The organism is Micromonospora sp. WMMC273 (assembly GCF_027460285.1).
Classification (GTDB): Bacteria; Actinomycetota; Actinomycetes; order Mycobacteriales; family Micromonosporaceae; genus Micromonospora; species Micromonospora aurantiaca.
In genome coordinates, this window is the sequence record NZ_JAPZBE010000001.1 from 503,488 (window position 1) to 734,173 (window position 230,686).

Annotated in this window: 208 protein-coding genes, 2 tRNA genes, 1 other RNA gene and 1 pseudogene (2 of these 212 running past the window's edge); 134 read left to right on the plus strand and 78 right to left on the minus strand. The window is 72.8% G+C overall.

Annotated elements, in window-relative coordinates; all coding sequences use genetic code 11:
- Positions 1-2,535: the 5' portion of a phosphoenolpyruvate carboxylase gene (gene ppc, locus O7611_RS02555; RefSeq protein ID WP_194798567.1), read on the minus strand. It extends 252 nt beyond the left edge of the window; 2,535 of the gene's 2,787 nt are visible here — the first part of the coding sequence; its start codon is at positions 2,533-2,535; its stop codon lies beyond the left edge, outside the window.
- Between the two features lie 123 nt (positions 2,536-2,658).
- A complete protein-coding gene (locus O7611_RS02560) occupies positions 2,659-3,687 on the minus strand; it encodes a hypothetical protein (RefSeq protein WP_269696136.1) in 1,029 nt (342 codons plus the stop codon).
- 84 nt (positions 3,688-3,771) lie between these two features.
- On the opposite strand from O7611_RS02560, the gene O7611_RS02565 reads away from it, so the two are divergent.
- Entirely contained in the window at positions 3,772-4,812 is a 1,041-nt protein-coding gene (locus tag O7611_RS02565) for a S66 family peptidase (protein ID WP_194798565.1), read from the plus strand.
- 141 nt (positions 4,813-4,953) lie between these two features.
- On the opposite strand, the gene O7611_RS02570 is transcribed toward O7611_RS02565, so the two are convergent.
- Positions 4,954-5,856: a cyclase family protein gene (locus O7611_RS02570; protein WP_194798564.1), complete on the minus strand. Its 903-nt coding sequence runs from the start codon at positions 5,854-5,856 to the stop codon at positions 4,954-4,956.
- 155 nt (positions 5,857-6,011) lie between these two features.
- Here O7611_RS02570 and mfd point away from each other — a divergent pair, with 155 nt between their 5' ends.
- The 4 genes from mfd (at position 6,012) to O7611_RS02590 (ending at position 13,420) form a co-directional block, all read left to right on the plus strand.
- Positions 6,012-9,668 carry a transcription-repair coupling factor gene (gene mfd, locus O7611_RS02575; protein ID WP_269696137.1) on the plus strand — a complete coding sequence of 1,219 codons (3,657 nt, stop codon included), beginning with the start codon at positions 6,012-6,014 and terminating at the stop codon, positions 9,666-9,668.
- 104 nt (positions 9,669-9,772) lie between these two features.
- Entirely contained in the window at positions 9,773-10,543 is a 771-nt protein-coding gene (locus O7611_RS02580) for a SurA N-terminal domain-containing protein (protein WP_194798562.1), read from the plus strand.
- Positions 10,540-11,529: a nucleoside triphosphate pyrophosphohydrolase gene (locus O7611_RS02585; RefSeq protein ID WP_194798561.1), complete on the plus strand. Its 990-nt coding sequence runs from the start codon at positions 10,540-10,542 to the stop codon at positions 11,527-11,529. Before O7611_RS02580 ends, O7611_RS02585 begins: the two co-directional genes overlap by 4 nt.
- A gap of 271 nt (positions 11,530-11,800) precedes the next feature.
- Positions 11,801-13,420, plus strand: coding sequence for a DUF885 domain-containing protein (locus O7611_RS02590; RefSeq protein ID WP_269696138.1), 1,620 nt, complete (start codon positions 11,801-11,803; stop codon positions 13,418-13,420).
- Between the two features lie 31 nt (positions 13,421-13,451).
- Here the strand turns inward: O7611_RS02590 and O7611_RS02595 are convergent, their stop codons facing one another.
- Both O7611_RS02595 and O7611_RS02600 read right to left on the minus strand, forming a co-directional pair.
- Positions 13,452-14,276 (minus strand): NAD(+) diphosphatase, encoded by an 825-nt coding sequence (locus tag O7611_RS02595; RefSeq protein ID WP_269696139.1) that lies wholly within the window; start codon positions 14,274-14,276, stop codon positions 13,452-13,454.
- Entirely contained in the window at positions 14,273-14,965 is a 693-nt protein-coding gene (locus tag O7611_RS02600) for a hypothetical protein (RefSeq protein WP_194798558.1), read from the minus strand. Before O7611_RS02600 ends, O7611_RS02595 begins: the two co-directional genes overlap by 4 nt.
- 212 nt (positions 14,966-15,177) lie before the next feature.
- On the opposite strand from O7611_RS02600, the gene eno reads away from it, so the two are divergent.
- The 9 genes from eno (at position 15,178) to O7611_RS02645 (ending at position 21,340) form a co-directional block, all read left to right on the plus strand.
- Positions 15,178-16,461, plus strand: a complete 1,284-nt coding sequence (eno, locus tag O7611_RS02605; protein WP_013284093.1) for a phosphopyruvate hydratase — start codon at positions 15,178-15,180, stop codon at positions 16,459-16,461.
- A 28-nt stretch (positions 16,462-16,489) separates the two neighbouring features.
- Positions 16,490-17,125 carry an FtsB family cell division protein gene (locus O7611_RS02610; RefSeq protein WP_269696140.1) on the plus strand — a complete coding sequence of 212 codons (636 nt, stop codon included), beginning with the start codon at positions 16,490-16,492 and terminating at the stop codon, positions 17,123-17,125.
- A 23-nt stretch (positions 17,126-17,148) separates the two neighbouring features.
- Positions 17,149-17,706, plus strand: coding sequence for a DUF501 domain-containing protein (locus O7611_RS02615; RefSeq protein ID WP_135243360.1), 558 nt, complete (start codon positions 17,149-17,151; stop codon positions 17,704-17,706).
- A gap of 1 nt (position 17,707) precedes the next feature.
- Complete coding sequence (locus O7611_RS02620; protein WP_013284096.1) at positions 17,708-18,217, plus strand: amino-acid N-acetyltransferase; 510 nt, start codon at positions 17,708-17,710, stop codon at positions 18,215-18,217.
- Positions 18,218-18,352: 135 nt separating this feature from the next.
- Positions 18,353-19,294, plus strand: coding sequence for a Ppx/GppA phosphatase family protein (locus O7611_RS02625; protein WP_194798953.1), 942 nt, complete (start codon positions 18,353-18,355; stop codon positions 19,292-19,294).
- 35 nt (positions 19,295-19,329) lie between these two features.
- Positions 19,330-19,533 (plus strand): ribbon-helix-helix domain-containing protein, encoded by a 204-nt coding sequence (locus O7611_RS02630; RefSeq protein ID WP_073824963.1) that lies wholly within the window; start codon positions 19,330-19,332, stop codon positions 19,531-19,533.
- Entirely contained in the window at positions 19,530-19,907 is a 378-nt protein-coding gene (locus O7611_RS02635; protein ID WP_116504050.1) for a type II toxin-antitoxin system death-on-curing family toxin, read from the plus strand. Before O7611_RS02630 ends, O7611_RS02635 begins: the two co-directional genes overlap by 4 nt.
- Before the next feature lie 156 nt (positions 19,908-20,063).
- Positions 20,064-20,396 (plus strand): PadR family transcriptional regulator, encoded by a 333-nt coding sequence (locus tag O7611_RS02640; RefSeq protein WP_026268078.1) that lies wholly within the window; start codon positions 20,064-20,066, stop codon positions 20,394-20,396.
- Positions 20,393-21,340: an HAAS signaling domain-containing protein gene (locus tag O7611_RS02645; protein ID WP_194798554.1), complete on the plus strand. Its 948-nt coding sequence runs from the start codon at positions 20,393-20,395 to the stop codon at positions 21,338-21,340. Before O7611_RS02640 ends, O7611_RS02645 begins: the two co-directional genes overlap by 4 nt.
- A gap of 82 nt (positions 21,341-21,422) precedes the next feature.
- Here the strand turns inward: O7611_RS02645 and O7611_RS02650 are convergent, their stop codons facing one another.
- Positions 21,423-21,740, minus strand: a complete 318-nt coding sequence (locus O7611_RS02650) for a helix-turn-helix domain-containing protein (protein ID WP_073824954.1) — start codon at positions 21,738-21,740, stop codon at positions 21,423-21,425.
- A gap of 194 nt (positions 21,741-21,934) precedes the next feature.
- Here O7611_RS02650 and O7611_RS02655 point away from each other — a divergent pair, with 194 nt between their 5' ends.
- The 8 genes from O7611_RS02655 to O7611_RS02690 all read left to right on the plus strand — a co-directional run bounded on the left by O7611_RS02655 (position 21,935) and on the right by O7611_RS02690 (position 29,040).
- Positions 21,935-22,621, plus strand: a complete 687-nt coding sequence (locus O7611_RS02655; RefSeq protein ID WP_269696141.1) for a dienelactone hydrolase family protein — start codon at positions 21,935-21,937, stop codon at positions 22,619-22,621.
- A 19-nt stretch (positions 22,622-22,640) separates the two neighbouring features.
- The gene (locus O7611_RS02660; protein WP_269696142.1) at positions 22,641-23,354 is read left to right on the plus strand and encodes a uracil-DNA glycosylase; all 714 of its coding nucleotides are present in this window, start codon (positions 22,641-22,643) and stop codon (positions 23,352-23,354) included.
- Between the two features lie 19 nt (positions 23,355-23,373).
- Positions 23,374-24,105: a DUF4129 domain-containing protein gene (locus O7611_RS02665; protein WP_194798552.1), complete on the plus strand. Its 732-nt coding sequence runs from the start codon at positions 23,374-23,376 to the stop codon at positions 24,103-24,105.
- A gap of 20 nt (positions 24,106-24,125) precedes the next feature.
- Positions 24,126-24,686 carry a hypothetical protein gene (locus O7611_RS02670; protein WP_194798952.1) on the plus strand — a complete coding sequence of 187 codons (561 nt, stop codon included), beginning with the start codon at positions 24,126-24,128 and terminating at the stop codon, positions 24,684-24,686.
- Complete coding sequence (locus O7611_RS02675; RefSeq protein ID WP_194798551.1) at positions 24,686-25,684, plus strand: AAA family ATPase; 999 nt, start codon at positions 24,686-24,688, stop codon at positions 25,682-25,684. The genes O7611_RS02670 and O7611_RS02675 overlap by 1 nt, the downstream gene beginning before the upstream one ends.
- A complete protein-coding gene (locus O7611_RS02680) occupies positions 25,684-27,045 on the plus strand; it encodes a DUF58 domain-containing protein (protein WP_269696143.1) in 1,362 nt (453 codons plus the stop codon). Before O7611_RS02675 ends, O7611_RS02680 begins: the two co-directional genes overlap by 1 nt.
- Positions 27,042-27,605: a hypothetical protein gene (locus tag O7611_RS02685; protein WP_194798549.1), complete on the plus strand. Its 564-nt coding sequence runs from the start codon at positions 27,042-27,044 to the stop codon at positions 27,603-27,605. Before O7611_RS02680 ends, O7611_RS02685 begins: the two co-directional genes overlap by 4 nt.
- A gap of 103 nt (positions 27,606-27,708) precedes the next feature.
- On the plus strand, positions 27,709-29,040 hold the full coding sequence (locus tag O7611_RS02690) for an NAD(P)/FAD-dependent oxidoreductase (RefSeq protein ID WP_194798548.1): 1,332 nt from the start codon (positions 27,709-27,711) through the stop codon (positions 29,038-29,040).
- Between the two features lie 58 nt (positions 29,041-29,098).
- Here the strand turns inward: O7611_RS02690 and O7611_RS02695 are convergent, their stop codons facing one another.
- Complete coding sequence (locus tag O7611_RS02695; protein WP_194798547.1) at positions 29,099-30,928, minus strand: hypothetical protein; 1,830 nt, start codon at positions 30,926-30,928, stop codon at positions 29,099-29,101.
- A 90-nt stretch (positions 30,929-31,018) separates the two neighbouring features.
- Here O7611_RS02695 and O7611_RS02700 point away from each other — a divergent pair.
- A tRNA-Leu gene (locus O7611_RS02700) sits at positions 31,019-31,099 on the plus strand.
- Positions 31,100-31,152: 53 nt separating this feature from the next.
- On the opposite strand, the gene O7611_RS02705 is transcribed toward O7611_RS02700, so the two are convergent.
- From O7611_RS02705 to O7611_RS02720, 4 genes are all read right to left on the minus strand, one after another.
- A complete protein-coding gene (locus tag O7611_RS02705) occupies positions 31,153-32,010 on the minus strand; it encodes a protein phosphatase 2C domain-containing protein (RefSeq protein WP_269696145.1) in 858 nt (285 codons plus the stop codon).
- 172 nt (positions 32,011-32,182) lie between these two features.
- On the minus strand, positions 32,183-32,860 hold the full coding sequence (locus tag O7611_RS02710; RefSeq protein WP_194798545.1) for a vWA domain-containing protein: 678 nt from the start codon (positions 32,858-32,860) through the stop codon (positions 32,183-32,185).
- Between the two features lie 28 nt (positions 32,861-32,888).
- Positions 32,889-34,283: a hypothetical protein gene (locus O7611_RS02715; RefSeq protein ID WP_269696146.1), complete on the minus strand. Its 1,395-nt coding sequence runs from the start codon at positions 34,281-34,283 to the stop codon at positions 32,889-32,891.
- Between the two features lie 50 nt (positions 34,284-34,333).
- Positions 34,334-34,687, minus strand: a complete 354-nt coding sequence (locus O7611_RS02720) for a hypothetical protein (protein ID WP_194798543.1) — start codon at positions 34,685-34,687, stop codon at positions 34,334-34,336.
- A 195-nt stretch (positions 34,688-34,882) separates the two neighbouring features.
- On the opposite strand from O7611_RS02720, the gene O7611_RS02725 reads away from it, so the two are divergent.
- From O7611_RS02725 to O7611_RS02735, 3 genes are all read left to right on the plus strand, one after another.
- Positions 34,883-35,740, plus strand: a complete 858-nt coding sequence (locus tag O7611_RS02725) for a Bax inhibitor-1/YccA family protein (RefSeq protein WP_194798542.1) — start codon at positions 34,883-34,885, stop codon at positions 35,738-35,740.
- A 125-nt stretch (positions 35,741-35,865) separates the two neighbouring features.
- On the plus strand, positions 35,866-36,624 hold the full coding sequence (locus tag O7611_RS02730) for a Bax inhibitor-1/YccA family protein (RefSeq protein ID WP_194798541.1): 759 nt from the start codon (positions 35,866-35,868) through the stop codon (positions 36,622-36,624).
- 17 nt (positions 36,625-36,641) lie between these two features.
- Positions 36,642-36,962, plus strand: a complete 321-nt coding sequence (locus tag O7611_RS02735; protein WP_194798540.1) for a hypothetical protein — start codon at positions 36,642-36,644, stop codon at positions 36,960-36,962.
- Positions 36,963-37,065: 103 nt separating this feature from the next.
- Here the strand turns inward: O7611_RS02735 and O7611_RS02740 are convergent, their stop codons facing one another.
- The 4 genes from O7611_RS02740 to O7611_RS02755 are packed head-to-tail and all read right to left on the minus strand — an operon-like array spanning position 37,066 to position 41,767.
- A complete protein-coding gene (locus tag O7611_RS02740; protein ID WP_194798539.1) occupies positions 37,066-38,550 on the minus strand; it encodes a CYTH and CHAD domain-containing protein in 1,485 nt (494 codons plus the stop codon).
- Between the two features lie 40 nt (positions 38,551-38,590).
- Positions 38,591-39,853, minus strand: a complete 1,263-nt coding sequence (locus O7611_RS02745) for an acetyl-CoA C-acetyltransferase (RefSeq protein WP_073824922.1) — start codon at positions 39,851-39,853, stop codon at positions 38,591-38,593.
- 58 nt (positions 39,854-39,911) lie between these two features.
- Complete coding sequence (locus O7611_RS02750) at positions 39,912-40,724, minus strand: SGNH/GDSL hydrolase family protein (protein WP_194798538.1); 813 nt, start codon at positions 40,722-40,724, stop codon at positions 39,912-39,914.
- Positions 40,721-41,767, minus strand: a complete 1,047-nt coding sequence (locus tag O7611_RS02755) for an SGNH/GDSL hydrolase family protein (RefSeq protein WP_194798537.1) — start codon at positions 41,765-41,767, stop codon at positions 40,721-40,723. The genes O7611_RS02750 and O7611_RS02755 overlap by 4 nt, the downstream gene beginning before the upstream one ends.
- Before the next feature lie 142 nt (positions 41,768-41,909).
- Between O7611_RS02755 and O7611_RS02760 the strand changes: the two genes are divergently transcribed.
- Both O7611_RS02760 and O7611_RS02765 read left to right on the plus strand, forming a co-directional pair.
- Entirely contained in the window at positions 41,910-42,266 is a 357-nt protein-coding gene (locus O7611_RS02760; protein ID WP_194798536.1) for a YkvA family protein, read from the plus strand.
- A gap of 76 nt (positions 42,267-42,342) precedes the next feature.
- Complete coding sequence (locus O7611_RS02765; protein WP_194798535.1) at positions 42,343-43,713, plus strand: cystathionine beta-synthase; 1,371 nt, start codon at positions 42,343-42,345, stop codon at positions 43,711-43,713.
- Between the two features lie 35 nt (positions 43,714-43,748).
- On the opposite strand, the gene O7611_RS02770 is transcribed toward O7611_RS02765, so the two are convergent.
- The 9 genes from O7611_RS02770 to O7611_RS02810 all read right to left on the minus strand — a co-directional run bounded on the left by O7611_RS02770 (position 43,749) and on the right by O7611_RS02810 (position 52,515).
- A complete protein-coding gene (locus tag O7611_RS02770; protein WP_194798534.1) occupies positions 43,749-44,258 on the minus strand; it encodes a GNAT family N-acetyltransferase in 510 nt (169 codons plus the stop codon).
- The gene (locus tag O7611_RS02775; RefSeq protein ID WP_269696147.1) at positions 44,255-45,184 is read right to left on the minus strand and encodes a ribonuclease Z; all 930 of its coding nucleotides are present in this window, start codon (positions 45,182-45,184) and stop codon (positions 44,255-44,257) included. The genes O7611_RS02770 and O7611_RS02775 overlap by 4 nt, the downstream gene beginning before the upstream one ends.
- 309 nt (positions 45,185-45,493) lie before the next feature.
- Complete coding sequence (locus tag O7611_RS02780) at positions 45,494-46,678, minus strand: osmoprotectant NAGGN system M42 family peptidase (protein WP_269696148.1); 1,185 nt, start codon at positions 46,676-46,678, stop codon at positions 45,494-45,496.
- Positions 46,675-48,513, minus strand: a complete 1,839-nt coding sequence (gene ngg, locus O7611_RS02785; protein WP_269696149.1) for an N-acetylglutaminylglutamine synthetase — start codon at positions 48,511-48,513, stop codon at positions 46,675-46,677. The genes O7611_RS02780 and ngg overlap by 4 nt, the downstream gene beginning before the upstream one ends.
- Before the next feature lie 2 nt (positions 48,514-48,515).
- Positions 48,516-50,306 carry an N-acetylglutaminylglutamine amidotransferase gene (locus tag O7611_RS02790; protein ID WP_262012495.1) on the minus strand — a complete coding sequence of 597 codons (1,791 nt, stop codon included), beginning with the start codon at positions 50,304-50,306 and terminating at the stop codon, positions 48,516-48,518.
- A gap of 354 nt (positions 50,307-50,660) precedes the next feature.
- Entirely contained in the window at positions 50,661-51,323 is a 663-nt protein-coding gene (msrA, locus tag O7611_RS02795) for a peptide-methionine (S)-S-oxide reductase MsrA (protein ID WP_064447692.1), read from the minus strand.
- Positions 51,324-51,399: 76 nt separating this feature from the next.
- The gene (locus tag O7611_RS02800) at positions 51,400-51,813 is read right to left on the minus strand and encodes an HIT family protein (RefSeq protein WP_269696150.1); all 414 of its coding nucleotides are present in this window, start codon (positions 51,811-51,813) and stop codon (positions 51,400-51,402) included.
- A gap of 121 nt (positions 51,814-51,934) precedes the next feature.
- On the minus strand, positions 51,935-52,297 hold the full coding sequence (locus O7611_RS02805) for a hypothetical protein (RefSeq protein WP_269696151.1): 363 nt from the start codon (positions 52,295-52,297) through the stop codon (positions 51,935-51,937).
- On the minus strand, positions 52,267-52,515 hold the full coding sequence (locus O7611_RS02810; protein WP_228531232.1) for a hypothetical protein: 249 nt from the start codon (positions 52,513-52,515) through the stop codon (positions 52,267-52,269). Before O7611_RS02810 ends, O7611_RS02805 begins: the two co-directional genes overlap by 31 nt.
- A 95-nt stretch (positions 52,516-52,610) precedes the next feature.
- Here O7611_RS02810 and O7611_RS02815 point away from each other — a divergent pair, with 95 nt between their 5' ends.
- The 4 genes from O7611_RS02815 to ilvA all read left to right on the plus strand — a co-directional run bounded on the left by O7611_RS02815 (position 52,611) and on the right by ilvA (position 57,353).
- Complete coding sequence (locus tag O7611_RS02815; RefSeq protein ID WP_194798528.1) at positions 52,611-53,753, plus strand: cystathionine gamma-synthase; 1,143 nt, start codon at positions 52,611-52,613, stop codon at positions 53,751-53,753.
- Between the two features lie 16 nt (positions 53,754-53,769).
- Complete coding sequence (locus tag O7611_RS02820) at positions 53,770-55,182, plus strand: amidase (RefSeq protein WP_194798527.1); 1,413 nt, start codon at positions 53,770-53,772, stop codon at positions 55,180-55,182.
- Between the two features lie 147 nt (positions 55,183-55,329).
- Positions 55,330-56,136, plus strand: a complete 807-nt coding sequence (locus O7611_RS02825; protein WP_269696152.1) for a DUF4328 domain-containing protein — start codon at positions 55,330-55,332, stop codon at positions 56,134-56,136.
- On the plus strand, positions 56,133-57,353 hold the full coding sequence (gene ilvA, locus O7611_RS02830; protein WP_194798525.1) for a threonine ammonia-lyase: 1,221 nt from the start codon (positions 56,133-56,135) through the stop codon (positions 57,351-57,353). Before O7611_RS02825 ends, ilvA begins: the two co-directional genes overlap by 4 nt.
- A gap of 133 nt (positions 57,354-57,486) precedes the next feature.
- Here ilvA and greA read toward each other — a convergent pair whose 3' ends face one another.
- Together greA and O7611_RS02840 are read right to left on the minus strand one after the other, a co-directional pair.
- Positions 57,487-57,987: a transcription elongation factor GreA gene (greA, locus tag O7611_RS02835; RefSeq protein ID WP_013284133.1), complete on the minus strand. Its 501-nt coding sequence runs from the start codon at positions 57,985-57,987 to the stop codon at positions 57,487-57,489.
- Between the two features lie 145 nt (positions 57,988-58,132).
- Positions 58,133-58,567 carry a DUF4307 domain-containing protein gene (locus O7611_RS02840; RefSeq protein ID WP_194798524.1) on the minus strand — a complete coding sequence of 145 codons (435 nt, stop codon included), beginning with the start codon at positions 58,565-58,567 and terminating at the stop codon, positions 58,133-58,135.
- A gap of 244 nt (positions 58,568-58,811) precedes the next feature.
- Between O7611_RS02840 and mca the strand changes: the two genes are divergently transcribed.
- From mca to purE, 7 genes are all read left to right on the plus strand, one after another.
- Positions 58,812-59,693, plus strand: coding sequence for a mycothiol conjugate amidase Mca (gene mca, locus O7611_RS02845; RefSeq protein WP_135243394.1), 882 nt, complete (start codon positions 58,812-58,814; stop codon positions 59,691-59,693).
- Positions 59,694-59,741: 48 nt separating this feature from the next.
- The gene (locus O7611_RS02850) at positions 59,742-60,026 is read left to right on the plus strand and encodes a hypothetical protein (protein ID WP_194798523.1); all 285 of its coding nucleotides are present in this window, start codon (positions 59,742-59,744) and stop codon (positions 60,024-60,026) included.
- Between the two features lie 216 nt (positions 60,027-60,242).
- Complete coding sequence (locus O7611_RS02855; protein ID WP_194798951.1) at positions 60,243-62,738, plus strand: putative bifunctional diguanylate cyclase/phosphodiesterase; 2,496 nt, start codon at positions 60,243-60,245, stop codon at positions 62,736-62,738.
- Between the two features lie 111 nt (positions 62,739-62,849).
- The gene (locus O7611_RS02860) at positions 62,850-63,746 is read left to right on the plus strand and encodes a hypothetical protein (protein WP_269696153.1); all 897 of its coding nucleotides are present in this window, start codon (positions 62,850-62,852) and stop codon (positions 63,744-63,746) included.
- An 85-nt stretch (positions 63,747-63,831) separates the two neighbouring features.
- Positions 63,832-65,868, plus strand: a complete 2,037-nt coding sequence (locus O7611_RS02865; RefSeq protein WP_269696154.1) for a thioredoxin domain-containing protein — start codon at positions 63,832-63,834, stop codon at positions 65,866-65,868.
- 64 nt (positions 65,869-65,932) lie between these two features.
- Positions 65,933-67,090 (plus strand): 5-(carboxyamino)imidazole ribonucleotide synthase, encoded by a 1,158-nt coding sequence (locus O7611_RS02870; protein WP_194798520.1) that lies wholly within the window; start codon positions 65,933-65,935, stop codon positions 67,088-67,090.
- The gene (gene purE / locus O7611_RS02875) at positions 67,090-67,581 is read left to right on the plus strand and encodes a 5-(carboxyamino)imidazole ribonucleotide mutase (protein WP_194798519.1); all 492 of its coding nucleotides are present in this window, start codon (positions 67,090-67,092) and stop codon (positions 67,579-67,581) included. The genes O7611_RS02870 and purE overlap by 1 nt, the downstream gene beginning before the upstream one ends.
- Before the next feature lie 292 nt (positions 67,582-67,873).
- Here purE and O7611_RS02880 read toward each other — a convergent pair whose 3' ends face one another.
- Together O7611_RS02880 and O7611_RS02885 are read right to left on the minus strand one after the other, a co-directional pair.
- Positions 67,874-72,787, minus strand: a complete 4,914-nt coding sequence (locus O7611_RS02880) for an SCO7613 C-terminal domain-containing membrane protein (RefSeq protein WP_194798518.1) — start codon at positions 72,785-72,787, stop codon at positions 67,874-67,876.
- Between the two features lie 161 nt (positions 72,788-72,948).
- Entirely contained in the window at positions 72,949-74,376 is a 1,428-nt protein-coding gene (locus tag O7611_RS02885; protein WP_013284143.1) for a UDP-glucose dehydrogenase family protein, read from the minus strand.
- A 247-nt stretch (positions 74,377-74,623) separates the two neighbouring features.
- Between O7611_RS02885 and O7611_RS02890 the strand changes: the two genes are divergently transcribed.
- Positions 74,624-75,787 (plus strand): acyl-CoA dehydrogenase family protein, encoded by a 1,164-nt coding sequence (locus tag O7611_RS02890; protein WP_269696155.1) that lies wholly within the window; start codon positions 74,624-74,626, stop codon positions 75,785-75,787.
- Positions 75,788-75,840: 53 nt separating this feature from the next.
- Here the strand turns inward: O7611_RS02890 and O7611_RS02895 are convergent, their stop codons facing one another.
- Positions 75,841-76,494, minus strand: a complete 654-nt coding sequence (locus tag O7611_RS02895; protein WP_194798516.1) for a hypothetical protein — start codon at positions 76,492-76,494, stop codon at positions 75,841-75,843.
- A gap of 23 nt (positions 76,495-76,517) precedes the next feature.
- Between O7611_RS02895 and O7611_RS02900 the strand changes: the two genes are divergently transcribed.
- Positions 76,518-77,033, plus strand: coding sequence for an acyl-CoA thioesterase (locus tag O7611_RS02900; protein WP_194798515.1), 516 nt, complete (start codon positions 76,518-76,520; stop codon positions 77,031-77,033).
- A 153-nt stretch (positions 77,034-77,186) separates the two neighbouring features.
- On the plus strand, positions 77,187-79,178 hold the full coding sequence (locus O7611_RS02905) for an acetoacetate--CoA ligase (protein ID WP_194798514.1): 1,992 nt from the start codon (positions 77,187-77,189) through the stop codon (positions 79,176-79,178).
- Between the two features lie 90 nt (positions 79,179-79,268).
- Here O7611_RS02905 and O7611_RS02910 read toward each other — a convergent pair whose 3' ends face one another.
- The gene (locus O7611_RS02910) at positions 79,269-79,958 is read right to left on the minus strand and encodes a TIGR03089 family protein (protein ID WP_194798513.1); all 690 of its coding nucleotides are present in this window, start codon (positions 79,956-79,958) and stop codon (positions 79,269-79,271) included.
- Positions 79,959-80,108: 150 nt separating this feature from the next.
- Here O7611_RS02910 and O7611_RS02915 point away from each other — a divergent pair, with 150 nt between their 5' ends.
- Together O7611_RS02915 and O7611_RS02920 are read left to right on the plus strand one after the other, a co-directional pair.
- Positions 80,109-81,254, plus strand: a complete 1,146-nt coding sequence (locus O7611_RS02915; RefSeq protein WP_194798512.1) for a glycosyltransferase family 4 protein — start codon at positions 80,109-80,111, stop codon at positions 81,252-81,254.
- Positions 81,255-81,318: 64 nt separating this feature from the next.
- Positions 81,319-82,410 carry a mannose-1-phosphate guanylyltransferase gene (locus O7611_RS02920; RefSeq protein WP_194798511.1) on the plus strand — a complete coding sequence of 364 codons (1,092 nt, stop codon included), beginning with the start codon at positions 81,319-81,321 and terminating at the stop codon, positions 82,408-82,410.
- A gap of 55 nt (positions 82,411-82,465) precedes the next feature.
- On the opposite strand, the gene O7611_RS02925 is transcribed toward O7611_RS02920, so the two are convergent.
- The gene (locus tag O7611_RS02925; protein WP_194798510.1) at positions 82,466-83,035 is read right to left on the minus strand and encodes an NUDIX hydrolase; all 570 of its coding nucleotides are present in this window, start codon (positions 83,033-83,035) and stop codon (positions 82,466-82,468) included.
- Between the two features lie 39 nt (positions 83,036-83,074).
- On the opposite strand from O7611_RS02925, the gene O7611_RS02930 reads away from it, so the two are divergent.
- Together O7611_RS02930 and O7611_RS02935 are read left to right on the plus strand one after the other, a co-directional pair.
- The gene (locus tag O7611_RS02930; protein ID WP_269696156.1) at positions 83,075-84,118 is read left to right on the plus strand and encodes a hypothetical protein; all 1,044 of its coding nucleotides are present in this window, start codon (positions 83,075-83,077) and stop codon (positions 84,116-84,118) included.
- Between the two features lie 242 nt (positions 84,119-84,360).
- Positions 84,361-85,350 carry an ArsR/SmtB family transcription factor gene (locus O7611_RS02935; protein ID WP_194798508.1) on the plus strand — a complete coding sequence of 330 codons (990 nt, stop codon included), beginning with the start codon at positions 84,361-84,363 and terminating at the stop codon, positions 85,348-85,350.
- 15 nt (positions 85,351-85,365) lie between these two features.
- On the opposite strand, the gene O7611_RS02940 is transcribed toward O7611_RS02935, so the two are convergent.
- Positions 85,366-86,451: a coenzyme F420-0:L-glutamate ligase gene (locus O7611_RS02940; RefSeq protein WP_194798507.1), complete on the minus strand. Its 1,086-nt coding sequence runs from the start codon at positions 86,449-86,451 to the stop codon at positions 85,366-85,368.
- Entirely contained in the window at positions 86,448-87,395 is a 948-nt protein-coding gene (gene cofD / locus O7611_RS02945) for a 2-phospho-L-lactate transferase (protein WP_194798506.1), read from the minus strand. Before cofD ends, O7611_RS02940 begins: the two co-directional genes overlap by 4 nt.
- Positions 87,396-87,494: 99 nt before the next feature.
- Here cofD and O7611_RS02950 point away from each other — a divergent pair, with 99 nt between their 5' ends.
- The 6 genes from O7611_RS02950 (at position 87,495) to O7611_RS02975 (ending at position 94,086) form a co-directional block, all read left to right on the plus strand.
- Entirely contained in the window at positions 87,495-88,430 is a 936-nt protein-coding gene (locus O7611_RS02950; RefSeq protein WP_194798505.1) for a hypothetical protein, read from the plus strand.
- 143 nt (positions 88,431-88,573) lie between these two features.
- The gene (locus tag O7611_RS02955) at positions 88,574-91,099 is read left to right on the plus strand and encodes a bifunctional FO biosynthesis protein CofGH (RefSeq protein WP_194798504.1); all 2,526 of its coding nucleotides are present in this window, start codon (positions 88,574-88,576) and stop codon (positions 91,097-91,099) included.
- 149 nt (positions 91,100-91,248) lie between these two features.
- The gene (locus O7611_RS02960) at positions 91,249-91,542 is read left to right on the plus strand and encodes a hypothetical protein (protein WP_091418605.1); all 294 of its coding nucleotides are present in this window, start codon (positions 91,249-91,251) and stop codon (positions 91,540-91,542) included.
- Between the two features lie 73 nt (positions 91,543-91,615).
- Positions 91,616-93,013, plus strand: coding sequence for a DUF4331 domain-containing protein (locus tag O7611_RS02965; RefSeq protein ID WP_194798503.1), 1,398 nt, complete (start codon positions 91,616-91,618; stop codon positions 93,011-93,013).
- A 13-nt stretch (positions 93,014-93,026) separates the two neighbouring features.
- The gene (locus tag O7611_RS02970) at positions 93,027-93,365 is read left to right on the plus strand and encodes a hypothetical protein (RefSeq protein ID WP_013284160.1); all 339 of its coding nucleotides are present in this window, start codon (positions 93,027-93,029) and stop codon (positions 93,363-93,365) included.
- Positions 93,366-93,825: 460 nt separating this feature from the next.
- Positions 93,826-94,086, plus strand: coding sequence for a WhiB family transcriptional regulator (locus O7611_RS02975; RefSeq protein WP_013284161.1), 261 nt, complete (start codon positions 93,826-93,828; stop codon positions 94,084-94,086).
- Positions 94,087-94,185: 99 nt separating this feature from the next.
- Here O7611_RS02975 and O7611_RS02980 read toward each other — a convergent pair whose 3' ends face one another.
- Positions 94,186-94,635 (minus strand): metallopeptidase family protein, encoded by a 450-nt coding sequence (locus O7611_RS02980; protein WP_018787548.1) that lies wholly within the window; start codon positions 94,633-94,635, stop codon positions 94,186-94,188.
- 153 nt (positions 94,636-94,788) lie between these two features.
- On the opposite strand from O7611_RS02980, the gene O7611_RS02985 reads away from it, so the two are divergent.
- Positions 94,789-95,163 (plus strand): DUF3499 domain-containing protein, encoded by a 375-nt coding sequence (locus O7611_RS02985; protein ID WP_194798502.1) that lies wholly within the window; start codon positions 94,789-94,791, stop codon positions 95,161-95,163.
- A gap of 405 nt (positions 95,164-95,568) precedes the next feature.
- Here the strand turns inward: O7611_RS02985 and O7611_RS02990 are convergent, their stop codons facing one another.
- The 3 genes from O7611_RS02990 to O7611_RS03000 form a co-directional block, all read right to left on the minus strand.
- Entirely contained in the window at positions 95,569-96,948 is a 1,380-nt protein-coding gene (locus tag O7611_RS02990; RefSeq protein WP_269696157.1) for an NAD(P)/FAD-dependent oxidoreductase, read from the minus strand.
- Between the two features lie 5 nt (positions 96,949-96,953).
- Positions 96,954-98,300, minus strand: a complete 1,347-nt coding sequence (locus O7611_RS02995) for an aspartate aminotransferase family protein (RefSeq protein WP_194798500.1) — start codon at positions 98,298-98,300, stop codon at positions 96,954-96,956.
- 148 nt (positions 98,301-98,448) lie between these two features.
- Positions 98,449-98,961: an Lrp/AsnC family transcriptional regulator gene (locus O7611_RS03000; protein ID WP_194798499.1), complete on the minus strand. Its 513-nt coding sequence runs from the start codon at positions 98,959-98,961 to the stop codon at positions 98,449-98,451.
- 205 nt (positions 98,962-99,166) lie between these two features.
- On the opposite strand from O7611_RS03000, the gene O7611_RS03005 reads away from it, so the two are divergent.
- Genes O7611_RS03005 through O7611_RS03045 form a run of 9 tightly spaced genes read left to right on the plus strand, consistent with a single transcriptional unit; the run spans position 99,167 to position 107,634 of the window.
- Positions 99,167-100,351, plus strand: a complete 1,185-nt coding sequence (locus tag O7611_RS03005) for a polyamine ABC transporter substrate-binding protein (protein ID WP_269696158.1) — start codon at positions 99,167-99,169, stop codon at positions 100,349-100,351.
- Positions 100,348-101,505, plus strand: coding sequence for an ABC transporter ATP-binding protein (locus O7611_RS03010; protein ID WP_269696159.1), 1,158 nt, complete (start codon positions 100,348-100,350; stop codon positions 101,503-101,505). Before O7611_RS03005 ends, O7611_RS03010 begins: the two co-directional genes overlap by 4 nt.
- Positions 101,506-101,530: 25 nt before the next feature.
- Entirely contained in the window at positions 101,531-102,439 is a 909-nt protein-coding gene (locus O7611_RS03015; protein WP_194798496.1) for an ABC transporter permease, read from the plus strand.
- On the plus strand, positions 102,439-103,263 hold the full coding sequence (locus O7611_RS03020; protein WP_043326456.1) for an ABC transporter permease: 825 nt from the start codon (positions 102,439-102,441) through the stop codon (positions 103,261-103,263). Before O7611_RS03015 ends, O7611_RS03020 begins: the two co-directional genes overlap by 1 nt.
- Positions 103,260-104,681, plus strand: a complete 1,422-nt coding sequence (locus tag O7611_RS03025) for an NAD(P)/FAD-dependent oxidoreductase (protein ID WP_269696160.1) — start codon at positions 103,260-103,262, stop codon at positions 104,679-104,681. Before O7611_RS03020 ends, O7611_RS03025 begins: the two co-directional genes overlap by 4 nt.
- The gene (locus tag O7611_RS03030; protein ID WP_194798494.1) at positions 104,681-105,883 is read left to right on the plus strand and encodes a saccharopine dehydrogenase family protein; all 1,203 of its coding nucleotides are present in this window, start codon (positions 104,681-104,683) and stop codon (positions 105,881-105,883) included. The genes O7611_RS03025 and O7611_RS03030 overlap by 1 nt, the downstream gene beginning before the upstream one ends.
- Positions 105,880-106,893, plus strand: coding sequence for an agmatinase (gene speB, locus O7611_RS03035; protein WP_269696161.1), 1,014 nt, complete (start codon positions 105,880-105,882; stop codon positions 106,891-106,893). The genes O7611_RS03030 and speB overlap by 4 nt, the downstream gene beginning before the upstream one ends.
- 40 nt (positions 106,894-106,933) lie before the next feature.
- Positions 106,934-107,326, plus strand: coding sequence for a type II toxin-antitoxin system RelE/ParE family toxin (locus tag O7611_RS03040; RefSeq protein WP_186461666.1), 393 nt, complete (start codon positions 106,934-106,936; stop codon positions 107,324-107,326).
- Complete coding sequence (locus O7611_RS03045; RefSeq protein WP_013284175.1) at positions 107,323-107,634, plus strand: helix-turn-helix domain-containing protein; 312 nt, start codon at positions 107,323-107,325, stop codon at positions 107,632-107,634. Before O7611_RS03040 ends, O7611_RS03045 begins: the two co-directional genes overlap by 4 nt.
- A 19-nt stretch (positions 107,635-107,653) precedes the next feature.
- Here the strand turns inward: O7611_RS03045 and O7611_RS03050 are convergent, their stop codons facing one another.
- The 4 genes from O7611_RS03050 to O7611_RS03065 form a co-directional block, all read right to left on the minus strand.
- Entirely contained in the window at positions 107,654-108,103 is a 450-nt protein-coding gene (locus tag O7611_RS03050) for a hypothetical protein (protein ID WP_194798492.1), read from the minus strand.
- A gap of 133 nt (positions 108,104-108,236) precedes the next feature.
- Positions 108,237-108,584, minus strand: a complete 348-nt coding sequence (locus O7611_RS03055) for a DUF779 domain-containing protein (RefSeq protein ID WP_194798491.1) — start codon at positions 108,582-108,584, stop codon at positions 108,237-108,239.
- The gene (adh, locus tag O7611_RS03060) at positions 108,584-110,089 is read right to left on the minus strand and encodes an aldehyde dehydrogenase (protein WP_194798490.1); all 1,506 of its coding nucleotides are present in this window, start codon (positions 110,087-110,089) and stop codon (positions 108,584-108,586) included. Before adh ends, O7611_RS03055 begins: the two co-directional genes overlap by 1 nt.
- Before the next feature lie 40 nt (positions 110,090-110,129).
- On the minus strand, positions 110,130-111,410 hold the full coding sequence (locus tag O7611_RS03065) for a transcriptional regulator (RefSeq protein WP_194798489.1): 1,281 nt from the start codon (positions 111,408-111,410) through the stop codon (positions 110,130-110,132).
- A 237-nt stretch (positions 111,411-111,647) separates the two neighbouring features.
- On the opposite strand from O7611_RS03065, the gene O7611_RS03070 reads away from it, so the two are divergent.
- The 6 genes from O7611_RS03070 (at position 111,648) to O7611_RS03095 (ending at position 118,098) form a co-directional block, all read left to right on the plus strand.
- Positions 111,648-112,313 (plus strand): response regulator transcription factor, encoded by a 666-nt coding sequence (locus O7611_RS03070; RefSeq protein WP_091418650.1) that lies wholly within the window; start codon positions 111,648-111,650, stop codon positions 112,311-112,313.
- Positions 112,310-113,362: a sensor histidine kinase gene (locus O7611_RS03075; protein WP_269696162.1), complete on the plus strand. Its 1,053-nt coding sequence runs from the start codon at positions 112,310-112,312 to the stop codon at positions 113,360-113,362. The genes O7611_RS03070 and O7611_RS03075 overlap by 4 nt, the downstream gene beginning before the upstream one ends.
- A 115-nt stretch (positions 113,363-113,477) precedes the next feature.
- The gene (locus O7611_RS03080; RefSeq protein WP_269696163.1) at positions 113,478-115,601 is read left to right on the plus strand and encodes a pyridoxal-phosphate dependent enzyme; all 2,124 of its coding nucleotides are present in this window, start codon (positions 113,478-113,480) and stop codon (positions 115,599-115,601) included.
- Positions 115,598-116,731 (plus strand): D-alanine--D-alanine ligase family protein, encoded by a 1,134-nt coding sequence (locus O7611_RS03085; RefSeq protein WP_269696164.1) that lies wholly within the window; start codon positions 115,598-115,600, stop codon positions 116,729-116,731. The genes O7611_RS03080 and O7611_RS03085 overlap by 4 nt, the downstream gene beginning before the upstream one ends.
- Positions 116,728-117,363, plus strand: coding sequence for a M15 family metallopeptidase (locus O7611_RS03090; RefSeq protein WP_194798485.1), 636 nt, complete (start codon positions 116,728-116,730; stop codon positions 117,361-117,363). Before O7611_RS03085 ends, O7611_RS03090 begins: the two co-directional genes overlap by 4 nt.
- 75 nt (positions 117,364-117,438) lie before the next feature.
- Entirely contained in the window at positions 117,439-118,098 is a 660-nt protein-coding gene (locus O7611_RS03095; RefSeq protein ID WP_269696165.1) for a hypothetical protein, read from the plus strand.
- A 67-nt stretch (positions 118,099-118,165) separates the two neighbouring features.
- On the opposite strand, the gene gabT is transcribed toward O7611_RS03095, so the two are convergent.
- Together gabT and O7611_RS03105 are read right to left on the minus strand one after the other, a co-directional pair.
- Entirely contained in the window at positions 118,166-119,437 is a 1,272-nt protein-coding gene (gene gabT, locus O7611_RS03100; protein WP_194798483.1) for a 4-aminobutyrate--2-oxoglutarate transaminase, read from the minus strand.
- A 5-nt stretch (positions 119,438-119,442) separates the two neighbouring features.
- Positions 119,443-120,879, minus strand: coding sequence for a gamma-aminobutyraldehyde dehydrogenase (locus O7611_RS03105; protein WP_269696166.1), 1,437 nt, complete (start codon positions 120,877-120,879; stop codon positions 119,443-119,445).
- 142 nt (positions 120,880-121,021) lie between these two features.
- On the opposite strand from O7611_RS03105, the gene O7611_RS03110 reads away from it, so the two are divergent.
- A complete protein-coding gene (locus O7611_RS03110; protein ID WP_194798481.1) occupies positions 121,022-122,461 on the plus strand; it encodes an aldehyde dehydrogenase family protein in 1,440 nt (479 codons plus the stop codon).
- 12 nt (positions 122,462-122,473) lie between these two features.
- Here the strand turns inward: O7611_RS03110 and O7611_RS03115 are convergent, their stop codons facing one another.
- Entirely contained in the window at positions 122,474-123,709 is a 1,236-nt protein-coding gene (locus tag O7611_RS03115; RefSeq protein ID WP_442929319.1) for an SUKH-3 domain-containing protein, read from the minus strand.
- Between the two features lie 156 nt (positions 123,710-123,865).
- Here O7611_RS03115 and O7611_RS03120 point away from each other — a divergent pair, with 156 nt between their 5' ends.
- The 14 genes from O7611_RS03120 (at position 123,866) to efeB (ending at position 140,221) form a co-directional block, all read left to right on the plus strand.
- The gene (locus O7611_RS03120; protein WP_269696168.1) at positions 123,866-124,201 is read left to right on the plus strand and encodes a YbaB/EbfC family nucleoid-associated protein; all 336 of its coding nucleotides are present in this window, start codon (positions 123,866-123,868) and stop codon (positions 124,199-124,201) included.
- Between the two features lie 3 nt (positions 124,202-124,204).
- Complete coding sequence (locus O7611_RS03125) at positions 124,205-124,561, plus strand: hypothetical protein (protein WP_135243437.1); 357 nt, start codon at positions 124,205-124,207, stop codon at positions 124,559-124,561.
- A gap of 24 nt (positions 124,562-124,585) precedes the next feature.
- Entirely contained in the window at positions 124,586-128,818 is a 4,233-nt protein-coding gene (locus O7611_RS03130; RefSeq protein WP_269698041.1) for a toxin glutamine deamidase domain-containing protein, read from the plus strand.
- Positions 128,818-129,261: a hypothetical protein gene (locus O7611_RS03135; protein WP_194798476.1), complete on the plus strand. Its 444-nt coding sequence runs from the start codon at positions 128,818-128,820 to the stop codon at positions 129,259-129,261. The genes O7611_RS03130 and O7611_RS03135 overlap by 1 nt, the downstream gene beginning before the upstream one ends.
- Before the next feature lie 17 nt (positions 129,262-129,278).
- The gene (nfi, locus tag O7611_RS03140) at positions 129,279-129,998 is read left to right on the plus strand and encodes a deoxyribonuclease V (protein ID WP_194798475.1); all 720 of its coding nucleotides are present in this window, start codon (positions 129,279-129,281) and stop codon (positions 129,996-129,998) included.
- 105 nt (positions 129,999-130,103) lie between these two features.
- On the plus strand, positions 130,104-131,051 hold the full coding sequence (locus tag O7611_RS03145) for a hypothetical protein (RefSeq protein WP_194798474.1): 948 nt from the start codon (positions 130,104-130,106) through the stop codon (positions 131,049-131,051).
- A gap of 199 nt (positions 131,052-131,250) precedes the next feature.
- Entirely contained in the window at positions 131,251-131,457 is a 207-nt protein-coding gene (locus O7611_RS03150) for a Trm112 family protein (RefSeq protein ID WP_013284195.1), read from the plus strand.
- On the plus strand, positions 131,454-132,650 hold the full coding sequence (locus O7611_RS03155) for an SIS domain-containing protein (RefSeq protein WP_194798473.1): 1,197 nt from the start codon (positions 131,454-131,456) through the stop codon (positions 132,648-132,650). Before O7611_RS03150 ends, O7611_RS03155 begins: the two co-directional genes overlap by 4 nt.
- 28 nt (positions 132,651-132,678) lie before the next feature.
- Positions 132,679-133,701: a cation diffusion facilitator family transporter gene (locus tag O7611_RS03160; protein WP_194798472.1), complete on the plus strand. Its 1,023-nt coding sequence runs from the start codon at positions 132,679-132,681 to the stop codon at positions 133,699-133,701.
- A gap of 3 nt (positions 133,702-133,704) precedes the next feature.
- Positions 133,705-134,865 (plus strand): mannose-6-phosphate isomerase, class I, encoded by a 1,161-nt coding sequence (manA, locus tag O7611_RS03165; protein WP_194798471.1) that lies wholly within the window; start codon positions 133,705-133,707, stop codon positions 134,863-134,865.
- A gap of 290 nt (positions 134,866-135,155) precedes the next feature.
- Positions 135,156-136,655, plus strand: coding sequence for an adenosylhomocysteinase (gene ahcY / locus O7611_RS03170; protein ID WP_194798470.1), 1,500 nt, complete (start codon positions 135,156-135,158; stop codon positions 136,653-136,655).
- A gap of 175 nt (positions 136,656-136,830) precedes the next feature.
- Positions 136,831-137,742 (plus strand): iron uptake transporter permease EfeU, encoded by a 912-nt coding sequence (gene efeU, locus O7611_RS03175; RefSeq protein WP_269696169.1) that lies wholly within the window; start codon positions 136,831-136,833, stop codon positions 137,740-137,742.
- Positions 137,743-137,771: 29 nt separating this feature from the next.
- The gene (efeO, locus tag O7611_RS03180) at positions 137,772-138,902 is read left to right on the plus strand and encodes an iron uptake system protein EfeO (RefSeq protein WP_194798468.1); all 1,131 of its coding nucleotides are present in this window, start codon (positions 137,772-137,774) and stop codon (positions 138,900-138,902) included.
- Entirely contained in the window at positions 138,899-140,221 is a 1,323-nt protein-coding gene (gene efeB / locus O7611_RS03185) for an iron uptake transporter deferrochelatase/peroxidase subunit (protein ID WP_194798467.1), read from the plus strand. The genes efeO and efeB overlap by 4 nt, the downstream gene beginning before the upstream one ends.
- Before the next feature lie 7 nt (positions 140,222-140,228).
- Here efeB and O7611_RS03190 read toward each other — a convergent pair whose 3' ends face one another.
- Positions 140,229-141,197 (minus strand): RDD family protein, encoded by a 969-nt coding sequence (locus tag O7611_RS03190; protein WP_269696170.1) that lies wholly within the window; start codon positions 141,195-141,197, stop codon positions 140,229-140,231.
- Positions 141,198-141,238: 41 nt separating this feature from the next.
- On the opposite strand from O7611_RS03190, the gene O7611_RS03195 reads away from it, so the two are divergent.
- Positions 141,239-142,192, plus strand: coding sequence for a stage II sporulation protein M (locus tag O7611_RS03195; protein ID WP_194798465.1), 954 nt, complete (start codon positions 141,239-141,241; stop codon positions 142,190-142,192).
- Here O7611_RS03195 and O7611_RS03200 read toward each other — a convergent pair.
- The 5 genes from O7611_RS03200 to O7611_RS03220 are packed head-to-tail and all read right to left on the minus strand — an operon-like array spanning position 142,170 to position 147,193.
- Positions 142,170-143,480 carry a DUF58 domain-containing protein gene (locus O7611_RS03200; protein WP_194798464.1) on the minus strand — a complete coding sequence of 437 codons (1,311 nt, stop codon included), beginning with the start codon at positions 143,478-143,480 and terminating at the stop codon, positions 142,170-142,172. The genes O7611_RS03195 and O7611_RS03200 overlap by 23 nt on opposite strands.
- Positions 143,477-144,454 carry an AAA family ATPase gene (locus O7611_RS03205; RefSeq protein WP_194798463.1) on the minus strand — a complete coding sequence of 326 codons (978 nt, stop codon included), beginning with the start codon at positions 144,452-144,454 and terminating at the stop codon, positions 143,477-143,479. The genes O7611_RS03200 and O7611_RS03205 overlap by 4 nt, the downstream gene beginning before the upstream one ends.
- Positions 144,451-145,755: a DUF4350 domain-containing protein gene (locus tag O7611_RS03210; protein WP_269696171.1), complete on the minus strand. Its 1,305-nt coding sequence runs from the start codon at positions 145,753-145,755 to the stop codon at positions 144,451-144,453. Before O7611_RS03210 ends, O7611_RS03205 begins: the two co-directional genes overlap by 4 nt.
- Positions 145,752-146,351 (minus strand): DUF4129 domain-containing protein, encoded by a 600-nt coding sequence (locus tag O7611_RS03215; RefSeq protein ID WP_269696172.1) that lies wholly within the window; start codon positions 146,349-146,351, stop codon positions 145,752-145,754. Before O7611_RS03215 ends, O7611_RS03210 begins: the two co-directional genes overlap by 4 nt.
- Positions 146,348-147,193 carry a hypothetical protein gene (locus O7611_RS03220; RefSeq protein WP_269696173.1) on the minus strand — a complete coding sequence of 282 codons (846 nt, stop codon included), beginning with the start codon at positions 147,191-147,193 and terminating at the stop codon, positions 146,348-146,350. Before O7611_RS03220 ends, O7611_RS03215 begins: the two co-directional genes overlap by 4 nt.
- Positions 147,194-147,408: 215 nt before the next feature.
- On the opposite strand from O7611_RS03220, the gene mtrA reads away from it, so the two are divergent.
- From mtrA to hpf, 5 genes are all read left to right on the plus strand, one after another.
- Positions 147,409-148,098: an MtrAB system response regulator MtrA gene (mtrA, locus tag O7611_RS03225; protein ID WP_088969953.1), complete on the plus strand. Its 690-nt coding sequence runs from the start codon at positions 147,409-147,411 to the stop codon at positions 148,096-148,098.
- Between the two features lie 13 nt (positions 148,099-148,111).
- The gene (mtrB, locus tag O7611_RS03230; RefSeq protein ID WP_194798459.1) at positions 148,112-149,863 is read left to right on the plus strand and encodes an MtrAB system histidine kinase MtrB; all 1,752 of its coding nucleotides are present in this window, start codon (positions 148,112-148,114) and stop codon (positions 149,861-149,863) included.
- On the plus strand, positions 149,860-151,659 hold the full coding sequence (locus tag O7611_RS03235; RefSeq protein WP_194798458.1) for an LpqB family beta-propeller domain-containing protein: 1,800 nt from the start codon (positions 149,860-149,862) through the stop codon (positions 151,657-151,659). The genes mtrB and O7611_RS03235 overlap by 4 nt, the downstream gene beginning before the upstream one ends.
- Before the next feature lie 7 nt (positions 151,660-151,666).
- Positions 151,667-152,362 carry a ComF family protein gene (locus O7611_RS03240; protein ID WP_269696174.1) on the plus strand — a complete coding sequence of 232 codons (696 nt, stop codon included), beginning with the start codon at positions 151,667-151,669 and terminating at the stop codon, positions 152,360-152,362.
- A gap of 250 nt (positions 152,363-152,612) precedes the next feature.
- Positions 152,613-153,257 (plus strand): ribosome hibernation-promoting factor, HPF/YfiA family, encoded by a 645-nt coding sequence (hpf, locus tag O7611_RS03245; RefSeq protein ID WP_091418726.1) that lies wholly within the window; start codon positions 152,613-152,615, stop codon positions 153,255-153,257.
- Between the two features lie 41 nt (positions 153,258-153,298).
- On the opposite strand, the gene O7611_RS03250 is transcribed toward hpf, so the two are convergent.
- Together O7611_RS03250 and O7611_RS03255 are read right to left on the minus strand one after the other, a co-directional pair.
- Entirely contained in the window at positions 153,299-154,405 is a 1,107-nt protein-coding gene (locus tag O7611_RS03250; RefSeq protein WP_194798455.1) for a GNAT family N-acetyltransferase, read from the minus strand.
- The gene (locus tag O7611_RS03255; RefSeq protein WP_269696175.1) at positions 154,402-155,559 is read right to left on the minus strand and encodes a GNAT family N-acetyltransferase; all 1,158 of its coding nucleotides are present in this window, start codon (positions 155,557-155,559) and stop codon (positions 154,402-154,404) included. The genes O7611_RS03250 and O7611_RS03255 overlap by 4 nt, the downstream gene beginning before the upstream one ends.
- A gap of 169 nt (positions 155,560-155,728) precedes the next feature.
- Between O7611_RS03255 and secA the strand changes: the two genes are divergently transcribed.
- Positions 155,729-158,629 carry a preprotein translocase subunit SecA gene (secA, locus tag O7611_RS03260; protein WP_194798453.1) on the plus strand — a complete coding sequence of 967 codons (2,901 nt, stop codon included), beginning with the start codon at positions 155,729-155,731 and terminating at the stop codon, positions 158,627-158,629.
- Positions 158,630-159,110: 481 nt separating this feature from the next.
- On the opposite strand, the gene O7611_RS03265 is transcribed toward secA, so the two are convergent.
- Together O7611_RS03265 and O7611_RS03270 are read right to left on the minus strand one after the other, a co-directional pair.
- A complete protein-coding gene (locus tag O7611_RS03265; protein ID WP_194798452.1) occupies positions 159,111-159,689 on the minus strand; it encodes an Rv3235 family protein in 579 nt (192 codons plus the stop codon).
- A 95-nt stretch (positions 159,690-159,784) separates the two neighbouring features.
- Positions 159,785-160,012: a helix-turn-helix domain-containing protein gene (locus O7611_RS03270; RefSeq protein WP_013474124.1), complete on the minus strand. Its 228-nt coding sequence runs from the start codon at positions 160,010-160,012 to the stop codon at positions 159,785-159,787.
- 197 nt (positions 160,013-160,209) lie between these two features.
- Here O7611_RS03270 and O7611_RS03275 point away from each other — a divergent pair, with 197 nt between their 5' ends.
- Positions 160,210-160,719 (plus strand): DUF6912 family protein, encoded by a 510-nt coding sequence (locus tag O7611_RS03275; RefSeq protein WP_194798451.1) that lies wholly within the window; start codon positions 160,210-160,212, stop codon positions 160,717-160,719.
- A 10-nt stretch (positions 160,720-160,729) separates the two neighbouring features.
- Here O7611_RS03275 and O7611_RS03280 read toward each other — a convergent pair whose 3' ends face one another.
- Complete coding sequence (locus O7611_RS03280) at positions 160,730-161,875, minus strand: hypothetical protein (protein WP_269698042.1); 1,146 nt, start codon at positions 161,873-161,875, stop codon at positions 160,730-160,732.
- 925 nt (positions 161,876-162,800) lie between these two features.
- Here O7611_RS03280 and pruA point away from each other — a divergent pair.
- From pruA to O7611_RS03325, 9 genes are all read left to right on the plus strand, one after another.
- Entirely contained in the window at positions 162,801-164,429 is a 1,629-nt protein-coding gene (pruA, locus tag O7611_RS03285) for an L-glutamate gamma-semialdehyde dehydrogenase (protein WP_194798450.1), read from the plus strand.
- A 135-nt stretch (positions 164,430-164,564) separates the two neighbouring features.
- A complete protein-coding gene (locus O7611_RS03290; RefSeq protein WP_013284223.1) occupies positions 164,565-165,080 on the plus strand; it encodes a PadR family transcriptional regulator in 516 nt (171 codons plus the stop codon).
- 45 nt (positions 165,081-165,125) lie between these two features.
- Entirely contained in the window at positions 165,126-166,247 is a 1,122-nt protein-coding gene (prfB, locus tag O7611_RS03295) for a peptide chain release factor 2 (RefSeq protein WP_194798449.1), read from the plus strand.
- Between the two features lie 118 nt (positions 166,248-166,365).
- The gene (ftsE, locus tag O7611_RS03300) at positions 166,366-167,046 is read left to right on the plus strand and encodes a cell division ATP-binding protein FtsE (protein ID WP_013284225.1); all 681 of its coding nucleotides are present in this window, start codon (positions 166,366-166,368) and stop codon (positions 167,044-167,046) included.
- Positions 167,047-167,111: 65 nt separating this feature from the next.
- On the plus strand, positions 167,112-167,987 hold the full coding sequence (gene ftsX / locus O7611_RS03305) for a permease-like cell division protein FtsX (RefSeq protein WP_194798448.1): 876 nt from the start codon (positions 167,112-167,114) through the stop codon (positions 167,985-167,987).
- Positions 167,988-168,120: 133 nt separating this feature from the next.
- Complete coding sequence (smpB, locus tag O7611_RS03310; RefSeq protein WP_116511188.1) at positions 168,121-168,600, plus strand: SsrA-binding protein SmpB; 480 nt, start codon at positions 168,121-168,123, stop codon at positions 168,598-168,600.
- Between the two features lie 103 nt (positions 168,601-168,703).
- Positions 168,704-169,079: a transfer-messenger RNA gene (gene ssrA, locus O7611_RS03315) on the plus strand.
- Between the two features lie 179 nt (positions 169,080-169,258).
- Positions 169,259-169,687 (plus strand): hypothetical protein, encoded by a 429-nt coding sequence (locus O7611_RS03320; RefSeq protein ID WP_194798447.1) that lies wholly within the window; start codon positions 169,259-169,261, stop codon positions 169,685-169,687.
- A 41-nt stretch (positions 169,688-169,728) separates the two neighbouring features.
- Positions 169,729-170,673 (plus strand): hypothetical protein, encoded by a 945-nt coding sequence (locus O7611_RS03325; protein ID WP_194798446.1) that lies wholly within the window; start codon positions 169,729-169,731, stop codon positions 170,671-170,673.
- A gap of 3 nt (positions 170,674-170,676) precedes the next feature.
- On the opposite strand, the gene mdlC is transcribed toward O7611_RS03325, so the two are convergent.
- Together mdlC and O7611_RS03335 are read right to left on the minus strand one after the other, a co-directional pair.
- Positions 170,677-172,269, minus strand: a complete 1,593-nt coding sequence (gene mdlC, locus O7611_RS03330; protein ID WP_269696176.1) for a benzoylformate decarboxylase — start codon at positions 172,267-172,269, stop codon at positions 170,677-170,679.
- A 109-nt stretch (positions 172,270-172,378) separates the two neighbouring features.
- Positions 172,379-173,179, minus strand: coding sequence for an S-methyl-5'-thioadenosine phosphorylase (locus O7611_RS03335; RefSeq protein WP_194798444.1), 801 nt, complete (start codon positions 173,177-173,179; stop codon positions 172,379-172,381).
- 148 nt (positions 173,180-173,327) lie between these two features.
- On the opposite strand from O7611_RS03335, the gene O7611_RS03340 reads away from it, so the two are divergent.
- The 4 genes from O7611_RS03340 (at position 173,328) to O7611_RS03355 (ending at position 175,805) form a co-directional block, all read left to right on the plus strand.
- Positions 173,328-173,918, plus strand: coding sequence for a YqgE/AlgH family protein (locus tag O7611_RS03340; RefSeq protein WP_018787607.1), 591 nt, complete (start codon positions 173,328-173,330; stop codon positions 173,916-173,918).
- 90 nt (positions 173,919-174,008) lie between these two features.
- Positions 174,009-174,081: transfer RNA gene (locus O7611_RS03345), tRNA-Ala, on the plus strand.
- A gap of 417 nt (positions 174,082-174,498) precedes the next feature.
- Positions 174,499-174,954: a DUF3592 domain-containing protein gene (locus O7611_RS03350; RefSeq protein ID WP_269696177.1), complete on the plus strand. Its 456-nt coding sequence runs from the start codon at positions 174,499-174,501 to the stop codon at positions 174,952-174,954.
- Positions 174,955-175,325: 371 nt separating this feature from the next.
- Positions 175,326-175,805, plus strand: a complete 480-nt coding sequence (locus O7611_RS03355; RefSeq protein WP_269696178.1) for a GNAT family N-acetyltransferase — start codon at positions 175,326-175,328, stop codon at positions 175,803-175,805.
- 4 nt (positions 175,806-175,809) lie between these two features.
- On the opposite strand, the gene O7611_RS03360 is transcribed toward O7611_RS03355, so the two are convergent.
- Positions 175,810-176,286, minus strand: a complete 477-nt coding sequence (locus tag O7611_RS03360; protein ID WP_269696179.1) for an anthrone oxygenase family protein — start codon at positions 176,284-176,286, stop codon at positions 175,810-175,812.
- Between the two features lie 70 nt (positions 176,287-176,356).
- Between O7611_RS03360 and O7611_RS03365 the strand changes: the two genes are divergently transcribed.
- Together O7611_RS03365 and O7611_RS03370 are read left to right on the plus strand one after the other, a co-directional pair.
- Positions 176,357-177,301: an AraC family transcriptional regulator gene (locus O7611_RS03365; protein ID WP_194798441.1), complete on the plus strand. Its 945-nt coding sequence runs from the start codon at positions 176,357-176,359 to the stop codon at positions 177,299-177,301.
- On the plus strand, positions 177,298-177,639 hold the full coding sequence (locus O7611_RS03370; RefSeq protein WP_194798440.1) for a VOC family protein: 342 nt from the start codon (positions 177,298-177,300) through the stop codon (positions 177,637-177,639). Before O7611_RS03365 ends, O7611_RS03370 begins: the two co-directional genes overlap by 4 nt.
- A gap of 44 nt (positions 177,640-177,683) precedes the next feature.
- On the opposite strand, the gene O7611_RS03375 is transcribed toward O7611_RS03370, so the two are convergent.
- Positions 177,684-180,053: a DUF4153 domain-containing protein gene (locus O7611_RS03375; protein ID WP_269696180.1), complete on the minus strand. Its 2,370-nt coding sequence runs from the start codon at positions 180,051-180,053 to the stop codon at positions 177,684-177,686.
- Between the two features lie 154 nt (positions 180,054-180,207).
- Here O7611_RS03375 and O7611_RS03380 point away from each other — a divergent pair, with 154 nt between their 5' ends.
- On the plus strand, positions 180,208-181,104 hold the full coding sequence (locus tag O7611_RS03380) for a lytic polysaccharide monooxygenase auxiliary activity family 9 protein (RefSeq protein WP_269696181.1): 897 nt from the start codon (positions 180,208-180,210) through the stop codon (positions 181,102-181,104).
- Position 181,105: 1 nt separating this feature from the next.
- On the opposite strand, the gene mgrA is transcribed toward O7611_RS03380, so the two are convergent.
- The gene (mgrA, locus tag O7611_RS03385; RefSeq protein WP_269696182.1) at positions 181,106-182,095 is read right to left on the minus strand and encodes an L-glyceraldehyde 3-phosphate reductase; all 990 of its coding nucleotides are present in this window, start codon (positions 182,093-182,095) and stop codon (positions 181,106-181,108) included.
- 57 nt (positions 182,096-182,152) lie between these two features.
- Between mgrA and O7611_RS03390 the strand changes: the two genes are divergently transcribed.
- The 5 genes from O7611_RS03390 (at position 182,153) to O7611_RS03410 (ending at position 188,709) form a co-directional block, all read left to right on the plus strand.
- Positions 182,153-183,121 carry an aldo/keto reductase gene (locus tag O7611_RS03390; protein ID WP_047894557.1) on the plus strand — a complete coding sequence of 323 codons (969 nt, stop codon included), beginning with the start codon at positions 182,153-182,155 and terminating at the stop codon, positions 183,119-183,121.
- Between the two features lie 70 nt (positions 183,122-183,191).
- Positions 183,192-184,688, plus strand: a complete 1,497-nt coding sequence (locus tag O7611_RS03395) for a magnesium chelatase (RefSeq protein WP_269696183.1) — start codon at positions 183,192-183,194, stop codon at positions 184,686-184,688.
- Positions 184,689-184,690: 2 nt separating this feature from the next.
- The gene (locus O7611_RS03400) at positions 184,691-186,646 is read left to right on the plus strand and encodes a vWA domain-containing protein (RefSeq protein ID WP_194798435.1); all 1,956 of its coding nucleotides are present in this window, start codon (positions 184,691-184,693) and stop codon (positions 186,644-186,646) included.
- An 885-nt stretch (positions 186,647-187,531) separates the two neighbouring features.
- A complete protein-coding gene (locus O7611_RS03405) occupies positions 187,532-188,107 on the plus strand; it encodes a hypothetical protein (protein WP_269696184.1) in 576 nt (191 codons plus the stop codon).
- A gap of 116 nt (positions 188,108-188,223) precedes the next feature.
- The gene (locus O7611_RS03410; RefSeq protein WP_228531604.1) at positions 188,224-188,709 is read left to right on the plus strand and encodes a hypothetical protein; all 486 of its coding nucleotides are present in this window, start codon (positions 188,224-188,226) and stop codon (positions 188,707-188,709) included.
- 132 nt (positions 188,710-188,841) lie between these two features.
- Here O7611_RS03410 and O7611_RS03415 read toward each other — a convergent pair whose 3' ends face one another.
- Positions 188,842-189,846 carry a GlxA family transcriptional regulator gene (locus O7611_RS03415; protein ID WP_269696185.1) on the minus strand — a complete coding sequence of 335 codons (1,005 nt, stop codon included), beginning with the start codon at positions 189,844-189,846 and terminating at the stop codon, positions 188,842-188,844.
- A gap of 70 nt (positions 189,847-189,916) precedes the next feature.
- Here O7611_RS03415 and O7611_RS03420 point away from each other — a divergent pair, with 70 nt between their 5' ends.
- Positions 189,917-191,215: an MFS transporter gene (locus O7611_RS03420; protein WP_269696186.1), complete on the plus strand. Its 1,299-nt coding sequence runs from the start codon at positions 189,917-189,919 to the stop codon at positions 191,213-191,215.
- Positions 191,216-191,266: 51 nt separating this feature from the next.
- Here the strand turns inward: O7611_RS03420 and O7611_RS03425 are convergent, their stop codons facing one another.
- Genes O7611_RS03425 through O7611_RS03435 form a run of 3 tightly spaced genes read right to left on the minus strand, consistent with a single transcriptional unit; the run spans position 191,267 to position 192,846 of the window.
- Positions 191,267-191,992 carry an RICIN domain-containing protein gene (locus O7611_RS03425; RefSeq protein ID WP_194799462.1) on the minus strand — a complete coding sequence of 242 codons (726 nt, stop codon included), beginning with the start codon at positions 191,990-191,992 and terminating at the stop codon, positions 191,267-191,269.
- Between the two features lie 58 nt (positions 191,993-192,050).
- Positions 192,051-192,335 carry a DUF427 domain-containing protein gene (locus O7611_RS03430; RefSeq protein WP_194799463.1) on the minus strand — a complete coding sequence of 95 codons (285 nt, stop codon included), beginning with the start codon at positions 192,333-192,335 and terminating at the stop codon, positions 192,051-192,053.
- Positions 192,336-192,345: 10 nt separating this feature from the next.
- Entirely contained in the window at positions 192,346-192,846 is a 501-nt protein-coding gene (locus tag O7611_RS03435; RefSeq protein WP_269696187.1) for an aminoacyl-tRNA deacylase, read from the minus strand.
- A gap of 93 nt (positions 192,847-192,939) precedes the next feature.
- On the opposite strand from O7611_RS03435, the gene O7611_RS03440 reads away from it, so the two are divergent.
- The 7 genes from O7611_RS03440 to O7611_RS03470 all read left to right on the plus strand — a co-directional run bounded on the left by O7611_RS03440 (position 192,940) and on the right by O7611_RS03470 (position 200,273).
- Positions 192,940-194,325 carry an FAD-binding oxidoreductase gene (locus tag O7611_RS03440; protein ID WP_194799465.1) on the plus strand — a complete coding sequence of 462 codons (1,386 nt, stop codon included), beginning with the start codon at positions 192,940-192,942 and terminating at the stop codon, positions 194,323-194,325.
- A complete protein-coding gene (locus tag O7611_RS03445) occupies positions 194,322-195,665 on the plus strand; it encodes a class I SAM-dependent methyltransferase (RefSeq protein WP_194799466.1) in 1,344 nt (447 codons plus the stop codon). The genes O7611_RS03440 and O7611_RS03445 overlap by 4 nt, the downstream gene beginning before the upstream one ends.
- Positions 195,666-195,756: 91 nt before the next feature.
- Positions 195,757-196,317, plus strand: coding sequence for a winged helix-turn-helix domain-containing protein (locus tag O7611_RS03450; protein ID WP_269696188.1), 561 nt, complete (start codon positions 195,757-195,759; stop codon positions 196,315-196,317).
- Positions 196,310-197,155, plus strand: a complete 846-nt coding sequence (locus tag O7611_RS03455) for an SRPBCC family protein (RefSeq protein WP_269696189.1) — start codon at positions 196,310-196,312, stop codon at positions 197,153-197,155. The genes O7611_RS03450 and O7611_RS03455 overlap by 8 nt, the downstream gene beginning before the upstream one ends.
- 60 nt (positions 197,156-197,215) lie before the next feature.
- The gene (locus O7611_RS03460) at positions 197,216-197,449 is read left to right on the plus strand and encodes a zinc-ribbon domain-containing protein (protein ID WP_194799469.1); all 234 of its coding nucleotides are present in this window, start codon (positions 197,216-197,218) and stop codon (positions 197,447-197,449) included.
- A gap of 251 nt (positions 197,450-197,700) precedes the next feature.
- On the plus strand, positions 197,701-198,771 hold the full coding sequence (locus O7611_RS03465) for a hypothetical protein (RefSeq protein ID WP_194799470.1): 1,071 nt from the start codon (positions 197,701-197,703) through the stop codon (positions 198,769-198,771).
- On the plus strand, positions 198,768-200,273 hold the full coding sequence (locus O7611_RS03470; protein WP_269696190.1) for a hypothetical protein: 1,506 nt from the start codon (positions 198,768-198,770) through the stop codon (positions 200,271-200,273). The genes O7611_RS03465 and O7611_RS03470 overlap by 4 nt, the downstream gene beginning before the upstream one ends.
- A 10-nt stretch (positions 200,274-200,283) precedes the next feature.
- Here the strand turns inward: O7611_RS03470 and O7611_RS03475 are convergent, their stop codons facing one another.
- The gene (locus O7611_RS03475) at positions 200,284-201,237 is read right to left on the minus strand and encodes a S41 family peptidase (RefSeq protein ID WP_269696191.1); all 954 of its coding nucleotides are present in this window, start codon (positions 201,235-201,237) and stop codon (positions 200,284-200,286) included.
- 78 nt (positions 201,238-201,315) lie between these two features.
- Here O7611_RS03475 and O7611_RS03480 point away from each other — a divergent pair, with 78 nt between their 5' ends.
- The 5 genes from O7611_RS03480 (at position 201,316) to O7611_RS03500 (ending at position 206,156) form a co-directional block, all read left to right on the plus strand.
- A complete protein-coding gene (locus O7611_RS03480) occupies positions 201,316-201,813 on the plus strand; it encodes an ArsR/SmtB family transcription factor (protein ID WP_194799473.1) in 498 nt (165 codons plus the stop codon).
- A gap of 122 nt (positions 201,814-201,935) precedes the next feature.
- Positions 201,936-204,215, plus strand: a complete 2,280-nt coding sequence (locus O7611_RS03485) for a putative bifunctional diguanylate cyclase/phosphodiesterase (RefSeq protein WP_269696192.1) — start codon at positions 201,936-201,938, stop codon at positions 204,213-204,215.
- A gap of 130 nt (positions 204,216-204,345) precedes the next feature.
- Positions 204,346-204,978: a hypothetical protein gene (locus tag O7611_RS03490; RefSeq protein ID WP_194799474.1), complete on the plus strand. Its 633-nt coding sequence runs from the start codon at positions 204,346-204,348 to the stop codon at positions 204,976-204,978.
- A 107-nt stretch (positions 204,979-205,085) separates the two neighbouring features.
- The gene (locus O7611_RS03495) at positions 205,086-205,844 is read left to right on the plus strand and encodes a MerR family transcriptional regulator (RefSeq protein WP_194799475.1); all 759 of its coding nucleotides are present in this window, start codon (positions 205,086-205,088) and stop codon (positions 205,842-205,844) included.
- A 27-nt stretch (positions 205,845-205,871) separates the two neighbouring features.
- Positions 205,872-206,156 carry a putative quinol monooxygenase gene (locus O7611_RS03500; RefSeq protein ID WP_194799476.1) on the plus strand — a complete coding sequence of 95 codons (285 nt, stop codon included), beginning with the start codon at positions 205,872-205,874 and terminating at the stop codon, positions 206,154-206,156.
- A gap of 6 nt (positions 206,157-206,162) precedes the next feature.
- On the opposite strand, the gene O7611_RS03505 is transcribed toward O7611_RS03500, so the two are convergent.
- Both O7611_RS03505 and O7611_RS03510 read right to left on the minus strand, forming a co-directional pair.
- Positions 206,163-207,671, minus strand: coding sequence for a GntT/GntP/DsdX family permease (locus O7611_RS03505; RefSeq protein ID WP_194799819.1), 1,509 nt, complete (start codon positions 207,669-207,671; stop codon positions 206,163-206,165).
- A 21-nt stretch (positions 207,672-207,692) separates the two neighbouring features.
- A complete protein-coding gene (locus O7611_RS03510) occupies positions 207,693-209,234 on the minus strand; it encodes a gluconokinase (protein WP_194799477.1) in 1,542 nt (513 codons plus the stop codon).
- A 265-nt stretch (positions 209,235-209,499) separates the two neighbouring features.
- On the opposite strand from O7611_RS03510, the gene O7611_RS03515 reads away from it, so the two are divergent.
- On the plus strand, positions 209,500-210,654 hold the full coding sequence (locus O7611_RS03515) for a hypothetical protein (RefSeq protein ID WP_269696193.1): 1,155 nt from the start codon (positions 209,500-209,502) through the stop codon (positions 210,652-210,654).
- Positions 210,655-210,660: 6 nt separating this feature from the next.
- Here O7611_RS03515 and O7611_RS03520 read toward each other — a convergent pair whose 3' ends face one another.
- Entirely contained in the window at positions 210,661-211,230 is a 570-nt protein-coding gene (locus O7611_RS03520; RefSeq protein WP_269696194.1) for a hypothetical protein, read from the minus strand.
- A gap of 108 nt (positions 211,231-211,338) precedes the next feature.
- Between O7611_RS03520 and O7611_RS03525 the strand changes: the two genes are divergently transcribed.
- Positions 211,339-212,550: an aminoglycoside phosphotransferase family protein gene (locus tag O7611_RS03525; RefSeq protein WP_194799480.1), complete on the plus strand. Its 1,212-nt coding sequence runs from the start codon at positions 211,339-211,341 to the stop codon at positions 212,548-212,550.
- Here O7611_RS03525 and O7611_RS03530 read toward each other — a convergent pair.
- Positions 212,547-213,407 (minus strand): AraC family transcriptional regulator, encoded by an 861-nt coding sequence (locus O7611_RS03530; RefSeq protein WP_194799481.1) that lies wholly within the window; start codon positions 213,405-213,407, stop codon positions 212,547-212,549. The two genes, O7611_RS03525 and O7611_RS03530, sit on opposite strands and share 4 nt — an antisense overlap.
- Positions 213,408-213,509: 102 nt before the next feature.
- On the opposite strand from O7611_RS03530, the gene yidD reads away from it, so the two are divergent.
- Entirely contained in the window at positions 213,510-213,899 is a 390-nt protein-coding gene (yidD, locus tag O7611_RS03535; protein ID WP_269696195.1) for a membrane protein insertion efficiency factor YidD, read from the plus strand.
- A 41-nt stretch (positions 213,900-213,940) separates the two neighbouring features.
- Here yidD and O7611_RS03540 read toward each other — a convergent pair whose 3' ends face one another.
- Positions 213,941-214,675: a YqjF family protein gene (locus O7611_RS03540; RefSeq protein ID WP_194799482.1), complete on the minus strand. Its 735-nt coding sequence runs from the start codon at positions 214,673-214,675 to the stop codon at positions 213,941-213,943.
- Between the two features lie 31 nt (positions 214,676-214,706).
- Positions 214,707-215,072, minus strand: coding sequence for a VOC family protein (locus O7611_RS03545; protein ID WP_269696196.1), 366 nt, complete (start codon positions 215,070-215,072; stop codon positions 214,707-214,709).
- A gap of 383 nt (positions 215,073-215,455) precedes the next feature.
- Here O7611_RS03545 and O7611_RS03550 point away from each other — a divergent pair, with 383 nt between their 5' ends.
- Both O7611_RS03550 and O7611_RS03555 read left to right on the plus strand, forming a co-directional pair.
- A complete protein-coding gene (locus O7611_RS03550; protein WP_269696197.1) occupies positions 215,456-217,309 on the plus strand; it encodes a hypothetical protein in 1,854 nt (617 codons plus the stop codon).
- Positions 217,310-217,321: 12 nt separating this feature from the next.
- Positions 217,322-217,573, plus strand: a complete 252-nt coding sequence (locus O7611_RS03555) for a hypothetical protein (RefSeq protein WP_194799485.1) — start codon at positions 217,322-217,324, stop codon at positions 217,571-217,573.
- Here the strand turns inward: O7611_RS03555 and O7611_RS03560 are convergent.
- The gene (locus O7611_RS03560) at positions 217,551-218,483 is read right to left on the minus strand and encodes a hypothetical protein (protein ID WP_194799486.1); all 933 of its coding nucleotides are present in this window, start codon (positions 218,481-218,483) and stop codon (positions 217,551-217,553) included. The genes O7611_RS03555 and O7611_RS03560 overlap by 23 nt on opposite strands.
- Positions 218,484-218,595: 112 nt before the next feature.
- Here O7611_RS03560 and O7611_RS03565 point away from each other — a divergent pair, with 112 nt between their 5' ends.
- The gene (locus O7611_RS03565; RefSeq protein ID WP_194799487.1) at positions 218,596-220,755 is read left to right on the plus strand and encodes an MMPL family transporter; all 2,160 of its coding nucleotides are present in this window, start codon (positions 218,596-218,598) and stop codon (positions 220,753-220,755) included.
- A gap of 22 nt (positions 220,756-220,777) precedes the next feature.
- Here the strand turns inward: O7611_RS03565 and O7611_RS03570 are convergent, their stop codons facing one another.
- Positions 220,778-221,440: a response regulator gene (locus tag O7611_RS03570; protein ID WP_194799488.1), complete on the minus strand. Its 663-nt coding sequence runs from the start codon at positions 221,438-221,440 to the stop codon at positions 220,778-220,780.
- Positions 221,437-222,606: a sensor histidine kinase gene (locus tag O7611_RS03575; RefSeq protein ID WP_269696198.1), complete on the minus strand. Its 1,170-nt coding sequence runs from the start codon at positions 222,604-222,606 to the stop codon at positions 221,437-221,439. Before O7611_RS03575 ends, O7611_RS03570 begins: the two co-directional genes overlap by 4 nt.
- A 224-nt stretch (positions 222,607-222,830) precedes the next feature.
- On the opposite strand from O7611_RS03575, the gene O7611_RS03580 reads away from it, so the two are divergent.
- Together O7611_RS03580 and O7611_RS03585 are read left to right on the plus strand one after the other, a co-directional pair.
- Positions 222,831-223,331, plus strand: coding sequence for a DUF1772 domain-containing protein (locus O7611_RS03580; protein ID WP_269696199.1), 501 nt, complete (start codon positions 222,831-222,833; stop codon positions 223,329-223,331).
- Complete coding sequence (locus tag O7611_RS03585; protein ID WP_269696200.1) at positions 223,328-223,795, plus strand: hypothetical protein; 468 nt, start codon at positions 223,328-223,330, stop codon at positions 223,793-223,795. Before O7611_RS03580 ends, O7611_RS03585 begins: the two co-directional genes overlap by 4 nt.
- 44 nt (positions 223,796-223,839) lie before the next feature.
- On the opposite strand, the pseudogene O7611_RS03590 reads toward O7611_RS03585, so the two are convergent.
- The 4 genes and pseudogenes from O7611_RS03590 to O7611_RS03605 form a co-directional block, all read right to left on the minus strand.
- Positions 223,840-224,690 (minus strand): annotated as a pseudogene (locus tag O7611_RS03590) (IS5 family transposase).
- A 46-nt stretch (positions 224,691-224,736) separates the two neighbouring features.
- The gene (locus O7611_RS03595) at positions 224,737-227,811 is read right to left on the minus strand and encodes a DUF3427 domain-containing protein (RefSeq protein WP_269696201.1); all 3,075 of its coding nucleotides are present in this window, start codon (positions 227,809-227,811) and stop codon (positions 224,737-224,739) included.
- Between the two features lie 145 nt (positions 227,812-227,956).
- Positions 227,957-228,856: a phosphotransferase family protein gene (locus O7611_RS03600; RefSeq protein ID WP_194799492.1), complete on the minus strand. Its 900-nt coding sequence runs from the start codon at positions 228,854-228,856 to the stop codon at positions 227,957-227,959.
- Positions 228,853-230,271: a helix-turn-helix domain-containing protein gene (locus O7611_RS03605; protein WP_194799493.1), complete on the minus strand. Its 1,419-nt coding sequence runs from the start codon at positions 230,269-230,271 to the stop codon at positions 228,853-228,855. The genes O7611_RS03600 and O7611_RS03605 overlap by 4 nt, the downstream gene beginning before the upstream one ends.
- Positions 230,272-230,582: 311 nt before the next feature.
- On the opposite strand from O7611_RS03605, the gene O7611_RS03610 reads away from it, so the two are divergent.
- Positions 230,583-230,686, plus strand: partial view of a hypothetical protein gene (locus O7611_RS03610; protein ID WP_194799494.1) — the beginning only. The gene runs 127 nt beyond the window's last position; 104 of the gene's 231 nt are visible here — the first part of the coding sequence; the start codon lies at positions 230,583-230,585; the stop codon falls past the right edge of the window.

The following is a 230,686-nucleotide window of genomic DNA, read 5'->3' on the forward strand; positions in this document are numbered from 1 at the left end:
GACCGCCAGCACCTCCTGCTTGGTCAGCTCGTACTCCTGCTCGATCTTGTCGAAGATCGGGTGCAGCTTCTTCGGCACCAGCGTCTCGACGTACCGCCGGGCGATGGTCAGGTCGGTCTTGGTCAGCATCATCTCGACGTTCGACAGGAACGTGCGGAAGAAGTGCCAGTTCCGGTTCATCTCGGCGAGTACGTCGGCCAGCCCGGCCGCCCGCGCGGCGGCCAGTCCGGAGCCCACACCGAACCAGCCCGGCACGATCTGCCGGGTCTGCGTCCAGCCGAACACCCACGGGATGGCTCGCAGGCCGGACAGGCCGGCGCCGGTGTTCGGGCGCTTCGCCGGCCGGGAACCGATGTTCAGCGCACCGAGCAGCTCGGTCGGGGTGGACGCCCAGAAGTACGCGGGCAGGTCCGGGTCCTCGACCAGCGACCGGTACGACCGGAACGCCGAGGAGGACACCACGTCCATCGCCGCGTCCCAGCGCTCCAGCATCTCGGCCGGCTGCCGGGGAGCGGTGTGCAGCAGCGTCGCCTGGAGCACCGCCGCGACCGTCAGTTCCAGGTTCTCCCGGGCCAGCGCCGGCAGCGTGTACTTGTCGGAGATGACCTCACCCTGCTCGGTCACCTTGATCGCGCCGTCCAGCGTGCCGTACGGCTGGGCCAGGATCGCGTCGTGCGTGGGGCCGCCGCCCCGGCCGACGGTGCCGCCCCGGCCGTGGAACAACCGCAGATGTACGCCGTGCCGCGCGGCCACGTCCCGCAGCGCGCGCTGCGCCCGGTGGATGGACCACTGGCTGGTGGTGATGCCGGCCTCCTTGTTGGAGTCGGAGTAGCCGAGCATCACCTCCTGCACGTCGCCCCGGGCCGCCACGAGCGCCCGGTACGCGGGCAACGACAGCAGCTCGTCCAGCAGCTCACCACCGGCGTTCAGCTCGGCCGGGGTCTCCAGCAGCGGCACGATGCCGATGCGGGCCCGCCCGGAGTGCACGTCCACCAGGCCGGCCTCGCGGGCCAGCACCACGGCGGCCAGCACGTCGTCCACGCCGAGCGTCATCGAGATGATGTACGACTCGATCACCTCGGGGCCGAACCGGTCCTGCGCCTCGCGGATCGCCGCGAACACGTCGAACGTCTTGCGGGCCGACTCGGTGAGCGGGCTGTCCTGGGTGGAGAGCGGCCGGCGGCCGGTCAGCTCGTCGGCGAGCAGCTTGGTGCGTTCCAGCCGGGACAGCGCCGGGTAGTCGGACACCTCGCCCACCGCCTCGTAGAGCTGGGCCAGCACCTCGTGGTGCTTCTCCGCGTGCTCCCGGATGTCCATGGTGGCCAGGTGCAGGCCGAACGCGGACACCGTACGGATGGCCGAGGCGAGCCGCCCGACGGCGGTGAGCTGGCCGGAGTTACGGGCCAGCGACGCGCGCAGCAGTTCCAGGTCGGCGATCAGCTCGGCCGAGCCCCGGTAGTCGCGCCCCGGCACGTGCGGGGTGTCGGCGCGCAGCCGCTCCCGGGTGTTGGCGAGCTTCGCCTTCACGCACCGCGCCTTGAGCCGGTACGGCTCCTCCGCGTTGACCCGGCGGAACCGCGGCGCCACCTCTGGCAGCGCGTCCAGGTCCTTGGCCAGGCTGGCGGACAGGTCGAGCGACACCGCGCGCAGCCGCCGGGACACGCTGACCTCGGTGATCAGCTCGTCCATCGCCTTCTCGGTGGCGGCGATGCCGTGCTCGTGCTGGATGCGCAGCACCTCGCGGGTGACTACCGGCGTGACGAACGGGTTGCCGTCGCGGTCGCCGCCGATCCAGGTGCCGAAGCTCAGCGGGCGGGACGTCGGTGACGTCTCCACGCCGAGCGTGCGCAGCGTGTCGGCGAGGTCGTCGAGGACCTGCGGCGCGGCCTCGGCGTACAGGTCGCGCAGGTAGTAGATCGCGTTGCGCGCCTCGTCTGTCGGGTCCGGCCGGTCCAGCCGCAGCTCGTCGGTCTGCCACATGAGATCGAGCAGTTCGGCCAGGCGGCGGTTCGCCGGGCCCTCGTCGCTGGCGCCGTACAGGATCGCGTTCGCGGTCTCGGTGTCCAGCTCGTCGGCCACCGCGCGCAGCTTGGACAGGATGGACCGGCGGGCCGCCTCGGTGGGGTGGGCGGTGAAGACCGGGCGTACGGCCAGCCGGCGGGCCGCGGCGGCGATCTCCTCGGCCGGTACGCCGCGCTCGGCGATCATCTTGGCCGCCTGGTCCAGCCAGCCGCCGTGGGTGGCGCGGCGGCGGCGCAGGTCCCGGGCGCGGTGCACCTGCTCGGTGATGTTCGCCAGGTGGAAGTAGGTGGAGAAGGCACGGGCCAGCTTCGTGCCGGTGGTGACGTCGAGCCCGGCGAGGCGCTGGGCGGCGGCCGGCGCGTCGGAGCGGACCTGGGCGCGGATCTCCTCGACCAGGTCGAGCAGCGGCCGGCCCTCCTGACGGGCGAGCGTCTGCCCGAGCAGCGTGCCGAGGCGGCGGATGTCGGCCCGGAGAGCGGCGTCGGGGCCGTCGTGGTCGTGCTGGTCGGTCACGGTTGCGCTCCTTACGCGAGGACGAAGGACAGCGCTGTCCGACTCCTCTGGATGGTATCCGCGCGGCCCCGGGGGACAGGAGGGGGACGGCGTGATGATCTGCACTCTGGGACGGCCCGCCGGTCAACCCCGCTCGACCGCGTGCCGTCCCGCCTTCGGTCCGCGGCGCGCCCGGAACATGGTCGCGGTGAGCAGGCCGGCCAGGCCGGCGACCACCCAGACCAGCAGCCCGGTCAGTGCCCAGCCGCCGCCGCGCCAGTCGAAGTAGATCGCCGACTTGAACAGGTCGGTGGCCAGGCCGGGCACGTTCCAGCGGTGCATCCCGCGCAGGAACGGCGGCAGGAACTCGGGCGCGTAGATACCGCCCGAGCCGGGGTTGCCGAGCACCACGAGCAGCAGGATCACGATGCCGGTGCCGAGCAGCCCGAGCCAGCCCTGCACGGCGGCGGCGACCATCCCGGCCGCGAACGCGGCGAGCGCGCCGACCACCGCCACCGTCGCCACCTGATCGGGGAACACGCCGAGCACCGGCCCGACCAGGATCGCCCCGATGACGCCGAGCAGGATGGCGTGCACCGCCAGCGTGGCGATCCGCAGCCCGGCCCGGCGCAGGTCGCGCGGGCTGGTGCCGAGCGAGATGCCGAGCGCCGTGGACGCCAGGTAGCCGCCGAGCACCACGCCGACGGCCAGGTAGAACGGGACCAGGCCGCGCGGGTCGTCGGCGGAGACCGGCACGTCGTCGGTGACCTCCAGTGGCACCCCGGCCTGCCGGGCCGCCTCGGTGAACACCTCGGTGACGAGTTCGGTGGCGGCGGGCGCTCCCGCGCTGGCGGTGGCGAGCGTCAGGCCGCCGTCCGGGGCGGAGCTGAGCACCGCGTACACCGATCTGTCGGTGAGTCCGTCCTGGGCGGCGCCGCGGCTGTCGTACCCGACGGGTTTGATCGTGTCGGTGCGGGCGCGGACGGCGGACGTCACGGCCTGGGCCTGCTGGTCGCTCGTGACCACGGCGACCGGCACGTCACGCGGGTCCGGCTTGTGCAGCGCGCCGACGTAGGCGGCGATGAACGCGCTCGCCAGCGCGAGGGTGCCGAGGATCAGCGCCGCCGTGCGGGGCAGCCAGTCGCGGGTACGCAGCTCCGGCTCGTCGTCCACGGCCTCAGCCTATTGCGGGCATATGCCCGGCTCGTGGGGTTTCGCCTGGTGAAAACCGGTGGCCCGGGCCGGTAGCGTCGGACCATGCAGGCACCCATCTATCCCGCCAAACCGCAGCCCGGCGACCGGGTCGCGGTCGTCTCACCCTCCGCCGGCCTGCCGGGTCTCTTCCCCCACGTGTACGAGCTGGGCCTGCGCCGGCTCCGCGACGAGCTGGGGCTGGAACCGGTGGAGTATCCGACCACCCGCGTCATGGGCGCCGACCCGCGCGACCGGGCGCGTGACCTGACCGCCGCGTTCGCCGACCCGACGATCACCGCCGTGCTGGCCACGGTCGGCGGGGACGACCTGATCACCGTCACGCCGTACCTGGACGACGAGGTGCTGCGGGCCAACCCGAAGCCGTACTTCGGCTACTCGGACAACACCAACGTGCTCAACCACCTGTACCGGCTGGGTGTCGTCGGCTACCACGGCGGCTCGGTGCTGGTGCACCTCGGGCGCTCCGGCAAGCCGCACCCGCTCACGCTCGACTCGCTGCGCGCCGCGCTGTTCACCACCGGCTGGTACGACCTGACCGCCGCCCCCGAGTGGGGCGACGAGCCGTGCGACTGGCGTGACCCGGCCGCGCTGGCCGAGGAGCCGCCGATGTACCCGTCCGACGGTTGGCGCTGGCACGGCCCGGCCCGGGTGGTGCAGGGCCGGACGTGGGGCGGCTGCCTGGAGATCGTGCACTGGCTGATGGCGACCGACCGCGTTCCGTCGGCGGCCGACCTGGCCGGGTCGGTGCTGGTGCTGGAGACGTCGAACGAGCTGCCGCCCGCGCAGGAGGTCTTCCGGATCGTGCGGAACATGGGCGAGCGAGGGCTGCTCGCCGCCGTCCCGGCGATCGTGGTGGGCCGCCCCAAGGCGTGGGACTTCGACCGTCCGCACTCCGTCGCGGAGCGGCTGGCCTGGGGTGAGGAGCAGCGGGCGGCGATCCTGTCGGCACTCGCCCCCTACGCCGACGACCCGGTGGTGGTCTTCGACGTCGACCTGGGCCACACCGACCCGCAGCTGATCATCCCGTACGGCGGCGAGATCCGCGTTGACGCGGTGGAGCGCCGCATCGCCGTCCGCTACTGACCCGCCTTCACCCGCCGCCTCACCCCTCGGTTGGCGGCGTGGGCGACGCAGGCAAGATCCACTCCGTTTCGCCGAGGTGGCGGCATTGGCGGGCGTTGGACCCCGCCATTTCGGGGAAGTGGAGTGGATCTTGCGCGAGGATCAGACGATCGCGAAGGCGCGGACCGGGAACGTGCCCATGCCTGCTACCCGCGGCGGGGCGGCGGTGAACCGGAAGCCGGTCGGGGGCAGCGCGTCCAGGCCGGTCAGGTGCTCCACGATCGGGATGCCGGCGGCCAGTAGACCGGTGTGCGCCGGGCGCTGACCCGCTGCCGCCGGAGTCATGTCGTCGATGTTGATCGAGTCGATGCCGACCAGCGCCGCGCCCGCCTCGGCCAGCCACTGCGCGCCGTCACCGGTCAGGTAGGGCGCCTCCGCAGCGGCGTACGCGTCGGTGCCGAAGTGTGCGTCCCAGCCGGTGTGCAGCAGCACCGCGCACCCGGCCACGTCGTACGGGGCGAGCATCAGCCGGTCCACCGCCCGCGTACCGGCCGGCACGCGTACCACCAGGCCGGGCAGGTCGGCGAGACGGTCCAGCGGCATCCCGGTCAGGTCCGGGCCGTCGGCGAAGCGGTGCGACGGCGTGTCCACGTACGTGCCGGTGTTGGCGATCATGTTGATCCGCGCGACGTGGAACTCGACACCCGGCGCGTACCGCTTCCGGGAGTCCTCCCGGGTCAGCCAGTCGGTGATCGACGGTCCGGGCCAGCCGGGCAGCGTGACCATGCCGTCGGTGACCACGTGACTCAGTTCGACGAGCTTCCGCCCACCGGAGGCTGGCACATCGAGGCCCCGCCCGCCCTTGTGCGGCTCCTCGACGACGGTCCGGTCGGTGATCCGTACCTCGCCGACCATGAGCAGCCCGAGGTGCCGGACCAGCAGCGCGGCCACCTCGTCGTCGGTGACGTCCGGGTGCGGCACGTCCAGCCGGAACCCGTCGGTGCGCAGACCACCGCCGTTGGAGAAAAGCACCTCGGCGTCGAAGACCGTCCGATACTCGACCATCCACCCACCGCACCACGCCCGGTGGCAGCCGGTCAAGATCGAAGATCGGGCGGGCCCGGATCGTCGGTGGAGGGGGATAGGCTCGAACGGTGCACCCCCCGTCCGGCTGGACGCGGGGTCGTCGTCGTGTGTCGATCCGCTGGAAGTGATCACTGATGCTCACCGGACTCTTCTCCGCCGCCCTGGCCGACCCGGGGCTGGCCCGGGCGCGTGACCTGGCGCGCTCCGGTGCCGCGCAGGTCGACGGGCTCGACCTCACCGCCCCGGCCGCGCTGCGCCCGTTCGCGGTCGCCGCGGTCGCCGCCGACGAGCCGGCCGGTGGCGCGGGGCGCCCCGTGCTCGCGGTCACCGCCACCACCCGCGAGGCCGACGACCTGGCCTCCGCACTGGGCAGTCTGCTGCCGCCGGAGCAGGTGGCGGTCTTCCCGTCCTGGGAGACGCTGCCGCACGAGCGCCTGTCGCCCCGCTCCGACACGGTCGGGCGGCGCCTCGCCGTGCTCCGCCGCCTGGCCCACCCGGACGCCGCCGACGCGCACGGCCGCACCGGCCCGCTGCGGGTCGTCGTGGCGCCGGTCCGGTCGCTGCTCCAGCCGCAGCTCAAGGGGCTCGGCGACCTGGAGCCGGTGCAGCTCGCCGCCGGGGACGAGGCCGACCTGGAGGAGGTCGCCCGCCGGCTCACCGACATGGCGTACGCCCGGGTCGACCTGGTCACCAAGCGCGGCGAGTTCGCCGTACGCGGCGGCATCCTGGACGTCTTCCCGCCCACCGACGAGCACCCGTCCCGGGTCGAGTTCTGGGGCGACGAGGTGGAGGAGATCCGCACCTTCGCGGTCGCCGACCAGCGCACCATCGAGGGCGTCGCGCAGCTCTGGGCGCCGCCGTGCCGGGAGCTGCTGCTGACCCCGGCGGTGCGGGAGCGGGCCGCCGCGCTGGCCGCCGAGCACCCGGAGCTGGCCGAGATCCTGGACAAGCTGGCCGAGGGCATCCCGGTCGAGGGCATGGAGTCCCTCGCCCCCGCGCTGATCGGCGCCGACGCGCTGGAACTGCTCGTCGACTGCATGCCGGCCGGCACCCACGTACTCCTCTGCGACCCCGAGCGCATCCGTACCCGCGCGCACGACCTGGTCCGTACCTCGGAGGAGTTCCTCCAGGCCAGCTGGGCCGCGGCCGCCGTCGGCGGCCAGGCCCCGGTCGACCTCGGCGCCGCCGCCTTCAAGACCCTGGCCGAGGTACGCACGGCAGCCCGCGCCCTGCGCCAGCCCTGGTGGACGCTCGCGCCGTTCGGCCTGGTCGAGGCGGACGCGGCACCGGCCCGGCAGCCCTGGGAGGACGAGCCCGCCGAGGTCGACGTCACCCCCGACGACGCCATCGCGGTGAGCCTGGCCGCCCAGCCGGCCCCGCTCTACCACGGCGAGACCGCCCGGGTGGTCGACGACCTCAAGCGGTGGGCCGGCGAGGGCTGGTCGATCGCGCTCGTCTTCGAGGGGCACGGCCCCGCCCAGCGGGCCGTCGAGGTGCTCCGCGACGCCGGTCTCGGCGCCCGGCTCACCGAGGAGGTGCCCGCCGCGCCGGCACCGGGCGAGCTGCTCGTGTCGTGTGGCTGCCTGACCGCCGGGTTCGTCGACGAAGCGTCGAAGTTCGTGCTGCTCACCGGCAACGACGTCACCGGCGGCCGGGGCACCTCCACCCGCGACATGCGCAAGATGCCCAGCCGGCGGCGCAACACCATCGACCCGCTGGAGCTGAAGGCCGGCGACTACGTCGTGCACGAGCAGCACGGCATCGGCCGGTACGTCGAGCTGGTGCAGCGCACCGTCAACGGTGCCAGCCGCGAATACCTGGTCATCGAGTACGCGCCCAGCAAGCGCGGCCAGCCCGGCGACCGCCTGTTCGTCCCCACCGACCAGCTCGACCAGCTCTCCCGCTACGTCGGCGGTGAGCAGCCCACGCTGCACAAGATGGGCGGCTCGGACTGGCAGAAGTCCAAGGCCCGGGCGCGCAAGGCGGTCCGTGAGATCGCCGCACAGCTCATCCAGCTGTACGCCGCCCGTAAGGCGTCGAAGGGGCACAACTTCGGCCCCGACACCCCGTGGCAGCGGGAGCTGGAGGACGCGTTCCCCTGGCAGGAGACGCCCGACCAGCTGGCCGCCATCGAGGAGGTCAAGCGGGACATGGAACAGACCGTCCCGATGGACCGGCTGATCTGCGGCGACGTCGGCTACGGCAAGACCGAGATCGCGGTACGGGCGGCGTTCAAGGCGGTGCAGGACGGCAAGCAGGTGGCGGTGCTGGTGCCGACCACGCTGCTGGTGCAGCAGCACTACAACACGTTCGCCGAGCGGATGAGCCAGTTCCCGGTGTCGATCCGGCAGCTGTCCCGGTTCCAGACGCCGAAGGAGACCGAGCAGACACTGGAGATGGTCGCCGCCGGCACCGTCGACATCGTCATCGGCACCCACCGGCTGCTCCAGGCGTCCACCCGGTTCAAGTCTCTGGGGCTGGTCATCATCGACGAGGAGCAGCGGTTCGGCGTCGAGCACAAGGAGCACCTGAAGACGCTGCGCGCCTCGGTCGACGTGCTCGCCATGTCGGCCACCCCGATCCCGCGCACGCTGGAGATGGCGATCACCGGCATCCGGGAGATGTCCACCATCGCCACCCCGCCGGAGGAGCGGCACCCGGTGCTCACGTTCGTCGGGGCGTACGACGACCGGCAGGTGGCCGCCTCCATCCACCGTGAGCTGCTGCGCGACGGGCAGGTCTTCTACCTGCACAACCGGGTCGAGTCGATCGAGAAGACCGCCCGCAGGCTGCGGGAGCTGGTGCCGGAGGCCCGGGTCGCGGTGGCGCACGGCCAGATGGGCGAGGAAGCGCTGGAGAAGGTGATGGTCGGCTTCTGGGAGAAGGAGTTCGACGTCCTCGTCTGCACCACCATCGTCGAGTCCGGCATCGACATCCCGAACGCCAACACGCTCATCGTCGAGCGGGCCGACCTGCTCGGCCTGGCCCAGCTGCACCAGATCCGCGGCCGGGTCGGCCGAGGCCGGGAGCGGGCGTACGCGTACTTCCTCTACCCGCCGGAGAAGCCGCTCACCGAGAACGCGCACGAGCGGCTGGCCACCATCGCCCAGCACACCGAACTCGGCGCGGGCATGTACGTGGCGATGAAGGACCTGGAGATCCGCGGCGCCGGCAACCTGCTCGGCGGCGAGCAGTCCGGCCACATCGAGGGCGTCGGCTTCGACCTGTACGTCCGGATGGTCGGCGAGGCCGTGTCCGCCTTCAAGGGCGAGAGCACTGAGGAGGAGAGCGAGGTCAAGGTCGACCTGCCGATCGACGCGCACCTGCCGCACGACTACGTGGCGGTGGAGCGACTGCGTCTGGAGATGTACCGCAAGCTCGCCGAGGCCCGTGACTCCGAACGCCTGCGCGAGGTGGTCGCCGAGATGACCGACCGGTACGGCGAGCCGCCCGCGCCGGTGCAGAACCTGGTCGCGGTGGCGCGGTTCCGGCTGCTGGCCCGCCGCTACGGGCTGACCGACGTGTCGATGCAGGGCAAGCACATCCGGTTCGGCCCGCTGCCGCTGCCCGACTCGAAGCAGATGCGGCTCAAGCGCTACCACCCGGACTCGGTCTACAAGCAGGCGCTCGACCAGGTCAGTGTGCCCCGGCCGAGCACCCGGCGGATCGGCGGCGAGCCGTTGCGCGACCAGGCCCTGCTGGAGTGGTGCGGTCAGCTCCTGGCCGACGTCCTCGGCAAGCCCGAGGAGCTGGCCGGTGTTGCCAGCCCCGCAGTGGCGAGCGGACGATGACACAGCAAGCCCGAGGAGTTCGCCGGTGTCGCCCGGTCCGGGGCGGGTGCGCGATGAGGTGGGCGGAGTCACAGGCCGGTACTCGGCGTGAGAGAGTGACCCTCATGCGTGCTCGCCGTTCCCTCGTCGCTGTCAGCGTCGCGGCCCTCGCCGCGCTCTCCCTCGCCGCCTGTGGCCGCTCCGCCCCGGACGTCGCCGCGTACGTCGGCGACACCCGGTACTCCGTCGACCGGGTCGACGCGATCTACGAGGACGCGCAGCGGCAGTACGCGGACGCCGTCCGTAGCCAGGCCCCGCAGACGCCGTCGCCGGCGGAGCTGCGGTCCTCGGTGACCCGGCAGGACGTGCTGAACCTGCTGGTCGCGATCGACCTGGGCAAGCGTGTGGCGGCCGAGAAGGGCCTCCAGGTCACCGACCAGATCTCTCCGGAGCAGATCCAGCAGGCGCTCCGCATGCCGGCGACCACCGAGTACACGAAGCTGTGGGGCGAGTGGGTCGACCTCTCCGGCACGCTCCAGCAGAGCCTGCCTCCGGCCGACCTCAGCGACGAGTCCCTGATGGCCGTCTACCACGCCATCGAGAAGACCGGGGCGATCCAGCCGGGCCTGAGCGTCGACCAGGTCCGGCAGGCGTTCGGCGAGGCCGGCTTCGTCCGCACCGCCACCGCGCTCAGCAGCGCGCTGCAGGAGCAGGCCGACAAGTCGGACGTCCGGGTCAACCCCCGCTTCGGCGTGACCGGCGTGCCGTCGCTCGTCAACACCGGCCAGTCGTTCGTCTTCTACTCCCTGCCGTACGTCGACAAGGACGGCCCGGTCACCGACATCTCCACGTCGGAGGCGCCGGCCTCCGGATCGCCGGCTCCCGGAGCCGCATGACCGCCCGCATCGTCCTGCTCGTCACCTCACCCCGGCTGCCCGCCGGCCTGCTGACCTCGGCCGCCTGGGACTCCGTACGCTCCGCGCCGGTCCTCGCCGGTGCGGAGAGCGAGTTGACCCGCGCGGTCCGGACGGCCGGCGCCGAGGTGAGCGTGGTGACCGAGGGTGCGACCCAGGCACTGCTCGACGCCGCCGCCGCGCACGGCGGGGCGGTGTGGCTGGCCGGCCCGGCCGGCGACGAGGCGCTGGCCCGTGAGCTGGGGCTGCGGCTTGCCCGCGAGCCCGGGCTGGCCGAGCTGGAGCTGATGTACGGCTCGTGGGATCCGCCCGGCGCCCGGCTGCTCGACGCGGTCGAGGTGATGGATCGGCTGGCCTCCCCTGGCGGCGACCCGTGGAAGCGGGCGCAGACCCACCGCAGCCTGGCCGGTTTCCTGCTGGAGGAGTGCTACGAGGCGTACGACGCGATCAGCGCCGACGACACCGACGCGCTCCGCGAGGAACTGGGCGACGTGCTGCTCCAGGTGCTGCTGCACGCCCGGCTGGCGGAGAACCTGCCGGAGGGCGAGAGCTGGACCGTCGACGACGTCGCGGGCACCCTGGTCGACAAGATGGTGCGACGCAACCCGCATGTGTTCTCCGGTGAGCCGGCCGGTTCGATCGAGGAGATCGAGGCGAACTGGGAGCGGATCAAGCGGGCCGAGAAGACCCGCGAATCGGTACTCGACGGCATCGCGCTGAGCCAGCCCGCGCTGTCGCTGGCCGCGAAGATCCTGGACCGGGCCGGTCGGGTCGGTCTCGCCGTACCGCCCCCGCTGGCCGAGTCGCAGGTGGACCCGGAGGCCCGGCTCGGCGCGAGCCTGCTGGCCACGGTCGCCGCCGCCCGTCAGGCCGGTATCGACCCCGAGGCCGCCCTGCGGCGGGCCACCTTGGCGTACGCCGAAGCAGTCAGAGCCGCCGAACGCCCCACCCCGAACCACCCCACCTGACCCAACCCACCCCCGCCCCCGCCCCCGCCCCGCGATCTTGCACTTTCGGCCCGATCGGTGCCGCAAATGCCCCCATCTGCCCGGGCGCAAAGTGCAAGATCGCCGAGTCGGACTGCCGGGCCGGCACCCCGGCAGGCGCCGGCCTTCCAGGGGACGCCCGGGTGATCAAGGGGTTTGGGTCAGGGGCGGGCTCGGGCGGGGACATCAACTCCTTGATCAACGGGGGGCGGCGAGGCGGGGGAGTGGGCGGGAGGGTCGGTAGGGTCGGGGGATGGAAGCGTTCGTGCCGCTGGCGGAGCGGATCGTGGAGGCGTTGCTGGAGAGCCGGCCCGGGCTGGCCACCTCCGTCGGGGACCACCGCTACGACGACCGGCTGCCCGATCTCTCCGCCGACGCCCTCGCCGCGGACCAGGCGATGCTGAAGGACGCGGCCGACGCACTCGCCGAGATCGACCCGGACGCGCTCGACCCGGCGGAGGGCGTCGACCACGCGCTGCTCACCAGCCTCGTCGACCGAGGTCTGTTCGAGGCCACCGAGATCCGCACCCACGAGTGGGATCCGCTGCACCACAATCCGGGGCCGCTGCTGCACGCCCTGCTGGCTCGTCCCTTCGCCCCGGCCGAGGAGCGCCTGACCAGTCTCGCCGGGCGTCTGTCGGCCGTACCCGATGCGCTGTCGACGGCGCGCGCGACGTTGCGGGACATGCCGCGGGTCCACGCGGAGACGGCGGTCGGGCAGTTCACCGGTACGGCGGCGCTGATCCGCGACGAGGTGCCCGGCCTGCTGGCCGAGGCGCCGGCGATGCGCGACCGGGTCGGCCCGGCGGCCACCGAGGCGATCGCCGCGCTGGAGGAGTTCGTGGCCTGGCTGCGACACGGCCTGGCCGCCGACGCCGGCCCGGGGCGTGACCCGCGGCTGGGCCGGCGGCGGTGGGAGGCGCGGCTGTGGCACACGCTCGACACCGAGCTGAGCGCCGCCGAGGTGCAGCGCCGCGCCTGGGCCAACCTCGAGCGGGTCACCGAGGAGATCCGCGCGGCGTCGGTCGAGCTGGTCGGTGGTCCGGCCGACGACGAGACGGTACGCCGGGCGCTGGACCTGCTGGCCGCCGAGCACCCGGACGACGCCACGATCGTCGACCTCGCCTCGGTGACGCTGGACGAGGCGAGTGACTTCGTCCGCCACCACGACCTGGTCAGCATGGTCGGCGACCCGTGCGTGATCCAGGAGATGCCGGAGTTCGCGCGCGGCGTGGCGGTGGCCTACTGCGACTCGCCGGGCCCGCTGGAGACGGCCGACGTGCCCACGTTCTACTGCATCTCGCCCACCCCGGCGGACTGGCCGGCGCAGCGGGTCGAGTCGTTCTACCGTGAGTACAACGACCACATGATCCGCAACCTGACCGTGCACGAGGCGATGCCCGGCCACTTCCTTCAGCTCGCGCACGCCCGCCGGTACGACGGCCCGACCCGGGTACGCGCGCTCACCGAGTCGGGTGTGTTCGTGGAGGGCTGGGCGGTCTACGCGGAGGAGCTGATGGCCGGGCTCGGCTTCGGCGGTCTGCCGGTGCGGTTGCAGCAACTCAAGATGCAGCTCCGGATGACCATCAACGCGCTGCTGGACCAGCTCGTGCACTGCGACGACCTGCCCGAGTCCGAGGCGATGGCGCTGATGACCGGGCGCGGCTTCCAGGAGGAGGGCGAGGCGGCCGGCAAGTGGCGGCGGGCGCTGCTCACCTCGACGCAGCTCTCCACGTACTTCGTCGGTTACAGCGAGATGGCCGACATCGCCGCCGCCCGGCCGGACGGCGTGACGGTGCGCGACTGGCACGACGCCATGCTGGCGCACGACTGCCCGCCGCCGCGTCACCTGCGCACGCTGCTGGGGGTGTGAGGCTCACCGCCGGGCGGCGGCCCGCCTGCGGTCACCGCCCGGCGGCGACCGCGTCGATCAGCCAGCGGGACAGGGAGTACGCGGGCGGCAGCTCGGCGGGCAGCGCGTCGGCCGGGAACCAGCGCGCCTCGGTCAGCTCGGTGCCGTCGACGACGGGTTCGGCGGCCGGGTCGGTCACCTCGGCGGTGAACCCGGCGAGCAGCGTGCCCGGCCCGGACAGCGCCCAGGGTTGGCTGTCCACGTAGACCGGTCGCCGCAGCGTCAGGCCGACCTCCTCGGCGACCTCGCGGTGTACCGCCGCCTCCAGCGACTCGCCCGCCTCGACGAACCCGGCGACGAGCGCCCACAGCTGCGTCGGCCCCTGCGCGTGCCGGACCAGCAGCAGTTCGCCGGGGCCGCCGGCCGGTCCGGGGCGGGTGATCGCGGTCAGCACCGCGACGGACAGGGGCAGGAACGAGGTGAGCCCGCAGTCCGGGCAGCGCCGCGCGGTCTCGCCCGGCACGTCGGTCAGCTCGGCCCGGCACGCCCCGCACCACCTGTGGGTACGCCGCCAGGTGACCACGGCGAGCGCCCGCCCGGCCAGGTCGGCGTGGGGTGCGGGCAGTTCGGCGGCGAGGCCCCGCCAGCTGCGCCAGCGGCCGGGTAGCGACTCCGGGTCGGTCACCTCGGCCGCCCACGCGGGGATGCCGTCGAGCGTGCCGACCGAGGTCCAGGCGAGGTCGCCGGGCAGCGCGCCGATCCGCAGCGGCTGCTCGTCCGGGCCGGTCAGCAGCTTCCGCCCGGACACCGGCAGCGCCAGGTCGTCCGGGCGCGGCGGACGCCCGTGATCGGCAGCGGGCAGGAACCCCGGGGTCACGACGTGGACGGGCGGCGGTCCACCACGCCGGCGCCGGCCGGAACCGCGAACGCGGCCGCCTCGACGCTCTCGGTGTAGCGGCTCAGCGTCACCTCGGCGGGCTTGCCGTCGAGCGTGCCGGAGAAGCTGCCCAGCACGCCCTCGGTCGTCACGCAGGCGTTGAAGCGTTCCCCGTCGTGGGTGACGTCGACGCAGGTTGCGTGGCGGCCGGCGAGCGTGGTGTCGCTCTGCTCGATGACCGCGTCCGGTGCGAGCGCCGCGTCGGTGAGCAGCCGGATCACCGCGGGCGGCGTGACCAGGCCCTGCTTGCGCGCCTCGTCGTAGACGATCACCGACGGCTTCCCGGCGGTGAGCACCGGCGGCGAGACGGTGCAGGAGGTACGGGCGGCGGTGCTGGCGCACCGGGTCACCGACTCCTGGGTCACGGTGATCTTGCCGCCGGGCCAGGTGTACGTGGAGCGCAGCGGCTTCTTGGTCTGCGCGATCGAGGCGGTCCGGCCGCCGTCGATCTGGTAGTCGGCGGCCCAGGTCTGCTCCAGCGCCCGGTCCATCCGCGCGGCGAGGTCGTTGACCAGGTCGGCGCGACCGAGTGCGACGTTCGCGTCGTCCAGGGCCTGACAGCCGGTGACCGAGAGCGACGCGATGACCGAGGCGGCGAGCACGCGGAGAGTCGTCGAGGCGGCAGGCATGATGCCCAGCCTTGTCGATTGACGCAACGTCTCGCAAACCGGTTGCCGGTTGACGACCGGTAATCCGGGAATGTCCGTCTCAGCAAGCGCCTCGGGGGCCGCCCCGAGCGGGGTGCGGGAGGGCGGGGACCGATACGCTGCGTTCAACACCTGCCTCAGCCGCACCGTCGCGGCCCATACGGACCGGAACCACACAAACGAGGAGCGACTCAGTGGCAACCATCGAGGGAATCGTCGCCCGGGAGATCCTGGACTCGCGGGGCAACCCGACGGTCGAGGTCGAGGTCGGGCTCGACGACGGCACGATCGCCCGCGCCGCGGTGCCGTCCGGCGCCTCCACCGGCGCCTTCGAGGCGGTCGAGCTGCGCGACGGTGACAAGGATCGCTACCTGGGCAAGGGTGTCGAGAAGGCGGTCGCCAACATCGAGGACCGCATCGTCGACCAGCTCATCGGCTACGAGGCCAGCGAGCAGCGGCTGATCGACCAGAAGATGATCGACATCGACGGCTCGGACAACAAGGGTGAGCTGGGCGCGAACGCCATCCTCGGCGTCTCCCTGGCCGTGGCGAAGGCCGCCGCCGGCAGCGCCGAGCTGAGCCTGTTCCGCTACCTGGGCGGCCCGAACGCGCACCTGCTCCCGGTGCCGATGATGAACATCCTCAACGGTGGCGCGCACGCCGACTCGAACGTCGACATCCAGGAGTTCATGATCGCGCCGATCGGCGCGCCGACGTTCCGGGACGCGCTGCGCTCGGGCGCCGAGGTCTACCACGCGCTGAAGTCGGTGCTGAAGAAGAAGGATCTGTCGACCGGCCTGGGTGACGAGGGCGGCTTCGCCCCGAACCTGCCCACCAACGCCGCCGCGCTGGACCTGATCGCCGAGGCCGTGGAGAAGGCCGGCTACCGGCTGGGCACCGACATCGTCTTCGCGCTCGACGTGGCCGCCACCGAGTTCTTCGACAACGGCACCTACACGTTCGAGGGCAGCGCCAAGAGCGCCGAGGAGATGAGCAACTACTACACCAAGCTCGCCGGCGACTACCCGATCGTGTCGATCGAGGACCCGCTGGCCGAGGACGACTGGAGCGGCTGGGCCACCCTCACCGCCGCGCTCGGCGACCGCATCCAGATCGTCGGCGACGACCTGTTCGTGACCAACCCGCAGCGCATCGCCCGGGGCATCGCGGAGCAGGCCGCCAACGCGGTGCTCGTCAAGGTCAACCAGATCGGCTCGCTCACCGAGACGCTCGACGCCGTCGACCTGGCCCACCGGGCCGGCTTCAAGTGCATGATGAGCCACCGTTCCGGCGAGACCGAGGACACCACCATCGCCGACCTGGCCGTCGCCACCGGCTGCGGGCAGATCAAGACCGGCGCGCCGGCCCGCTCGGACCGGGTGGCCAAGTACAACCAGCTCCTGCGGATCGAGGAGGAGCTGGCCGACGCGGCGCGGTACGCCGGTGCCGGCGCGTTCCCGCGCTACCGTTCGGCCTGAGCGAGCGCTCCGGGGGAGGGGTGTGACGATGCAGCAGCGCCGCACACCGGGTGGCCAGCGGCCCGCCCGTCGGCCGGGGCAGCCCGGCCGGACGGGCGGTGCCCGGGTCCGGTCCACGGCACGCGACAACGGCGTCCGCGCGGAGGCGCGCACCGCCGGCCGGTCACCCGGCGCGTCTCGTGCCACCGACGGCGTACGCTCCGCGAGCCGCCCCGCCGCGGCTCGGCGTACCGCCGCCGGTGGTCCGGTCAAGCGGCTCACCGCACCCCAACCCCGGCGCTTCACCGGGCGCGCCACGGTGCTGTTCGCGGTGCTGATCGCGCTCGCCCTGGCGTACACCTATCCGGTCCGGGTCTACCTGGACCAGCAGGCCGACATCGAGCGGATGGAAGCCGCGCAGGCCGCCCAGCGGGCCGAGATCGAGCGGCTCACCGCCGAGGCGGCCAAGTGGCAGGACCCGGAGTACGTCAAGACGCAGGCCCGGGAGCGGTTCTTCATGGGCAAGCCGGGCGAGACGCTGCTCGTGGTGCTCTCCGACCCGGAGGGCGCCGCGAAGGACGCCGGCAAGGGCGCGAAGCCGGGGGCGCCGAAGCCGCCCGAGCCCTGGTACGACACCCTGTGGTCGAGCGTGCGGGCGGCCAACGCCGACCGCGGGGACAAGTGAGCTTTGATTCGAGAGGCACAACCTTGAGCGTCGTACCACCGCAGGAGCCGGCGGCGGACTCCGTACCCCCGCCGGAACGCCAGCCGGCCACCGAGGCCGACCTGGCCGCGGTGGCCGCGCAGCTCGGACGCCCGCCGCGCGGCACCCGCGCGGTGGCCCACAGGTGTCCGTGTGGTCTGCCCGACGTGGTGGAGACGACGCCCCGGCTGGCCGACGGCACGCCGTTCCCGACGCTGTTCTACCTGACCTGCCCGCGCGCCACCGCGGCGTGCAGCCGGCTGGAGTCGGCCGGGCTGATGAAGGAGATGGCCGAGCGGCTGGCGGAGGATCCGGAGCTGGCGGCGCGGTACCGGGCGGCGCACGAGGACTACCTGACCCGCCGGGAGGCGATCGGTGAGGTGCCGGAGATCGCCGGCATCTCGGCCGGCGGCATGCCGGGGCGGGTGAAGTGCCTGCACGTGCATCTCGGGCACGCGCTCGCCGCCGGGCCGGGGGTAAACCCGTTCGGCGACGAGACGCTGGCGCTGGTGGAGAAGTGGTGGGCGGCCGGCCCCTGCGTGGACGTGCCGCCGGCGGAGTGAGATGAGCGCCGACGAGATCACTGTGCGCCGGGCCCGCACCACCGACGTGCGCGGCATCCGGCGGCTGGTGGACACCTACACCGACGACCGGCGGCTGCTCAGCAAGGCGACTGTGACGCTGTACGAGGACGTACAGGAGTTCCGGGTCGCGGTGACCTCGGACGGCACTGTGGTCGGCTGCGGCGCGCTGCACGTCATGTGGGAGGACCTGGCCGAGATCCGGACGGTGGCGGTCGACCCGTCCTGCCGGGGTCACAAGATCGGGCATCGGATCGTCGGCGGGCTGATCGACGCGGCACGGGAGCTGGGCATCGCCCGGATCTTCGTGCTCACGTTCGAGACCGGCTTCTTCGGCTCGTTCGGTTTCCGCGAGATCGACGGCGCACCCGTCCCGCAGCCGGTGTACGAGCAGCTCCTGCGCTCGTACGACGAGGGTGTCGCGGAGTTCCTGGACCTGGAACGGGTCAAGCCCAACACCCTGGGCAACACCCGAATGCTGCTGCGCCTCTGACCGCGCTGGCCCTGCCTGCCCTGCCTCGTCGATCATGAAGTTGGCGGCGTCCGGCGTCCGGTTTGTCGCCGCCAACCTCATGATCGCGCGGGGGTGGGGGCGGGCTGCCGTAGGGTGGGCGCCGTGAGTGCGCGTGTGGCCGCCATCGACTGCGGGACCAACTCGATCCGACTGCTGATCGCCGACCTGCCCGAGGCGTCGGCCGGGGAGGCGGCGCCGCTGCGCGACGTCACCCGGCGGATGGAGATCGTGCGGCTGGGGCAGGGCGTCGACCAGACCGGCAAGCTCGCCCCGGAGGCCATCGAGCGGACCCGGGTGGCGCTCGCCGACTACGCGGCCGAGATCGAGAAGTCCGGCGCCGACCGGGTACGCATGTGCGCCACCTCGGCCTCCCGCGACGCCTCCAACGCCGCCGACTTCCGCGCGATGGTCGAGCGCACGCTCGGCGTACCGCCCGAGGTGGTGACCGGTGACGAGGAAGCGCGCCTGTCGTTCACCGGCGCGGTGCGCGGCCTGCCCGCCGACGCCGAGCCGCCGTACCTGGTGGTCGACATCGGCGGCGGCTCGACCGAGTTCGTCGTCGGCACCCGCGCCGACGGTGTGCGCGGCGCGATCTCGGTGGACATCGGCTGCGTCCGGATGACCGAACGCCACCTGCACGGCGACCCGCCGACCGCGGCGCAGATCACCGCCGCCGAAGCGGACATCGCCGCCGCCGTCGACCGCGCGCTCGCCGCCGTGCCCGGCCGCGAGGCCGCCACGCTGGTCGGGCTCGCCGGTTCGGTCACCACCGTGGTCGCCCTGGCGCAGGGGCTCCAGGAGTACGACCCCAGCCGCATCCACCACGCCCGCATCTCGTACGAGCAGGTGGCCGAGGTGACCGCCGACCTGCTCGGCAAGAGCAGCGAGCAGCGGCTGGCGTACCCGGTGATGCACCCGGGGCGGGCCGACGTGATCGGCGCGGGCGCGCTGGTGCTGCGAGTGATCATGGAACGGGCCGGGATGCCGTCGGTGGTCGCCTCCGAGCACGACATCCTCGACGGCATCGCCTGGAGCCTGGGGGCGATCTCGAGATAGGTGGTTCCCCTGCGTGCGGCCGGTATGATTTCCATATGGTCACCACTGTCAATCTTCCCGACGGACTGCACGAACGGCTCAAGCAGCTTGCCGAGCAGGAGCACCGGTCGATGAACGCCACCATCGTTGTCGCAGTCGAGGAGTACGTCTCGGCGCGCAGTCATCGTGCCCGCGTGCGGGATCTCGCGCGGGAGGTTGCCGAGCGTGACGCCGAGCTGCTGCGGCGGTTGGCGGAGTGATCCACTATCTCGAGGTCGACGACCTCGTGGAGATCGCCTCGATCGTGTTGGGTGGGACGCCGCAGGTCCGTGATTTCGGTCTGCTCTCTTCGGCGGTGGTCCGCCCGGCCACCGTGGCGTTCGGCCAGGAGGCTTATCCCGATCTCTGGACCAAGGCCGCCGCGCTGCTGCACTCGGTCTGCATGAACCACGCGCTGATTGATGGGAACAAGCGTCTCGCCTGGGCGGCGGGGCGGGTGTTTCTGGCCCTCAACGAGGTGCCGATCCAGGATGTCGACGTTGATCAGGCCGAGGCTCTCGTGATGTCGGTGGCGAGCGGCACCCTGACCGAGGTCTCGGACATCGCCCGCGAACTCCGCAAGCTCTACGTCTGAGCCGTCGACGGAAGGTTGCCCTTCCGGCGGTGATCAAGGAGTTTGTGTCCGATCCGGGCGCCTCTGAGGACGCCAACTCCTTGATCACCGGCCCCGGTGGGCGACATGGCGCTGTGTCGTTGACGGTAGTGCGGATTGCGCACTAGTGTGCGGAGCGTGGATACCACGCAGCTCCTCAAGGGCGTGCTCGACCTGGCGGTGCTCGCCGTGCTCAAGGACGAGGACGGGTACGGCTACGACATCCTGCGGCGCCTGCGCGAGGCCGGTCTCGCCGAGGTCGGCGACGCCTCGGTCTACGGCACGCTGCGCCGGCTGTTCGCGGCCGGTCTGCTCACCACGTACGTGGTGCCGAGCGAGTCCGGGCCGCACCGCAAGTACTACTCGCTCAACGCCGCCGGGCGTGACCAGCTCACCCGCTCCGGCAAGACCTGGCGCTCGTTCGCCACCACCATGGACGCACTGCTCGACGATCGGGGGATGGCGGCATGACCGTCACTGGGCAGGAGATCACGGACTACGTCGACCGGGTTCGCGCGGCGCTCGTCGACCTGCCGCCCGGGGTCCGTGACGAGCTGACCGAGGACCTGCCGGAACACCTCGCCGAGGTGGCCGCCGAGGGCGAGGGCGCGCTCGTGGACCGGTTGGGCACGCCCGAGGCGTACGCGGCCGAGCTGCGCGCCGCCGCCGGCGCCGGGGAGGGGCGGCGACCGGCGCGCTTCCACCGGCTGGCCGAGGCGCGGGAGCAGGCGGCCACGCAGCTCCGCCTGCTGGACCGCCAACTCGGCCCGGTGCTCGGGCACGAGACGGTGAGCGACTTCCTGCGTCCGCTGCGCCCGGCCTGGTGGCTGGTGCGCGGCTGGCTGGCCGCGCTGATCGTGGCCTGGATGGTGGACGGCCGGTCCGGCCTGGTGCCCCGGCTGGACGGCAACAGCTCGATGGGGATGCTGCTGCTCATCGGCGCGATCGTCGCGTCCATGTGGTGGGGTCGTCGCTCGGCCGGGATCACCGGGTGGCGGCGACAACTGCACCAGATCGCCACCGCCGCGCTGCTGTTGTTCTCCATCGCCGTGCTGGCCCAGGTGGACGAGCGCGCCGACACCGACGTCTACGGCAGTTACGAGCAGACGTCGGTGGACCACCGGTACGAGCGGATCGAGGACGTCTTCGTCTACGACCAGCAGGGGCGGCTGATCCGCGACGCGCGGCTCTTCGACCAGAACGGCGTGCCGATCACGCTCGGCTGGCCGAGCTGCATGGCCGACACGGGCGCGGTGCCGGAGATGCGTAACACCTACCCGTACTGTCCGGAGCGGGCCCCGTTCGGCCCGCCGGTCTCACCGTCGATCGCCCCGCCCGCATTCGCGCCCACGGACAGCGCCACCCCGACCGCGCCCACCACCAGCGCTTCCCCGGAACCCACGTCAACCCCCTGAGCGCGCTCGACCGCGCGAGATCTTGGAAGGAAACGGCCCTCATAGGGGCCGCAATCTTCCAAGATCTCGCGCGGAGCCGCTGTTAGGCGATGGCGGCGATGTCGCCGTCGTCGAAGTAGATCGCCTGATGGAGTCGGCCACCCAGGGCGGCGGCGAACCGGGCCACCACGTCCTGACCGGAGATCTTTCCCTGCTCGATCTGGGAGATCCGTCCCTTGGTGACGCCCATGCGGTCAGCCACCTGCTGTTGGGTCAACCCCCGCGCTCGGCGCACTTCCGCGAGTCGGTGACCGATGACCTCGGCGAGGAGTTGCTGCTTGCCCGCGTCGACCGCCTCTTCGCCTCCGGCCCGGGCGACGTGGTCGACGCGGATGTCCTGCCATCGGGAGTAGTCGCTCATGCCTTCCCCTCCTCTCGCGTCCGGCACCATGCGACCAGTTTAGCGATCGCTATACCTGTGGGGCGGTTCAACAGGAGGTGAATGCCACTGTTGTTCCGTCTTCCCCGGGCCGCCGACCGCGTGGCACGCTACCGGCACATAACAGCCAACTGTGCGACCAGCCAACGTTGACTGACCGCAAGGAGGACGGGCCCATGGGCGAGATGGTGAGCTTCACCGGCAACGGGGGGACGAGCGAGGGGTATCTCGCGATACCCTCCGGCGGTGCGGCCAGCCCGGCGGTCATCGTCATCCAGGACTGGTGGGGTCTCGTACCCCACGTCCGGGCCGTGGTCGACCGCTTCGCCGAGGCCGGCTTCGTCGCCCTCGCGCCCGACTTCCGGCACGGCGGACCGGCCGTGAAGCCGACCGAGCCGCGGCTGATGCTGAACAGCTCCCAGATGGACGAGGCGGCGAGTGACATCGCCGCCGCCGCCGAATACCTGGCGAGCCGGCCGGAGGTCGCCGGCAAGGTGGGCTGCGCCGGGTTCTGCGCGGGCGCCAGCCTGGCCCTGTGGTCCGGCACGTTCTCCGAGCGCATCGTGGCCACCGCCGGGTTCTACCCGCGTCTGCCCTGGGAGGGCATGGCCACCGACTGGGCCGACTACGCCGGGAAGGCGGCGCTCATCCACTGCTCCGAGGCGGACGGTCTGTCCGCCGCCGACGGGGTGCAGAGCGTACGCCGGTCCATCGAGTCCGCCGGTGGCACCTGCCAGACGTTCGACTACCCGGGCACCGCGCACGCGTTCTTCAACGAGGACCGGCCCGAGCACTACGACCAGCGGGCGGCAGCCACCGCCTGGGCCCGCACGCTGGAACTGTTCCGGGCGAAGCTTGGCTGAGTCGCGTACCCCGCAGGACGTGGTCGCCCGTGCCGCGCGGGCGGCCGACCTGGCCGACCTCGACGGCGCGGTCAGCGACTGCTTCGCCTGCCCGCGTCTGGTGGCGTGGCGGGAGGAGGTCGCCCGGGTCAAGCGGGCCGCGTTCCGCGACCAGGACTACTGGGGACGGCCGGTGCCGGGCCTCGGTCCGCAGGACGCGCGCATCGCGATCCTCGGTCTGGCGCCGGCGGCGCACGGCGGCAACCGCACCGGCCGGATCTTCACCGGGGACCGGTCCGGCGACGTGTTGTTCGCCGCGCTGCACCGGGCCGGGCTGGCCAACCAGCCGACGAGTGTGGCCGCCGACGACGGCCTGACGTTGCGCGACACCCGCATCTTCGCGGCCGTGCGGTGCGCGCCGCCGGACAACAAGCCCACCCCGGCCGAGCGGGACACCTGCGCGCCGTGGCTGCACCGCGAAGTCGAACTGATCCGGCCCACGCTGCGCGTCGTGGTCGCGCTGGGTGCGTTCGCGTGGGCCGCGTGGTGGCCGGTGCTACGCCAGGTGTACGGGCAGCGACCGCCCACTCCGCGACCGGTGTTCGGTCATGGGGCACACTGGTCCGGCGAGTCGGTGCCGGCGTTGCTGGGCTGCTATCACGTCAGCCAGCAGAACACGTTCACCGGCCGGCTCACACCGGCGATGCTGGACGACGTGTTCACCCGGGCGAAGGACCTGGCCGGGGTGGACTGAGAACACCTGAGGCGGTGGGATGGATTTCGGCGTACTGCGCAGGTGGTGGCCGGTCGCCGCGGTGACGGTGCTGCTCGCGCTCGCCGCGTTCGCCGCCGGTCACTCCGCCATCGGGGCCAGCCGGATCCCGCCGGCCGCCGACACCATCCCGTACGTGCCGGACTACCCGTCGCCCGAGGCCGTGCCGTCGATCCCTGTCGAACCCCGCGACGTGGGTGAGTCCACGTCGGGCGGTGTGCCCGACTGGCTGGCCACCACCGCTGTGGCGTTGCTGTTCGCGGCGGTGCTGGGCGCCGTCGGGTACGTCCTGTGGAACGTGCTCCGGGGCGCGCTGCGGCGCACGACTCGCGCGGTTCCGGTGCGGCGCTCGCGGCGTACCGCGGAGGGGACCGCCCGTGAGGTGGTGGCCGCGCTCGACGCGGGACTCGTCGAACTGGACGACCGCTCCACCGACCCGCGGACCGCTGTGATCGCCTGCTGGGTGCGCCTGGAGGAGGCGGCCGAGGACGCGGGTGTGCCCCGGCACACCGGTGACACCCCGACCGACCTGGTCGGCCGGCTGCTGCGCGGCGACCCGGCGGCCGGGATCCCGGCGATCGCCAGTGCCGACGTGCTCGACGGTTTCGCGCACGTCTACCGGGAGGCCCGCTACGCCACGCACCCGGTCGACGAGCGCACCCGGGACCAGGCCCGCGCCGCGCTGCGCCGGTTGCGCGGCGAGTTGACCAGCCTGGCGGGGGAGGCGTCGTGAGCACCAGCATCGACGACCTGATGTCGTTCGGCGAGGAGCCCGCCGGGGAGGACGTCCGCCCTTCGGGGAGTGGCCGGGCGCGCCTGCTGCTGCGGACGGCCGCGGTCACCGCGGCCGTCGTCGTGGTGATCGTGGTCGGGCTGCGCGCGGTCGGCCTGAAGGTGCCGATCTGGATCATCGTGGCCGGGGTGCTCGCCGTGCTCGCCGTACGCCGGGTCACCGCCGCGCTCTCGCCCCCGCCGCCGCCCCGCGCAGGCGCCCGGGCGCCCGCCGGTGAGGAGCCCGGCACCTGGAACTGGTCCGCCCGGGACGCGCTGCGTACCGCGATCAACGGCTGGGAGCGCCCGCTGGACTGGTCCTCAGACAACCGGGAGCGGTTCACCGAACGCATCCTGCCCCGCCTCGGCGAGCTGGCCGACGAACGGCTGCGTCAACGGCACGGCGTCACCCGTGAGTCCGACCCGGCCCGCGCCCGAACCCTGTTGGGCGAGCCACTGTGGACGTTCCTCGCCACCCCCGTCCGCCGCCCTCCGTCGCCGCGCGACCTCGCGGCGATCGTCGCCGAACTGGAGAAGATCTGATGAACGACGTGGACCGGAGCATGGCCCCCGCCGAGGTGGGCCGGCTCGCCCGGGCCGTGCTGGAGGCGGTCGGCACCGTCGTGGTCGGCAAGCGGGACGCGCTGGAGCTGGTGCTGGCCGGCATCCTCGCCGGTGGTCACGTGCTGCTGGAGGATCTGCCCGGCCTGGGCAAGACGCTCACCGCGCGCTGTTTCGCGCAGGCGCTCGGGCTGGACTTCCGGCGCCTCCAGTTCACCCCGGACCTGCTGCCCGCCGACGTGACCGGCTCGTTCCTCTACGACCAGAGCAGCGGCGACTTCGCCTTCCGGGCCGGGCCGGTGTTCACCAACCTGCTGCTCGCCGACGAGATCAACCGGACGCCGCCGAAGACGCAGTCGGCGCTGCTGGAGGCGATGCAGGAGAAGCAGGTCTCGGTGGAGGGCGTGACCTACCGCCTCGACGAGCCGTTCCACGTGCTCGCCACCGCAAACCCCATCGAGTACGAGGGCACGTACCCGCTGCCGGAGGCGCAGCTCGACCGGTTCCTGCTGCGGGTCTCGTTCGGCTACCCCAGCCACGACGAGGAGTGGGACGTGCTGCGCCGCCGGATCGCCCGTCGCCGCGAGGAGGCGGAGATCAAGCCGGTGGTGGACGCCGCCACGCTGCGCGCCATGCAGGCCGCGCTGGAGGACGTGGTGGTCGAGGACTCGGTCGGCCGCTACATCGTGGCGCTCACCGCGGCCACCCGGGAGCACCCGTCGGTGCTCGTCGGCGCGTCCCCGCGCGGCTCGCTGGCGCTGCTGCTGCTGTCCCGGGTCCGGGCGGTGCTCGCCAACCGGGACTACGTGGTGCCGGAGGACGTCAAGGCCGTGGCGGCGCCCGCGCTGGCGCACCGGATCACGCTGAGGCCGGAGATGTGGCTGCGGCGCGTCGACCCCTCGTTCGTCGTCGGCGAGGTGCTGGAGTCGACGCCCGCCCCGGCCAGCGGCGCGCTGCCCAGCTACGCCGCCGGACGCTGATGGACCGGTCCGACGCGGCGAGCGGCTGGGCGCCCACCTGGGCGCTGGGCCGGGCCGTGCTGCTCACCGGCGTGCTGCTCGTCGCCGCCGTCCTGCTCGGCCGCATCGACCTGGTGGTGCTCGCCACGCCGTTCGCGCTCGGGACCGCGTACGCGCTGCGCCGCCGCCCCGCCGGGCTGCCCGAGCTGGAACTGGGCGTGGGAGACACCCACTTGGTCGAGGGCGCGCCGCTGGCCGCCACCGTCGCCGTCGCCAACCCCGACCTGATCGGGTACGACCTGGCGGTGGTCCGGACCCGGATGTCGCGCTGGCTTCGGGTGGAGCAGGTCGGCTTCGGCGGCGCCGGGCTGGACGTGAGCCGCTCCGGCGGGGCGGACCGCCCGTTCGTCACCTCCGTACCTCCGGGGAGCGCCGTCGACCTGGAACTGACCGGCACCGCCCTGCGGTGGGGACGGCACCCGATCGGCCCGGCCGGGGTGCGGGTCGCCGCCGCCGACGGGCTGCTGGTCTCCCGCGCGGTGATCACCGACCCGATCCGGGCGCGGGTCTATCCGCGTACCGAACCGTTCGACGCGGTCGAGGCGATGCCCAGGGCCGCCGGGCTGGTCGGCGCGCACCGGTCGCGGCGGCCGGGCGAGGGCGGCGAACTGGCCGGGGTACGCGTGTTCGCACCCGGCGACCGGCTGCGCCGCATCGACTGGCGGGTGTCGCTGCGGGCCCGCCAACTGCACGTCGCCGCCACGCTCTCGGACCGGGACGCCGAGGTGGTGGTGCTGCTGGACGTACTGGCCGAGGCCGGGCGCTCCGGTGGCGTGAACGGCACCGCGTCGGTGCTGGACACCACCGTGCGGGCCGCCGCCGCGATCGCCGAGCACTACCTGCACCGCGGTGACCGGGTGTCGATGCTGGAGTACGGCCCGGCCGCCCGCCGGCTGCGTCCGGCGACCGGCCGGCGGCAGTACCTCACTGTGCTGGAGTGGCTGCTCGACGTGCAGGCCGAGTCGTCCCCGCACGAGCCGTACGACCAGGTCTTCGGCCCGCAGGTGCTCTCCTCGGACGCGCTGGTGGTGGTGCTCACCCCGCTGCTCGACGAGCGGTCCGCGCAGATGCTGGCCCGGCTGGCCCGGGGCGGCCGGTTCGTGGTGGCGGTGGACACGCTGCCGGCCGAGCTGCCGATGCCGAAGGAACGCGGCTGGGCCGAGGTGGCGTACCGGCTGTGGCGGCTGGACCGGGACACGATGATCGGCCAGCTCCGCGAGCACGGGGTGCCGGTGGTGCGCTGGGCGGGCGCGGGCAGCCTCGACGAGGTGCTGCGCGACGTGGCCCGGCTGGCGACCGCCCCGAAGGCAGGTTTCAAATGACGGACGCTCTTGTGGAGCGGGTGCGAGCGCTGCGGTACGCCGTCGCCCGGGTCAGTCCGCTGCCGTTGCTCGTACGCGGCGGCATCTTCCTCACCGTGCTGGCCGGCTTCCTGCTCGCGTACCCGGTGCAGGCCCTCACCCCGCGTTCGCTGCTGGCCATGACGGTGGCCGCGGTGCTCCCGGCGGCCGGGCCGCGCCGGATCTGGCCGACGTTCACCGCGCTGGTGACAGTCGGCGGCTGGCTGCTGGCCACGCTCGGCTTCGACCGGCCACCGGCGCTGTGGCGGCTGCTCGCCGTGGCGACGCTGCTCTACCTGGCGCACTCGCTCTGCGCGCTGGCCGCGCTGCTGCCCTACGACGGGCTGATCGATCCGGACGTGGTGCTGCGGTGGCTGGGCCGGGTGGGCGGCGTGGTGCTCGCCAGCGCCGTGCTCGGCGTGGTGCTGGCGAGGCTCGGGGGAGTGGGCGGCACCGACGGCTCCCAGGCCGCGACAGTGGCGGGACTGCTGGTGGCGGTGGGGCTGAGCGGCTTGCTGGGCTGGTTGCTCCGACGCAGGTGACGCAGCGTTCCGGCGACGTTGCGCAGGTCACACCGGTTGTGCTCCGTCACAGAAGGGGGTCTCGCGCGGGATTACCCGAAGCACCCGGGGAAAGATAGATGACGTGAACCCGAAGCGGATCCTTGTCGTGGGTGCCGGTCACGTGGGCCTGTACGCCGCTCTGCGCCTGTCCAAGAAGCTGAGCAGGCGTGAGGCGGAGGTCATCGTCGTCGACCCGCAGCCGCACATGACGTACCAGCCGTTCCTCCCGGAGGCATCGGCGGGCAACATCTCCCCTCGGCACGCCGTGGTGCCGCTGCGGCGGGAGTTGCGCAAGTGCACCGTGGTGGCGGGCACCGTCACCCGGATCGACCACGACCGCATGACCGCCGTGGTGCAGCCGATCAGCGGCCCGGCCCGGGAGATCCAGTACGACCACGTGGTCGTCGCCCCCGGCTCGGTCTCCCGCACCCTGCCGATCCCCGGCCTGCACGAGCACGGCATCGGGTTCAAGACCATCGGTGAGGCCATCTTCCTGCGCAACCACGTGCTGGACCGGCTCGACGTGGCGGCCTCCACCACCGACCCGGCGGTCCGCAGCCGTGCGCTGACGTTCACCTTCGTGGGCGGCGGCTACGCCGGCATCGAGGCGCTCGCCGAGATGGAGGACATGGCCCGGGACGCGCTGCGCTACTACCCGGAGCTGAAGCCGGAGGAGATGCGCTGGGTGCTCGTCGAGGCGACCCAGCGGGTGCTGCCCGAGGTCGACCGGGACATGGGCGCCTACACGGTGCAGCAGCTGATGAAGCGGGACATGGACATCCGCCTCGACACCCGGCTGGAGTCCTGCGTCGACGGTGTGGTGAAGCTCTCCGACGGGGACAGCTTCCCGTCCGACACCATCGTCTGGACCGCCGGTGTGAAGCCGTCGCCGATGCTGGACGCGACGGACTTCCCGCGTGACGAGCGCCGCCGGGTCACCTGCCGGCCGACGCTGCAGATCGTGGACGGCGACCGGGTGGTCGAGGGCGCGTGGAGCGCCGGCGACTGCGCCGCCGTACCGGACCTGACCAAGGAGCCGGGTAACTTCTGCTCCCCGAGCGCCCAGCACGCGGTGCGGCAGGCGGCGCGGATGGCCGACAACATCGCGAACGTGATCCGCGGGCGCGAGCCGGTCGACTACAAGCACAAGCACGCCGGCAGCGTGGCGAGCCTCGGCCTGCACAAGGGCGTGGCGCAGGTCTACGGCATCAAGATGACGGGCTGGCCCGCCTGGTTCATGCACCGGACGTACCACATGTCGCGGATCCCCTCGTTCAACCGCAAGGTGCGCGTGGTGGTCGACTGGACGCTGGCGTTCTTCCTCAAGCGTGAGGTGGTCGCGCTGGGCCAGCTGCACGACCCGCGCGAGGAGTTCGCCGAGGCGTCCGCCCCGCCGGTCGCCGCGCGCGTCTGACGCCTGCCGGACGAAAGGCCCTTCCCGTACGCGGGAGGGGCCTTCGCCGTGTCCGGGATCAGAACCGCCAGGTCCAGGCGTCGGCGAGCCGCGTACCCGGCCGCCCGAACAGCTGCTCCACGGTGCGGCGCAGCATCTCCGCGTGCGGCGTGTCGTCGGTCACCGCCACGCACGAGGCGTGCCAGAACTCGACGTCCCGCGCGGCCTGGCGGCGTTGCCGGTCACCGATCGCGGGTGCCACGCCCCGGCGGGCCACGTCGGCGAGCAGCGTCGAGGTGGGACGCTGCCAGGTGCCCATTGTCGCCTCGCCGTGCGGGCCGTACGGGCCGATGAAGAAGCCCTCCGGCATGGCGAACGCGACGCCGGTGGCGGTGGCCCAGCGCATCGGCCAGGGAGCCTGCGGAGTGGCGGTGGGCACCGGCACCAGCACCCCGCCGGGGCGTACGCACTTCCGCCAGTGGCCGCCGGTGACGAACTCGGGCAGCGGCGGCCGGTCCATCGTGGGCAGCGGCGTGGGAAGGACACTGAGCAGCGCCGCGCCGACCGCGAACGGGACGACCCGGCGGGCCCGCCCGGGTTCGCCGAGCGCCCGGTGCACGGCGAGGGTGAGCACGGTGCCGACGAGCGGCAGCACCGCCAGCGCGAAACGCATCGGCAGCGCGCCGTCCACCACCGGCAGCCCGGCCAGCAGCGCGTACGGGCCGGGGATCCCGGTCCGCTCACCGCCCGCCACCACCTCCGGGCCGAGCGCGAGTGCGGCCATCACCAGCGCCCCGGCCACGAGCGCCACCACCGGGGCCCGCCGCCCCAGCCAGGCCGCGCAGGCGGCGGCGACCAGCAGCAGCGGCCAGCCCAGGAACGTGGTGAACTCGGCCGGGCCGGTGGTGAGCCGTACCGCCTCCGGGCTGCCGAACACCGTCAGCGCGGACAAGCGGGTCCAGCCGATCAGATCGGCGGAGAAGTAGGCGGGCGGGAACATGCCGTCCGCGACACCCTGCGGGCCGGCGAACTGCACCCACAGCGGGTACGCCAGCACCGGCAGCGCCAGCCCGGCGGCGACGAGCAGGCCACCGGCGAACCCGGAGCCGGCCCGGCGCAGCAGGTCCCGGTCGGCCAGCCCGTACGCGACTGCGGTCACCGCCAGGGTGAGCGCGGCGAGGAACAGCACCTCCTCGCCGACGAAGACCTGCACGGTGACGACCGCGGCGAGCCCGGCCGCGGAGGAGGCCGTCCGGCGTCGGTCCGGGCCCTCCGGGCGACCGGCCGGGTCGGCGGCACGCAGCAGCCGGACCACGAGCCAGACCAGCACCGGGACCAGCCACTGCGCGGTCATGTGCAGGTGGCCGTTGCTCTGCGAGACCATGCCCGGCCCGAAGCCGCAGAGCGCCGCGCCGAGTACGGCAGCGAGCCGGCGGGCCCGCAGGACGCGGACGAACAGCAGGTACCAGGCGAGCGCCGTACCGGCCATGTTCACGGCGACGAGCAGCGCGAACGTGACAGGCGCCCCGAACGCCAGCGTGGCCGGGGCGAGCAGCACGCCGAGCGCCACCACCGAGGTGTTCGCCATCAGGTTGACCCCGTCCGGCGCGTTCAACCGGCCGGTGACCAGGCCCAGCTCGCCGCGCAGGGCACGCGCGTCCAGCGCCAGGAACCACTCGTACAGCGTCTGGTCCGCCGGGTTGAGCGCGAGTGCGCGCGTGCCCGGCGCCGGCCAGAGGCCGTGGGTGAGCCAGGCGGCGAGCGCGACGAACGCCAGCCCCACGAGCAGGTCCGCGCGGTGCCGCCGGACGGCGGCCGTCACCCGCCGCGCGACCCCCGCCGGACCGGCCGTCCGGCGGTGATCGGGCCGGAGGGCCGGGCGGGCGGCGCTGGTCACGGCCTCGACCATAACGGCCGCACCCGCCGGGGTACGCCGCGTCGCGGCCGAGCCGCTACGGTGAGATCTGCACCGCCGCGTGGCGACGCGCCGGTGTCACCCGCCCGGGTGGTGGAACGGCAGACACGGCCGCCTTAAAAGCGGCTGCCGCAAGGCGTGCGGGTTCGACCCCCGCCCCGGGCACACGACAGCTCCCCTCATGATCACGAGCGGCTCGCCGCGGGCCCGCAACGGGTTCACCGGAGGCGGGCCGGATCCTCACCCTGGTCTTCCTCGGCCGGGCCGTTCGCCGCCGCGTCGGCGGGAACATCGTCGCGCCAGACCAGCACCGCCGTTCTGTCGTCGTGCGAGCCCTGCCGCCGATAGCGCAGAGTGTCGCCGACGCCGAACGGCAGATGTGGTACCTGCCACTGCCCGCCCAGCCACTCCCGGAGTGTGCCGGAGTGGCGCAGGTCGTTCGCCAGCCCGTCGGTCCCGAGGACCACCACGGCGGCCGAGGGCAGCTCGGCCACCTCGATGTCCTCCTCTGCCTGATACGGCATCGTCGCCGTCACCAGGTTGAGTGGGCCGGTCTCGGCCGGGAATGCCTCGGTGAAGACGCCGGTCCGGAGAGTGAAGGCGGACACATCCCCGATCCGGGCGACGACGCAGCCACGCTCCGAGAACACCGCTACCGCGCCGACGCAACCCGCCGCCCTGGGATCTATGCCGTACGCCTCCCGGACCTTCTGTTCCATTCGTTCGCTCGCCCGGACGAGTAGCCGAGCAGGATCCGCCTCGGTCGGCTCGTCGGCCTCGGCTCTGCCCGCCGAGATCAGCACCGACTCGACGAAAAGGTTTGCACCCAGTTGCGAGTACGGTTTGGAGCCCAGACCGTCGGCGACGGCTACGTACAACCGGCCGGATTCGCCGAGCATGAAGTTGTACGCGTCCTGCCGCGGTTGCCCGGACTGCAGGTGGCCCACGCCGATCATCGACGCGCCGGCCACCCGGTAGCCGCCGGCCACGATGCCGTCCAGGGCGATCGCGGGTGGGCGGAGGGTGAGGCCGGCCTTGAGCCGCCCGTGCTGGACGTCTGCGACCCGCCCGATCACCGGGGCGGCCGACGGGAGGTCGGCCGGCTTCGGCTCGTCCTCCGGGAGGGGCGCCGGCTGCACCGGAACCGGCTGTTCCGGTGCCGAGGATGGCTCGGACGGGGTGAGGTCCGGCTCAGCCGGTGCCTCGCCTCCGCTCCACAGGTGGGCGAACGGGAAAGGCATGCCGGCCTCAGATCGTCAGGGCCGGGAGGGGCGTGAAGTGGTCGCTCGGCGCCTCCAGGTACAGCCCTTCCTGCTTGGTGGGGTCGGCGAGGCTCGTCGAGGTGGTCCGGATGCTCCCGATCAGCGCGTTCATGATCTCGCGGACCTGGCTGACCGGGTCGGCGTCCTTGGCCATGAAGGCGAACCGGGTGGCGATCTTCTGGAGCTCCTCCCGGTGCGCGTCGGCGAGACCGAAGGCGACCACCTCGGGCGCGAACTTCCATCCCGGGTCCCGCAGGCTCTTGAGCGCTTCGGTCCAGTCTTCGGCGGCCTGGTGCGCCCCGTCGCTCATGAAGAACACGACCGGCCGGTAGACCGGCGTGCCCTTGGGCAGGGAGCGCATACCGGCCTCGATCGCCTGCCGGGCGCCACGGAAACCGGCTGCGAAGTTGGTGCCGCCCTCGACCAGCAGTTCGGGCAGCGGAGCTTCGGCGATGTCGCAGAGGGGGAGGGCTACCCGGCTCTCATCCGAGAACGTCACCACGGCGATGCGGGCGATCTCGCCGACCGTTGGGTTGGACCGCATCTCGTGCTGAATCTCCGGCAGGGCCTTGTTCACCGCCTCGATCGGGCCACCCGACATCGAGGCGCTGACGTCGACCAGCAGGAAGACCGGGAAGATGGTGAAGAGCTCGTTCGATGACATGTTGGTTCTCCCTTTCCGGGGTGTGATGTCAGGCGGCCAGGCCTACCAGCCACGACAGGAGAGCGAAGCCGCTCAGACCGAGGCCGAGGCAGCTGCTGACGATGGCGGCGGTGCGGCCGGGGTAACCGGAGTAGGTCCTGATGGACTGGGCCAGGACGAGACCACAGACGATTCCGCCGACCGGCCACAGGCAGAACGACAGCAAGGCCAGCGGCAGGTACCAGGCGACTCCGCCGCCCATCGCCCAACGTGCCAGTGCCCCTGGATCCTTTCCGGGTGTCGGCGCGTAGGGCGGTGGGGACACGTATTGAGGCGGCGGGTACTGCGGAAGAGGCGGCTGCGGTATGGGCGGCCTCTGATACACCTGCGCTGGTCGATGTGGCGGCGGAGGTGGGGGCCGATGCCAGTAGGGCTGCTGTTGCGGTTGTGGTGGCCGGTACTGCTGATACGGCGGCGGCTGATGCCGTGTCCCGGACGACGGTTGCGGAGGGCTGGGCGGCGGTAGCGGGGTAAAGGTTCCCGGCGTCACGCCCTGCCGGGGTCTCGGCGCGTTCAGCTCCTTGTCCAGCCGGGCCAACGCGGTCTCGTCGTACTTCCCGCCGGCCACGTAGACCTCGATCAGGACCCTGACCCACTCGGCCGGCTCCGGCCGCTTGCTCGCGTCCAGCGGATCGGTCAGTCCTCGCCGCATCAGCGCAGCAACTCGCGGATCGAGGTCCGACGGGATCTGGCCCGGTGCCGACCAGGTGCCGTCCTTCTGCTTGCCGAGCGCGCCCCCCTTGATCAGCAACAGCCCGCGGTAGAACGCCAGCGCCAGGCAGTACCAGTCGCTGTAGTGGTCGTGCGCCGGCACGACCTTGTCCACCACCCGCGGGTCGGTCCAGTAGACGGCCTGCACCCCCACCTTCGGCGGCGGATCCTGCGGCACCATGCCGTCGCAGTCGATCAGATACGCCTCCGGCGTCGGGGTGACCGTCCAGGCGACGTTCTTGGCGTTGATGTCGCCGTGCACCAGCCCTTTGCTGTGCACGAACGCGAGGATCTCGGCCATCCGGAGCAGTACGATCAACCGTTTGGTGGCGGGCGGTGGTTTCGACCGGATCATGACCAGGAAGTCGAGCGTGTTGACGGTGCCGAGCGTCGGGTGGAAGTAGCGCTGTGGGATGGCCGGCAGCACGCATCCGATGATCTGGCGATCGGACTGGCGGACGATGTCGACCGGCCAGTTGACAGACGACTCCGGCCGAGCACCGATCTCCAGCCCCTGCTGGATCAGCACGTCCCGGCCGATCTCGACGAGCTGCTCCAGGTGCACGGCCGTCGGGGCCTTGTCCGGGGAGTGGTACTCCTTGTAGACCCAACGCGGGTCGGTGAGACGGTAGATGGCTCCGACACCGCCCTTGCTGATCGGGCCGCCGACCACCGTGTACGTCCCGTGATCACCGTGGGCGATCCGCCGGGCGGCGGGGGTGGTCATGAACTGCCCAGCCCGGAGAGGCTGTCGATGGTGCCGTCGACCCGCCCCGAGTTGCCGCAGCGCGGGCAGTTGAAGACTTCCCAGCTGCGGTCATGGCAGCTGAGCTCACGGCACCGCCCGCAGCGGACGAAATTGTCCGCTGCGCAGTACACGCAGCCCGGATAAGCCGCGCCGAGGCTGAACGACCCGTTGATCGAGCCGTTCCCGTGCTGCGGTGGCACCACGCTGCCGGGCCGTTGCTTCGAACCGGCTGTCGCCACGTACGACTCGCCGTCCCACCGGAACCGGATCACCGCAGGCAGGCGCGTCGAGCTGCACACCATGCTGACGAAGAGAGCATCGTCCGTCATCGGCCTGAGTCCTTCCCTGTACACATCCACCGTTCTCTGACGGACAGGGCTTCCCCGGCCGACGAAAGCCCGTCGGCGCCTGGTACGGAACTCTCAGCTTTCCCACAGCTAGCCGTGGCGCGCGCGATTGCGCCCACGTCTACCCTGGAGTAGCACGTCTTTCGTGCGATCGACCCCCTGAGGGAGGCCTGAGAAGTGAAGACGTCGAACCCGGTGCTCGCCCGGCTCGGCCAGGCGGCAGAGCGTGAGCGGGCGGCCGGGTACGCCCAGCCCGGGCCGTACGGTCAGCCCGGATACCCCCAGCAGTACCCGCAGCAGCAGTACCCCCAGCAGCCCTACGCCCAGCCCTACCCGGGCGGCTACGGCCAGCCGGTGGCCCCGCCCACCGTGACCCCGATGACCCTCGACGACGTGGTCGTCAAGACGGTCCTCATGCTCGCCATCCTCGGCGCCTCGGCCGCGGCGGCCTGGGTCCTCGTGCCGGACTCGCTTGTCGGCGTCGCGTGGATCGGCGCCGCGGTGGTCGGCCTGGTGCTCGGCCTGATCATCTCGTTCTCGCGGATGGCCAACCCGGCGCTCGTCGTGGCGTACTCGGTCATCGAGGGCGTCTTCGTCGGCATGGTCAGCAAGGCGTTCGAGTCGCTCTACGACGGCATCGTGCTCCAGGCGGTCGTGGCCACGTTCGGCGTCTTCTTCCTGATGGCGATGATCTACAAGGCGCGGATCATCCGGGCCACGCCGAAGTTCGCCCGGATCATGGTGGCGATCATGGCCGGCCTGTTCGGCGTGATGCTGGTCAACCTGGTGCTGGCGCTGTTCGGCGTCAACACCGGCCTGCGTGACGGCAGCCCGCTCGCGATCGGCTTCAGCCTGGTCTGCATCGTGGTGGCGTCGCTGAGCTTCGTGCTCAACTTCGCCGACATCGAGGAGGGGGTCCGGATGGGCCTCCCGCAGCGCTACTCCTGGACCGCCGCCTTCGGCATCGTGGTCGGCCTGGTCTGGCTCTACATCGAGATCCTGCGGCTGCTCAGCTACTTCCAGGGCGACGACTGACATCACGCCCTCCCCGACGACGCCCGCCTGCCGCATCCGCGGCGGCGGGCGTCGCCGTTTCCCCGTCCCCGCCGGGCCGCCCGGGGCAGAGTGGGATCCGGGTACGTGGGCGGGAGGTGGTCACGGTGCGCAGTGCCAACCCGGTGCTGGACCGGCTGGACGACGTCGGCCGCGTCGAGCGGCAGGTGCTCAGGGCCGGGACCGCCGACACGATGACGGTGGCCGACGTGGTCAGCCGGACCGTGGGTCTGCTGCTGGTCACCGGCGTCACGGCGGCGGTGTCCTGGGTGGTGGTGCCGCAGGCCGCGTGGATCTCCGCCGCGCTCGCCGGGAGCGCGCTGGCCAGCCTGGCCCTGGTGCTCGTCATCTCGCTGAAGCAGATCACCAGTCCACCGGTGATCGTCGGGTACGCGGTGCTCCAGGGACTGCTGCTCGGGGTGGCCAGCCGCGCCTTCGAACTGGTCTATCCGGGCATCGTGGCGCAGGCGGTGGTCGGCACGTTCGGCGTCTTCCTCGGCATGGCGGTGCTCTACCGGGCCCGGCTGGTACGCGCCACCCCGCGCCTGGCCCGGCTCGTCATCGGCATGCTCGTCGGGATCGTGGCGATCGGCCTGGTCAACCTGTTCGCGTACCTGTTCACCGGGCGGCAGGGGGTGGTCGTCTACAGCCTCAGTGACCGGGTGGGCTGGTTGCCGTACCTGTTCTCGGTGGTGGCGATCATCGCGGGCGCGCTCAGCTTCATCCTCGACTTCGACCTGGTCGAACGGTCGGCCGCGAACCGGCTGCCCAGCCGTTACGCCTGGTACTGCGCCTTCGGTCTGCTGGTCGGGCTGATCTTCCTGTACTGGCAGATCCTCCGCCTGCTCAGCTACGTACGCCGCTGACCGTAGACTCGGCGGCGATGAGCGCAGCGGAACTGGACCGGGCGGTGACCCTGCTGGTCCGACAGGTCGGGCACTGGCAGCAGCCGCGCTGGTCGGCCAAGGCGGACGGCGGCAACGTGTCCCGGGCCGACCTGGTGCACAAGCTGGTCCAGGAGATCGCCAACCTGGCCGCCGACGCGGCCGGTGAGCCGCGCCGCGACGTGCCCCGCCTCCCCAGCGACCTGGCCCTGCCCGACCAGCTCCGCGTGGTCACCGCCGACCTGACCCTCGCCGCGCCCCCCGACCAGATCCTGGCCACCGCCACGGAAGCGGTGACCCGAACCCGCGCCGCCCTCTGACCCCCCGCCCTGACCCCGTTGATCATGAAGTTGGCGGCGACAAAACGGACGCTGATCCCCGTCAACTTCATGATCGACCGAGTGGGGGCCGGGAGAGGGCGGGTCAGGGGTTCAGCCAGCGGCGTACCTTGCGGTGTCTTGAGCGGTCGCGCGCCCGCAGGACGGCCGGGCGGTCGTGGCCGGCGGCCTCGGCCTGCCTCGCGTGCAGCAGGCCGTACGTGAACGCGTTCTCGCCGTCGGCGTACGCCTGGAGCGCCTGCCGCCGCAGCACCTCCCGGGTGACCACCGAGTCCTGCTGGGTGCCGAGCAGGTCCTGGAGCGCCTTGAACCGCTTCACCAGGCGAGCGGCCCGCTTGCCGGCGGCCGGCGCGCGCACCTCCACCGCGTAGCGGGCGGCCTTGAGCTTCTTGCGCGCCTCGTGCAACGCGACGTCCCCGTCCGGCCCGGTGGTGGCGAGCGCCCGGTCCAGCCGGGTGTCGGCACGGCGTACCGCCTTGCGGACCCTGCGGTCCACCCACCGCCGGCCGACGTCGGCGGGCGGGCCGTCGGCCAGCCGATCCAGGCGGGCCAGCAGAGCGGGGTAGCGGTCGGCGTCCAGCGCGGACCGCAGCGCGATGGTCGCCTCGGCCCGGTCGGCGGCGAACCATTGGCCGATCCGCGCCGCCACCGGGCCGAGCACCAGCTCGTCCGGCAGCTCGTGCATCGCCTCGGTGAGCCGGTCGGCCATCACCTGGGTGTCGCGGACCCGGCCCAGCTCGCCGCCGAGGCGGCGCAGCTCGGCCCGGACCGCCTCACTCTCCCGGCGGTCCCACAACCCCCGGAAGGTACGCAGGGTCGCCCGCAACCGGCGGGTCGCCACGCGCATGTCGTGGACCGCGTCCTCGTTCCCCTGGTACGCGGCCGCGTGGTTGCCGACGATCGCGTCGCGCTGTGCCCTGACGTACGCGAGGACAGGTCCCGCCGGGCCGACCGGCTCCCGGTCGTCGAAGCGCTCGATCCGGCCGGCGACGGCCCGGTGCGACTTGCTGACCGCCACCTCGCGGGCGCCTGCCGCGCGCAGCCGCTCCCCGAGTGCGTCGAGCAGCGCCTCGTCGCCCTCGACCAGCTCGATCTCGATCTCGTGCCAGGTCCGCGCGGTGCCGTCCACCAGGTCCTCGGACCGGACGTCGTCCTCGGCCACCTCGGCCAGCACCCGGCCGTCCGCGTCGAGCAGCCGGTGCTCCCGGCGGCGATTGACGACCCGGGCCGCCGGAGTGACAGGGCGACCGCGCGACGCGCCCCGGATCAGCGCGACCAGCTCGGGCGGCGGGCCGTCGTCGGACGCCCCGGCCGGGAACTGGTGCTCGACCCGGGCGCCACCGACAGCGCCCACCTTGAGGTGCCAGCCCGCGTCGTGCCCACCGGTACGCCGGCGCAGTGCGTGCCCGCTGCGCAGCAGGAGCAGGTCGCCGGTGTCCCAGTAGACGGCGTCCAGATCCGAGACGGTGGCGTCGGACATGGTCACGACGCCACCGCACCCGGTCAGGTCGGGCAGCCGGAAACCCTCGTCGCCGGAGTACTTGCGCTCACGTTCCACGACGGTCGCCATGCGGCCTCCCGTACCCGGCTCGCGCACCGGCGAACCGGTCTCAGCTCAGTCGTTCGAGCACCATCGCCATGCCCTGGCCGCCGCCGACGCACATGGTCTCCAGACCGATGGTCTTGTCGTGCCACTCCAGCGCGTTCAGCAGCGTGCCGGTGATCCGGGCACCGGTCATGCCGAACGGGTGGCCGACGGCGATCGCGCCACCGGCGACGTTCAGCTTCTCCTCCGGGATACCGAGCTGCCGGTACGAGGGGATCACCTGGGCGGCGAACGCCTCGTTGATCTCGACCAGGTCGACGTCGTCGATGGTCATGCCGGCGCGCTTGAGTGCCTGCTTCGACGCCTCGACCGGGCCCAGGCCCATGATCTCGGGGGAGAGCCCGGTGACGCCGGTGGAGACGATCCGGGCCAGCGGGGTGAGCCCCAGCTCGGACGCGCGCTCGGCGCTCATGATCACCACGGCGGCGGCGCCGTCGTTGAGCGGGCAGCAGTTGCCCGCGGTGATCCGGCCGTCCGGGCGGAACACCGGCTTCAGGCCGGCCACCGCCTCCAGGGTCACCCCGGCTCGCGGGCCGTCGTCGGTGCTGACGACGGTGCCGTCCGGCGTGGTGACCGGGGTGATCTCGCGGGCCCAGAAGCCGTCGGCGATCGCCTTCTCGGCGAGGTTCTGGCTGCGGACGCCGAACGCGTCCATGTCCTCGCGGGTCACGTCGTACACCTGGGCCAGGTTCTCCGCGGTCTGCCCCATGGCGAGGTAGATGTCGGGGAGCTGCCCGGCCTCGCGCGGGTCGGTCCACACCTCGGCGCCGCCCTGGGCGCGGGCCGCGGAACGCTCCCGGGCCTCGGCGAAGCGGGGGTTCTCCCAGCCGCCGCCGACGAGGGCCTGCGCCTCCGGCGGCAGCGTGTCCGAGTTGCCCCGGGCGTACCGGGACACCATCTCCACACCGGCGGAGATGAACACGTCACCCTCACCGGCCCGGATCGCGTGCATCGCCATCCGGGTGGTCTGGAGCGAGGACGCGCAGTAGCGGGTCAGCGTGGCGCCGGGCAGGCCGTCGAGGCCCATCAGGGTGGCGACCACCCGGGCCATGTTGAAGCCCTGCTCGCCGCCGGGCAGACCGCACCCGAGGTAGAGGTCGTCGATGGTGGTGGGATCGAGCGCCGGGACCTTGTCGAGGGCGGCCTGGACGATGGTGGCGGCGAGGTCGTCCGGGCGGACCTCGCGGAGGGAACCCTTGAACGCGCGGCCGATGGGGGACCGGGCGGTGGCGACGATGACGGCGTCGCGGGGCGACTCAATCGGCATGAGCCAACGTTAACGCGCGAGTAACATGCCCGGGAAGTCGCACGGCGGGCGGGAAATGTCACCCCGTGGGCGGTCGCCGGTGATGCCGGAACGCGACGGCAGCGGCCGCCTCGACCGCCGGGAGCAGGGCGTGCGCCCACACCCGGTAGCCGTCGGCCGACGGGTGGAAGCCGTCGTGGCAGAGCGTCCCCGCGTCCGCGCGGAACACCGGGCCGGTCTCGGTGCCCAGGTCGACGACGGTGCCGCCGGCGTCCAGCACGGCCGCCGTCTGCGCCCGCGCCATCCGCCGCCCGGACCAGCCGAGCACCTGACGCAGCGGTGCGGCGACCGCGCGTACCGCCCCGAGGTCGGGGCACGTGCCCACCACCACCTCGACGTGTGCCTCCCGCAGACGGCGTACCGCCGAGCCGAGATAGGCCGCCGCGTCGCCGGGCCGGGACATCGCGGTGGCGTCGTTCGCCCCGATCAGCACCACCGCCACGTCCGGCCGCTCACCGAGCAGCGCCCGGGCCACCTGGGTCGCCAGGTCGGTGGCGCGCGAGCCGGAGACCCCGACGCTGGACAGCTGCACCCGGCGCCCGGTCGGACCCTCGGCGAGCAGGTTGGCGAGCTGACCGCCGATGGTGTCCTCGAACCGGTCGACGCCCACACCGAGCGCCGACGAGTCACCCAGCAGCACCAGCCGCAGCGGCGGCGCGTCCGCGCGGCCGACAGTCGCGCGCAGGACCAGACCCAGCTCGGGCTGGGCGTACTCGCGGGTGCGGGCAGCGATGGCCTGGCCGGCCAGGACCGCCGCGCCGCCCACAGTGCCGGCCAGCAGCGACAGGGCCGCGGCCCGGCCCCACCGGGCCACCTCACCGCGCTCGCTCATGACGTTCCCTCCAGCGTTGCCGAGTCGGCGGCGCTGCCGGTCGGTGGCACCGCGCCGACGCCGAAGAAGGCCCGCCGGCGAAGCTGCGCCCACCGCCCGCCCGGCCCGCGGTCGCGACCCCGGAGCTGGGCGCCGCTGACCTCCGTGCCTGCGTGCCGGGCCGCTTGGTGGGCGGCCTCCGGGAGCGACCGTACGCCTTCCACGCCCGGCAGGACAGGCCTGCGTTCCGGGACCGCGCCCAACGCGGACAACACGGTGGGCAGCAACGCCGCTGCGGCTATCGCGTACCCCTCGGCGGAGGGGTGGAACCGGTCCCAGGCGAACATCCGCCCGGGGTCGGCGGCGAAGCGCGGCCCGAGCATGTCGCCGAGCGAGACGGCACGGCCGCCGGCCTCGACCACGCCCACCGTCTGCGCGGCGGCGAGCTGGCGGCTCCAGCGCCGGGCCAGCCAGCGCAGCGGCGGCTGAATAGGCCGGATGGTGCCCAGGTCGGGGCAGGTGCCGACGACCACCTCACAGCCGGCCGCCCGGAGCGTACGGACCGCGTCGACCAGATATCGCACCGCTACCGAGAACGGTGAGCGGTTGGTGACGTCGTTGCCGCCGACCAGGATCACTGCGACGTCCGGCTCGACCTCCAGGGCGGACTCGACCTGCGGCTTCAGCCCTGACGACAACGCGCCGACCACGGCGAACCGGTGCAGCCGGACCGGCCGGTGCAGGCGGCGGGACAGCCCGGTGGCCAGCAGTGATCCCGGTGTCTCCCGGCGCCTGTGCACGCCGTACCCGGCCGCTGAGGAGTCGCCCAGGATGACCACGGTGATCGGCGGGCCGGGCAGTCTCGCGCCGTACACACCGTCGCAGCGCGGCGGCGGGGCCTGCGCCATCGGGATGGTGCGGCGGGCCTGCCGGGCCTGGCCGAGCAGCACCCCACCGGTGGCGGCGGTGGCCGCCACCGTGGCGCCCGTGCCGATCGCCGCGAGGCGGGCGATCTGCCGGGCGCGCTGCCGGCGGACCGGCGCGACGGAACCAGCGTCCCCCATGAACCGACAGTATCGCGCCGGTACGACCACTGCTGTCCTTGATCGGATGGCTGGGCGGTGCCCGGATTGGGTACCGATGAGGGGCAGCGGACATGGACTTGCCATCGGGCCGCACCATGGTCGAGCGGAGAGGGGCGACATCATGGGGAAGACGTTGAAGCGCAGCGCCGCGTTCGCGGCGCTGGCCCGGGCGCTGGCGGCCGGTACGCGGGGCGGGCCGTCGCTCGGGGCACGGCTGGCGGCGCTGCCGCGGATGATCCGCGCGACCACCCGGGGCGAGTACGACGGTGGCCTGCGCCTGGCGCTGATGGCCGGGGCGACGGCGTACATCGTCTCCCCGATCGACCTGCTGCCGGAGATCCCGCTGGCGATCTTCGGGCTGGCCGACGACGCGGTCATGGTCACCTGGCTGGCCGGCAGCGTGCTCGCCGAGACCGAGCGGTTCCTGGAGTGGGAGGCACGTCGCAGCTCCGTCATCCCCGGGCATGCGGTGCCCTGACGGCACGTACGCTGGTCGGCGAACTGACCGCTGACCGACCGCCCCACGACGGCGGCGCGACGAAGGGCACAACGAGGTGCAGTACTACGACAACGTCGTCGAGCTGATCGGCAACACCCCGCTGGTACGCCTGCGCAACGTCACCGAGGGCATCCAGGCCACCGTGCTGGCGAAGGTGGAGTACGTGAACCCGGGCGGCTCGGTCAAGGACCGGATCGCGCTGCGCATGGTGGAGGACGCCGAGAAGGCGGGCATCCTGGGGCCGGGCGGCACGATCGTGGAGCCGACCAGCGGCAACACCGGCGTCGGGCTGGCCCTGGTGGCCCAGCTCCGGGGCTACCGCTGCGTCTTCGTCTGCCCGGACAAGGTCAGCCAGGACAAGCAGGACGTGCTGCGCGCGTACGGCGCCGAGGTGGTGGTCTGCCCGACCGCCGTCGCGCCGGAGGACCCGCGCTCCTACTACAACGTCTCCGACCGGCTGGCCCGGGAGATCCCCGGCGCGTGGAAGCCCAACCAGTACAGCAACCCGGCCAACCCGCGTTCGCACTACGAGACCACCGGCCCGGAGCTGTGGCAGCAGACCGAAGGCAGGATCACCCACTTCGTCGCGGGCGTCGGCACCGGCGGCACCATCTCCGGCATCGGCCGCTACCTCAAGGAGGCGTCCGAGGGCCGGGTCAAGGTGATCGGCGCGGACCCGGAGGGCTCGGTCTACTCCGGCGGCACCGGGCGGCCGTACCTGGTCGAGGGCGTCGGTGAGGACTTCTGGCCCGAGACGTACGACCGGGGGATCGCCGACGAGATCGTCGAGGTGTCGGACAAGGAGTCCTTCGAGATGACCCGCCGGCTGGCCCGCGAGGAGGGGCTGCTGGTCGGCGGCTCCTGCGGTATGGCCGTGGTGGGCGCGCTGGAGGTGGCCCGCAAGGCCGGCCCGGACGACGTGATCGTGGTGCTGCTGCCGGACGGCGGCCGGGGCTACCTGTCGAAGATCTTCAACGACAAGTGGATGGCCCGGTACGGTTTCCTGGACGACTCGGGCACCGAGCCGACCGTCGCCGACGCGCTCGCCGGCAAGCCCGGCGGCCTGCCCGAGCTGGTGCACGTGCACCCGACCGAGACGGTCCGCGACGCGATCGACTACATGCGCGAGTACGGCGTCTCCCAGCTCCCGGTGCTCAAGGCCGAGCCGCCGGTGGTGACCGGTGAGGTGGCCGGTTCGATCGCCGAGAAGGACCTGCTCGACGCGTTGTTCACCGGCCAGGCCCACCTGCACGACACGATCGAGCGGCACATGGGCGAGCCGCTGCCGATGATCGGCGGCGGCCAGCCGGTGAGCGAGGCGGTCGGGCTGCTGGAGAAGGCGGACGCGGCGCTGGTGCTGGTCGACGGCAAGCCCAAGGGCGTGCTGACCCGCCAGGACCTGCTGGCCCACCTCGGCGCCCGCTGAGCGGGGCGGGGCCCCGGGATCCGGGGCCCGCCCGTTCACAGCTCGCGGCCGTACCGCAGTTGCGGCACCAGCGCCGAGCCGATGTGCTCGTCCCGCTGCAGACCGGTCAGGACCCAGCCGCCGCGCTCGTAGAACCGGCGCGCGGCGGCGTTGTCCCGCAGCACCCACAGCACCGCGCGGGTCCATCCCCGGGCCCGCATCGCGTCGAGCGCGTCCACCATCAGCGCCCGGCCGGTGCCCCGGCCCCGCTCGGACGGCTCCAGGTGGATCGCGTTGAGCAGCCCGGTCGCCGGGTCGCCCTCGTCGTCCGGCCCGAGGTAGCTGAAGCCCACCAGCCGCCCGCCCCGCTCGGCCACCGTCATCCGGTGGTCGGCGCCCTCCCAGGTCAGCCGTTCCACCCAGTAGCGGCCCATCGCCTCGGGCGTCGGGTCGGCCAGCGCCTCGGGCGGCAGGAACGACGAGTACGCCGCCACCCGTGAACGCTGGTGCAGGGCGCCGACCGCCATCAGGTCGGCTTCGGTCGCGGAACGTAGGGAGATCGTCACCCGGGCGACGGTACCCGCCGGGGCGGCACCTGTACCGTCTGAAGATCCTCGGCGATCACCAGGTCGCCGGTGAAGTGCTCGCGGGCCTCGTCGTGGAAGCGGCGCGGGTCGGCGTACCGCTGGGAGAAGTGGGTGAGCACGAGCGTCCGTACCCCCGACTCGGCCGCCACCCGCGCGGCCTGGCCGGCGGTGAGGTGCCCGACCTCGGCGGCGAGGGCCGCCTCCGACTCCAGGAACGTCGACTCGATCACCAGCAGGTCGGCGTGCTCGGCCAGTGCGTACACGCCGTCGCAGAGCCCGGTGTCCATCACGAACGCGAACCGCTGCCCCGGCCGGGTCACGCTCACCTCGTCGCGGGTCACGCGGCGTCCGTCGCGGTCCAGGTGGCCGTCGCGCAGCAACCGCCCCACGTCCGGACCGGCGATGCCGTACGCGCTCAGCCGCTCCGGAAGCATCCGGCAGCCGTCCGGCTCGACCAGGCGGTACCCGTACGTCTCGATCGGGTGCCGCAGCCGGCGGGCCTCCAGCGTGCCGACGCCCAGCGTGATCCGCTGCCCGTCGGTGTCGATCGGCTCGACTGCCAGTTCGGCGGTCTCGTAGAAGCTGGAGGCGTGCCGCAGCCGGGCGAAGTACTCGGCGCCGCCGGCCGGGAAGTGCACCGCCACCGGACGCGGTACGCGGTCCAGCGAGAGGCGCTGGATCGTGCCGGGCAGCCCGAGGCAGTGATCGCCGTGGAAGTGGGTGACGCAGATCCGGGTCAGGTCGGTGGCGGTGATCCCGGTGTGCAGCATCTGGCGCTGGCTGCCCTCGCCCGGGTCGAAGAGGATCACCTCGTCGTCCCAGCGCAGCAGGTAGCCGTTGTGGTTGCGTTGCCGGGTCGGGGCCTGGCTGGCCGTACCGAGCACCACCAGCTCACGCATGGACACGGCATCCTCCGGAAGGCAAAAAGCGACCCCCGGGGCTTCCGCGCTCGCGCGCGGGCCGGCTGGACTGGGCCGGCACCCCGGGGGTCGGGTGGCTGTCGTGGTTTCGCCGCACCGCTGCCACACGGTCTCGACGATCCTGCAGGTGCCCGCCTCGCGGCGGGCGAGTTTTCACTGTCGAGGACAGCGGCTAGCGGACAGCCACCTCACGAGTCCGATTGCTATACAAGTCTGGACCACCTCCTTTCCCGTGTACCGCCACGCTATCCACTTCGCGGCGGCCGCGGCAACGGATTTCGATCACAGGCCCGGTCAGTCCAGGCCGATCGGGCCCTCGCGCGGGCCCTCCTCGTTCGCCGGCTGCACTGCGAGCGACGGGAAGTCGGCCAGGTCGCCCTCCGGCTCGGCGTCCCACTCCGGGAAGACCAGGGGGCTCTGGAGATAGAGGCAGAGCAACTGGGTGAGCTGGTGCAGGCCGTCGAGGTGGGTGCGTTCGTGCCCGTGGGTGGCGTCCACGCCGAACCCGAGCAGCGCGACCCGGGCGTGCGCCCCGGCCTCGACCGCGGCGGCCACGTCCGAGCGGTAGTAGTCGAACACGTCCCGGACCAGGTCGACGCCGTGCTCCTTGGCGATCGAGGCGAGGTTGCGGGTCAGGTGGTAGTCGAACGGGCCGACCCCGTCGCCCATCGCCAGCGTGGCGGCGGTCTCCCGCGACTGCTGGCCCGGCGCGACCACCGCCGCGTCCACCGAGACGATCTCCGCGACGTCCGGGTCCAGCCCGTGGCTGGCGCCGTGGCCGATCTCCTCGGTGACGGTGACCAGCAGGTGCGCGGTGACCGCCGGGGTGATCCCGGCGTCGACCATCGCCTTGAACGCGGTCAGCACCGCCGCCACGCCCGCCTTGTCGTCCAGGTGCCGGGACTTGACGTACCCGTTCGGAGTGATCGTGGGGTTGGGCAGGAACGCGACGAAGTCCCCGGCGTCGATGCCGAGCGCCCGCAGCCCGGCCTCGTCGTGCACCGGCTCGTCCACCCGCACCTCGACCAGCTCCCAGCCGACGCCCTGGAGGTCGACCGCCTCGTTGTAGCGGTGGCCGCTCGCCTTCAGCGGCAGCACCTGGCCGGTGACGACCCGCTCCAGGTCGTCGGTGAAGATCCGCACGTGGGCGCCCTCGGCGAAGCGGGCGCTGTGCGTACCGATCGGGTTGACCTCCAGCCGCCCGTTCTCCTTGAGCCGCTTCACCATGCCGCCGATGGTGTCGGTGTGCACCACCACGGCCCGGTCGGCGCCGGTCGAGCGGGGGCCGGGCAGGCAGGCGCTCAGCGCCCCGCGACGGGTCAGCGTGGAGCTGATCCCGATCGCGGAGAGCCGCTCGCCGACGTACTGCTGGATGTGGTCGGTGCGCCCCGACGGGCTGGGGATCTCCAGCAGCTCCACCAGCACCTGGCGGAGGTAGTCGAGGTCGAGCTTGAGCGGTTGCGGCTTGCGTGCGGTCATGCCCCAGAGCTTGCCGCACCGGCCGGCGACCAGAGTCGCTGCGGTGCCCGGGTACCCGGGAAGAGCAGGTCGACGAAGCGCTCGGCGGTGGGCTGCGGCTCGTGGTTGGCCAGTCCGGGCCGCTCGTTCGCCTCGATGAACACGTGTTCCGGCCGGTCCGGCGCGGGGACCAGCAGGTCCAGCCCGGTGACCGGGATGTCCAGCGCCCGGCTCGCGGTGACGCACGCCTCGGCGATCGCCGGGTGCAGCTCGGCGGTCACGTCGTGGATCGTGCCGCCGGTGTGCAGGTTGGCCGTCCGCCGGACCGCCAGCACCTCGCCCTCCGGCAGCACGTCGTGCATCCGGTACCCGGCCTCCGCCACCACCTCGCGGGTCATGTCGTCGACGGGGATGCGGGACTCGCCGCCGGTGGCGGCGGCCCGGCGACGGCTCTGCCGCTCGATCAGCTCGGTGATGTCGTGCACGCCGTCGCCGGTGATCTGCGCCGGCCGGCGGACCGCGGCGGCGACCACCTCGTGGTCGATCACCACGACCCGCAGGTCCTCGCCCGCGCGCAGTTCCTCGATCAGCACGTCCGGGCAGAACCGGCGGGCCAGCTCGACGGCCGCGGTCAGGGCCTCCGGCGTACGCACGCCGACGGTGATGCCGTTGCCCTGCTCGCCGCGCGCCGGCTTGACCACCACCGGGCCCACGTCGTTCAGGAACGCCACGTCGTCGGGCTCGCCGGTGGCCGTACGCCCGCGCGGCACCGACAGCCCCGCCTCGGTGAGGATGCGCCGGGTCACCCGCTTGTCGTCGCAGCGGCTCATCGCCACCGCCGAGGTCAGCTCCGACAGCGACTCGCGGGTGTGGATGGTCCGGCCGCCGGTGGTCAGCTTCAGCTCACCCCAGTGCGGGTCGGTCACCTCGACCCGGATGCCGCGGCGCATCGCCTCGTCCGCGACGATCTTCGCGTACGGGTTCAGCTCGTCGTACCCCTCGGGCATGGCGGGCAGGAACAGGCGCTCGTTGATCGGGTTCTTCCGCTTCACGCAGAGCGTGCCGGTGCGGTGGAAGCCGAGGCGCTCGTACAGCCGGATCGCACCCGAGTTCTCGGCCAGCACGGACAGGTCCACGAACGCCCGGCCGCGCTCGTCGAGCCGGTCCGCGAGCGCGGTCAGCAGCGCCTGCCCGGTGCCGGGCGGGGCGGTGTTGAAGTCGACTGTGAGGCACCACAGGCTGGCGCCGTCCTCCGGGTCGCCGAAGACCGCGACGTGGTCCACGCCGGTGATGGTGCCGACCACCTCACCGGTGGTGTCCTCGGCCACCAGGTGCAGGAACCGGTCCGTGCCGGCGTTGTCCACCAGCACCTCCACCGGGGCGGTGACCATGCCGTTGCGCGCGTAGATCCGGTTCACCGCCTCGGCGTCGGCGGCGTCACGCAGCGGCCGGACGGTCAGCCCGGGCACCTCGCCGCCCTCGGTGGCGGCGGGCCGCTTGTCGCCCAGCGGCAGCCGGTACGTCAGCGACGGGTCGATGAACAGCTCGTCCGGCAGCCGGGACACCAGCACGTGCGGGTCGCGCAGGTAGATGCAGATGTCCCGGGCGCCGACCGCCTCGGAGCGCAGCACGTCGGCCACGTGCACCTGGTCGTCGAACGTCTGCCCGAACACCAGCCGGCCCCAGCCGCAGTCCAGCACCACGCCCGAGGCGTCGGTGGACGCGGTCTCCGGCTGCCGCGGCTCCGGCGTACCCGGTGCGACCGGGTCACCGCCGGGGCCGATGCGTTCCCGGCGGCGCCCCAGCACCCGTTCCCGGTCGGTACGCGCCGTTCCGGTGGCGAGGGTGTCGGTCACGGTCAGTCGATTCCGTGGCTCTGGAGCCACATTTCCAGGAGTCCCAGTTGCCACAGCTTGTTTCCGTTCAACGGGGTCAGTTCGGCGTTCGGGTCGGCGAGCAGCGCATCGACGTAGTCGGCGCGGAACAGGTCACGACGGCGCGCCTCCGGGGCGGTGAGCGCGTCGCGTACCCGGTCGAGGAGCTTGCCCTCCAGGTGGGTGAGACCGGGCACCGGGAAGTAGCCCTTGGGCCGGTCGATGACCTCGTGCGGCAGGACCCGGCGGCCGATCTCCTTGAGCACGCCCTTGCCACCCTGGGCAAGCTTCAGCTCCGGCGGGCAGCTCGCGGCCAGCTCGACGAACTCGTGGTCGAGGAACGGCACCCGGGCCTCCAGCCCGTGCGCCATGGTCATGTTGTCGACCCGCTTCACCGGGTCGTCGGTCAGCATGACCTGGGTGTCGATCCGCAGGCCGGCGTCGACGGCGGTCTGCGCGCCCGCGCGGCCCAGGTGCGCGGCCACGAACTCCCGCGCCGGGTCGCCGTCGGCCAGCCACGCCGGGTTGAGCACCCGGGCCAGTCCGGCCGCGTCGCGGTCGAAGAACGCCTTCGCGTACGTCTCGAGCGCCTGCTCCCGGTCCACCCCGGCGAGCGGCGGGTACCAGTGGTAGCCACCCAGGATCTCGTCCGCGCCCTGGCCCGACTGCACCACCTTGACGTGCTTCGCGACCTCCTGGCTGAGCAGCCAGAACGCGACGCAGTCGTGGCTGACCATCGGTTCGCTCATCGCCGCGACGGCGGCCTCCAGCGGCGGCAGCAGGTCACCGGTGGGCACCCGGATCTGGTGGTGGTCGGTGCCGAACGTCTTCGCGACCAGATCGGAGTAGACGAACTCGTCGCCCTCCCGGCCGCCGACCGCGTCGAAGCCGATGGAGAACGTGGCCAGACCGGACCGGGCCTGCCCCTCGCCGGCGAGCAGCGCGACCACCAGGCTGGAGTCGAGGCCGCCGGAGAGCAGCACGCCCACCGGGACGTCGGCCACCATGCGGCGGCGCACGGCGGTGGTCAGCGAGTCGAGCAGCGCGTCCTGCCAGTCCCGCTCGGACCAGCCGGCCCGCTCGGCGGCGCGGCCGAAGGACGGATCCCAGTAGACCCGCTCGTGGGTGGAGCCGTCCGCCTCGTACACCCGGACCGTGGCCGGCGGCAGCTTGGTGACGCCGGCCAGGATGGTGCGCGGCGGCGGCACGATGCTGTGGAAGCTCAGGTAGTGGGCGAGCGCAACCCGGTCGATGGTGGTGTCGATGCCGCCGCCGGCGAGCAGCGCCGGCAGCGTCGAGGCGAACCGGACCACACCGGGGCTCTCGGCCAGGTAGAGCGGCTTGATGCCGAGGCGGTCCCGGGCCAGCACCAGGCGGCCGGTGTCGCGCTCGCTGATCGCCACCGCGAACATGCCGATCAGGTGGTCGACGAAGTCGAGCCCCCACTCGGCGTACGCCTTGACCACGACCTCGCTGTCACCGGACGAGAAGAACCGGTGGCCCTTGGCCTGCAGCTCGGCGCGTAGTTCCCGGTAGTTGTAGATGCAGCCGTTGAAGACACCGGTGAGCCCGGCGGCGGCGTCCACGATGGGTTGGCCGCTCGCCGCGGACAGGTCGATGATCTTCAGGCGCCGGTGTCCCAGCGCGGTCGGGCCCTGCGACCAGATGCCGCTGTCGTCGGGCCCTCGGTCACTCATCGTGGCCGCCATCCGCTCCACGGCCGAGACGTCGGCGCGTGAACCGTCACGGCGGAACTCTCCCGCAAGTCCGCACATACGAGCCAATGCTGCCAGAGCTTGTTGCAGTTCGCCTGTTGAGACGATGACGAACGTGTGACAGCTTGCTACGATGCGCCGTCACGCAGGGTGGTTGCCTGTCACGCCTTCGGTTCCTGCCCCTCCACGCCCGGATGCCGGAAACCCGGCCCGTCCCCGGTGTGAGGAATACCGCACGGACCGGCGCGCCCCGGCATCGGCGGCTTTCCCCGATCTTGCACTTTGGTGCCCCGTAATCCTCGTAATCCGGGCAACTCGTGGGCCGAAACTGCAAGATCGCGTGAGCGTAGACGCTGCCGGCACGGTGATCGGCCTCGCCGTTCACCGTGCCGGACTCGTGGTGCGGGTCGCGGGCTAGCCCGCGGTGCGGGCCACGCCGACCGGGCAGCTCAGCCCGTTCGGTCCGTGGTTGCAGTAGCCGTTCGGGTTCTTCGTCGGAGCCAGGTACTGCTGGTGGTAGTCCTCGGCGAAGTAGTAGTCGCCGAGCGGGGCGATCTCGGTGGTGATCTCACCCTTGCCGGCCCGGGCCACGATCGGCGCGAACGCGTCCCGCGACGCCTTCGCGGCGGCGGCCTGCTCGTCGGTGGTGGTGTAGATCGCCGAGCGGTACTGGGTGCCCACGTCGTTGCCCTGGCGCATGCCCTGGGTCGGGTCATGGTTCTCCCAGAAGACCTTCAGCAGGTCCTCGTAGGCGATCTTCGACGGGTCGTAGACCACCTGGACCACCTCGGCGTGCCCGGTCATGCCCGAGCAGACCTCCTCGTACGTCGGGTTGGTGGTGTAGCCACCCGCGTAGCCGGCGGACGTGGTGATCACGCCGGGGAGGGTCCAGAACAGCCGCTCGGCGCCCCAGAAGCAGCCCATCCCGAAGACGGCGACCTGCGCGCCCTCGGGGAACGGGCCCTTCAGCGTCGACGGCAGCACCTCGTGCCGGTCGGCGATCGGCATCGCGATCGGGCGACCCGGCAGGGCTTGGTCAGGAGAGATCATTTCAGCCTTCATGCGGCGGAGGAACACGGTGGGACTCCTCTCTTGGCTTTCCCAGCGTGTGCAACAGCGTCGCCCCCCGGTTCCTTACCCGCCCACGCTCCCGTCAGGCCAGCGCCGCCGAGATCCGCCCGGCGAACGTCTCGGCCTCGGCGTCGTCGGCGTACCGGGTACGCGGCCAGAAGAAGCCGCGCAGCCCGTCGCCCTTCGTCCTGGGAACCACGTGGGTGTGCAGGTGCGGTACGGACTGGGACACCCGGTTGTTCATCGCCACGAACGTCCCACCGGCGTCCATGCCGGTCTCCACGGCCACGGCGATCCGCTGCACCAGCCGGAAGTAGCCGGGCAGCGCGTCGGCCGGCAGGTCGGCCAGGGTGACCAGGTGGGTACGGGGCACCACGAGCACGTGCCCCTTGAACACCGGGCGGGTGTCCAGGAAAGCGACCCCGTCCGGCTCGTCGGTCACCCGGAAGGCCGGCACCTCGCCCGCCACGATCCCGCAGAACACGCACCCGCTCATCCGACCACCCTAGGCCCGGCCCGGCCACCCCACCTCCGGGCGAGCGTTGATCATGAGGTTGGCTGCGACAAATCGGACCGTCGGCACCGCTAACCTCATGATCGGCGCGAAACCGGGCGGGTCAGGAGCGGTCCAGGTAGGCGTCCCAGTCGTCTTCGGGGATGCCAGTCGGGCCGGTCTCGCCGTTGGCGAGGCGCGCCCGGATGTCCGCCTCCCATCGCAGCGCCCATCCGCGCAACTCGTCGACCTGTTGCTCGGTGAGCCCGTACGAACGGAAGGTCCGGCCGTCCCGCTCCGTCACACCACCCAGCCGGTCGGCCAGTTCGTCCAACGAGAAGCCGGCGGTGTGACGGGCGCCGAGGTGCTCCAACTCCGACCAGGTGAGCCGCTCGGAGGCCGCGCGGACGTCGATGTAGTCCCGGTGGGCGGCTCGGTCGTGCAGCGCGCGGACCTTCAGCCCCACCGCGTCCTCGAAGGCCAGCACCGGGCCCCGAGGCGATCCGTCACGGCGTCGAGCGGCAGCGCGGCGGCCGTGGCGAAGTCGATGTCCTGGGAGGGCCGGTCGACCAGGTCGTGGGCGCACATGGCATAGCCGCCGGCGAGCATCAACCCTAGGTCGTCACCGGCAGCGAGACCCAGCGAGGCCGGGATCCGGTCGGCGACGCCGTGCAGGCGAGAGGGGAGCGCCTCGGTCGAACTCACCGGACCAGTATGGCCGACCGCCCCGACACCTTCGCGCTTGTGACTCGCACCGGGTTGCCGGGAGCGGGACCGGGCGGGGGACTAACGTCTGCGGCATGAGCCACGGCTTCGAGACACTCGCCATCCACGCCGGTCAGGACCCGGAGGCCCGCACCGGTGCGGTGATCCCGCCGATCTACCAGACCAGCACGTACGCCCAGGACGCCGTCGGCGCGCCCCGCGAGGGCTACGAGTACAGCCGCTCCGGTAACCCGACGCGCGACGCGCTCCAGGAGTGCCTGGCCGCGCTGGAGGGCGGCCCGGTGGCGCTCGCCTTCGCCAGCGGCCTGGCCGCCGAGGACACGCTGCTGCGGACCGTCTGCAAGCCGGGCGACCACGTGGTGATCCCGGACGACGCGTACGGCGGCACGTACCGGCTGTTCGCCAAGGTGGCCGAGCGCTGGGGCCTGGCGTACACCCCGGCGAAGGTCTCCGACCCGGACGCCGTGCGGGCCGCGATCCGTCCCGGCGCGACAAAGATCGTGTGGGTGGAGACGCCGACCAACCCGCTGCTCGGCATCGCCGACATCGCCGCGCTCGCCGCGGTGGCGCACGACGCCGGCGCGCTGCTGGTGGTCGACAACACGTTCGCCTCGCCGTACCTCCAGCAGCCGATCGCGTTCGGCGCGGACGTGGTGGTGCACTCCACCACCAAGTACGTCGGCGGACACTCCGACGTGGTCGGCGGCGCGCTCGTCGCGGCGGACCGCGCGCTCGGCGAGGAGCTGCGCTACCACCAGAACGCGATGGGCGCGGTCAACGGGCCGTTCGACGCCTGGCTCACGCTGCGCGGCATCAAGACCCTCGGGGTACGGATGGACCGGCACTGCGACAACGCCGAGCGGATCGCGGCCTACCTGGACGGACACGCCAAGGTCGCCCAGGTCGTCTACCCGGGCCTGCCCTCGCACCCCGGCCACGAGGTGGCCGCCAAGCAGATGCGCCGGTTCGGCGGCATGATCTCGTTCCGCGCGGCGGGCGGCGAGGAGCACGCCGTCCAGATCTGCAACCGGGCCCGGTTGTTCGTGCTCGCCGAGTCGCTCGGCGGCGTCGAGTCCCTGATCGAGCACCCGGGCCGGATGACACACGCAAGCGCTGCGGGCTCGCCGCTTGAAGTTCCCGGCGATCTCGTGCGACTGTCTGTCGGCATCGAGACGGTCGACGACCTGCTCGCCGATCTGGAGCAGGCCCTGGGCTGACCGCTGGTTGGGGAGGGTGGCAGTGCCGGACATCTTGCCGACGACCTGGGTCGGGACGACCGCGAAACAGATCGCCCGGGCGGTACGCCGTGGCGACGTCTCCGCCACCCAGGTCGTCGCCGACCACCTGGACCACGTCGCCCGGGTGGATCCCGAGCTGGGCGCGTTCCGCGCGGTGCGCGGCGGTGAGGCGATCACCGAGGCGGAGAAGGTCGACGAGCAGGAGGAACTGGCGAACCTGCCGCTCGCCGGGGTGCCGGTGGCGGTCAAGGAGAACACGCCGGTGGCCGGCCTGCCCACCTGGAACGGGTCGGCCGCGATGCGTACGCCGGTGGCGGAGGCCGACCACGAGGTGGTCCGGCGGCTGCGCGGCGCGGGCGCTGTCATCCTCGGTGTGACCCGGATGCCGGAGCTGGGCCTGTGGGCGCTCACCGACGACGACACCGCTGTCACCCGCAACCCGTGGGATCCGGCGCGTACCCCCGGTGGTTCGTCCGGCGGCGCGGCCGCCGCGGTGGCCGCCGGGCTGGTGCCGATGGCCCACGGCAACGACGGTCTCGGGTCGATCCGCATCCCGGCGGCCTGCTGCGGCCTGGTCGGGCTCAAGCCCGGCCGGGGCGTGGTGCCCTGCCAGCTCGGCGCGGACGACTGGTTCGGCCTCACCGAGCACGGCATGCTGACCAGCACCGTCGCCGACGCGGTGGTGGGTTTCTCGGTGCTGGCCGGCCGCCGGCCGGACAAGCTGGTCCCGCCGGAGCGGCTGCGGGTGGGCGTCTCGCTGCGCTCGCCGGTGCGTGGCGTCTCGCCGGACGCGCCGAACCGGGACGCGGTCGCCGCCGCCGGCCGGCTGCTGGCCGCCGCCGGTCACGACACCGTGCCCGCCGATCCGGTCTACCCGACCCGGCTCGGCCTCCAGGGCATCGCCACCTGGTTCGCGGCGGCCGCCGCCGACGTGCGCGCCGCCGGGGTGGCGCCGCGTCAGCTCCAGCGCCGCAGTCGCCGGCACGTCACGCTCGGCGAGTGGGCGCAGCGCCGGGGGTACGTGCGGGAGGCCGACCGGGCCGCCTGGCGCGAACGGTCGGTGCACTTCTTCGCGGACAACTCGATCGACCTGCTGCTCACCCCGGCGCTGGCCGGGCCCCCGCCGGAGGCCGCCGGGTGGTCGGGCCGCTCCTGGCTGGCGAACATGTCGACCAACATCAGGTACGCCCCGTACGCGGCGCCGTGGAACATCGCCGGGCTCCCGTCGATAGTGGTGCCGGTCGGCCGCCGCCCGGACGGCCTGCCGGTGGGCGTGCAGTTCGTCGGCCCGCCCGGCTCCGAACTGCTGTTGCTCGGCGTGGCCGGCCAGTTCGAGATGCAGGCGCCGTGGGCCCGGCACGCACCCGGCTATCCCCGGGTCGGAACGGGGTCGCCGGCCACCGCGTGATCGTCTAGCGTGTGCGCACCCTGTCGCGCACACCACCTCGGACGGTCCCCGATGAACTGCCAGACCTGCGGGGACCCCACGTCCCCGGCCTATGAGGAGTGCCGGCGCTGCGGCACCCGAGTCGGTCAGCCCGCCGTGAGTCCCGGCGTGCCCACGTACGGCGTGCGCGGCCTGGCCGTGGCCGGCGCGTTCGCGGTCGGTGCCGCCACCCTGTGCTACCTGCTCACCGCCCTGTTCCCGCTCGTGGGTGTGCAGATGGCCCGCTCGGCCGCCGAGCAGCTCGACCGGGACGTGCTGCTCGGCGCGGTGCTGGCGGAGGTGCTGTTCTCGCTGCCGTACCTGCTCGCCCTGCTGACCGCCGGGACGCTCGTGGTGATCTGGACCTGGCGGGCGCGCAAGAACCTGGACGCGTTCCCGGGCGCGGTGCCGAACCTGAGCCCGGCGTGGGCCATCGCCGGGTGGCTGGTGCCGCTGGCCAACTTCGTCGTCCCCGCCCGGGTGCTCGCCGACCTGCTCCGCAACAGCGTGTGGCAGCGCCGCCAGTCGTGGCTGGTCGGGGTGTGGTGGGTGAGCTGGCTGGTGTTCCTGATCGGTGACCGGTTCGTCGCGCGGGCCGAGCAGCAGCGCTACGACCGGCTGACCGAGCTGCCCCGCAACGACGCGGAGTTCGCCACGTACGTGCGCTTCTACGAGGACGCGCTCGCACCCCGGCTGGTGCCGGCGGTGGCCTGCCTGGTCGCCGGGATCGCGTTCGTCGTGCTGATCCGCCGGATCTCCGCCGCCCAGCAGGACCGGCTCTCCCGGGCCGTGCCCGCGTGGCCCGGCCCGCCGGGCTGGCCCGGTCAGCCCGCCTGGCCCGGCCGACCGGGCCGGCCCGCGCCCGCCGCGCCGATGCCGGTTGCGCCGACGTCGCCGCAGGTTCCGCCTGCCCCGGGTGGCACGATCGGGGCATGACGGAACTGGTCGGCCTCGCCGACGTACAGGCCGCGCGGGAGCTGCTCGCCGGTGTCACTCGTACCACCCCGCTGGAGCCGTCCCGGCCGCTCAGCGCCGCGCTCGGCGGGCCGGTCTGGCTCAAGTGCGAGAACCTCCAGCGCGCCGGGTCGTACAAGGTGCGCGGCGCGTACGTGCGGATCTCCCGGCTCTCGGCCGAGGAGCGGGCCCGCGGTGTGGTCGCGGCGAGCGCCGGCAACCACGCCCAGGGGGTGGCGCTCGCCGCCGGGCTGGTCGGCGCGCACGCCACCGTCTTCATGCCGGTGAACGCGCCGCTGCCGAAGGTCGCCGCGACGAAGGGGTACGGCGCGCAGATCGAGCTGGTCGGCAACACGGTGGACGAGTCGCTCGTCGCGGCGCAGACGTTCGCCGAGCGGACCGGGGCGGTGTTCATCCACCCGTTCGACCACGCCGACGTCATCGCCGGGCAGGGCACCGTGGCGCTGGAGATCCTCGAACAGTGCCCGGAGGTGCGCACCATCGTGACCGGGGTGGGCGGCGGCGGGCTCGTCTCGGGCATGGCGGTGGCGGCCAAGGCGCTGCGTCCCGACGTACGCGTGATCGGGGTCCAGGCGGCGAGCGCCGCCGCCTTCCCGCCCTCGCTGCGGGCCGGCGAGCCGCTGCGGCTGCCCTCGTTCGCGACGATCGCCGACGGCATCGCCGTGGGCCGTCCGGGCGAGCTGACCTTCACCCATGTCCGCAAGCTGGTCGACGACGTGGTCACGGTCTCGGAGGAGGACATCTCCCGGGCGCTGCTGATGCTGCTGGAACGCGGCAAGCAGGTGGTCGAGCCGGCCGGCGCGGTCGGCGTGGCGGCGCTGCTGGCCGGCGCGGTGGAGGTGACCGCGCCGGTCGTCGCGGTGCTCTCCGGCGGCAACATCGACCCGCTGCTCATGCTCCGGGTGATCGAGCACGGCCTGGCGGCGGCGGGGCGGTTCCTGCGGATCACCGTGCGCTGCACGGACCGGCCCGGCCAGCTCGCCTCCCTGCTCGGCGAGATCGCCGAGCACCGGGCCAACGTGGTGGACGTGGTGCACCAGCGCGCCAACCCGCACCTGCGCCTCGGCGAGGTGGAGGTGGCCCTGTCCGTGGAGACCCGCGGGGTGGAGCACTCGGACACGCTGATCAGCGCGCTGCGGGCCAGCGGCTACCAGGTGGTCTTCACCGGCGAGGGCTGAACCCCGGCGGAACGCGAACGCCCCGGCCGGATGATCCGGTCGGGGCGTTCGGGTGTGCGGCTCGGGTCCGAGGAGGGCCTGTCAGCCTCGGTCGGGTTCGGGACCCGAGCCATCCGGCGCGGGTCCGGAGGGGTCAGCCGCTGTACGGCTCGAAGGAGACGATGGTCACCTTGATATCGGCGCCGCTGGGCGCCGTGTAGGTGCAGGTCTGCCCCGCCTTGCCGCCGAGGATGGCCTTGCCGAGCGCGGACTCGGGGCTGTAGACCGTCAGGTCGGTGGTGGAGGCGATCTCCCGGGAGCCGAGCAGGAAGGTCTCGCTGTCGTCGGCGTCGTCGTCGAAGTAGATCTTCACGACCATGCCCGGCGACACCGCGTCGGTGTCCGGTGCCTCGCCGACCTTGGCGGTGCGCAGCAGCTCCTTGAGGTAGAGAATGCGGCCCTCGGCCTTGCCCTGCTCCTCGCGGGCGGCGTGGTAGCCGCCGTTCTCCCGCAGGTCGCCCTCCTCGCGCCGGGCGTTGATCTCGGCGGCGATGACCGGCCGGTTGGCGATCAGCTCGTCGAGCTCGGCCTGCAGACGGTCGTAGGCGTCCTGGGACAGCCAGGTGGCGGGCGCCTCGTTTCCATTTGTGGACACAGGCGGTCTCCTCGATTGGTGCGGACTGGCTGACAGGTGAACTTGCAAGGCTACCAGTGCGGGTCGCGTCGAGGTGTGATCAATCACCCCGGGTGCCGGCGGCGGGACCGGGGTGCGGTGGCCGGCGACTCGCCGGCGGCCCGGCTCAGCCGGCGGGCCGGCAGCGCAGGACCTCGCCGATGAACGGCCGGGCGCTCGTGGGCACCTCCTGCCGGGTCCGGATGTGGCGCTGGCCGGGCTCCGCGGTCACGGTGGCCTCGGCGCTGCCCACCTGGGCCCCGTCGTGGGAGCGGGCCCGCAGCAGACAGGTGGCGGAGCCGCCCGGCGGCACGGTGACCCGGAAGTCGACGATCACCCGGGAGTCGGTGATGTCGGAGTAGCTGATCATCTCGCCCTGGTACTCCGGGTCGCCGTACTGGTAGTAGAGCTTCGCCGCGCCCAGCCCGAGGACGGCGAGCATGACCGTCACCGTCAGGGCGAGCAGGACCGGCCGGCGGCGCCCCGGCTCCCGGCGGCGGCCGTAGCGGCCCGGCGGGAAGACCGGTGCCTTCGCGGCGACTGTGGCGTGCGTCTCGCTCACCGGCGGGTATCTCCTGGCGTTGTTGTCGGCGGCATCGGCAAGAATGGCTAGGTCCATCTTCCCAGCCCGGCGCTGAGTCAAGGATGGCAGGTCGGCCTGGACCGGCGGGCGTGGCCCTGGCCACTCCGGTGGCGGCCCCCCGACCGGCCGTCACGGGGGCTTTCGCGGGCGCGGGGGGAGATTCCGGCAGGTCAGCCGGTCGGCCCGGAGGCCGGTCGGCGGGCACAGACGAGGAGCGCCGAAGGTGGCAGAACAACTGCGTCTCATGGCGGTGCACGCCCATCCCGACGACGAGTCGAGCAAGGGCGCCGCCACCATGGCGAAATACGTCGCCGAGGGGGTGGACGTCCTGGTCGTCACCGCCACCGGTGGCGAGCGGGGCAGTGTGCTCAACCCCAAGATGGACCGCCCCGACGTCTGGGCGAACATCGGTGACATCCGGCGGGCCGAGATGGACGCCGCCCGGGCCATCCTCGGCGTCGAGCAGGCGTGGCTCGGCTTCGTCGACTCCGGGCTGCCCGAGGGCGACCCGCTGCCGCCGCTGCCGGAGGGCTGCTTCGCCCTCCAGGACGTGGACGTCGCCGCCGCGCCGCTGGTGCGCCTGATGCGGCAGTTCCGGCCGCATGTCGTCACCACCTACGACGAGGAGGGCGGCTACCCGCACCCCGACCACATCATGACCCACAAGGTCACCGTGGCGGCGTTCGACGCGGCCGGTGACCCGGACCGCCACCCCGAGCTGGGCGAGCCGTGGCAGCCGCTGAAGCTCTACTACGACGTGGGCTTCTCCCGCGCCAAGATCATGAGCCTGCACGAGGCGGTGCTCGCCGCCGGGCTCGAGTCGCCGTACGGCGAGTGGATGAAGCGCTGGGACGAGCGCCCCGACAAGGGCGCCCGGATCACCACCCGGGTCGAGTGCGCCGACTACTTCCCGGTCCGCGACGACGCGCTGCGCGCGCACGCCACCCAGATCGACCCGGACGGCTTCTGGTTCCAGGTGCCGATGGAACTGCAGAAGCGCGCCTGGCCGACGGAGGACTTCCAACTCGCCCGCTCGCTGGTCGACAGCCCGCTGCCCGAGTCCGACCTGTTCGCCGGCGTACGAGAGGCGTGCCGTGCCCACTGACCCGGCCGGGGTCTACCCTGGTGCTCAGTCGCACATCGGAGGAACACCATGCTGACCACCGTCGAGGTGCTCGCGCAGAACAACTTCGGTGACACCCGTACGGGTGGTCTGGCCGGTCCGATGGGCCTCTTCCTCATCGTCGCGCTGGCCACCGTCACCGTCCTGCTGATCCGCAACATGAACGCCCGGCTGCGCCGGCTGCCCGACCGCTTCCCGCAGCAGGGCACCCCGGGCCGGGCCGATTCCGCAGTCGCCGATCCGACAGACGGGCTCGTCGAGCAGGATTCACCGACGAACGCCCCCAACGGCTCTCAGCAGGGTCGCAACAGCTGAACACCGCGTGAATCACGTCGAAGCCGGTCGTCGCCCCCTGTTGCGGCCACCGGCTTTGGCTTAGCCTTCCGCCGGGGGGACCGTCAGGCCCCGGACCCTGCGCGGAAGGGGGACGCCGATGTCGATGGCAGCACCGGCCCCCGACCATGCCCCGGCCCGACGCGTCGACGGGGCGGCCCCGTGACCACCGAGCCGGCCGACCGTTCCCCCGACCGGATCGGCCTGCGCGGGACACCGGTGGGCGTCGTCCTGCTCACCGTCGCGGTCGCGCTGACCGGTCTGCTCGCCGCCGTGCTGGGCCTCACCGTCCCGTCGCACCTGCCGGCCGACGACTCGCTCCCGGGTGCGGCCCGGTTCGGCATCGCCGCTGCCGCGTTCGCGGTGGCCCAGCTCGCCCGGCTGCGCTTCCGCAGCGCTTCGGGCATGGTGAGCATCACCTGGGGCGAGGCCGCACTCGTGGTCTGCCTCTGGCTGGTGCCTGCCGGCTGGCTCCCGGCCGCCGCCCTGCTGGGCGTGGGCACCTCCTGGACCGTGATGTCGCTGGTCTCCGACCGTCGTCCCGCGCTGGAACTGGTGGGGATCGCCGGTTCGCTCACCGCCGCCACCGCGCTCGCCGCCGCCGTGGCCACCGCGCTCGGCCCGCCGCTGCTCGCCGCGCCCACGCCGGAGCTGGCGCTCACGCTCAGCGCCGCCGCGGTGACGTACCTGCTCACCACAGCCTTCCTGGGTGCTGTCACGCTCGCCCTGCGGCACGGCATCGCGATCGGGCCGCCGCTGCTCGCCGCGTTGCGCGGCAAGCTGCTCATGTTCGTCGGCAACGTGGCGGTCGGCCTGGTGGTCGTCGCGCTGCTCGAACTCGACGCGCGCTGGCTGCTGCTCCTGCCGCCGCCGCTGTGGCTGCTCCAGCAGACGTACCGCCACCGGCTCCGCGCCGACCAGGAGCGGCGTACGTGGCGGGCGTTCGCCGAGGCCACCGCCGCACTCAACCAGCTCGACGAGCGCGGCGTGGCGACCGCGGCGGTGACCGGCGCGCTCACCCTGTTCGGCGCGGAACTGGTCGAGGTCGACGTGGCCCGGGGCGAGGGCCGCTGGCGCCGCTACCGGGCCGACCGCGGCGGGCAGGTACGCGACCGGGAGGTGGAACCGTCGGCCGGCGCCGAGGCGGGGGAGCACGAGCTGGTGCGCCGCCTCGTGGTTGGCTCCGCCGACGTCGGCCGCCTGCGGGTGCGCTTCGCCCGGTCCGCCCCGCCGAGCGCCCGGGAACGCGACGGCGTGGCGGCCTTCGGGGACGCGCTGGCCGCCGCCCTGCACGACGCCGCCACGCACCGGGAGCTGCGGCTGGTCACCGCCCGCTCGTCGTACGACGCGGTGCACGACCAGCTCACCGGGCTGCTCAACCGGGCGGCGCTGCTCGCCAAGGGGGACCAGGCGCTGCGGCAGCGCGCCCACGACCACCCGGTGGCACTGCTGCTGCTCGACGTGAACCAGTTCAAGGAGGTCAACGACACGCTCGGGCACTCGGCGGGCGACCAGCTGCTGCGGCTCACCTCCAACCGGCTCGCCGCGCTGACCCGGCCGGGTGACCTGCTCGGGCGCCTCGGCGGCGACGAGTTCGCGCTGCTGCTGACCTCGGTGCCGCTGGTCGAGGAGCGGACCGCCCCGCTGGCGTACGCGCTGCGCCAGGCCCGGGAGGTCGCCGAGCGCCTCGCCGCGCCGACCGAGGTGGCGGGGGTGCGGATGTCCGTCGAGGTGGCGGTGGGCGTCGTGGTGGCCGACGCGGGCGCGGCCGACCTGACCGAGTTGCTGCGGCGCGCCGACATCGCCATGTACCAGGCGAAGGAGGGCGGCGGCAGCGTCGCCGCGTACGACAGCTCCCGCGACGCGGCGAGCACCGACCACCTGGCGCTGCTCGCGGAGATGCGGGAGGCGCTGGCCGCCGACGACCAGCTGGTGCTCGCGTTGCAGCCGGCCGTGGACCTGGCGACCGGCGCGCCGACCGGGGTGGAGGCGCTGATCCGGTGGCGGCATCCGCGCCGGGGCTGGCTCGGCCCGGCCGACTTCATCCGCCCGGTGGAGAACAGCGAGCAGCTCGGCAGCTTCACCCGGTACGTGCTGGACAAGGCGCTGGCGGTCGCCGCCGGGTGGGCGCGGGACGGGCTGGACATCCCGATCTCGGTGAACCTGTCCGCGCGCAGCCTGCTCGACCCGCGGCTGCCCGCCGAGATCGACGAGGCGCTGCGCCGTCACCAGGTGCCGCCGCACCGGCTGGTCCTGGAGATCACCGAGACGGTGGTGATGAGTGAGCTGGAGGTCATCGACGAGGTGCTGGCCACGCTGCGGGGCATGGGCGTGCAGCTCGCCGTGGACGACTTCGGCACCGGGTTCTCGTCGCTGACGTTCCTCACCCGGATCGCGGTGGACGAGTTGAAGGTGGACCGCTCGTTCGTGCTCCGGATGGCCGACTCGCCGGAGGCGGCGGCGATCGTCCGGACCACAGTGGGGCTGGCCCACGAGCTGGGGCTGCGGGTGGTGGCCGAGGGCGTGGAGACGGCCGAGCAGCGCACCGCGCTGGCCGAGCTGGGCTGTACCGCCGCCCAGGGCTACCACTTCTTCAAGCCGATGCCGGCCGACAAGATCTCCGCGGTGCTCGGATCACTGCGCGACGCCGCCCGCGGCAACGTCTTCCCGCTGCGCGCGGACGGCGCCTCCTGACCCGTCCGTCCGCCGTGGACGGGGCAGCGGAGAACGCCCGGCCGGTCCTACGCTGCTGGCACGGCGGGTGCGGCAGGCGTACCCGCTGACGTCCACACGGGGAGGACGACGATGAGACGTTCCTGGCGACGGATTCTGCTCGCCTCGACCTTGGCGCTGACCACCGGCGCTGCCGGCCTGGTCATGTCCGCGCCGGCTCGGGCCCGGCCGGCGGAGTCCTGGTCGTTCGCCGTGACCGGCGAGCCGGGTGATCCGATCACCGCCGGCAACTCCTACTCCTACAGCTCCGCGGCACCGACGCCCGGCGACGAGATGAACGCGTGGGGCCACGACCAGCAGCACTTCGGGATGGAGTTCTGGAGCGACGCCGACAACACCTGGCGTCTGGGCATCTCCGCCCCGGCCGGTCAGACGCTGAAGGCGGGTGACACCTACCAGAACGTCAGCCAGCCGGTCTACGGGAGCGACGCGGCCAGCCTGCAGCTCTACAACGGCGGATGGGGGCGCTCCTGCGCGCAGAGCATCGGGTCGTTCACGGTCCTGCACGCCGACTGGGGCCCGTTCGACTACGTCGAGCGCTTCGACGCCACCTTCGAGATCCGGTGCGAGGGCGCGACCGGCGGCCTGCGGGGCGAGATCCACATCGGCAACCCGCCGCCGCTGCCGGCACTCGACGTCACACTGACCGTCGACCCGGTGGCGACGGTGGACAACAAGGGCATCGCCACCGTCCGCGGTTCGATCACCTGCACCCGGGCGGACTCCTTCTCCATCGCGGGCGAGCTGGTCCAGGAGCAGAAGAAGGCGGGCATGGTGCGCGGCTACTTCTCACCCCACATCCCGTGCGTTCCGGGCCAGGTGGTGCCCTGGTCGGCCACCACCTACCCGGCCGACGTCAAGTTCCAGCGCGGCACCGCCCAGGCGGTCAGCGAGATCCTGGTCCGCGACTTCGAGTACTGGAACGAGTTCACCGTGCGGGACACCTCGACGCTCACCCTGACCCGGTGAGAGGGCGGCCGGGCCGGGACCACGACCCCGGCCCGGCCGCCGCACTCGCGCCGCACCGGCTCCGTGCGCTCGCTAAGGTCGGGTGGTGAACCGACTCGCCGAGGCCACGTCGCCCTACCTGCTCCAGCACGCCGACAACCCGGTCGACTGGTGGCCCTGGTGCGACGAGGCGTTCGCCGAGGCGAAACGGCGCGACGTGCCGGTTCTGATCTCGGTCGGCTACGCGGCCTGCCACTGGTGCCACGTGATGGCCCACGAGTCGTTCGAGAACGAGGCAGTGGCCCGGCTGATGAACGACGACTTCGTCTGCGTCAAGGTCGACCGCGAGGAGCGTCCCGACGTCGACGCGGTCTACATGACCGCCACCCAGGCGATGACCGGGCAGGGCGGCTGGCCGATGACCGTCTTCGCCACGCCGGACGGCACCCCGTTCTTCTGCGGCACGTACTTCCCCCGCGCCAACTTCATCCGGCTGCTCGGCTCGGTCGCCACCGCCTGGCGCGACCAGCGCGAGGCCGTGCTGCGGCAGGGCGCCGCCGTGGTCGAGGCGATCGGCGGCGCGCAGGCAGTCGGTGGCGTGACGGCCCCGCTCACCGCCGATCTGCTCGACGCCGCCGCGAGCCGGCTCGCCGGGGAGTACGACGAGACGAACGGCGGTTTCGGCGGCGCACCGAAGTTCCCGCCGCACATGAACCTGCTCTTCCTGCTCCGGCACCACCAGCGCACCGGCTCGGCGCGCAGCCTGGAGATCGCCCGGCACACCTGCGAGGCGATGGCCCGCGGCGGCCTCAACGACCAGCTCGCCGGTGGGTTCGCCCGCTACTCGGTGGACGGCCACTGGACCGTGCCGCACTTCGAGAAGATGCTCTACGACAACGCGCTGCTGCTGCGGGTCTACACCCAGATGTGGCGGCTCACCGGCGACCGGCTGGCCCGCCGGGTGGCCCGCGACACCGCCCGGTTCCTCGCCGACGAGCTGCACCGCGCCGGTGAGGGCTTCGCCTCCGCGCTCGACGCGGACACCGAGGGCGTCGAGGGGCTCACCTACGTCTGGACGCCCGGCCAGCTCGTCGAGGTGCTGGGGGCCGACGACGGCCGGTTCGCCGCGGACCTGTTCGGGGTGACCGCCGACGGCACGTTCGAGCACGGCACCAGCGTGCTGCGGCTGGCCCGGGACGTCGACGACGCCGACCCGGCGGTGCGGGCCCGCTGGCAGGACGTGGTGGGCCGGCTGCTGGCCGCCCGCGACACCCGCCCCCAGCCGGCCCGCGACGACAAGGTGGTGGCCGCGTGGAACGGGCTCGCGATCACCGCCATCGCGGAGTTCCAGCAGGTCGCCGCGCTGCTCGTGTCGCCCGACGACGAGGACGCGAACCTGATGGACGGCGTGCTGATCGTCTCCGACGGCGCGATGCGGGACGCCGCCGAGCACCTGGCCACCGTGCACCTGGTGGACGGCCGGCTGCGCCGGGTCTCCCGGGACAAGGTCGTGGGTCAGCCGGCCGGGGTGCTGGAGGACTACGGCTGCGTCGCCGAGGCGTTCTGCGCGATGCACCAGCTCACCGGCGAGGGGCGGTGGCTGACGCTGGCCGGTGAGCTGCTCGACGTGGCGCTGGCCCGGTTCGCCGGCCCGGACGGCGCGTTCTACGACACCGCCGACGACGCCGAGCGCCTGGTCACCCGGCCCGCCGACCCGACCGACAACGCGACCCCGTCGGGCCGGTCGGCGATCGTCGCGGCGCTCGTTGCGTACGCGGCGCTGACAGGCGAGACCCGCTACCGGGAGGCGGCCGAGAAGACGCTGTCGACGGTCGCGCCGATCGTCGACCGGCACGCCCGGTTCACCGGGTACGCGGCAACCGTCGGCGAGGCGCTGTTGTCCGGGCCGTACGAGATCGCGGTGGCGACCGGCGACCCGGAGGGCGACCCGCTGGTGGCCGCGGCGCGGCGTCACGCCCCGCCCGGCGCGGTGGTGGTGGCCGGCGCCCCGGACCAGCCCGGCGTGCCGCTGCTGGCCGGGCGGCCGTTCGTCGACGGGAAGCCCGCCGCCTACGTCTGCCGGGGCTTCGTCTGCCAGCGGCCGGTGACCGGCGTCGAGGAGCTGATCGCGCAGCTCGGCTGAGCGGAGTGGGCCGGACCGCCCTCACGGTCCGGCCCGGCACCGGCCCTTATAGGCTGGCGGCGCTATGGACTCCCGTACCGGTCTCCCCGTCGTGGGCATGGTGGGTGGCGGCCAGCTGGCCCGGATGACCCACCAGGCCGCCATCGCTCTCGGCCAGTCGCTGCGCGTGCTGGCGCTCGCCCCGGACGACGGTGCCGCGCTGGTCGCCGCCGACGTCCAGTACGGCGACCACACCGACCTGGCCGCGCTGCGGACGTTCGCCAAGGGCTGCGACGTGGTCACCTTCGACCACGAGCACGTCCCCAACGAGCACATCCGCGCCCTGACCGACGAGGGCGTGAAGCTGTTCCCGCCGGCCGAGGCGCTGGTGCACGCGCAGGACAAGCGGGTGATGCGGGAACGGCTCGGTGAGCTGGGCGCGCCGAACCCGGCCTGGCGTCCGGTCGAGTCCCCGGCCGACCTGATCGCCTTCGGCGAGGAGACCGGCTGGCCGGTGGTGCTCAAGGCCGCCCGTGGCGGCTACGACGGGCGCGGCGTCTGGATGGTCGACGACGCCGGTCAGGCCGGTGAGCTGGCCGCCACGCTGCTCGCCGGTGGCACCCCGCTGCTGGTCGAGGAGCGGGTGGCGCTGCGCCGGGAACTGGCCGTGCAGGTCGCGCGTTCGCCGTTCGGGCAGGTCGCCGCGTACCCGGTGGTGGAGACGGTGCAGCGCGACGGCATCTGCGTCGAGGTGCTGGCGCCCGCGCCCGACCTGCCGGAGGAGCAGGCCGTGGCCGCGCAACAGCTCGCCATCGACCTGGCGACGGCGCTCGGCGTGGTCGGCCTGCTCGCGGTGGAACTGTTCGACACGCCGTCCGGGCTGGTCGTCAACGAGCTGGCGATGCGGCCGCACAACTCCGGGCACTGGACCATCGAGGGGGCCCGAACCTCGCAGTTCGAGCAGCACCTGCGGGCGGTGCTCGACTACCCGATGGGGGACACGTCGCTGACCGCGCCGGTCGTGGTGATGGCGAACGTGCTCGGCGGCGAGCCGGGCGGCATCTCCATCGACGAGCGGCTGCACCACCTGTTCGCCGCCGAGCCCGGGGCCAAGGTCCACCTGTACGGCAAGCAGGTCCGCCCGGGCCGCAAGATCGGGCACGTCACGGTGCTCGGCAACGACCTTGAAGACGTACGGGCCCGGGCCGCGCGCGCCGCCCGCTGGCTCCAGGAGGGGCACTGATGAGCACCGTCGGGCTGATCATGGGCAGCGACTCGGACTGGCCGGTCATGAAGGCCGCCGCCGAGGCGCTCGACGAGTTCGGCGTGCCGTACGAGGTGGGTGTGGTCTCGGCGCACCGCACCCCGGTCAAGATGATCGAGTACGGCCGGGCCGCCGCCGACCGTGGCGTGCAGGTGATCATCGCGGGCGCGGGCGGGGCGGCTCACCTGCCCGGCATGGTCGCCTCGGTCACCCCGCTGCCGGTGATCGGCGTCCCGGTGCCGTTGAAGTACCTCGACGGCATGGACTCGCTGCTGTCGATCGTGCAGATGCCGGCCGGCGTGCCGGTCGCCACCGTGTCGATCGGCAACGCTCGCAACGCCGGCCTGCTCGCGGTACGCATCCTGGGCGCCTCGGATCCGGTGCTGCGCGACAGGATGGCCGCCTACCAGGCGAGCCTGGAGGACCTGGTCGCGGAGAAGGACGCCGCACTGCGCGCCTCCCTGATCTGACCGTCTCGTCACTCTCTGTTCCACAGGCGCCCGGTCGCTCAGCGTGACCGGCCGGGTCGACGGGTGTCTGTGCCCTCCGCCGACTTTGCTCTGCAGCCATCGGCGCAGCATGGCCCTGACCTGCGCTCCGGCCTCGCGCCGCCAAACGGCTCGGCTGCAGCCGTCGTCACGGCTGGTGACTGTCGCCTCCGTGGGTGCAGAGCAAAGGCGGCAGAGGGCCGGCATCCCCGCCGCAGCTCGTCGACACGGAGCGTGACCTGTTCCGCGACGGGTCAGGCCGGCCGGGACCGGCTCACCGCATCCCGCGCAGGGCGGTCTGCAGGCGCTCCTGGGCGCGGCGACGCCGCTCGTTGCTCGCGCCCAGCGCCAGCAGGACGATGCCGACCGGGATCAGCACCAGCCACGGGCCCAGGCTGAACAACGCGTGCACGGCCGCGATCGCGGTCACCGTCGCCCCGACGATCACCGGCGCCTGCTGCCGGCTGGTCGAGCCGAAGATCAGCACCGCGACGGCGCCGAGCAGCAGCAGCACCTGGCGCAGCATGCTGGATTCGGTCGCGATCACGATCGCCAGCGTGGGCAGGAACGCGGTGACCAGCGCCGGCCCGTACGCCACCCAGCTCGACAGGTCGGGCCGGTGCCGCAGTTGCAGGACGCCGACCAGCAGGGCGAGCGCGGCGAACGGCAGCGTGTACGCCTCCGGTAGCGCCACGTCGGCCACCCGCATCAGGATCCACCAGGCGCTGATCTCGCAGGCCACCACCGCCCAGAACAGCAGATTGCGTTCCATCGGACGGCGTCCCGGACGGCTCGCCGCCACCCCGAGGACCGCACCCCAGGCGGCCAGCAGCGCGGCGATGTGCCGGGGCGAGTCGTACGCCAGCGCCAGCGCGATGAGCGCCGCCCCGTAGCCGCTCCACTCGACGGTGGCCGCCTCCCGGTACGCCTCGGGACGGCGCAGCCGGGGCAGCGTGGCGGCGAACACCTGCAACGCCGCGCCGACAGCGAGCACCCCGAACGCGGACCAGACAGCAGCCAGCCCGGACTTGAGGCCGATCGTGAGTACGAACAGCTGCGCCATCACCGAGCCGAACAACCAGCCCAGGATGCGCGCCCGCTGGGTGGTGCCGAACAATGCGGCGACGGCGCCCACGCCGACCGCCCCGCCGAGCGTGAACACGGTCAGGTCGCTCGTGGCGAGGCTGCCGGCCAGCCCGGCGCCACCGGCGGCCAGCCCGAGCGCGAAGACCAGCACCCGGGCCACCCGGATCGACCGGCCCGGCTCGGCGATCGCCGGCGGCGGGGTGAGCGCCAGCCCGAGCATCGAGATGGTGAACACCGCCAGCGCGGCCAGCGCGGTCACCGGCCAGCCCTTGCCGAGCGCCACCGGCGTGATCAGCAGCGTGATCGCCGCCCCGGGCAGGATCACCGGCACCGCCCGGGACCGCCGGCCGCCGCTGAAGCCGGTGGCGGCGAGCGCCGCGGTCACCGTCAGAAGCAGCGCGGTGAGCACGTGCGTGGGGTCGACCGCATCCGGCGGCGGGGTCAGCAGCTCCGGCGGCGGCCCCTGCCACACCCGGCGCAGCACCGCGAACGGCGAGAACAAGGCCACCACGAGCGAGGGCGCGAGGGTGGCCAGGGCCAGCGCGGTGGGCAGCGCCGCGGCGGCGAGCGCACCGGCGGCCGGGCTGACCCGCCAGCGCAGCTCGGGATCGTCCGGGGCGCGCCGTAGCGCCCCGTTGAGCAGCACGGTCCAGCGGCGTACCGGCCGGCCCGAACCGGCGGGCGGGACGGTGGCCGCCCGGATCAGCTCGGCGAGCACACCGAGCAACGCGGCGGCGGCGGCGAACACGCCCGCCGGCAGGCCGACCGCGAGCGCCGCGGCGGCGGTCACGGTGGCCGCGCCGACGACCGCGACGCTGGCGTACGGGAGATATTGCGGCACCTGCCGTCGTACCGCCGCGATCGCGGCCAGACCGATGCTGGCGGCGGCGAGCGCGGCGGTGAGCACCACCTGTGGTGGGCGGCCGTACTCGACTGCCAGCGCGGCCACCGCGCCCGGCAGCGCGAGCAGTGCGGCTCCGGCACCCGCGCCGCCCACCTGCACCAGGTGCGGCGGCATGCCCTCGGTGCGAACGTCGTCGACGAGCGACGGCGCGACCGTCCGGGCCACGGCGGCCACCGTGGCGCCGATCAGCGCGATGCTGCCCAGCGCCAGCGCGGTGGTCCACGGCCGCACCAGCCCGGCCCCGGCGGCGTGCAGCGCCACCACCCCGGCCACAGTGGCCCGGGACAGTGCGGCCCGGGGATCGGCCGACGCGGCGGCCGCCATGCCGTAGACGGTGGCCACCATGCAGCCGACCAGCACCGGGGACCACCAGGGCAGGTCGAACGCGGCCGGGGCGCCCACAGTGGCGAGCACGGCGGCCAGCCCGGAGACGTCGTACTTCCACGGCGGCGGCAGCAGGATCGCCGCGGTCACCCCCAGCAGCGCCAGCGCCACCGGGGCCTGCCAGGTCGATCCGCCGGTCGGTGCGGCCGGCCAGCCGGTCAGGTCACCGGCCCAGATCGGGCCGGGCGTGGCCAGCACGCCGAGCCCGCCGCGCAACGCGCTCCAGGCGGCGATCAGGCCGATCAGCGTGCCACCGGCGGCGATGCCGAGGATCGGGCCGCGCCGCCACTCCTCGGGTAGTGCCCGGGCGGCCACCGCCACCAGCAGTACCAGCGCGGAGGCCACCACGAGCTGACCGCCGGGGGCGAGCACCGCGGCGATCCGGGCCAGCGTGGCGACGAGCGCCACTGTGGTGGCGGCGAGCGCCAGGTCGGACCCGTCGAGGGACATGTCCGCGCGGCGCCCGGCGTCGATGCGCGGGGCGAGCGCCAGCAGCGCGGCGGCGACCAGGAGCAGGCTGCCCACCCAGGCGTCGGCCGAGGTCGCACCAGGCGCACCGAACGCGGCGGCGGCGACCGCCACCGCACCGAGCACCGTACCGAGCGCGTGCGGCATGCTCAGGTGCCGCTGCGCCACCTGCACCAGGGCGGCATAGCCGAGCGTGACGCAGACGGCGAGGAAGCTCGCCGCGAGGATCGGCACGGTGATCTCGCGCAGGTTCGCCGGTGTGGCGACCGGCGGCGTCGGCACCGTGGCCGCCACGAACGCGGCGACGGCACCGGGCAGGGCGAACGCCGCGCCACCGGCGGCCCAGGAGCAGACCGTCTCCGTCGCGGCGGCGGCGAGCCGGACCCGCGGGGCGAGGGACACCAGCGCCCCGGCCAGGAACAGCACCGTCAGCGCGGCGGCGGTGAGCGCCGGGCGGGCGAGCGAAGCGCCCGCGCCGATCAGGCCCAGCCCGGCCGCCGTCACCGCGTGCGCCACAGCGGACCGTTCGGTACGCGCGGTCAGCCCGAGCACGCCGACCGCTACTGCTGTGAGCAGCATCGGCCAGCAGGCCGCCGCCCAGCCCAGACCGAGCGACGCGGGTACGGCGAGGGCGGTGAGAGCCGCGCCGACCACAGCGAACTCGCGCCGGATCTCGGCCGGCAGCGCGATCACGGCGGCGATCGTGAGCAGCAACGCGCTGGCCGCGAGCTGCCAGCCGGTCGGGCCGACCGCCCGGGCCAGCTCGGCGTGCCATCCGCTCAGATCCGCCGACCAGGCCGGCAGGGCGGCCCGGACCGGGGCCAGCCCGGCGCGCAGCGCGCCACCGGCGACCACCAGGCCGCTGACCGTGAGCGCCACCGCGGAGGCGATCTGCGGCCCACGCCGGGCCGTCTCCGGTACGGCCCGGACGGCGAGCCCGGTCAGCGCGATGACGGCGGAGATGAGCAGCAGGGACCGGCCGGGCAGGGCCACCGAGGCGACCCGGCCGAGCGCGCCGATGACCGCCAGCGTGAGGATGCCGGCGCCCACGTCCGGCAGCGGCGGCCGACGCAGGACGAGCGTCCCGGCCAGCGCGACCAGGGCGGCGAGGAGCAACGTCGCGCCCGCGGCGGCGGCCGGCGGCACCGTGGCGGCGCGCAGGAGGCCGGTGACCGCGTACGCCAGCGCGAACGCGACCGCCACGCCGTGCAGCAGCCAGGTCAGCTCGGGCAGCCAGGGCACCGGCCGGGCGGTGGCGGTGGCGGCCGGACCCGGCGGCGTCTCACCGCCCAGCACCTCGGCGGACTCCTCCGGCGCCGACTCGGGCCGGACGTCGTCGGCGCGCTGCCGGGGCGGGACCGGCGGTGCCGGCTCGGTGACCGGCAGGTCCTGCCGGACCGGCCGCTCGCGTACCACCGCTGAGCGGGCCAGCGCCAGGTCGAGCACCGCCACCACGGTGAGCACCAGCGCCCAGCCGACCGGCCCGGTGATCCGCTCGTACGCGAGCAGCGGCAGCACCGGCTGGGCGGCCAGCACCGTGGCGAAGCGTGGCGCGCGCAGACCCGTCCCGTACGCGTACCCGAGAGCGACGAGCGTGGTGACCAGGAAGATCGTCCCGGCGAACGCGGCACCTGATCCGTCGCCGCCGATCCGGTCGACGGCCCACAGCGCGTACCCGGCCAGCGGCACCAGCAGCAACCCGACCGCGGCGATGGTCTCGGCGGTGGAGGTGAGCCCGCGCCGGGCCAGCACCGGCGGGGCGAGCAACATCAGCGCCGTCGCCACCAGCAGCACGCCGAGGCGGGCCAGCGCGTCCATCGAGCTGGTGGCGACCGCGGCGAAGACCACCGCGGCGACGCCGAGCAGGAGCGCGCCCAGCCCGAGCGGGATGTTCTGCACCTCGCGCGAGGACGCCTCGGGCGGGTGCTCCGGGTCGTCCGCGTCGAGCCAGCGCGGGCGGCCGCGCGGCGGCGACGGGGGCAGGTCCTCCGGCGGGCCGGGCGGCGGGGTGCCCTGGCGGGGCACCCGGGGCGGCGCGCCGGTGGCCGCGGTGGGCGGGCGGCGGCCGGGCCGGCGGCGCAGGACCCGGCGCGGCCGGGTGGCCTGCCGGATCCGTTCCTCACCGGCGTGCGCCAGGATGTCCCGCTGGAAGAGTGCGGCCTGCATCTTGGCGGCGATCTGCCGCTGTTCCCGGGCGATCTCGGCGTCGCGGGCCTTCATCTCGGCGATCGAGCGCTCGATGTCGGCCAGGTGCTCGGCCCACTGCGGCTGGTGCGCGCCGCAGTGCGGGCAGACGACGGCGGGCTTGATGTCCTGCCCGCACGAGGCGCACCTGAAGCTCTCCACGACAGTCTCCCGTCCGCCCGTGCCCCCGCACTGTGGACCTCCCAGAGGCAGCATGCCTTGAGTGGGCCGGGATTTCGACAGTTGCCGCCGCGTTCCGGACAACAAAAACGGACCGGCCGCCGGGAGACGATCCCCGGCGGCCGGTCCGCGCGCTCAGCGGATCAGGGGCGGCCCATGCCGCGGTACTCCCAGCCGGCCTGAGTCCACAGTGTGGAGTCGAGGCAGTTGCGCCCGTCGACCACCTTGCGGCCGTTCGCCAGCTCGCCCAGGGCCACCGGGTCGGCGTTGCGGAACTCGGCCCACTCGGTGAGCACGCAGACCAGGTCGGCGCCGCGGACGGCGTCGTTCATCGTCTCCTCGTACGTCAGCTCGGGCACCGCCCGGCGCGCGTTCTCGACCCCCTGCGGATCGAACACGTGCACGTCGGCGCCGGCCTTGCCGAGCAGCGAGGCGACCGCGAGCGCCGGCGCGTCGCGTACGTCGTCGGTGTTGGGTTTGAACGTGGCGCCGAGCACCGCGACCCGCGTGCCGGACAGGTCCGGGCCGGCCGGCCCGGAGCGGCGGCCGAGCAGCTCGGCGGCGAGCTGCACGACGCGGCTGCGGCGGCGCTGGTTGATCAGGTCGACCTCGTGCAGGAAGCGCAGCGCCTCACCGGCGCCCAGTTCCTGCGCGCGGGCCTGGAAGGCGCGGATGTCCTTGGGCAGGCAGGCGCCGCCGAAGCCGAGCCCGGCCTGGAGGAACCGGTTGCCGATGCGCGGGTCGTAGCCGATCGAGCGGGCGAGCTGGGTGACGTCGCCGCCGGCCGCCTCGCAGACCTCGGCCATCGCGTTGATGAAGGAGATCTTGGTGGCGAGGAACGCGTTCGCGGCGACCTTGACCAGCTCGGCGGTCGCGAAGTCGGTGACCACCAGCGGCACCTCGCGGTCCTCGGTGGCGGCCAGGTCGAAGACGCCCTTGTGGGCGGCGAACAGCATGCCGTTTGCCCACTCGCTCTTGACCCCGACCACGATCCGGTTCGGACGCAGCACGTCGTCGACGGCGAAGCCCTCCTGGAGGAACTCGGGGCTCCACGCCACCTCGACGCCGAGGTCGGCCGGGGTGTGCTTGCCGACGAGCTGCTCCACCCATTCGGCGGTGCCCACCGGCACGGTGGACTTGCCGACGATCAGCGCCTTGCGGGTCAGGTGCTGGGCGAGGCTGGTCACCGACGCCTCGACGTACGACAGGTCGGCGCCCATCCCGTCGGCCCGTTGCGGGGTGCCGACGCAGATGAAGTGGACGTCGCCGAAGTCGGCGGTCTCCTGGATGTCGGTGCTGAACCGCAGCCGGCCGGCGGCGAGGTTGCGCCGCAGCAGCTCGTCGAGGCCCGGCTCGTGGATCGGCACCTCGCCGGCGTTCAGTTTGGCGATCTTGTCGGCGTCCACGTCGAAGCCGAGCACCTCGTAGCCCAGCTCCGCATAGCAGATGGCGTAGGTCGCACCGAGGTAGCCGGTGCCGAGGAACGTCACCCGCGGGCGGGCGGCGCCGGACGGCGGGGTCACCGCGGCGATGGCGGGCATCGGCTGGGTGTTCGGGTACGGAATCGTCACGCCTGTCTTCTCCGCTCGCACTGGCGGCGCTTCCACGCGTCGCATTCTGCTGGGGCGCCGAGGCCGGGCACCGAGGGAACTGGATGTCTGCTGTGAGGGTAATGGGGTCGGGCGGGCGAGGCTCGGGCGCGAGCCTACCCGCCGGTAAGGTTCGGCCGGGGCCGGTGGCTATCCTTCAGTTTGCGGCAGTCGTCGGCCCCCGGGCGGCACAGACTGCGCATGATAGCGGTGAAAGGGGAGGGCCGACATGGCCGCAGAGCAGTCGTTCGACGTCTACCGGTTGCCGGAGGAGCACGAGGCGATCCGGGAGGCGGTCCGTGAGGTCTGTGCGGCCAAGGTGGCTCCGCACGCCGCCGAGGCGGATGAGACAGGTGAGTTCCCCAAGGCGTCGTACGAGGCCCTGCGCGCCGCCGACTTCCACGCCCCGCACATCCCGGTCGAGTACGGCGGCGCCGGTGCGGATGCGCTGGCCACGGCCATCGTGATCGAGGAGGTGGCCCGGGCCTGCGCGTCGTCCTCGCTGATTCCGGCGGTGAACAAGCTGGGCACCATGCCGCTGCTGCTGGCCGGCTCCGAGGAGCTGAAGCGCAAGTACCTCACCCCGGTCGCGGCCGGGGAGGGCATGTTCTCCTACTGCCTCTCCGAGCCCGAGGCGGGCAGCGACGCCGCCTCGATGACGACGAAGGCGGTGCGTGACGGAGACCACTGGGTGCTCAACGGCGTGAAGCGGTGGATCACCAACGCGGGCGTGTCCGAGTACTACACCGTGTTCGCCGTGACCGATCCCACAGCCCGGTCGAAGGGCATCTCCGCGTTCGTGGTGGAGAAGTCCGACCCGGGCGTCAGCTTCGGTGCCCCGGAGAAGAAGCTCGGCATCAAGGGCTCGCCCACCCGCGAGGTCTACTTCGACAACGTCCGGATCCCGGCCGACCGCATGATCGGCGCCGAGGGCACCGGCTTCGCCACCGCGATGAAGACGCTGGACCACACCCGGGTCACCATCGCCGCGCAGGCGGTCGGCATCGCCCAGGGCGCGCTGGACTACGCCAAGGGCTACGTCCAGGAGCGCAAGCAGTTCGGCAAGCCGGTGGCCGACTTCCAGGGCATCCAGTTCATGCTCGCCGACATGGGCATGAAGCTGGAGGCGGCGCGGCAGCTCACGTACGCCGCCGCCGGCAAGTCCGAGCGCGGCGACGCGGACCTGACCTACTTCGGCGCGGCCGCCAAGTGCTTCGCGTCCGACGCCGCCATGCAGATCACCACCGACGCGGTCCAGCTGCTCGGCGGCTACGGCTACACCCGCGACTACCCGGTCGAGCGGATGATGCGGGACGCCAAGATCACCCAGATCTACGAGGGCACCAACCAGGTGCAGCGCATCGTCATGGCGCGTCAGCTGCTCAAGGGCTGACGAGCGACGTTCGGGCGGGCGGACCGGTCACGTACCGGCCCGCCCGCACTCGTTCAACGGCTCTCGGTGCCCTCCGGCCGGCCCGCTCCGCGCGGGGGCGCGGACCACGGCGACTCGCCGCCGGTGCGGCGGGGCAGCGGTTCGGTGGGGGACTCGGGGTACGCCAGCGTCAGCGGCGGCGTGTCCGGGTCCTTTGCCGGCGCCGGCGGCCAGTCGGTGAGCGTCGGCTTGTGCTCCACCGGTGCGACGGCCGGGGTCAGCTCCGCCTCGGCCGTCGCGGGTGTGGCGGGACGCCGCCAGCGGCTCGTGCTGAACACGGCCATCAGCAGCAGCGCGCCGATGAGGAACAGCGTGCCGTTGTCGAGCGGGTCGCGCAGCGGCAGCGGGTCACCGAGCAGCCTCAGGTCGTCCGGCACCCGGTCCCGCACACTGAACGGCGCGACGAACAGCCCGAGGTACGGAACCGCGAGCAGCAGGCCCGCCGCCAGCGGGCCGAACGGCGAGAAGCGCAACGTGCCGAGCAGGCCGAGCAGGATGCCGGCGACGCCCAGATAGACGGCCGGCTCGATCAGGTTCGGCGTGCTGTACGTCCCGATCTCCACCCAGCGGTCGACGGTCCGCTCAGATCCGTCCTGACCGAGCGTGACGAGCACCCAGGTGACGGGCGCCACCGCCAACCCGGCGAGGAAGCTCCAGAGATGTCGCATCCGCGCACCGTACCGTTTTCGGCATGACAGATCATCCCGCGGTCCCGCCGGGTAAGCCGACCTCGTACTCCCGCGTCACGCTCAGTCGCATCATGACCGCGGTCGATGTCAATCTGTACGGGACCGTGCACGGTGGGGTACTGATGAAATTCGTGGACGACGTTGCCGGTGCGGCGGCGGCGAGGCACAGCGGCGGCACCGCGGTGACCGCCTCCATCGACGAGATCGTCTTCTCCGAGCCGGTCCGGGTGGGCGATCTCGTGCACGCCCACGCGCAGATCAACTGGACCGGCCAGACCTCGATGGAGGTCGGGGTGAAGGTGGTCGCCGAGCGCTGGGACTCGGCCGAGGACGAGCCGCTGCCGGTCGCCACCGCGTACCTGGTGTTCGTGGGCGTCGACGTGGGCGGGGCGCCCCGCCCGGTCCGCCCGGTGCTGCCCGAGACGCCGGAGGACGAGCGCCGTTTCCGGGAGGCCGAGATCCGGCGCGCGCACCGGCTGGCCCGGCGCCGCGCGATCCAGGCCCACCGCGCCGGCTGACCGGTGCCCGCCCACACCGGTCCGGGGTGTGGGGTGTGGGCGGCGCACGCCCCGTACGGCCCACCCGGCGCGGACAATGGCGGCACGAGGTAGGGCAAGATGGCGCCACGGCTCCGGCACACCGTCGTGGCGGGCCCAGGGGAGGGTGGATCAGTGGCTGACGTGCTGTGGACGCCGCCGGCGGACGTGCGGGAGCGGTCCCGGATCGGTGACTACCTGCGCTGGCTGGCCGAGCACCGCGGGCTGGAGTTCGCCGACTACGACGCGCTGTGGCAGTGGTCGGTGACCGACCTGGACGCGTTCTGGCGCTCGATCTGGGACTGGTTCGACGTGGTCGCGCACACCCCGCCGACCGCCACCCTCACCGACCGGGCCATGCCGGGCACCCGCTGGTTCCCCGGCGCGACGCTCAACTACGCCGAGAACGTGCTGCGCATGCCGGGGCTGGGCGACGACGACCCGGCGGTGATCGCGCACGGTCAGACCCGCGCGCCGGAGACGCTCACCGCCGCCGAGCTGCGCGAGCGGGTCCGCCGGGTGGCGGCCGGGCTGCGCCGCCTCGGCGTGGGACCGGGCGACCGGGTGGCCGCGTACGCGCCGAACATCCCCGAGACGTACGTCCTGCTGCTCGCCACCGCCAGCCTCGGCGCGATCTTCTCCTCCTGCGCGCCCGAGTTCGGCACCCGCAGCGTCACCGACCGCTGGCAGCAGATCGAACCGACGGTCCTGGTCGCCGTGGACGGCTACCGGTACGGCGACAAGCCTGTCGACAGGCGCGCCGAGGTGGCCGCGATCCGGGCCGCGCTGCCGTCGCTGCGGCACACGGTCGCCGTCGCGTACCTCGATCCGGACGGCCCGGCCCCCGACGGCGCGCTGCCGTGGGCGGAGCTGGCGGCGCCGACGGACGAGCCGTTGACGTTCACGCCGGTGGCGTTCGACCACCCGCTCTACGTGCTCTACTCCTCCGGCACCACCGGCCTGCCCAAGCCGATCGTGCACGGCCACGGTGGCATCCTGCTGGAACACCTCAAGATGCTGGCGCTGCACCACGACCTGGGCCCGTCCGACCGGTTCCTGTGGTTCACCACGACCGGCTGGATGATGTGGAACTTCCTGGTCTCCGGTCCGGCGGTGGGCGCCGCGATCGTGCTGTTCGACGGCAACCCGGGCCACCCCGACCTGGGCGCGCTGTGGCGGCTGGCCGCCGACACCGGCACCACGTACTTCGGCACGTCCGCGCCGTTCCTGCTGGCCTGCCGCAAGGCCGGGCTGGTGCCGCGCGAGGTCGCCGACCTGTCCGCGGTGCGCGGCCTCGGCTCGACCGGCGCGCCGCTGCCGGCCGAGGGCTTCACCTGGGTGTACGAGAACGTGAGCGACCGCCTCCAGCTCCAGTCGCTGTCCGGCGGCACTGACGTGTGCACCGGGTTCGTCGGCGGCGTGCCGCTGCTGCCGGTGTACGCGGGGGAGATCGCCTGCCGGGCGCTCGGCGCGAAGGTGGAGGCCCGCTCCGCCGACGGCAGCGCGGTGATCGGGCAGCTCGGCGAACTGGTGATCACCGAGCCGATGCCGAGCATGCCGGTCGGGTTCTGGAACGACCCGGACGGCGCCCGCTACCGGGAGGCGTACTTCGAGGTCTATCCCGGCGTGTGGCGGCACGGTGACTGGATCACGGTGAACGAGCGCGGCGGGTGCGTGATCACCGGCCGGTCCGACGCCACGCTCAACCGGGGCGGCGTACGCCTGGGCACCGCCGAGTTCTACTCGGTGGTCGAAGGGCTGGACGAGGTGGTCGACTCGGTGGTCGTGCACCTGGAGGACGACGAGGGCGGCGCCGGTGAGCTGCTGCTGTTCGTGGTGCTCGCCGAGGGCATGGAACTCGACGACGACATGCGGAAGAAGATCTGCCGGGAGCTGCGTACCGCGCTGTCGCCGCGGCACGTGCCGGACGAGATCCATCAGGTCCGGGCCGTGCCCCGCACGCTGAGCGCGAAGAAGCTGGAGGTGCCGGTGAAGAAGATCCTGACCGGTACCCCGGTGGACAGCGCGGCGGCCAAGGGCGCACTGGCGAATCCCGAGTCCCTGACGGCGTTCGCCGCCCTGGCCCAGCGCCGGGCCACCACCGACAGCCCCGCCGCACCGCGCTGATCTTGCACTTTCCGCCCCGGCGAAAGGGGTGAATGCCCCGCGCCGAGGGCCGAAACCGCAAGATCAACGGGGAAGGGGAGGGCGCCGGGCTCAGGGCAGGGTGTGGGTGGTCTTCTCGGTTTCGGCACGGGAAGGCAGGCGGGTCGGGTCGGGGTGGGCGCATGCGACCACGCTCGCGCCCGCGATCAGCGGGGTGAGCAGCCACTCGACCGGGTCGGGGTGGGTGCTCACGTCGACCAGGAGGCGGTCGCCCTGGGCCAGGCCCAGCTCGGTGGCGCGGGCCGTCGCGCGGGCCAGCAGTGCCGCGTCCCCGTCACCGGCGGCCGGGTGCGGCGTGAAGTGGTCGCCGTGTCCGCGTACGGCGGAGACGAAGTCGGTGCAGCCCGCCGGCACCTGCCGCATTGGCAGCGCGAACGGGTCGAGCGCCAGCGCGTACCGCTCGCCGGCCGGCCACCCGGCCGCCTCGTCGACCCGGTCGACTGCGACGAACAGCGCCTCCACCGGAACCGGCGTGCCCGCCACCGTCAGCTTCGCCGACCAGCAGCCGAGCAGCACTGCGGCGGTCTGCCAGTGCGGCGGCAGCAGCACCCCGGCCGTGTCGCCGGGCGCGGCGCCCACCTCGTCGGTGAGCAGGTTCGCTGTCTTCGCCACCCAGTTCGCGAGCGTCGCCCCGGAGAGTTCGGTGCGCTCGCCGGTGGCGTCGTCGTACCAGGTCAGCAGCGGTCGGGTGGGGTCGGTCGCGATCGCGTCGGCGAACACCCGGGCAATGTTGTCGGCCATCGGCGCGAACGATACGCGCCCCGCGTGCGTACTCGATGACAACGACAAGTCGGCGTACCGTCGGGTCGCGGTCAGCGCCTTCCGCCGGGCCCGGCGTAGGCTTGCCGAGAGTGTTCTTCCCCACAACTGCGCCACCTGAGGAGTCGCCCCGTGACCGCCGGTCGCCCGCCCCGCGTTCTCATCGACGCCACGAGTGTCCCCGCCGACCGTGGCGGCGTCGGTAGATACGTCGACGGACTGCTCGGCGCGCTGGGCCGGGTCTGCGGCACCAGCGTCGACCTGGCCGTGGTCAGCCTCCGCACCGACCTGGAGCGCTACACCCGGATGCTGCCCGGCGCGGAGGTGATCCCCGCCCCGGCGGCGGTCGCGCACCGGCCGGCGCGGCTGGCCTGGGAGCAGACCGGCCTGCCGCTGCTGGCCCAGCAGGTCGGCGCCGAGGTGCTGCACTCGCCGTTCTACACCTGCCCGCTGCGCGCCGGCTGCCCGGTGACTGTCACCGTGCACGACGCGACCTTCTTCACCGAGCCGGAGCACTACGACAAGTCGCGCCGGACGTTCTTCCGCAGCGCGATCAAGACGTCGCTGCGCCGGGCCGGCCGGGTGATCGTGCCGAGCAAGGCGACCCGCGACGAGCTGATCCGGCTGTTGGACGCCGACCCGACCCGGATCGACGTCGCCTACCACGGCGTCGACCAGGACGCGTTCCACGCGCCCGGTGACGAGGAGAAGGCACGTGTCCGGGCCCGCCTGGGCCTCGGCGACAGCAGCTACATCGCGTTCCTCGGGGCCAAGGAGCCGCGCAAGAACGTACCCAACCTGATCCGCGGCTGGGCCCGGGCGGTGGCCGACCGGCCGAACCCGCCCGCGCTGGTGGTGGCCGGTGGCCAGGGCCACGACGACGACATCGACCGCGCGGTGGCCGAGGTCCCGTCGCATCTGCGGCTGCTGCGCCCGGGTTACCTGCGCTACGCCGACCTGCCCGGCTTCCTCGGCGGCGCGCTGGTGGCGGCCTACCCCTCGTACGGCGAGGGTTTCGGCCTGCCGATCCTGGAGGCGATGGCGTGCGCCGCCCCGGTGCTCACCACGCCGCGCCTGTCCCTGCCCGAGGTGGGCGGCGACGCGGTGGCCTACACCAGCGAGGACCCGGACCAGATCGCCACCGACCTGGCCGCCCTGCTGGACGACGAGCAGCGGCGGCTGTCCCTGGCCAAGGCCGGTTTCGACAGGGCCAAGGAGTTCACCTGGGAGTCCAGCGCCGAGGTCCACATCGCGGCGTGGCGACGGGCCCGGTCCTGAGCGCCGGCTGCCGGTCCCGGGCGACCGACCGTGACGGCTCGCCCGCTTCGGGCATGATGTGCTGATGTTCTACGCCGTCATCCCGGCGGGTGGCAGCGGCACGAGGTTGTGGCCGTTGTCCCGTGCCGGCCATCCCAAATTCCTCCACCCGCTGACCGGCACCGCCGCCTCGCTGTTGCAGGCCACTGTCGACCGGTTGTCGCCGCTGACCACTCCGGAGCGCACGCTCGTGGTCACCGGTGCCGCGCACGCCGCGGCGGTGGCTCGGCAACTGGCTGGCCTGCCGGAAGAGAACATCCTGGTCGAGCCGTCGCCGCGCGACTCCTGCGCCGCGATCGCGCTCGCCGCGGCGGTGATCGCCACCCGGACCCCGGACGCGGTGATGGGCTCGTTCGCCGCCGACCACCTGATCGGCGACCCGGCCCGGCTGGCCGAGGTGGTACGGCAGGCCATCCGGGGCGCGGAGCAGGGGCTGCTGATGACTGTGGGCATCACCCCGACGCGTCCGGAGACCGGCTACGGCTACCTGGAGACCGGTGAGCCGGTGGGTGACGGCACGCTGCGCCCGGTACGCGAGTTCAAGGAGAAGCCGGCCGCCGAGGTGGCCGAGGTGTACGTCCGTTCCGGGCGGCACCTCTGGAACGCCAGCATGTTCGTCTGGCGGGTGGACGTCTTCCTGTCCGAGCTGGCCCGCCAGCAGCCGGAGCTGCACGCCGGGATCACCGCCATCGCGGCGGCCTGGGGCACCCCGGAGCAGGACGACGTGCTCGGCCGGATCTGGCCGACGCTGCCGAAGATCTCGGTCGACTACGCGGTGATGGAGGGCGCGGCGACTGCGGGCCGGGTGGGTACGGTGCCCGGCGACTTCGGCTGGAACGACGTGGGCGACTTCCACACGCTCGGCGAGGTGCTGCCCGCCGACGGCGCCGGCAACGTGGTGCTGGGCGGGGACGCCAAGCCGGGCGTGCTGCTGCACGACACCACGGGCACCGTGGTGGTGCCGCACTCGGGCCGGCTGGTGGCGACCGTCGGGGTGCACGACCTGATCGTCGTGGACACCCCGGACGCGCTGCTGGTGTGCCCGCGCGACCGTGCGCAGGACGTGAAGAAGATCGTGGACGAGCTGAAGGAACGCGGCGAGGAGGGCCTGGTCTGATCCGCCGGGCCGCCGGAGGGGGCACGCGTCCGGCGGCGCGGCGCGGTACCGCCGCTCAGCCGCCGGCGTGGCGGGCCAGCACCGCGAGCGCCGGCGGCACGAGCTGGGCGGTGGCGTGGGCGAGCGGCTCGGGCAGCCGGTCCGGCGAGAACCAGCCGAGAGCCTCGGACTCCGCGCTGACCCGCTCGACCGCGCCCGCGGGGGCCAGGGCGACGTACCGGACGTCGTAGTGGAACGACCCGCCCTGGCAGGTGACCTCGTGGATGTCCACGTCGATCGGCTCCGGCTCGACGGTCAGGCCGGTGATGCCGGACTCCTCGGTGGCCTCGCGCAGCGCTGCGGCCACGAGCGTCCGGTCGCCGGGCTCGCAGTGCCCGCCGAGCTGCATCCACCTGCGGATCTTGCCGTGCAGGCAGAGCAGCACCCGGCCGTCCGGGTCGAGCACCAGCGCGCTCGCCGTGACGTGCCCGGCGCGGTGCGTCCGGCTCATCGCGACCGGCCCGTCGGCCAGCAGCGCCAGCGTCCGGTCCCGGGCGGCGCCGGCGGCGTGGCTGGTCGCCGTCCAGTGGCTCAGCGTCGCGACGGCGTCGGCGTGCAGTTCGGTGTACGAGGTGAGGTCGGGCATCCGGACACTCTACGAGCGCCGCCTCCGTACCCTGGCGCGGTGACCCTGCGACTCGTCGAGTTCCTGGTGGCCGGCAACGAGGCCAGCGACCTCCTGCCGGTGCGGTCGGCCGCGCTGCTGCGGGCGCACGGCGCGCGCCGCGGCTTCTGGACCGTGCTGGACGAGGGGCCGGTCGAGCAGTGCCTGGCGCTGCTGCTGGAACGCGACGACGGCCACTGGGAGGCGCACCACGTGGCCGCCGACGCGGGCCCGGAGAACAGCCGCACCGAGGACGGCGAGGCGCTGGCCCATCACGACGGCTGGGCGTACGTCTTCGGCTCGCACTTCGGGTCCAAGCGCGGCCCGCTGCGGCCCCGGCGCGCGTTCGTGGCCCGGTTCCGGGAGGACGACGCGGTCGCCGGGTCGCTGCCGGTGCACGTGGTGCGCAACCGCTTCCGGCTGCACCGGGCGGTGAACGACGCGCTCGCCGCCGCCCCGCTGACGCTGCTGCCGGCAGGTGACCGGGTCCGGGAGCGGTTCATCGTGGAGACGCTGGCCCGGGGCACCGCCCGCGCCAAGAGCTGGGTGACCCGGCTCGCCGCCGACGACCTGCCGATCAACGTGGAGGCGGCGGCGTTCACCCCGGACGGTACGGCGCTGCTCGGGCTGCGTTTCCCGGTGACCGCCGAGGGGGAGCCGGTCTACGTCGAGCTGGCCGGCGTACCGGAGATGTTCGACGACCCGGAGCGGCCGGGTGACCTGCGTGCGCTCGGGGCGTACGCGCTGACCGGGGTGACGCCGCCCGGTGCGCTCACCGGTTTCCGCGCGATCACCCCGACCGGCGACGGCGGCTACGCGGCGGTGACCGGGTCGATCGACGCGCTGGGCAAGGGTTCGGTGCTGCTGGACGACCACCCGCACGGCGGCGAGGTGACCTCCCGGCACGTGCGGTTCCGGCACGACGCGGGCGGGGACGCCCTGGTGACCGGGGAGGTGGTCGCGGAGCTGGCGCCGTTCCACCACGTGGAGGGGCTGGCCGAGCTGGCGGGACGCTGCTATTACGTCACCGACGAGGACCATCGGGTGGCGCTCTGGATCGGATGAGCGAGGGCCGGGCGGCACCCCTGCGACTGATGTCGCAGACCCTCGTGGTGCCACCCGGCCACGCCCGTCAGCCGGCGTCCGGGTCATCGTTGCGCCCCGGCGTCGGCAGGCAACAGAGAGTTTGCCGAACCCGCCCGCCCACCGTCGAGGTTTTTCACCTGACGCTTAAAGATGGAGATTAGTACCGGCGGGTACAGTGCGAAGTGTGGCGGGCACCCCCGCCGTCCGCACGGGAGCAATCCATGTTGAAGATCATTTTCTCGGGCGAGGACGTCCTGCGGACCCGGGTCGCACCGGCCGCGGACCCGCTCTGGGAGCTGGTCCTCAGCCTGCACCTGCTCCAGGGGCGCAGCCGGGACCCGATGATGACCACGTGGCGGCGCACCGTGGCGCACGGACTGCGGACCGATACCGACGCCGAGCAGTACCGTCTCCTGCTCGCGCTCAACCCGCCGCGCGGCTACTTCCCCGACTTCCTCACCCCGTCCGCCAGCCGGGAGGGCATCGAGGCCGGACTGGACGCGGTCCGGGGCACCCCTGTGGACATGCTGCGCCGCGACCTGACGCGGCTGGCCGGGGAGACAGCGCTCCCGTCGTCGGCCAGCGCGCTCGCCCGCGGCGAACCGGAGACGCTGCACCACCTCACCGACGCCATGGCCCGCTACCAGTCGCTGGCGGTCACGCCCTACTGGGCCCGGGTGCAGGCGGCGGTCGAGGCGGACCGGGCCCGGCGTGCGCGCGCCATGCTCGACGGCGGCGCCGAAGGGCTGCTGGCCAGCCTGCGGCCGAACATGCGCTGGGTCTCGGGCGTGCTGGAGGTCCTCGACTATCCGGACACCCGGGAACTGCACCTGGACGGCCGGGGGCTGCTGCTCGTGCCGTCGTTCTTCTGCTCGCGTACGCCGGTGGCGCTGGTCGACCCGACGCTGCCGCCGGTGCTGGTCTACCCGGTGGACCGGCTCGCCGGCCTGACGCCCGCGTCCGGCGCCGCCGCGTCACCGCAGGGCGAGGCGCTCGCCGCCCTGCTCGGCCGTACCCGATCCCGGGTGCTCCAGGCCGCCGACGAGGGCTGCACCACCGGCGAGATGGCCCGCCGGCTGCGCATCTCCGCCGCCGCGGCCAGCCAGCACACCACAGTGCTGCGCAACGCGGGCCTGCTGGTCAGCCAGCGTGACCGCAACACCGTCCTGCACACGCTCACCCCGCTGGGCCGGGCCGTCCTCGACGCCTGAGCGCGCCCGCCGGAGTCAGAGCGCCAGCGTGGCGCTCGCGGCGCTGCCGGACGGGGGCGGGAGCAACGTCGAGTCGATCCCCTCCGCGGCCAGCGCGGCGCGCAGGCGTTGCAGGTCCGCGCCGAACCGGACCAGGTCCGCCCGGTCCACCGGGGTGGGCGCCGCGCCGAGCAGCAGGCCGGTGGCCGAGGCGGGCCAGCCGGGCACTGTCGCGGCCAGTCCGTCGCGTACCTCGTCGTCGGTGACGTGGGTGAAGACGGTGCCCGGGGCGACCACGCCGGCCATCGCCTCGATCGCCCGCCGCACCGCGTCCGCGTCGGCGGGCTCGGGGCCGACCCGGTCCGCGAGCGTCGCCGCCGCCCGCAGACCGGCGGCGCGCGCCTCGGCCGTGCCGAGCGAGAACAGGTCCATCGAGGCGTCGCGCACCAGCGTGCGGGCGCCCTCGTCGTCGTCCCGGGTCGCGGCGAGGTAACCCCGCACCACGGCGACCGGCACCTGGTCGCACTTGCCCTTGATCAGCTCACCGGCCGCTGCCAGCTCGTCGACCACCGCCATCTGGGTGACGAACAGCTCGTTGCCGTACGGGTCGACCTCGCCCCGGTGGTCGCGGATCGCCGGCATGCCGGCCACCCCGAGCGCCACGTCGGTGAGCCCGTTGCGCCACGGCCGGCCCATCGTGTCGCTGACGATGACCGCCACGTCGAGGCCGTACCTGTCCCGTAGCGCGTCGCGCAGCGCCCGGGCGGACGCGTCCGGGTCGACGGGCAGCAGCACCAGCCGGGTCTTGTCCACGTTCGAGGCGTCGATGCCGGCGGAGGCCATCACGAACCCGTGGTGGGTCTGCACGATCCGGGTCGCGCCGCGCGTCGCCACCACCCGGGCGGTCTCCCCGGCCAGGATGCGGTCCCGCTCGGCGAGCCGTTCCGGGCCGTCGGCCGGCACGTCGACCAGCCGCCCCTCCGCCTTCGACACGATCTTGCTGGTGACCACGAGCACGTCGTGGTCGCGCAGCCAGGGCGCCGCACCGGTGATCAGCGCCGCCAAGTCGTCGCCCTCGGTCACGTCGCCGATGCCCTGCACCGGCAGGATCTCCAGCCTCACATCAACTCCAGCGCGGCGCGCACCATCGCGGCGGTCGCCGCCTCGTCGGTCATCCGCAGCGGCGCCGCGCGGACGGTCACGTCCGGCACCACGGTGCCCTCGTCCTCCGGCGCGACCAGCCAGCCGTCGAGCAGGCCGCCCGCCGATCGGGCGCCGTAGAGGCCGCCCACGCCGGCCGCGCTGCATTCCACGCCGAGCACCTCGAGACAGCGGTCGGCCATCCCGCGTACCGGCGCGCCGCCGATGATCGGCGACACCCCGATCACCGGCGCCGGTCCGCCGGTCACCGCGTCGCGCAGACCGGGCACCGCCAGCACCGGGGCGATGCTCACCACCGGGTTGCTCGGCGCGATCAGCACCACGTCCGCGGCGGCGATCGCCTCGACCACGCCCGGCGCGGGCTTCGCCGCGTCGGCGCCGACGAAGACGAACCGGTCGGTGGGTACGGCGGCGCGATGACGAACCCACCACTCCTGGAAGTGGATCGCCCGCCGGCCCTGCTCGTCGGTGACGACGGCGTGGGTCTCCAGGCGGTCGTCGGTGGCGGGCAGCAGCCGTACGCCCGGTTGCCAGCGGGCCGCCAGCGCCTCGGTCACCTGGGACAGCGGGTAGCCGGCGTTGATCATCTGGGTGCGCACCAGGTGGGTGGCGACGTCCTTGTCGCCGAGGCCGAACCAGCTCGGCTCCGCGCCGTACGCGGCCAGCTCGTTCTTCACCGTCCAGGTCTCGCCCGACCGCCCCCAGCCGCGCTCCGGGTCGGCGCCGCCGCCGAGCGTGTAGAGCACGCTGTCCAGGTCGGGGCAGACCTTCAGCCCGTGCAGCAGCAGATCGTCGCCGACGTTCACCACGGCGGTCACCTCGGCGCCCACCTCGCGGGCGTACGCCCGCGCGCCGAGCAGGAAACGGGCGCCCCCGATGCCGCCGGTCAGTACCACGATGCGCATGGCGTCCATCCTTCCGCACGCGCCGCCATCGATCGTCCGGTGGCCGGAGAGACTACGCTCACTTCGGCAACTGTCCGCTTTCGTCCCCTGGGGGAGTCCGTGACCAGCCCCGCCGAGCCCGCGTCCGGCGACGCCGCGCAGGCCAGCCAGTTGATCAAGCCGTTGCGCGAGCTCGCAGCGCTCGTCCTTCTCGGCGCCAACGCCGTGCTTCTCTTCGTCGGCCTGGTGCGCCTGCTGCCGATCGACGACTACAGCACGGCCAGTGGCCGGGCCGGGAGCACGTATTTCACCTTCGTCGGCCTGGAGTCGACGGTCCTGCCGCTGCTCGCCGTCCTGATCGCCACCGCGATCCTCCCGGTCGTACCGAAGGCCAAGCTGATCACGCAGGTGGCGCTCGTCGAGTACGCCGTGTCCGTGGTGTTCGGCGCGCTGACGTTCCTGATCTGGCTGGTCGGCCGGCTCGCCGACGGTGAGGTGCTGGACGCCTTCCTCGGTCTGCTCACCCGCGTGGCGTGGCTGGCGATCTTCGGGGTCGCCGCGTTCGTGGTGTTCAAGATCTGGCGCACGCTCTACTACGTGCCGAAGCCCAAGCCGCAGCCGGGCGTGTACGGCCAGGCCCAGCCCGGCTGGCCGCAGCAGCCGGGTCAGCCCGGCGGCTACCCCGGTCCGGGCGGCTACCCGCAGCAGCCCGGCCCGGGCTTCCCGCAGGCCGGCTCGCCGCCGCCCGGCTGGCCGCAGCAGCCCGGTCCGTACGGCCAGCCGCAGTCGGCGCCGCCGTTCAACACCGCCCCGCCGCACGCGCCGCAGTCCGGCCCGCCGTCCGCCGACCCGCAGGCCGGCGTCCCGTACGCCGGTCCGCAGCAGGCGCCGCAGTACGGCTCGCCGCAGTCCGCGCCGCCGTTCGGCCAGCCGCCGTCGGCCGACCCGACGCAGGCGATCCCGCGCCAGTCCGCCGAGCCGGGCGCGCCGTCGGCCGCCGCCGACGACGAGCGCACCCAGCGGTTCGACCGCGAGGACCCGAACCAGCCCCGCTGAGGTCCGGGCGGCGGGCGACGGAGCATCGTCGCCCGCCGCCACCGGAGCCCGTCGCTGTGCGGGGGACCACCCGGTTCGTCCCGCTGCCCGGATCGCGACCGGGGGCGGGCATCCGGCCGTCCGGCAGCGCCTAGGCTGGGCGGATGGTTGATCGCAGCGACCCCCAACCGACCGAGGCGAGCATCCGGCGGGCACTGGGGCGGGCCGCCACCGGCCGGGCGCTCGACGCCGGCGAGGCGAGCGCCTTGCTCGCCGCTCGCGGGCCGATGCTCGACGACCTGCTCCGGACCGCCGGCGACATCCGCGACGCCGGGCTGCGCGACGCCGGGCGGCCGGGCGTTGTCACGTACTCGAAGAAGGTCTTCATCCCGCTGACCCGGCTCTGCCGGGACCGCTGCCACTACTGCACGTTCGCCACCGTGCCGCACCGGCTGCCCGCCGCCTACCTGGAACGCGACGAGGTGCTGGCGATCGCCCGTGAGGGCGCCGCGCAGGGCTGCAAGGAGGCGCTGTTCACGCTCGGCGACCGGCCGGAGGAGCGGTGGCCGGCGGCCCGCCGGTGGCTGGACGAGCGGGGGTACGACTCGACGCTCGACTACCTGCGCGCCTGCGCGGTGGCGGTGCTGGAGGAGACCGGCCTGCTGCCGCACCTGAATCCGGGCGTGCTCACCTGGTCGGAGTTGCAGCGGCTCAAGCCGGTGGCGCCGAGCATGGGCATGATGCTGGAGACCACAGCCACCCGGCTCTGGTCGGAGCCGGGCGGCCCGCACTACGGCTCGCCGGACAAGGAACCCGCGGTACGCCTGCGGGTGCTCGACGACGCCGGCCGGGTCGGGGTGCCTTTCACCACCGGCATCCTGATCGGCATCGGCGAGGACCGGGCCGAGCGGGTCGACGCGATCTTCGCGATCCGCCGGGCGATGCGGGAGTACGGCCACCTCCAGGAGGTGATCGTGCAGAACTTCCGCGCCAAGCCGGACACCGCGATGCGCGGCATGCCGGACGCGGAGCTGCACGACCTGGCCGCCACAGTGGCGGTGGCCCGGGTGCTGCTCGGCCCGAAGGCCCGCATCCAGGCCCCGCCGAACCTCATCGCGGGCGAGTACGACCTGCTGCTGCGCGCCGGCATCGACGACTGGGGCGGCGTCTCCCCGGTCACGCCCGACCACGTCAACCCGGAGCGGCCCTGGCCGCACCTGGACGAGCTGGCGGCGCGTACCGCGAGTGCCGGGTTCACGCTGCGCGAGCGGCTGACCGTCTACCCGGAGTACGTCCGGGCGGGCGAGCCGTGGCTGGACCCGCGCCTGCTGCCGCACGTGAGCGCGCTCGCCGACCCGGCCACCGGGCTCGCGGTCGAGGCGGCCCGCCCGGAGGGACGGCCCTGGCAGGAGCCGGAGGAGGTGTACGGCGGCCGCACCGACCTGCACGTCACGATCGACGTCACCGGCCGTACCGACGACCGGCGGGGCGACTTCGACAGCGTGTACGGCGACTGGGCCGAGGTGGCCGGCAAGGTGGCGCCGGAGGCGCGCGCCGGCGTACCCCTGGGTGCCGGCGCGGACGCCGACCTGCGCGCGGGCCTGCGGCTGGCGGCCGACGACCCGGCGGCGCTGCTGACGCCGGCGCACGAGGCGAAGGCGCTGGCGCTGTTCGGCGCGGACGGCCCGGCGCTGGACGAGCTGTGCCGGCTGGCCGACGACGCGCGCCGGGACGCGGTCGGCGACGACGTGACCTACGTGGTCAACCGCAACATCAATTTCACGAACGTCTGCTACGTGGGCTGCCGGTTCTGTGCGTTCGCCCAGCGGGAGAGCGACGCCGACGCGTTCCGGCTCTCGCTGGAGCAGGTCGCCGACCGGGCCGAGGAGGCGTGGACCGCGGGCGCGACCGAGGTGTGCCTCCAGGGCGGCATCGACCCGAAGATGCCGGTGACCGGGTACGCCGACATCGTCCGCGCGATCAAGGCGCGGGTGCCGGACATGCACGTGCACGCGTTCTCCCCGATGGAGATCGTCACCGCCGCCGCGAAGGCCGGCGTGCCGGTGCGGGAGTGGTTGCTCCAGCTCCGCGAGGCCGGGCTGGACACCATCCCGGGCACCGCCGCCGAGATCCTCGACGACGACGTGCGCTGGGTGCTCACCAAGGGCAAGCTGCCGGCCGCCGCCTGGGTCGAGGTGGTGAGCACGGCCCACGAGCTGGGCATCCGGTCCAGCTCCACGATGATGTACGGCCACGTGGACCACCCGGGCCAGTGGCTGGCCCACTTCCGGGTGCTGGCCGGTGTGCAGGACCGGACCGGCGGGTTCACCGAGTTCGTGGCGCTGCCGTTCGTGCACACGAACGCGCCGATCTACCTGGCCGGCATCGCCCGCCCGGGCCCGACCTGGCGGGAGAACCGGGCGGTGCACGCGATGGCCCGGCTGCTGCTGCACGGCCGGATCGACAACATCCAGTGCTCGTGGGTGAAGCTCGGCGACGAAGGCACCGTGGAGATGCTGCGCGGCGGCTGCAACGACCTGGGCGGCACGCTGATGGAGGAGACGATCTCCCGGATGGCCGGCTCGGGCAACGGGTCGGCCCGTACCGAGGAGCAGTTGCGCGCCATCGCGACCGCCGCGGGGCGGCCGTTCCGCAAGCGGACGACCGCGTACGGTCACGCCCGCGCCTGAGGTCGAACCTTTGCCCGCCGCGGCCCGTACCTGTGGATGCCGGCGGCGGTTTCGGCGAGGACCGCCGCCGGTGACCCCGAACCGGGGCCCGGCGGTGTCCGGGCGCCCGGCCGCTGCGGCGCTGCGGCGCCGGTCCGGAAAGGTTGCCGATGAGCACTGACGAGACCACCGAGGCGCCGAAACGGCGGACCTGGCCGCGGTTGACCCGCAGGCAGACGCTCACCGCCGCGGCGAGCGCGACACTGGGCGCCGCCGCCCTCACCGTGCCGGGCCTGTCCGCCGCGCAGAACGCTCCCACGGCGAGCCGGCGCGACGAGCCGATCGTGGTCCACCTCCGCGACGCCGCGGCCGGCGTCATGGACGTCTTCGTCGGCACCAACCGGGTCGAGGTGCGCGACCGCGGCCTGGCCGACCGCCTGGTGCGCGCCGCCGGCCGGCGCTGATCCCACTCTTCACCGGCGCGGGCTCCCGGCGCCGGTTCCGACTTCCGTTCCCCCCGACGAAGGTGCGTCCGCCATGTCCTCTCACCGCGAGGCCCCGGAGATCGCCAAGGATCCGGTCGCCGACAGTTCCGACCTGTACGCGTTCGTCACGCCGAGCCAGCCGGACACGGTCACGTTGATCGCCAACTACGTGCCGGTGCAGCTTCCGTCCGGCGGCCCGAACTTCTTCGAGTTCGGTGACGACGTCCGGTACGAGATTCACATCGACAACGACGGGGACGGTTATCCGGACGTCACCTATCGTTTCGAATTCACTACCGAGATCACGAACCAGAACAGTTTTCTCTACAACACCGGGCCGATCGAGTCGCTGGAGAGCAAGAACTGGAACCGGCGCCAGTTCTACCGGCTGACCCGGATCGCTGACGGTCGCGCCCGTGTGCTGGCGCACAAACTGCCCTGCCCGCCGTGCAACGTCGGGCCGCTGTCCACGCCGAACTACCAGAACCTGGTCCGGCAGGCGACGTTCAAGCTGTCCACCGGCGAGAAGGTGTTCGCCGGGCAACGCGCCGACGGGTTCTTCGTCGACCTGGGCGCGGTGTTCGACCTGGGCACGCTGCGGCCGTTCCAGCAGTTGCACGTGGCCGGCAAGAAGCTGTTCCGGACCGAGGGCGAGCCGGTGAACGCGCTGGACCGGCTCAACGTGCACAGCCTCGCCGTGCAGGTGCCGCTGCGCCAGGTACGCCGCAAGGCGTCCCGCTACGGCTACGCCGACCGTGCCTCGACGATCGGGGTCTGGACCAGCGCGTCCCGCCAACAGGTGCGGGTGCTGGGGGACCGGGTCGCCGCCGACACCGCCGCCGGACCCTTCACGCAGGTGTCGCGACTCGGTAACCCGTTGTTCAACGAGGTCATCGTGCCGATGTCCAGGAAGGACGTCTGGAACACGCTGCCGCCGTCGGAGGACAAGCGGTTCGCCGGGTTCGTGGAGCGGCCCGAGCTGGCCGGGCTGCTGCCGGCGCTCTACCCGGGGGTTTTCCCCAATCTGGACGCGCTCAACAAGTCCAAGAAGCCGCGCGCCGACCTGGTGGCGATCCTGCTCACCGGCGTACCGGCCGGACTGATCGACGGCTTCGCCAACACCACCGGTGACGTGCAGGCGGACGTGCTGCGGCTGAACACGGCGATCCGGCCCAGCCGTACCCCGGACCGGTTCGGCGTGCTCGGCGGCGACCTGGCCGGCTTCCCCAACGGCCGCCGTCCCGCCGACGACGTGGTGACGATCGCGCTGCGCGCCATCGCCGGGCTGACCGTGCCGCTGGTCGACAAGACGTTCCGGCCGGACGCCGCCGCGGCGGCGGTGACACCGGGCCTGAGCGCGGCCGACGTGACAGCGCCGTTCCTGGCCGACTTCCCGTTCCTCGGCACGCCGTACGACGGGTTCGGCAACCCGCAGGCGAAGAAGTCCTGACGGGAGCCGGCGAATGTCACACCATCACGATCTCGGCCCGTCGGAGGTCGGCAGCGTCGTGCTCGACCTCGGCGGCGACCGGGGCGCGCTGATCATCCACACCGGGCGGGACCTGCACGGCCGGGAGATCGAGATCAGCCGCGTCGACCTCGACGGCCCGCGTACCCACTCCGCCGTACGCGAGCGGCACGTCCGGGACGGGGTGTTCCACAGTGCGGTCTACCCGGATCTGGAGGCGGGTGTGTATACCGTCTGGTGGGACGAGAGTACGTCCGCCGGCGCGATCTCGGTCACCGGTGGGTCGATCGCCGAATTCGTTTGGCCCACCAGCTCACCAGCCCGTCTGGACTGATCCGTCAGTCGCGCCGGAACCCGCGCTCCGTCCACATGATGGACGGGGCGCGGTCGGCGTTGGACGGCTCGACGGGCGGTACCGCGGGAAGCGGGTTACCCTTTGCCCCACCAATTCTGATCTTGGTACGAGCGGCCGGCGGGGGCGTCCGGCCGGCCTGTCGGCGATGCGCCACGGCAGAAAACTTCCGGCAACTCGCCGGGGAGGGCGTTACTCGTCCGGGGTCTGAATCGATAGGGCAGGTTGCGAGGCTACGGGCGACCGGGGCGGTCGTCACGGACGTGTCGGGAGGGCGACTCCATTATCAAGTTTGGCTTGACGGCGCACGCATTACACGCGTGTAATTTGAATGGGGTTGTTCGCACGGAACGCAACAAATGGTGACCGTACGGACAGGCACGCCTTTCGCGTGGGGGGTTGCAGCGGCGAATGACGCCGGTGCGCGACAAGGAGGCAATCGATGGACGGCCAGCTCGAGGTGGCCGACCTGCTCGGGAACGCGCCGGAGTGGCAGGAGCGAGCGCTCTGCTCGCAGACCGACCCGGAGGCGTTCTTTCCCGAGAAGGGCGGCTCGACCCGCGAGGCGAAGCGCATCTGCTCGCGGTGCGAAGTGAAGACGGAATGCCTGGAGTACGCGCTCGGCCACGACGAGCGGTTCGGAATCTGGGGTGGCCTCTCCGAGCGGGAGCGGCGCAAGCTCAAGCGGCGGGTCGCCGCCTGATCCACGTACGGGTCCACGGGCGGTGGGGGCCGCCCGGACCCGGGTCGTCGTCCGGCCGGCGCGTCCGGCCGGGTGGCGGCGCCTGCCCGGCCGGCCCGGTCAGGCCAGCTCGTCCGGGTCGACCCCGAGCAGATTCGCCACCTGCTCGATGATCACGTCGTGCACCAGGTCGGCGAGGTCCTCGCGGTCCATCGCGCGGAACTCCAGCGGCCGCCGGTAGAGCACGATCCGCGGCGGCACCTCCTGGCGGCCGGGCCGCCCCGGCAGCAGCCGGGCGAGCGGCACCTCGCCGTCCTCCAGCACGTCCGAGTCGTAGACGTTCAGATCCGGCGGGACGTCCTCGACCGCGAACTCCACCCCGGCCAGCTCCTTGGCGAACCGGCGTTCGAGCGTCTCCACCGTGTCGAGCACCAGATCGTCGAAGACCTCGGCCTTCGTCCGCGCCAGCGGCACCGTGGCCGGCACCAGCCGCCCGCGCAGCCCGCGACCGTGCCGGTCACGGTGGGTGCGCCGGCCGGAGCCGGGGCGGCGGTTCTGGGGGCTCGTCATGACGGACAGGGTAGCCCGGGTCGGCGGTCCACCCGCCGTCGCGCGGCCGACCGGCGCGCCGGTGTGCCGATCGACGGAATTGTGATCACCATGACGGGCGTGTCGTAACGCGAAGCGGTGCGCCGGACCCGGTAATGGGGATACCCTGCCGCCGTGAGGTCACCACGGCGCTGCTCCCGTAACGGCTGCCCCCGGCAAGCGGTCGCCACACTGACCTATGTCTACAACGAGTCGACGGCGGTGGTGGGCCCGCTCGCCGCGTTCGCCGAACCGCACACGTACGACCTGTGTGAGCCGCACGCCCGTAGCCTGACCGCCCCGCGGGGCTGGGACGTGGTGCGGCACGAGGGCGAGTTCGAGCCGCCGCCGCCCACCACCGACGACCTGGTGGCGCTGGCCGAGGCGGTACGCGAGGCCGCCCGCCCCGCCCCGCCGCGTCCCCCGGAGGACGAACCCACCAGCAAGCCCCAGACCCCCCACCAGCAGGGCCGTCGGGGCCACCTCCGGGTCATCCCACCCCACCACTGAACGAGACCCCGCCCCGGACCCTCCATCGGTCGATCATGAAGGTCCCGCTGGTCGGCCAAGTGCACGGACCAACGGGCGCCCGCCGGCCGGTCTCGGCCAGCTCGTCCGGGGTGGCGGGCGGGAGGCCCTGGATCGGGCTGACCGGCCCGGCGACGTCCGCGCCACCCTCGGCCGGTGCGACCGCCGTGGCCCGGCCAGACCGAGGTCAACACCAGTACGGGGAAGTGGCGCCATCCAGGCCACCCGGACCCCACCACCACCCCGTGCTGGTGTCGATCATGAACGCCGATCGCACTTGGCCCCGCGAAGATCAACACCAGTACGGCGAGGTGGCCGCATCCAACCCACCCGGACCCCACCGCCACCCCGGACTGGTGTCGATCATGAAACCCGGGCGCACCGGGGTCAGTGGCCCAGGAAGCGGTTGAAGGCCTCGGCTCGGCGGGACGGGCGATGGGTTCTGTGCTCGGTGTGGTCGGCTGAGGACATGATCTTCAGGCCGGCGTTCATGGCGAGCCAGCGCAGCGGTTCCGGCTCCCAGCGCGGGGAGCGGTGGCCCACCCAGGGCAGCGCCGTCAGGTCGCTGTCCACGCCCCGGATCAGGTCGGCGAGCGTACGCCCGGCGAGGTTGCTGGTGCCGACGCCGTCACCGACGTAGCCGCCGGCCCAGGCCAGCCCGGTACGGCGGTCCAGCCCCACCGACGCGGCCCAGTCCCGGGCCACCCCGAGCGGCCCGCCCCAGGCGTGCGTCACCGGCACGTCCGGCCCGAGCACCGGGAACAGTTCCCCGAGCGTCCGGCGCAGCGCCGCGAACACCCGCGGCTCCCGGTCGAAGCCCGGCCGCACCCGGGAGGCGTAGTGGTAGGGCGCGCCCCGCCCGCCGAACGCGAGCCGGCCGTCGGCGGTGCGCTGGCCGTACACGATGACGTGCCGGTAGTCGGAGAACGTCTCCCGCTCCGCCAGCCCGATCCGCGCCCACGTCTCGTCGGGCAGCGGCGGGGTGGCCACCATCAGCGAGTAGACGGGCGCCACTGTGCGCCGCTGGCCGGGCAGCCCGGGCGTGTAGCCCTCGGTCGCGCGGACCACCACCGGCGTCCGGACCACGCCCGCCGGTGTCACCGCCGCGCCCGGCCGCAGCGCGGTCACCGGGGTGCGCTCGTGGATGCGTACGCCCCGGCGCTCCACCGCCCGCGCCAGGCCCCGGACCAGCTTCGCCGGGTGCACGGCGGCGCAGTGCGGGGTGTACGTGCCGCCGCGTACCCCCTCGGCGTCGCACCGCGCGGCGGCCTCGGCGGCGTCCAGCAGCGTCAGGTCGTCGTCGGTGAGCCCGTGCGCGTGGGCCTGGTCGACCTCGGCGCGGGCCCGCTCAAGCTGGGCCTCACTGCGGGCGAGCGTCACCGTGCCGCCGGCCTGCCAGTCGCAGTCGATGCCCTCGGCGGCGGCGACCCGCCCCACCTCGCCGACCGTGTCGTGCATGGCCCGTTGCAGGGCGAGCGCGCGGTCCCGGCCGTGGCGTCGGGCCAGCGCCGGCAGCGAGGTGGGGAACAGCGCCGAGCACCAGCCGCCGTTGCGCCCCGACGCGCCGTACCCGGCGATCTCCCGCTCCAGCACGACGACGCGCAACGTGGGGTCGGCCTCGGCCAGGTAGTACGCCGTCCACAGCCCGGTGTACCCGGCGCCCACGATCGCCACGTCGGCGTCCGTGTCGCCGGGCAACCCGGGTCGCGGCGTCAGCGGCTCGTCCAGGCTGGACAGCCAGTACGACAGCTGCTGGTATCCCGTCATCGGCGTCAGAGCCGCGACCACGCCTCGGTCAGCACCGCGCGCAGGATCTGCTCGATCTCGTCGAAGTGCTGCTGGTCGGCGATCAGCGGCGGGGCGAGCTGCACCACCGGGTCGCCACGGTCGTCGGCCCGGCAGTAGAGCCCGGCGTCGAACAGCGCTGTGGACAGGAAGCCGCGCAGCAGCCGCTCGGACTCGGCCTCGTCGAACGTCTCCCGGGTCGTCTTGTCCTTGACGAGCTCGATGCCGTAGAAGTAGCCGTCGCCCCGGACGTCGCCGACGATCGGCAGGTCGTGCAGCTTCTCCAGGGTGGACCGGAACGCGCCCTCGTTCGCCCGGACGTGCCCGATCAGGTCCTCCCGGGCGAACACCTCCAGGTTGGCCAGCGCGACCGCGCAGGAGACCGGGTGGCCGCCGAACGTCACGCCGTGCGCGAACATGCCGGTCTCGGTGAGGAACGGCTCCATCAGCCGCTCGCTGGCGATCATCGCGCCGAGCGGGGCGTAGCCGGAGGTGATGCCCTTGGCGGTGGTGATGATGTCCGGCTGGTAGCCGTAGCGGACGGCGCCGAAGTACTCGCCGAGCCGGCCCCAGGAGCAGATCACCTCGTCGCTGACGAGCAGCACGTCGTACGCGTCGCAGATCTCGCGTACCCGCTCGAAGTAGCCGGGCGGCGGCGGGAAGCAGCCGCCGGAGTTCTGCACCGGCTCCAGGAAGACGGCGGCGACCGTCTCCGGCCCCTCCCGCTCGATCGCCCGGCCGATCTCCTCGGCGGCCCAGCGGCCGAACGCCTCGGCGTCGTCGCCGTGCTCGGGGGCCCGGTAGAAGTTGGTGTTCGGCACCTTGATGCCACCCGGAACCAGCGGCTCGAAGTCGGTCTTGATGCCGGGCAGGCCGGTGATCGACAGCGCGCCCATCGAGGTGCCGTGGTAGGCGATGTAGCGGCTGACCACCTTGTGCTTGGTGGGCTTGCCGGTGCGCTTGAAGTAGGCCCGGGCCAGCTTCCACGCCGCCTCGACGGCCTCGGAGCCGCCGGTGGTGAAGAAGACCCGGTTCAGGTCGCCAGGGGTGAGCGTGGCGATCTTCTCGGCCAGCTCGACGGCCTTCGGGTGGGCGTACGACCAGAGCGGGAAGTAGGCCAGCTCGCCGGCCTGCTTGGCGGCGGCCTCGGCCAGCTCGGCGCGGCCGTGACCGGCGTTCACCACGAACAGCCCGGCCAGCCCGTCCAGGTAGCGGCGGCCCTGCGCGTCCCAGACGTACGCGCCCTCGCCCCGGACGATTGTCGGAACCTCGCCGGCGGGGTAGCTCGCCATGCGGGTGAAGTGCATCCAGAGATGGTCGGTGGCGTTGGCCATGTCAGCCCCATCGGGTCTCGGGCCGGTCAGGGGTGACACCGGCCGCTCTGCCCACGGTTATCCCACAGGCGATGCCGATAAGGCAAGCGAACAAGCTTAAGCGCGACGGATTCAGCGCTATATCACTGAGCTGTCAACGGAATCCGCATCAGGCGGTGCCCCAGCTGTAGGTCTGCTTGCGCAGCTTCAGGTAGACGAACGCCTCGGTGGAGAGCACCCCGGGCACGCCGCGCAGCTTCTGCAGGATCTCCAGCAGGTGCGCGTCGTTGCGGCAGACCACCTCCGCCAGCAGGTCGAACGAGCCGGCGGTGATCACCACGTAATCGATCTCCTCGAACTCGGCCAGCCGGTCGGCGACGGATTCCAGGTCGCCGTCGGTACGCAGCCCGATCATGGCCTGGCGGGGGAAGCCGAGCTGGAGCGGATCGGTGACCGCGACGATCTGCATGACACCCGCGTCGAGCAGCCGCTGCACCCGCTGGCGTACCGCCGCCTCGGAGAGGCCGACCGCCTTGCCGATGCTCGCGTACGGGCGGCGCCCGTCCTCCTGGAGCTGCTCGATGATCTGCTTGGCCACGTCATCGAGCAGAGCGTGGTTTGCGCCGTCACGCACAGTGATGCGACGGCCGCCGTTTCCGTTCTCCTGGTGTCGGTTGACCATCGACGCTCCTCGTGTCCGGTTCTCGGTGTTGAGCGTAGTGCCCCGCGCAGTCTGGCGTATTTCGTGGCGACTGGCTATTCCGGCAACGGAATCCCTTGTGAGAGACGTTTTCTCATGTCAGGATCAGTCGTCCATCGCCACTGACCCTCCCGCCGGCGCGCCGCCCCCGTCCCGCCGCCGACGATGCCCCCCAAGGAGTCGTCACATGCGTAGTCCCCTCCGGCCCCTCACCCGGCGTGGTCTGCTCACCGGGACCCTCGGCTCGGCCGCGCTGCTCGCCACTGCGGGCACCCTGGCCGGCTGCGGGACCAAGGGCGCCCAGCAGACCGAAGCCGGATGCAAGAGCGAGGATCTGTCCGCCACCGAGAAGAAGGTCGCCTTCTCGAACTGGCCGCAGTACATGGACACCGACGAGAAGGACGAGTCCAAGCGCCCCACGCTCGACGCGTTCGTCGCCGCCACCGGTATCCAGGTGACGTACACCGAGGACGTCAACGACAACAACGAGTTCTTCGGCAAGGTACGCAACCAGCTCGCCGGATGTCAGAGCACCGGCCGGGACATCATGGTGCTCACCGACTGGATGGCCGCCCGGGTGATCCGCCTCGGCTGGGTCCAGAAGCTGGACAAGTCGAAGATGCCGAACGTCGAGGCGAACCTGCTGCAGTCGCTGCGCGGGCGCTCCTTCGACGCCGAGACCCAGCTCGCCGTCCCGTGGCAGTCCGGCCTGGCCGGGCTCGCGTACAACGCCAACGTCACCAAGGAGATCCGCACCGTCGACGAGCTGCTCACCCGCCCCGATCTCAAGGGCAAGGTGACTGTGCTGTCGGAGATGCGCGACACCATCGGCCTGCTGCTCCAGTCGCTCGGCCACGACCCGGCCAAGTTCACCGCGGCCCAGTTCGACGACGCGCTGAACAAGCTGAAGAAGGCCGTGGACAGCAAACAGATCCGGCGGTTCACCGGCAACGACTACGCGCCCGACCTGGCCAAGGGCGACATCGCCGCGTGCATCGGCTGGTCCGGCGACGTGGTCCAGCTCGGCTTCGACGACGAGAAGATCAAGTTCGTGGTGCCGGAGTCCGGCGTGATGCTCTGGTCGGACAACATGCTGGTGCCGAACAAGGCCACCCACAAGGCCAACGCCGAGGCGTTGATGAACCACTACTACGACCCGGCGGTGGCGGCGAAGCTGGCCGCGTACGTCAACTACATCTGCCCGGTGCAGGGCGCGCAGGCCGAGATGGAGAAGATCGACCCGGACCTGGCGAGCAACCCGCTGATCTTCCCGGACGACTCGATGCTCTCCAAAGCCAAGGTCTTCATGGCGCTCGACGAGGCGCAGGAGAAGGAGTACGAGACCAAGTTCCAGCAGGTGATCGGCGCGTGAAGGGGCAGCAGACCCCGGCCGGCGACCTGCGCCTGGTCGACCTGACCAAGCGGTTCGGCGTCTTCACCGCCGTTGACGACCTCACCCTCACCATCCCGCAGGGCTCGTTCTTCGCCCTGCTCGGCGCGTCCGGCTGCGGCAAGACCACCACACTGCGGATGATCGCCGGGCTGGAGCAGCCGACCAGCGGGCAGGTGCTGCTCGGCGAGCAGGACATCGCCGGGCTGCGGCCGTACAAGCGGCCGGTCAACACGGTGTTCCAGAGCTACGCGCTCTTCCCGCACCTGGACATCCACGAGAACGTGGCGTTCGGGCTGCGCCGCCGCGGCATCCGCAAGGTGAGCGACCAGGTGGAGCAGATGCTCGCGCTGGTGCAGCTCGAAGGGTACGGCCGACGCCGCCCGGCCCAGCTCTCCGGCGGCCAGCAGCAGCGCGTCGCGCTGGCCCGGGCGCTCATCAACCACCCGCAGGTGCTGCTGCTCGACGAGCCGCTCGGCGCGCTCGACCTCAAGCTGCGCCGGCAGATGCAGATCGAGCTGAAACGGATCCAGACCGAGGTCGGCATCACGTTCGTGCACGTCACCCACGACCAGGAGGAGGCCATGACGATGGCCGACACGGTCGCGGTGATGAACGCCGGCCGGATCGAGCAGCTCGGCGCGCCCGCCGACATCTACGAGTACCCGGCCACCGCGTTCGTGGCGAACTTCCTCGGCCAGTCCAACCTGCTCGCCGCCGAAGCCGGCGGGCGCGCCGCCGACGACGTGCTGGTCACGGCGCACGGCTCGCGCTTCTCGGTGCCCGCCGGCCGGTCCCGGCTCACCGACGGTCCGGCCTTCCTCGGCGTACGTCCGGAGAAGCTGCACCTGGTCGAGAGCCCGGACCGGGTGCCGGCCGGGCACCAGCACGTCGACGGTGTGGTCACCGACGCCTCCTACGTCGGGGTGAGCACCCAGTACCTGGTGCGCACCGCGTGGGGCAGCGAGCTGACCGCGTTCGCCGCGAACAGCGGGCTGGGCGGTCAGTTGGCGGTCGGCACGACGGTGACCGCGCACTGGGATCCGCGGCACGCGTTCCTGCTGCCCCGGGCCGCCGGTGCGGACGACCAGACCACGCCGCTGCTCGACGAGCCGCCGGTGGGTGCGTCGGCATGAGCGAGCGAATTGGCGGAGTGGCGGCATGAGCGCGCTGGCCCACGTACCGACCTCCGCCGGGAAACCGGCGCCGCCGCCGGTGCGGCGCGGGCGCAACCGGCTCCTGCCGTACCTGTTGCTGCTGCCCGGCGCGGTCTGGCTGTTCGTCTTCTTCGCACTCCCGCTGGTGCAGCTCGCCTCGGCCAGCCTCTACGACCCGGCCGGCTCGCTCTCCACCGGGTACGCCATGACCTGGGCGTTCAGCAACTACCCGGACGCGTTGCAGGCGTACTGGCCGCAGTTCTCCCGGTCGTTCCTCTACTCGGCCATCGCGCTGGTGCTCGCGCTGCTGATGGGCTACCCGCTGGCGTACGCGATCGCGCAGAAGGCCGGCCGGTGGAAGAACCTGCTGCTGGTCGCCGTGGTCGCGCCGATGTTCACCAGCTTCCTGGTGCGCACGCTGGCCTGGAAGACCATCCTGTCGGACAACGGCGCGCTGGTCGGGCTGCTGCGCGACGTGCACCTGCTCGGACCGGACGGCCGGCTGCTGGCCACGCCGATCGCCGTGGTGCTCGGTCTGACGTACAACTTCCTGCCGTTCCTGGTGCTGCCGCTGTACGCGAGCCTGGAGCGGCTCGATCCCCGGCTGCTGGAAGCGGCGAGCGACCTGTACGCGAGCCCGCTGCGCGCGTTCGCCAAGGTGACGCTGCCGCTGTCGATGCCCGGCCTGATCGCCGGCACGCTGCTGTTCTTCATCCCGGCCACCGGTGACTACATCAACGCCGAGCTGCTCGGTACGCCGAACGAGTACATGATCGGCAACGTCATCGACTCGGCGTTCCTGGTCCGGCTGGATTATCCGCAGGGCGCGGCGCTGTCGTTCCTGCTGATGGCCGCGATCCTGGCGATCGTCTTCGTCTACCTGCGTAAGGCCGGCACGGAGGAGGTGCTCTGATGCGGCGCTGGCTCGCCGACCGGTGGGTGATGGGCGTGGCACTGCTGGTCCTCGGCTACCTGACGCTGCCGATCATGGTGGTCGCCGGTCTGTCCTTCAACCGGCCCTCAAGCCGGCTCTCCTACGACTTCAACGAGTTCACGCTCGACAACTGGAAGCAGCCCTGCGCCACCTCGGACATGTGCGACGCCGTGGTGCGCAGCATGCAGATCGGCCTCATCGCCACAGTCGTCTCCACGCTCCTCGGCACGCTGATGGCGTTCGCGCTGGTCCGGCACAGCTTCCGCGGCCGCTCCGGGCTCAACGGGCTGATCTTCCTGCCGATGGCCACCCCGGAACTGGTGATGGGCACCTCGCTGCTCGCCCTCTTCGTCGCCGCCGGGGTGCCGCAGGGCTTCTGGACCATCGTCATCGCGCACGTCATGTTCTGCGTGTCGTTCGTCGTGGTCACCGTGAAAGCCCGGCTCTCCGGCATGGACCGGCGGCTGGAGGAAGCCGCGATGGACCTGTACGCCAGCGAGTGGCAGACGTTCCGCCGGATCACGCTGCCACTCGTGCTGCCCGGCATCGTGGCCGCCGCGCTGCTGGCGTTCTCGCTCAGCTTCGACGACTTCATCATCACGAACTTCAACGCCGGCACCACTGTCACGTTCCCCATGTACGTCTGGGGCGCCTCCCAGCGCGGCATCCCGCCGCAGGTCAACGTGATCGGCACGGCCATGTTCGTGATCGCGTTGCTGCTCGTCGGGGCCACCTCGCTGCGCGGGCGGCGGGCACGCCGGGCCGCTCTCGCGGTGGTCGCCACACCGGCGGGCAAGCCATGACACTCCCGCATACCGGCCGGGCGCTGGCCGACGCCGCGCCCGTGTCGTACTGGCTGGACCGCCCGGAGCGGCCCGACCCGCTGCCGCCGCTGTCCGGGACGCACACCGCCGACCTGCTCGTGGTCGGCGGCGGGTACGCCGGACTGTGGACCGCGCTGCTCGCGAAGGAGGCCGACCCGGACCGCGACGTCCTGCTCGTCGACGCGGGCACGTGCGGCTGGGCGGCGTCCGGGCGCAACGGCGGGTTCTGCGCCGCGTCGCTGACCCACGGGCTCGCCAACGGCGTCGAGCGGTTCCCCGGCGAGATCGGCGAGCTGGAACGGCTGGGCCGGGAGAACCTGGACGCCATCGGCGCCACCGTGGCGAAGTACGACATCGACTGCGACTTCGAACGCACCGGGGAACTGGCGGTGGCGGTCGAGCCGTACCAGCTCGACGGGCTCGCCGCCGACGCCGAGCTGGCCCGCCGGTACGGCCACGACGTGCGGCTGCTCGACCGCGACGAGGTACGCGCCGAGGTGGCGTCGCCGACGTACCTGGGCGGGATGTGGGATCGCGACCGGGTGGCCCTGCTCGACCCGGCGAAGCTCGCCTGGGGACTGCGCCGCGCCGCGCTCGACCTGGGCGTACGCATGCACGAGCACACCCGCGTCACCGGCCTGGCCGGCGACGGCGCCGGGATACGGGCCACCACTGCGGGCGGCGCGGAAGCGGCGCCCGGCACGGTACGGGCGCGGCAGGTCGTGCTGGCCACGAACGCGTTCCCGCCGCTGCTGCGTCGGCTGCGCTCCTGGATCGTGCCGGTCTACGACTACGCGCTGATGACCGAGCCGCTGACCGAAGCGCAGCGCGACGCGATCGGCTGGCGGAACCGGCAAGGGCTCGCCGACACCGGCAACCAGTTCCACTACTACCGGCTCACCGCCGACAACCGGATCCTGTTCGGCGGCTACGACGCGATCTACCACTACGGCAACCGGGTGGCGCCCGCGCTGGAGCAGCGCGAGGCCACCTTCACCACGCTCGCCTCGCACTTCTTCACGACGTTCCCGCAGCTCGCCGATGTGCGCTTCAGCCACCGCTGGGGTGGCGTCATCGACACGTGCACCCGGTTCTGCGCGTTCTTCGGCACCGCGTACGAAGGACGCCTGGCGTACGCGGCCGGGTTCACCGGGCTCGGCGTCGGCGCGACCCGGTTCGGCGCCCGCGTCACGCTCGACCTGCTCTCCGGCACCGACACCCCGCTGACCCGGCTCGACCTGGTGCGCCGCAAGCCGCTGCCGTTCCCGCCGGAACCGGCCCGGTCCGTGGGCATCAACCTCACCCGCTGGTCGCTCGCCCGCGCCGACGCGCGCGACGGCCGGCGCAACCTCTGGCTCCGTACTCTCGACCGTCTTGGACTGGGGTTCGACTCCTGATGCGTATCCTCCTCGTCGGCGCCGGTGGCGTCGGCTCCGCCGCCGTATCCATTGCCGCCCGCCGTACCTTCTTCGAGCTCATGGTGGTCGCCGACCACGATCCGGCGCGTGCGGCGCGGGCCGTCGCCGGGCTCGGCGACCGGTTCGTGGCCGCCACAGTCGACGCGTCCTCCGCCGACGCGGTGGCCGCGCTGTGCCGGGAACACCGGATCACGCACGTGCTGAACGCGGTCGACCCGCGCTTCGTCATGCCGATCTTCGACGGCGCGTTCGCCGCCGGGGCCGACTACCTGGACATGGCGATGTCGCTGTCCCGGCCGCACCCCGAGCGCCCCTACGCCGAGACCGGGGTCAAGCTCGGCGACGAGCAGTTCGCCGTCGCGGAGCGGTGGGCCGCCGCCGGGCGGCTCGCGCTGTGCGGCATCGGCGTCGAACCGGGCCTGTCGGACGTCTTCGCCCGCTACGCCGCCGACGAACTCTTCGCCGAGATCGACGAGATCGGGGTACGCGACGGCGCGAACCTCACAGTCGCCGGCTACGAGTTCGCGCCCTCGTTCTCCATCTGGACCACCATCGAGGAGTGCCTCAACCCGCCGGTGATCTGGGAGGCCGGGCGCGGCTGGTTCACCACCGAACCGTTCAGCGAGCCGGAGGTGTTCGACTTCCCGGCCGGGATCGGCCCGGTCGAGTGCGTCAACGTCGAGCACGAGGAGGTGCTGCTCATCCCGCGCTGGGTGCCGGCGAAGCGGGTCACCTTCAAGTACGGCCTCGGCGCCGAGTTCATCGAGGTGCTCCGCACGCTGCACAAGCTCGGACTGGACTCGACCCAGCCGGTGCGCGTACGCGGCGTCGAGGTGTCGCCGCGCGACCTGGTGGCCGCCGCGCTGCCCGACCCGGCCACGCTCGGCGACCGGATGAGCGGCAAGACGTGCGCCGGTACGTACGTCACCGGCACCGGCCCCGACGGGCGGCCGCGCCGCGTCTACCTCTACCACGTGGTCGACAACGAGTGGTCGATGGCCGAGTACGGCCACCAGGCGGTGGTCTGGCAGACCGCCGTCAACCCGGTCGTCGCGCTGGAACTGCTCGCCACCGGCGCCTGGTCCGGCACGGGCGTGCTCGGGCCGGAGGCGTTCCCGCCGACCCCCTTCCTCGACCTGCTCACCGGCTACGGTTCGCCGTGGGGGATGGAGGAACGATGACCCGGTACGGCCCGATGTACGGTCCCGACATCACGTTCCTCGGTGTGCCGCCGTGCACCGTCGAGGAGCCGGTCACGTACGCCGACGCGGACGTGGTGATCATCGGCGCGCCGTTCGACGGCGGCACCTCGCACCGGCCGGGCACCCGGTTCGGGCCGTCCGCCATCCGGCAGGCCTGCTACCTGCCGCACGACGGTTCCCGTCCGTCGCTGGCGCTGCGCGTGGACGGGCTGAAGGACCTGTGCGTCTACGACGCCGGGGACGTGGAGATGTTCGGCGGCGACATCGAGCGCTCGCTCGCCGCGCTGGAGACCGCCGTGCACGCGGTCGCCTCGGCCGGGGCGATCCCGGTGGTGCTCGGCGGCGACCACTCCATCGCGCTGCCGGACGCCACAGGCGTGGCCCGGCACCACGGGCTCGGCCGGGTGTCGCTCGTGCACTTCGACGCGCACGCCGACACCGGCGACGTCGAGTTCGGTTCGCTGCACGGCCACGGCCAGCCGATGCGCCGGCTCATCGAGTCCGGCGCGGTACGCGGCGACCGCTTCCTCCAGATCGGGCTGCGCGGCTACTGGCCCGGCGCGGACACGCTGGCGTGGATGGCGGAGCAGCGGATGCGCTCGTACGAGATGACCGAGATCGTGGCGCGCGGGCTGGACGCCTGCCTGACCGAGGCGTTCGGCATCGCGACCGACGAGTGCGAGGGCGTGTTCCTCTCGGTCGACGTGGACGTGGTCGACCCGGGCATGGCACCGGGCACCGGCACACCCGAGCCGGGCGGGTTCACCTCCCGGCAACTACTCGACGCGGTGCGCCGGGTCTGTTACGAGCTGCCTGTGGTCGGGCTGGACGTGGTCGAGGTCGCCCCGCCGTACGACCACGCCGACATCACCGCGTACCTGGGCAACCGGGTGGTGCTGGAGGCGCTCTCAGCGATAGCCCGCCGCCGCCACGACGCCGAGACCGGAACCCCGTGGAACCCCACCCAGCCGCTCCTGGATGGTCGCTGACTGGTAGTCGGCGATGTTTAGCTCGGGCTATGGTTGGAGCATGGGTGCGGACGGGAAGCGCTGGTCGGTCCGGGTCACCGGAGAGGTCCGGCACTGGCTGCGCGACCTGCGGGACCACGACCCGGCGTCGTATGAGAGCGTCCGGGTGGCGGTGGACAAGCTGGCCGAGGTGGGGCCGGGGCTAGGTCGCCCGCTCGTGGACACGCTGCGTGGAAGCAGTCTCCGTAATCTGAAGGAGTTGCGGCCCCGCTCCGGTCGGGACGTGGCTATCCGGGTGCTGTTCGTCTTCGATCCCTGGTCGCAGGCGGTCCTTCTGGTCGCCGGCAACAAGGCGGGCAACTGGACCCGCTGGTACCGGCAGCACATTCCGGCGGCGGAGGTTGCCTACAAGGCTTGGCTCGACAGCGAGCGCGAGCGAAGGGGGGAGTCGTGACGGAGTTCTATCACTGGGACGAGGTCCGCGCCGAACTCGGCGGTGACGACGAGGCGTACGAGGCGGAGCGCGCCCGGACCGACGCGTGGGTGAGCGCGTTCCACCTGGCCGAGGAGCGCAAGCGGCTGGGGCTCACCCAGCGGCAGGTAGCCGAGATCATGGGGGTCACGCCGGGCCGGGTCAGCCAGATCGAGAACGGCGACCTCGACGTCAACGAGGTGGCCACGCTGAGCCGGTACGCCAACGCCCTCGGCGCCCGGCTGCGGATCATCTTCGACTACGGCGACGACCTCCGGCAGATCGCCTGACCGGAGGCCGCCGACGCGGTCAGGGGTGGGCGCAGCGGGGGCGCAGGCGTACGGGCTCGGTGGTTTCGGTAATCGAGTTGGGCTCGATCACCAGGCGGGCGATCGTCGTTGCCCGGCCGGGACGGAATCTGCCCTGGTCGGCGGGGATGGTTGCGGTCCAGGTGCCGGCGGTGCGCTCGTCGGTGCACGCGCCGATCACGCCGAATCCGAAGCCGGTGACCGAGCCGCGCCGGACCCGCTGGTCGAGGTGCACCTCGATGTACGCGAGGCCGCGCTCCGCGCCGCAGTCGAACCGGCCACCGACGGTGGCGGTGTGCGCCCGCGCGTCGGCCGTGCCGAACCAGTTGACGGAGATGCTGGGGGAGGCCGCCGGGGCGGCGACGGCGGCGCCGGGTGCGAGCCCGAGCGTGGCGGCGGTGGCCAGGGCGGTGAGGCCGGCGGCGAGCACTGGCTGTCGGACCGGGTGCATGGGCGGTCTCCTGTCGGGCGGTGGCGGACGCGACCCGGTAGCGACTCGAGCGGTGGTGGGACGCGTTCTCCGAAGTGGACGGCGTCAGCATCCCACCGCCGCGATGCCCGCGAGCTGCAAGATCTCGGACAGATCAGCGGTTCAGGTGGGACCGGATGAGGAAGCGGACGCCCTCCGGCGCCTCCAGGGAGAAGCCGCTGCCCCGGCCGGGCACCACGTCGACAGTGAGCCGGGTGTGCCGCCACAGCTCCCACTGGGCCTTCGACATCCAGAACTCCACCGGCTCGGGCACGCCGTCGACAGCCAGCGAGGCGAGCAGCACGTCCGAGCCGCCGGTGCGGAACTCACCGGCCGGGTAGCACATCGGGGCGCTGCCGTCGCAGCAGCCGCCGGACTGGTGGAACATCAGCGGGCCGTGCTGCCCCCGCAGCGACCGGATCAGGTCGGCCGCCGCGGAGGTCACTGTCACGGTGTCACCCATCAGAAGAAGCCCAGCTTCTTCGGCGAGTAGCTGACCAGGAGGTTCTTGGTCTGCTGGTAGTGCTCCAGCATCATCTTGTGGTTCTCCCGGCCGATGCCGGACTGCTTGTAGCCGCCGAACGCCGCGTGCGCCGGGTAGGCGTGGTAGCAGTTCGTCCACACCCGGCCGGCCTGGATCGCCCGCCCGGCCCGGTACGCGGTGTTCAGGTCCCGGGTCCACACGCCCGCGCCGAGCCCGTACAGCGTGTCGTTGGCGATCTTCACGGCGTCGTCCAGGTCGGCGAAGGAGGTCACCGACACGACCGGGCCGAAGATCTCCTCCTGGAAGATCCGCATCGAGTTGTCGCCCTCGAAGATGGTCGGCTGGACGTAGTAGCCGCCGGAGAGTTCGCCGCCGAGGTCCGACCGCTCACCGCCGGTGAGGACGCGAGCGCCCTCCTGCCGGCCGATGTCCAGGTAGGACAAGATCTTCTCGAGCTGGTCGTTGGAGGCCTGCGCGCCGACCATCGTGTCGGTGTCCAGCGGGTGCCCCTGCTTGACCGCCTTCGTCCGCTCGACGGCGGCGGCGAGGAAGTCCGAGTAGTGGCCCTGCTGGATGAGCGCCCGGGACGGGCAGGTGCACACCTCGCCCTGATTGAGCGCGAACATGGTGAAGCCTTCCAGGGCCTTGTCCAGGAAGTCGTCGGAGGCGGCGCTGACGTCGTCGAAGAAGATGTTCGGGCTCTTGCCGCCCAGCTCCAGCGTGACCGGCTTGATGTTCTCGCTGGCGTACTGCATGATCAGCCGCCCGGTGGTGGTCTCGCCGGTGAACGCCACCTTCGCCACCCGCGGCGAGGAGGCCAGCGGCTTGCCCGCCTCGACGCCGAAGCCGTTCACCACGTTGATCACGCCGGGCGGCAGCAGGTCGCCGATCAGCGAGAGCAGGTAGTGGATCGACGCGGGCGTCTGCTCGGCCGGCTTGAGCACCACCGCGTTGCCGGCGGCGAGCGCCGGGGCGAGCTTCCACACCGCCATGAGGATCGGGAAGTTCCACGGGATTATCTGCCCGACCACACCGAGCGGCTCGTGGAAGTGGTAGGCGACCGTGTCGTCGTCGAGTTCGCCGAGCGAGCCCTCCTGCGCCCGGATCGCCCCGGCGAAGTAGCGGAAGTGGTCGATCGCGAGCGGGATGTCGGCGGCGAGCGTCTCGCGTACCGGCTTGCCGTTCTCCCACGTCTCGGCGATCGCCAGGGACTCCAGGTTGTCCTGCATCCGGTCGGCGATCCGGTTGAGGATCAGCGAGCGTTCGGCGACCGAGGTGCGGCCCCACGCGTCGGCCGCGCCGTGCGCCGCGTCGAGCGCCTTCTCCACGTCCTCGGCGGTGCCCCGGGCCACCTCGCAGAAGGTCTGCCCGGTCACCGGGGTCGGGTTCTCGAAGTACTTCCCACCGTGCGGCTTCACGTACTCGCCGCCGATGTAGTGGTCGTAACGGGACTGCCAGTGGGTGGGGGCGTCGTAGCGCGTCATGGGTACCTCCGCCGTCCGTCTGGGGTGGATGGCGGGCAGGCTAGTTTCCGGGACGTTGCAGGAACGTTGCGCGCGGCAGCGCGTACTCCTCGGCGAGCTGACGGGCCCGCGCGAGCGCGAGCGGCCGGCGGGGCGCGCCCGGCGGCAACGCCCGGGCCAGGGCCTGCCACGCGGCCAGGTCGTCGGCCCCGGCCGCCGTCGCGGTCCAGGCCGCGAGCAGCCCCGGGTCGGCGCCGGCCAGCACGGCGGCGCGCAACTGGCCGTCGACCAGGCGGCGCAGCCGCGCCACTCCCGGCGCGTCCGACAGGGGCAGCAGGGGCCCGGGGTACGCGCGCAGCGCCGCCGCCGGATCGCCACGTTCCAGCAGTTCGGTGACGGTACGGAAATCGGCGCGCACGGCCGGCCGCAGCCGGTACGGGCGGGAGTCGAGCAGTTCGTCGCCGAGCACGCGGCGCAGCCGGGACAGTTCGGCGCGCAGTGTGACGGGGTGCCGCCTGTCGTCGCCGTAGAGGTCGAGGCCGAGCTGTTCCCCGGTGCGGCCCTCGGGATGGTCGACGAGTAGTACCAGCAGTTCGCTGTGCCGCCGGCCGAGCCGGATGCGCCGGCCGCCGACGCGCAGCTCCGCCTCGTCCCGGCCGAGCGCCGACACGTACGCCACGTCCGGCGCGGCGGGCGCGGCGCCGGCCAGGAACGCCTCGGCGGCCCGGGCGGTGGCCCGCACCAGGGCGAGGCTCTGCGGGTTGGCCAGGTGGTCCCCGCCGGTGATGTCGACGGCGCCGAGCAGCGCGCCGCTGGCGGGGTCGTGGATCGGCGCGGCGGCGCAGGTCCAGCGCTGCACCGGCCGGACGAAGTGCTCGGTGGCGAAGATCTGCACGCCGTGGTCGACGGCGAGGGCGGTGCCGGGAGCGTTCGTGCCGGCGTGCGCCTCGTCCCAGCGGGCGCCCGGTACGAAGTTCATCCGCTCGGCGTGCCGCAGCACCCCGGGGTGGCCCTCCACCCAGAGCAGCCGCCCGGCGGCGTCGCAGACCGCCATCAGGTGCGCGCCGTCCTGCGCGATGCCGCCGAGCAGGTCGCGGAAGAGCGGCATCACCCGGGCGAGCGGGTGCGCGGCGCGGTAGCTCTTCAGCGCGTCGTCGGCGAGGTCGACCGGCGCGGTGGTCTCCGGGTCGAGCAGCGCGGACCGCTCCCAGGAGCGGGCGACCACCTCTCGGACACCGCCTGTGGTCCCCGCGGTGAGGAACGCCTCGTGGGCGGCACCGATCTGCGCGATCCGCTCCACCGGATCCGCGCCGAACTCCAGGGCGAGCCACGGGTCAGCCACCAGCGCCTCCTTCCACCCATCGTGACCCACCTCACCCCGGAGCGCCAATGCGTGATCCGGGTCACTTGAGCGGTGCTCGCGTCGGCTGCGGACCGGACGAACGGCCCAGACGGCCCTGTGGCGGTTGTCGCAGCGTGGCCCGCGTGGAGGATGGCTGCTGCGGACGCTTACGGAACCCTTAACTCCGGCCTGCGAAGGTGTGCCGGACGACGAGGGAAGACACGGGGGAGCGCAACGGTGCGGGTGCTGGTGGCGGACGACGAGCGGCTCTTGGCGGACACGGTCGCCGAGGGGTTGCGACGGTTCTCCATGGCTGTCGACGTCTGCTACGACGGGGACGGCGCGCTGGAACGGATCGGGGTGAACCGGTACGACGTGGCGGTGCTGGACCGGGACATGCCCGGCGCCACCGGCGACGAGGTGTGCCGGAGCCTGGCCGGGTCCGACGCCGGCACCCGTGTGCTGCTGCTCACCGCCGCCGCCGGCATCCGCGACCGGGTCGCCGGCCTCGGGCTGGGCGCCGACGACTACCTGACCAAGCCGTTCGCGTTCGCCGAGCTGGTGGCGCGGGTGCAGGCGCTGGGCCGCCGGTCCACCCCGGCGCTGCCGCCGGTGCTGGAACGGCACGGCGTGGTGCTCGACGTGGCCCGGCACACCGCGACCCGGGACGGCAGCCCGCTCGGGCTGAGCCCGAAGGAGTTCGCCGTCCTGCACGTGCTGATGCGGGCCGGCGGCCGGGTGGTCAGCGCCGAGGAGCTGCTGGAACAGGCGTGGGACGAGTTCGCCGACCCGTTCACCAACGCGGTCCGGGTGACGGTGATGACCCTGCGCAAGAAGCTCGGCCAGCCGTCGGTCATCCACACCGTGCCGAAGGCCGGCTACCGGATCGGCGAGCCGGAATGAGCCCCCGTCGCCGCATCCTGCTGGTTGGGCTGCTCGCCCTGCTGGCCGGGTTCTTCGTGCCCAACATGGTCAAGTCGCTGCTCGAACTGGTGTGGGGGCAGGCCCAGTGGTTCTGCGGCCTGGCCACCATCGGCGCGGTGTGCGAACCGGGCCGCCCGTTCGTCCCGCTGTTGCCGCTGCTGGTCCAACTGCTGGTGCTGGTGGCCGCCGGATTCGCGGTGTGGGGCGCGGCCCGCTGGTGCCTGCGCCCGGTGCGCGACCTGGCCGCCCCGATGGCGAACCTGGGCCCGCAGAACCTCGGTTACCGCATCCGGCATCGCGGCCGGGACGAGCTGGCCGGGCTCGCCCGCGCGATCGACGCGATGCTGGACCGGGTCACCGCCGGATACGAGGGGCAGCGGCGGTTCGCCGCGAACGCCTCGCACGAACTCCGTACGCCGCTCGCGGTGCAACGCACCCTGATCGAGGTCGGCATGGCCCAGTCGCTGACCGGCGAGCAACTGGAACTGCTGACCGCCCAACTGCTCGCCACGAACGAACGCAACGAGCGGCTGATCGAAGGGCTGCTCGCGCTCAGCGAGAGCGACCAGGGCCTACGGTCCTCCACCCCGCAACGCCTCGAACAGATCGTCAGCGGCGTGCTGGCCGCGTACGCCGACCGGGCCGCCGAGGCGGGCGTGACGGTGGAGTCCCGGCTGTCGCCCCGGATCGTGACCGGTGAGCGGGTGCTGCTGGAACGCCTTGTCACGAACCTGGTGGAGAACGGCATCAAGTACAACCGCGAGGGCGGCCGGCTCGTCGTCACTGTCGGCGGCGATCCCGCGCTGACGGTCACCAACAGCGGCCAGAACGTCCCCACCGAGGCGGTCGACGGGCTGTTCGAGCCGTTCCGGCGCCTCGCCCGGGACCGGACCAACCAGGGCGGCGGCGCCGGGCTCGGCCTGGCCATCGCCCGCTCCATCACCCAGGCGCACGGCGGCATCATCGCCGCCCGATCGGGTGAGGACGGCGGCCTGCGGGTCGACGTCCACCTGCCTCCCGTGGGCTGACCACCACACACACGACTCCGGGAGCCGCCGTCGCGGCGTCCCGCGATGACACCTGCCCGAGGACGGGACCGGCGGCGCCGCCTCCCATCCGCAGACGGCCGGAGAGGAGACCGCAGTGCCGACAGGTACCGAGGGGAACGCGCCGCCCGGCGGTCGGGTGGCCTGGGCCGACGTGGCGAAGGGCGCCTGCATCGTGCTCGTGGTGCTGTGGCACGTCGTCGTCAAGGACTACCTGCGTGTCGACTGGCGGGTCGGCCTGCCGGTGCCGGGTGCGTGGGGGCTGCTCGGCGAGCAGTTGCTGCCGCTACGGATGCCGTTGTTCTTCGCGATCTCCGGCATCTTCGCGGCGAACGCGGTGGCCCGCCCGTGGCGGGTGGCCGGGCGGCCCCGGATCGCCCGGAACCTCTACCTGTACGCGATCTGGCTGCTGATCCACACCGCGCTGCTGGCGCTGGCGCCCGGATTCCCGACCGACCGGGCCACCGACAGCGGTGAACTGCTGGCCCAGCTCACCGTGACGCCCTCGAACCTGTGGTACCTGTACGCGCTGGCGCTCTACTTCGTGATCGCGAAGGCACTGCGCCGGGTCCATCCGGCGGTGCTGCTGACCGCTGCGGGCGCGCTGTCCGCGATGGCCGCCACCGGGCTGCTGGACAGCCCCGGCAACCGGGGGCAGGTCTACCAGAACCTGGTGTTCTTCCTGGCCGGGGTGCACCTGCGGCCGTACCTCACGCGGTGGGCGGACGGCGCGAGCACCCGGCGGCTCGCCGGTACCGGCGCGGCGTACGCGGTCGCGCTGGCCGTCATGGCGTTCGCCGGTGCGCAGAGGTGGCCCGGCGTGTACCTGCTCGTCTCCGTGCTCGCGGTGGCGTTCGGGCTGACCGCCGCCGCCCGGCTGGCCCGGTACCGCCTGGCCGGTCCGGCACTGGCCCGGCTGGGCCGCCGCACCCTCCCCGTCTACGTGATCCACATGCCGGTGCTGGCGCTGCTGGACCGGCTCCTCGCCACACCCGTGGCCGGCCTGCCCGGGCCGGCCCGGGCGCTGCTCGTGACCGTCTACCCGGTCCTGCTCACCGCGCTCGTACTGGCACTGAGCCTCGCCGCGCACCGCGGCCTCACCGCGCTCGGCGCGCGCCGGCTGTTCGACCTGCCGCGCCGCCGCGTCCACTCGAATCCCGAAGGAGAGACCATGCCCCGAACCGACGCGCCGGTGCTGCCGGACCGCACACGTGTCGAGGAGGCCGCCCGCGCGCTGTCCGGCCGGGTGGTGCGTACCCCGGTGCTGCACAGCCCGGCGATCGACCGCCTGGCCGGCACCCGCGTCCTGCTCAAGGCGGAGAACCTCCAGGACGGCGGCTCGTACAAGATGCGCGGCGCGATGCTGGCGGTGGGCCGGCTCGCCGCCGCCGGGCACACCGGTGTGGTCGCGCAGAGCACCGGCAACCACGCGGTAGCGGTCGCGCTCGCCGCCCGCCGGCACGGTGTCGCCGCCACTGTCGTGCTGCCGGTGGACGCCGCGCCGGTCAAGGTGGACCGGGCACGGGCGGCCGGGGCACGGGTGGTGCGGGCCGGCACCACTGTGGAGGAGCGTCTGGCCGTCGCCCGGCGGATCGCCGAGGTGGAGGGCCATCCGCTCGTCGACGCGTACGACCACCCGGACGTGGTGGCCGGGCAGGGCAGCGCGAGCCTGGAACTGATCGAGGAGGCGGCGCGGCGCGGCACTCCGCTGGACGCGCTCGTGGTGCCGGTGGGCGGGGGTGGCGGCATCGCCGGGGCCTGCCTGGCCGCGGCCGGAACGCCGATCCAGGTGTACGGCGTGGAGCCGGTCGGGTGCGACTCGCTCGCGCGCAGCCTGGCCGCCGGACGGCCCACACCCGTCGCCCCGGCGCCGAGCCTGGCCGACGGACTCCGTCCCGGCTGCGTCGGTGACCTGCCGTTCGCGGTGGCCCGGACCGCGGTGCGGGGGGTGGTCCTTGTCGACGACGACGCGATCGTCGAGGCGTTCCGGCTGCTCCTGCTGGACCTCAAGGTGCTCGTCGAGCCGTCCGGCGCGGCCGCGCTGGCCGGCGCGTTGCGGCTGGGCGAGATGGCGCGTCCCAGCGGCGGCGGGACCGAAGCCCGGCCGTCGGACGGCGGGCGGCGACTGACGGTCGGCGTGGTGCTGACCGGCGGAAACGTGGAAGCGGAAGTGGTGGCCCGGCTGGCGGGCGACCCGATGACTGTGGGAGTTGCGGCATGAGGTCGACAGTGCGGATCGGTGTCCTGTACGGAGGCCCGTCGGCGGAACACGAGGTCTCCTGCGCCTCGGCGCTCGGCGTGGCCCGCGCCCTGGCGCAGCAGGGGCACCGGGTGGTGGCGCTCGGTATCACCCGTACCGGCGGGATCCGGCTGCTGCCCGAGCCGGTGCTCGCGCAGCACCTCGGCACCGTGGCGGCCGGCCGGGCGATCGACGACCGGCTGCCGGTCACCGGCGAGGCGGTGGAGCTGCGGCGCGGGGCAGCCGCCGGCACCGTCGCGGTCGGCGCGGCCGACGCCCCGGCCACTGTGCACGCCGAGCTGGACGTGGTGTTCCCGGTGCTGCACGGCCCGTACGGCGAGGACGGCGTCGTGCAGGGGCTGCTGGAGTCGCTGGGCGTGCCGTACGTCGGGTGCGGCATCCTCGCCTCCGCAGTCGGCATGGACAAGGTGGCGATGAAGCGGGCGCTGCGGGCCGAGGACGTGCCGACCACGCCGTACGTCTGGTTCGACGAGCCGACCTGGCAGGCCGCGGCGGACCCGGAGAAGCTGGTGGTCGGGCTGCGCGGGCCGCTGTTCGTCAAGCCGGCCCGGATGGGCTCCTCGATCGGCATCTCCCGGGTCGCCGACGGCGACGACCTGGTCGCGGCCGTGGAGGAGGCGTTCCGGCACGACCACGTGGTGCTCGTCGAGCAGGGCGTGACCGGCCGGGAACTGGAGTGCGGCGTGCTCGGCGGCTGGCAGCCGGAGGCGTCGGCGGTCGGCGAGGTCCGAGTCGCGGGTGGCTGGTTCGACTACCGGCAGAAGTACTTCGGCGACGCCGACCCGATGATCGTCCCGGCGCTGCTACCCGGCGAGGTCACCGAGCGGATCCGCGAGCTGTCGGTGCGGGCGTTCACCGCGATCGGCGGCTGGGGCCTGGCCCGTGTCGACTTCCTCTACGACGAGGCCACCGGCGACCTGCTCGTCAACGAGCTGAACACGCTGCCCGGCTTCACCGCGCACTCGATGTACCCGAAGGTGTGGGCCGAGTCCGGTGTCGCGTACCCCGAGGTGGTGGACCGGCTCGTCGCGCTCGCCTTCACCCGGCACGCGGCCCGGCCGTCGCGCGAACAGCCCGGGGGTACGCCGTGATCCTGCTCTCCGACCCCCGGGTCGCCGCAGTGTCCAGCCGGGACGACGGCGAGCCCCTGGTGGACCTGCGCGACGTGCCCGGGCTGCGGGTGGACGGGCGGGCCGCCGACCCCGCCGGGGCGTACGCCCGGGTGCGGCGCGGGGTCGCGGACCGGTTGCTGGCCGCGCAGCGCGCGCTGCCGGCCGGGCTGTGCCTGCTCGTGGTCGAGGGGTACCGGCCGTACCGGGCGCAGCTGGACATCTTCACCGGCTACCGGGACGAACTGCGCCGGCGTCACCCGGACTGGCCGGCGGACCGGCTGCACCGGGAGACCACCAAGTTCGTCTCGCCGGTCGCTGTGGCCCCGCACAGCACCGGCGGAGCAGTCGACCTCACCCTGTGTGACGCCGACGGGGTGGAGCTGGACATGGGCACCGCGCTCGACGCCACCCCGGAGGAGAGCGCCGACGCCTGCTTCACCGCCGCACGGCACATCCCGGTCAGCGCGTGGCGCAACCGGAACCTGCTGGTGGCGGCGCTGAGTGGCGCGGGACTGGTGAACTACCCGACGGAGTGGTGGCACTGGTCCTACGGCGACAGGTACTGGGCATTGATGACCGGAGCGCCACATACCCGTTACGGTCCGTTGTAGTCAACGTATTCGGGTGAACGGTCCGGCCCTCCCGTCCGTACCACGCGTCGAACGACAGCGACGACGGGAGAGAACGTGAGGGTGCAGCGCAAGCACGTGCTGGCGGCGACTGTGGCGGTGACCGCCACGGTGGCGGTCTCGGTGGGCACCGGACTCGGTTTCGCGGACACCGCGCCGGCCGCGCGATCGGTCTGCGCCGGGTCGGTGACCTTCTCGGCCGAGGGCGGGCCGCCGGCCGCGACCAGCGACAGGTTCCCGGTGGGCACCCGGCTGCGGGTGACGAACTTGGACAACCGCAAGGTGGCCACGGTGACGGTGACCGGGCCGTCCGGGAGCTGCGTGCTGCTGAACGCCGCTGCTATGGACCTGGTACGCGAGCCGGGCAAGAACGTCATCCGCCGCAACGTGGTGGAACGCCTCGACGGCGGCGGCGCCCCGGCACCGGGTGCGCAACCGGGTGAGACCCGCCCGGGCGCGGCGCAGCCGATCGGCGGCAGCGTCTGCTCCGGCGCGCTCACGTTCTTCGCCGAGGGCGGGGCACCCGCCGCCACCAGCGGCCAGTTCCCGCTCGGCACCCGGCTGCGGGTGACGAACCTGGACAACAACAAGGCGGTGACAGTGACCGTCACCGGGCCGTCGGGCAGTTGCGTGCTGCTGAACACGGCGGCCATGGACGCCATCCGGGAACCCGGCAAGAACCTGGTCCGGCGCAACACCGTCGAGCTGATCCGCTGAGTTCCCGGATGGAACACCATGAGCCGGTCCTGGGGGAGATCGGGCTCATGGTGTTCCACGTCCGGGGTCAGCCGAAGGCGGCCGCCAGAATGTCCAGTCCCCGGCTCAGCTCGTCGTCGGAGATGACCAGCGGAGGCAGGAACCGCAGCACGTTGCTGTAGGTGCCGCAGGTCAGCGTGAGCAGCCCGGCCGCGTGGCAGGCGGCCGAGATCGCCGCCGTGGCGGCCGGATCAGGGGTCAGCGTGCCCGGCTGGACGATCTCCACGGCGAGCATCGCGCCGCGGCCGCGTACCTCTGCCACGCGCGGGTCACCGGCGGCGATCGCGCGCAGCCGCTCACCCATCACGGCGCCGATCCGGCGCGCGGCGGCGGCCAGGTCCAGCTCCCGCATCGTCTCGATCGACGCGAGCGCGGCGGCGCAGGCGATCGGGTTGCCGCCGTACGTGCCGCCGAGACCGCCGACGTGCACCGTGTCCATCAGCTCCGCCCGGCCGGTCACCGCCGCCAGCGGCAGGCCGCCCGCGATGCCCTTGGCCAGCGTGACCAGGTCCGGCTCGACGCCCTCGTGCTCGCAGGCGAACCAGTCGCCGGTGCGGCAGAAACCGGTCTGGATCTCGTCGGCGACGAACACCACCCCGGCCGCCGTCGCCCACTCGCGCAACGCCGGCAGGAAACCCTCAGCGGGTACGACGAAGCCGCCCTCGCCCTGGATCGGCTCGATCAGCAGCGCGGCCACGTTCTCCGCGCCCACCTGCTTCTCGATCATCTCGATCGACCGGGCCGCAGCGGTGGCGCCGTCGAGCCCGCCGTCGCGCAGCGGGTACGACATCGGCACCCGGTAGACCTCACCGGCGAACGGCCCGAACCGGTGCTTGTACGGCATGTTCTTCGCGGTCAGCGCCATGGTCAGGTTGGTCCGGCCGTGGTACGCGTGGTCGAACACCACCACCGCGGGTCGCCCGGTGGCGTGCCGGGCGATCTTCACCGCGTTCTCCACCGCCTCGGCGCCGGAGTTGAACAACGCCGAGCGCTTCTCGAAGCCGCCCGGGGTGAGCGCGTTGAGCTGCTCGCAGACCGCCACGTACGACTCGTACGGCGCGACCATGAAGCAGGTGTGGGTGAACCGCTCGACCTGCGCGCGCACCGCCTCGACCACCCGCGGGGCGGAGTTGCCCACGTTGGTGACGGCGATGCCGGCGGCGAAGTCGATCCACTCCCGCCCGTCCACGTCGGTGATCGTGCCGCCGCCCGCCCGGTCCACGTACGCGGGAATGGTGCTGCCCACGCCCCGCGCCACCGCCTCGACCCGGCGCTTGTGCAGCTCATCGCTGGTTGCCATCGCGATCAGCCCTCGATGTTGTGCATGACGTGCTTGACCCGGGTGTAGTCCTCCAGGCTGTAGACCGACAGGTCCTTGCCGTGGCCGGAGTGCTTGAAGCCGCCGTGCGGCATTTCCGAGACGAACGGGATGTGCGTGTTCACCCAGACGCAGCCGAAGTCCAGCCGCCGCGTCATCCGCATGGCCCGGCCGTGGTCGCGCGTCCACACCGAGGCGGACAGGCCGTAGTCCACGCCGTTCGCCCAGCGCACCGCCTCGTCCTCGTTGGAGAAGCGCTGCACGGTGATGACCGGCCCGAATACCTCGTCCTGGATGATCTCGTCGGTCTGGCGTACGCCGGAGACCACTGTCGGGGCGTAGAAGAAGCCGCGCTCACCGACCCGTGACCCGCCGGTGGTGACGTTCGCGTGGTCCGGCAGCCGGTCCACGAAGCCGCTCACCCGGGCGAGCTGGTTGGCGTTGTTCAGCGGACCGTAGAGCACGTCGGCGTCGTCGGGCGCCCCGGTGCGGGTGTTGCGGGCCTGCTCGGTCAGCGCGGCCACGAAGTCCTCGTGGATGCCCGGCCCGGTGAGCACGCGGGTCGCCGCCGTGCAGTCCTGACCGGCGTTGAAGTAGCCGCCCATCGCGATCGCCTCGGCCGCCGCCGCCACGTCCGCGTCGTCGAAGATCACCACCGGGGCCTTGCCGCCCAGCTCCAGGTGCGTCCGCTTCAGGTCCGGCGCCGCCGCGGCGGCGACCTCCATGCCCGCGCGGGTCGAGCCGGTGATCGACACGAGCTGCGGGGTCGGGTGGGACACCAGGGTACGGCCGGTGTCGCGGTCGCCGCAGACCACGTTGAACACGCCCGGGGGCAGGTGCTCGGCGGCGATCTCGGCCAGCAGCAGCGTCGACACCGGCGTGGTGTCCGACGGCTTCAGCACCACCGCGTTACCGGCCGCCAGCGCCGGGGCGATCTTCCAGACCGCCATCATCAGCGGGTAGTTCCAGGGCGTCACCTGGGCGCAGACGCCGATCGGCTCGCGCCGCACGTACGAGGTGTGCCCGGCCATGTACTCACCGGCCGAGCGCCCCTCCAGCAGGCGGGCCGCCCCGGCGAAGAAGCGCAGCTCGTCCACCGCGGGCGGCAGCTCCTCGTCGGCGGTGAGCTGCCGGGGCTTGCCGGTGTTGCGGACCTCCGCGTCGACCAGCTCCGCGGCCCGCGACTCCACCGCGTCGGCGAACTTCAGCAGCGCCCGCTGCCGCTCGGCCGGCGTGGCGTCCCGCCAGGTCTCGAACGCGGCGGAGGCGGCCTTCATCGCCGCGTCCACGTCCGCCGCGCCGGAGACCGGGGCCTGGGCGAAGACCTCGCCGGTGCACGGGTCGATCAGGTCGGCGTAGCCGCCGTCCACCGGGTCGACGTACTCGCCGTTGACGAAGTTGCGCAGCTGCTGCTGGTCGCTCATCAGAAGTCTCCGAGAAGGTGGCCGGGAGGAGGGTCAGCGGAGGTTATCGCAATCTGACTGCCATCTTGGCTACTAAATCCGAGGCAGACAAGGGTTTGAGCAACTGTTTCCGCGTGGGCACCTGTGGTCTAGGCTGCCGGTCGTGGAGCCGAGAGCCTTCTACGTCGCCGGTCGCCCCGTCCACGGCGAGGACGAGCTGACAGTCACCCACCCGTACGACGGACAGCCGGTGGGGCGTACCACGCTCGCCACGGCCGACCAGGTCGAAGCCGCAGTCGCGGGCGCCGCCCGAGTGGCCGCGGAGGCCGCGGCCCTGCCCGCGCACGCCCGCGCGGCCGCCCTGGACCACGTCTCCCGCCGGCTCGCCGAGCGGTCCGACGAGGTCGCCGCGCTGATCACCGCCGAGAACGGCAAGCCGGTCAAATGGGCGAAGGCCGAGGTCGGGCGTGCGGTCTCCACGTTCCGCTGGGCCGCCGAGGAGGCCCGCCGCTTCTCCGGGGAGCTGCAACGACTCGACACCGACCCGGCCGCCACCGGGCGGATCGCCCTGGTCCGGCGCGTGCCGCGCGGCCCGGTGCTCGGCATCACCCCGTTCAACTTCCCGCTCAACCTGGTCGCCCACAAGGTCGCCCCGGCGCTCGCCGTCGGCACCCCGATCGTGGTCAAGCCCGCCCCGGCGACACCGCTCACCGCGCTGCTGCTCGGCGAGATCCTGGCCGAGACCGACCTGCCCGAGGGCATGTTCTCGGTGCTGCCGCTGCCGAACGAGCGCGCCGCCGAACTGGTCACCGACCCGCGGCTGCCGGTGGTGTCGTTCACCGGTTCCGGCCCGGTCGGCGCGGCCATCCGGCGGGCCGCGCCGGACAAGCACGTCACGCTGGAACTCGGTGGCAACGCCGCGGCGGTCATCTGCGAAGACTGGGCGGCGGACGAGGACCTGACCTTCGCCGCGCACCGCATCGCCACGTTCTCCAACTACCAGGCCGGGCAGTCGTGCATCGCGGTGCAGCGGGTCTACGTGCACGAATGGCTCTACGACGGCTTCCTGCCCCGGCTCGTCGCGGCGGTGCAGGCGCTGCGCACCGGCGACCCGCGATCCGAGCTGACCGACGTCGGCCCGCTCGTGTCGGTCGAGGCGGCGCAGCGCGTCGAGACCTGGGTGGACGAGGCGGTCGCCGCCGGTGCGGTCATCGAGACCGGTGGTCGGCGCGAGGGCGCCACCTACCCGCCCACAGTGCTCAGCGGCGTGCCGGCCGACGCGAAGGTGTGCGCCGAAGAGGTGTTCGGACCGGTGCTGGTGGTCGCCCCGGTCGCGAACGACCGGGCCGCGTTCGCCGCCGTCAACGACTCCGCGTACGGGCTCCAGGCCGGCGTCTTCACCCACCGGCTCGACGTGGCGTTCGACGCGGCCCGCACGCTCGAGGTCGGCGGCGTGATCGTCGGGGACGTGCCGTCGTACCGGGCCGACCAGATGCCGTACGGCGGGATGAAGGGCTCCGGCGTCGGGCGGGAGGGGCTGCGCAGCGCGATGGACGACTACACCGAGCCGCGCGTCACGGTGCTGACCGGCGTGGCCCTCTGATCGCCCGCCCGCTCACCAGGTGCCGTCGTCGCGGACCCGGGCGGGGGCGCGGCCGAGCAGCAGGGTGGTGAGAGCGGCGTCGATGTCGGCGCCGAGGAACCACTCGCCGGCCTGGTCGAGGGCGAAGACGCGGCCGTGCTCGTCGACCGCGAGGATGCTCTCCTGACGTTCGCTGCCGAGCGGGAAGAGGCGGGCGTCGATGAGCGCGCCGAAGTCGGCGAGAGAGTCGGCGGTGTGCGCGGCGCGCAGTGGGTTGGTGGTGAACCGGCTGATCCAGACCTTTGCCCCCGGGCCACGGCGTCGGCTCAAGACGGCCGGGAACGCGGTGAGTGCCGCCTCGGCGGCAGGAAAGGGCTCGTGCCGGTGATGCTGGCCCGCGATCTCCTTCGTCTCGGTCATCGCGCCCATCGCAAGTGCCTCGTTGAACATGCTGATCTGCCAGCCGCCGTCGATGAGGGCGTGGGCGACCTCGTCGGGGAACCGCCCGGGCTCGATGACCTCGCGCGGCTCCGGCCGCCACTCCTCCACGAAGGCGAGGTCGGGCCACGGCAGCACCGCGAACCGCACCAGGAACCTGACGCACGAGTCGCAGGGAAGATCCGCCTGTCCGCCCAACGGGTCGCCCGCCTCGCGGATGCGGAAGCTCTCGATCCGGCTGGTGCCGAGCAGGTCGCGGGCATCCTCGATGGACAAAGGGGGTAGGCCCTCGGTGGCGCGGCGGTGGTCGTGCTCGTACAGCGCGTCGGAGACGACGATCATCTCGGCGTGCCGCTCCCCACCGCGCACCAGATGCCCTGCGGGTAGGTCGTCCAGGTAGGACTGGACGAGCGGATGGTGGCGTACCTCGACGTCGCCCTTCGCGCCCTGCGCGACGTGTTGCCTGCCGTCGAGCGTGAGGTGCGCCGCCGCGCCGGGCGTGGGCAGGCGGGTCAGCTCACGCAGCAGTTGGGCGGCCGGATCGACGGTACGCGGCGGGCGCGGTTCGGCCGGACGTCGCTGCCGGTACATCCGCTCGACCGCCGTGGCCGGCACCCGCGGCCACGTGGACACCTCGCCGGTCTCCTTGTCGATCACGGTGGTCGGCAGGTCGCCGGGGAGCGCCCGCGCCTCGGTGGACACGACGGAGCTCACCACGTAGCCCAGGTCGAACTCCTCGACCTCCGGCGTGCAGGGAAAACCGAGGCGGTCGGAGTCCCGCCGGGCCCACACCGAGGCGATCTGCTCGGCCTGCTGTCGCTCGATCACCACCTGAAATTACCGGACCCCACGGATTTCGTGGCACCCGGTATGGTCGGCCCTACCCACGGTGACGGAAGGGGAGCGACGGTGGCCGAGAGTGCGGACCGGGATGCGAACCGTGCACTACGAGCGCGATTCGACGAGGTGTACGGCCAATACCAGCGCTTGCGGTCCGGTCTGGACGAACTCCAGACCAAGCTGGCCGGCCTGCGGGTCACCGAACGTTCTGACGACGGTCAGGTGACCGCGATCGTCGGCGCGCGAGGCGAGCTGATCAGCGTCGAGGTGAGCCCGGCGGCGTTCCACGACCGGGACGCCCGGGCGCTGAGCCGGAAGATCACCGAAACCGTGCTGCGCGCCTCCACCGCGGCGACCACCGCCACCCGTGAACTTGTGGCCGGCTACCTGCCGCCGGGCTCGCCGTCGGTCGAGTTCCTGCGTACCCATGACTTCGGCGCGCTGCTCGGCCGGGCCGACTCCGTGCTGGCCCGCGGCGAGTGAGAGGTGGCCGGGGGAGAGATCTGGCTGGACCCGGACCGGGCCCGCCGCGGCGGCGCCGACCTGGCGCTGTCGGGGCGGGCGGTGAGCGCGGCCCGGCGGGAGACCGGCGAGCCGATCGCCGCCGCGAGCGCCCAGCGGCCCTGGGGCCGCGACGACATCGGCGCCGCGTTCGACAAGCACTACCAGGGCTACGCCGAGACGCTGCTGCGCGCGTGGGAGCTTCTCGGCCGGTCACTGGAGGTGCTCGGGTCGGACGTCGTCCGCTCGGTCACGGCCACCGTGGAGACGGACCTGAGCAACGCCCGTGACCTCGGGACGATCCCGCAGCAAGGGCACAACCCCCATCGGCCCCGGCGCTGACCACCGGAGGACCCGCGCGTGAGCATGCTGCCCAGCCCGATCCCGCACCCGCTCGACTTCTCTCCGTGGGACCTGCCCGGCTGGATCTACGAGGCGCTCGACTGGGTGGTCGGCGTCGAATGGCCGGAGGGCGACGAGCGCGCCGTCTGGGACCTGGCCGACCAGTGGTACGGCGTGGCAGGCGTCCTGACCCGTCCGCGCGACGACGCGATCACCGCCGCCGGCGAGGTCAGGAGCGGGTACGGGGGAGTCGGCCTGGTCGCCGGCGCGTTCGACACGGCGTGGCACAAGCTCGCCGAAGGTGAGGACGCGCCGCTGCACGTCCTGGTCGCGGCGACCGACGAACTGGCGCGTCTGGTCGACTCCTGCGGCTGCGACATCGAGGGCGCGAAGCTGGAAGCCTGGATCGAGCTGGGCATCCTGGTCATCGAGTTGCTGTCCCTGGCCGTCGCCACAGTGCTCACCCTCGGCGCCGCCTCACCGGCGGCGGCCGCCGCGATCACCGCCACGCGGGTCGTGGTGCAGCAGATCTTCAAGCGGCTGGTGGCTCAGCTCGCCCGCAAGGCGGTCAAGCAGGGCCTCAAGGAGGCGGGCGAACGGGCCGCGAAGGAGGCAGCCAGGTCCGGTGCCCGCAAGCTGGCCCGGCGGGCCGCGATCGGCGGCGTGCTGGAGGCCGGTCAGGAAGCGGCCACCAGCCTCGGCACGCAGGCGTACCAGAACTCCACCGGCCGGCGGGACGGCCTCGACCTGACCGATGTGAGCACGTCGGCTCTCGGCGGATTCGCCGGCGGTGCGGTCGCGCCGCTGGCCGGGCTGGGCCGGCACGCCAACGGGCCGTTCGCGGAGATCGCCGAGCGGTTCGGGCGGGAGATGGGCGGGGAGACGCTCGCCGAGACCGCTGCGGGCCTGGCGACCGGCCAGGGGCCGTCGCTCGAGGATCTGGCGCGCGCCGCTGCCTCCGGCGCCAGCGGGTCCGCCACGAACCAGGCGGACTCGGCACTGCAACGACGCCTCGACGGGCAGCTGAGCGGGTTGACGGTGTCCCCGGTCGGCCTGGACGTGCCGGTCACCGCCGACCCCGTCGGGCTGATCCCGGCCCAGCGGGCCGCCGAGCCGATCGTCCACAGCGGCGGCGACACGATGGCGGGGGCCGTTCCCGCGACACCCTCACACGTCACGCCCCAAGCCGCCGGTCCGCACCCGCTCGCCGTGGACCTGCCCCGCCCGGCGCCGGATCCCACGACGACGCCGCCGCTCGACGATGTCGTCCCGCACGACGTGGCACGTCCGACCGCCACCACGAGCCCCACGTTGTCCTCGGTGATCACGGACGCGCCCGTCGCCACGCCCCCGTCGACCGCCCCTGGAGTTCACAACGGTGTCGGTCCGGTGACGTCGCCGATCGACCACCCCACGCCGTCCTCGACCAACCCGATCCAGGCGGCAGCCTCACCGACGACACTCCCTACACCACCTGCCGACCACGCGCGGGTCGCGGCGCCACCAACGGCGGACCGCGCCGCTCCCTTCAGCAACGGAGTTCAGGCAGGACCGCCTCCGGTCTCGCCGGTCCATCCGCAGGCGGGGCCGCATCCGGGAGCGCCGGCCGTCGGGCCCGAGCCCCGACCGGGGCCGAACACCCGTTTTCCGCTGCTGGAATCCTTGGCTCCGCATCGCCCTCCTACCGACTCCCCGGGGCCCCACCCGGGCCCGCCCCATGTCCAGGCGTGGCCCCGTGAGACCGCCGAGCAGCGCGCCGCGCGGCTGAAGGCCGATCGGGAAGGTCTGGACCGGCGGCGCTACCAGGGCTATCTGCAGTCCCAGCGTGCCTTGCACGAGGAGAACAGACGAGAGGCGCAGATCAAGGAGCTGCGTGATCTCGCCGAACAGCATTACGAGGCGGCGCGTTGGCTCCTCATGCAGGCCCACGAACTGCGCCAAGCCGGGCGGCACGAGCTCGCCGACAGGCACGTGTGGGAGGGCCGGCGGCGAGAACGCCTGCATTACCGAGCCGTCGATGAGGTGGAGGCCGTCCGTGCCGGCCAGCGTCTGCCGCAGGAGGTGATGATCGAGGACGACCTCGACTTCTACCGCATCAACGACGACGTGGCGGACCTGGCCGTCGGCGCGGTGGAGACGGCCGACCACTCCGCGCTCACCGGTCACGGGCACCCCGAGCCGATCGACAGGTCCCGGCCCTACGGCCGCCGGGGAGGGCTCCGGCCTCCGCTGGCGCTGCACCAGACCGACCTCGAACGGCAGATGCCCCGCAACCCCGACGGCAGCGTGACCCGTACCGCCGATCCCCGGCGCGGCAGATGGTTCCGCCTCGCGAACGACGGCGGACCGGCGGCCGACGCGACCCGGGGGATCAACTGCCTCGACTGCACGCTGTCGCTGTTCGAGACCTGGGTTCACGGACGGCCGCGCGTCGCGGCGCCGCGTACGTTCGACGGCTACCTGAACGGCGACGTGAACCGGCCGGTGGGCGGGGAGGCGGACGGGCCGCTGCGCGTCGAGCAGACGACCGGCGGCCGGTTCCAGAACCTCTGTCCGCCGGACCGGCCCGGTGTCACCGGCCGGGAGCGCCAGCTGTTGGTGGACGGCGGTTACCGGGACCTGTACGCGCAGCTCGCGTCGGGCGGCCACGGCAGTTACGCGTTCCTCATCACCAGCTTCGAGGGCGGCGGATCGCACGCGTGGGTGGCGTTGAACCAGAACGACACGATCCTCTTCCTCGACCCGCAGACGGGCGAGGTGGCGGACCGGCCGATCTACCACCACAGCGGCCGTCCGGCCCGCGGCAACGTGGTCGGCGTCGACGCTCTGGTGCTCGGCCCCGGCGGCCGGCCGATGCCGCTCGCCGACCGCCCACCCGGCACCTACAACGTCCTGCCCGAGCCGCTGCCCCGCCCGGCGCCGCCACGGCCGCCGGCCCCGCCGCCGATCGCCGACGGTCCCGTCCCGGACTTCAACCACGTCCACCTGCTCGGCGAGTCCACGACCATCCACCGCCGCGCCGACGGACCGATGCCGGGCGGTGCGCCGCCCGTCGAGCCGGAACCCGACCGGGTACGCGAGGACCACCGGCAGGCACACGCCAACCGGATCGCGGCCGGGCTCTACGTGCGCGACGCGCTGGCGGAGAGCGGGAACCTCGACGCCGCCTTCGCCGCCGGCGTGACGCCCGTCGAGTTGGCGCAACACGTCGACGTGCCGACGTTGCGGCGGCTCGTACCGGGGCTGAACGAGAGCGGTGCGGCCGACCTCACCCGGTTGTTCGCCGACCCGCGCGTGCAGCGGATGCTCGACCAGAGCTGGGAGGCGCCGCCGCGACGCGAGGAGTTGCTGGCCGAGAGGTTGGTGCGGCAGCTCGCGGAGCGGCCCGACCTGGTCCGGATGATCCTGACGACACCGGAACTCGCCAACTCGCTCACCGCCCGGCCGCTGACCCTGCACCACCTGGCCGGCCACCAGCAGGCCATCGACGTGTTGCAAGACGTGGTAGGCGAGATCCGGGAACGGGGCGCTGACGTCGTTGCATCGACGGAGCCGCCGGCCCTGATGCCGACTCCATTGACAGACGCTCACTTAACGGTGAGCGAATCCTTTACAACTGAGAGCGCGGAGGCCGCGCAGCCGGGTTTCGATCTAGCGCGACTTGGTGACACCGCGTATCGAAAGCAGTTCTTGGACCAGTTGTATGAGGCAGCGGCTGTCGCGCAGTCGGAGCTCAACTCCCTGGGGCGGGATCTGGCAGAGTCATGCGGTGGTGGTGCCGAATACCACCCGCGTCGTGAGCCCAAGGACCGTGCGCGGGCTGAGGACAAAATCAAGGGCTACGGCGGCGATGCGTCACAGCTGAAGGATCTCGCGGGCGGCTACGTCTCGTTTGGCAACCTCGACGAACTCTACGGCGGACTCGCACGTCTGAGGAACGACGGGCGATTGGATCTGGTGAAGTTCGAAGACCGCTTCCAGAGCCCACAGAAAAGTGGATACCGAGACGTACAGATGTTCCTCCGTGCCTCCAACGGGCACATCGCTGAGTTCCGGCTGCAACTGGCGCCACTCGACAGAGTGGCGAACTGGGAACATTCCCTCTTCGAAGTGCGGCGCGACCTCGAAGCGGTCGCTCGTGAGGAGGGACGTAGCGTGACGGTGACGGAGTCCGCCATTCGTCGGGCGGTGCTTCGGCGACAGCGTGAGCTGTTCTGGGAGGCTCTTCAGACGGCGCTGCACAAGGAGAGTGCGTGATGGCTACAGTCGACGGCGTCGAACTTCCCGCTTATTTCGAGCACTACGACACGCCTGTGAAGCTGGTCGCCACACAGGATGGCGGCCACGCCGCTTGGAAGCTGGACCGCTCGACGGGGGGTTGGCGGCCGGCGGACGAGCTCGTCGACGACGTGATCGGTGGCGTGGGCGGCGAGATCTACGTGCGCTCGGCTGATGCCTTCGTGCAGCACGTCGAGCAGTTGCGCGGACGCTACCTGAGCGGAGGGGGGCCGGTCTTCGCGCTCTACGAGACGGTCCGGGCGCTCGAGGCTCCCGCCGTCGCGGAGCGGCGACCGTTCACCGCGGAGGAAGCCGCGCTGATCAAGGGGATCCGGCGGCGGACCTTTGTGATGTTCGAGGAGCAGCTCCAGCAGGCCGGTGACCCCGCCGCCGACCCCACCATCGCCTCCGCCGCCTCCTGAAAGCGGCCCGGAACGCCATGCCCTCCACCGACGGCACACCCGTGCCCTACGTGCCGCCCGCCGACGTGGCGGAGGCGCGACGCGTACAGGAGGAGTTGCGGTCCCGGGTGGACCTGGTCGGGCCCGGTCCTGCCGCGCCCACGACGGTGGCCGGCTTGGACGTGGCGTACGCGCAGGACGGTGATCTGCTCGCGGCGGCCGTCACGGTCCTCGACGCGGCCACCCTCGATGTGGTGGACGAGGCGGTGTGTGTGGGGCGGCCCGCCTTCCCGTACGTGCCGGGGCTGTTCGCGTTCCGCGAGATGCCGGCGTTGCTCGCCGCGCTGGACCGGCTCACGGTCCGTCCCGAGCTGCTGGTCTGTGACGGGCACGGGCTGGCGCACCCGCGCCGGTTCGGGCTGGCCTGCCATCTGGGCCTGGTGACCGGGCTGCCGACGATCGGGGTGGGCAAGACGCCGCTCGTCGGCTCGTGGACGGGGCCCGGTCCCGCGCGTGGTGACAGTGCCGACCTGTGCGACGGCGGCGAGGTGGTCGGGCGGGTACTGCGGACTCAGGACGGTGTCCGGCCGGTCTTCGTGAGCGTCGGGCACCGGATGGGGTTGGACGACGCGGTGGAGCGGGTACTGGCTCTGACGCCCCGGTACCGGCTGCCGGAGACCACCCGTACGGCCGACCGGCTGTGCCGGCGGGCGCTCGCCGATGCAGGCGCGTCGGGCGGTGACCTGGGCGGGCGGTGATCGCGTGGCGCTGCACACATGTGGCGTGCTCGATGCGCGGGCGCCCGGAGGGGCCGGTAGTAACCTGACCGGCGGATCCGGTCCGGACGCAACGGTGAGGTGGAGATGTCGGCAGGGCGGCACGCGGCGCGGTGGGCCATTGTCGGCGCGCTGCTGGGTGGCCTGATCGCCGTCCCGGCGTCACCGGCGTCGGCCCGGGACGACCGGGTGGGACTGCGCGCGGCGAAGAGCTTCACCGCCGGTGGGCCGCCCGGGACGGTGGCGGTCGAGGTGCGCAAGCGGACGGACGGCTGCGTGCAGTTGCGTACCGCGGTCGGGCTCCGGCTGGAGGGCCTGCGGGCCGACCAGGTCCGGGTGCAGGTGGCGTCCGGCGGCCGATGGGTGCCGGTGCAGGTCTCCGGGGACGGCGGCGCCGTCGCCACCGCCGCGGTGGCGCCTGTCGACCGGCCGTTGTGCAAGGGCAAGGGCGTCACCGTGCGTTACCGGGTGTCCTTCCTTGCCGGGGCCGTCGGCGGCCGGCTGGAGCTGGCCGCCGAGGCGAGCGCCGCGAACGGCGACGTGCTCGGCCGGGCCGGCGGGTCGGCCCGGCTGGTGGGCGCGGCGACGCCGAGCCCCACCCCGTCCCGTAAGCCCTCGCCGACGCCCAGCGCGAGCGAGACCACGGCGGCCGAGGCGACCGACACGTCGCCGGTCGCCGCCGCCGTCGCCCCGGCCACCGCCGCGGCCGACGACTCGTCGTTCGGAGGTTCCATGATCATGTGGTTCGGTATCGGGCTGGTGCTGGTCGGCGCCGCCCTCATCGTCCTGCTGCTGCGCCGCAACCGCGCCGACCGCAGCGGTGGTGGCGCGGACACCGGCCTCCCGCCGGTCCCGCTGCCGCGCAGCACCACCACCTACCGCTCCGGCACGCCCGGGCCGGCCCCCACGGTGTACGGGGGCACGACGCCGCCCCGCCCGGCCGGCAACGTGTACGGCGCGCCCGCGTCCGCCCCGGCGCCACCGGCCCCGCCCGCCGGGGACGCGACGAGCGTCTTGCCCCGCTTGCCGGACTGAGCCGGAACCCGACCCGCTCCCGGGGTTACGGTGACGGTGGGTGGTCATGCCGTGACCCGGCAGCCGCCACCTGCCCGACCGGAGGACGGAACACCGGGGCCGAACGGGGCCCGGTGCCGGGGCCGCTCGGCCGATAAGATCGCGTGCGCCGATCGGCACCGCCGACCGGTGAGACCGCATACGTGGAAGGAGCCGCGCCGTGGCCCTGGACCCGCAGTTGCTCGACATCCTCGCCTGCCCGGACACGCACCACGCCCCGCTCGACTACGACGCGCAGGCGCAGACGCTCACCTGCACCGAGTGCGGTCGCATCTTCGAGGTCCGGGACGACGTCCCGGTGCTCCTGCTGGACGAGGCGCGTGGTGGACCCGCCGCCGACGACGCGCGGGGCGGGTCGTCGCGGTGATGGAGGGTACGGCCGGGGTCAGCGGCCACCGGCACGCGGACGAGACCCTGCTGGACGACGCGGCGCAGCTCTCCGAGCGGGATCCGGGCGGGATGCTCCGGTTCACCGCGTCCGCCGGCGCGCAGGTGCGCGAGTCGGCGGCGCTGGCCGCCGAGGCGAATTTGACGGTGCTCGCCGACGACGGACGACCCCGCGCGGTGGTCATCGCGGGCATCGGCACCGCCGGGCGTACCGGTGACGTGCTGGCCACCGTCGCCGGGCCGCGCTGCCCGGTGCCGGTCATCCCGCACCGCAGCGCCGGCGTGCCGGGCTGGGTGGGCGCGGCGGACGTGGTCATCGCGGTGAGCGCGTCCGGTCGCAGCCCGGAGGCGCTGGGCGCGGCCGAGGCGGCGCACCGGCGCGGCGCCCGGCTGGTCGCCGTCGGCGCGCCCGACTCGCAGCTCCAGTCCGTGGCGGAGCGGGCCCGAGCGCCGTTCATCCCGGTGCCCCGGCGCGCGCCGGCCCGGGCGAGCCTCTGGGCGCTCACCGTGCCGGTTCTGCTGGCCGCCCGTACCCTCGGGCTCGTGAAGGTCAACGAGGCGGATCTGGCCGAGACAGCGGCCCGGTTGGACGCCGACGCCGATCGATGCCGGCCGACCGCCGAGTCCTTCGTCAACCCGGCGAAGTCGCTGGCGCTGGGCCTGTCCGGTTCGATCCCGATCGTGTGGGGTTCGTCCCCGCTGGCCACCGTGGCCGCCCGGCGGTTCGGTGACACGTTGTCCGCGAACGCCCGCTACCCGGTGGTCGCCGGTGCGCTGGGCGAGGCGGGCCGGGGCCGCGTCGGCCTGCTCGACGGGGTGTTCGGCGGCCTGGCCGAGGGCGAGCGGGACATCTTCGCCGACCCGGGCGACGACGAGCCCGACGGCACGCGGCTGCGGCTGGTGCTGCTGCGCGACGGCGGGCTCAACGCCGACGACGACACCGACGAGCCGCTGGCGGTCGAGGAGCGCCGCGCGGACGCGGTGCAGACGCTCGCCGAGCGGCGCGGGGTGCGCTGCGACGTGGTGACCGCCGAGGGCGGCTCCGCGCTGGAGCGGCTCGCGTCGCTGGTGGCGGTGCCCGACTTCGCCTCGATCTACCTCGCCTTGGCACATGGGCTGGACCCGATGGCGGTACCGGCCATCACGGAGATGAAGGAGCTGGCTAACCAGTGACCACACGGGGCATCGGGCGAGGCGGGGAATGAGCGCAAACGGGGGCACCAAGGCGATCGTCGCCGCCCTGGCGGCGAACCTCGGCATCGCCGTCACCAAGTTCATCGCGTTCGCCCTCACCGGCTCGTCGTCGATGCTGGCCGAGTCGATCCACTCGGTGGCCGACTCGGGTAACCAGGGCCTGCTGCTGATCGGCGGCCGGCGGGCCAAGCGGCAGGCCACGCCGCAGCACCCGTTCGGGTACGGCCGGGAGCGCTACATCTACGCCTTCATCGTGGCGATCGTGCTGTTCAGCATCGGTGGCCTGTTCGCGCTCTACGAGGCGTACCACAAGGCGTCCGACCCGCACCCGATCGAGAACTGGCAGTGGGTGCCGGTGGCGGTGCTCGTGGCGGCGATCGTGATGGAGAGCTTCTCCTTCCGTACCGCCATCAAGGAGTCGAACCTGGTCCGGGGCAACCAGACCTGGGTCCGGTTCATCCGTCGCGCCAAGGCGCCGGAGCTGCCTGTGGTCCTGCTGGAGGACTTCGGCGCCCTGGTCGGTCTGGTGTTCGCGCTGTTCGGTGTCGGCATGACGCTGATCACCGGCAACGGCATGTGGGACGCCGCGGGCACCGCGATGATCGGCGTGCTGCTGGTGATCATCGCTATCACGCTGGCGATCGAGACCAAGAGCCTGCTGCTCGGCGAGGGCGCCGAGCAGAGCGAGCTGGACAAGATCGAGCAGGCCGTGACGAACGGTCCCGAGGTCGAGCGGATCATCCACATGAAGACGCTCTACCTCGGCCCGGAGGAGCTGATGGTGGCCGCGAAGATCGCGGTGCCGGCCTGGGAGACCGCCCACGACCTGGCCCGCGACATCAACGCCGTCGAGGCGCGGATCCGGCGTGAGGTGCCGACCGCGCGGGTGATCTACCTGGAGCCGGACATCTACTCGCCCGCCGCCGAGCAGGCCGGCACCGGGCAGGCGGCGGACACCGCCGTCCCGGAGGCCGTGACCACCGGTGGGACGCACGCGGCCGACGAGGTCGCCGGGCGGCCCGGGAGCTGACCGATGGAGTTGTTGCAGGGCCGGATCCGTGACTACGCCTGGGGCTCGCGCACCGCGATCGCCGAGTTGCAGGGGCGGCCGGTGCCGAGCAACGGGCCGGAGGCGGAGCTGTGGCTGGGCGCCCACCCGGGCGCCCCGGCCACTGTGCAGCGCGACGGCCGGCCGGTCAGCCTCACCGATCTGCTGGTGGCCGAGCCGGGCCACTGGCTGGGTGAGCGGCTGGTCGGCCGGTTCGGCACCCGGCTGCCGTTCCTGCTGAAGGTGCTCGCCGCCGACTCGCCGCTGAGTCTCCAGGCGCATCCGGACGCCGAGCAGGCCCGAGCCGGGCACGCCGCCGACGTGGGGCGGGTCAACTACGTGGACCCGTACCACAAGCCGGAGCTGCTGGTGGCGCTCTCCGAGTTCGATGCGCTGTGCGGCTTCCGCGACCCCGGGGAGTCGGCGGAGGCGATCGCCGCGTTCGGCGTACCCGCGCTGGAACCTGTGGTGGCGGCGTTGCGGGACGGGCCGGCGGGGCTGCGGGAGGCGGTCCGCCTGCTGTTGAGCTGGCCGCAGGCGGAGCGCGCCGGGCTGGTGGCGGCCGTGCTGGCGGCGGCGCAGGCCGGGCCGGCCTCGGCGGACGCCGAACTGGTCCGCACGCTGGCGGCCGGCTATCCGGCCGACCCGGGCGTGGTGGTGGCGTTGCTGCTGCACCATGTCCGGCTGGCGCCCGGCGAGGGCATCTGGATGCCGGCCGGGAACCTGCACGCCTACCTGCGCGGCACCGGCGTGGAGATCATGGCGGCCAGCGACAACGTGCTGCGCGGCGGGTTCACCGCGAAGCGGGTCGACGTGGACGAGTTGCTGCGGGTGCTCCGGTTCGAGGTGCTGACCCGGCCGGTACTGCGGCCGGAGCAGGTGGAGCCGGGCGTGCTGACCTGGCCGGTGCCGGTGGAGGACTTCGCGCTGCACCGGGTCGAAGTGGCCGCCGGGGCGGCTGGTGTGCGGCTGACGCTGCCCGGGCCGCGGGTGGTGCTCTGCCGGGCCGGGAAGCTGACCGTCGACGACGGCGTGGGGTCGGTGACGCTGGACGCGGGTCAGGCCGCTGTGGGTACGGCGGCCGGTGGCCCGCTGGCGCTGAGCGGGGCGGGCGAGGCGTTCGTCGCCACTTGCGGCATGCACTGACCCCGGACAAGTCCGACTTTCCCGAAATGGCTTGACGGCCACCTTGCGTGGTGTGACTCTATGGGTACGCAGCGTTGTCGCGACGAAGGTCCGGTGACGTGCGGGGGAACCAAACCGGGGGGATGCGCGGGGCGGCCGGACCGTGAGTGGGAGAGTCCGCTCACGACCGACCGCCCCGTGCGCTGTCCGCCGACCGGCCGATTGCGCGGTCGGCCAACCGGGCACGGGTCGAGTGGCCCGCGAGCGTAAGGTGGAAGGCTGCGCACCACCATCGTTCGACAGGAGCTTCCATGACCAGCACCCTCCCGGCGGCCTCCAGCGGCGCGTCGTCGCAGGCCCGGCCGAGCACCCTCGCCGAGGGCGACTACAAGGTGGCGGATCTGTCGCTCGCCGCGTTCGGGCGCAAGGAGATCCGGCTCGCCGAGCACGAGATGCCCGGCCTGATGGCGATCCGGCGCGAGTTCGCCGAGGCCCAGCCGCTGGCCGGCGCCCGCATCACCGGTTCGCTGCACATGACCGTCCAGACCGCCGTCCTGATCGAGACCCTGGTCGCGCTCGGCGCGCAGGTCCGCTGGGCGTCCTGCAACATCTTCTCCACCCAGGACCACGCCGCCGCGGCGATCGTGGTCGGCCCCGAGGGCACCCCGGAGGCCCCTGCGGGCGTGCCGGTCTACGCCTGGAAGGGCGAGACGCTGCCGGAATACTGGTGGTGCACCGAGCAGGTGCTGGCGTGGCCGGACGGGCAGGGCCCGAACATGATCCTCGACGACGGCGGCGACGCCACCCTGCTCGTCCACAAGGGCGCCGAGTTCGAGAAGGCCGGCGTCGTGCCGCCGGTCGAGTCCGCCGACTCCGAGGAGTACGCGGTCATCCTCGAACTGCTGCACCGCTCGCTGGCCGAGGACGGCCGGCGCTGGACCCGGATCGCCGCCGGCATCAAGGGCGTCACCGAGGAGACCACCACCGGCGTGCACCGGCTCTACGAGATGCACCGCGCCGGCACGCTGCTCTTCCCGGCCATCAACGTCAACGACTCGGTGACCAAGAGCAAGTTCGACAACAAGTACGGCTGCCGCCACTCGCTCATCGACGGCATCAACCGCGCCACCGACGTGCTGATCGGCGGCAAGATGGCCGTCGTCATGGGCTACGGCGACGTGGGCAAGGGCTGCGCCGAGTCGCTGCGCGGTCAGGGCGCCCGGGTCGTGGTGACCGAGGTCGACCCGATCTGCGCGCTGCAGGCGGCGATGGACGGCTACCAGGTCGCCACGCTCGACGACGTGGTGGAGCAGGCCGATATCTTCATCACCGCGACCGGCTGCTTCGACGTCATCACCAACGAGCACATGGCCCGGATGAAGCACCAGGCCATCGTGGGCAACATCGGCCACTTCGACAACGAGATCGACATGGCCGGCCTGGCCAAGCGCAGCGACGTGACCCGGGAGAACATCAAGCCGCAGGTCGACGTGTGGCGCTTCGACGACGGCCACGCCATCATCGTGCTGTCCGAGGGCCGCCTGCTGAACCTGGGCAACGCCACCGGCCACCCGAGCTTCGTGATGTCGAACTCGTTCGCCAACCAGACGATCGCCCAGATCGAGCTGTTCACCAAGACCGACGAATACCCGATCGGCGTCTACGTGCTGCCCAAGCACCTGGACGAGAAGGTCGCCCGGCTGCACCTGGACGCGCTCGGCGCGAAGCTGACCACGCTCACCAAGGAGCAGGCCGCCTACCTGGGCGTCTCCCCGGAGGGCCCGTTCAAGCCGGACCACTACCGCTACTGAGTTCCACGCTCCCTGAGGGACCGGGGTCTGCCGCGCGGCCGACCCCGGTCCCTTTTCGCGTACGGGGGAAGGCCGTCAGGTGACGAACCGGGTGACGTTACCCGGATCAGCTTGACGTTTGCTGTGAACAGGAGCAAGGTATGCCTGCCCTAACTCAGCGACGACGGAGTGCCTGATGTTCGCCACGTACCTGATCGGCCTGCGCGAGGGCCTGGAAGCGACGCTCGTGGTCAGCATCCTCGTCGCCTTCCTGGTCAAGTCGCAGCGCCGGGACCGGCTGCCGCAGGTGTGGGCCGGCGTCGGCCTGGCCGTGGCGCTCTCCGTCGGCTTCGGCTCGCTGATCCAGTACACCTCCACCTCGCTGCTGCGCACCTCCGAGTCGCGCGAGCTGTTCGAGGCGGTCACGTCGGTCGCCGCCGTGGTGTTCGTGACCTGGATGATCTTCTGGATGCGCCGGGCCGCCCGCACCATCGCCGGTGAACTGCGCGGCAAGCTCACCGACGCGCTCGCCGTCGGCTCCCTGGCCGTGGCCGGCATGGCGTTCCTCGCCGTGATCCGCGAGGGCCTGGAGACGGCGCTCATCTTCTACGCCGCCGCCGAGAGCGCGGCCGGCGGCACCGGGCCCGGCTCGCTGCTCGCCCTGGCCGGCGGCATCGCCACCGCCGTCGTGATCGGCTTCCTGCTCTACCGCAGTGCGGTACGGATCAACCTCAGCCGGTTCTTCACCTGGACCGGCGCGCTGCTCATCCTGGTCGCCGCCGGCATCCTCAAGTACGGCGTGCACGACTTCCAGGAGGCGGGCGTGCTGCCCGGCCTGAACGACCTGGCCTTCGACATCTCGAACACGCTCGACCCGGGCTCCTGGTACGGCGCGCTGCTCGCCGGCATGTTCAACGTCACCGCCGCGCCGACGGTGCTGGAACTGGTCGCCTGGGTCGCGTACGCGGTGCCGGTGCTCGTGCTCTTCCTGCGCAAGCCGGCCAAGCCCGCTCAGCCCGCTCAGCCCGCTCAGCCGTCCCGGTCCGCCGAGCCGGTCCCGGCCGACGCACCGGCCGACGTCGCCGCCGTTCCGTCCCCCCGCGCCTGAACCACCCGCTCCCGAGGAGACCCCGCACGATGCGTACCACTCGACTCGTCGCGCCCGCCGCCGCCGGGCTGCTCGCCGTCGCCGGACTGACCGGCTGCGGGGGCGGTGACGACGCCGACGCCACGAACGGCGGGCCGATCGCCGTCAAGGCCACCGACACCGTCTGCGAGGTCGGCGACACCGAGATCGACGCCGGTCAGGTCACGTTCAAGGTGACGAACAACGGCTCCAAGGTCAACGAGTTCTACGTCTACGCGGCAGGTGACCGGGTGATGGGCGAGGTGGAGAACATCGCCCCCGGGCTCAGCCGCGAGCTGCGGGTCGAGCTGACCGCCGGCACGTACGAGACGGCCTGCAAGCCGGGGATGAGCGGCCGGGGCATCCGGGGCGCGCTGAAGGTCTCCGGCACCGCCGCGACCGTCGCCCCCGACGCCGCGCTGACCCAGGCCACCGAGAGCTACCAGCGGTACGTGCGCAGCCAGACCGCCGCGCTGCTGACCAAGACCGAGGAGTTCGTGGCCGCGGTCAAGGCGAACGACGTGGCGAAGGCCAAGGCGCTGTACCCGGTGGCCCGCACCTACTGGGAGCGGATCGAGCCGGTCGCGGAGAGCTTCGGCGACCTCGACCCGAAGATCGACGGCCGCGAGGAGGTGGTCGAGGAGGGCATGGAGTTCACCGGCTTCCACCGGATCGAAAAGGACCTCTGGACCACCGGGGACGTGAGCAAGGACGGCGCGATCGCCGACCGGCTGCTGGTCGACGTGAAGGCGATCGTCGCCAAGGCGGACGCCGAGAAGCTCACCCCGCTCCAGCTCGCCAACGGCGCCAAGGCGCTGCTCGACGAGGTCGCCAGCGGCAAGATCACCGGCGAGGAGGAGCGCTACTCGCACACCGACCTCTGGGACTTCAACGCCAACCTGGAGGGCTCCAAGGCGGCCATCGCCGCGCTGCGACCGGCCCTGGAGCAGCGCGCGCCCGACCTGGTCAAGCAGCTCGACAGCGAGTTCGCGAACGTGGAGACCACACTCGGCAGGCACCGGGCCGGCGACGGCTGGAAGCTGCACACCCAGCTCGGCAAGGACGAGCTGAAGGAGTTGTCGGACGCGGTCAACGCGCTGGCCGAGCCGGTCAGCAAGGTCGCGGCGGCAGTCGCGCGATGACCGGTCCGGCCGGCGGTGACGCGACGAGCGAGCCGAACCGCGAGCGGACCGGCCGCGGCCTGTCCCGGCGCCGGGCGATGACCCTGGCCGGCGTCGGCGTGGCAGGCGTCGCCGGGGTGGCGGGTGGCGCGGGCGCGCTGCTCGCCGGCGGGAACGAGGCATCAGCCACCGGATCCGCCGCCGGGTCGGTGCCGTTCCTCGGCGAGCACCAGGCCGGCATCACCACCCCGGCCCAGGACCGGGTGCACTTCGTCGCGTTCGACGTGGTCACCAAGGACCGGGACCGCCTCGTCGCCATGCTCCAGGAGTGGACCGCCGCCGCGGCCCGGATGACCGCCGGCAAGGACGCCGGGGTGATCGGCGCGGTCGGCGGCATGCCCGAGGCCCCGCCGGACGACACCGGCGAGGCGCTCGGACTGCCCCCGTCGCAGCTCACCCTCACCGTGGGCTTCGGGCCGACGCTGTTCCGCGACGCGCAGGGCCGGGACCGTTTCGGCATCGCCGCGCGCCGCCCGGCCGCGCTCGCCGACCTGCCGCACTTCGCCGGGGACGCGCTCAAGCCGGAGCTGTCCGGCGGCGACCTCTGCGTCCAGGCCTGCGCCAACGACCCGCAGGTGGCGGTGCACGCCATCCGCAACCTGGCCCGAATCGGCATGGGCGTGGTGAGCGTCCGCTGGTCGCAGCTCGGCTTCGGGCGTACCTCGTCGACGTCCCGGGACCAGGCCACCCCGCGCAACCTGTTCGGCTTCAAGGACGGCACCGCCAACCTCAAGGCCGAGGACGCCGGCCTGCTCCGCGACCAGCTCTGGGTGCAGCCCGGCGACGGTCCGGACTGGATGACCGGCGGCTCCTACCTGGTCACCCGGAAGATCCGGATGCTGATCGAGACGTGGGACCGCAGCCCGCTCGCCGAGCAGGAGATGATCGTCGGCCGGACCAAGGGCAGCGGCGCGCCGCTGGGCCGCCGGGACGAGTTCGACGAGCCGGACTTCGCCGCGAAGGGCGACGACGGGGCGCCGCTCATCGCCGACACCGCGCACGTACGACTTGCTCACCCGGACGCGAACGGCGGGGCCCGGCTGCTGCGCCGCGGCTACAACTTCGTGGACGGCTCGGACGGGCTGGGCCGGCTCGACGCCGGTCTGTTCTTCATCGCCTACCAGCGGGATCCGCGCCGGCAGTTCGTGCCGATCCAGACCCGGTTGGCGCGCAACGACGCGATGAACGAATACCTGCGGCACGTCTCCAGCGGCCTGTTCGCCTGCCCGCCCGGCGTAAGCGACGCCGCCGACTGGTGGGGGCGGGCGCTGTTCGCCTGAGCCCGGCTCAGCGGCGTACCGGATCGGGGCCGGCGTCCGGCACGGCGGACCGCAACCGGCCGTCAACCGGCGCGGCCGGACGCAGGGCGGCCGGCGCGACGGCGTGCGGTACGGCGGCCGACGCCGGGACCAGCTCCGGCCAGAGCGTGGCGGCGACCGCCCGGGCCCGGCCCAGCCGCAGCGCCGCCCGGCGCCCCCGCTCGGCCAGGACGGCGGACAGGTAGACCCAGTCCGGCGCGGCCCACGGCGGAGGCGGCGAGGTGACCGCGGCGACCTCCGCCCACAGCGCCCGGCCCAGCCGGAAACGGTCCGGCTCGGCCAGCTGGGGGAGCCGGTCCAGGTACTGCCGGACGGCCAGCGCCAGCCCGTCGTCGAACCGGGTCAGGTCGAGGGTGGCCGCCCAGGCCAGCAGCGGCGGCGGGGCCGGTGGCAGCGGCCGCCACAGCGTGGCGCCCCGGCTGTGCACCACGAGCGTGCCGGCGACCAGGTCACCCAGCCGGCGACCGCGCGGGTCGGTGAGCATCACCGTGACGCTCGCGACCCAGCTCAGCAGCGGCAGCACCAGCCCGGGCCACTCCACCGCCACGCCCACGAGCGCTCGGGTCAGCGACTGGCCCACACCCACCGGGCCGCCGTCGGCGCGTACCACCCGCAGCCCCACTGCCAGCTTGCCCACGGTCCGGCCACCGGCGAAGCGTTCCATCGTCACCGGATAACCGAGCAGGACCAGCACCATCAGCACGACCTGGAGCGCGCCGGCCAGCGCCAGGTCGAGGGAGTCACCGAGCAGCGCGAGCGCCGCCATCGCCAGCACCGCGCCGAGCACCAGGAACAGCGCGACCTGGATCACGGCGTCGATCAGCAGGGCGAGCACGCGGGAGCCCAGCCGGGCCACCCGGACGTCCAGCTCCACCGCCTCGCCGCTGACCAGACCGGCGTCGCCCCAACGGGGCGGTGGGGGAGGTTGCGCGCGCACCCCGACAGTGAACACCATGGACGCCGAACGGGGGAGGGTGAGTGGATCTCGACGCGTACGTGGCCGAGCACGGCGCCGAATGGCGGCGGCTGGAACACCTGACCGGGCGGCGTCGGCTCGACGCGGCAGAGGTCGACGAGCTGGTGGCGCTCTACCAGCGCAGCGCCACGCACCTCTCCGCGCTGCGTGCCCGGGCGCCCGAACCGGCGCTGGTGAACCGGCTGTCCCACCTGGTCCTCGCGGCCCGCGCCCGGGTCACCGGCCGGCCCCGGCCGTCGTGGGCGGCGGTGGGCCGGTTCCTGGCCGCCGACCTGCCCGCCGCGCTCTACCGGGCGTGGCCGTGGTGGTGCGGCGTGGCCACCGCGTTCAGCGTGCTGAGCGTCTTCCTCATCTGGTTCGTCGCCGGCAACCCCGACACCGCCGCCGCGTTCGTCGGCGACGAGGAGGCCCGGCAGCTCGTCGACTCCGGTTTCGCCGGCTACTACTCCGAGTTCTCCGCGCCCACGTTCGCGTTCCGCCTGTGGACGCACAACGCCTGGTTGGCCGCCCAGTGCCTGGCCGCCGGTGTGCTCGTGGTGCCGGTGTTCTGGCTGCTGTGGCAGAACGCGCTGAACATCGGCGTGGTCGGCGGCGTGATGATCGCCTACGGGCGGGCCGACGTCTTCTTCGGCATGATCACCCCGCACGGGCTGCTGGAGCTGACCGGCATCTTCGTCGCCGCCGGGGTCGGCCTGCGGACCGCGTGGGCCTGGATCGCCCCGCCCGCGCACCTCGGACGCGGCCGGGCTCTCGCCGAGGCGGGACGGCTCGCCGCCGTGGTCGCGGCCGGCCTGGTCGGCGTCTTCGCCGTCTCCGCGGTGATCGAGGCGTTCGTGACCCCGGCGCCGGTGCCGATCCCGCTGCGGGTGGCAGCGGGCGCCGCGGTGTGGCTGGCCTTCCTGGCGTACGCGCTGGTGCTCGGCCGGCGCGCGGTCAGAGCCGGCCGAGGGACTTGAGCCGCAGATAGGTGTCGGCGACGGCCGGGGCGAGCCGGTGCCCCGGCACGTCCACCACCGTCACGCCGTAGCGCGACAGGGCGGCGCGTACCCGGTCCCGCTCGGCCAGCGCCCGCCACGCCGACGCGGCCGCGTACGGGTCGTCCGGGCCGGTCGGGGTGGCGGTGGCGAGCCCGGTCAGCACCGGGTCGCCGGCCGCGGCGAGCACCACCCGGTGCCGGGTGGCCAGCCGGGGCAGCACCGGCAGCAGCCCGTCGCCGATCGCGCCCGCCTCCAGCGCGGTGAACAGCACCACCAGGCTGCGCTGCCGCTCCCGGCGCAGCACCTCGGCGGCGATCAGCTCGAAGTCGGTCTCGACCAGCGCGGGCTGCAACGGCGCCACCGCGTCGACCAGCCGGGCGAGCAGTGCCGCGCGGCCGCTGCCGGTCACCCGGGCCCGGATCTCGGTGTCCGCCGCCAGCAGGTCCACCCGGTCACCGGCGCGGGCGGCCAGCGCGGTGAGCAGCAGCGCCGCGTCGATGGCGGTGTCCAGCCGGGGCTCGTCACCGAGGCGTACCGCCGACGTGCGGCCGGTGTCCAGGACGCAGACCAGGCGCCGGTCCCGTTCCGGGCGCCAGGTGCGCACCAGCACGTCGGCGCGGCGGGCGCTGCCCCGCCAGTCGATCGAGCGGACGTCGTCGCCCACCGCGTACTCGCGCAACGTGTCGAACTCGGTGCCGTGGCCGCGCCCCCGGGTCACCTGCACGCCGTCGATGACCCGCAGCCGGGACAGCTTCTCCGGCAGGTGCCGGCGGGAGTCGAAGCGGGGCAGCACCCGCAGCGTCCACTGCGGCGTCGCGGGCTGCTCGGCGTGCTGCCTCGCGCCCAGGCGCATCGGCCCGAGCGACCGTACGGTCAGCGCCACCGCCGGGCGGTCGCCGCGCCGGGTCGGGGTGAGCCGGACCGGCAGCGTGGCGGCGCCACCGGGCGGCACGGTGAGCAGGCGGTCCGGCGGCACGTCCGGGCGCGCCCCGGCCGACGGCACCCACGCGTCGCGTACCTGGGCGTAGAGCGTGCGTGCGGTCGGGTTGGCCAGGTGCAGCGTGACGGTCGCGGTGCCACCGAGGCGGACCGTCCGCTCCCCGGAGCGGGTCACCGTGAGCGCGTCCGGCGGCACCGCCATCGCCCGGTCGAGCAGCACCAGCAGCAGCACCGCCGCGGTCAGTACGGCGACGCCGAGGAACGGCGCCGGCCAGGCCGGCAGGGTCAGCGCGCCCACGCCGAGCAGCAGACCCGCCCGCCAGGTCATCGCGGGGTCGGCACGGTGGCCAGCACCGAGTCCAGCACGGCGTCCGCTGTGACGCCCTCCAGCTCCACCTCCGGGCGCGGGCGCAGCCGGTGCCGCAGCGTCGGGCGGGCGACCGCCTTGACGTCGTCCGGGGTGACGTGGTCGCGGCCGGCCAGCCAGGACCACGCCTTGGCCGCGTTCAGCAGCGCGGTGGCACCACGCGGGGACGCGCCCAGTTCCAGCGCCGGGGCGGCCCGGGTGCCCCGGCACAGGTCCACGATGTAGCCGAGCACCGGCTCGGCCACGTGCACCCCCCGCACCTCCGCGCGGGCGGCGGCCAGGTCCGCGGAACCCGCGACCGGGCGTACGCCGGCGGCACGAAGGTCACGCGGGTCGAAGCCGGCGTGGTGCGCGCGCAGCACGCCCAGCTCCTCCTCGCGCTCCGGCAGCGGCACCGTCAGCTTGAGCAGGAAGCGGTCGAGCTGCGCCTCGGGCAGCGGGTAGGTCCCCTCGTACTCGACCGGGTTCTGGGTGGCCACGACGATGAACGGGTCGGGCAGCGGACGGCGCTCGCCCTCGACGGACACCTGCCGCTCCTCCATCACCTCCAGCAGCGCCGACTGCGTCTTCGGCGGGGTCCGGTTGATCTCGTCGGCGAGCAGCAGGTTGGTGAAGACCGGCCCCTCCCGGAACGTGAACGCGGCGGTGCGCTGGTCGAAGATCAGCGAGCCGGTGACGTCGCCGGGCATCAGGTCGGGGGTGAACTGCACCCGCTTGGCGTCCAGGTCGAGCGCGGCGGCAAGCGTCCGGACCAGCAGCGTCTTGGCCACCCCCGGTACGCCCTCCAGCAGCACGTGCCCCCGGCAGAGCAACGCGATCACCAGGCCGGTGACCACGGCGTCCTGCCCGACGACGGCCTTCGCCACCTCGGCACGCAGCCGGTGCAGGGCGGCGCGGGCGCCGGACGGTGCGGTGGTCGTGACGGGTCCGGTCACCGGGTGTCTCCTTCGCTCGGATGCGGGGCCAGGGTACGGGTCAGGGCGTCCAGGTCGCGGGCCAGCTCCAGCAGCTCGCGGTCCTTCTCCGGGGCGGGGCCGTAGAGCAGGTCGGCCATCCGTTCCGGGTCGGCGCCGACGCGCTCGGCGACCCGGGCGGCCACCTCGTCGTCGGGCGTGTCCGGGGGCAGGTTGAGCCGGGTCACGAGCCGGTCCAGCGCGGCGGCGCGCAGCGTCGCGGCGACGGTGTCCCGGGCGCCCGCCCGGCGGTAGAGCCGCGCCCGGCCGCGTACCGTCTCGGCGGACCGGACGGTGACCGGCAGCGGCTCCGACACCGGCGGCCCGAGCCGGCGGGCCCGCCACAGCACCACGAGCAGGCCGGCCAGGGCGAGCTGCACCAGGAGGGCCCAGAACCAGAGCGGGAAGGCACCCCAGAGCGGGTTCTCCCGCGGCGGGTCGGCGCGGTCGGGCGGATCGGGCCGCTCCGACCGGCCGCTGCCGGCCGGTGCGGGCCGGTCGGTGACCGGATCCGGGGACCAGCTCGGGCCGGTCGGGGCCGGCACCGGCTCGGGCAGGTCGAGCCAGACCAGCGGGCGTCCGCCGCCGAGCAGGCCGGTGGCGAGGGCCTCGTTGCCCCACTCGCCGATCCGGTCGTTGCGGAACGGGTCGCTCGCGCCGGCCAGCACCACCTCGACCCGGCCGGGGACGCGCAGCAGCGCGCCGCCGTAGCAGTGGTCGACCTCGGCCGGCCCGTCATAGCGCTGCAGGTCGATCGCGGCGGTGCCGGCCCGTACCGCCTCGGGCAGCCGGCACGGCGTGCCGTCGGCGTCCGGCGGCACCGCCCGGGCGGCCCAGCGCCCGCCGGCCGGCACGACCGGAGTGTCCAGTTCGGCGAGCACCCGCCGGGACGGCTCGACCAGCACCAGCCGGCTACCCGGCGGCAGGGTGGTCAGCTCGTCGAGCCGGTCGGGGTGCACCAGAGCGGGCGCGGGCACGAACAGCGTGCTCGGCTCGGCCCCGGCGGTACGCAGCGCCGCCGTCAGGTCCGTCTCCCGGCGCACCGGCACGCCCTGGGCGCGCAGCGCCTCCGCGAGCCTGCTGGCGCCGTCGTCGTCGGTGGCGACCGGGGACAGGAAGCCCGGCTCGTCGGCGTCGGGCCGGTCGATCGCGTGCAGCACGAGCGTGGTCACGATCAGCAGCACGGCGAGGCCGAGCGGGACGAGCAACCGGTACGGCCGCCGGCGCGGTGCCGACGTGACCGCCGCCGTCGTCACGGTCTCCGGTCCGGCTGTGGCGGTCACCGCGGCTCCTCCCCGGTCAGCTCGCGACTCAGGTCGGTGGCGAGTTCACGCATCCGCCGGTCGTGCGCGGCGGTGGCGGGACGCTGGGCGTACCAGAGGTCGGAGAAGATCGCTCCGGCCGCGTGCAGCGTCGGCCCGACCTGCGGCCGGGTGCGGGCCGCCGCCTCGGTCAGCTCCACGACGGTGAGCCCGGGGCGGGGTTCCACCACCTGCCGGACGACCAGGAGCCGGACCATCTCGCGCAGCCGTTCCCGGACCGCCTCGGCGTACCGGCCCTCGGCCGCCAGCCGGTCGGCCGACCCGGGACCGGCCGCCGCCGGTTCCGGCAGCCGGGGCGCGGGCAGGCGGACGGCCGGCGGATCGGTGCGCGGCCGGCGGACACGCCGCCGCCGGAACCGGGGCAGCCGCAGCCGGGGCAGGCGGGGGCGCCGCAGCCGGGGCAGCGTGAACCGGGGCAGCCGGCGTGGCACCCAGGCCGGGAAGAAGTGCCAGGCCAGCGCCACCAGCAGCGCGACCGCCAGCAGGATCAGCGCGGCCAGTGGCAGCGGCACCACGTCACCGAGGGCCGCCACCGTCTCGGTCCACCACCGGCTCACCGGTGTGCCGCCAGCAGGACGGGCTCGGGCACGCCGGCCGGCGCGCGGGAGAGCCGGATGTCCAGCCCTTCGGTGCGGACCCGGGTCTCCAGGTGCAGCACCGCGTCCAGGCAGGCGAGCGCCGGGTACGCGAGCGCGTTGACAGCGGTGAAGGCGGCGACCGTCAACGGCAGCGCCCAGACCGACACGTCGAACAGGCCCAGCATGCCGAGACCCTGGTATACGCCCAGCCCGATGCCGAGCCGGATCAGCCACCAGCCGAGGTAGCCCAGCAGCCGGATCGCGGCGCCCCGGGCGCTGACCCGGCCGGCCAGGCGTACCGCCCGCCAGGGCGCCAGGTGCGCCGGCACCCCGTCCAGCACCAGCACCGGCACCACCAGGCCGAGCAGCGCGTACGCCGGGAACCAGCCCGGCCCGGTCAGAGCGGCGGCCGTGACGGTCAGCCCGACCAGGACGGCGGCCGGCAGCGCCACGCCGAGCCGGGCACCGCGCAGCAGCTCGGACGGCCCCGGACGGCGCCCCAGCAGCGCCCCGCCGGCGCCGCGCGCCGCCGGGGCGCCGAGCAGCGCGACGATCGCCGCCTCGGTGCCCGCGCCGGCCGCCAGCAGCAGCCAGTACTCCGGGAGGGCGTCGCCGAACTCCACCGGCCACCAGTACGGCGGTTCGGTCTCGGCGAGCATGCGCAGCGGGTGGAGCACCGCCTGTTCGGCGAGGGCGAGCAGCAGGGCGAGCGGCACGAGCACCCGGGCCTGGTCGCGCAGCAGCAGCACGGCCGCGTCGAGCAGCTCGCCGACGGTCAGCGGACGGCGCGGCAGCACCGCGGTCGGGCCGGCGTCGGGCACGCGTACTCCTGGGCGGGGGCGAGCGGAGGTGGCGGGCGGGGCGACGCCCGGGGGATCATGGTTGCACGGCGGGTCCGCATCCGGTGGACCCGTCCGCTCCGGCGCGCCACGCTGGGCGGCCACGCCGGCTTGCTGTGGTGCGCGGGGCCGCCCGGCGCTACGGTGCCGTGGAGACGCCGAACATCCAGACGAACGGGGATGGAACGATAAACCCCATGAGAGCCCGGGTACTCGTGGTCGACGACGACCCCGCCCTCGCCGAGATGCTCGGCATCGTGCTGCGCAGCGAGGGCTTCGTGCCGTCCTTCGTCGCGGACGGCGAACGGGCGTTGGCCGCCTTCCGCGACAGCCGACCCGACATCGTCCTGCTCGACCTGATGCTGCCGGGCATGAGCGGCATCGACGTGGCCCGCGCCATCCGGGGCGAGTCCGGCGTGCCGATCGTGATGCTGACCGCCAAGAGCGACACCGTCGACGTGGTGCTCGGGCTGGAGTCCGGCGCCGACGACTACGTGGTGAAGCCGTTCAAGCCCAAGGAGCTGGTGGCCCGGATGCGGGCCCGGCTGCGCCGGGGCGAGGACGTGGCGCCGGAGATGCTGACCATCGGCCCGCCCGGCAACCAGATCACCATCGACGTGCCGGCCCACACGGTCAGCCGTGACGGCGAGGAGGTGAAGCTGACGCCGCTGGAGTTCGATCTGCTGGTCGCGCTCGCCCGCAAGCCGCGTCAGGTGTTCACCCGCGAGGTGCTGCTGGAGCAGGTCTGGGGTTACCGCCACGCGGCGGACACCCGCCTGGTCAACGTGCACGTGCAGCGGCTGCGCGCCAAGATCGAGCCGGATCCGGAGCGACCCGAAATCATCCTGACCGTGCGGGGCGTGGGCTACAAGGCGGGTACCGGATAGCCTGGTCAGCACTGTGCTGACCTCGCTGCCCGAGTCGCCGACCCCCGCGCCCCGCCGGCTCTCCGCCGTGCGGGCGCTCTGGCTCGCCCTGACCGGCCGCGTCGCCCGGCTGGTGGCAGCCGTGCACCAGGCGTGGCGGCGGTCGCTCCAGGTCCGTGTGGTCACCATCACGCTTGTGGCGTCGAGTCTGCTTGTGGGCGGTTTCGCCTATCTGATCGCCGACAAGATCACCAGCATCCTGCTGGAGAACGCCGAGACCGACGTGCGGCTGCGGTTGAGCAACGGCAGCGAGTACGCGGCCAAGCAGTTCAACCTCTACAGCCAGCCGCAGGAGGCGCAGCTCCAGAACACCATCGACGGCACCGTCAACTACCTGGCCGGTGGCGACCCCACCCAGACCAGCGGCGTGGTGGTGGCGATCACCGCCGACAACTTCGCCGAGTTCATCGAGCCGCGGACCACGCCCGACGTGCCGGTGGACACGGTGATCGGCGACGAGTTGCGGGCCACTGTCGCCTCGGGCAAGGTCGCGCACCAGATCCGTACCGGCTCGCTCGGCGGCGAGCGGACTAAATACCTGGTCTACGGCTCCCCGGTGCCGACCAAGTTCGGGCAGGTCGAGCTCTACTACCTCGTACCGCTGGCCCGGCAGGACGCGACGGCGGCCGACGCCCGCGCCACGGTGGTCGCCACCGGCGTGGCGCTGGTGCTGCTGCTCGGCCTGCTGGCCGCCCTTGTCACCCGCCTGGTGGTGACGCCGGTACGGGTGGCAGCGCGCACCGCGCAGCGGCTCTCCGCCGGCCTGCTGGACCAGCGCATGGTGGTCTCCGGCGAGGACGACCTCGCGCTGCTGGCGGCCTCGTTCAACCAGATGGCGACGAACCTGCAACGGCAGATCCTCCGGCTGGAGGAGATGTCCCGGCTGCAACGCCGGTTCACCTCCGACGTCTCGCACGAACTGCGGACGCCGCTGACCACGGTCCGGATGGCCGCCGACCTGATCTTCGCCGAGCGCGACGAGTTCGACCCGGCGGTGGCCCGCAGCGCCGAGCTGCTCCAGGCCGAGCTGGACCGGTTCGAGGAACTGCTCACCGACCTGCTGGAGATCAGCCGGTTCGACGCCGGTTTCGCGGTGCTGGACAGCGAGCCGACCGACCTGGTGCCGGTGGTGCACCGGGTCACCGAGCGGCTGGCCGGGCTGGCCGAGCGGGTCGGGGTGACCATCGAGCTGGACCTGCCGGACACTCCGGTGATCGCCGAGGTCGACCCGCGCCGCGTCGAGCGGGTGCTGCGCAACCTGGTCGGCAACGCGGTCGAGCACGGCGAGGCCAAGCCGGTACGGATCACCCTGGGTCAGGACCGGAGCGCGGTGGCGATCACCGTGCGGGACCACGGAGTCGGCCTCAAGCCGGGGGAGGAGAAGCTGGTGTTCAACCGCTTCTGGCGGGCCGATCCGTCGCGCGCCCGGCAGACCGGCGGCACCGGGCTGGGCCTGTCGATCAGCCTGGAGGACGCCCGCCTGCACGGCGGCTGGCTGGAGGCGTGGGGCGCGCCCGGGCAGGGCGCGCAGTTCCGGCTCACCTTGCCGGCCCGGGCCGGGGACCGGCTCACCACCAGCCCGCTGCGGCTGGTGCCGGCCGACGCCACGGTGCCGTTCGGCGGCCCCCGCGACGGCGAGCTGTCCGCCATCGGGCCAGGCGGCGGCGTCGCCGCGCTCACCGCCGGACCGGCCGCCGGTGGCGACCACGCGGAGGCGCGGCCGTGAGGCGCCGCGTCCTGACCCTGCTGCTGACCGGCGCGCTGCTGCCGGCCGCGCTCGCCGGATGCGGCATCCCGGACGAGACCGACGTGCAGGTGGACGGCTCGGCGCCGGCCGCCGAGTCCGGGGTGCTCAACGGCAGCCCGGCCCGGCCGCCCGAACCGGCGGACAGCAGCGAGCCGGTGCCGTTCGTGGAGAACTACCTGCGGGCCGCCGCGGCCGGGGAACGCGACCAGGCGTACGCCCGGGCCCGCAAGTTCCTCGCCGCGGAGGCCCGCGACCTGCTTTCCGGCAAGCCGCAGACCAGCGAGATCGAGCTGACGGTGGTGCGGCTGCGGGAGAAGCCGGAGAGCACGCCGCCGAACAACCAGGGCACCAGCACCGTGACGCTCAAGGTGCAGCAGGTGGGCGTGCTGCGCGCCGACGGCACGCTCGGCCCGCCGGTGGCCAGCGAGACGCAGTACGTCTTCGAGCTGCGCCGGGCCGAGCCGGCCGGCACCGGCCTGCTGATCACCGAGCTGCCGAACATGCTGCTGGTCAGCGACTCTGCGGTGCGCGAGTACTACCGCCCCCGCACCGTCTACTTCTGGAACCCCGACCTGACCCGGCTGGTGCCGGACCAGCGCTACCTGCCCTCGTCGGCGCCGACCGAGCGCCGGATCACCGAGGTGATGAAGTGGCTGGCCGACCGCCCGTCGGACTGGCTGTCCCCCGCCGTGACCGGGCTGCCCGACGGCACCCAGCTGATCAACAACGCGACCGGCACGGACGGCCACTGGGAGATCAACCTCAACATGCCGGGCGCCAACGAGCAGCGGCTGACCCGGCTCGGCACCCAGCTGGCGTGGTCGCTGTCGGACCTGGACGGCCAGGTCGACCTGAAGATCCAGAACCAGAAGCGGCTCACCGTCGACCTGCGGCGGGAGCGGGTCTCGACCGCCGCCTATCCCCGGGGCGGCGACCCGATGCGGTACGCCGTCTACGACGGCGCCGTCCGTCCCCTGGCGTTCGGCACCGAGTCGCGGGCCGCCGCGCCGCTGCCGCCCGCAGAGAACCGCAACGTGGTGTCCGCGTCACTCGCCCGCGCCGACGACCAGGTGCTCGCCGCACTCGTGGTGACCGGGGCGGACAACCGCAGGCGGCTCAAGGTGGGCACCGGCCCGGAACCGGTCGCGACACTCAGCCCCAGCGACCGGACGTTCCGGGCGATGAGCCGTCCCACCTGGCTGCGCTCGCTGAACAAGACCCGCCCGGCGGGTCTGGTGGCGGCCGACGGGCGGCTCTACCGGTTCGACGGCACGGGCCGGATGAGCGAGATCCCGCTGTCCGTCCCCGGGCCGGTGACGGCGGTCGCCGGTTCCCTCGACGGGCACCGGATCGCGCTGGTCTCCGGCGGCGCGGTCTTCGTCGCCGCGGTGAGCGCCGACGGTGGCGGGGCCAGCCTCGGACAGCTCCGCCGGGTCACCACGCTGCTCACCGGCGTGACGGTGGTGGACTGGGTGGCGGAGAACGAGCTGGCGCTGGCCGGCAACGAGGCGGACCGGCGCTCGGCGATCCACCAGGTCAGCGTGGACGGCGCCTGGGAGACCCCGCTGACGGTGGAGATCGGCGCCCCGGTGACCCAGCTCGCCGGATATCCGGGCGGCGGCGACCGCGGCCTGGCCGCGTTCTCGTTCATGTTCGAGACGGACGGCGCGGCCTGGCGGAACAACCCGTTCGACTACGTCAAGCGGGAGCAGGTGCTCGACGTTCCGGCCGGCAGCCGGGCGACCAACCCGACCGCGCCGTTCTTCCTCTACTGAGCCGCGCGTGCGTGACCTGGGCGGGCTCTGGTCGGACCTGACCGACCTGGTGCTGCCCGCCGGCTGCGGCGCGGGCTCGGTACGGCTGCGGCACGGCTTCTGCGGCGGCTGCGTACGGGAGCTGGAGTCGCTGCGTCCCGCCCCGACGAGGCCCGATCCGGCCCCGCCCGGCCTGCCGCCCTGCGTCGCGCTCGGCCCGTACGGCGGCGCGCTGCGCGAAGGGCTGCTGGCGTACAAGGAACGCGGCCGGCACGGGCTGGCCCGGCCGCTTGGCGCGCTGCTGGCCGAGGTGGTCGCGGCGGCCGCGGGGCCGCCCGGCCCGGTGACGCTGGTGGCGGTGCCCGACACCGCCCGCGCGGCCCGGGCCCGCTACGGCGACCACCTGGACCGGCTGGTCCGCCCGGCCGCGGCCCGCCTGCGCGCGGCCGGCTGGCCGGTACGCGTGCTGCGCCCGCTGCGGGCACTGCCCCGGACCGACTCGGTGGCACTGGACAGCGCCGGACGGGCCGCCGCCGCCGAGGCGGCGTTCCGGTTGCGCCGCCCGCCGGCCGGACAGCGGCCGGGGGAGACCGTCGTGCTGCTCGACGACATCGTCACCACCGGCGCCACGCTCGCGGCGGTGAGCCGGATGTTGCACCGCGCGGGAATGACGCCAAAGGCCGCGGCCGTGCTCGCCGCAACGCAAAAGCGGCACCGTCGGTGACGCTTCGTGTATCCGTTTCACCCCTTGGTGTATGAGCTGTTAAATTTCGCGACCGCCTTCGGCAACCAGGGGTGACGGGTGGCCGTACAGGAGTTAGCGTTTCGGTGTCGGGGGTAGTGAGGGTCAAACCTTCCCCCGGCACTGGAAGGAGGCGTAGCCGAACAACACCGGTCGACGCCGAGCGGGGCCCTCCCGGCGCGTCGACCGGATCTGATCCGGACCGAACGACCGTCCGAACAAGGGAGGTCACGTGGACATCGTGGTCAAGGGCCGTAACGTCGAAGTGCCGGACCATTACCGGGTGCACGTAGCCGAGAAGCTCGCGAAGATCGAACGCTACGACCAGAAGCTCATTCGCGTGGACGTCGAGTTGTTCCACGAGCGCAATCCACGCCAGGCGGACACCTGCCAGCGGGTGGAGATCACGTGCGTGACGCGCGGCCCGGTGATCCGGGCCGAGGCCTGCACGAACGACTTCTACAGCGCGCTCGACGCCGCCATCGCCAAGCTGGACACGCGATTCCGCCGCGCGGCGGACCGTCGCCGGGTACACCGCGGGCGGCACGCGCCGATCTCCGTGGCCGCCGCGACCGCCGGCCTGCCAGTGGCCGACCTCGACGGTCCCGGCCTGGCGGCGCTCGACGGCCACGGCACCGCCACCGCGGTCGCCGAGCGCCCCGACGAGAGCGGCTACACCGAACCCGACGACCAGCCGTGGCACATCGCCCGGGCGAAGGTCCACCCCGCCGAACCGATGACCGTCGACGACGCGCTGTTCCAGATGGAACTGGTCGGCCACGACTTCTACCTGTTCCAGGACAAGGAGTCCGGCCGCCCGAGCGTGGTCTACCGGCGGCACGCGTACGACTACGGGATCATCCAGCTCGACACGTGACCCCTTGACCGGTCAGGACGGGCCCCGCGCGGGGCCCGTCCTCAGTTCTCGTCGGTGGCGAGCCGGCCGTAGACCACCGAGTCGACACGGACGCCGTCCGGGCCGGGCAGCCGGCCCCGCAACAGCCCCTCCCGCCGGAAGCCGGCCCGTTCCAGCACCCGCTGCGAGGCGATGTTGTCCGGCCGGGTGCCGGCCCACAGCCGGGCCACCCCGACGCCGAACGCCCACCCGGCGACCAGCCGTACCGTCCGGGCCGCCAGCCCGCGCCCGCGCGCCTCGGGCAGCAGGCTGTAGCCGAGCATGGCCTGCCCGGTGGCCGGCTCGTCGTAGAACAGCGCGCACCCACCGACGACGGCGCCGGTGGCCGCGTCGAGGATCGCCAGGTCGGCGGCCTCGCCCGCGAGCCAGCGGCTCGCCGCCAGCCGGCAGCGGCGCGCGAGCGCCGCCCGCTCCGGCGCCACCGGCGGCACCCGGTTCGCCACCACCTCCGGCAGCGAGTGCAGCCGGTACAGCGCGTCAGTGTCCGCCGGCTCCACCGGGCGCAGCGTCACCACGCCGTCGGTGAGCCGGCCGTCCGGCAGGTCCGGCAGGAGGCGGGCGACCGGCCCGGGCGGGTCGTCGGCCAGCCGCACCCAGGCGATCAGATCCTGACGTACGCCGTCGCCGTCCGCGCCGGCCGCCCGGCGTACGCCCTCGTGCCGGTAACCACAGGCCAGGGCGATGCGCTGGCTCGCCACGTTCTCCGTCCGGGTGAGCAGCTCCAGCCGGGCCGCGCCGGCGGCGAACGCCCGCCCGGTCAGCAGCCGGGTGGCGGCGGTGGCCACGCCCCGGCCGCGCGCCGCCGCTCCCACCCAGTAACCGATCTCGTACGTCGACCGCTCCGCGCTGAGCCGGGTCAGCCCGATGCTGCCGAGCAGCCGGTCGGTGGCCGGGTCGGCGATCGTGTACGCGGCCCCGCCGGCCGCCCACGCCGCGGGCGCGCCCTCGTCGATCCACCAGCGGGCGGCGTCTTCGTCGTAGGGGTCGGGCAGCAGGGGCATGAACCGGCGGATCTCCGGGTCGGTGCACCCGGCCACCATGTCCGGTACGTCCGCGAGGTGGCACGGCCGCAGCCGTACGCCGTGCCCCTCGATCGTCTCCGGGGTCACGCCAGGTCGCCCGGCAGCAGGCCGCCGATCCAGACGTCCTGCCGCTCGCCGCGGTGCTGGACGCCGCCGCGCAGCGTGCCCTCGACGGTGAAGCCGGCCTTCTCGGCGGCCCGCCGCGAGGCGGTGTTGCCCACGTTCGCCCGCCACTCGATCCGGGCCAGGCCGAGCGTGGTGAAGCCCCAGGTGCACACCGCGGCGAGCGCGGCCGGCAGGTAGCCCCGGCCGCGCGCGTGCGGCGCTGTCATGTAGCCCACGTCGGCCACCAGCGGGTCGTTCGGCAGCAGGCGCAGGTCGATCGAGGCGACGTACTCGTCGTCCGGGTCGGCCACGGCGAACGTCACCGCTGTGCCCCGCGCCCAGGCCGGGCGCACCAGGTCGCGCAGGAAGCCCTCGGCGTGCTCCGGCCGGTACGGGTGCGGCACCGTGGTCCAGCGGATCGTCTGCTCGTCCTGACAGGTGCGGGTCACCGCGGCCAGGTCGCGTTCCTCCAGCGCGCGCAGCCGCAGCTCGGTGTCGCCGGCGGTGGCGAACAGGACCGGCTGCGGCCGGCCGAAGACCGCCGCGCGGCGGGCCTGGAGCGTGTCCGGGCCGTAGGGGACCGGGTCGCCGGCGGCGGCGACCTCGCCGGGGAGCAGCGAGCCGATCCAGCCCTCGGTCCGGCCGCCGGGGCTGGGGTCGGCCAGTCGCAGCTCACCCTCGATCCGGAAGCCGGCGCGCAACGCGACCAGCCGGGAGGCGTGGTTGCCGATCTCGGCCTGCCAGGTGAGCCGGCGCAGCTTGAGCGCGTCGAACGCCCAGCGGGCGAGCGCGCGGGTGGCGCGGACCGCGACGCCCCGGCCCCGGGCCCACGGCGCGGTCCAGTAGCCCACCTCGGCCGAGTCCCGCGCGCGGTCGACGGAGACCAGGCCGAACGAGGCGAGCAGCTCACCGGTGCCGGCGTCGCAGACCGCGAAGAGCGCAGCGGTGCCCTCGGCCCAGGCGGTGGCGCTGATCGTGGTGACGTACTCCGTCGCGTGCTCCGGCAGGTACGGGCGAGGTACGGTGGTCCAGCGCTGGATGTCCGGATCCTGGCAGGCACGGTGCACCGCGTCGGCGTCCTCCGCGCGCCACGGGCGCAGCAGCAGGCCGTCCTCGATGATCTCCACAGGCTCCATTCGAGCCATCGTGCCGGATCGTTCGCGCACGGCGTAACCCGATTAGCGGCCGGTGGCGCACGGTCGCGGCGTTATGTCGGGTTCCGGAGCCCGGACCGCCGCCACCAGTGACCATCGTCGCCTCGGAGCGCCTACGATGGTTCGAGACCGTCTAGGGGAGCGTTGATCCGTGTCGATTCTGGAAAAGTTCCTTCGCGCCGGCGAGGGCCGCATGGTGCGTCGGCTGAAGGCCATCGCTGCCGCCGTAAACTCGATCGAGGACGACTACGTCAACCTCAGCGACGACGAGCTGAGCGGCATGACCGAGCAGTTCAAGGAGCGGCTCGAGGATGGCGAGACCCTCGACGACCTGCTGCCCGAGGCGTTCGCGGTGTGCCGCGAGGCCGCCTCGCGGGTCCTCGGCCAGCGCCCCTACGACGTCCAGGTGATGGGTGGCGCGGCGCTGCACTTCGGCAACATCGCCGAGATGAAGACCGGTGAGGGAAAGACGCTCACCTCGGTCATGCCGGTCTACCTGAACGCGCTCGCCGGCAAGGGCGTGCACGTGATCACGGTGAACGACTACCTGGCCGAGCGCGACGCCGCCTGGATGGGCCGCGTCCACGAGTTCCTCGGCCTGCGCGTCGGCGTGGTGCTGCCGAACCGGCCCGCCAGCGAGCACCGCGCGGCCTACGAGTGCGACGTCACCTACGGCACCAACAACGAGTTCGGCTTCGACTACCTGCGCGACAACATGGCCTGGTCGAAGGACGAACTGGTCCAGCGCGGCCACTTCTTCGCCGTGGTCGACGAGGTCGACTCGATCCTGATCGACGAGGCGCGTACCCCGCTGATCATCTCCGGTCCGGCCGAGCACTCCGCCCGGTGGTACCAGGAGTTCGCCACGGTGGTGGCCCGGCTCCAGCCCGGCACCGACGGCGAGGGCGACTACGAGGTCGACTACGCCAAGCGCACCATCGCCATCACCGAGCGCGGCGTGGCCAAGGTGGAGGACCGCCTGGGCATCGACAACCTCTACGAGTCGGTGAACACCCCGCTGGTCGGCTACCTGAACAACGCGATCAAGGCCAAGGAGCTCTACAAGCGCGACAAGGACTACATCGTCAACGACGGTGAGGTCCTGATCGTCGACGAGTTCACCGGCCGCATCCTGCACGGCCGCCGCTACAACGAGGGCATGCACCAGGCGATCGAGGCCAAGGAGGGGGTGGAGATCAAGCAGGAGAACCAGACCCTGGCCACCATCACCCTCCAGAACTACTTCCGCCTCTACGAGAAGCTCTCCGGCATGACCGGTACCGCCCAGACCGAGGCGGGCGAGTTCAACAAGGTCTACAAGGTCGGTGTCGTGACCATCCCGACGCACCGGCCGATGGTCCGGCTCGACCGGCCCGACGTCATCTACAAGACCGAGAAGGCCAAGTTCAACGCCGTCGTCGAGGACATCGCCGAGCGGCACGAGCAGGGCCAGCCGGTGCTGGTCGGCACCGTCTCGGTGGAGAACTCCGAGATCCTGTCGCACATGCTGCGCCGCCGCGGCATCCCGCACTCGGTGCTGAACGCGAAGTTCCACGCCAAGGAAGCGGAGATCGTCGCGCAGGCCGGGCGCAAGGGCGCGGTCACCGTCGCGACGAACATGGCCGGCCGCGGTACGGACATCCTGCTCGGCGGCAACCCCGAGTTCCTCGCCGCGAACGAGCTGCGCCAGCGCGGGCTCGACCCGGTCGAGCAGCCGGAGGAGTACGCCAAGGCGATGGAGGAGATCCTCCCGACCTGGAAGCAGGCGTGCGACGTCGAGGCGGAGGAGGTGGCCGCCGCCGGTGGGCTCTACGTGCTGGGCACCGAGCGGCACGAGTCCCGCCGGATCGACAACCAGCTCCGCGGTCGCGCCGGCCGGCAGGGTGACCCGGGCGAGTCCCGCTTCTACCTGTCGCTCCAGGACGAGCTGATGAAGCGCTTCCGGGCCGGCGCGGTCGAGGCGGTGATGGACCGCTTCAACATCCCGGAGGACGTGCCCATCGAATCGAAGATGGTCACCCGCCAGATCAGGAGCGCCCAGGCCCAGATCGAGGGCCAGAACGCCGAGATCCGCAAGAACGTCCTCAAGTACGACGAGGTGCTGAACAAGCAGCGCCAGGTGATCTACGCCGAGCGCCTCCGGGTGCTCAACGGCGAGGACCTGTCCGACCAGGTTCGCAACATGATCGACGACGTGGTGACCGCGTACGTGGTCGGCGCGACGAGCGACGGCTACGCCGAGGACTGGGACCTCGACCAGCTCTGGTCGAGCCTGAAGCAGCTCTACCCGGTGGGGATCACCATCGAGGAGCTGGAGGAGGAGGTCGGTTCCCGCTCCGGCATCGACCAGGACTTCCTGCTCGCCCGCCTCAAGGAGGACGCGCACGCCGCGTACGACAGGCGCGAGGAGAACCTCGGCGAGGAGGCGGTCCGCCAGCTCGAGCGCATGGTCCTGCTTCAGGTGATCGACCGTAAGTGGCGCGAGCACCTCTACGAGATGGACTACCTCCAGGAGGGCATCAGCCTGCGGGCGTACGCCCAGCGCGACCCGGTCATCGAGTACCAGCGCGAGGGCTTCGACATGTTCGCCTCCATGATGGACGGCATCAAGGAGGAGACTGTCGGCTTCCTCTACAACCTGGACGTCCAGGTCGAGGAGGCGGAGCCGGAGGCCGAGGAGGTGCAGCTGCTGGACAAGCCGGTGGAGATCCGGGCCAAGGGTCTCAACCGCGCGCCGCAGCAGCAGGGCCTGCAATACTCGGCGCCCGCCGTGGACGGCGAGGCCGGCCGGGGCGCTCCGGTGATCGAGCGGCCCGAGCAGCAGGCGCCGGCGCTCGGCATCGGCCAGCAGTCCTCGGAGCGCCCGGCCGCCACCACGCCGCGCCGTGCACCGGCCGGGGCGAGTGGCCAGGCTGTGGCCGCCAGCACCGCCCGGCGGGCGGCTCCCGGCCAGGTCGACGGCGGCGAGGGCCCGTCCCGTAACGCGCCCTGCCCGTGTGGCTCCGGCCGCAAGTACAAGCGCTGCCACGGCTCGCCCAACGGCGGCAACTGACCTCGAACACGCGCCCCGACGGGCCCCGGCCACCAAGGCCGGGGCCCGTCCCCGTCCCCGTCCCCGCCCGCCCTACCCGCCCCGCGCCCGCCCTACCCGCCCCGCGATCTTGCAGTTTCGGCCCTCGTTGTGCCCGATTCATGCCGGTATCGGGGGGCGGAAAGTGCAAGATCGGCGTCGGTGGAGGCGCGGGCGTGGGCCGGAGAGCCTCGTTCGCCGGGTTGCTGCGGCGAGCCTCCCGTTAGGCGAGATTGGCGTTCCGGCTGGTGGGAGCGGTGGAGATCTTGGTAGGAAAGGGCCCCTATGAGGGCCGTTTGGTACCAAGATCTCCGCTGGGAGCTGGGAGCTGGGAGCTGGGAGCTGGGAGCTGGGAGCTGGGAGCTGGGAGCTGGGAGCTGGGAGCTGGTTGGCTGCGCCCGCTCGCAGATCGGCGCGGATGGCCGCGGCGCGGCGAACCGGGTCGGGGAGGCGATGGCCCCGCTCAGAGGACGTCGAGGACGAGGCACAACCAGGTGCCTCGGCGGCGTTCCAGGCGTATCGCGACGGCCCAGCTCGCGCCGCCGGCGCCGGCGAACACGGCGGTGGCCTCGACCGCACCCGCGCGGGGCTCGCAGACCCGCAGGCGCCGCAGGAGCAGGGCCGGCCGGGCGGTACGGCGGCGGGCCGGTGTCACCCGGCGGGCCGCACGGGTCAGCTCGGCGGCCACCGGGCCGGCCGACTCGGGCACGCAGAGCGGCCGGAGCTGGCCGGGCGGCCGGAAGCCGTTGACGATCTCCAGGAAGGTGCGCACGAACAGGTGCGCGGCCCGCGCTCCCTCGGGTGTGGCGGAGGTGAGGGCTGACGCCTGCGCACCGGACCAGCGGGGCCAGGCGGGTGCCGGGTCGGGGGCGCGGCCGGCGGGGCGTGCGGCGGAACGGCGGCGCGGGTCGGCCAGGTCGAGCGTGAGCTGACCGACGGGACTCCAGAGCGGTTCCTCGTCGGTGCACGGCGGGTCGAGCGGCGGGGCGGGCCGGAGACGGACCGGCGGGCGGGGTGCGCTGGGACGGCGGGTGTCGACCATCTCGAATCCTTGCGTTTGCCTTCGTTTGCCTCCGACAGGCTCTTATCTTCCCGGACGCGGACGACCGCCGTCAATGGCAGGCGGTCCCCGGGCGGTCACTCCTCGTCGCGCTCGCCGAGCGGGTTGCCGCGTACCCATTCGGCCGTCTCGGCGTACTTGCGCTCGATGTATTCCTCCAGCCGGGCGCGCTCGACCCGCCACTGACCCCGGCCACCGATCTTGATCGCGGGCAGTTCGCCGCTGCGGACCATGTGGTAGACCTGCGAGTCCGACACGTTCAGCTCGGCGGCGACGTCGGACAGCAGCAGGAACCTCGACTCCACGGTGTGACTCCCGGGGTTGGTTGCGTTTGCTTCAGTTTGCCATCACCAGGTGACATCGCCGCGCTCCCGTTCGGGAGACACACCGGCGGGAGACTTCACCCGCGCCGGTGCCGGGTGTATGACGGTCTCGGCGTACGGCATGATCGGCGCCCGGAGTCGGCGTCCGCCGACGATCGGCCTGAGTGTGGGAGTGACCGGTGACCGACGAGCTTGTCCGGGTGTACCTGCCGGCGACCGTTCCCATGCTCGCCCGGCTGCGGGAGGAGGGGCTGAGCGCCGAGGCGGCGCACGCCGTGACCCCGGAGCTGCGTGAGTGGTACGCCGAGGGCGACGAGGAGGAGCTGGAGTACGTGGCCTTCACCCGGGCCGCTCAGGACGCGCTGCTCCTGCTCCGGCACGACCCCGCCGCGCCCCGGCGACGGGTGGTGGTCTCGGCCGACCTGCCGGCCCGTGCGGTCGACCGGGTCGGCGGTGAGCTGGGGTCGAGCGTGGTCCGGCCGGCCGGGCCGGTGCCGGTGAAGTCGGTCGCCGCGCTGCACGTGGACGGCGCGGACGCGGTCGAGGACGTGGCAGCCGCCGTCGACGTGGTGGTGGAGGCCCAAGCCGGCGACCCGGACGCCCAGTTCACCGTCGACGGCGCCGAGGACCACGAACTGGAGTGGTACGACGTGACCGAGCTGGACCTGCTCCTGCGCGAGGCGGGCTGACCGGGCCGGTTCAGGCCGCGGGCTCGTCCTCGTCGTCGTCCACCGGGCGCGGCCCGAGCGTGCGCCCGAAGACGATGAGCGTGGTCAGCGCGCCGACGAAGAGCACCCAGATCCCGTTGTCGACCCGCGAGGTGCCCAGCGCGGTCTGCGCCACCTCGTCGGCCTCGCTGAGCGCGGCGGCCAGGTCGAGCAGCCCACGGCCGCCGACCCGGATGATCACCTCGGTGAGCAGCAGGAGCAGGCCCGCGCCCGCCCCGGCCACCAGGTAGGCCGGCCAGCGCAGCGGCGACGCCGCGCCGTCGCGGCGTTCCGCCCGGCGCCGGGACCAGGTCAGATAGAGGTACGCGGCCAGGCCGGCCAGCAGCCCGGCGAGCAGCGATTCGGTACGCGAGACCCACTTCGCGGCGTCGAGCACCGACTGCTGGGTCTCCCCGGCGCCGAACAGGTCGGAGAGCGGATCGCGGACGCGGCTGAACAGCACCACGAAGATCTGCGCGGTGAGCGTGGCGAGCGTGATCGCCCCCACCACCCGGGCCTGGCGCGCGCCGGCCGTCGCCCCGCCGATGATCGCTGCCGCCGCCGCGGTGCCGGCGATGGTGTTCGTGGTGGCGTTGTCCGCGTACGTCAGGTTGATCGCCACCGCGGTGACGAGCCCGACCAGGAGGCCGGTGCCGACGGCGGTCAGGAAGCGCAGCGTGGCGCGGCCCAGCCGGTTCGTCGCGAGCAGGGCCATTGTGGCGCCGGTGACCAGCGCGGCGGTGATGACGCCTGGCAGCGCGTACGCGGAGAGGCTGATCGCGGTGACGCCGGCCGCCGTGGAGTGGATCGCCTCGCGGGTGGACCAGAGCATGGCGGCCAGCCACCCGACCGAGAGCAGGGCGAGCACGACCGCGCCCGGCGCGAACTCCGGCCGTCCGCCGGTGACAGTGCCCTCGTCCCCATGCGCGGGTCCGACTGCGTCCTCGCCCGTCGGAGCCTCGCTCGCCGGTGTCTCTCCCGCCGGTGCCTCGGCCAACGGTGTCTCTCCGGAGGACGCCTTGACGGGGGACGCCTTGACGGAGGACGTCTCGACGGTGGCCCCGTCGCCCGTGGTCGGCCCGACGGCCTCGGGCTGATCCGTCTCCGCGGCCGTGGAGCTGCCGGGCTGGTTGCTCATCGTCTTCCCTTCGACGGTCGCCGGATGTCCCCGCGCCGGGCCGGGCAGGTCACCGGTCATCCAGCGTACGCGGCGCATCACCACTCCTCGGGCGGGCCGTGTGCCGTCTGCGCCTTGATCGACTGCAGTACGCCGATGTGGTGGCATCCGAAGGGCTCGGATACCGCCGTTTCCCCGAGGTGGAGTGGATCAGTGTCCGATAACCGCGAGGCGCGGTGCCCGGGAACCTGAGGCGGGGCCGGGTGGAAGGTCAGGCGGCGCGGCCTGCGGATGGTTGCCTTCCTGCTCCATCGGCGGCACGGTGTCGTGTGGCGGGCACTGCTCGCGCGGTCGTATTGCGGGTGCCGCTCGCACGGCTGTTCCTGCCGATCTTCGGGGCGGTTCATTGTGCGGCCGCTGTTCGGGTGGGCTGGCGCTGACCGATCCTCGGGCTGGTCCTGTGCCGCCGCTGTTCGAACGGGCAGGTGTCGGCCGATCCTTGGACGGTCCTGTGCAGGCGCGCTTACCCTCGTCCGCCAACCGCGCACAGATGGCCGCCTCGGCAGCCTGCTGGGCGGTGATCGCGTTCCCGACGTGTCGCCCGAGCGTTGATCGGCTGCAGTACGCCGATGTGGTGGTATCCCGTGGGCTCGGATACCGCCGCTTCCCCGAGATGGAGTGGATCAACGGTTGAGTAGCGCCGATGAATCGTCGATCAAATGGGTTGTGATCCGATGTTTCGTCGGATGTGGGTGGGCGGCGGCCGAAGGTCCGGAGACGGCCGGGCCGTCCGGTGTACCGGGGAGGCGCGGCCTGCGGGGGCGTCTCGTGACAGAATCGGGCCAGGTCCCGCCGCCGCTGACCCCGCGGTGTCCGGCGTCCGGCCGCCGGCCGGCGCCAGCGGGTCCGGTTTCGCCGTCGCCGTCGAGATCGCCAGGAGCCTGTGATGGACGCCGTGTTCTCCGTACCCGAGCCGCTCAACGAGCCGGTACACAACTACGAGCCCGGCAGCGCCGACCGGGAACGGCTCCAGCGGCGGCTGGCCGAACTGGCCGCCGAGCGGATCGAGCTGCCGATGACGATCGCCGGCGAGCGCCGGATGGCCGGCGGCGCGTCGATCGACGTGGTGCAGCCGCACAAGCACGCGCACGTCCTCGGCGTCACCGGGCACGCCACCCACGACGACGCCCGCGCCGCGGTGAAGGCTGCCAAGGACGCCGCTCCGATGTGGCGTGCGCTGCCGTTCGAGGAGCGGGCCGCCATCTTCCTGCGCGCCGCCGACCTGCTCGCCGGCCCCTGGCGGGACACGCTCAACGCGGCCACCATGCTCGGCCAGTCCAAGACCGCCGTCCAGGCCGAGATCGACTCGGCGTGCGAGCTGATCGACTTCCTCCGGTTCAACGTGCACTTCGCCCGGCGGCTCCTGGCCGAGCAGCCGCTGTCCTCGCCCGGGGTCTGGAACCGCCTCGACCACCGGCCGCTGGAGGGGTTCGTCTACGCGATCACCCCGTTCAACTTCACCGCGATCGCCGGCAACCTGCCGTCCGCGCCGGCCATGCTCGGCAACACGGTGGTCTGGAAGCCGTCCCCGACGCAGCAGTTCGCGGCGCACTTCACCATGCGCCTGTTTGAGGCCGCCGGCCTGCCGCCCGGTGTGATCAACATGGTCACCGGGCGCGGCGAGGAGGTCTCCGAGGTGGCGCTGGCCGACCCGGACCTCGCCGGCATCCACTTCACCGGCTCGACAAAGGTGTTCCAGCACCTGTGGAAGACCGTCGGCGACAACATCGCCCGCTACCGGGGCTACCCCCGGCTGGTCGGCGAGACCGGCGGCAAGGACTTCGTGGTCGCGCACTCCAGCGCCGACGTGGACGCGCTGCACACCGCGCTGATCCGGGGCGCCTACGAGTACCAGGGCCAGAAGTGCTCGGCCGCCTCCCGGGCGTACGTCCCGCGGTCGATCTGGGAGGGTGGGCTGCGCGACCGGCTCGCCGCCACCGCCGACTCGCTGACCTACGGCGACGTGACCGATTTCAGCAACTTCGGCGGCGCGGTGATCGACGACAAGGCGTTCGGCCGGCACACCGCCGCGCTGGAACTGATCAAGAGCGACGACTCCTGCCGCATCCTGGCCGGCGGCACCGCCGACGACTCGGTCGGCTACTTCGTCCGGCCGACGCTGTTCGAGTGCTCCGACGCCGCACACGAGACGTTCACCACCGAGTACTTCGGGCCGATCCTCGGCGTGCACGTCTTCGACGACGCCCGCTTCGACGAGGTGGTCACCCAGGCCGAGTCGATCGCGCCGTACGCGCTGACCGGGTCGATCTTCGCGACCGACCGCCGGGTGGTCGACCAGGTGGCGGAGAAGATGCGGTACGCCGCCGGCAACTTCTACATCAACGACAAGCCGACCGGCGCGGTGGTCGGGCAGCAGCCGTTCGGCGGCGCCCGGGCCAGCGGCACCAACGACAAGGCGGGCTCCTGGCACAACCTGGTCCGCTGGATGTCGCCGCGGACGATCAAGGAGACCTTCGTCCCGCCGACCGATCACGCCTACCCGCACATGGGCTGAGACCCTCGCCGGAGGGCCCGTCCCGGCCGGGGCGGGCCCTCTTCCTCATCCGACAGTGCACATCGGACCCGTCATCGGGTGCCGAAATGAGCAAATCCTGGACGCCAGAGCCGACAAAGTGGCAGCTTAGAGGGCATGGCGGAATCCGGAGTCAACCCGACGGCAGCAGCTCTGCTCGGTCTGCTGCACGACGGCCCGATGACTGGCGGCCAGTTGATGGCCGCCGCTGAGCGCCGGCTGGCGCCGTACTGGTCGATGACCCGCAGTCAGGTCTACCGGGAGCTGCCGGTCCTGGCCGAGAAGGGTCTGGTGCGTCTCGGCAAGCCCGGGCCGCGGATGAGCCAGCCGTACGCGCTGACGGCGGCCGGGAAACGGACATTCTCCCGCTGGCTGGCGGAGAATCCCGGCAAGGACACCATCCGTAACCCGATAGCGCTACGGATCGCGTTCGGTGACCTGCACTCGTCGAGCCAGCTCAAGAACCTGTACGCGACGGCGAACGAGTACCACACCGAGGCGCTGGCGGCGGTACGGGAGCAGGTCAAGAACGCCAAGAAGGAAGGCGACAGCTACGACGCCAGCGCGCTGGAGTTCGCCGTCGCCTACCACAAGGCGGCGCTGTCCTGGCTGAAGACCGCGCCGGTCGGCTGACCACCTGCGGCGGCCGGGCCAGGATAGGCAGTAGTCTTGTCTGTCGTGACCGCTGCCGATTACGCCGAACAGCTCAAGGAACTCGACGCCACGCTGCGCAACATCGAGGCTGTGCTCGACCTCGACAAGCTGCGCGAGCAGAAGGCCCGGCTGGAGCAGGAGGCATCCGCCCCCGACCTCTGGGACGACCAGGCCAAGGCGCAGCAGGTGACGTCGCAGCTGTCGTACGTCAACGGCGAGATCACCAAGCTCGGTGACCTGCGCTCCCGGCTCGACGACGCCGGGGTGCTGCTGGAGCTGGCCCAGGCGGAGGACGACCCGGGCGCGCTGACCGAGGTCGAGTCGGAGATCACCGGGCTCACAAAGGCCATCCAGGAGATGGAGGTCCGCACGCTGCTCTCCGGCGAGTACGACTCGCGGGAGGCGCTCGTCGCGATCCGGGCCGGCGCCGGTGGCGTGGACGCCGCCGACTTCGCCGAGATGCTGCTGCGGATGTACCTGCGCTGGGCCGAGCGGCACGGCTACCCGACCGAGGTCTACGAGACCTCGTACGCCGAGGAGGCGGGCCTGAAGTCGGCCACCTTCACGGTGAAGGTGCCCTACGCCTACGGCACGCTCAGCGTCGAGTCCGGCACGCACCGGCTGGTGCGGATCAGCCCGTTCGACAACCAGGGCCGCCGGCAGACCAGCTTCGCCGGGGTCGAGGTGCTGCCGGTCACCGAGCAGACCGACCACATCGACATCCCGGAGAACGAGGTCCGGGTGGACGTCTACCGGTCGTCCGGCCCGGGCGGGCAGAGCGTCAACACCACCGACTCGGCGGTGCGGCTGACCCACATCCCCACCGGCATCGTGGTGACCTGCCAGAACGAGAAGTCCCAGCTGCAGAACAAGGCCTCCGCGATGCGGGTGCTCCAGGCCCGGCTGCTGGAGCGCAAGCGGCAGGAGGAGGAGGAGAAGCTGGCCGGCCTGAAGACCGGCAGCACCAGCTCCTGGGGCGACCAGATGCGCTCGTACGTCCTGCACCCGTATCAGATGGTGAAGGATCTGCGTACCGAACAGGAGACGGGCAATCCGTCCTCGGTCTTCGACGGTGACCTGGACAGCTTCATCGAGGCGGGAATCCGCTGGCGGAAGCAGCAGCAGCTCAGCGCTGACAGTGCGTGATCACGGTTGGACGCAGCGCGTCATCGATCTCGGGCTGACCGGGTAAATCGATGACGCGCACCGCTTCTGCGGGGCGTGGGGCTTGGCTCTGCGGTTACACCGCGTAGACTACCGACCCGTGATTCAGCTTGAGCAAGTGACGAAGACGTACCCGAAGGCGTCCCGGCCTTCGCTCGACAACGTGTCCGTCTCGATCGAGAAGGGCGAGTTCGTCTTCTTCATCGGTCCATCCGGCTCCGGCAAGTCCACCATCATCAAGTTGCTGCTGCACGAGGTCACGCCCAACAAGGGCCGGGTCGTCGTCAACGGCAAGGACGTCACGTCGATGCGTTCCTGGAAGCGACCTCACTTCCGGCGTTCCATCGGCTGCGTCTTCCAGGACTTCCGGTTGCTGCCGAACCGCACCGCGTACGAGAACGTGGCGTTCGCGCTGGAGGTGATCGGTAAGACGAAGGCGGTCGCCCGCCGGGTCGTGCCGGAGGTGCTGGAGCTGGTCGGTCTCGGCGGCAAGGAGCACCGCTACCCGCATGAGCTCTCCGGTGGTGAGCAGCAGCGTGTCGCGGTGGCCCGGGCGTTCGTCAACCGGCCGCTGATCCTGCTGGCCGACGAGCCGACCGGAAACCTGGACCCGGACACCTCGATCGAGATCATGCGCCTGCTGGACCGGATCAACCGCACCGGTACGACCGTCGTGATGGTCACGCACGACTCCAACATCGTGAACCAGATGCGGCGCCGGGTCATCGAGATCGAGAGCGGCCGCATCGTGCGCGACCAGGCCCGCGGCGTCTACGGCTGAGCCGGACGACGTTCCGTAGACCCTGACGACGAAACCTCACGCCGGAGAGCCGGAGGAATATCCCGATGCGGATGAAGTACGTCCTGTCCGAAGTACTGGTCGGGCTGTGGCGCAACGTCACGATGACCATCGCCATGATCATCACAATGGCGGTGTCGCTGTTCATGCTGGGCGGCAGCGGCCTTCTCTACCAGAAGGTCGGCGACATGAAGGACCTCTACTACGAGAACGTCGAGGTCTCGATCTTCCTGAAGACCGATGCCACCAAGGAACAGGTCGACGCGCTGGGTCAGCAGCTCGATCAGGACCCGCTGGTCAAGGACTCGACGTACGTCAACAAGGAGCAGGCGTACGAGCGCTTCCAGCAGATGTACGCCGACGCCCCGGACCTGGTCAGCGCCGTCAAGCCGGACCAGCTTCCCGAGTCGTACCGGGTGAAGCTGAACGACCCGGAGCAGTACAAGGCGATCTACGACAAGTACAAGACCGCCGAGGGCATCGACACGATCGTCGACCAGAGCAAGCTGCTCGACAAGGTCTTCGGCGTGCTCAGCGGGTTCCAGAACGGCGCCCTCGCGATCGCCATCGTGATGGCCGTCGCCGCCCTGCTGCTCGTCGCGAACACCATCCAGGTCGCCGCGTACAGCAAGCGCCGTGAGGTGGCGGTCATGAAGCTCGTCGGCGCGTCGAACTGGTTCATCCAGGCGCCGTTCGTGCTGGAGGCGGTGGTGGCCGGTCTGTTCGGCTCCATCCTGGGCCTGCTCGCGTTGGTCGCGGTGAAGCTGCTGTCGGCCGGCAGTTCGATGGCGGCCCTGGAGGGCCTCATCACCCCGATCTCCTGGTCCGAGATCTTCCTGACCTTCCCGCTGATGGCCGCCGTCGGTGGCGTGGTCAGCGCGGTCACCGCCTGGGTCACGCTCCGCTTCTACCTGCGGGTCTAGTCACCTCGTACGGCTCACCGAGGGCCCTTCCGTGCCGGAATAAACGGCGCGGGAGGGCCCTTGTGGTTCCGGTAGCATGATCTCCGCTCGCCGGCCGGTGGCCGGTGAGTCGATCAGGAAGGGGGTGGCGCCGATGCCACGGGAAAAGGGTCGCAAGGTGGTCGCCTCCAACAAGAAGGCACGCCACGACTACGCCATCCTCGACACGTACGAGGCGGGCATGGCGCTGACCGGCACCGAGGTCAAGTCGCTGCGGGCCGGGCGGGCGTCGCTCGTGGACGCGTTCGCCCAGGAGCGTGACGGCGAGATCTACCTGCACGCCATGCACATCCCGGAGTACGCCCAGGGCACCTGGACGAACCACGAGCCCCGGCGTACCCGCAAGCTGCTGCTCAACCGGCTGGAGATCGACCGGCTGCTGGGCAAGCTCAAGGAGAGCGGCCTGACGCTGGTGCCGTTGCAGGTCTACTTCTCCGACGGCTGGGCCAAGGTGGAGATCGGCCTGGCCCGGGGTAAGAAGTCGTACGACAAGCGCCAGGACCTCGCCAAGCGGGACGCCGCCAAGGAGATCGCCCGGGCGGTCGGCCGGCGCGGCAAGGGCATGGCTGAGTGATTCGTCCGGTTCGTCCGGTTGCCTGCGTCGGGCGGGCCTCGGGATGAAACCGGTTGCGCCAGGCGTTAGGCTTGGTGTGCTGCCGACAGGGGCAGCGCTTCGAGGGGGTGACTGGTTTCGACTTCGTACGCAGCGACAGGGGAAGCGAGCCGAGGAAGCCGACGTCGTCTCGAGAATCGGTCGTCGGAAACCAATAAGCGCCAAGAACAATCGCGCTGACTTCGCTCTCGCCGCCTGAGGCGAGTAGCAAGTCTGTCGGCCTGGGAGCGCCTTCGACCCAGTTAGCCGGCATCAGCTAGAAGGCTGGCCAATCGGACCCGGTCGCGGGGTCCGTGCGGCGAGATCAATCAGCGACTGGGCCCGTCACACCAACTTGCTCGCGTGAGCGGTGGGGCCGAGTAGAGGCACAGCGAGCTGCGCTCGGAGAAGCCCTGACAAACCGGCGAAGGACCCGGGTTCGATTCCCGGCACCTCCACCACACAGACTGTGCGCCCCGTCCACCCGGACCGGGGCGCACAGTCGTCTCCGAGGCCGGTGACACCTCGCGGGGCTGCTGATGCCGATGGGGCAGATGAGGCGGCACCGACCGCTGGACAGCGCCCGGAACCGGGTCCACCATCGCCATACGGGTTCGCACCCAGCAGCGGGAGGTGTCCCATGGTCACCAGTCCGATCCAGCAACCGACCGCCGTGCTCCCGAGCGCCTCCGGTGACCTGCGCGCCCTCGGGCGGGCGCTGGCCACCGCCGGGCCGCGCTGGCGGGAGCGACTCCTCACCGATCTGGACCCCGTCCGGCGGGGGTTCACCGAACACGTCCGCGTCACCGAGGGAGCCGGCGGCCACTACGCCGACCTGGTGCGCGCCGCGCCACGCCTGGACCGGGGCGTACGCCTGCTGGTCGGTGAGCACGCCGCGATCAGCGCTGCGCTCGCCGCGCTCCAGCACGCCGTACGCCTGCCAGGGGTGTCCGCCGCGGAGGTACGGGCCCGCACCCACGGTCTGCTGCGCGCGCTCGACCGGCACCGGCGGCACGGCGCCGACCTGCTCTGGGAGGCGTACCAGGCCGACCTCGGCGGCGAGGACTGAGCCCGGGGAACCGGCCGGGACGGGCACGCGTCCAACCCCGTATGCGTCGCGTGCTCGCCCTGCTCGGGATCCCGTTGCTGGCCCTCTCCGCCTGCGCCACGCCCGGTGCCGATCCGGGGGTGGCCACGCCCGCCGGCCCGGACCAGCGGCCCGCGTTCACCGAGCGGGCGCGGGAGGTGGCGGCCGGCTGGCGGCCCGTGCCGGGCTGGCACGACGGGTACGTCCCGCTCCAGGACGCCACGGTGCTCACCGGCGACCCGGGCACCACCGCGGAGACGAAGACGGCGTTCAACGCCGGCTGGTACCGGGACCAGATCCCGATCCCGGCCGACGTGCCGAAGGACGGCACGATCCGGTTCCCCGACGGCACGCTGCGGGTGCCGCTGGTGAGCGCCGCCGACGCGTACGCCCAACTCCACCAGGGTGATCCGCCGCCCTGCGACGGGCGTCCGGCCGCACCGGATCCGGCACCGACCGGGCGACCCGGCCCGAACGACCCGGTGTCGACCTCGGCGCCCGGCGCGTGCGTGGCGCTCACCGTGACCGGGGTGCGGCTGGGCAGCGCGCCGGTGTGGACCAGCCGAGGGCGTGCCGAGGTGCCCGCCTGGCTGTTCACCGTGGAGGAACTGGCCGTACCCGTGGCCCGGGTCGCTGTCGCGCCGCGCGTGACCGGCCGGGTTCCCGGCGGCGCGGTGCCCGGCACGCCGCTCCCGGCGGGCCTGGTGTCCGCGCAGCAACTACGGGCGGTGGAGGGCAACCGCATCGACTACCTGCTCGGCGTCGGCGCCTGCGACAGTCCGCCCACACCGCTGGTGCTGGAACGGCCGGACGTGGTGGTGATCGGCGGCGCCGTGGTCTCGCCCACCGGCCCCTGCACCCAGCAGCTCGTGCTGAAGCCGGTCAGCGTCACGCTCACCGCGCCGGTGGGCGGGCGCGTGGTGCTCGACGCCGGCAGCGGCGCCCCGCTGATCGTCCAGCCCGGCTGAGGCTCACAGGATCCGTGGCACGTCGGTGCTGATCGGCACCGGCAGCACCGTCGGTCGGTCCGAGGCGAGCGCCGCCTCGAGCGCCGCGCCGAGCCCGTCCGGCGTGGTCACCTCACCGGCGCACCCGTAGCCGTGCGCCACCGCCGTCACGTCCAGCCCGGGCAGGTCCAGCGCCGGCACGCCAGGGGTGTGCTTCAGCTCGGCGAACGCCTTCAGGATCGCGTACTGCTGATTCACCGGGACCACGACGGCGAGCGGCAGACGCAGCCGCGCCGCCGTCCACAACGCCTGGACCGAGTAGTGGAACGAGCCGTCGCCGACCACCGCGACGACCGGGCGGCCACGCCCGCTGTCGCGCTCGGCGAGCGCCATGCCGACCGCCGCCGGCAGCCCGAAGCCGAGGCCGCCGCTGGCCATCGTCAGGTACGAGCGCGGCCGCTCGATCGGCAGCCGGCGGCGCAGCGCGGCCAGGTTGGACGGCGACTCCTGTACCAGCACCCCGTCCGCCGGCCACGCGTCCGCCAGCGCGGCGAACAGCGCGTCGGCGCTCGGCGGGTCGGCCGGCTCGGGCGGGGCCGGCTGCGGGCGCGGTGACGGCGCCGCCCGATCGGTCGGCGGCAGCAGCTCACACAGCGCGGCCAAGGTCAGCCCGGCGTCGCCGAGCAGGCTCTCCCCGACCGGGGCGCGGGCCGCCTCGTCCGGATCGTCGGTGACGTGCAGCAGCCGCGCGTCGCCGGGCAGGTAGTCACCGGGCACGTGCGGGTAGTAGCGGAACACCGGCGCGCCCACCACCAGCACCACGTCGTGGCCGCGCAGCGCCTCCGACAGCGGCCCGATCGCGTACGGCAGCACGCCCCGGAAGTGCGGATGCCGTTCGGGGAACACGGCGCGCTCCGGTGCCGGGGCGGCCCAGACCGGGGCGGCCAGGCGCTCGGCCAGCGCCACCGCGTCCGGCCAGGCGTCCGACCGGTCCACCGCCGCGCCGAGCACCAGTGCCGGGGCGCGGGCGGCGGCCAGCGCGCCGGCGAAGCCGCGCAGCCGGTCCGGGTCCGGCGCGATCCGGGTGGCGACGGTACGCACCTGCGGCGGCGGGTCGGCCGGACGGTCCCAGTCGTCCATCGGCAGGGAGAGGAAGACCGGTCCGGCGGGGGGCTGCACCGCCGAGGCGTACGCCCGCATGAAGGCCGCCGGGATGTCCTGCGCGCGGGCCGGCTCGTGGGCCCACTTGACGTACGGCTGGGCCAGCTCGACCGCCCGGGGGCTGGCCAGGCGCGGCTCGATCAGCAGCATCTCGCGGGTCTGCTGGCCGGCGCTGACGATCAGCGGGGTCCGGTTGTGCCAGGCGGTGACCAGGTTGCCCATGCCGTTGCCGGTGCCGGGCGCGGTGTGCAGGTTGACGTGCGCGGGCCGGCCGGTGCCCTGGGCGTAGCCGTCGGCCATCGCGACCGCCGACGCCTCCTGAAGCGCGTGCACGTAGTGGAAGTCGTCCGGGAAGTGCTGGAGGAACGGCTCCTCGGTCGAGCCGGGGTTGCCGAAGACGGTGGTCAGGCCGAGCGCGCGCAGCAGGTCGTAGGTCGCCTCCCGCACCGTCGCCATCGCCGGCTGCCTCCGTTCCGCACGCGGATGCCGGAGCCGGCCCGGTGCCCAGTCTCCCGACCAGCCGAATCTATCGGGCCGAAGACGACTTTTCGGGCGCTTCCCGCGCTCAGGGCAGCGGGAACGGCAGCTTGATCCCGTCCAGGGCGCTCCCGCACTCGCACTCCCGCTCGGCGGGCAGCGCCGCCACGGCGTCCAGCAGCAGCCCGCGCAGCCGGTCGGTGTTCTCCGCGAAGACCCGGAACACCTCCTCGTGGGTGACCGACTCGCCCGCCTCCACGCCCGCGTCCAGATCCGTCACCAGCGCGATCGACGTGTAGCAGAGGGCAAGCTCACGGGCCAGCACCGCCTCCGGGTGACCGGTCATGTTGACGATCGTGCCGCCCATCGAGGCGAACCAGCGCGACTCCGCCCGGGTCGAGAAGCGCGGACCCTCGACCACGACCACGGTCCCGCCGTCCACCGCCGGCACGCCACGCCCCGCCGCCGTGTCGAGCAGCGTGCGCCGCCCGGCCGGGCAGTACGGGTCGGCGAACGACACGTGCACCGCGCCCCTGTCGTAGTACGTCTGCGTGCGCCCGCTGGTGCGGTCGATCAACTGATCCGGCACCACGAACGTCCCCGGGCCCAGCTCCGGCCGCAGGCCGCCCACCGCGCACGGTGCCAGCACCTGGCGTACGCCGAGCGACCGCAGCGCCCACAGGTTCGCCCGGTACGGGATCAGGTGCGGCGGGTAACGGTGATCGCGTCCGTGGCGGGGCAGGAACGCCACCCGGCGACCGCCCACCTCGGCGACGGTGATCGGGCCCGACGGCTCGCCGTACGGGGTGTCCACCACGTGTTCCACCCCGTCGAGCAGGGCGTAGAGCCCCGACCCGCCGATCACCGCCAGTTCGGCCTGCGCCGCCATCCGGCCCTCCCTCGATCCGTCGCGATCACCCGCCGTCAGACCTTAACCAGCGGGCCGGGTGCAGGCTATGGTGCGTGACATGGCGTTGACAGGGTGGACGGTCGACGGCCTCGGGCCCGTACGGGCGCACGGCTGACGGGTGTCGGACATGCAGGGTGAGGGGCAGGCGATCGGTGGCCGAGCCATGGAGTCGATGACCGGACGACTGCTGGTCGCGACACCAGGGCTCAAGGATCCGAACTTCGACCGTACGGTCGTGCTGCTCGTCGCCCACGAACCCGGCGGCGCCCTCGGGGTGGTGCTGAACCGGGCCACCGAGGTCTCCGTGGCCGACGTGCTCGGCGACTGGAGCGACCTGGCCGGCGACCCGGCGGTGCTGTTCGAGGGCGGCCCGGTGCAGCCCGACTCCGCCATCTGCCTGGCCCGGATGCGGCACCCCGTCCGGCCGGTCAAGGGCTTCCACCGCGTCTCCGGCGCGGTCGGCACCATCGACCTCTCGGTCGACCCGGAGAAGCTGCGCGAGGCGGTCGGCGGGATCCGGGTGTTCGCCGGCTACTCCGGCTGGGGTGCCGGGCAGGTCGAGCGCGAGATCGAGGAGGGCTCCTGGTTCGTGTTCGACGCGCTGCCCGGTGACGCCTTCGTCGACCGGCCGGATGATCTCTGGCCGATGGTGCTGCGCCGGCAGGGCGGCATGATGGCGGCGGTGGCCCACTTCCCGCCGGACGTGGCACTGAACTGAGCCGGGTGCGGGGGCACCCCCGCGAGATGACCATGCCGGGCGGCGTGTGTATAGTTCTCTCCGTGCCCGGGCGACCGGGGACGACCGCAAGGGGCCGTGGCGCAGCTGGTAGCGCACCACACTGGCAGTGTGGGGGTCAGGGGTTCGAGTCCCCTCGGCTCCACCCTTGGAGCAGCAAACCAGCAGCCTGGTCGAGCAATCGTCGACCAGGCTGCTGGTTTGTTTCCCGGCTTTCGTGCAACCGGATCCTCGGGAAGGGCGGCCTGTGCCGCCAGCAGCAGCCGTCACGGTCGGGACGCCGTCCCGGGCTGCTTGTCAGATGGTCCGACATCTGGCCTTGAAGTGTCGAGCAGGTTCACACGCCCACCGAGGTGACAAGATCGGCAACCAGATCTGGACCGCCCTACCTGGTGTTTATGTGGCGCGAGAGATCACGTACTGCCAGGGAAGATCCGCGCACCAACATCTGGATCGCCCCGTGCGCCGCCCACACCATTGATGCAGGCGTCGGAACACTTCACAACGCACTTGTCCCGGCCGGCGACTGACCGATGCGAACCGAGGCACGAGGAGGCCGGTAGTGGAGAGCCCGTTCGGCTGGCGAGAGTTGAAGCTGGTCCTCGCGGTTGTGCTGGGCACCCTCCTGATCGGCGGGGGGATGCTGCTCACCGGTCGGCTGAACGAGGCGATCGACGAGCGGATTCGCGTCGGCGCCGAGACGACAGGCGAAGTGGTCCACGTCGAACGGTTCAGGATCACCCGTTCGTTCTCCGCCAACAGGCTGACTGTGGACTACACATTCGACGGCGTGCGGCACCGGGAGCGGTTCTCCAGCGAACTCGACGACAGTGAGTTCCGCGTCGGGGAGTTACTCGATGTACGCGTCGACAGGACGGATCCGACCCGGGCTGCCACGCCCGACGGGTACGCGACGGAGGATCTGCTCCTGCAGGCGCCGACCGTCCTGGCGGGCCTCGGCATCGTCGTGATCGTGATCTCGCTCGCGCTGATCAGAACGGGCCCCCGGCGCGATTAAGTGGGCCGGCGGGATCCGACTGCCGCCCCGACACTTGGGGGACCCTCCCCGGGTGTTTGTTGTCTTCCGGCCTCCTCGATGCATGCAGATGCAGGTTCGGCGGCGGTTCGGCGGCGGCGCAACACAGTCGCCCTTGCCCGCTTCGCCGGCCGATCGGACGGCACGCGCTCCCTGCCCGGTGAGAGTGCCGCCGAGCTGAAACGACCAGCGGAAACAGCGCGGGCCGCAGTTGAGCGCAGCGTGATCGTGGGGGATGCGCCGTACCGGCCGACGCCCTGATCGAGGACGGCCCGAAAGTCGGATCATGGGGTGACGCCTTCCGGGGATGATCATGATCGTCCGCCCGTGATCCGACCGTGAGGGAGAGCACCGTGAACGACGCCATCCGCATCCGACAGGCCGGCCCGGACGACGCGGCCGTGGTGGACGCCCTGGTCCGGGAGATCGCGGCCCACGAGGGGGAGAGCGAGTATGTCGGCGCCACCCCCGAGCGGTGGCGCGAGGTGCTGGGCCGCGCCGACGTGACGGTCCTGCTTGCCGAGCGGAACGGCGAGACGCTCGGCTACGTCTCCGCGCAGCGGCGCCTGCACATGTGGAGCGGCGTCGACATCCTCGCGCTCGACGACCTGTTCGTCCGCGCCGAGGCCCGCGACGGCGGCGTGGGGCGGCGGTTGATGGTCGCTCTGGCCGAGCGGGCCGCCGCCCAGCGCCTCGTCATCCGGTGGGAGGTGAAGCCGGAGAACGAGGCCGCGCAGCGCTTCTACCGGCGGATCGGCGGCACGCTCTTCCCGAAGGTGGTCGTCCGCTGGCTGCCGGAGAACTACCTGCCGCTGATCGAAGACCGGTCATAGCAGCTCAACCGGTGAGCACCAGCGCCCAGCACAGCGCGCCGAACCCGGCAGTGCTCGCCACCGTCCGGACCACGTTCCAGGTGACCCAGGCGGACTCGAAGCGCTCCCGCGCCGCTCCGAGATCCGCCGTGCCGGCCGCCGCGAGCGCGTCGTTCAGCGGCACGTTCACCGCCACCGTGACGACGAACATCACCAGGTACAGGGCCAGCCCGGCGACGATCCACGGCAGCGCCGGCCGGGTCGCCCCGCGCCACGCCAGCACCGCCGCGAGCGCCGCCAGCGCCGGCGTACCCAGGAACGCCAGCAGGAACCAGCCGTTGACGACTGAGACGTTGATGCGCTGCATGGCGTCCACGAACGTGCGGTCGTCCGCGCCGCGCAGCGCCGGCATCACGGCGTACGCGAACGCGGCGAACAGGCCCGCCATCAGACCGGCGCCGACTGTGGCGCCGACCAGCGTCAGTTGTTGTACGAGTCGCATGTCCTCATCGAACCGCCGGGCGATGAGACGGCACATGGTCAGGACGCGCGATCGTGTGTTCAATCGTCTCGTGGACGCCGTCTCCGGCCTGCTCGACGGTCCCCGGGCGCGGGGCGCCTTCCTGCTGCGTTCGATCCTCACCCCGCCCTGGTCGATGCTGATCCGGGACGAGGCGCCGCTCACGCTTGTCGCCGTGGTGCGGGGCGAGGGCTGGATCGTGCCGGAGGAGGGCGACGCCGCGCGGCTGACCGGCGGTGACGTGGCGATCGTGCGCGGGCCGGCCCCGTACACGGTGGCGGACGACCCGGCCACGGCGCCGCAGGTGGTAGTGCACCCGGGGCAGCGCTGCACCACACCGGACGGGCGCGAGCTGTTCGCGATGACACGCTGGGGCGTACGCACCTGGGGCAACGGGCCGGACGGCCGGACCGTGCTGCTCACCGGCACGTACCCGGTACGGGGCACTGTCGGGCGGCGGCTGCTGGACGCGCTGCCGCCGCTCGCGGTGGTGCGGCGCGAGTCGTGGGACACGCCGCTGGTGCCGCTGCTGGCCGCCGAGATCGTCAAGGACGACCCCGGCCAGGAGGCGGTGCTGGACCGCCTGCTCGACCTGCTGCTCATCGCCGCGCTGAGGGAGTGGTTCGCCCGGCCGGACGCCGCCGCCCCCGCCTGGTACCTGGCGTACGCCGATCCGGTGGTCGGCCGCGCGCTGCGCATGCTGCACCACGACCCGGCCCGGCCGTGGACGGTGGCGTCACTCGCCGCGGAGGTGGGGATGTCGCGGGCGGCGCTGGCCCGGCGCTTCACCGCGCTGGTCGGTGAGCCGCCCATGTCGTACCTGACGGGCTGGCGGCTGGCGCTCGCGGCCGACCTGCTCCGCGAGCCAGGCGCCACAGTCGGCGCGGTGGCCCGCCGGGTCGGCTACGGCAGTTCGTTCGCCCTGAGTGCGGCGTTCAAACGCCGGTACGGCGTGAGCCCGCGCCGGCACGTCGACCCGGATAGATTGGCCGGATGACTGTCGACCTGTTCGCCGGCGTCCCGGTGCGCGATCTCGCGGTGGCGACGGACTGGTACGAGCGGCTGTTCGGCGAACCGCCGCAGTTCCGGCCGAACGACAGCGAGGCGGTGTGGGAGCTGGCCGAGCACCGCTACCTCTACGTCGACGTGCGGCCCGAGCACGCCGGTCACGCCATGCAGACGGTAGTCGTCGACGACCTCGACTCCCGCGTCGCGGGGATCACCGCCCGCGGTCTGACGCCGACCGCGCAGGAGACCTACGACAACGGCGTCCGCAAGGTGATCTTCCACGACCCGGACGGCAACGAGATCGGCTTCGGCGGCGGTCCGGCCTGACCGGGCCGGCCGGGCCGCGGGGATTCGCGGCCCGGCCTGCGACGTCAGCGCGGGCGCCGGGTCTTCGGCAGGTCGAACTGGTCGGCCCGGCGGCAGTCCTTCGGGCCGCCGATCGCCTGCGGGCCGACCTCGTCGAGGGCCTTGTGGGCGCGCTGGCGGCCCAGGTTCCAGGCGTACCAGGGGTCGGGTTCGGCGAGGTCGTCGGCGATCCAGCTCAGCGTGCACCGGCGTACCGGGTCGGGGAGTTTGGCGAGCGCCGGGGTGGCGTCGGCGGACAGTGCCCGCAGGTACCAGGCGTCGATCTTGCCGGTCTGCTCGTACCGCAGCGTGTTGCGGCGGGCGACGTAGTCCTCCGGGTTGAGCACGGCCAGGCCGAGCAGCATCGCCACCGCCAGCGCGAGCGTGGTGCCGGGGATCCACCGGCCCCGCCACTTGACGCCGGCCGCGATGATCATCAGGAAGACCGTGCCGAGCAGCATCTCGAACGCCATCACGAAGATCCGCTCGCCGGTGAAGCTGTAGACCTTCTGGTACGTCCACATCCGGGACAACGCCGACGCCACGATCACCACGCTGAGCGCGCTGATCAGCCCGAGCAGCACGCGCAGCAGGATCCGCTCGACCGGCCGCTCCCGGCGTGCCCAGCGGCTCACCCCGCCGAGCACCGCCACCGTCAGCAGCGTGACGAAGAGCAGCTGCCAGAAGCCGCTGCGCGCGTACTCGGCGTAGCTGAGCCCGGCGACCCGCTGCACGTGCTGCTGCCCGCCGAAGAGCGTGGTGAACTGCACCACCACGAACCCGGCGAACAGCAGCGTAAGCGCGCCGATGGCCGGGGCCCACTCCAGCAGGCCGAGACGGCGTTCACCCTCGCGATCCACGGTGGACAGGTCGGGCGGCGCGGCGAGCGTGTAGAGCGCGGCAACCGCGATCAGACCGCCCACCACTGCGAGGAACAGCCAGCCGAACACCGTACCGATGTTGATCTCAGGGACGAGCGAACCGAGCGCCTCGGAGAACGCCGCGTCGGCCGACGCGAGCAGGCTGCCGAAGACCACGAGCACCACGACCGTGGCGACCACCGAGACAGTCACCTTGCGCACGGTCGCCTCCTGCGGCGAGGCGGTGATGTGCCGGCGTACCCACGGCAGGCCACGCAACGCCGCGAACGGCGTCGCCACCAGGCCGAACAGGACCGAGCGCACCAGCCGCCCGCCGATGATCGCCAGGGTGGCGCAGCCGAGCGCGCCGAGCACGCAGAACGTCACGAGCCACCAGGCGTTCCGGAACGCCGGCACGGCGATCAGGGCCAGCGCCGCAGCCGCCCACCCGGCCCGGATGAGCTTGTCGGCGCGCGGCAGGTCCGCGGTCTTCGACCGGACCGCCAGCACCACAGCGAGCGTGAGCGTGAGCCAGCCCAGGAACCAGCCGACGCCGACGCGGCCGAGCGGCACGAAGACCGCGCTGCCGACCGCGGCGGCCAGCACCGCGAGCGGCACCGCCCGCCCGGTCGCCGCCTTCGGGCCGGGCCACCGCGCGCCGAGGAACGAGGTCCGCGGCACCGGAGGTCGCGGCGCCCACGTCGGCGCCTGCGGGTGCCCGCTCCACCCCATTCCGGGGTACGGCGGCGCGGGCGCCAGCCCACCGCCGTGCGGAGGCGGGGTGCCCGGAGCGCGCTGAGTACCCGGCGCGGGCAGCGGCCCGGTGGTCGGCTGCGTGCCGGGCGCAGCCCATGACCCGGAGGTCGGCTGCGCACCCGGGGGAGCGGCAGGCGTCTGCAAGGCTCCCGACGGGCCGGACGTCGGTGAAGTGGCCGTCTGCGGCGCGCTGTCGCCGGAGCGCACGCCGGTCCCGGCCCCACCGGAGCCGGCCGTGGCCGCACCCGCTGCGGTGGCGCTTGCGACGGACGGCTTCGAGCCGGCCGCCTGGGTAGTGGCCGAAGCCGCCGGGGCGGCATCCGGCGTGGACGGTGCCGCGTCGCCGGCGGCCGGGGACGCCTCGCCCTCCCGCTCGCGGCGAGCGGCCGGAACGGCGTCCGGCGGGGCGGCGACAGCCTCTCCGCCCGTCGGCCGGTCGGCCGGTGCGGCGGCCGGGGCGGCGCCCTCCACGGGGGAGCGCTCGGCGGTGGGCGCGGCGGCCTGCGCGGGCACCGCAGGCTGGCCCGTCGCCGTCTGCTGGACGGCCGCCGGGACCAGCGGAAGGAACAACGCGTACCCCTGGGTGCCGGGCGGCACGCTGACCGGAATGGCCCAGCCTGGTTGCCCCTCGGCACCGGGCCACGGCACCGGTGCGGGAGCGCCCTCCATCGTGGGCAGGACCAGCAGGTACGGCTGTGCGGGGGCGGGAACGTCGCCCGGTGCGGGACCGGCCGCGGGGGCGGCGCGGGACGACTCGGGGGACGGGACCGGCTCGGGCAAGGGACGCTCCTCGATCACAGGGTTTCGTCACTCTAGGGCCGTCAGGCGTCCGTCGCCGCCCCGGTTGTCCGTTCGGTCATGCCGCCCCGGCCGATCGGCGCGGATCGAACCTTTGGCGGCTCGCGGCCGTACCAGTGCGCGGGAGGTCGATCACATGGCCGCACGTCGCGCGTTCGCCGCGTTCGCCGCCGTCGCCGCGACGGTGCCGCTGACCGCCGCGCCGGCCGCGGCGCACGGTGCGCCGACCAGCCCGCTGAGCCGGGCCGCCGCGTGCGGGCCCGAGGGTGGCCGGGCGCAGACGCCCGCCTGCCGGGCCGCGGTCGCCGCCGGAGCGGCGGTACGCGAGTGGGACAACATCCGGGTGGCCCGGATCGACGGGCGGGACCGGGAACGCATTCCGGACGGGGAACTGTGCAGCGGCGGGCTGTCCGCGTACCGGGGGCTGGACCTGGCGCGTGCCGACTGGCCCGCCACCACGCTCACGGCCGGTGCCCGGCACACGTTCCGCTACCGCACCACCATCCCGCACCGGGGCACGTTCCGGTACTACGTCACCACCGGCTCGTACTCGCCGAAGCGCGTGCTCACCTGGGCGGATCTGGAGGAGAAACCGTTCCTCGAGGTCACCGACCCGCCGATCCGCGCGGGCGCGTACGAGATGCGGGGGAAGCTGCCGACCGACCGGACCGGACGGCACCTCGTCTACGTCATCTGGCAGAACTCGGACACCCAGGACACGTACTACTCCTGCTCGGACGTGATCTTCCGGGCGGCACGCGGTGAGCCGGACCTGCCGCCGGCAGCGCCGAAGGCGAGCGCGTCGCCTCCGCGTACCCTCGCCGTGCCGGCGGCCGACGACGAGCCGGCGGTGCCGGTCGCGACGGTGACCGACGGCGGACCGCTGTCCCGGCCGCTCGTCCTCGGCGCGGCGGCGCTCGTCGTCGCGCTGCTCGCGGCGGCGGTGGTCGGACTGCGGCGGGCCGGCGGGCCGCCGCCCGGGCGGCCGTGCGGGATCCGCAACCACCGCGCCGGGCGGCGCCGCATCTGGTGACTCAGCCGAGCAGGCTCTCGATCTCCGCCAGGTCGTCACCGGCGAGGTCGAGGTTGTTCACCGCGGCCACGTTGCCCTCCAGTTGCCCGACGCTGCTCGCGCCGATGATGAGGCTGGTCATGCGCGGGTCGCGCAGCGCCCACGTCAAGGCGAGCTGCGCGAGGGTCTGCCCGCGTCGCTCGGCCACCGCGGCGAGCCCTCGGACCGTCGCCATCGTCTCCTCGTCGAGGTCGCTCTCGTTCAGGAAGACGCTCGTGCGGACCCGGGAGTCGGCCGGGATGCCCTTCAGGTAGCGGTCGGTGAGCAGGCCCTGGGCGAGCGGGCTGTAGGCGATGCAGCCGGCGCCGACGCGCTCCAGCGTGTCCAGCAGGCCGTCGCTCTCCGTCCAGCGGTTCATCATCGAGTACGACGGCTGGTTGATCAGCAGCGGCGTGCCCAGGTCGCGCAGGATCGCGGCGGCCCGCTCGGTCTGCTCCGAGTCGTAGTTGGAGATGCCCACGTAGAGCGCCTTGCCGGAGCGGACGATCGCGTCGAGCGCGCCCATCGTCTCCTCCAGCGGGGTCTCCGGGTCGAACCGGTGCGAGTAGAAGATGTCGACGTAGTCCAGTCCGAGGCGGCGCAGTGACTGGTCCAGCGACGAGATCAGGTACTTGCGCGAGCCCCACTCGCCGTACGGGCCCTGCCACATCAGATAGCCGGCCTTGCTGGAGATCACCAGCTCGTCCCGGTACGGCTTCAGGTCGGCGGCGAGCAGCCGGCCGAAGTTCTCCTCCGCCGAACCGGGCGGCGGGCCGTAGTTGTTGGCCAGGTCGAAGTGGGTGATGCCGAGGTCGAAGGCGCGGCGGACGATGTCACGCTGCCGCTCGAAGGGGCGGTCCGGTCCGAAGTTGTGCCACAGGCCGAGGGAGATGACGGGGAGCTTCAGCCCGCTCCGGCCGCTGCGCCGGTAGATCATCTCGTGGTAACGGTCGTCGCTGGCGAGGTAGGTCACCAGGCCATTCTGTCCGGACCGGAGTGCGCACGCAGCGGCGCGGGTACGTTCGGCCTCATGCGTTACGTGCGGCTCGACACCCCCAAGCCCATCTCCAAGATCGGCCTCGGCACCTGGCAGTTCGGTTCCAAGGAGTGGGGCTACGGCCCCGAGTACGAGCGCCGGGCCGCCGAGATCGTCCGTCGGGCGCTCGACCTGGGCGTCACCCTGTTCGACACCGCCGAGCTGTACGGCTTCGGCCGCAGCGAACGCATCCTCGGTGCGGCACTGGGCGACGACCGGGCCAAGGTCGTGGTCGCCACCAAGATCTTCCCGTTGCTGCCGGTCGCCCCGGTGGTGCAGCAGCGCGCGGTCGCCTCCGCCGCCCGGCTCGGCGTCGACGGCATCGACCTCTACCAGGTGCACCAGGCCAACCCGGTGGTCGCCGACACCACCACCATGCGCGGCATGCGCTCGCTGCAGGACGTCGGGCTGGTCGGCGAGGTCGGCGTCAGCAACTACGGCCTGCGCCGGTGGCGGTTCGCCGAGGCCGCGCTGGGCCGCCGGGTGCTGAGCAACCAGGTCCGCTACAGCATGATCGACCGCGGCCCCGAGGAAGACCTCATCCCGTACGCGGAGCAGGCCGGCCGGATCGTCATCGCGTACTCGCCGCTGGCGCAGGGTTTCCTCTCCGGCCGCTACGACGCCACGAACCCGCCGGCCGGGGCGGTACGCCGGGCCAACCCGTACTTCCTGCCGGAGAACCTGGAACGCGGCACCGCGCTGATCGCCACGCTGCGCGAGGTGGCCGACGCGCACGACGCCACGCCGAGCCAGATCGCGCTCGCGTACGTGCTGCGGCACCCGAACGTGGTGGCCATCCCCGGTGCCTCCGGGGTCGAGCAGATGGAACGCAACGCCGCCGCCGCCGAGATCGACCTCGCCGACGACGAGTACGCCGCACTGGTCGCCGCCGCGCACGCGTTCCGCCCGGTCACCGGGCTGGCCGCCGTACCCCGGATGGTCCGCGCCCGCCTCGGTAAGTGAGCGGCGTTCCGGTGGCGTCCGTGGTCGGCTGAGTGACGACGGGCGCCGCCGGTCATCGGACCGCGCTAGCGTGGGTCGGGTGACCGCTCCCAACCAGGTTTCCCCGGTCCCGCCCGCCGACCTGCCGAGCACGCTCGGCGAGCTGCGCGCGACCGGCCACCGCTACCGCACGGTCAAACAGGAACTCCGAGACAACCTCCTCGTCCGGATGGGCTCCGGCGAGGAACGCTTCCCCGGCATCGTGGGCTACGAGGACACGGTGCTGCCCGAGGTCGAGCGCGCGCTGCTCGCCGGGCACGACATGGTGCTGCTCGGCGAGCGCGGGCAGGGCAAGACCCGGCTGATCCGCTCGCTCGGCGCGCTGCTCGACGAGTGGACCCCGGTGATCCCCGGCTCGGTACTCAACGAGCACCCGATGCACCCGCTCACCCCGGCGTCCCAGGCGCTCGTCGACTCGGCCGGCGACGACCTGGCGATCGGGTGGCTGCACCGCTCGATGCGGTACGGCGAGAAGCTCGCCACGCCGGACACCAGCGTCGGTGACCTGATCGGCGACGTCGACCCGATCCGCCTCGCCCAGGGCCGCACGCTCGGTGACCCGGAGACCATCCACTTCGGGCTCGTACCGCGCACCAACCGGGGCGTCTTCGCCGTCAACGAGCTGCCCGACCTGGCCGAACGCATTCAGGTGGCGCTGCTCAACGTGCTGGAGGAGCGCGACATCCAGGTCCGCGGCTACCAGCTGCGGCTGCCGCTGGACCTGCTGCTGGTGGCGAGCGCCAACCCGGAGGACTACACCAACCGGGGCCGGATCATCACGCCCCTGAAGGACCGGTTCGGCGCGGAGATCCGTACCCACTACCCGCTCGACCTCGACCTGGAGCTGGCACTGATCCGGCAGGAGGCCGACCTGGTCGCCGTCGTACCTGAGCACGTGCTGGAGGTGCTGGCCCGGTTCGCCCGCGACGTGCGGGAGTCCCCGTCGGTGGACCCGCGCTCCGGCGTGTCCGCCCGGTTCGCCATCGCCGCCGCGGAGACGGTCGCCGCCGCCGCGTTGCGCCGTTCGGGTCTGCTGGCCGGTGCCTCTGCCGTCGCTGCTGCCTCGGGTGGCGGCGCTGCGTCTGCGTCTGCCTCTCGTCGGGAGGCGCCGGTGGCCCGGATCGGGGACACCGTCTCCGTCACCTCCACGCTGCGCGGCAAGGTCGAGTTCGAGAGCGGCGAAGAGGGGCGCGAGATCGAGGTGCTCGCGCACCTGCTGCGTACCGCCACCGCCGAGACGTTCCGCGCCCGCCTCGCCGGGCTCGACCTGTCCGGCTTCACCGCGATCGTCGCCGAGGGCGGCGCCGTCGAGACCGGGGAACTGGTCTCCTCGGCCGAGCTGTTGCGCCAGGTCGGGACCGTGCCGGGGCTGGCCAAGGTGCTCGACCGGCTCGGGCTCGGCGACGCGCCCAGCCCGGAGGAGGCGGCAGCCGGCATCGAGTTCGTGCTGGAAGGGCTGCACCTGACCCGCCGGCTCGGCAAGGACGTCACCGACACCGGGCGCACCGTCTACGGGGACCGGGACTGACAATGGCCGGCGGCAACCGCTTCCGGTACGGGCAGTGGCGCGGCGGACCCGACCCGCTCGCCCCGCCGTACGACGTGCGCGCCGCGGTGGACGCGGTCGGCTCGGACGTGCTCGCCGGCGGCAGCCTGCGCGAATCGCTGCGCGAGCTGCTACGGCGCGGCCCGCAGGGGCGTGGCGGGCTCGACGACCTGGCCGCCCGCGCCCGCCGCCTCCGCCGGGAGGCGCTGCGCCGGGGCGACCTGGACGGCGCCGTCACCCGGGCCCGGGCCCTGCTCGACCAGGCGCTCGCCGCCGAACGCGACGAGCTGCGCGGCCGCGACGGCGACGACGCCCGGTTCGCCGAGGCCGTGCTCGACAACCTGCCCCGCTCCACCGCCCGTGCCGTGTCGGAGCTTTCCGGGTACGACTGGGCCAGCGCCGAGGCGCGGCAGACGTACCAGCGGATCCTCGACGGGCTGCGCGGCGACGTGCTGGAGCAGCGATTCGCCGGGCTGCGCGACGCGGCCCGGGCCACCGCCGACCCGGCCGTCCAGCGGCAGCTCGCCGAGATGATGCGCGACCTCAACGACCTGCTCGCCCGGCACGCCCGCGCCGAGGACACCACCGACGCGTTCGCCGAGTTCATGCGCCGCCACGGCGAGTTCTTCCCGGAACGCCCCAGGGATGTCGACGAGCTGATCGACGTACTGGCCCGGCGGGCCGCCGCCGGTGAGCGGCTCATGCGGTCGCTGTCGGACCGGCAACGCGAGGAACTGGCCGGGCTGATGCGCCAGTCGCTCGGCGACCGGCTCGCCGGCGAACTGTCCCAGCTCGACGCCCACCTGCGGTCGCTGCGGCCGGACCTGAACTGGCAGCGCGGCGAGCGGGTCCGCGGCGACCAGCCGCTCGGCTACGGCGAGGCCACCGGCGCGCTCGACGAGATCGCCGAACTCGACGAGCTGCTGGACTCCCTCGACCAGGACCAGCCCGGCGCCACGCTCGACGACGTCGACGTGGAGGCCGTCGCCCGGACGCTGGGCCGGGACGCCGCCGACGACGTACGCCGGTTGCGGGAGCTGGAACGCGAACTGCGCCGCCAGGGCTGGGTCACCCGCGATGCGGACGGCCTGACGCTCAGCCCCAAGGCGCTGCGCCGGCTCGCGAGCACCGCGCTGCGGCGGGTCTTCGCCGACCTGACCGCCGGCCCGCGCGGCCAGCACGACCTCCGCACGGCGGGCGCGGCGGGCGAGGTGAGCGGGGCGTCCCGCCCCTGGGAGTACGGCGACGAGCAGCCGCTGGACGTGGTGCGCACGCTCACCCGCGCGGTACGACGGGCCGGTCCCGGAGTGCCGGTGCCGCTCGCGGTCGAGGACTTCGAGGTGGTGGAGACCGAACGGCGGGCGTCGGCGGCGGTGGTGCTCTGCGTCGACCTGTCGTACTCGATGATCTCGCAGGGCCGCTGGGGCCCGATGAAGCAGACCGCGCTGGCCCTGTCGCATCTGATGGCGACCCGGTTCCCGCAGGACGCGCTGCAGATCGTCGGCTTCGGCCGGGAGGCGATGCCGCTGACCCAGCAGGAGCTTGCGGCGGTGGAGCCGGACATGCAGCAGGGCACCAACCTCCAGCACGCGCTGCGGATCGCCGGCCGGCACCTGCGCCGCCACCCGGGTGCCGAGCCGGTGGTGCTTGTGGTCACCGACGGCGAGCCGACAGCGCACCTGGACCCGGAGGACGGTGAGGCGTACTTCCACTGGCCGCCGTTGCCGGAGACCATCTCGGCGACGATCCGGGAGGTGGACCGGCTGACCCGGTACGGCGCGACGCTCAACCTGTTCATGCTGGGCGATGATCCAGGGCTGCGCCGGTTCGTGGACGCGGTGGCGCGGCGTTCGGGTGGCCGCATGTTCACCCCGGACCTGGACGACCTGGGCGAGTACGTGGTTTCCGACTACCTTCGTGCTCGCCACGGCCGCCGCTGACCCTGCTGCTCCCCGCCCCGACGCCGATCTTGGAGTTGTGGCACCCGGGATGCCCGACTCACGGCTTTCGCGAGGCGCCACAACTCCAAGATTGCCGCATCCGTCGCCAGTTCACCCGCGATCTTGCACTTGCTGCCCGGGCAAACCTCGCAAACGGGATGCCGGGAGGGCGTGAACGGCAAGATCGCGCGTGTCGCCTGCGGCGCCCTTCGGGTCAGCCCTGCCCGGTCGCGTCGATCATGAACTTGGCGGCGCTTGGTGTCCGTTTTGTCGCTGCCAACCTCATGATCGACGCTGCGGGCGCCCGGGAAGGGTTTCTCCTGGGGTGATCAAGGAGTTTGTGCCCTCGGCAGCGCCGGAAAGTGCCGCAAACTCCTTGATCACCGGGTGTAGAGCGGGGTGTCCGGGTTGGGGGTGGTGGGCGGCACTCTGGTGGCGGAATCGTGGGCGGGTGCCGGGCGTTGTAACCGGGTGAACCACCGAGCACTGGCTGCCGCCGAGCGAGGCGGTGCCGGCTGTGGGCACAGCCCAGGCCGCGGTCGTTGAGTACGTCTCCGACGGCCTGAGCCGCAGGCAATCACCCCGGCCGGCGGGTCGTTGACGATGGTTGCGACGACGCGTCAGGGCCCGGGAATGATCCTGGCCGGCTGGTCGTTGAACACGGCTCCGACGACGTGAACCGCTCGCACCGCACCCCCGGTGGTGGCGTGAGGCGCCCGGGAATGATGCCGGGCCGCTGGTCGTTGGACATGCTTCCGGCGCCGCGTAGAGGCCCCGCCCCCGCGAGCAGCCGAGAGATCCCCCCGAAGACTTTTTGAGCGCCTGACGGTGCCCACGTATCCCGTCCCCCGGCGGGTGCGTCGACCCCCGAATGGAGCACTTGTGATGAACACGATTCTGCGTAAGAGCGTTCTGGGTATTGCTGGTCTGGCTTTCACCGGTGGCGTGTTCGCCGGTCCGGTCGCCGCCCACGCGGCCGACACCACCACCCATACCAAGCCGGTTGCGGCCACGGTGCAGGGTGACAAGCTGATCCCGCACGGTGTGCAGGGTGAGCAGTCGCGCATCGAGCTGAACGACGAGCAGACCGCGAACGTGAAGGCGATCATCGCGGCGACGAAGAAGGCCGGTATGGACGAGCGTGCCGCGGTGGTGTCGATCGCGACGGCGTTGCAGGAGTCGAAGCTGGAGAACCTGGGCCACCTGGGTGACCGTAACGACCACGACTCGCAGGGCCTGTTCCAGCAGCGTCCCTCCAGTGGTTGGGGCACGGTGGAGCAGATCACCGATCCTGAGTACTCGACGACGGCGTTCCTGAAGGGTCTGAAGCAGGTCGACGGTTGGCAGGACATGCCGCTGACCAAGGCCGCCCAGACCGTCCAGGTCTCCGCTTACCCGGACCACTACGCCCAGTGGGAGCAGCAGGCCGCCGACCTCGTCGCCGAGCACTGGAACAGCTAAGACCAAGAGCTGAAGGCCGGCACCCCGAAACGACGGGGTGCCGGCCTTCACGCGTCCGGGTGAACCGAGCCCGGTAGCCGGGGTGGCCGCAGCGGCCGCGAGGGTTGGATGCGGGCATGGACGAGGTGGACGCCCCGGCACTACGGCAGGCGTACGAGGAGTTGTTCGCGGAGATCGACGCGGGCGGGTTCGGGCCGCCGCCGGAAGGGCAGTTGAGCGCCGAGCAGATCGTCGCGCACCTCGCCGCCAACGACGAGCTGATGAGCGAGGCGACGGAGGCGGTGCTGGCCGGGTCGCCGTTCGCCTACTACGACCTGGACACGATCCACCGTCCCCAACTGGACGCGCTGGTCTCCGAGTGCGGCGGGCTGGACGGTCTGGCCGCGTTGTTCCGGGCCACCAGCCAGAAGTTGTGCGCGCTGGCCGAGCGGCTCGGCCCGGCGGCGGAGACACCAGTGGACACGGTGCTGCGCGAGGGCTTCGACCTGGACGTGGACGACTCGCTGCCCTGGGGCAGGGCGCTGGACCTGCACATCCGCGTGCACCTGCCGCTGCACCTCGCCCAGCTCCGCGCCCTGCGCCGCCAGCCCCACCTCGCCTGAGCCGCCCGAACCATAGAGCCGCCCGAACCATAGAGCCGCCCGAACCGCCGAGCCGCCCGAACCGTCGATCATGCAGTTGTGGCAGTGGACAACTCCGGCATGCCCGGCCTTCCAGGCGCCACAACTCCAAGATCAACGAGAGTGGAGCGCGGGGGCGGAACGCGGGGCAGGGGACGGGCGGAACGTGCGGCGGTAGGCGGTGGGGGATACGCCGACCCGGGTGTGGAAGTGCTGGCGCAGCGCGGCGGTGGTGCCGAAGCCGGCGGCCCGGGCGATCCGGTCCACGCTCAGATCAGTCGTCTCCAACAGCACCCGGGCGTGCTCGGTCCGCTGCTGGAGCAGCCACTGCGCCGGGCTGAGCCCGGTCTCGGAGCGGAAGTGCCGGGTGAACGTACGGACGCTCATCCGTGCGTGCGCCGCCATCTCGCGCAGCGCCACCGGCTCGTGCAGCCGCTGCCGTGCCCACTCGCGGGTGGCGGCCGTGCCGTTGTCGGCGCCGCGGGGCACCGGCCGCTCGATGTACTGGGCCTGCCCACCGTCGCGCCACGGCGGCACCACGCAGCGCCGGGCGGCCCGGTTGGCGACCGCGCTGCCGTGGTCGGTGCGGACGACGTGCAGGCACAGGTCGATGCCGGCGGCCACTCCGGCCGAGGTGAGCACGCGGCCGTCGTCGACGAAGAGCACGTCGGGGTCGAGCGGTACGCCGGGGTGCAGGCGGCGGAAGCGCGACGCGTACGCCCAGTGTGTGGTGGCCGGGCGGCCGTCGAGCAGGCCGGCGGCGGCGAGTACGAAGGCGCCGGTGCAGATGGACATGACGCGCGCGCCCCTGTCGTACGCGGCCCGCAGCGCGTCGGCCACCTCGACCGGAACCGTGCCGTCGGAAAGCGGCGAGCCGGCGTGGATGCCGGGGACGATCACGGTGTCGGCGCGCTCCAGCAGCTCCAGGCCGTGATCGGGGAGGACCTGGAAACCGGCGCTGCTGCGGACCGGCAGCCCGCCGGGGGTGCAGGTCGCCACGGCGTACAGCGGGATGTTGTCGTCGGCGCGGGCGGCGCCGAGGACCTGGGCCGGGGTGCCGAGGTCGAGCGCCACCACGCCGTCGAGGGCGAGCACGGCGACCCGGTGCGGTACGGACATGGCCCGATTATTGCGCACGATGGCTTTCCGGCCACTCGTCGGAGGAGCCGCCCGGCCCGAGACTCGGCTGGTGAAGCGATCCCGCCTGCATCCGGCCTGGCTCGTCGCCGCCGTCGCCTTCGTCGCGCTGGTCGGCGCGGCCGGTTTCCGCGCCACCCCGGGCGTGCTGCTGCACCCGCTGCACGCCGAGTTCGGCTGGCCGCTGGCGACCATCTCCGCCGCCGTCTCGGTCAACCTGCTGCTGTACGGCCTTACCGCGCCGTTCGCCGCCGCGCTGATGGACCGGTTCGGCATCCGCCGGGTGGTGGCCGGCGCGCTGGTGCTGGTCGCCGCCGGCAGCGGCCTGACCGTGGGGATGACGGAGAGCTGGCAGCTCCTGCTGTGCTGGGGCGTCCTCGTCGGGCTGGGCACCGGCTCGATGGCGCTGGCGTTCGTGGCGACGGTGACCGGTCGCTGGTTCGTCAAGCGGCGGGGCCTGGTGACGGGTGTGCTCACCGCCGGGGGCGCGGCCGGGCAGCTCGTCTTCCTCCCGCTGCTGGCGGTGCTGGTGCGCGACCACGGCTGGCGCACGGCGGCACTCGTCGTCGCCGGGGCCGCGCTGGCGGTCGTACCCCTTGTGGTGTGGTTGTTGCGGGAGCATCCGGCGGACCTGGGGCGGCCCGCCTACGGCGCGACCGAGGTCGTGCCGCCGGCCCGGCCGGAGGGCGGCGCCGCCGCACGGGCGGTCGGCGCGCTCGCCGCCGCCGCGCGGACGCGGCCGTTCTGGCTGCTCGCCGGCGGTTTCGCGATCTGCGGCGCGACCACGAACGGCCTGGTCGGTACGCACTTCGTGCCCGCGGCACACGACCACGGCATGCCGGAGACCACAGCGGCCGGGCTGCTCGCCGTGGTCGGGATCTTCGACATCGCCGGCTCGATCGCCTCCGGCTGGCTCACCGACCGGGTCGACCCCCGGCTGCTGCTCGGCGCCTACTACGCGTTGCGCGGGGCGTCGCTGCTGGTGCTGCCGAGCCTGTTCGCCGGTACGGCGGAGCCGAGCATGCTGGTCTTCATCGTGTTCTACGGGCTGGACTGGGTGGCGACGGTCCCGCCCACAGTGGCGCTGTGCCGGGAGTGGTTCGGTGCGTCCGGCGCGGTGGTGTTCGGCTGGGTGTTCGCCGCGCACCAGTTCGGCGCCGCGCTCGCGGCCACCGGCGCCGGTCTGGTCCGGGACCGGCTCGGCGACTACGCGATGGCCTGGTACGTGGCCGGTGCGCTGTCGATCGGCGCGGCCGGGCTGTCGCTGCTGCTACGCCGCCGTCCCGCCGACGAGCCCGCGTTCACGCTGCCGGTGGTCGCGGGCCGGCGGGCCTGGAGCTACCGGGGGTGACGGGCCGCCGCCACCGGGGGCTGACAGGTCAGCGCCACCGGGGCCGACCGGTCAGCCGGCCGCCCACTGCTGCTCGGGTGCGCCGCTGCACGGCGCCTGCTCCAACTCACGACCGGGCTCGGTGCCCGCGTCGTCGACCTGCGCGCACTTGCCGCTGTGCACCGCCACGAGCAGCGCCGCGCCGTCACCGGCCGCCTGGAACTTCCACTGCTGGTTGGCCTGCCCGTTGCAGGACCACTGCTGCACGTCCGCGCCGTCGTCGGTCTTCGCCTCGTTGACGTCCAGGCACTTGCTGCTCGCCGCGTTGACGAGCAGGTAGGTGTCGTTGGTGACCGGCGTGACCACCCACTGCTGCTCCGGCCCGCCGGTGCAGTCGGCCAGCGCCGCCTGGGCGCCCTCGGCCTCGTCGCCGGTCACGCCGAGGCAGCGCCCGGAGGGCACGCCGCGCAGCACCTTCGGCGTGGCCACCGGCGCGGCCGGGGTGGTCGGCGCCGCGCTCGGCGACGGCGACGACGAAGGCGTGGGCTCCGCCGTCGGTTCCGCGCTCGGCTCGCTCGCCGCCGCTGTGGGCACCGCCGCCGCCGGCACCACCGGCCGCTCGCCGCCGCCGCCGAGCACGCCGGTGGCGAAGAAGGCCCCGAGGAGTACGCCCGCCACGCCGACGCCCAGCGCGACCCGCATCAGCGGGTCCTGGGGCAGCCGGACGCCCCGGACGCGCCGGGTGCGGCGGGCGCCGCCGTAGACGGTGCCGGACGGGTCGGAGTGCGGGTCGGCCATGGGAGCATGGTGACCCACCGGGGCCGCCGGGTGCCAGTCGCACCGGCGGCACGGTGACTCAGTCGACGACCCGGACGTCCTTCCAGAACGCCACCCGGTCGCGGACCATCTCCGCCTCCGGCTTGGGATCGGGGTAGTACCAGACGGCGTCCGGGCTGGTGGCGCCGCCGTGTTCGAGCGTGTAGTAGGAGGCCGTGCCCTTCCACGGGCAGACCGTGTGGGTGTCGGACTCCCGGATCAGGTCCTCGCGCAGCGCGGTACGGGGGAAGTAGTGGTTGCCCTCGACCACCACTGTGTCGTCGCTCTCGGCGACGACGAGGTCGTTCCAGACGGCTTTCGGCATGTCCTCCACGCTATGCCGGTGGTCGCGTACCGGCCACCGCTGCGCGCGTCGGCTCCTCATCGGTCACGTCGGCCACCGTCGCGCCGAGCGCGGCCAGCGCGGTGTCCGCGTCGACGGCGACGGCGAGGCCGTGCTCGCCCGCGCCGAGCGTGATCTCCCGGCCGCGCAGCCGCTCGTCGGCGACCACCGGCCAGGCGGTGGTGGAGCCGAACGGCGTGATGGTGCCGCGCGCGTACCCGGTGGCGGCCTTCGCCGCCTCGGCGTCGGGCATCGACAGCCGGCTCACCCCGAGCAGGGCGCGCAGCTTCGGCCAGGAGATCACCCGGCCGCCGGGCGTGAGCACGAACAGCAGGTCGCCCTCGCCGCGGCGGACCACGATCGTCTTGACCACGTCGGGCACCTCGACGCCGCGCGCCGCGGCCGCCTCGGCGAGGCTCGCGACCGGACCGTGGCGGATCACCCGGTACGGCAGGCCGGCGTGGTCGAGAGCGGTCAGCGCGGGATTCGGCATGGCGGTCACGGTAACGCGCGCGTCGTCGGCGAGTCGCCGAAAGGCCACCGTGGACGTCCCACGAATTGTCGTACCCGAGCGTAAGGTGATCTCATGCACGCTGTCCGTGATCATGAACGGGCGGTGGACACGCTGCGGCGCTCCTACGCCGCGGTGCCCGCCGGGGAACCCGTACGGCTGGCCAAGCAGACCTCGAACCTGTTCCGGCCGCGCTCCGCGCCGCGTACGCCCGGCCTGGACGTGAGCGGCCTGACCGGGGTGCTCGCCGTGGACCCGGCGGCCCGCACCGCCGACGTGCAGGGCATGTGCACGTACGAGGATCTGGTCGACGCGACGCTGCCGCACGGCCTGATGCCGCTCGTCGTGCCGCAGTTGCGCACCATCACGCTGGGCGGGGCGGTGACCGGCCTGGGCATCGAGTCCACCTCCTTCCGCAACGGCCTGCCGCACGAGTCGGTGCGGGAGATGGACGTCCTCACCGGCGCGGGGGAGATCGTCACGACCCGGCCGCAGGGCGAGCACGCGGACCTGCACCGGGCCTTCCCGAACTCGCTCGGCAGCCTCGGCTACGCGACCCGGCTGCGCATCGAGCTGCAATCGGTCCGCCGGTACGTGTCGCTGCGCAACATCCGGTTCACCCGGCTGGAGGAACTGGTCGACGCGATCGGCGAGGTGGTCGCCAAGGGCGCCTGGGGTGGTGAGCCGGTCGACGCCGTGGACGGGGTGGTGTTCAGCCCCGGCGAGGCGTACCTCGTGCTCGGCACGTTCACCGACGAGGCCGACGAGCGTCCGTCCGACTACACCGGCCAGGAGATCTACTACCGCTCGCTGCGCCGGCGCACCCGGGACGCGCTCACCGCGTACGACTATCTCTGGCGTTGGGACACCGACTGGTTCTGGTGTTCGGCGGCGTTCGGGGTGCAGCACCCGGTGGTGCGGCGGCTGTGGCCGCGGCGCTACCGGCGCAGCGACGTCTACCACCGGATCGTGCGGCTGGAGCACCGGCACCAGGTGGCCGCCCGGGTCGACAGGTGGCGTGGCCGCCCGGCCCGCGAGCGGGTGGTGCAGGACGTCGAGGTCCCGCTCGACCGCACGCCCGAGTTCCTGCGCTGGTTCGCCGCGAACGTGGGCATGACGCCGGTGTGGCTGTGCCCGCTGCGGCTGCGGGAGCCGTCCGGTCCCGGGTCGGCGAAGGCGTGGCCGCTATATCCGCTCCAACCGGGCGAAACGTATGTGAACATCGGCTTCTGGGGAAGCGTGCCCATCGCGGCGGGCGCCGCCGACGGCGACGTCAACCGCCAGATCGAGCGCATGGTGTCGGAGGTGGGCGGCCACAAGTCGCTCTACTCCGACGCGTACTACGACCGGGGCGAGTTCGACCGCCTCTACGGCGGGGACACCTGGCGTGCCGTGAAGGACCGCTACGACCCGGACCACCGACTCACCGGACTGTACGAGAAGGCGGTATCCCGAGCATGAGTCTGACCGACCGAACACCGGGGGCGGCGAGCGTCCCGGCCGGCCCGCCGGCGGGCGGGCGGCGTACCGGACCCACAGTCGCGGACGTGGTCCGCGCGGTCACCACCGGCGACCTGCCCGTCCGGGTCGCCGGATACGACGGCAGCGCGGTGGGCCCGGCCGACGCCGGGATCACCCTGGCGATCCGCACTGAGCGGGGCCTGTCCTACCTGCTCACCGCGCCCGGCGACCTGGGCATGGCCCGGGCCTACGTCAGCGGCGACCTGGGGCTGGAGGGGGTGCACCCGGGCGACCCGTACGAGGCGCTGCGGGTCATCAAGGACGAGGTGCCGCTGCGGATACCGGCGATGAGCGAGGCGCTCGCGCTGGTCCGAGGGCTGGGCTGGGAACGGCTGCGCCCGCCGCCGCCCCCGCCCCAGGAGGCGGCCCCGCGCTGGCGGCGGCTGATGACCGGGCTGCGTCACTCGCGTACCCGGGACAGCAGCGCGATCTCGCACCACTACGACGTGTCGAACGCCTTCTACGAGAAGGTGCTCGGGCCGTCCATGACGTACACCTGCGCGGTGTACCGCAGCCCCGGCGACACGCTGGAGGAGGCGCAGCGGAACAAGTACGACCTGGTCGCCGGCAAGCTGGCGCTCAAGCCGGGGATGCGGCTGCTGGACGTCGGCTGCGGCTGGGGCGGCATGGTCCGGCACGCGGCCCGGGAGTACGGCGTCAAGGCGCTCGGTGTGACGCTGTCGAAGGCGCAGGCCGAGTGGGCGCGGGCGGCGATCGAACGGGAGGGGCTGAGCGAACTGGCCGAGGTGCGCCACCTGGACTACCGGGACGCGCCGCGCGAGCAGTTCGACGCGATCTCCTCGATCGGGCTGACCGAGCACATCGGGGTGCGCAACTACCCGGCCTACTTCGGCGCGCTGCGCTCCCGGCTCAAGCCGGGCGGGCGGCTGCTCAACCACTGCATCACCCGTGCCGACAACCGGGCGCCGCACCGCTCCGGCGCGTTCATCGACAGGTACGTCTTCCCGGACGGTGAGCTGGCCGGTCCGGGCCGGCTGATCAGCGAGATCCACGACGCCGGGTTCGAGGTGCACCACGAGGAGAACCTGCGCCAGCACTACGCGCTGACGCTCGCCGGCTGGTGCCGCAACCTGGTCGAGCACTGGGACTTCTGCGTCGGCGAGGTCGGGCCGGGCACCGCGAAGGTGTGGGGTCTCTACATGGCCGGCTCCCGGCTGGCGTTCGAGCGCAACGGCATCCAGTTGCACCACGTGCTCGCCACGCACAACGGCCCCGAGGGGGTGAACGGGTACCCGCTGCGTCCGGACTGGACGCCCTGACCGGTCGTACCGACGAAAGGCCGCGCGGACCGCGCGGCCTTTCGTCGAAGCCATTGACAAAGAAGTTTTGTACGTACAAACTGATTTTGCCATGAGAGACGTCCTGTATCTGGAACAGCGCGAGCAGGCCGAAGTCCTGCTCAAGCCGCAGCGCATCGAAGTGCTGCGGCAACTGGCCGAGCCCCGCACCTGCACCGAGGTCGCAACCCGGCTGGAGCAGACGCCGCAGCGCGTCTACTACCACGTCAAGCAGCTCGTCGCGGCCGGGCTGGCCGAGCAGGTGGCGCAGCGGCAGGTGCGCGGCATCACCGAGGGCATCTACCAGGCCGTCGCCCGGTCGTACTGGCTCTCGCCCCGCCTGGTCGGCCGCATCGGCGGCAGCCGCCGGGCCCGCGACGAGCTGAGCCTGGGCTACCTGCTCGACCTCATGGAGGAGGTCCAGGCCGACATCGCCGCGCTGGACCGCACCGCCCCCGAACTGCCGTCCATCGGCGTCTCCGGCGAGATCCGGGTGCCCGCCGAGCGGCGGCAGGAGTTCCTGCACGACCTGCAGACGACGCTGCAGGACCTGTTCACGCGCTACGGCGGCGCCGAGGGAGACGCCTTCAAGCTCGCCGTGGCCTGCTACCCGAAAGGCGACACGCATGACTGAGCCGATGACCATCCGCGCCCGCCTCGCCGCACCGGTGGCGACCGTTCGCCGCGCCCTGACCGACCCCGCCGAGCTGCGCGTGTGGCTCGCCGAGCACGCCGAGGTCGAGCTTCCCCGGCGGTACGAGTTCTGGGGCCGCTACACGCCCGAGGGCGACGCGCCACACCAGCGGCTGCTGCACGTCGACGACCGGACGCTGCGCTTCGCGTGGACACTCGACGGGGTGGAGACCACCACCGAGTTCGAGCTGGAGCCCGACGGCGACGGCACCATACTCACGCTGCGGCAGAGCCACTTCGACTACGCGGAGGCGATGAGCGGCAGCAGCATCCGCGGTGTGCTCCAGACGTACTGGTACCTGGCGCTCGCCCACCTCAACGACTACCTGGACGGCCGGCCGCTGCTGCCGCGTACCGACTTCACCTCCGCCGACCTGCGCGGCGAGATGGTGATCGACGCGCCGATGGACAAGGTGTGGACGTCGCTCACCGACTCCGAACAGGTCACCGCCTGGTTCGGCTACCCGATCGGCGTCGAGCCCTGGGAGGGCGGCCGGTACGCGATGGGCGGCCTCGACGCCGGTGAGGCCGCGAAGGTGTTCGACGTGACGCCGGGACGGGCGCTGTCCATCGACTGGGGACCGGTCGGCGTGACGTCCTGGGAGCTGGAGGAGTCCGACGGCCGGACGAAGCTGACGTTCGTGCAGTCCGGCTTCGACGAGGGCAACCCGCCGTACGCGGCGTGGAGCGGCAACGTGGCCGGGTGGGCCGAGTTGCGCCGCTTCCACGAGGTGCCCGACTGGAAGCCCATCTGGCTGACCGACGAGGTTCCCGCCTGACCTTCCGGTGACTCACCCGGGGCCCGCTTAGCCCGGGCACCGGGTGGGTAATGCCGGGCGATGTTCTTCATCTTCGGGCTGCGGACCAAGGTCGTCCGGTCCGGCGTCGTCACCCAGGTCTGCCGCAACTGCGGCAACCAGGCCGCCCAGGTGATCACCCGCCGGGTCACCAAGTTCAGCCTCTTCTTCATCCCGCTGATCCCGCTGCGCACCCGGTACGCGCAGCAGTGCACGTTCTGCGGCGCCGAGTACGACATCTCCCGCGCCGAGGCCCAGCGCCTCCCGGTCGGCTGACAGTGACCCGTTTCCTCTACTGGCTGATCGGCCGGCAGCCCGCCGCCCCGACCGCCCCGCCGGTGCACACCGCCGCCCGTCCACCCTGCACGCCCGGGCGCCGGCACCGCCGCCGGCGTCGCCCGGTTGCGGGCGCGCAGTCGCCCCGCTCGCCCTGGAACCGCTCCGCCGGCCGCTGACGCGTCGTGTTAACAAGGGGGCCCTCCTCTACCGGAGGCGTTAACAAGGGGCCCTTCCTTACACTTCATCGGGTGGAAGATCGGCTGGCACGGATCAGGGGTGGTGGGCCGCCCCGGCGGCACAACGCCCGCACCATCGCCGCGCTGACCGGCAACCCCGGCTGCACCCGCCGCGCCGTGCTGGACAGCGCCGGCGCGGACAAGCCGGCGCTCGCCGAGCAACTCGGCTTCCCGGCGAGGTTCGGCCAGTCCCGCTTCGCGATCACCCGGGGCAACGCCTTCGAGGCCCAGGTCAAGGCCGACGGCGGGAAGGAACTGCTGCGCCTGGTCGCGGAGCGGCTCGGCGTACCGGTCCCGGCTGACGCCACCTGGACCGACCTCGGTGCCGACGACGACCGGCCGGAACGGTCCCGGGCGGCGCTGACCGCGAGCGGCGACGGCCCGGCGTTGTTCGACCATCCGCTGCTCGGCCTGGACGTGGCGGGTACCCGCGTGCACCTGGAACCGGACCTGGTCGCGGCCCGGCTGGCCGGCCGGTTCCACGTCGTGGAGATCAAGTCGTTTCCGGTGATCGACGGGCAGGCCGACCCGGGCAAGGTCGCCGCCGCCGCGATCCAGTCCGCCGTCTACGTGCTGGCGCTGCGCGAGCTGCTCGCCGCCGAGGGACGCGACCCGGAGCTGGTGTCGCACGACGTGGTGCTGGTCTGCCCGCGTGACTTCGCCAACCAGCCGGTGGCCAGTCTGCTGGACGTGCGCCGGCAACTGCTGGTGCTGCGCCGTCAGTTGGCCCGGATGGCCCGGGTCGAGGAGTTGCTCGCCGCCGTACCGGCCGGGTTCACCGTCGACCCGGCTGCCGATCCGGCCACGCTCGCCGCCGCGCTGCACCAGGTGCCCGCCCGTTACGCGCCGGACTGTCTGGCGGCCTGCGAACTGGCGTACTTCTGCCGGCACGAGGCGCGCGGGCAGACCGGCGCGCTGGGCCGGCCGGTCCGCGAGGCACTGGGCGGCGTGGAGGAGGTGGCCGACGTGCTGGCGCTCGCCGAGGGCGTGGCCGCGCCCGAACCGGAGCAGGCGGAGGCCGCCGCGCTGCTGCGGGCCGCCGCGCGCCTGCGCGCCGACGCCCTAGCGGGGCAAACCGCGTGAGTACGCTGCGCGCGCTCGCCCGGGCGCAGGCGGTGGCCACCGGGCGGGCCCAGCCGGTGGCCACCGTCCGCCACCTGCACCTGTCGGAGCGGCCGCTGGTGGTGGTGCCGCTCGCGCTCGCCGGTGAGGCGAACGCCCCGCTTGCCGCGATGGTCGGCGCCGCGCCCGACGAGGGCCGGCTGCTCGTGGTGCCGCAGCCGCGCAACCGGGACCAGCGGTTCGCGTTCGCCGCCGAGCTGGCCGCGATCGTGCTGCCGTACCTGGACGAGTTCCGCGACCTGACCGAGGCGGTGCCGGTGGACCGGGGTCGCGACGTCCGCCACCGGTACGTCGACGCGCCGCAACTGCTGGTGCCGAACCCGGCCGGGATCACGTTCCTGCGGCTGTTCGGCCGCTCGACCCGGTTCCGCCGTACCGACGGCGACTATCCGGTGCACCAGTCGGTGCCGCTGCTCGGCCGCTGGCTGACGTTCTTCGCCGAGCGTGCCGAGCAGCCCGGTTCGTCGGCTCTGCTGGCGCTCACCGACGCGCTGACGCTGCACTGGGCGACCGGGCAGAGCGTGGTGGAGGATCTGCATCTGCCGGCGGTGCTGGGCTGGCTCGACCCGCCCGCCGGGCTGACCGGCGCCGAGGCGGCGGTCCGTGCCGAGGACCCGGAACACTGCCCGCCGGCCGGGCCGGCCACCGACCCGGACTTCGACAACCGCCGGCTCGCCCCGGCGATCGAGGCGTACACCCGGGCCGAGGACGACCCGGCGGCCCGCGCGGCCGCGTACGACGAGCTCGCCGGCCTGCTGCGCGACCAGCTCACGCCCACCTGGGAGCTGATGTGGCGCGGCGTCGGGCTGCTGCGGACGCTGCCGGCCGGCGCGCGGGTGACCGGCCGGTGGGCCGGTGACCGGGACGCGTTCACCGCGCACGCCGAGCACGCCGACGCCGGGGGCGGCCCGCAGCCGCGACGCGACGGCGCGGTGGCGGCGGCGCTGCGGTTGCAGCGGCTGGAACGGGCGTCGACCGCGTGGGCGGTGCAGCGCGCCTACGACGATCCGCTGGTGATGGCCGAGCACCGGCTGTCCGGGGAGGCGTTCGTCGGCGAGGTGACGCTCGCCGACCCGGCGCGGGTGGACGACTCGGGCAAGCGGCCGGTGCTGCGCCCGCGCATCCAGGTGGTCACCACCGAGCCGGTGCCGATGCCGGTGGGCGCGACGTTGTACTCCCCGGCCCGCCCGGCGCAGAAGGCGAAGGTCGTGTTCGTGACGCCCGGCGGCGACGGCAAGACCGAGGTGGTGCTGGAACTGTCCGGCGGGATGGGCCGGGGGCTGACCGCGCCGCCCGGCAGCGTTCCAGAGGTGGGCGAGCGGATCTGCCTGACCAGCCTCTCCGACGGGTTCCTGCCGGGTGGCGCGTTCCCCGCGCCCGAGGAGACACCGTGGACGCACGGCGGGCCGCCCGGCACGGCCGCCACGCCACAGGATCCGGCCCCGGCGGAGGACTGGTCCTGACCGGCGCGGCTCAGCCCAGGGCGGCGAGGGCCGTCCGCGTCTCGGCCGCCGTCGGCCGGTCCGGGTCCGCCGCCAGCAGCGCCTCCAGGCTCCGGCGGTACGCGACGTCGTGTGCCCGGTCGGCCGGGGTCTCCACGTCCGGGGCGACGCCGGAGCCCTCCCAGTTCGTGCCGCTCGCCGCGTGCACGGGCCGGGCCACCGGCACCGTCAGTTCCAGGTGCTGGTGCAGCCGGTGCCCGATCCGGGGGTGCGCGCCGCCCCGGGTCGGCTCACCGACCACTGTGGCCCGCCCGAACTGCTGAAGGTCGTACGCCAGCTCCTCGCCACCGGAGAACGTCGCAGGGCCGGTGAGCACGTGCACCGGTTTGTCCGGGGCGTACCGGGGGACCGGCAACCAGGCGGCGCTCCAGAACTGGCGGGTGGCGCCGGAGCGTTCGTGCATGGTGTGCAGGTGCGTCGGCTCGGCGAAGAACCAGCCGCAGATCAGCGCCACCCCGTCCGGGCTGCCGCCCTCGGTGCCGCGCAGGTCGAGCAGGAGCGCGTCGGTGCCGGCGAGCAGCCGCAGCGCGGCGGTCAGCGCGTCGCCGGCCAGGTCGGGCGGGAACACGTACGGCTTGATCTCCAGCAGCCCGACGTTGCCTGGTAGCCGTTGCACCCGGGTCACGCCGCCCATGCCGAGCGCGGCGAGGCGCGCGAAGTGCTCCCCGGTCGGGTCGTCGGCCTTGTCGGACAGCGGCTGCTCGTGGTGCTTGAGCCGCAGGTGCAGGTCGCCGTTTACGGACTGGAGGTCGGCCGTGACGAGCGCGCCGAGCGTGGCGGCGTCGCCCGCCTCGGCGTACGCGCCGGCGCGCAGGCCCGCGCGCAGCCGGCCGGCGACCCGGTCGGCGACGTCGGGCAGGACGTACTCGTCGGCGACCAGGGCGGCGGCCCGTTCGACGGTGGCGGTGATCTGGTCCGGATCCATCGAGGCCCCGTTCTCGTGGTGGGTGAGAAGTAGAACAGCCGGTTGACAAAAGCGTCAAGAGGACTAGACGCTTTGGCGGTGACCGACGATCCGCTGGAGATCCGCGAGCCGGCCCAGTTCAAGGCGCTGGCCCACCCGTTCCGGCACCGGTTGCTGTTCGCGCTCGGGGCCGGACCCGCCACGCTCAGCCAGCTCGCCAGCCGCCTCGGCGCGGCGAAGGGCACTGTGGCCCACCACCTCGGGGTGCTGACCGAGGCGGGCATGGTCCGCCCGGCGCACAGCCGGCAGGTCCGGGGCGGCACCGAGCGCTATCACGAACGCACGTTCCGCCGCCTCGTCGGCACCGACACCGACGCCGGCGCCACCGCGGCCCTGCTGGGCGCGTACGCCGAGGAACTCGCTGGCGACCCCGACCCGCTCGTGCACCTGCGGCACCTGCGGCTCACCCCGGCCCAGGCCCGGCGCCTGCGGTCCACGCTGGACGAACTGGTCGGCGAGGCCGAGGAGGCGCCGCCGGGGCAGCCGCGCTACGGCGTGCTGGTCTCCCTCTACCGGCATCCGCCTGCGGTCCGCTGACCGACAGTCGTCGACCCTGGCGGCCGTCCCCGGCGCTGGCTAGGCTTGCGCCGTCCGGTCCTCGTCGTCGAGGGTGCACGTCTGGAAGAGAGCCGGAGCGCATCGTTGTATCCCAGCACGACGTGAGCCTCGCCGCCGCGGCGCCGGCCCGTCATCCGCTCGTCGGCCGTGTCGGACTCGTCGCGGCCGCTGTCGTCGTACTCGGGGAGATGGCCTGGCTGGCCGCCCGGCTGCCCGGCGCGGCGCTCGTGAGCGACGTCGGCGCGATGGCGGTGTCGAGCTGGGCGGCGGTTCTCTGCGTCGGCGCGGCGCGACGTCAGCCGGCCACGTTGCGCCGGTTCTGGGAACTGCTCGCCGCCACCATGATGCTCGCCGCGCTCGGCCGTGCGGTGTGGACCGTGGAACGGCTCGGCGGGCTCGGCCTGCCCCACACTCCGCTGGTGGCGGGCCTGTTCGCCGCCGGCATCGTCACCGGCACCGGCGCGCTGCTGTGCGCCCGCACCGGCCCGCGTAGCGTGATCGGCCGGGCCCGCACCCTGCTCGACGGGGTGATCGTCGGGCTGGCCCTCATCCCGATCGGCTGGGTGGTGGTGTTCCACCGCATCACCGACGCCGAGCTGGCCGACCCGATGCGGACGTTCGGGCTGCTCTACCCGATGTTCGACCTGATGCAGCTCACCATCCTGGTCGCGGTGGCCGGTCCGGGCCGGCCGATGTGGCGGGCGCTCACAGTGATCGGGGCGGGCCTGGCGATCCGGTCCGGCGCGGACGCCGTCTACGTATCGCTTGTCGCACGCGGCGACTACACGCCCGGGCACCCGGTCGACGTCTGCTGGCCGCTGAGCTACCTGCTGGTCGGCCTGGCCACCCGCTATCCGCCTCCGTCCGACGGGGACGGCGAGGACGACGTGGTCGACTCGCCGCTGCCGCCGTGGTGGCGGGTCGCGTTGCCGTACCTGCCGGTGGGCGGCGCGATCGTCGCGGTCCTGCTGTCGCGGCAGCCCAGCGGGCAGACCCCGCAGGTGGTCTTCGTCGGCATGATGGGCCTGCTCGGGGTGCTGGCGCTGCGCCAGGGGCTGGCCGCGAACGAGAACCTGCGGTTGGTCGGCCGGCTGCGCCGGCTCGCGTACTCCGACCAGCTCACCGGCCTGCCCAACCGCCTGACGTTCGTCCGGCGGCTGCGTCGGGCGTTGCGCGCCGGCGGCCCGGTCGCCGTGGTGCTGCTCGACCTGGACGGCTTCAAGCAGGTGAACGACAGGTTCGGGCACGCCGCCGGGGACCGGCTGCTCACCGCCACCGCCGAGCGCATGCGGGACGCGGTCGGCCCGGACGGGATGATCGCCCGGCTCGGCGGCGACGAGTTCGCGGTGCTGGTGGCGGGGGAGCGCCAGGTGTCACCGGAGCGGCTCGCGGTCCGGCTGCTGACCGCGCTGGAACCGCTGCCGGGCGAGGAGGACCTCGGTGTCCACCCGTCGGCGAGCATCGGCATCGCCGAGTACGGGCCGCAGCACGCCTCGCACACCGACCTGCTCCGCGACGCCGACATCGCCATGTACGCGGCGAAGGCCGCCGGCAAGGCCGCCTACCGCACGTGCACGCCGGAACTGCGCGAGTCGGCGGTCAGCCGGGCCGAGCTGATCGCCGACCTGCGCCGGGCGGTGGACGAGGGCCAGTTGCTGATGGAGTTCCAGCCCATCGTCGACCTGGACACCGGCACGGTACGCAGCGCCGAGGCGCTGGTGCGCTGGCGGCATCCCCGCCTGGGCGTGCTGACCCCGGCGCGGTTCCTGCCACTGGCCGAGGAGACCGGGCTGATCGTGGCCATCGACAGGTGGGTCATCCACGAGGCGTGCCGGGCGGCGGCCACCTGGCGCGAGCACGCGCCCGACGTGACCGTGGCGGTGAACATCGCCGCTGCCCACCTGTGCCGGCCCGACCTGATCGCCACCGTCACCGGCGCGGTCGGCGCGGCCGGTCTGCCGCCCCGCGCGCTCACCCTGGAACTGACCGAGTCGGCGCTGATCGAGGGCAGCGAGTCGGTGCTGGACCGGCTGTCCCAGCTGCGCGACCTGGGCATCCGAATCGCTATCGACGACTTCGGCACCGGCTACTCGTCGCTGAGCTACCTGCACCGCATCCCGGCCACCGAGCTGAAGATCGACAGGTCGTTCGTGTCCCGGCTGGACGCCGGCGACGCCCGCGCGTACGCCACAGTCGAGATGGTGAACCGGCTGGCCGGCGCGTTCGACCTGGCCGTGGTCGCCGAGGGGGTGGAGACCGTCGCGCAGCACGCGGCGGTCACCGCGATCGGCTGCCGGCAGGGTCAGGGCTGGCGGTACGGCCGCCCGGCCGCCCTGCCGGACCTGCTTCCCGCGCTGTCCGGCGCGGGCGCCGGGCGCTGACCGGCCCGGGTCCACGGGGGCCGAAGGTCCCGGACGGGACAGGGGATTCGACCCTGCTCACCGGCGGTCCGCCACCGCCATGATAGTTCTCGTCAACAAGACGAACACACCCTCCACACGGGAGCTTGATATGAAGCGACGGACTCTCGACCTGCTGTTCAGCATCGGTGGGCTGGGCCTGGCGGTCCTGCTGCTCGTCGTCGGCGTCGTCCTGACGACGAACGCCAACTTCGCCAACGACTACGTACGCAGCCAGCTCGGCGAGCAGAACATCACCTTCACCCCGGCGGACAAGCTCTCCGACGAGGAGAAGAAGTCGGACTGCCTGCGCGAGTACGCCGGCCAGAAGATGACCACCGGCAAGCAGGCCGAGTGCTACGCCAACGAGTACATCGGCCTGCACCTGAAGAACATGGCCGGTGGCAAGACCTACGCCGACCTGGGCGAGCCGCAGAGCGCGCTGCGTGAGCAGGTGGCCCAGGCCGAGCAGAGCAACGCCGCCAACCTGGCCGACCTGCAGAAGCAGCTCGCCGAGGTGACCGCCCAGCGGGAGACCGTGTTCAAGGGTGAGACGCTGCGCGGCCTGCTGCTCACCTCGTACGGCTTCAGCGAGTTCGGCCGCAAGGCCGAGCAGGGCGCCCTGGCCATGTACCTCGGCGCGGGCCTGCTCCTGCTGCTCTCGGCCGCCGGCCTGGTGCACGCCGTCCGCACCCCGCCGAATGCGACCTTCGCCGCCCCGGAGAAGGAGAAGGTCACCAACTGACCGCACCGACGACGCCCCCGGCCGATCATGGTCGGGGGCGTCTTGCTGTCCGGCTTGACCCTCACGCAGCGGGAGGCGGGAGTCTTTGTCGCGGAAGGGAGGGAACCATGCCGTACACGGTGGGACAGGTGGCGCGGGCGGCCCGGGTGACGGTCCGGACGCTGCACCACTACGACGAGATCGGGCTGCTGCGGCCCAGCGGGCGCACGCCGGCGGGCTACCGCCGCTACGAGGAGGCCGACCTGGACCGGTTGCAGCTCATCCGGTACTACCGCGAGCTGGGGTTCCCGCTGGAGGAGATCGCCGAGATCCTGGACGATCCGGACTCCGACCCGGTGGCGCACCTGCGCCGGCAGCACGAGCTGCTGTCCGGGCGGATCGGGAAGCTGCAGGAGATGGTCGCGGCGATCGAACACGCGATGGAGGCGAGGACGTTGGGGATCCAGTTGACGCCGGAGGAGCGGTTCGAGGTGTTCGGGGACTTCGACCCGGACGAGCACGCAGAGGAGGCCGAGCAGCGCTGGGGCGGCACCGAGGCGTACCGGCAGTCGCAGGAGCGCGCGGGCCGCTACTCGAAGGAGGACTGGCTGCGCAACAAGGCGGAGAACGAGGACTGGGGGCGGCGGTTCGCCGCGCTGATGGAATCGGGCGCGCCCGCTGACGGCCCGGAGGCGATGGCGCTGGCCGAGGAGCACCGGCAGCTCATCACCAAGTGGTGGTACGACTGCTCGTACGAGATCCACACCGGCCTGGCCGACATGTACGTGGCGGATCCGCGGTTCACCGCGTACTTCGAGGCGCTGCGGCCGGGGATGGCCGCGTACCTGAACGAGGCGATCCACGCCAACGCGATCACCCGGTCCTGACCGGGAGCGGGTGGCAGGATGGCCGGCATGCTCATCGTCGCCGGCACCCTCTACGTCGATCCGGCCCGGCGGGACGCCTACCTGGCGTCCTGCGAGGCCGCCGTCCGCGCGGCCCGGGATGCGCCCGGCTGCGTCGACTTCGCGGTCAGCGCCGACCCGGTCGAGCCGGGCCGGATCAACGTCTACGAGCGGTGGGAGTCCGACGAGCAGTTGCTGGCGTTCCGGGGCTCCGGCCCGGAGGCCGAGCAGGTGGCGGAGATCCTCGGCGCCGAGGTGCACAAGTTCCGCATCTCCGGCGTCGAGGCTCCCTGACCGTCGCTAGATGAAGACGTCGAGCAGTAGGACGCCGAGGAAGCCGACCACCGAGATGATGGTCTCCATCACCGACCAGCTCTTGATGGTCTGCCCGACGGTCAGCCCGAAGTACTCCTTCACCAGCCAGAAGCCGGCGTCGTTGACGTGGGAGAAGAACAGCGACCCGCAGCCGATGGCCAGCGCCAGCAACGCCACCTCGGGGCCGGCGAGCGTGTCGGCCAGCGGCGCGACGATCCCGGCGGCGGTGATGGTGGCGACCGTGGCCGAGCCGGTGGCGACCCGGATGCCGACCGCCACCAGCCAGCCGAGCAGCAGCGGCGAGAGGTTCGCGCCGTCGGCGGCGTTCGCGACCAGGTCGCCCACGCCGGCATCGACGAGCACCTGCTTGAAGCCGCCGCCGGCGGCGACGATCAGCAGGATGCCGGCGATCGGCGGCAGCGAGCCGCCGAGGAAACCGGAGACCTGGGTACGGCTGAAGCCGGACCGGTAGCCCAGGAAGATCATCGCGAAGATGACGCCTGCGAGCAGGGCGATGATCGGGGTGCCGACGATGTCCAGCGCCTTGCGGCCGGTGGTGTCCTCGCCGAGCGTCAGCTCGCCGATCGCCCGCAGCAGCATCAGCACCACCGGCAGCAGCACCGTCACCACTGCCGCCCAGAGCGCCGGGGAGCGGCGCGAGCGCCGTCCGGCCGGCTCGTCGATCGCGCCGCCGGGCCGTCCGGTGCCCGGGTTGACCAGGTCGTCCTCGGTGACCAGGTCGCCGTCGGCGTCGAGCCGCCCGTCACCGGGCCGGGTGGGGCTGCGGTCATCGGTGTCGCGCCGGGTCGGCAGCAGCTCGGCCGGTGCGGTGGCCGGCACGTACCGGGCGATGAAGTTGCCGAAGACCGGACCGGCGATGATCACCGTGGGAATCGCCACCAGCAGGCCCAGCGCCAGCGTCTGACCCAGGTTGGCGCCGAGCGCGTCGATCGCCACCAGCGGGCCGGGGTGCGGCGGCACCAGGCCGTGCAGCACCGACAGGCCGGCGAGCGCGGGAATGCCGATCTTGATCAGCGGCACGTTCACCCGCAGCGAGACGAGCAGCACGATCGGCACCAGCAGCACCACGCCGACCTCGAAGAACAGCGGCAGGCCGATGAGTGCGGCCACGCCGGCCATCGCCCAGGGCAGCGCGGTCCCGGAGACCCGGCCGACCACCCGTTCCACGATGCCGTCCGCGCCGCCGGACTCGGCCAGCAGGCCGCCGATCATCGCGCCGAGCGCGATCAGCAGGCCCACCCCGCCGACTGTGGAGCCGACGCCGCCGCTGAACGAGGTGACGATCTTGTCGACGGGTACGGCGGCGACCACGCCGAGCACCGCGGCGCCGAGGATCAGCGCGAGGAACGGGTGCACCTTGCCCCACGCGATGAGCAGCACCACAGCGGCGATGCCGAGCAGGGCCGCGAGGACGAGCTGGGTGTCACCGGCGTTCGTGAGCGGTTCCGCCGGTGCGGCGAGCAGTGTGACCACGGCTGTCACGCCCTTCGGTCGTCAGCGGGGTGGTGCGGTGGGTGGTGGTTCCGGCGGCAGGCTCGGCGCCATCCGCCGCAGGGACGCGAACGTGGGTACGAGCGCGTCGTACAGCTCGGAGAAGAGCGGAAGCAGTGCCGCGTACGTGGCGGCGGAGGCGGGATCCGGGCGGACCGTCTCCTCGATCCGGACCAGGTCGGCGGCGACCTCGATCGATTCGATGAGGCCGAGCGCCTGCATGCCGAGCAGCGCCGCGCCGAAGCCGGACCCCTCGTGCCCGGCGGGGAACCGCACCGGCATGCCGAGCGCGTCGGCGAGGATCTGCCGCCACAAGGCGCTGCGCGCGAAGCCGCCGCTGGCGCGGACCTCGCGTACCTCGTTCCCGGCCGCCCGAACCGAGGCGAGGACCAGGGCGAGCTGCTGGCAGACGCCCTCCAGCGCGGCCCGGACCAGGTGCGGCCGGCCGTGGCCGTGGGTCAGCCCGACGTACGCGCCGCGCGGCAGCGCGCTCCAGTGCGGTGCCCGCTCGCTCAGCAGGTACGGCAGCATGATCAGCCCGCCGGAGCCGACCGGCGCCGTGGCGGCCAGGTCGAGCAGTTCCTCCTCGGCGTGCTCGCCCAGTTCGGGGGCGAGCGCGTCGTTCGCCCACTGGAGCACGATCCCGCCGTTGTTGATGGCGCCGCCGACCACCCAGCGGTCCTCGGTGAGCGCGTAGCAGAACACGCCGCCGAGCGGGTCCACGCCGGGGCGTTCCACCATCACCCGCATCGCGCCGCTGGTGCCGATCGAGCAGGCCACCACGCCGGGGCGTACCGCGCCGAGGCCCAGGTTCGCCAGCGGCCCGTCGCCGGCGCCCACCACCAGCGGGGTGTCCGCCGGCAGCCCGGTGGCGCGCGCCGCCTCGGCGGTGAGCCCCGGCAGCACGTGCGTGGTGGGTACGAGCTGGGGGAGCTGCTCCTCGGTGATGCCGGCGATGCGCAGCGCCTCGGTGTCCCAGGCCAGCTTGTGGATGTCCATCAGGCCGGTGGCGGAGGCGACCGAGTGGTCGGTGACGAGCGCGTCGGCGAGCCGCCGCAGCACCAGATCCTTGATGCCGACCCAGTGGGCGACCCGCTCGTGCAGTTTCGGTTCCTGCTCGGCGAACCAGACCAGCTTGGGCAGCGGCGCCATCGGGTGCACGGGCGTGCCGGTGCGCCGGTGCAGGGCGAGCCCGGACGGCGCGGCCCGAAGGCGTTCGGCCTGCGCGCTCGCGCGGGAGTCGGCCCAGGTGATCGACGGGGTCAGCGGGGTGCCGTCGGCGTCCAGCCCGATCAGGCTGTGCATGGCGGTGCTGAACGACAGGCCCGCCACCGGCCGGCCCAGCTCGTCCACCACCGCACGGATCACGCCGAGCACGGCCTGGTAGATCAGGTCCGGATCCTGCTCGGCCCAGCCCGGGTTCGGCTCCTCCAGTGGGTAGCCGATCGAGTGAGTGGCCAGTTGCCGGCCGGTGGTGTCGAACGCGACGGCCTTGGAGCTGGTGGTGCCGATGTCCACACCCACCACCACGGCCGGGTCGCCCACCGGTGCACCTCCTCGCTGCCCGGGGCCGCGCTCCGCCCCGCCGTCGTGGCTGACGTTACCGACGTGCCCTCGCGCGCGCATGACGAAGCGGGACCGTCCGGAACCGTTGGCACGGAACGTGAATCGACGCGCGAGTTTTCGCCGATTGTGTAGGTCAATCAGCCGATCGGTCTAATTGGCGACTTTGGCGTGTCTTGGTACCCATCCCGCGTCGTTGACATGAACGACACCCCGATTGGTGGGCTCGCGCGGCGGAGGAGTCGGCGTGGCGAAGACTGATTCGACGGGTTCCACATGGCGGTACCGGTGGGCGCACCGGCAGAACGAGCGTCGGCAGCGGGCCTTCCGCGCCGCGGACGAGGCGTGGCGACGCCGCGACGAGGAGCTGCGCCGCCTGCGTACGCTCGCGGTGTCCTTCCACGGCTCGGCCCAGGCGGGCGTCGGCCTGCCGATGGAGCTGGCCCCCGGCGAGGTGGTCTTCTGGACGCTCCCGGCCGCGCAGCTGGTGGAGGTGCGGCACACCGCCGTGCTGCCCGCCCCCGAACTGACAGTCGACCCCGACCCGCCGGTGCTGCGTCCACGCCGCCCCGAGGGCGTCAAGGTGGTCGACGCGGGGCTCGGCGTGCTCACCAACCGGCGTCTGGTGCTGCTCGGCGGGCGCGGCCGGCGCGACTGGGCGTACGGCCGGATGACCGGCCTGTCCCACGACCCCGGCGCGCCGGTAACCCTGATCCAGGTGCTGGACCGGCGGCGTACCTCCGGGTTGCTGCTGCCCACCGGCGCGGTGGCCGACTTCCGGTTCACGCTCACGCTGGCGTTCGCCGACGCGATCGAGCAGCGCGCGGCGGTCGTGGCCGAGCTGGACGAGCTGATCGCGGAGCACACCGCGGCGCGGCCCGAACGTCCGGCCGTGCTCACCCCGGCCCAGGCCCGCATCACCGCGCTGGTGCCCGGCGGGCGGCGGACGGTGGCAGTCGGCGCGGCGCTCGCGCTGATCGTGCCGGCGATGCTCGTCGAGTCCAACCCGCCCACCCGGGCCGGCTCGGAGCGCGCCGCCGCCGCGACCCCGGCGGCCACCGGCACCCCGGCGCCGCAGCACGTCGCGCCCGCCGTCCAGGTCCGGCCCACGACCAGTCCTGAGCCGTCCCGCGCCCGTCCCGCGCCGTCGCGCGGCACGCCGCAGCCGCCGGTCGAGCGCCGCTGCGGCGCCCCGGTGAACCCCTTCGGGTACGACTTCTGCGGCGGCCAGCGGATCCGCCGGCCGGCTGCCGGGGTGTGCGACTGGTTCGAGTGCGTACCGGGGTTCTGGTCCGATCGCGGCTGGCTGGTCCAGTGCCGCGACGGTGCGGTCAGCCGCACCGGCGGGCAGCGCGACGTGTGCGCCGGTCACAAGGGGTTCCGCCGGACCGTCTGGCGGTGACGCCGGTCAGGCCACCGGGCGGGGCGTGACACGCAGCGGCAGCAGCCCGGCCAGCACCAGCGCGGCCCCGACGGGCAGCAGGTCGAGGTTCACCGCGATGGCCAGGAACCCGGCGAGCACCAGCACCGGCGCCCACACCGGCAGCAGCCGGGCCGCCGCCGCCCGGTACAGCAGCACCAGCAGGCCCAGCTCGAACAGCAGCGGTCCGCCGTACAGCACCAGGCCGGGCGTGGGCACCGCGTCGGCGAAGCGCGGGAACAGGTCACCGAGGATCACCCAGACGAAGGCGGCGGCGCCGACCAGACCGGCCGGCGCTGCCACGTCGTCGAGCGTCCGCAACCGCGACGACCGGGTACGCAGCAGGCCGTGCAGCCCGACGATCAGCGCGGCGAAGCCGAGGACGCCGAGCAGGAACAGGGTGTGGCCGGTGTTCCAGGCCCAGGCGCCCTTGTCGCTGTGCCCGTCCAGGCGGTCGAGCAGGCGCAGCAGGCCGTAGCCGAGCAGCAGCGCCGCCGACGCCACGGCGACCGGGCGCACCCACTGGTACGGGCGTGTACGGGAATCGATGAGGCTCATCGTCTCAGCGTTCCGCCCACCGGTGCGCGGGGCATCCGGGTCCGGTCCCGCACCGGACCCGGATCAATCCGCTCGCCTCCCGTAGGGGTGCCCGGATACCGTCCGGCCGTGTCCCGCACCGTCACGCTGGTCCTGCTCGACGCGGCCGGCCGCCCGCTCGGCGCGCTGCCGCCGCTCGGCGTACCGGAGCCGTGGTGGCAGGAGGTGCACTCGATCGTCGGCACCGTCCGGCGGCGCCACGGGCTGGAGGTCGCCGTGCTGCGGCTGCTCGACGCCGATCGTCCCGCGCCGCCGGGCGGCCACGTCCGCTACCTGGCGCAGGTGGTCGACCCTCGTGCCGCCTTCCTGGAATCGGCCGTCGACGTGCCCGCCGTACCCCTGGAACCGGCGACAGTGGACCTGGCGCCGCATCCGCTGCGCCAGCCGTGGGCGGAGGCCGGCGGCCCGGCCCGCAGCGTCGCCTGGGCGACCGGCGAGCTGCGCCGGCTCGGCCGCCGGGTGACGGCGGTGGCGCAGCAGCGCACCTGGAACCTCTCCGCCATCTGGCGCCTGGACACCGACCAGGGCCCCACGTGGCTGAAGCAGCTCCCCCCGTTCGCCCGCCACGAGCCCACGGTCCTGGCCTTCCCTGTTGGCACGAACTCCTTGATCAACGGGCCGGTGGTGCTCGCCGCCGACGGGGAGGGGCGGATGCTGTTGGCGGACGTGCCGGGGGAGGACCGGTACGGGGCCGGGGAAGGGGAACGGGCCGCCGTCGCGGCGGAGCATCACGCGGTGCAACTGCGGGCGTGCGGGGTCGTCGGCGATCTGGTCGCGGCCGGGGTGCCCGACCTGCGCGGGGAGGGGCTGGCGGGCTGGATCCGGGAACGGCTCGCCGGGCACGACGTGTCGGCCGCCGCCGGCCTGCTCGACGGGCTCGATCGGCGGTTGTGGCGGGTCGGCGACTGCGGCCTGCCGGACACGCTCGTGCACGGCGACCTGCACCCCGGCAACGTGCGCGGCGACGACCGGCACCGGACGGTGATCGACTGGGCGGACTCGTTCGTCGGCCATCCCGCCTTCGACATCCTGCGCCTCACCGAGGATCTCGACGCGGACGCCGCCGCCCGGCTGGTCGACGCGTGGGCGCGGCGCTGGCGGGCCGACGTGCCCGGCAGCGACCCGCGCCGGACCGTCGACCTGCTCCGGCCGGTCGCGCCGCTGCGGCTGGCCGCCGTGTACGCGATGTTCCTCGCCGCCATCGAGCCGGGCGAGCATCCGTATCACGTACACGACGTGCCGGCCGCGCTGGCGCGAGCGGCGGCGGTGGCGCGCCTCTAGACCCGGCGCACCGGGATCCACAGCTCCGCGTCGGCGGTGCCACCGTCCTCGGCGACACGGACCCGGGAGATCTCCGGCCCCGGACGGGTCTCGTACGGGTTGGACGGGAACCACGACGTGAACACGGCCCGCCACAGGTGCTGCACCGCCACCGGGAACGCGCCGGAACTGGAGAACACCGCCCAGTCGCCGGCCTCGACCGGCAGGCTGCGCAGGTCGTCCGGCACGTCCGTGCCGGTGACCGCCGCGTACCAGTAGTCCAGCTCGGCGCCCTCGTCACGGGCACCGGCCAGCTCGGCGCTGACGTTGACGATCCCGTGCGGCTCCTGGTCGGACAGCGCCTCGATGCGGCGGACGGTGGCCGGGTCGATGCCCCTGACGAACGCCACGATGTGCGGGTTCATCCCCTCGTGGACGAGCGGCACCCGCGCCGTCAACCCGGCGAGCCGGAAGGCGTCCTTGGTCACGATCCGGTAGTCCATGCTGGTGTTCCCTTCGACGACGAGCCGGAAGGACATCCGGGGCTGGGACCGCAGTACCGCACCGGCGTGCCGGGCCTGCGTCGGCCCGACGCCGTGCACGGCCCGGAACGCGCGGGCGAACGCCTCGTTCGAGCCGTACCCCCAGCGGACCGCCACGTCGAGCAGCGATTCCCGGCCGGCGAGCACGTCGGCGCCCGCCAGCGTCATCCGGCGACGGCGCACGTACTCCGACAGCGGCAGCCCGGCCAGCGCCGAGAACAGCCGGCCGAAGTGGTGCTCCGACACGCCGGCGATCCGGGCCAACTCGGCCACGTCGAGCGGCTGGTCGAGCCGCTGTTCGAGGTGGTCCAGTGCGGCGTTGAGCCGATCCAGCACCCGTTCTTCCCTCCTGGTGACGCCTTCGACGCTAGGTTCCCGGCCGACCGCCGACCCGATCACACCGGACCCGGTCCGGTCGCCTGATCGACACTGGCGAGCGTGTCGCATCATGACGTGGTGATCTTCCGGAAGCGGCACCACAAGAAAAAGAAGAGCCGGGACTGGTGCAACTGCGACGTGCCCACCTGCGACGGTCCGGGCTGCTGCGACCTGGGCCTCTTCTCGATGCTGCTCACCCTCGGCTCGGTGACGGCGGGCGTCGTCCGGCGACCGGCCGTGGACCGGGCCGGCCGGGCCGCCATCCTCGGTTACCGGCGCTGGCTGTCGCACCGCTGGCCGGCGACCTGTCGCTACACGCCCACGTGCAGCGCGTACGGGCTGGCCGCCGTGGAGCGGTACGGGCTGGCGGTGGGCGGCCGGATGGCCGCCGACCGGGTACGCCGATGCCGTCCCGACGTGCCGCACGGCACCCACGACCCGCTGCGCTGACGCCGATCGCCCGCCGGTGCGCCTCGCGCGTCGGCCGGCGGTCATCCGGCCGACGTTGGGCGGCCGAAGACGACAGGGACGCCGGGGGAGTAGAGCACGCTCACCGGTGGCCCGTCCGGTGCCGGCACGCCCCCGGCGGTGACCAGTTCGTCGTCCAGGTGCAGCAGTTCGGCACGGTGCAGCGGCCACTGTGGATGCCAGTTCGGCACGTGCAGGGTGCTGCCGTACGCACGGGTGTGCAGTCCCCAGCGGGCGGTGAGGAAGTGTTCCAGCGGCGTCGGCTCGGGAACGGGCGCCCCGACGCGTACCGTCATCCGGCTCGTCGTGCCGGCCGGACCGGGCCAGCGACGGCGGCATCGGTAGGTGAGCGTGTCACCGGACCGGTCGAGCCGCATCGCCGACCACTTGTACGGCAGGCGCAGGCTCAGCTGCGCCACCAGCACGGGCACCAGCCGGGACGCGTCGAGCGAGCGGAACACGACAGCGCGCCGCCCCGAGCCGTCGACCGAGTAGAGCCGGACGTTCGTCTCCCAGAAGGTGCCGAAGTAGGGCACGCCCGGACCCCGCCCGAGCCCCAGCCCGACCATCCGGAAGCCGATCAGCCCGACGTAGGTGAGCCCGTCGAACGTGTCCGGCCGGGTGCCTGCGGGCAGCAGCGGCGCCACCCGTTCCGGCGGGACCGCCCAGTGCAGGAACGTCAGGTCGTGCCAGCGCTGCGCCAGCCAGGCCCGGCGGATGGCGCGTACCGGAGCGTGCTCGACCGGCTCGATCTCCACCGGTCCATCCTGCCTCGCCGACACAACGGACTCACTCCGGGCGGTGGCAGACCGCCTCGACGTTGTTGCCGTCCGGGTCGCGGACGAACGCGCCGTAGTAGCCGGCGTGGTATTCCGGCCACTCCTTCGGCGCGTGCAGGACCTCCGCGCCCGCTGCCACCGCCGCGTCGTGGAACGCCCGCACCGTCGCGCGGTCGGCCGCGGTGAACGCGATGTGCACCGGCACCGGCGTGGCGCCGGACGGGGCGGGCTCCACCCAGAAGTCGGGCGCCTCGACGCCGTAGCCGATCGGGCCGGGCTCCATCAGCCGACGCGCGCCCAGCGGGGCCAGCACCGTGTCGTAGAAGGCGCCGCTGGCCGCCAGGTCGCGCACTGCTACGGAGAAGTGGTCGAGCACGTCGCCTCCCGTGGTCGTCGATGACCGCGTCAGGCTACGGGCTCTCTACGACACTTCCCCCCGGCACCGGAACCGCAGATCCATCCGCTCATGTGCTGTCGCATACGCGACAGCGCGCGGGCGGGCGTGAAGGAGCCAATGTCCCTTGTCAATCCCGACCAGGCGGGTTGAAACGGGCGCGCCTTCCCGCTGTGCCTGCAGGACGGACCGAAGCGTCCGTTGACATTTATGTAGTGGTTGGCACTATGGACGTACGGAAGTGCATAAGACCGCAGAGGTGAACTGCACTCGGTGGCCGGTCAGGGCCTCCAGGTGCCGAAAACCGGGGAGCGTGGCCTATGGCATCAGATCTTCCGGAGGTCAGCCGATCCGAGGGATTCGGCATGCTGCCTAAGCGACTCGCCTTCTTGGCGGTGACAGCGCTCCTCCTGCTGTTTCTCTTCGTCGCGCTGGTGGAGTTTCCGTGGGCGAACCTGGCTGTGCACATCATTTTCGGATTCCTGGCGGCGGGCGCCGGCCTAGCGCTGGCGCTGCTGCGGGAAACTCCCAATCTCAAAGCAATGGCACCCGGTGCGCCCGTCGCTGAATCGCCGAGCCGGGAGGAGATACAGGAGGCCGCGAGTTATGTCGCCCGCAACTACGACCCATATGCGATCGCCTGCTTCATCAACCTCTTGCTCGATCCGCCACGCTCGCTGGCGAGGGTCCACGACGAGGTCGAGCCGAGCGGGCGGATGCTCCGTGTCAGGACGACGCTGCAATATCGGATCGACTTGCCGCAGCCGGCCCATCGACCCAACTACAGCGACGAAACCGGTTCGCCCGAGCACGTCGGCGCCGATCCCCGTTCGACGGCAGCGGAGGGCGGCGAACGAGGTGGACGAGGTGCGACCGGTGTACTGATCCCCCTGGTGACTGCGCGGAAGGGTTTGCTGTTCGACCTGGTGAGTGCCACGGACGCGAAAGGGGAGACCATCCCTGTTCTTTCCCAACGGGAAGTTCGCGGCCTCACCGCGCTCGCGATCGAGTCCCTCTTTCTGCTGGCTCGGCAGGAGACGGGTCAACATCTGAGCTCCCCCGCACTCAGGAAATCTGACCGCGACATCATGGCCCGGGTCATCGTGGCGATCTGCCGGCCTGCTGCGGCTCCGGTCGGAGTCGGCGGGACGAGACCGACGGATGCCCCCAAATCAGCATGGGAAGAGGTTCAGGATGCGCTGAAGCAGATCACTGGCCTCAGCGAGGAGATCTCCCCGGTCTGGCGAGACAAAATTCTCGACATCTGTAAGGTGCTCGCCAAGAGTTATGTTGTGGTCGGCGAGGTGCCGGTTCCGGAGACGATGAACGTCCTGGTCACCTACAGCTCCCTCTATTCGCCCGAAAGGATGCATGTCAGCCCGTATGAGAAGCTGAGGGCTCGTTTCGGCTTGGCGCCATTTACGCTCGACGTACCGATGACGCGAGCGCTCCAAGCAGACAGCTACCATTTCGAACTGCTTGCCCCGGCGGGTTGCTATGTCTTCAGTCATCATCTCGAGGTGTTGGGTGGGCGAGACATACTTCGTCAACGCCATTTCAAGATCAATGGGTTTCAACAGTATGTCCGGCTCCACCACGAGCAGGCCCGCCCCGTGGCGCATCTGTACGTCCGCCGACACGGGCGCTGGGGCGACCTGAGGTCCATCGCCCCTGGCGAGCGCGTGTCCTGGGACTTCAAATCGATCGTCTACCTGCGAGAGATTCCGCCGGGCGCGCTAGGCAACGCAGCGACTCTCGCCACGCTGACCGCTATCGTTCTTCTCTTCTTCACGTTGTCCCGCGCTGGTCTGGACAACGCAGCGGCTGCCGTCGGTCTGCCCGCGCTCGTGCTGGCGCTGCCGGCGTTTGTCGCAGGCGCCTTGGGCCGAGGACTCGACCAGGAGCGGGTCGGCCGCGCTTCGCTCATTGCGTACTTCGGCCTTCAGTCGGTGATGTTACTTTCGTTCGCAGGCGTGCTGCTGTACGTGCTCGACGCCGCGAAACGCCTGCCGACCGAGGTTGCCCTGAGTCTGGCCGGGCTTCCACACACGATCCATAGCGACGTCCTCTGGTTGGGGCTGTCCTTCCTGGCGCTGGTCGTCGCGACCTTCCTGATTCGGCAGCGCCAGCAAGCCACGAGGTATTACCTGAAGGCACAGGAGCGAGCGGTGGCCAACAAGCACGTTGAGCCTGGCCATTCAACTAACGGCACGGATTGACGGAGGTGCGGCTTGGAGCAGAACGAGGAGTGGGGCGACGGGCGTCTTGTCGTGCGACGGGCAGAAGTGCCAGACAGTGACATCGTGGACATGACCGTGGTGACCACCCGAGCGCAGCACCTTGCGCTCAATGCGATCGTCTACGCACTGGTGGACCGGATCAGAGAGGCAGACGCGGCCAGTATCAGCCATTATTCGCTGCCGAATCCGACGGTGACCGGCGCCGACGGTTGGCAGGGCCTCACCTCGGAAGGCGGCAAGTAGCTCGTCGCCGCCTGGCGGTGTCCGCGACGATCAGCAGGCCGGGCGCCGCGCCGAGCAGCCAGATCACGCCCACCGGCCAGTGGATCATTTCGCCGACTGCGCCTCGGATCTCCGGCACGTCGCCCACCACGTAGGACGCCTCCGGGTCGCTCGTGCGGCAGTCGAGCGTCCACGAACCGGGTGTCGGCACCCGCACTGTCGCCACCCAGGAATAGACGGCGGCGTCGCTGCCGTAGTCGCCCGGCGGGACGGAGACCGGCTCGGCCGCCCGCACCTCCGAGCCGTCGCCGGTGACGCGGCAGTCGGCGTTCGCCGGGGAGAAACCCAGCGCGAAGATCCCGTACGCCCCGGCGGCCGGCGCCGTGAACCGGCTCGCCGACGTCACGTAAGGGCCCACGCCGCCGTACTCGTGCGGGGGGTGACCGGTCGTGCTGTCCTCGGCGCCGAGCCGTACCGCGGACTGCGCCAGCAGCGCGCCGAACACGACGGCGAGCCCGCCGACCAGACAGCCGCGACGCGACGCCGGGCGGGCCCGGTGGGGCAGGCGCCCGCCGGCGGCGTACCCGATGAGCGCACCGGCCACCGCGAGCGCCGCACCGCCGAGCAGCGCCCGCCCCCAGCGGGCCTCGCCGGTCAGCGGCACGACCCACCGGAAGAACGCGAGCGATACCGCGAGAAGCGCCGTCGTGACCAGCGTGGACACGCCGACGGCGGCGGCGGGGCGCCGGGGTTGCCGGGCCGCGAGCACGGCGGCGAGCAGCGGCGACGCGAGCACGGGCCACCACAGTGCGGTGGAGAGCGGCTGCTTCTCCTCCCACCTGTGGGTCCACTCGTAGACGACCAGTGGGGCCGGCACCGTCGCCACCAACCAGGCCGTCAGCGCTCCGGGACCGGGCAGCCTCGCGCTCATCCGTCGATCCTCGACCACCCGGATCATCGACGAAAGTCCGCGAGCCGTCCGAAAGGGATTGCTCACGCAGCGTAGGATCGCGTGCGACACAGCCGAACACACGGGGGAAACGATGTTCGAGCGCCTGGGCAGATTCGTCGTGGGCAAGGCATGGTGGGTGATCGGCGGCTGGGTCGTCGCCGCGATCGCGATCATCGCTGCCAGTCCTTCGCTGAGCGACATCACCTCCGCGGACCAGGAGAGCTTCCTGCCGCGTTCCTACGAGTCGGTGCAGGCCACCGAGCTGGCCGCGAAGTCGTTCCCGCAGGCCGCCACCGCCACCGCCACAGTCGTGGTCAAGCGCAGCGACGGCAAGCCGCTCACCCCGGCCGACGAGGCGCGCGTGGGGCAGCTCGCCACCGCGCTCAAGGCCCGGAACATCCCGCAGACCTCCGGCTACCTGACCGGCCCGCAGGCCGTCGCGCCGGACAAGTCGGTGCAGGTGGTCACCGTCGGTCTCGACGCCGACAGCCCCGACGACCCGCGCCTGCTCGACGCGGTACGCGACCTGCGCGCCGCCCTCGGGCCGGACCTGTCCGGCAGCGGCCTGACCGCCGGGGTGGCCGGCGACGTGGCGAGCTTCGTCGACAACGAGGACACGTTCAACGAGGCGTTCGCGGTCGTCGGTGTCGCCACCATCGTCCTCATCATCGGACTGATCCTGATCATCTTCCGCAGCCCGATCGCCGCGCTGCTGCCGGTGGTGGTCATCAGCGTCGTCATGTCCGTCACCACCGGGCTGGTCGCGGCCGCCGGCAAGGCGTTCGACCTCAACGTCAGCCAGGACCTGCAGACCATCCTGCTGATCGTGCTGTTCGGCATCGGCACCGACTACATCCTGTTCCTGCTGTTCCGCTACCGCGAGCGGCTGCGCGCCGGGGACGACAAGCGCACCGCGATGGTCGTCTCGGTACAGCGGGTCGGCGAGGTCATCACCTCCGCCGCCGGTGCGGTCATCGTGGCGTTCCTGGTGCTGCTGCTCGCCTCGCTCGGCTTCTTCGGGTCGCTCGGCCCGGCGCTCGCCATCGCCGTCGGCGTCATGCTCGTCACCTCGCTGACCCTGATCCCGGCACTCGTGTCGCTGCTCGGCCGGTGGGTGTTCTGGCCGTCGAAGGCGTGGCAGCGCCCGCCCAAGGCGACCCTGTCCCGGCGGCTCGGCGCGGTGGTCGGACGCCGCCCGGCGATCGTGGCAGCGGCCTCCGGCGCACTGCTCGTGGCGCTCGCCGCCGGGGTGCTCGGCTACAAGGCCGACTACGACTTCGGGGCCGGCTTCCCGCAGGACACCGAGTCGGCGCGGGCGGCCCAGGACCTCCAGCGCGGCTTCGCCGCCGGGGCGCTCGCGCCCACCGAGGTCTACCTGACCACCGGCGACGGCACCCCGCTCACCGAGCAGCAGGTGAACGACTTCGCCGCCGCGTCGGCACGGGCACCGGGCGTCGGGCAGGCGCAGCCGCCGGAGCGCAGCGCCACCGACCCGAGCGTCGTCCGGATCAGCCTGCTGCTGAACGAGAACCCGATGTCGAACGAGGCGATCACGCTCGTGCGCGACGACCTGCGAAAGGCGGTGCACGAGGCGGCGCCGCCGGGCACCAGGGCGCTCGTCGGCGGCACCACGGCGATCTTCGCGGACATCAACTCGGCGAACAACAGGGACCTGTCGGTGATCCTGCCGGTCGCCGCACTCCTGATCGCGATCATCCTGGCGCTGCTGCTGCGCAGCCTCGTCGCGCCGGTCTACCTGGTGATCGCGGTGCTGCTCAACTTCGCCGCCACGCTCGGCGCCACCGTCTACGTGTTCCAGGGGCTCCAGGGCAACCCGGGCGTGACGTTCCAGCTGCCGATCATCCTCTATCTGTTCGTGGTGGCGATCGGCACCGACTACAACATCCTGATGATCGCCCGGCTCCGCGAGGAGGCGCGCGAGGGCCACGAACCGCACCAGGCCGCCGCGATCGGGGTGGAACACGCCGGCCCGACAGTCGCCGCGGCCGGGCTGATCCTGGCCGGCACGTTCGGGGTGCTGATGCTCGCGCCGATCTCGTTCCTCCAGCAGATGGGCTTCGCGGTGGCGATCGGGATCGTGCTGTCCGCGTTCGTCATGTCGATGTTCTTCGTACCGGCGCTGACCGGGCTGATCGGCCACAAGGCATGGTGGCCGGGACACGGCGACGAACGCCGCAACGGCGGCGGCCGGCACGCGGCACCCGAGCCGGCGGACGCGGCGTCGACCTGACTGTGACCCGCCCCGGCGCGGCTCAGCCCTCGCCGGGGCGGACCAGCCCGCTCTCGTACGCGATCACGACGAGCTGCGCCCGGTCGCGGGCGTTCAGCTTCTGGAGCAGCCGGCTCACGTAGGTGCGGGCGGTATCAGGGCTCAGGAACAACGCCTGCCCGATCTCCGTGTTCGATCGTCCGGCGCCCACCTGCGCGAGCACGTCCCGTTCCCGTGCGGTCAATCCGGCCAGTCGCGCCGGGTCGGCCACCGGTGAGCGGGCCGCCGCGGCGAGCACCCGCCGGGTCACCGCGGGGGAGAGCAGCGCGTCGCCACCGGCCACCGTCCGGACTGCGTCCCGCAGGGCGTCGGGCGGGGTGTCCTTGAGCAGGAAACCGGCCGCCCCGGCGCGGATCGCCTCGAACAGGTACTCGTCGTCGTCGAACGTGGTGAGCATGACGACCTGCACACCGTCGAGCGTCGGGTCGGTCAGGATCCGCCGGGTCGCCTCCAGCCCGTCGCCGCCGGGCATCCGGACGTCCATCAGCACGATGTCGGGCCGCTGCTCCCGTACCACCGCCAGGCCGCTGCCGCCGTCGCCCGCCTCGCCCACCACCTCGATGTCCGGCGCCCGGTCGAGCAGGGCGCGCAGGCCGGTGCGGACCAGGTGCTGGTCGTCGACGAGAACGACGCGGATCGGGCTCACGCGGCGACTCCCGTCAGTGGCAGGTGGACCGACACCCGGAAGCCGCCGCTCGTGCCGGGTTCGGCGCTGCCCGTTTCGATCGTGCCGGTTTCGACGGTGCCGCCGAGCAGGGCTATCCGCTCGGCCATGCCGCGCAGGCCCTGGCCCGTCCCGTCCCCGGCGGGCGGGCCGCCGCGACCGTCGTCCACCACCTCCAGCGTGAGCCGGCCGGGCGTGGCGCGGACGGTCACGGTGACCCGGGTGGCCTCGGCGTGGCGCAGGACGTTCGTCAGCGCCTCCTGCACGACCCGGTAGACGGTGCTGCCCACCACCGCCGGCAGCGTGTCCACCGAACCCTCGATCCGCAGGTCGACCGCCAGCCCACCCCGGCGTACGCCGTCCACGAGCGCCGCGAGCTGATCGAAGCCGGGGACCGGTTCCCGTGGCCCGGGTTCGCGGCGCAGCGTGCCGAGCGTGGCCCGCAACTCCGCCATCGCGCTGCCGCTCACCGACCGGATCGCCGCCAGCGCGTCCTCCGCCTGCGCCGGATCGCTGTCGGCGAGCGCCTCCCGGGCGACTGCGGACTGCAACGTGATCACCGAGATGGTGTGCCCGAGCGTGTCGTGCACCTCCCGGGCGATGCGCAGTCGCTCCGCCTCGACCTGACGGGCCGCCTCCCGATGGCGCTCCTCGTCTGCGGCGACCGCCTGCCGGACCAGGGCCGCCCGCAGCGACCTGCGGTTGCGTACCGCGTCACCGAGGGCGATGACGGCGAGCAGCAACGCCGCCTCGGAGCCGAGTTCCGTACCGACGACCACCGCGATGTCGTCGCCCTCGGCCAGCCGGGCGACCACCGACACGGCCAGCAGGCTCCCGGCGACCACGGCGGCCGGGACGACACGCCCGCGCTCGGACGCCCGGTAGAGGACGGCGGCGGCCGGGGCGGCCACCCCGACGGGCGGCAGGTCCAGCGCGTAGTACCCGAGGATCACGACCGCCGTCGCGACCAGCGCCGGCAGCGGCCACCGCCTGGCGCACAGCACCAGCCCGCCGAGCACCGCGCCGACCACGACCGCGAGCGCCGCGCCGCCGGGCGACTGCCGGTCGGCCGCCACAGCCACCGCGACCAGGCCGAGCGTGGCCGCCGCGAGCAGCACGTCGGCGCGGGTGGGCGAGGTGTCGGACACGCCTTCGAGCCTAGGTCCGCGCGGACCCTCACCGCTGTCGTCCGCAGGCGTCAGGGACGACCCCGAGGCGTACGCCGAGAAGCGACACCCGGTCGCGCGGCCACGCGGACGACGGTCGAGAACTGCCGACCTAGCGTCGATGGCGTCCCCGAAACGTGAGGAGAACCCTCGTGGTACGCACAAGACTGACCTGGCTCGCCCTTATTATCATGGTTTGGGCATCGATGATGTCGTTCGGCGGGGTCGCCGCCGAGACCGTCATGCTCTACCCGAACATCTTCAACGACGCGCCCGCCTCGCTCGACCGGGCCCGTGAGTTCCTCGTCCACGGCGGCCCGCACGACTACTTCCCGCCGCTCGGCGCGTCGGTGATCCTCAGCAGCGTCGCCGCCACGCTGCTCACCTGGCGCGACCGGCGGCTGCGCTGGTGGGTCGCCGGTGCCACCGCCGTCTTCGTGGTCTGCGAGTTCCTGTTCTCCGCCGTCTTCTTCTGGCCGCGCAACGAGATCATGTTCGTCGACCCGCCCGGGACGCACTCGGCGGAGTACCTGCGCCAGGTCGCCGCCGAGTTCGTCGCCGGTCACTGGGTGCGCCTCGCCGGAGGTGCGGTGACGGCAGTCCTGGCGTTCGTCGCGCTGCTGAAGTTCGTGCGCTCGACCGCGTCTGTTCCGCAGTCGGCACCCGCTTTGGCACCGGATTCCGGGTCGGCGGGGGTGACCCGATGAGCGCGGGTCGCCGTACCCTCGGGTTCTCCTGGCCGGCGCTCGTCGCGCTGGCCGCGCCGGCCGCCCCGCGCGTGGCGCTGCACGACCTGGGCGTGGTGCCGGAGGGCACGATCATGGCCGCGCTGCTCGCGGTCGGGCCGCCGCTGTGCTGGGTCGCTGCCGTGCTGTGGCGGCGGGCGCCGCGCCCGTTCCTGACGATGGTGGTGATCGGGGCGCTGTACGGGGCGTTCCTGGCGGTCGGCCACCAGGTGTTCTGGGACTCGTCGCTGGGGATGGACGCGCCCGGGCTGGCCGGGCTGGAGCCGGAGGCGCGGGAGGCGTTGTTGCGAGGCGCGGCGGTGATGTCGAGCCTGGTCACCGGCACGATGGTCGGAGTGATCGCGGGTGGGGTGGCAGTGCTGTCGTCCCGGGTGCTGCCAGCCCGACGTCGTGAGCAGGCCGACGCCTCGCGTCCGCTCGCCTGACTTGGCAAGCGGACGGAAGCCTCCTAGGCCGCGTCTTCAAAGGTTCACAACCATTGGAGTAGTGCGGCGATGGTGACCGTTGCCTGGTACGACGTCGCGGTCTTGTCATAGCGGGTGGCGACGCTGCGGCACTGCTTGAGCCGGTTGAAGCAGCGTTCGACGACGTTGCGCCGCTTGTAGAGCTGTTTGTCGAACGTCGGTGGCCTGCCGCCGCGGCTGCCTCGCCTGCGGCGGTTTGCCTGCTGGTCGGCGCGCTCGGGGATGGTGTGCCCGATGCCGCGTCGGCGCAGGTCGGCTCGGATGGCCTTGGAGCTGTAGCCCTTGTCAGCGATGACGTGATCTGGTCGGACGCGAGGTCGACCGGGCCCTGGGCGCTCGACGCGGATGGCGGCCATGACGTGGGCGAATCGGGTGCAGTCGTTGACGTTGCCGCCGGAGAGCACGAACGCCAGCGTCCGGCCCGAGCCGTCGCAGGCGAGGTGGATCTTGGTGGTCAGTCCACCTCTACTTCGACCGAGGGCGTGATCTTGTGGTTCGTCCGATTCCCGGCGCCCCTTTTAGCGCCGGCGGCGTGCTGGTGGGCTCGCACGATGGTCGAGTCGACCGACACCAGCCAGTCGATGTCCCCTGCCGCGTCCGCGTCGGCCTGGACCCCGGCGAGCATCCGCTCGAACGTGCCATCGAGTGCCCACCTGCGGAAACGGGTGTAGATCGACTGCCAGGACCCGTACCGGGCCGGCACGTCCCGCCACGCCGCCCCGGCCCGGATCTTCCACACGATCCCGTTGAGCACCCGCCGGTCATCGGCCCGAGGCCGACCACCGGTCACCGCCGACGGCAAATACCTCGACAGCGCTTCCCACTCGACGTCAGACAACTCGTAGCGACGACCCACGCGCTACATCATCCGACACCAAGATCCTTTGAAGACACTGCCTAGCTCAGGCGGCTATCGCCCGCGCGGCGGCGTACATGTCGGCGGGAAGCGGCTGCCGCAGTTCCCAGAGGATCCGCATGGGCCGGTCGCCGCTGTGCTCCCGGTACGTCATCGGACCCGCGTACAGGTACGGCGGTGCGCCCAGGTCACGGTCGGCAATCTTGGTCTCGCGGACGAACAGGTGCACCGTCGAGCCCTGCGCGACGTGGTTGACGTACCGCTGGCCGGTGGCCGAGCCCGACGACGTTGTGCTCTGCGACTCCCACTGGAACAGCTTGTCCGTGATAGCGCGGTCGGCGTACATGGTGGTGGGCGAGTAGTGCTCCTCGGACTTGACGAGCGTGACGAAGAACAGATCCGCGCGCTCGTCGGGCAGCCACTTCACGCCCTCGCGCAGCGAGCCCGGGTTGGTCATACCGAAAGCCGCGCACGCCTCATTGCGGCTGTAGCGGGCGTGCACTCGCAGCGGCACCCGGCCCGGGGCAGGTGACTCGGTGACCCGGTGGATGCGGTCACGCAGCACGTCAACTACCTGCCGCAGCTCGGCGCAGCGCGCCGGCTCCGCCCACAGCCGCTTGAGCCGGGCGTCGCGTTCGGTCAGCGGCACCGACGGCCCCCACAGGCTGAAGTGCAGCATGTCGAGCAGCCGCCCGGCGGCCGGGCGCTGGCCTGCGGCGAGCTGAGCGATCAGGTCCAGCCGATCGACATCATCGATGTGAAGCATCCGGCCGATGGCCCGGCTCAGGTCACGGTCGTCCGGGCCGCCTTCGGCCGGGTCGAGACCGGCGAGACGCCGCAGCCCGGCCCAGCCGCCGATGCTCGCCGACCGATACACGTCCTCGATTTCCAGGCCGGTCTCGCGCAGGAAGTCGGACAGGCTCACGTCACCGAGCTGCCGCAGTTCGGCCACCAGCGAGTTCTTCGACGTCGGCAGCGCCGACTTGAGGTTGGCGAGCACGATCTCTTTCGCCACCCGGTCCAGCTCGATGTGGCAGCCGCTTGGTAGCGAGGGGAAGTCGTCCCGGACTGCGGCTTCGACCGCGCGCCGGCTGACCCCGGCGAGGGCACGCCAGCGCATGTCGAACCGGAAGTTCGCGTGCTGGCCGCCGATGAAGTCGAGCACCGTCAGGCACGGCTTGTCGTCGTCCAGCCGCAGACCTCGGCCCAGTTGCTGCAGAAAGATCGTCGCGCTCTCAGTGGGGCGCAGCATGAGGATGGTGTCGACCATCGGCAGGTCGACGCCCTCGTTGAACAGGTCGACAGTGAAGAGCACCTTCAGCTCGCGCTTGCGGAAGCGGTCGATCAGCACGTGGCGATCCGGCCGGTCAACAGTCGACGTGATGGCCGCGGACGGCACGCCGTGCCGGGTGAACCAGTCGGCCATGAACTCCGCGTGCCCGATGCTGACGCAGAAGCCGAGCGCGCGCATCCGCCCGACGTCAGCGATTCGCCGGACCGCGTGCAGGATGAGCCGCGCCCGAGCGTCGTTGCCGGTGTAGACGCCGTCCAGCTCGCCCTTGTCGTACCCCTGCCCGCGCTTCCACCGCACCCGCGTCAGGTCCACGTCGTCGTGCAGCCCGAAGTACTGGAACGGTGCCAGCAACTGCCGTTCGAGGGCTTCCCACAGGTGCAACTCCACCGACGCGCGGCCGTCGAACCACCGGCGCACGTCGCGGCCGTCGCTCCGCTCAGGGGTCGCGGTCAGGCCCAGGAGTACGCGCGGCCGAAGCCGCTCCAGCAACGCCGTGTACGTGGCCGCCTCGGCGTGGTGGAACTCGTCGACGATCACCATGTCAAACGCCTCGGGATCGATCTTCCGCTGGCGTAGCGACTGGATTGACGCGAAGACGTGCTGCCACTCCTGCGGCCGATCGCCGCTGACGAGCGTCTCGCCAAACGTGCCGTCGCCCATGACCTGGCGGAACACTGACCGGCTCTGCCGCAGGATCTGCTCCTGATGGGCGACGAAGAGCAGCGAGGCGACGTGGCCGGCTCGCCGGAGCCGGCGGTAGTCGAGCGCCGCCACTACTGTCTTGCCGGTGCCGGTCGCCATCACCACCAGGTTGCGCCAGCGACCGTGCACCAGACGCTCGGCGTTGAGGTCGTCAAGAACCTCCTGCTGGTATGGGAACGGCCGCACGTCCAGGTTCGCGATCTCGGCCGGGACGTCGTCGGCACGTTCCCCGCGCAGTGCGACACGTAGCCGCTCGGCATCGGTTGCCGGGTCGTAGGTCTCGAACGCCGAGTCGTTCCAGTAGTCCGCGAACGTCGCCTCGAACGTGTCGATGACGTGCGGCTGCTCCAGATTCGAGATGCGCACGTTCCACTCCACGCCGTCGACGAGCGCGGCCTTGGAGAGGTTCGACGAACCGACGTACGCGGTGGTGGTGCCGTTGTTCCGCCGGAACAGCCACGCCTTGGCGTGCAGCCGGGTGGTCCGCGTCTCGTAGGACACCTTGATCTCGGCGCCCAGCTCGGCGAGCCGATCGAGCGCCCGCTGATCGGTGGCGCCCATGTACGTGGTCGTGATGACCCGTACCCGACCGCCTCGGGCGACCAGCTCGGTGATCGCGGGCTCGATGATGCGCAGACCGTGCCACTTGATGAAGGCGCAGAGCAGGTCCACCTCGTCCGCCGACGCCATCTCGTGGCTGACCTCATGGCCGATGCGCGGCTGGTGCCGGCCGTTGACCAGGAGCGCGCCGGTGGAAAGCGGCGTCGCGGGGCGGATCGGGAAGACCGGTGCGGCCGGCGGAGTGGGCGGTGCGGCGATGGCGTGCAGCAGACGTTGGGCGTCCGCCACCTGGTCGTCGGCGGTGACGGCGCGGGGCTCGGCCTGAGCGATGTGCGCGGCGATGCGGTTCGCCAGGTCGACCTGCCGGGCCAGCTTGTTCTGCCCGCCGCCCACGCCGAGGAGCGCCCGGCGCGCGAGGCCCGCGATGTGCCGGGCCAGGACATCATGCGCGTCGGCGGCATCCAGCTTCGCGTCCCGGACGAGGGCGCTATCGACATGCCTGAGCTGCGTCGCCAGCTTCTCGGTGATCAGGTGTTCGTAGATGCCCCGTTCAAGATCCCCCACGGTGGCAAGCTAGCCGCGATGAACGCCGGGCGGAAGCCGGTGCGATAGGTGTCAGGAGCTTTGTCCTATGGCCTGTCGGATCATCGACACCTAGAGATGAAGGTAGACGCGTTGCCCGTCGGGCGGCAGTCGCTTGCCGAGAGGCTCAGACGAGATCGGCGAATGGCTTCCACCGTAAGCCGTTGTCGCCTTGGGTGACTGACTGCAATCGTTTGGCAAATTCGGCCGCTACGCTCGCGGAACTCGCGAGCAGCGGCGTGGCAGCAGCGATCATTTTGAGTTCGCGGGCTTCTCGAAGAAGCGGCCAGTCGCGGTCGGACATCACGTCGTACCCGTACGCCTCGGCGAGCGCCCGATGCGCCCCGGTCTTCCCGAAGCGGGCCTCGCCCGCAGCGACCGCTGCCAGGTCCACCTGCCAAGGCCCTAGACAAGTGGCGTCGAAGTCGCAGAGCAGGATGCCGCCGGATGCATCCCGGAGTAGGTTGCCGACGTGCGCGTCCCCGTGGATGAGCGACTGCTCCACGCGCTGGTTGAGGTCGGTGACCTGCGGCTCCAAGCGGTTGCACCACGTCATCAGGTAGTCGTGGTCCTCTGCGCTCAAGCCGTCGGCATCCGCCAGGCGTCGACGCGCATCCCCGATCGGATCCCAGGCGGCTAGCGGGAAGGGCGGGGGGCCGAGCGCATGGAACCGCCGCAGCGCCACCCCGAGGTCGTCGACCGTCGGAGTAGGCGCGGCGGGTGGCACGTAAGTCCAGACCGAGGCAGCCAAGTCACCGACCGCCACTGGCTGCTTCACGCCAGGCGCCAGCCGGATCGTGGGCGCGTCCAGCTCGGCGAACCATCGCGCGAGGTGAACGACCTTTGTCACCCGATCCCGGAGCCGATGCGTTCGCGCGATGCGGATGACAAGCCCGGATGCCGGCAACGCGAACACGGCGTTGTTGGTCAGCCGCAGGAGTTGGGCGTCGTCGGCCGGCACGTCGAGGCCGCCGGCGATCTCCCGCATGGCGCGGCTCATCGCTTCTTCCGAGAACCGTCCGCTCATGCCGTGGCCGCAGCTCGTGCGGTGAGCGTCCGTTCGAATTCGGCGACGACGGGAAGGTGGCGGTGTCGTCCGAGATCACGGCGCAGGTTGATTACTCGATCAACCACTCGGCTGGAACTCAGCGCACACGACTGCTCCACCGCGCGCGTGCCGACAGCGACCGCCCGCTCGGGCTCATCGGTGAGGAAGAGCGCGCTGCACAATCCGACTTCGTTCAGGACCATGCTGCGGACGTTCGCCGGGCCGAAGGCGACGATCGCCTCTTCGACGCTCCGCACCGCCTGTGCGGCGTGCGTTCCGGCCTGCCGGGCCATGTCGCGGTACACGCGGCCGTACTGGGCGAGCAGCTCGCCACGGTCGTAGAAGGCCATCCAAGTCGGTTCACGCTCGGGATCCACCCGCTCGAACTGATCACTCGCGCGACCGAGGAGGGTCAGCGCGCTTCGGTGGTCGCCGAGTGCGGCTGTCGAAGCGGCCTCCGCGCCCCAGAGCAGCGCCGTCACCGCCGGGGTCGCCCGTGATCCCAGCTCTGAGTGGGCCAGCCTCAGCGCGGCCAGAGCATCCTGGTTGTGCCGAAGGTGCTGTAGCTGCTTGGCCTGCGAGTAGCGGATCAGGGCCGCCAGCGGGGCATCGTCAGCGGACATTGCGGCCCGCTCGCCGGCGGCGAAATGCCGCTGAGCGTCCGTGTGCCGGCCGGCGTCCAGCGCGGTCCAGCCGGCCAGCTGACGCGCCGCCGCGACCGCCGCGACCAAGCGGGGTGTCAGCCCGGGGCCGTGCGACCAGTCGAGCATTCTGTACACCGACTCCGCGAACCGCGCGACCTCCCGATAGAGCAGGCCGCCACCGCATTCGTAGTCGACCGACCGGTAGAGCTCCAGGACCGCGTTCAGCCGAGAGACGTCCGCACTGCCGATACGGCGGGGCCGAGGCTGCTCCCCGACCCCGACCAGCCCGGCTCCTGCCGACACCGCGGCGATGCCGGCCAGGAGGCTTCGCCGGCCCAGGTCTGGTGTTGTGCGGACCTCGTCGGCCATAGCGCCGACTGCGAACCAGAGAGACCCCGGCGGGATGCGGAGCACTGTCGCCCAGTGCGTCAGCCGATCGAGATGCACCAGGGCGGGGCCGTTCTCGATTCGGCTCAACTGCGCCTGAGTGATCCCCAGCCATCCCGCGACGACGCTCTGCGGCAGCGGGCTCCGCCCGTGGTACGGGTGGTGGCGGTACGCCCGGATCACCTGGCCGAGATGACGCCGGGCCAGCGCCGTACGTACCGGTTCATGGGCCCAGAACGAATCGGGTACGGCGGGTGGCGTGCTGAGGCGGTCGCGTTCGGCGGCCTGGCAGGGCGCGCAGCGTCCCGTGTCGTTGTCACGCGCCAGGCGCCCGCCGCAGCGGGGGCAGTTCGCAGGTGTCACCGGCAACCTCGCCGTTCGCGGAGAACCTGTGTCCGAAGTCGAGCCTAGCCATTCCACCCGGTCCGGAGCGGGCCGGTATACGCGCTGTGCATATCGCGGCATGTCTCGGAATGGTGACCGAGGGTATGCGGTACATGCATTGCGGCGACGACCATCAGGGCATGCGCCTTCTGCCGAGTAGGACTGAGGGTCGGCGCATGGCCCGGGGCGGGTGCCGGGCTCCGGTGGCACCGCGTCCCCCGATCGCGGCTCCCGCCGTCCCCGCCCGCCCCGGCGCCACTCCACGAGACCCGACCCGGAGGCGCCTGCCGATGTCCGCCGTACTCGCCGACTTTCCCGTCCTCACCCCGGTCACCGACGAGGACCTGCTCGTCGCCGCGCTGGCCGTGCGCGTACACGTGCCCGAGCATTGGCC

Excerpts from the sequence above, each read along its gene's own strand:
- O7611_RS02565 (WP_194798565.1), top strand. The coding sequence starts at position 3,772 with ATGCAGGCACCCATCTATCCCGCCAAACCGCAGCCCGGCGACCGGGTC.
- O7611_RS02570 (WP_194798564.1), bottom strand. The coding sequence starts at position 5,856 with ATGGTCGAGTATCGGACGGTCTTCGACGCCGAGGTGCTTTTCTCCAAC.
- mfd (WP_269696137.1), top strand. The coding sequence starts at position 6,012 with ATGCTCACCGGACTCTTCTCCGCCGCCCTGGCCGACCCGGGGCTGGCC.
- O7611_RS02580 (WP_194798562.1), top strand. The coding sequence starts at position 9,773 with ATGCGTGCTCGCCGTTCCCTCGTCGCTGTCAGCGTCGCGGCCCTCGCC.
- O7611_RS02585 (WP_194798561.1), top strand. The coding sequence starts at position 10,540 with ATGACCGCCCGCATCGTCCTGCTCGTCACCTCACCCCGGCTGCCCGCC.
- O7611_RS02590 (WP_269696138.1), top strand. The coding sequence starts at position 11,801 with ATGGAAGCGTTCGTGCCGCTGGCGGAGCGGATCGTGGAGGCGTTGCTG.
- O7611_RS02600 (WP_194798558.1), bottom strand. The coding sequence starts at position 14,965 with ATGCCTGCCGCCTCGACGACTCTCCGCGTGCTCGCCGCCTCGGTCATC.
- O7611_RS02610 (WP_269696140.1), top strand. The coding sequence starts at position 16,490 with ATGCAGCAGCGCCGCACACCGGGTGGCCAGCGGCCCGCCCGTCGGCCG.
- O7611_RS02620 (WP_013284096.1), top strand. The coding sequence starts at position 17,708 with ATGAGCGCCGACGAGATCACTGTGCGCCGGGCCCGCACCACCGACGTG.
- O7611_RS02630 (WP_073824963.1), top strand. The coding sequence starts at position 19,330 with ATGGTCACCACTGTCAATCTTCCCGACGGACTGCACGAACGGCTCAAG.
- O7611_RS02645 (WP_194798554.1), top strand. The coding sequence starts at position 20,393 with ATGACCGTCACTGGGCAGGAGATCACGGACTACGTCGACCGGGTTCGC.
- O7611_RS02650 (WP_073824954.1), bottom strand. The coding sequence starts at position 21,740 with ATGAGCGACTACTCCCGATGGCAGGACATCCGCGTCGACCACGTCGCC.
- O7611_RS02655 (WP_269696141.1), top strand. The coding sequence starts at position 21,935 with ATGGGCGAGATGGTGAGCTTCACCGGCAACGGGGGGACGAGCGAGGGG.
- O7611_RS02665 (WP_194798552.1), top strand. The coding sequence starts at position 23,374 with ATGGATTTCGGCGTACTGCGCAGGTGGTGGCCGGTCGCCGCGGTGACG.
- O7611_RS02670 (WP_194798952.1), top strand. The coding sequence starts at position 24,126 with ATGTCGTTCGGCGAGGAGCCCGCCGGGGAGGACGTCCGCCCTTCGGGG.
- O7611_RS02675 (WP_194798551.1), top strand. The coding sequence starts at position 24,686 with ATGAACGACGTGGACCGGAGCATGGCCCCCGCCGAGGTGGGCCGGCTC.
- O7611_RS02680 (WP_269696143.1), top strand. The coding sequence starts at position 25,684 with ATGGACCGGTCCGACGCGGCGAGCGGCTGGGCGCCCACCTGGGCGCTG.
- O7611_RS02685 (WP_194798549.1), top strand. The coding sequence starts at position 27,042 with ATGACGGACGCTCTTGTGGAGCGGGTGCGAGCGCTGCGGTACGCCGTC.
- O7611_RS02695 (WP_194798547.1), bottom strand. The coding sequence starts at position 30,928 with ATGGTCGAGGCCGTGACCAGCGCCGCCCGCCCGGCCCTCCGGCCCGAT.
- O7611_RS02710 (WP_194798545.1), bottom strand. The coding sequence starts at position 32,860 with ATGTCATCGAACGAGCTCTTCACCATCTTCCCGGTCTTCCTGCTGGTC.
- O7611_RS02720 (WP_194798543.1), bottom strand. The coding sequence starts at position 34,687 with ATGACGGACGATGCTCTCTTCGTCAGCATGGTGTGCAGCTCGACGCGC.
- O7611_RS02735 (WP_194798540.1), top strand. The coding sequence starts at position 36,642 with ATGAGCGCAGCGGAACTGGACCGGGCGGTGACCCTGCTGGTCCGACAG.
- O7611_RS02740 (WP_194798539.1), bottom strand. The coding sequence starts at position 38,550 with ATGGCGACCGTCGTGGAACGTGAGCGCAAGTACTCCGGCGACGAGGGT.
- O7611_RS02745 (WP_073824922.1), bottom strand. The coding sequence starts at position 39,853 with ATGCCGATTGAGTCGCCCCGCGACGCCGTCATCGTCGCCACCGCCCGG.
- O7611_RS02750 (WP_194798538.1), bottom strand. The coding sequence starts at position 40,724 with ATGAGCGAGCGCGGTGAGGTGGCCCGGTGGGGCCGGGCCGCGGCCCTG.
- O7611_RS02755 (WP_194798537.1), bottom strand. The coding sequence starts at position 41,767 with ATGGGGGACGCTGGTTCCGTCGCGCCGGTCCGCCGGCAGCGCGCCCGG.
- O7611_RS02760 (WP_194798536.1), top strand. The coding sequence starts at position 41,910 with ATGGGGAAGACGTTGAAGCGCAGCGCCGCGTTCGCGGCGCTGGCCCGG.
- O7611_RS02780 (WP_269696148.1), bottom strand. The coding sequence starts at position 46,678 with ATGACCGCACGCAAGCCGCAACCGCTCAAGCTCGACCTCGACTACCTC.
- O7611_RS02790 (WP_262012495.1), bottom strand. The coding sequence starts at position 50,306 with ATGTGCGGACTTGCGGGAGAGTTCCGCCGTGACGGTTCACGCGCCGAC.
- O7611_RS02800 (WP_269696150.1), bottom strand. The coding sequence starts at position 51,813 with ATGAGCGGGTGCGTGTTCTGCGGGATCGTGGCGGGCGAGGTGCCGGCC.
- O7611_RS02815 (WP_194798528.1), top strand. The coding sequence starts at position 52,611 with ATGAGCCACGGCTTCGAGACACTCGCCATCCACGCCGGTCAGGACCCG.
- ilvA (WP_194798525.1), top strand. The coding sequence starts at position 56,133 with ATGACGGAACTGGTCGGCCTCGCCGACGTACAGGCCGCGCGGGAGCTG.
- O7611_RS02850 (WP_194798523.1), top strand. The coding sequence starts at position 59,742 with ATGCTGACCACCGTCGAGGTGCTCGCGCAGAACAACTTCGGTGACACC.
- O7611_RS02860 (WP_269696153.1), top strand. The coding sequence starts at position 62,850 with ATGAGACGTTCCTGGCGACGGATTCTGCTCGCCTCGACCTTGGCGCTG.
- O7611_RS02870 (WP_194798520.1), top strand. The coding sequence starts at position 65,933 with ATGGACTCCCGTACCGGTCTCCCCGTCGTGGGCATGGTGGGTGGCGGC.
- purE (WP_194798519.1), top strand. The coding sequence starts at position 67,090 with ATGAGCACCGTCGGGCTGATCATGGGCAGCGACTCGGACTGGCCGGTC.
- O7611_RS02890 (WP_269696155.1), top strand. The coding sequence starts at position 74,624 with ATGGCCGCAGAGCAGTCGTTCGACGTCTACCGGTTGCCGGAGGAGCAC.
- O7611_RS02895 (WP_194798516.1), bottom strand. The coding sequence starts at position 76,494 with ATGCGACATCTCTGGAGCTTCCTCGCCGGGTTGGCGGTGGCGCCCGTC.
- O7611_RS02900 (WP_194798515.1), top strand. The coding sequence starts at position 76,518 with ATGACAGATCATCCCGCGGTCCCGCCGGGTAAGCCGACCTCGTACTCC.
- O7611_RS02910 (WP_194798513.1), bottom strand. The coding sequence starts at position 79,958 with ATGGCCGACAACATTGCCCGGGTGTTCGCCGACGCGATCGCGACCGAC.
- O7611_RS02920 (WP_194798511.1), top strand. The coding sequence starts at position 81,319 with ATGTTCTACGCCGTCATCCCGGCGGGTGGCAGCGGCACGAGGTTGTGG.
- O7611_RS02925 (WP_194798510.1), bottom strand. The coding sequence starts at position 83,035 with ATGCCCGACCTCACCTCGTACACCGAACTGCACGCCGACGCCGTCGCG.
- O7611_RS02935 (WP_194798508.1), top strand. The coding sequence starts at position 84,361 with ATGTTGAAGATCATTTTCTCGGGCGAGGACGTCCTGCGGACCCGGGTC.
- cofD (WP_194798506.1), bottom strand. The coding sequence starts at position 87,395 with ATGCGCATCGTGGTACTGACCGGCGGCATCGGGGGCGCCCGTTTCCTG.
- O7611_RS02955 (WP_194798504.1), top strand. The coding sequence starts at position 88,574 with ATGGTTGATCGCAGCGACCCCCAACCGACCGAGGCGAGCATCCGGCGG.
- O7611_RS02960 (WP_091418605.1), top strand. The coding sequence starts at position 91,249 with ATGAGCACTGACGAGACCACCGAGGCGCCGAAACGGCGGACCTGGCCG.
- O7611_RS02965 (WP_194798503.1), top strand. The coding sequence starts at position 91,616 with ATGTCCTCTCACCGCGAGGCCCCGGAGATCGCCAAGGATCCGGTCGCC.
- O7611_RS02970 (WP_013284160.1), top strand. The coding sequence starts at position 93,027 with ATGTCACACCATCACGATCTCGGCCCGTCGGAGGTCGGCAGCGTCGTG.
- O7611_RS02975 (WP_013284161.1), top strand. The coding sequence starts at position 93,826 with ATGGACGGCCAGCTCGAGGTGGCCGACCTGCTCGGGAACGCGCCGGAG.
- O7611_RS02980 (WP_018787548.1), bottom strand. The coding sequence starts at position 94,635 with ATGACGAGCCCCCAGAACCGCCGCCCCGGCTCCGGCCGGCGCACCCAC.
- O7611_RS02990 (WP_269696157.1), bottom strand. The coding sequence starts at position 96,948 with ATGACGGGATACCAGCAGCTGTCGTACTGGCTGTCCAGCCTGGACGAG.
- O7611_RS02995 (WP_194798500.1), bottom strand. The coding sequence starts at position 98,300 with ATGGCCAACGCCACCGACCATCTCTGGATGCACTTCACCCGCATGGCG.
- O7611_RS03000 (WP_194798499.1), bottom strand. The coding sequence starts at position 98,961 with ATGGTCAACCGACACCAGGAGAACGGAAACGGCGGCCGTCGCATCACT.
- O7611_RS03005 (WP_269696158.1), top strand. The coding sequence starts at position 99,167 with ATGCGTAGTCCCCTCCGGCCCCTCACCCGGCGTGGTCTGCTCACCGGG.
- O7611_RS03015 (WP_194798496.1), top strand. The coding sequence starts at position 101,531 with ATGAGCGCGCTGGCCCACGTACCGACCTCCGCCGGGAAACCGGCGCCG.
- O7611_RS03020 (WP_043326456.1), top strand. The coding sequence starts at position 102,439 with ATGCGGCGCTGGCTCGCCGACCGGTGGGTGATGGGCGTGGCACTGCTG.
- O7611_RS03025 (WP_269696160.1), top strand. The coding sequence starts at position 103,260 with ATGACACTCCCGCATACCGGCCGGGCGCTGGCCGACGCCGCGCCCGTG.
- O7611_RS03030 (WP_194798494.1), top strand. The coding sequence starts at position 104,681 with ATGCGTATCCTCCTCGTCGGCGCCGGTGGCGTCGGCTCCGCCGCCGTA.
- speB (WP_269696161.1), top strand. The coding sequence starts at position 105,880 with ATGACCCGGTACGGCCCGATGTACGGTCCCGACATCACGTTCCTCGGT.
- O7611_RS03040 (WP_186461666.1), top strand. The coding sequence starts at position 106,934 with ATGGGTGCGGACGGGAAGCGCTGGTCGGTCCGGGTCACCGGAGAGGTC.
- O7611_RS03050 (WP_194798492.1), bottom strand. The coding sequence starts at position 108,103 with ATGCACCCGGTCCGACAGCCAGTGCTCGCCGCCGGCCTCACCGCCCTG.
- O7611_RS03055 (WP_194798491.1), bottom strand. The coding sequence starts at position 108,584 with ATGGGTGACACCGTGACAGTGACCTCCGCGGCGGCCGACCTGATCCGG.
- adh (WP_194798490.1), bottom strand. The coding sequence starts at position 110,089 with ATGACGCGCTACGACGCCCCCACCCACTGGCAGTCCCGTTACGACCAC.
- O7611_RS03075 (WP_269696162.1), top strand. The coding sequence starts at position 112,310 with ATGAGCCCCCGTCGCCGCATCCTGCTGGTTGGGCTGCTCGCCCTGCTG.
- O7611_RS03085 (WP_269696164.1), top strand. The coding sequence starts at position 115,598 with ATGAGGTCGACAGTGCGGATCGGTGTCCTGTACGGAGGCCCGTCGGCG.
- gabT (WP_194798483.1), bottom strand. The coding sequence starts at position 119,437 with ATGGCAACCAGCGATGAGCTGCACAAGCGCCGGGTCGAGGCGGTGGCG.
- O7611_RS03105 (WP_269696166.1), bottom strand. The coding sequence starts at position 120,879 with ATGAGCGACCAGCAGCAGCTGCGCAACTTCGTCAACGGCGAGTACGTC.
- O7611_RS03130 (WP_269698041.1), top strand. The coding sequence starts at position 124,586 with ATGCTGCCCAGCCCGATCCCGCACCCGCTCGACTTCTCTCCGTGGGAC.
- O7611_RS03135 (WP_194798476.1), top strand. The coding sequence starts at position 128,818 with ATGGCTACAGTCGACGGCGTCGAACTTCCCGCTTATTTCGAGCACTAC.
- nfi (WP_194798475.1), top strand. The coding sequence starts at position 129,279 with ATGCCCTCCACCGACGGCACACCCGTGCCCTACGTGCCGCCCGCCGAC.
- O7611_RS03145 (WP_194798474.1), top strand. The coding sequence starts at position 130,104 with ATGTCGGCAGGGCGGCACGCGGCGCGGTGGGCCATTGTCGGCGCGCTG.
- O7611_RS03160 (WP_194798472.1), top strand. The coding sequence starts at position 132,679 with ATGAGCGCAAACGGGGGCACCAAGGCGATCGTCGCCGCCCTGGCGGCG.
- manA (WP_194798471.1), top strand. The coding sequence starts at position 133,705 with ATGGAGTTGTTGCAGGGCCGGATCCGTGACTACGCCTGGGGCTCGCGC.
- ahcY (WP_194798470.1), top strand. The coding sequence starts at position 135,156 with ATGACCAGCACCCTCCCGGCGGCCTCCAGCGGCGCGTCGTCGCAGGCC.
- efeU (WP_269696169.1), top strand. The coding sequence starts at position 136,831 with ATGTTCGCCACGTACCTGATCGGCCTGCGCGAGGGCCTGGAAGCGACG.
- efeO (WP_194798468.1), top strand. The coding sequence starts at position 137,772 with ATGCGTACCACTCGACTCGTCGCGCCCGCCGCCGCCGGGCTGCTCGCC.
- efeB (WP_194798467.1), top strand. The coding sequence starts at position 138,899 with ATGACCGGTCCGGCCGGCGGTGACGCGACGAGCGAGCCGAACCGCGAG.
- O7611_RS03200 (WP_194798464.1), bottom strand. The coding sequence starts at position 143,480 with ATGACCTGGCGGGCGGGTCTGCTGCTCGGCGTGGGCGCGCTGACCCTG.
- mtrA (WP_088969953.1), top strand. The coding sequence starts at position 147,409 with ATGAGAGCCCGGGTACTCGTGGTCGACGACGACCCCGCCCTCGCCGAG.
- O7611_RS03255 (WP_269696175.1), bottom strand. The coding sequence starts at position 155,559 with ATGGAGCCTGTGGAGATCATCGAGGACGGCCTGCTGCTGCGCCCGTGG.
- O7611_RS03265 (WP_194798452.1), bottom strand. The coding sequence starts at position 159,689 with ATGGTCGACACCCGCCGTCCCAGCGCACCCCGCCCGCCGGTCCGTCTC.
- O7611_RS03280 (WP_269698042.1), bottom strand. The coding sequence starts at position 161,875 with ATGAGCAACCAGCCCGGCAGCTCCACGGCCGCGGAGACGGATCAGCCC.
- pruA (WP_194798450.1), top strand. The coding sequence starts at position 162,801 with ATGGACGCCGTGTTCTCCGTACCCGAGCCGCTCAACGAGCCGGTACAC.
- O7611_RS03290 (WP_013284223.1), top strand. The coding sequence starts at position 164,565 with ATGGCGGAATCCGGAGTCAACCCGACGGCAGCAGCTCTGCTCGGTCTG.
- ftsX (WP_194798448.1), top strand. The coding sequence starts at position 167,112 with ATGCGGATGAAGTACGTCCTGTCCGAAGTACTGGTCGGGCTGTGGCGC.
- smpB (WP_116511188.1), top strand. The coding sequence starts at position 168,121 with ATGCCACGGGAAAAGGGTCGCAAGGTGGTCGCCTCCAACAAGAAGGCA.
- O7611_RS03320 (WP_194798447.1), top strand. The coding sequence starts at position 169,259 with ATGGTCACCAGTCCGATCCAGCAACCGACCGCCGTGCTCCCGAGCGCC.
- O7611_RS03325 (WP_194798446.1), top strand. The coding sequence starts at position 169,729 with ATGCGTCGCGTGCTCGCCCTGCTCGGGATCCCGTTGCTGGCCCTCTCC.
- mdlC (WP_269696176.1), bottom strand. The coding sequence starts at position 172,269 with ATGGCGACGGTGCGGGAGGCGACCTACGACCTGCTGCGCGCGCTCGGC.
- O7611_RS03335 (WP_194798444.1), bottom strand. The coding sequence starts at position 173,179 with ATGGCGGCGCAGGCCGAACTGGCGGTGATCGGCGGGTCGGGGCTCTAC.
- O7611_RS03340 (WP_018787607.1), top strand. The coding sequence starts at position 173,328 with ATGCAGGGTGAGGGGCAGGCGATCGGTGGCCGAGCCATGGAGTCGATG.
- O7611_RS03360 (WP_269696179.1), bottom strand. The coding sequence starts at position 176,286 with ATGCGACTCGTACAACAACTGACGCTGGTCGGCGCCACAGTCGGCGCC.
- O7611_RS03370 (WP_194798440.1), top strand. The coding sequence starts at position 177,298 with ATGACTGTCGACCTGTTCGCCGGCGTCCCGGTGCGCGATCTCGCGGTG.
- O7611_RS03380 (WP_269696181.1), top strand. The coding sequence starts at position 180,208 with ATGGCCGCACGTCGCGCGTTCGCCGCGTTCGCCGCCGTCGCCGCGACG.
- O7611_RS03390 (WP_047894557.1), top strand. The coding sequence starts at position 182,153 with ATGCGTTACGTGCGGCTCGACACCCCCAAGCCCATCTCCAAGATCGGC.
- O7611_RS03400 (WP_194798435.1), top strand. The coding sequence starts at position 184,691 with ATGGCCGGCGGCAACCGCTTCCGGTACGGGCAGTGGCGCGGCGGACCC.
- O7611_RS03405 (WP_269696184.1), top strand. The coding sequence starts at position 187,532 with ATGAACACGATTCTGCGTAAGAGCGTTCTGGGTATTGCTGGTCTGGCT.
- O7611_RS03410 (WP_228531604.1), top strand. The coding sequence starts at position 188,224 with ATGGACGAGGTGGACGCCCCGGCACTACGGCAGGCGTACGAGGAGTTG.
- O7611_RS03415 (WP_269696185.1), bottom strand. The coding sequence starts at position 189,846 with ATGTCCGTACCGCACCGGGTCGCCGTGCTCGCCCTCGACGGCGTGGTG.
- O7611_RS03425 (WP_194799462.1), bottom strand. The coding sequence starts at position 191,992 with ATGGCCGACCCGCACTCCGACCCGTCCGGCACCGTCTACGGCGGCGCC.
- O7611_RS03430 (WP_194799463.1), bottom strand. The coding sequence starts at position 192,335 with ATGCCGAAAGCCGTCTGGAACGACCTCGTCGTCGCCGAGAGCGACGAC.
- O7611_RS03435 (WP_269696187.1), bottom strand. The coding sequence starts at position 192,846 with ATGCCGAATCCCGCGCTGACCGCTCTCGACCACGCCGGCCTGCCGTAC.
- O7611_RS03440 (WP_194799465.1), top strand. The coding sequence starts at position 192,940 with ATGCACGCTGTCCGTGATCATGAACGGGCGGTGGACACGCTGCGGCGC.
- O7611_RS03445 (WP_194799466.1), top strand. The coding sequence starts at position 194,322 with ATGAGTCTGACCGACCGAACACCGGGGGCGGCGAGCGTCCCGGCCGGC.
- O7611_RS03450 (WP_269696188.1), top strand. The coding sequence starts at position 195,757 with ATGAGAGACGTCCTGTATCTGGAACAGCGCGAGCAGGCCGAAGTCCTG.
- O7611_RS03455 (WP_269696189.1), top strand. The coding sequence starts at position 196,310 with ATGACTGAGCCGATGACCATCCGCGCCCGCCTCGCCGCACCGGTGGCG.
- O7611_RS03460 (WP_194799469.1), top strand. The coding sequence starts at position 197,216 with ATGTTCTTCATCTTCGGGCTGCGGACCAAGGTCGTCCGGTCCGGCGTC.
- O7611_RS03475 (WP_269696191.1), bottom strand. The coding sequence starts at position 201,237 with ATGGATCCGGACCAGATCACCGCCACCGTCGAACGGGCCGCCGCCCTG.
- O7611_RS03490 (WP_194799474.1), top strand. The coding sequence starts at position 204,346 with ATGAAGCGACGGACTCTCGACCTGCTGTTCAGCATCGGTGGGCTGGGC.
- O7611_RS03495 (WP_194799475.1), top strand. The coding sequence starts at position 205,086 with ATGCCGTACACGGTGGGACAGGTGGCGCGGGCGGCCCGGGTGACGGTC.
- O7611_RS03500 (WP_194799476.1), top strand. The coding sequence starts at position 205,872 with ATGCTCATCGTCGCCGGCACCCTCTACGTCGATCCGGCCCGGCGGGAC.
- O7611_RS03520 (WP_269696194.1), bottom strand. The coding sequence starts at position 211,230 with ATGAGCCTCATCGATTCCCGTACACGCCCGTACCAGTGGGTGCGCCCG.
- O7611_RS03550 (WP_269696197.1), top strand. The coding sequence starts at position 215,456 with ATGCTGCCTAAGCGACTCGCCTTCTTGGCGGTGACAGCGCTCCTCCTG.
- O7611_RS03560 (WP_194799486.1), bottom strand. The coding sequence starts at position 218,483 with ATGAGCGCGAGGCTGCCCGGTCCCGGAGCGCTGACGGCCTGGTTGGTG.
- O7611_RS03565 (WP_194799487.1), top strand. The coding sequence starts at position 218,596 with ATGTTCGAGCGCCTGGGCAGATTCGTCGTGGGCAAGGCATGGTGGGTG.
- O7611_RS03580 (WP_269696199.1), top strand. The coding sequence starts at position 222,831 with ATGATGTCGTTCGGCGGGGTCGCCGCCGAGACCGTCATGCTCTACCCG.
- O7611_RS03585 (WP_269696200.1), top strand. The coding sequence starts at position 223,328 with ATGAGCGCGGGTCGCCGTACCCTCGGGTTCTCCTGGCCGGCGCTCGTC.
- O7611_RS03600 (WP_194799492.1), bottom strand. The coding sequence starts at position 228,856 with ATGAGCGGACGGTTCTCGGAAGAAGCGATGAGCCGCGCCATGCGGGAG.